Source organism: Microbispora sp. KK1-11, assembly GCF_006874435.1.
Classification (GTDB): domain Bacteria; phylum Actinomycetota; class Actinomycetes; order Streptosporangiales; family Streptosporangiaceae; genus Microbispora; species Microbispora catharanthi.
Map to the genome: position 1 here is coordinate 1 of NZ_VIRJ01000009.1, position 230,686 is coordinate 230,686.

At 71.8% G+C, this 230,686-nt stretch carries 194 protein-coding genes and 1 pseudogene (1 of these 195 cut by a window edge); 127 read left to right on the forward strand and 68 right to left on the reverse strand.

Annotated features, from left to right (window positions below):
• A partial coding sequence (locus FLW16_RS15105) for an HAD-IC family P-type ATPase (protein ID WP_142560663.1) occupies positions 1–458 on the forward strand: 458 nt, incomplete at its 5' end.
• A gap of 136 nt (positions 459–594) precedes the next feature.
• Positions 595–1,827 carry a permease gene (locus FLW16_RS15110; protein WP_142560664.1) on the forward strand — a complete coding sequence of 411 codons (1,233 nt, stop codon included), beginning with the start codon at positions 595–597 and terminating at the stop codon, positions 1,825–1,827.
• A gap of 320 nt (positions 1,828–2,147) precedes the next feature.
• On the opposite strand, the gene FLW16_RS15115 is transcribed toward FLW16_RS15110, so the two are convergent.
• Positions 2,148–2,963 carry a crotonase/enoyl-CoA hydratase family protein gene (locus FLW16_RS15115; RefSeq protein ID WP_260615286.1) on the reverse strand — a complete coding sequence of 272 codons (816 nt, stop codon included), beginning with the start codon at positions 2,961–2,963 and terminating at the stop codon, positions 2,148–2,150.
• A 318-nt stretch (positions 2,964–3,281) separates the two neighbouring features.
• On the opposite strand from FLW16_RS15115, the gene FLW16_RS15120 reads away from it, so the two are divergent.
• From FLW16_RS15120 to FLW16_RS15130, 3 genes are read left to right on the forward strand one after another with little or no spacing between them, the layout of a single operon-like run.
• Positions 3,282–3,671, forward strand: a complete 390-nt coding sequence (locus FLW16_RS15120) for a dihydrodipicolinate synthase family protein (protein WP_260615287.1) — start codon at positions 3,282–3,284, stop codon at positions 3,669–3,671.
• Entirely contained in the window at positions 3,668–4,603 is a 936-nt protein-coding gene (locus FLW16_RS15125; RefSeq protein ID WP_142560665.1) for an ROK family protein, read from the forward strand. Before FLW16_RS15120 ends, FLW16_RS15125 begins: the two co-directional genes overlap by 4 nt.
• 34 nt (positions 4,604–4,637) lie before the next feature.
• Positions 4,638–5,363: an N-acetylmannosamine-6-phosphate 2-epimerase gene (locus FLW16_RS15130; RefSeq protein ID WP_142560666.1), complete on the forward strand. Its 726-nt coding sequence runs from the start codon at positions 4,638–4,640 to the stop codon at positions 5,361–5,363.
• Between the two features lie 105 nt (positions 5,364–5,468).
• Here the strand turns inward: FLW16_RS15130 and FLW16_RS15135 are convergent, their stop codons facing one another.
• The 3 genes from FLW16_RS15135 to FLW16_RS15145 form a co-directional block, all read right to left on the reverse strand.
• Entirely contained in the window at positions 5,469–5,930 is a 462-nt protein-coding gene (locus FLW16_RS15135) for a cupin domain-containing protein (protein WP_142560667.1), read from the reverse strand.
• Positions 5,931–6,014: 84 nt separating this feature from the next.
• Positions 6,015–6,629, reverse strand: a complete 615-nt coding sequence (locus FLW16_RS15140; RefSeq protein WP_142560668.1) for a trimeric intracellular cation channel family protein — start codon at positions 6,627–6,629, stop codon at positions 6,015–6,017.
• Between the two features lie 44 nt (positions 6,630–6,673).
• Positions 6,674–6,910: a hypothetical protein gene (locus FLW16_RS15145; protein ID WP_221891088.1), complete on the reverse strand. Its 237-nt coding sequence runs from the start codon at positions 6,908–6,910 to the stop codon at positions 6,674–6,676.
• Positions 6,911–7,175: 265 nt separating this feature from the next.
• On the opposite strand from FLW16_RS15145, the gene FLW16_RS15150 reads away from it, so the two are divergent.
• Positions 7,176–8,432 (forward strand): PP2C family protein-serine/threonine phosphatase, encoded by a 1,257-nt coding sequence (locus FLW16_RS15150; RefSeq protein WP_260615288.1) that lies wholly within the window; start codon positions 7,176–7,178, stop codon positions 8,430–8,432.
• Between the two features lie 18 nt (positions 8,433–8,450).
• Here the strand turns inward: FLW16_RS15150 and gap are convergent, their stop codons facing one another.
• Both gap and FLW16_RS15160 read right to left on the reverse strand, forming a co-directional pair.
• Positions 8,451–9,449 (reverse strand): type I glyceraldehyde-3-phosphate dehydrogenase, encoded by a 999-nt coding sequence (gene gap / locus FLW16_RS15155; protein WP_142560669.1) that lies wholly within the window; start codon positions 9,447–9,449, stop codon positions 8,451–8,453.
• A gap of 148 nt (positions 9,450–9,597) precedes the next feature.
• The gene (locus FLW16_RS15160; protein ID WP_142560670.1) at positions 9,598–10,545 is read right to left on the reverse strand and encodes a GlxA family transcriptional regulator; all 948 of its coding nucleotides are present in this window, start codon (positions 10,543–10,545) and stop codon (positions 9,598–9,600) included.
• A gap of 209 nt (positions 10,546–10,754) precedes the next feature.
• Here FLW16_RS15160 and FLW16_RS15165 point away from each other — a divergent pair, with 209 nt between their 5' ends.
• From FLW16_RS15165 to FLW16_RS15195, 7 genes are all read left to right on the forward strand, one after another.
• Entirely contained in the window at positions 10,755–11,885 is a 1,131-nt protein-coding gene (locus FLW16_RS15165) for an LLM class flavin-dependent oxidoreductase (RefSeq protein ID WP_142560671.1), read from the forward strand.
• Complete coding sequence (locus FLW16_RS15170) at positions 11,882–13,126, forward strand: MsnO8 family LLM class oxidoreductase (RefSeq protein WP_142560672.1); 1,245 nt, start codon at positions 11,882–11,884, stop codon at positions 13,124–13,126. The genes FLW16_RS15165 and FLW16_RS15170 overlap by 4 nt, the downstream gene beginning before the upstream one ends.
• Positions 13,127–13,218: 92 nt before the next feature.
• Positions 13,219–14,829, forward strand: a complete 1,611-nt coding sequence (locus FLW16_RS15175; RefSeq protein ID WP_142560673.1) for an ABC transporter substrate-binding protein — start codon at positions 13,219–13,221, stop codon at positions 14,827–14,829.
• Positions 14,826–15,842: an ABC transporter permease gene (locus FLW16_RS15180; protein ID WP_142560674.1), complete on the forward strand. Its 1,017-nt coding sequence runs from the start codon at positions 14,826–14,828 to the stop codon at positions 15,840–15,842. The genes FLW16_RS15175 and FLW16_RS15180 overlap by 4 nt, the downstream gene beginning before the upstream one ends.
• Positions 15,839–16,681, forward strand: a complete 843-nt coding sequence (locus FLW16_RS15185; protein ID WP_142560675.1) for an ABC transporter permease — start codon at positions 15,839–15,841, stop codon at positions 16,679–16,681. Before FLW16_RS15180 ends, FLW16_RS15185 begins: the two co-directional genes overlap by 4 nt.
• Positions 16,678–18,315, forward strand: coding sequence for an ABC transporter ATP-binding protein (locus FLW16_RS15190; RefSeq protein ID WP_142560676.1), 1,638 nt, complete (start codon positions 16,678–16,680; stop codon positions 18,313–18,315). Before FLW16_RS15185 ends, FLW16_RS15190 begins: the two co-directional genes overlap by 4 nt.
• 100 nt (positions 18,316–18,415) lie before the next feature.
• The gene (locus FLW16_RS15195) at positions 18,416–19,402 is read left to right on the forward strand and encodes an LLM class flavin-dependent oxidoreductase (RefSeq protein ID WP_221891089.1); all 987 of its coding nucleotides are present in this window, start codon (positions 18,416–18,418) and stop codon (positions 19,400–19,402) included.
• A 67-nt stretch (positions 19,403–19,469) separates the two neighbouring features.
• Here FLW16_RS15195 and FLW16_RS15200 read toward each other — a convergent pair whose 3' ends face one another.
• Entirely contained in the window at positions 19,470–20,057 is a 588-nt protein-coding gene (locus FLW16_RS15200; RefSeq protein ID WP_142560677.1) for a TetR/AcrR family transcriptional regulator, read from the reverse strand.
• Between the two features lie 128 nt (positions 20,058–20,185).
• On the opposite strand from FLW16_RS15200, the gene FLW16_RS15205 reads away from it, so the two are divergent.
• From FLW16_RS15205 to FLW16_RS15230, 6 genes are all read left to right on the forward strand, one after another.
• Positions 20,186–21,601, forward strand: coding sequence for an MFS transporter (locus FLW16_RS15205; RefSeq protein WP_142560678.1), 1,416 nt, complete (start codon positions 20,186–20,188; stop codon positions 21,599–21,601).
• 183 nt (positions 21,602–21,784) lie between these two features.
• A complete protein-coding gene (locus FLW16_RS15210) occupies positions 21,785–23,434 on the forward strand; it encodes an ABC transporter substrate-binding protein (RefSeq protein ID WP_142560679.1) in 1,650 nt (549 codons plus the stop codon).
• Positions 23,431–24,390 carry an ABC transporter permease gene (locus FLW16_RS15215; RefSeq protein WP_142560680.1) on the forward strand — a complete coding sequence of 320 codons (960 nt, stop codon included), beginning with the start codon at positions 23,431–23,433 and terminating at the stop codon, positions 24,388–24,390. Before FLW16_RS15210 ends, FLW16_RS15215 begins: the two co-directional genes overlap by 4 nt.
• Entirely contained in the window at positions 24,391–25,254 is an 864-nt protein-coding gene (locus FLW16_RS15220; RefSeq protein ID WP_142560681.1) for an ABC transporter permease, read from the forward strand. It abuts the gene before it with no gap.
• Complete coding sequence (locus FLW16_RS15225; RefSeq protein WP_142560682.1) at positions 25,251–26,927, forward strand: ABC transporter ATP-binding protein; 1,677 nt, start codon at positions 25,251–25,253, stop codon at positions 26,925–26,927. Before FLW16_RS15220 ends, FLW16_RS15225 begins: the two co-directional genes overlap by 4 nt.
• Complete coding sequence (locus FLW16_RS15230; RefSeq protein WP_142560683.1) at positions 26,924–28,081, forward strand: FAD-binding oxidoreductase; 1,158 nt, start codon at positions 26,924–26,926, stop codon at positions 28,079–28,081. Before FLW16_RS15225 ends, FLW16_RS15230 begins: the two co-directional genes overlap by 4 nt.
• Positions 28,082–28,125: 44 nt before the next feature.
• Here the strand turns inward: FLW16_RS15230 and FLW16_RS15235 are convergent, their stop codons facing one another.
• From FLW16_RS15235 to FLW16_RS15245, 3 genes are all read right to left on the reverse strand, one after another.
• Positions 28,126–29,316, reverse strand: a complete 1,191-nt coding sequence (locus tag FLW16_RS15235; protein WP_142560684.1) for an LLM class flavin-dependent oxidoreductase — start codon at positions 29,314–29,316, stop codon at positions 28,126–28,128.
• A complete protein-coding gene (locus FLW16_RS15240; RefSeq protein ID WP_142560685.1) occupies positions 29,313–30,665 on the reverse strand; it encodes an NtaA/DmoA family FMN-dependent monooxygenase in 1,353 nt (450 codons plus the stop codon). Before FLW16_RS15240 ends, FLW16_RS15235 begins: the two co-directional genes overlap by 4 nt.
• 78 nt (positions 30,666–30,743) lie before the next feature.
• On the reverse strand, positions 30,744–31,463 hold the full coding sequence (locus tag FLW16_RS15245) for a GNAT family N-acetyltransferase (protein WP_142560686.1): 720 nt from the start codon (positions 31,461–31,463) through the stop codon (positions 30,744–30,746).
• 312 nt (positions 31,464–31,775) lie between these two features.
• Here FLW16_RS15245 and FLW16_RS15250 point away from each other — a divergent pair, with 312 nt between their 5' ends.
• The 3 genes from FLW16_RS15250 to FLW16_RS15260 all read left to right on the forward strand — a co-directional run bounded on the left by FLW16_RS15250 (position 31,776) and on the right by FLW16_RS15260 (position 34,549).
• The gene (locus FLW16_RS15250) at positions 31,776–32,726 is read left to right on the forward strand and encodes an amino acid ABC transporter permease (RefSeq protein ID WP_142560687.1); all 951 of its coding nucleotides are present in this window, start codon (positions 31,776–31,778) and stop codon (positions 32,724–32,726) included.
• The gene (locus FLW16_RS15255) at positions 32,723–33,487 is read left to right on the forward strand and encodes an amino acid ABC transporter ATP-binding protein (RefSeq protein ID WP_142560688.1); all 765 of its coding nucleotides are present in this window, start codon (positions 32,723–32,725) and stop codon (positions 33,485–33,487) included. The genes FLW16_RS15250 and FLW16_RS15255 overlap by 4 nt, the downstream gene beginning before the upstream one ends.
• An 87-nt stretch (positions 33,488–33,574) precedes the next feature.
• Positions 33,575–34,549, forward strand: a complete 975-nt coding sequence (locus FLW16_RS15260; protein WP_142560689.1) for an ABC transporter substrate-binding protein — start codon at positions 33,575–33,577, stop codon at positions 34,547–34,549.
• A gap of 138 nt (positions 34,550–34,687) precedes the next feature.
• On the opposite strand, the gene FLW16_RS15265 is transcribed toward FLW16_RS15260, so the two are convergent.
• A complete protein-coding gene (locus tag FLW16_RS15265) occupies positions 34,688–35,290 on the reverse strand; it encodes a hypothetical protein (protein ID WP_142560690.1) in 603 nt (200 codons plus the stop codon).
• A gap of 400 nt (positions 35,291–35,690) precedes the next feature.
• On the opposite strand from FLW16_RS15265, the gene FLW16_RS15270 reads away from it, so the two are divergent.
• Positions 35,691–39,248, forward strand: coding sequence for a WD40 repeat domain-containing serine/threonine-protein kinase (locus tag FLW16_RS15270; RefSeq protein WP_142560691.1), 3,558 nt, complete (start codon positions 35,691–35,693; stop codon positions 39,246–39,248).
• 5 nt (positions 39,249–39,253) lie between these two features.
• Positions 39,254–40,306: a hypothetical protein gene (locus tag FLW16_RS15275; RefSeq protein WP_142560692.1), complete on the forward strand. Its 1,053-nt coding sequence runs from the start codon at positions 39,254–39,256 to the stop codon at positions 40,304–40,306.
• 6 nt (positions 40,307–40,312) lie between these two features.
• On the opposite strand, the gene FLW16_RS15280 is transcribed toward FLW16_RS15275, so the two are convergent.
• On the reverse strand, positions 40,313–40,756 hold the full coding sequence (locus FLW16_RS15280; protein WP_221891090.1) for a MarR family winged helix-turn-helix transcriptional regulator: 444 nt from the start codon (positions 40,754–40,756) through the stop codon (positions 40,313–40,315).
• 97 nt (positions 40,757–40,853) lie between these two features.
• Between FLW16_RS15280 and FLW16_RS15285 the strand changes: the two genes are divergently transcribed.
• From FLW16_RS15285 to FLW16_RS15410, 25 genes are all read left to right on the forward strand, one after another.
• Entirely contained in the window at positions 40,854–42,272 is a 1,419-nt protein-coding gene (locus tag FLW16_RS15285; protein ID WP_142560693.1) for an MFS transporter, read from the forward strand.
• A 117-nt stretch (positions 42,273–42,389) separates the two neighbouring features.
• Positions 42,390–43,961: an ABC transporter substrate-binding protein gene (locus FLW16_RS15290; protein ID WP_142560694.1), complete on the forward strand. Its 1,572-nt coding sequence runs from the start codon at positions 42,390–42,392 to the stop codon at positions 43,959–43,961.
• A 34-nt stretch (positions 43,962–43,995) separates the two neighbouring features.
• Positions 43,996–44,949, forward strand: a complete 954-nt coding sequence (locus FLW16_RS15295; RefSeq protein WP_142560695.1) for an ABC transporter permease — start codon at positions 43,996–43,998, stop codon at positions 44,947–44,949.
• Positions 44,946–45,767 (forward strand): ABC transporter permease, encoded by an 822-nt coding sequence (locus FLW16_RS15300; RefSeq protein WP_079319913.1) that lies wholly within the window; start codon positions 44,946–44,948, stop codon positions 45,765–45,767. The genes FLW16_RS15295 and FLW16_RS15300 overlap by 4 nt, the downstream gene beginning before the upstream one ends.
• A complete protein-coding gene (locus tag FLW16_RS15305; RefSeq protein WP_185949423.1) occupies positions 45,764–47,410 on the forward strand; it encodes an ABC transporter ATP-binding protein in 1,647 nt (548 codons plus the stop codon). Before FLW16_RS15300 ends, FLW16_RS15305 begins: the two co-directional genes overlap by 4 nt.
• Positions 47,401–48,429 carry an LLM class flavin-dependent oxidoreductase gene (locus FLW16_RS15310; RefSeq protein ID WP_142560696.1) on the forward strand — a complete coding sequence of 343 codons (1,029 nt, stop codon included), beginning with the start codon at positions 47,401–47,403 and terminating at the stop codon, positions 48,427–48,429. Before FLW16_RS15305 ends, FLW16_RS15310 begins: the two co-directional genes overlap by 10 nt.
• Positions 48,422–48,808 carry a TIGR03618 family F420-dependent PPOX class oxidoreductase gene (locus FLW16_RS15315; protein WP_079319911.1) on the forward strand — a complete coding sequence of 129 codons (387 nt, stop codon included), beginning with the start codon at positions 48,422–48,424 and terminating at the stop codon, positions 48,806–48,808. The genes FLW16_RS15310 and FLW16_RS15315 overlap by 8 nt, the downstream gene beginning before the upstream one ends.
• Positions 48,809–48,811: 3 nt before the next feature.
• Complete coding sequence (locus FLW16_RS15320; RefSeq protein ID WP_142560697.1) at positions 48,812–49,684, forward strand: sulfurtransferase; 873 nt, start codon at positions 48,812–48,814, stop codon at positions 49,682–49,684.
• On the forward strand, positions 49,681–50,628 hold the full coding sequence (locus FLW16_RS15325; protein ID WP_142560698.1) for an LLM class flavin-dependent oxidoreductase: 948 nt from the start codon (positions 49,681–49,683) through the stop codon (positions 50,626–50,628). The genes FLW16_RS15320 and FLW16_RS15325 overlap by 4 nt, the downstream gene beginning before the upstream one ends.
• Before the next feature lie 533 nt (positions 50,629–51,161).
• The gene (locus FLW16_RS15330; RefSeq protein ID WP_142560699.1) at positions 51,162–52,391 is read left to right on the forward strand and encodes an acyl-CoA dehydrogenase family protein; all 1,230 of its coding nucleotides are present in this window, start codon (positions 51,162–51,164) and stop codon (positions 52,389–52,391) included.
• 15 nt (positions 52,392–52,406) lie between these two features.
• Positions 52,407–53,684: an NtaA/DmoA family FMN-dependent monooxygenase gene (locus tag FLW16_RS15335; protein ID WP_142560700.1), complete on the forward strand. Its 1,278-nt coding sequence runs from the start codon at positions 52,407–52,409 to the stop codon at positions 53,682–53,684.
• Between the two features lie 66 nt (positions 53,685–53,750).
• On the forward strand, positions 53,751–54,857 hold the full coding sequence (locus tag FLW16_RS15340; protein ID WP_142560701.1) for an LLM class flavin-dependent oxidoreductase: 1,107 nt from the start codon (positions 53,751–53,753) through the stop codon (positions 54,855–54,857).
• A gap of 21 nt (positions 54,858–54,878) precedes the next feature.
• Complete coding sequence (locus tag FLW16_RS15345) at positions 54,879–56,492, forward strand: ABC transporter substrate-binding protein (protein ID WP_142560702.1); 1,614 nt, start codon at positions 54,879–54,881, stop codon at positions 56,490–56,492.
• Between the two features lie 15 nt (positions 56,493–56,507).
• Positions 56,508–57,458 (forward strand): ABC transporter permease, encoded by a 951-nt coding sequence (locus tag FLW16_RS15350; protein WP_142560703.1) that lies wholly within the window; start codon positions 56,508–56,510, stop codon positions 57,456–57,458.
• A 7-nt stretch (positions 57,459–57,465) separates the two neighbouring features.
• A complete protein-coding gene (locus FLW16_RS15355; RefSeq protein WP_221891091.1) occupies positions 57,466–58,368 on the forward strand; it encodes an ABC transporter permease in 903 nt (300 codons plus the stop codon).
• Positions 58,365–60,131, forward strand: coding sequence for an ABC transporter ATP-binding protein (locus tag FLW16_RS15360; RefSeq protein WP_142560704.1), 1,767 nt, complete (start codon positions 58,365–58,367; stop codon positions 60,129–60,131). Before FLW16_RS15355 ends, FLW16_RS15360 begins: the two co-directional genes overlap by 4 nt.
• Positions 60,128–60,634, forward strand: a complete 507-nt coding sequence (locus FLW16_RS15365; protein ID WP_142560705.1) for a flavin reductase family protein — start codon at positions 60,128–60,130, stop codon at positions 60,632–60,634. Before FLW16_RS15360 ends, FLW16_RS15365 begins: the two co-directional genes overlap by 4 nt.
• A gap of 415 nt (positions 60,635–61,049) precedes the next feature.
• Entirely contained in the window at positions 61,050–62,288 is a 1,239-nt protein-coding gene (locus FLW16_RS15375) for an acyl-CoA dehydrogenase family protein (RefSeq protein WP_142560707.1), read from the forward strand.
• A gap of 26 nt (positions 62,289–62,314) precedes the next feature.
• Positions 62,315–63,478: an LLM class flavin-dependent oxidoreductase gene (locus FLW16_RS15380; RefSeq protein WP_142560708.1), complete on the forward strand. Its 1,164-nt coding sequence runs from the start codon at positions 62,315–62,317 to the stop codon at positions 63,476–63,478.
• 26 nt (positions 63,479–63,504) lie between these two features.
• Positions 63,505–65,319, forward strand: a complete 1,815-nt coding sequence (locus FLW16_RS15385) for an ABC transporter substrate-binding protein (protein ID WP_221891092.1) — start codon at positions 63,505–63,507, stop codon at positions 65,317–65,319.
• A gap of 9 nt (positions 65,320–65,328) precedes the next feature.
• Positions 65,329–66,936, forward strand: a complete 1,608-nt coding sequence (locus tag FLW16_RS15390) for an ABC transporter ATP-binding protein (protein WP_142560709.1) — start codon at positions 65,329–65,331, stop codon at positions 66,934–66,936.
• Positions 66,929–67,876 carry an ABC transporter permease gene (locus FLW16_RS15395; RefSeq protein ID WP_142560710.1) on the forward strand — a complete coding sequence of 316 codons (948 nt, stop codon included), beginning with the start codon at positions 66,929–66,931 and terminating at the stop codon, positions 67,874–67,876. Before FLW16_RS15390 ends, FLW16_RS15395 begins: the two co-directional genes overlap by 8 nt.
• A 6-nt stretch (positions 67,877–67,882) precedes the next feature.
• Positions 67,883–68,872: an ABC transporter permease gene (locus tag FLW16_RS15400; protein WP_142560711.1), complete on the forward strand. Its 990-nt coding sequence runs from the start codon at positions 67,883–67,885 to the stop codon at positions 68,870–68,872.
• 19 nt (positions 68,873–68,891) lie between these two features.
• Positions 68,892–70,130: a GNAT family N-acetyltransferase gene (locus tag FLW16_RS15405; protein WP_142560712.1), complete on the forward strand. Its 1,239-nt coding sequence runs from the start codon at positions 68,892–68,894 to the stop codon at positions 70,128–70,130.
• Between the two features lie 90 nt (positions 70,131–70,220).
• Positions 70,221–70,571 carry a hypothetical protein gene (locus FLW16_RS15410; protein ID WP_142560713.1) on the forward strand — a complete coding sequence of 117 codons (351 nt, stop codon included), beginning with the start codon at positions 70,221–70,223 and terminating at the stop codon, positions 70,569–70,571.
• Positions 70,572–70,613: 42 nt separating this feature from the next.
• Here FLW16_RS15410 and FLW16_RS15415 read toward each other — a convergent pair whose 3' ends face one another.
• Positions 70,614–71,510, reverse strand: a complete 897-nt coding sequence (locus tag FLW16_RS15415) for an aminoglycoside phosphotransferase family protein (RefSeq protein ID WP_142560845.1) — start codon at positions 71,508–71,510, stop codon at positions 70,614–70,616.
• Positions 71,511–71,940: 430 nt separating this feature from the next.
• Here FLW16_RS15415 and FLW16_RS15420 point away from each other — a divergent pair, with 430 nt between their 5' ends.
• Positions 71,941–73,293, forward strand: coding sequence for a family 43 glycosylhydrolase (locus FLW16_RS15420; RefSeq protein ID WP_142560714.1), 1,353 nt, complete (start codon positions 71,941–71,943; stop codon positions 73,291–73,293).
• A 92-nt stretch (positions 73,294–73,385) separates the two neighbouring features.
• Here the strand turns inward: FLW16_RS15420 and FLW16_RS15425 are convergent, their stop codons facing one another.
• Both FLW16_RS15425 and FLW16_RS15430 read right to left on the reverse strand, forming a co-directional pair.
• Positions 73,386–74,174, reverse strand: coding sequence for an MBL fold metallo-hydrolase (locus FLW16_RS15425; RefSeq protein ID WP_142560715.1), 789 nt, complete (start codon positions 74,172–74,174; stop codon positions 73,386–73,388).
• Positions 74,175–74,236: 62 nt separating this feature from the next.
• Positions 74,237–74,821 (reverse strand): dihydrofolate reductase family protein, encoded by a 585-nt coding sequence (locus tag FLW16_RS15430; RefSeq protein ID WP_142560716.1) that lies wholly within the window; start codon positions 74,819–74,821, stop codon positions 74,237–74,239.
• Positions 74,822–75,085: 264 nt separating this feature from the next.
• Here FLW16_RS15430 and FLW16_RS15435 point away from each other — a divergent pair, with 264 nt between their 5' ends.
• The gene (locus FLW16_RS15435) at positions 75,086–75,925 is read left to right on the forward strand and encodes a hypothetical protein (protein ID WP_142560717.1); all 840 of its coding nucleotides are present in this window, start codon (positions 75,086–75,088) and stop codon (positions 75,923–75,925) included.
• Here FLW16_RS15435 and FLW16_RS15440 read toward each other — a convergent pair.
• Positions 75,922–76,074 (reverse strand): AraC family transcriptional regulator, encoded by a 153-nt coding sequence (locus FLW16_RS15440; RefSeq protein ID WP_260615292.1) that lies wholly within the window; start codon positions 76,072–76,074, stop codon positions 75,922–75,924. The genes FLW16_RS15435 and FLW16_RS15440 overlap by 4 nt on opposite strands.
• 425 nt (positions 76,075–76,499) lie before the next feature.
• On the opposite strand from FLW16_RS15440, the gene FLW16_RS15445 reads away from it, so the two are divergent.
• Both FLW16_RS15445 and FLW16_RS15450 read left to right on the forward strand, forming a co-directional pair.
• Positions 76,500–78,158, forward strand: a complete 1,659-nt coding sequence (locus tag FLW16_RS15445) for a TIGR03767 family metallophosphoesterase (RefSeq protein ID WP_142560719.1) — start codon at positions 76,500–76,502, stop codon at positions 78,156–78,158.
• A 114-nt stretch (positions 78,159–78,272) separates the two neighbouring features.
• Complete coding sequence (locus tag FLW16_RS15450) at positions 78,273–78,689, forward strand: VOC family protein (protein ID WP_142560720.1); 417 nt, start codon at positions 78,273–78,275, stop codon at positions 78,687–78,689.
• Positions 78,690–78,847: 158 nt separating this feature from the next.
• Here FLW16_RS15450 and FLW16_RS15455 read toward each other — a convergent pair whose 3' ends face one another.
• Positions 78,848–79,408 (reverse strand): TetR/AcrR family transcriptional regulator, encoded by a 561-nt coding sequence (locus FLW16_RS15455; RefSeq protein ID WP_142560721.1) that lies wholly within the window; start codon positions 79,406–79,408, stop codon positions 78,848–78,850.
• 82 nt (positions 79,409–79,490) lie between these two features.
• Here FLW16_RS15455 and FLW16_RS15460 point away from each other — a divergent pair, with 82 nt between their 5' ends.
• On the forward strand, positions 79,491–80,345 hold the full coding sequence (locus FLW16_RS15460) for a patatin-like phospholipase family protein (RefSeq protein WP_142560722.1): 855 nt from the start codon (positions 79,491–79,493) through the stop codon (positions 80,343–80,345).
• Between the two features lie 85 nt (positions 80,346–80,430).
• On the opposite strand, the gene FLW16_RS15465 is transcribed toward FLW16_RS15460, so the two are convergent.
• Positions 80,431–81,474: a zinc-binding dehydrogenase gene (locus FLW16_RS15465; RefSeq protein WP_142560723.1), complete on the reverse strand. Its 1,044-nt coding sequence runs from the start codon at positions 81,472–81,474 to the stop codon at positions 80,431–80,433.
• Positions 81,475–81,903: 429 nt separating this feature from the next.
• Between FLW16_RS15465 and FLW16_RS15470 the strand changes: the two genes are divergently transcribed.
• The gene (locus tag FLW16_RS15470) at positions 81,904–82,824 is read left to right on the forward strand and encodes a phosphotransferase (RefSeq protein ID WP_142560724.1); all 921 of its coding nucleotides are present in this window, start codon (positions 81,904–81,906) and stop codon (positions 82,822–82,824) included.
• Between the two features lie 66 nt (positions 82,825–82,890).
• Here the strand turns inward: FLW16_RS15470 and FLW16_RS15475 are convergent, their stop codons facing one another.
• Positions 82,891–85,089 carry a glycoside hydrolase family 3 C-terminal domain-containing protein gene (locus FLW16_RS15475; protein WP_142560725.1) on the reverse strand — a complete coding sequence of 733 codons (2,199 nt, stop codon included), beginning with the start codon at positions 85,087–85,089 and terminating at the stop codon, positions 82,891–82,893.
• Between the two features lie 110 nt (positions 85,090–85,199).
• Between FLW16_RS15475 and FLW16_RS15480 the strand changes: the two genes are divergently transcribed.
• From FLW16_RS15480 to FLW16_RS15515, 8 genes are all read left to right on the forward strand, one after another.
• The gene (locus tag FLW16_RS15480; RefSeq protein WP_142560726.1) at positions 85,200–85,775 is read left to right on the forward strand and encodes a TetR/AcrR family transcriptional regulator; all 576 of its coding nucleotides are present in this window, start codon (positions 85,200–85,202) and stop codon (positions 85,773–85,775) included.
• 131 nt (positions 85,776–85,906) lie between these two features.
• Entirely contained in the window at positions 85,907–86,656 is a 750-nt protein-coding gene (locus FLW16_RS15485) for a GntR family transcriptional regulator (protein WP_142560727.1), read from the forward strand.
• Positions 86,640–86,867 (forward strand): ferredoxin family protein, encoded by a 228-nt coding sequence (locus FLW16_RS15490; protein ID WP_030510254.1) that lies wholly within the window; start codon positions 86,640–86,642, stop codon positions 86,865–86,867. The genes FLW16_RS15485 and FLW16_RS15490 overlap by 17 nt, the downstream gene beginning before the upstream one ends.
• A gap of 12 nt (positions 86,868–86,879) precedes the next feature.
• Entirely contained in the window at positions 86,880–88,313 is a 1,434-nt protein-coding gene (locus FLW16_RS15495) for an ABC transporter substrate-binding protein (RefSeq protein WP_142560728.1), read from the forward strand.
• Entirely contained in the window at positions 88,310–89,197 is an 888-nt protein-coding gene (locus FLW16_RS15500; protein ID WP_142560729.1) for an ABC transporter permease, read from the forward strand. The genes FLW16_RS15495 and FLW16_RS15500 overlap by 4 nt, the downstream gene beginning before the upstream one ends.
• On the forward strand, positions 89,194–89,943 hold the full coding sequence (locus FLW16_RS15505) for an ABC transporter ATP-binding protein (protein WP_142560730.1): 750 nt from the start codon (positions 89,194–89,196) through the stop codon (positions 89,941–89,943). Before FLW16_RS15500 ends, FLW16_RS15505 begins: the two co-directional genes overlap by 4 nt.
• Positions 89,944–92,742 (forward strand): fumarate reductase/succinate dehydrogenase flavoprotein subunit, encoded by a 2,799-nt coding sequence (locus FLW16_RS15510; protein WP_142560731.1) that lies wholly within the window; start codon positions 89,944–89,946, stop codon positions 92,740–92,742.
• A gap of 143 nt (positions 92,743–92,885) precedes the next feature.
• The gene (locus FLW16_RS15515; protein WP_142560732.1) at positions 92,886–93,101 is read left to right on the forward strand and encodes a hypothetical protein; all 216 of its coding nucleotides are present in this window, start codon (positions 92,886–92,888) and stop codon (positions 93,099–93,101) included.
• Here the strand turns inward: FLW16_RS15515 and FLW16_RS15520 are convergent.
• Together FLW16_RS15520 and FLW16_RS43680 are read right to left on the reverse strand one after the other, a co-directional pair.
• Positions 93,094–94,200 (reverse strand): YeiH family protein, encoded by a 1,107-nt coding sequence (locus tag FLW16_RS15520; RefSeq protein ID WP_142560733.1) that lies wholly within the window; start codon positions 94,198–94,200, stop codon positions 93,094–93,096. The two genes, FLW16_RS15515 and FLW16_RS15520, sit on opposite strands and share 8 nt — an antisense overlap.
• The gene (locus tag FLW16_RS43680) at positions 94,200–94,337 is read right to left on the reverse strand and encodes a hypothetical protein (RefSeq protein WP_185949424.1); all 138 of its coding nucleotides are present in this window, start codon (positions 94,335–94,337) and stop codon (positions 94,200–94,202) included. Before FLW16_RS43680 ends, FLW16_RS15520 begins: the two co-directional genes overlap by 1 nt.
• Before the next feature lie 136 nt (positions 94,338–94,473).
• On the opposite strand from FLW16_RS43680, the gene FLW16_RS15525 reads away from it, so the two are divergent.
• The 3 genes from FLW16_RS15525 (at position 94,474) to FLW16_RS15535 (ending at position 98,795) form a co-directional block, all read left to right on the forward strand.
• Entirely contained in the window at positions 94,474–95,790 is a 1,317-nt protein-coding gene (locus tag FLW16_RS15525) for a lanthionine synthetase LanC family protein (protein WP_142560734.1), read from the forward strand.
• Positions 95,791–95,811: 21 nt separating this feature from the next.
• Complete coding sequence (locus FLW16_RS15530; protein ID WP_142560735.1) at positions 95,812–96,948, forward strand: sulfite oxidase; 1,137 nt, start codon at positions 95,812–95,814, stop codon at positions 96,946–96,948.
• 299 nt (positions 96,949–97,247) lie between these two features.
• Positions 97,248–98,795, forward strand: coding sequence for an amino acid permease (locus FLW16_RS15535; protein ID WP_142560736.1), 1,548 nt, complete (start codon positions 97,248–97,250; stop codon positions 98,793–98,795).
• Here the strand turns inward: FLW16_RS15535 and FLW16_RS45945 are convergent.
• Positions 98,727–99,467, reverse strand: a complete 741-nt coding sequence (locus FLW16_RS45945; protein WP_142560737.1) for a TetR/AcrR family transcriptional regulator — start codon at positions 99,465–99,467, stop codon at positions 98,727–98,729. The genes FLW16_RS15535 and FLW16_RS45945 overlap by 69 nt on opposite strands.
• A gap of 146 nt (positions 99,468–99,613) precedes the next feature.
• Between FLW16_RS45945 and FLW16_RS15545 the strand changes: the two genes are divergently transcribed.
• The 9 genes from FLW16_RS15545 to FLW16_RS15585 all read left to right on the forward strand — a co-directional run bounded on the left by FLW16_RS15545 (position 99,614) and on the right by FLW16_RS15585 (position 111,809).
• Complete coding sequence (locus FLW16_RS15545) at positions 99,614–100,429, forward strand: urea amidolyase associated protein UAAP1 (protein ID WP_142560738.1); 816 nt, start codon at positions 99,614–99,616, stop codon at positions 100,427–100,429.
• The gene (locus FLW16_RS15550) at positions 100,426–101,067 is read left to right on the forward strand and encodes an urea amidolyase associated protein UAAP2 (protein ID WP_142560739.1); all 642 of its coding nucleotides are present in this window, start codon (positions 100,426–100,428) and stop codon (positions 101,065–101,067) included. The genes FLW16_RS15545 and FLW16_RS15550 overlap by 4 nt, the downstream gene beginning before the upstream one ends.
• The gene (locus FLW16_RS15555) at positions 101,064–104,648 is read left to right on the forward strand and encodes a 5-oxoprolinase/urea amidolyase family protein (RefSeq protein ID WP_142560740.1); all 3,585 of its coding nucleotides are present in this window, start codon (positions 101,064–101,066) and stop codon (positions 104,646–104,648) included. Before FLW16_RS15550 ends, FLW16_RS15555 begins: the two co-directional genes overlap by 4 nt.
• Entirely contained in the window at positions 104,641–106,308 is a 1,668-nt protein-coding gene (gene atzF, locus FLW16_RS15560) for an allophanate hydrolase (RefSeq protein WP_142560741.1), read from the forward strand. Before FLW16_RS15555 ends, atzF begins: the two co-directional genes overlap by 8 nt.
• Positions 106,309–106,683: 375 nt before the next feature.
• Entirely contained in the window at positions 106,684–107,223 is a 540-nt protein-coding gene (locus FLW16_RS15565; protein ID WP_142560742.1) for a flavin reductase family protein, read from the forward strand.
• A 115-nt stretch (positions 107,224–107,338) separates the two neighbouring features.
• Positions 107,339–107,863, forward strand: a complete 525-nt coding sequence (locus FLW16_RS15570) for an NADPH-dependent FMN reductase (RefSeq protein WP_142560743.1) — start codon at positions 107,339–107,341, stop codon at positions 107,861–107,863.
• Positions 107,863–108,825 carry a glutathione S-transferase C-terminal domain-containing protein gene (locus FLW16_RS15575; protein WP_142560744.1) on the forward strand — a complete coding sequence of 321 codons (963 nt, stop codon included), beginning with the start codon at positions 107,863–107,865 and terminating at the stop codon, positions 108,823–108,825. Before FLW16_RS15570 ends, FLW16_RS15575 begins: the two co-directional genes overlap by 1 nt.
• Before the next feature lie 90 nt (positions 108,826–108,915).
• On the forward strand, positions 108,916–109,977 hold the full coding sequence (locus tag FLW16_RS15580) for an AAA family ATPase (protein WP_142560745.1): 1,062 nt from the start codon (positions 108,916–108,918) through the stop codon (positions 109,975–109,977).
• 17 nt (positions 109,978–109,994) lie between these two features.
• The gene (locus tag FLW16_RS15585; protein WP_260615294.1) at positions 109,995–111,809 is read left to right on the forward strand and encodes a DUF2201 family putative metallopeptidase; all 1,815 of its coding nucleotides are present in this window, start codon (positions 109,995–109,997) and stop codon (positions 111,807–111,809) included.
• Between the two features lie 25 nt (positions 111,810–111,834).
• Here FLW16_RS15585 and FLW16_RS15590 read toward each other — a convergent pair whose 3' ends face one another.
• The 4 genes from FLW16_RS15590 to FLW16_RS15605 form a co-directional block, all read right to left on the reverse strand.
• A complete protein-coding gene (locus FLW16_RS15590) occupies positions 111,835–112,359 on the reverse strand; it encodes a hypothetical protein (protein WP_142560747.1) in 525 nt (174 codons plus the stop codon).
• A 79-nt stretch (positions 112,360–112,438) separates the two neighbouring features.
• Positions 112,439–118,651, reverse strand: coding sequence for an RHS repeat-associated core domain-containing protein (locus tag FLW16_RS15595; protein WP_221891095.1), 6,213 nt, complete (start codon positions 118,649–118,651; stop codon positions 112,439–112,441).
• Between the two features lie 243 nt (positions 118,652–118,894).
• Positions 118,895–122,635 (reverse strand): LamG domain-containing protein, encoded by a 3,741-nt coding sequence (locus FLW16_RS15600; protein WP_221891096.1) that lies wholly within the window; start codon positions 122,633–122,635, stop codon positions 118,895–118,897.
• Positions 122,636–122,973: 338 nt separating this feature from the next.
• Complete coding sequence (locus FLW16_RS15605) at positions 122,974–125,619, reverse strand: LuxR C-terminal-related transcriptional regulator (RefSeq protein ID WP_142560749.1); 2,646 nt, start codon at positions 125,617–125,619, stop codon at positions 122,974–122,976.
• A gap of 42 nt (positions 125,620–125,661) precedes the next feature.
• On the opposite strand from FLW16_RS15605, the gene FLW16_RS15610 reads away from it, so the two are divergent.
• Positions 125,662–126,264 carry a dihydrofolate reductase family protein gene (locus tag FLW16_RS15610; RefSeq protein ID WP_142560750.1) on the forward strand — a complete coding sequence of 201 codons (603 nt, stop codon included), beginning with the start codon at positions 125,662–125,664 and terminating at the stop codon, positions 126,262–126,264.
• Between the two features lie 724 nt (positions 126,265–126,988).
• Positions 126,989–127,738: an SDR family oxidoreductase gene (locus FLW16_RS15615; protein ID WP_221891097.1), complete on the forward strand. Its 750-nt coding sequence runs from the start codon at positions 126,989–126,991 to the stop codon at positions 127,736–127,738.
• A gap of 120 nt (positions 127,739–127,858) precedes the next feature.
• Here FLW16_RS15615 and FLW16_RS15620 read toward each other — a convergent pair whose 3' ends face one another.
• The gene (locus FLW16_RS15620) at positions 127,859–128,830 is read right to left on the reverse strand and encodes a hypothetical protein (protein ID WP_142560751.1); all 972 of its coding nucleotides are present in this window, start codon (positions 128,828–128,830) and stop codon (positions 127,859–127,861) included.
• A 199-nt stretch (positions 128,831–129,029) separates the two neighbouring features.
• On the opposite strand from FLW16_RS15620, the gene FLW16_RS15625 reads away from it, so the two are divergent.
• The gene (locus FLW16_RS15625; protein ID WP_142560752.1) at positions 129,030–129,701 is read left to right on the forward strand and encodes a maltokinase N-terminal cap-like domain-containing protein; all 672 of its coding nucleotides are present in this window, start codon (positions 129,030–129,032) and stop codon (positions 129,699–129,701) included.
• Between the two features lie 93 nt (positions 129,702–129,794).
• On the opposite strand, the gene FLW16_RS15630 is transcribed toward FLW16_RS15625, so the two are convergent.
• From FLW16_RS15630 to FLW16_RS15650, 5 genes are all read right to left on the reverse strand, one after another.
• Positions 129,795–131,423: an FAD-dependent monooxygenase gene (locus tag FLW16_RS15630; protein WP_260615309.1), complete on the reverse strand. Its 1,629-nt coding sequence runs from the start codon at positions 131,421–131,423 to the stop codon at positions 129,795–129,797.
• A 15-nt stretch (positions 131,424–131,438) separates the two neighbouring features.
• Entirely contained in the window at positions 131,439–133,478 is a 2,040-nt protein-coding gene (locus FLW16_RS15635; RefSeq protein ID WP_221891098.1) for a beta-galactosidase, read from the reverse strand.
• A 163-nt stretch (positions 133,479–133,641) separates the two neighbouring features.
• On the reverse strand, positions 133,642–135,006 hold the full coding sequence (locus FLW16_RS15640) for a sugar ABC transporter substrate-binding protein (RefSeq protein WP_142560754.1): 1,365 nt from the start codon (positions 135,004–135,006) through the stop codon (positions 133,642–133,644).
• Between the two features lie 108 nt (positions 135,007–135,114).
• The gene (locus FLW16_RS15645) at positions 135,115–135,999 is read right to left on the reverse strand and encodes a carbohydrate ABC transporter permease (RefSeq protein WP_260615295.1); all 885 of its coding nucleotides are present in this window, start codon (positions 135,997–135,999) and stop codon (positions 135,115–135,117) included.
• Positions 136,000–136,053: 54 nt separating this feature from the next.
• Entirely contained in the window at positions 136,054–136,902 is an 849-nt protein-coding gene (locus FLW16_RS15650) for a carbohydrate ABC transporter permease (protein WP_260615296.1), read from the reverse strand.
• Positions 136,903–137,238: 336 nt separating this feature from the next.
• Here FLW16_RS15650 and FLW16_RS15655 point away from each other — a divergent pair, with 336 nt between their 5' ends.
• Entirely contained in the window at positions 137,239–138,336 is a 1,098-nt protein-coding gene (locus FLW16_RS15655) for a LacI family DNA-binding transcriptional regulator (protein ID WP_221891099.1), read from the forward strand.
• A gap of 42 nt (positions 138,337–138,378) precedes the next feature.
• Here the strand turns inward: FLW16_RS15655 and FLW16_RS15660 are convergent, their stop codons facing one another.
• Positions 138,379–139,182 (reverse strand): tRNA(His) guanylyltransferase Thg1 family protein, encoded by an 804-nt coding sequence (locus FLW16_RS15660; protein ID WP_142560756.1) that lies wholly within the window; start codon positions 139,180–139,182, stop codon positions 138,379–138,381.
• A 260-nt stretch (positions 139,183–139,442) separates the two neighbouring features.
• Here FLW16_RS15660 and FLW16_RS15665 point away from each other — a divergent pair, with 260 nt between their 5' ends.
• A complete protein-coding gene (locus FLW16_RS15665) occupies positions 139,443–140,342 on the forward strand; it encodes an SDR family NAD(P)-dependent oxidoreductase (protein ID WP_142560757.1) in 900 nt (299 codons plus the stop codon).
• Positions 140,343–140,565: 223 nt separating this feature from the next.
• The gene (locus FLW16_RS15670; protein WP_142560758.1) at positions 140,566–141,147 is read left to right on the forward strand and encodes a TetR/AcrR family transcriptional regulator; all 582 of its coding nucleotides are present in this window, start codon (positions 140,566–140,568) and stop codon (positions 141,145–141,147) included.
• 51 nt (positions 141,148–141,198) lie between these two features.
• Here the strand turns inward: FLW16_RS15670 and FLW16_RS15675 are convergent, their stop codons facing one another.
• Positions 141,199–141,873 carry a TetR/AcrR family transcriptional regulator gene (locus FLW16_RS15675; RefSeq protein WP_142560759.1) on the reverse strand — a complete coding sequence of 225 codons (675 nt, stop codon included), beginning with the start codon at positions 141,871–141,873 and terminating at the stop codon, positions 141,199–141,201.
• A 186-nt stretch (positions 141,874–142,059) separates the two neighbouring features.
• On the opposite strand from FLW16_RS15675, the gene FLW16_RS15680 reads away from it, so the two are divergent.
• Complete coding sequence (locus FLW16_RS15680) at positions 142,060–143,319, forward strand: YncE family protein (protein WP_142560760.1); 1,260 nt, start codon at positions 142,060–142,062, stop codon at positions 143,317–143,319.
• 250 nt (positions 143,320–143,569) lie between these two features.
• On the opposite strand, the gene FLW16_RS15685 is transcribed toward FLW16_RS15680, so the two are convergent.
• From FLW16_RS15685 to FLW16_RS15695, 3 genes are all read right to left on the reverse strand, one after another.
• Positions 143,570–143,767, reverse strand: coding sequence for a ferredoxin (locus tag FLW16_RS15685; protein WP_142560849.1), 198 nt, complete (start codon positions 143,765–143,767; stop codon positions 143,570–143,572).
• A 41-nt stretch (positions 143,768–143,808) separates the two neighbouring features.
• Complete coding sequence (locus tag FLW16_RS15690; protein WP_142560761.1) at positions 143,809–145,020, reverse strand: cytochrome P450; 1,212 nt, start codon at positions 145,018–145,020, stop codon at positions 143,809–143,811.
• A gap of 116 nt (positions 145,021–145,136) precedes the next feature.
• Entirely contained in the window at positions 145,137–146,342 is a 1,206-nt protein-coding gene (locus tag FLW16_RS15695) for an NAD(P)/FAD-dependent oxidoreductase (protein ID WP_185949426.1), read from the reverse strand.
• Between the two features lie 210 nt (positions 146,343–146,552).
• Between FLW16_RS15695 and FLW16_RS15700 the strand changes: the two genes are divergently transcribed.
• From FLW16_RS15700 to FLW16_RS15710, 3 genes are all read left to right on the forward strand, one after another.
• On the forward strand, positions 146,553–147,107 hold the full coding sequence (locus FLW16_RS15700) for a TetR/AcrR family transcriptional regulator (RefSeq protein ID WP_142560762.1): 555 nt from the start codon (positions 146,553–146,555) through the stop codon (positions 147,105–147,107).
• Positions 147,108–147,209: 102 nt separating this feature from the next.
• Entirely contained in the window at positions 147,210–147,839 is a 630-nt protein-coding gene (locus FLW16_RS15705; RefSeq protein ID WP_142560763.1) for a DedA family protein, read from the forward strand.
• A 100-nt stretch (positions 147,840–147,939) separates the two neighbouring features.
• Complete coding sequence (locus tag FLW16_RS15710) at positions 147,940–148,434, forward strand: pyridoxamine 5'-phosphate oxidase family protein (protein WP_142560764.1); 495 nt, start codon at positions 147,940–147,942, stop codon at positions 148,432–148,434.
• Between the two features lie 161 nt (positions 148,435–148,595).
• On the opposite strand, the gene FLW16_RS15715 is transcribed toward FLW16_RS15710, so the two are convergent.
• Positions 148,596–149,159 carry a hemerythrin domain-containing protein gene (locus tag FLW16_RS15715; protein ID WP_260615297.1) on the reverse strand — a complete coding sequence of 188 codons (564 nt, stop codon included), beginning with the start codon at positions 149,157–149,159 and terminating at the stop codon, positions 148,596–148,598.
• A 108-nt stretch (positions 149,160–149,267) separates the two neighbouring features.
• On the opposite strand from FLW16_RS15715, the gene FLW16_RS15720 reads away from it, so the two are divergent.
• Positions 149,268–149,687 (forward strand): hypothetical protein, encoded by a 420-nt coding sequence (locus tag FLW16_RS15720; RefSeq protein WP_142560766.1) that lies wholly within the window; start codon positions 149,268–149,270, stop codon positions 149,685–149,687.
• 10 nt (positions 149,688–149,697) lie between these two features.
• Here the strand turns inward: FLW16_RS15720 and FLW16_RS15725 are convergent, their stop codons facing one another.
• Genes FLW16_RS15725 through FLW16_RS15740 form a run of 4 tightly spaced genes read right to left on the reverse strand, consistent with a single transcriptional unit; the run spans position 149,698 to position 153,015 of the window.
• Positions 149,698–150,444 (reverse strand): SDR family NAD(P)-dependent oxidoreductase, encoded by a 747-nt coding sequence (locus tag FLW16_RS15725; protein ID WP_142560767.1) that lies wholly within the window; start codon positions 150,442–150,444, stop codon positions 149,698–149,700.
• A 29-nt stretch (positions 150,445–150,473) separates the two neighbouring features.
• Entirely contained in the window at positions 150,474–151,157 is a 684-nt protein-coding gene (locus FLW16_RS15730) for a 3-oxoacid CoA-transferase subunit B (protein ID WP_142560768.1), read from the reverse strand.
• Positions 151,154–151,831, reverse strand: coding sequence for a 3-oxoacid CoA-transferase subunit A (locus FLW16_RS15735; RefSeq protein ID WP_142560769.1), 678 nt, complete (start codon positions 151,829–151,831; stop codon positions 151,154–151,156). The genes FLW16_RS15730 and FLW16_RS15735 overlap by 4 nt, the downstream gene beginning before the upstream one ends.
• A complete protein-coding gene (locus FLW16_RS15740; RefSeq protein ID WP_142560770.1) occupies positions 151,828–153,015 on the reverse strand; it encodes a thiolase family protein in 1,188 nt (395 codons plus the stop codon). Before FLW16_RS15740 ends, FLW16_RS15735 begins: the two co-directional genes overlap by 4 nt.
• A gap of 64 nt (positions 153,016–153,079) precedes the next feature.
• On the opposite strand from FLW16_RS15740, the gene FLW16_RS43685 reads away from it, so the two are divergent.
• Together FLW16_RS43685 and FLW16_RS15745 are read left to right on the forward strand one after the other, a co-directional pair.
• Positions 153,080–153,247, forward strand: coding sequence for a hypothetical protein (locus FLW16_RS43685; protein WP_185949427.1), 168 nt, complete (start codon positions 153,080–153,082; stop codon positions 153,245–153,247).
• A 32-nt stretch (positions 153,248–153,279) separates the two neighbouring features.
• Positions 153,280–153,894, forward strand: a complete 615-nt coding sequence (locus FLW16_RS15745; protein ID WP_142560771.1) for an O-methyltransferase — start codon at positions 153,280–153,282, stop codon at positions 153,892–153,894.
• Positions 153,895–153,904: 10 nt separating this feature from the next.
• Here FLW16_RS15745 and FLW16_RS15750 read toward each other — a convergent pair whose 3' ends face one another.
• Positions 153,905–155,350: an MFS transporter gene (locus tag FLW16_RS15750; RefSeq protein WP_260615298.1), complete on the reverse strand. Its 1,446-nt coding sequence runs from the start codon at positions 155,348–155,350 to the stop codon at positions 153,905–153,907.
• Between the two features lie 106 nt (positions 155,351–155,456).
• Here FLW16_RS15750 and FLW16_RS15755 point away from each other — a divergent pair, with 106 nt between their 5' ends.
• Positions 155,457–155,876 carry a MarR family winged helix-turn-helix transcriptional regulator gene (locus FLW16_RS15755; RefSeq protein WP_142560773.1) on the forward strand — a complete coding sequence of 140 codons (420 nt, stop codon included), beginning with the start codon at positions 155,457–155,459 and terminating at the stop codon, positions 155,874–155,876.
• Between the two features lie 167 nt (positions 155,877–156,043).
• On the opposite strand, the gene FLW16_RS15760 is transcribed toward FLW16_RS15755, so the two are convergent.
• The 6 genes from FLW16_RS15760 to FLW16_RS15785 form a co-directional block, all read right to left on the reverse strand.
• Positions 156,044–156,541 carry a pyridoxamine 5'-phosphate oxidase family protein gene (locus tag FLW16_RS15760; protein WP_142560774.1) on the reverse strand — a complete coding sequence of 166 codons (498 nt, stop codon included), beginning with the start codon at positions 156,539–156,541 and terminating at the stop codon, positions 156,044–156,046.
• A gap of 225 nt (positions 156,542–156,766) precedes the next feature.
• Positions 156,767–159,619, reverse strand: a complete 2,853-nt coding sequence (locus tag FLW16_RS15765) for a glycosyl hydrolase family 95 catalytic domain-containing protein (protein ID WP_185949428.1) — start codon at positions 159,617–159,619, stop codon at positions 156,767–156,769.
• Between the two features lie 259 nt (positions 159,620–159,878).
• Entirely contained in the window at positions 159,879–161,285 is a 1,407-nt protein-coding gene (locus FLW16_RS45200) for a cellulose binding domain-containing protein (protein WP_260615299.1), read from the reverse strand.
• A gap of 618 nt (positions 161,286–161,903) precedes the next feature.
• Positions 161,904–162,260: a hypothetical protein gene (locus tag FLW16_RS15775; RefSeq protein ID WP_221891100.1), complete on the reverse strand. Its 357-nt coding sequence runs from the start codon at positions 162,258–162,260 to the stop codon at positions 161,904–161,906.
• A gap of 140 nt (positions 162,261–162,400) precedes the next feature.
• Positions 162,401–163,876 carry a HAMP domain-containing sensor histidine kinase gene (locus tag FLW16_RS15780; protein WP_142560776.1) on the reverse strand — a complete coding sequence of 492 codons (1,476 nt, stop codon included), beginning with the start codon at positions 163,874–163,876 and terminating at the stop codon, positions 162,401–162,403.
• A gap of 8 nt (positions 163,877–163,884) precedes the next feature.
• The gene (locus tag FLW16_RS15785) at positions 163,885–164,559 is read right to left on the reverse strand and encodes a response regulator transcription factor (protein ID WP_185949429.1); all 675 of its coding nucleotides are present in this window, start codon (positions 164,557–164,559) and stop codon (positions 163,885–163,887) included.
• 191 nt (positions 164,560–164,750) lie between these two features.
• Here FLW16_RS15785 and vanY-N point away from each other — a divergent pair, with 191 nt between their 5' ends.
• On the forward strand, positions 164,751–165,323 hold the full coding sequence (gene vanY-N, locus FLW16_RS15790; protein WP_142560777.1) for a D,D-peptidase/D,D-carboxypeptidase VanY-N: 573 nt from the start codon (positions 164,751–164,753) through the stop codon (positions 165,321–165,323).
• A 272-nt stretch (positions 165,324–165,595) separates the two neighbouring features.
• On the opposite strand, the gene FLW16_RS15795 is transcribed toward vanY-N, so the two are convergent.
• The 4 genes from FLW16_RS15795 to FLW16_RS15810 form a co-directional block, all read right to left on the reverse strand.
• The gene (locus FLW16_RS15795; RefSeq protein ID WP_142560778.1) at positions 165,596–165,955 is read right to left on the reverse strand and encodes a hypothetical protein; all 360 of its coding nucleotides are present in this window, start codon (positions 165,953–165,955) and stop codon (positions 165,596–165,598) included.
• 24 nt (positions 165,956–165,979) lie between these two features.
• The gene (locus FLW16_RS15800) at positions 165,980–166,234 is read right to left on the reverse strand and encodes a hypothetical protein (RefSeq protein ID WP_142560779.1); all 255 of its coding nucleotides are present in this window, start codon (positions 166,232–166,234) and stop codon (positions 165,980–165,982) included.
• A 225-nt stretch (positions 166,235–166,459) separates the two neighbouring features.
• Positions 166,460–166,876, reverse strand: a complete 417-nt coding sequence (locus tag FLW16_RS15805; RefSeq protein WP_260615310.1) for a PLP-dependent transferase — start codon at positions 166,874–166,876, stop codon at positions 166,460–166,462.
• A complete protein-coding gene (locus FLW16_RS15810) occupies positions 166,873–167,613 on the reverse strand; it encodes a TetR/AcrR family transcriptional regulator (RefSeq protein ID WP_142560780.1) in 741 nt (246 codons plus the stop codon). The genes FLW16_RS15805 and FLW16_RS15810 overlap by 4 nt, the downstream gene beginning before the upstream one ends.
• A gap of 101 nt (positions 167,614–167,714) precedes the next feature.
• Here FLW16_RS15810 and FLW16_RS44495 point away from each other — a divergent pair, with 101 nt between their 5' ends.
• Both FLW16_RS44495 and FLW16_RS44500 read left to right on the forward strand, forming a co-directional pair.
• Positions 167,715–168,434: a DUF2306 domain-containing protein gene (locus tag FLW16_RS44495; RefSeq protein ID WP_221891102.1), complete on the forward strand. Its 720-nt coding sequence runs from the start codon at positions 167,715–167,717 to the stop codon at positions 168,432–168,434.
• Positions 168,377–168,718, forward strand: a complete 342-nt coding sequence (locus tag FLW16_RS44500; protein WP_260615300.1) for an alpha/beta hydrolase — start codon at positions 168,377–168,379, stop codon at positions 168,716–168,718. The genes FLW16_RS44495 and FLW16_RS44500 overlap by 58 nt, the downstream gene beginning before the upstream one ends.
• An 11-nt stretch (positions 168,719–168,729) precedes the next feature.
• Here the strand turns inward: FLW16_RS44500 and FLW16_RS15820 are convergent, their stop codons facing one another.
• Both FLW16_RS15820 and FLW16_RS15825 read right to left on the reverse strand, forming a co-directional pair.
• Positions 168,730–170,010, reverse strand: a complete 1,281-nt coding sequence (locus FLW16_RS15820; protein WP_142560782.1) for a serine hydrolase — start codon at positions 170,008–170,010, stop codon at positions 168,730–168,732.
• Between the two features lie 482 nt (positions 170,011–170,492).
• A complete protein-coding gene (locus tag FLW16_RS15825) occupies positions 170,493–171,530 on the reverse strand; it encodes a hypothetical protein (protein ID WP_142560783.1) in 1,038 nt (345 codons plus the stop codon).
• A 340-nt stretch (positions 171,531–171,870) separates the two neighbouring features.
• Here FLW16_RS15825 and FLW16_RS15830 point away from each other — a divergent pair, with 340 nt between their 5' ends.
• The 4 genes from FLW16_RS15830 (at position 171,871) to FLW16_RS15845 (ending at position 177,111) form a co-directional block, all read left to right on the forward strand.
• Entirely contained in the window at positions 171,871–173,349 is a 1,479-nt protein-coding gene (locus FLW16_RS15830; protein ID WP_142560784.1) for an LVIVD repeat-containing protein, read from the forward strand.
• Between the two features lie 117 nt (positions 173,350–173,466).
• Positions 173,467–175,413, forward strand: a complete 1,947-nt coding sequence (locus FLW16_RS15835; protein WP_185949430.1) for a copper resistance CopC/CopD family protein — start codon at positions 173,467–173,469, stop codon at positions 175,411–175,413.
• A 16-nt stretch (positions 175,414–175,429) separates the two neighbouring features.
• Positions 175,430–176,182 carry a hypothetical protein gene (locus FLW16_RS15840; protein ID WP_142560786.1) on the forward strand — a complete coding sequence of 251 codons (753 nt, stop codon included), beginning with the start codon at positions 175,430–175,432 and terminating at the stop codon, positions 176,180–176,182.
• Between the two features lie 65 nt (positions 176,183–176,247).
• Positions 176,248–177,111 carry a YcnI family protein gene (locus tag FLW16_RS15845; RefSeq protein ID WP_142560787.1) on the forward strand — a complete coding sequence of 288 codons (864 nt, stop codon included), beginning with the start codon at positions 176,248–176,250 and terminating at the stop codon, positions 177,109–177,111.
• 130 nt (positions 177,112–177,241) lie between these two features.
• Here FLW16_RS15845 and FLW16_RS15850 read toward each other — a convergent pair whose 3' ends face one another.
• Both FLW16_RS15850 and FLW16_RS15855 read right to left on the reverse strand, forming a co-directional pair.
• Complete coding sequence (locus FLW16_RS15850) at positions 177,242–177,781, reverse strand: DUF6368 family protein (RefSeq protein ID WP_142560788.1); 540 nt, start codon at positions 177,779–177,781, stop codon at positions 177,242–177,244.
• 62 nt (positions 177,782–177,843) lie between these two features.
• On the reverse strand, positions 177,844–178,938 hold the full coding sequence (locus tag FLW16_RS15855; RefSeq protein ID WP_142560789.1) for an ADP-ribosylglycohydrolase family protein: 1,095 nt from the start codon (positions 178,936–178,938) through the stop codon (positions 177,844–177,846).
• Positions 178,939–179,062: 124 nt separating this feature from the next.
• On the opposite strand from FLW16_RS15855, the gene FLW16_RS15860 reads away from it, so the two are divergent.
• Genes FLW16_RS15860 through FLW16_RS15870 form a run of 3 tightly spaced genes read left to right on the forward strand, consistent with a single transcriptional unit; the run spans position 179,063 to position 182,543 of the window.
• Positions 179,063–180,289, forward strand: coding sequence for an ROK family transcriptional regulator (locus tag FLW16_RS15860; RefSeq protein WP_185949431.1), 1,227 nt, complete (start codon positions 179,063–179,065; stop codon positions 180,287–180,289).
• Positions 180,286–181,182, forward strand: coding sequence for a polysaccharide deacetylase family protein (locus FLW16_RS15865; protein WP_142560791.1), 897 nt, complete (start codon positions 180,286–180,288; stop codon positions 181,180–181,182). The genes FLW16_RS15860 and FLW16_RS15865 overlap by 4 nt, the downstream gene beginning before the upstream one ends.
• A gap of 44 nt (positions 181,183–181,226) precedes the next feature.
• The gene (locus FLW16_RS15870) at positions 181,227–182,543 is read left to right on the forward strand and encodes an MFS transporter (protein ID WP_142560792.1); all 1,317 of its coding nucleotides are present in this window, start codon (positions 181,227–181,229) and stop codon (positions 182,541–182,543) included.
• 20 nt (positions 182,544–182,563) lie between these two features.
• Here FLW16_RS15870 and FLW16_RS15875 read toward each other — a convergent pair whose 3' ends face one another.
• Positions 182,564–185,887 carry a transcriptional regulator gene (locus FLW16_RS15875; protein WP_142560793.1) on the reverse strand — a complete coding sequence of 1,108 codons (3,324 nt, stop codon included), beginning with the start codon at positions 185,885–185,887 and terminating at the stop codon, positions 182,564–182,566.
• A 199-nt stretch (positions 185,888–186,086) separates the two neighbouring features.
• On the opposite strand from FLW16_RS15875, the gene FLW16_RS15880 reads away from it, so the two are divergent.
• A complete protein-coding gene (locus FLW16_RS15880; RefSeq protein WP_142560794.1) occupies positions 186,087–188,117 on the forward strand; it encodes a beta-galactosidase in 2,031 nt (676 codons plus the stop codon).
• Here FLW16_RS15880 and FLW16_RS15885 read toward each other — a convergent pair.
• Positions 188,065–189,153 (reverse strand): LacI family DNA-binding transcriptional regulator, encoded by a 1,089-nt coding sequence (locus FLW16_RS15885; RefSeq protein ID WP_142560795.1) that lies wholly within the window; start codon positions 189,151–189,153, stop codon positions 188,065–188,067. The two genes, FLW16_RS15880 and FLW16_RS15885, sit on opposite strands and share 53 nt — an antisense overlap.
• A gap of 291 nt (positions 189,154–189,444) precedes the next feature.
• On the opposite strand from FLW16_RS15885, the gene FLW16_RS15890 reads away from it, so the two are divergent.
• The 8 genes from FLW16_RS15890 (at position 189,445) to FLW16_RS15925 (ending at position 199,177) form a co-directional block, all read left to right on the forward strand.
• A complete protein-coding gene (locus FLW16_RS15890) occupies positions 189,445–190,437 on the forward strand; it encodes a sugar ABC transporter permease (RefSeq protein ID WP_142560796.1) in 993 nt (330 codons plus the stop codon).
• Entirely contained in the window at positions 190,434–191,306 is an 873-nt protein-coding gene (locus FLW16_RS15895; protein ID WP_221891104.1) for a carbohydrate ABC transporter permease, read from the forward strand. Before FLW16_RS15890 ends, FLW16_RS15895 begins: the two co-directional genes overlap by 4 nt.
• 76 nt (positions 191,307–191,382) lie before the next feature.
• Positions 191,383–193,041, forward strand: coding sequence for an extracellular solute-binding protein (locus FLW16_RS15900; protein WP_142560798.1), 1,659 nt, complete (start codon positions 191,383–191,385; stop codon positions 193,039–193,041).
• 70 nt (positions 193,042–193,111) lie between these two features.
• On the forward strand, positions 193,112–194,650 hold the full coding sequence (locus FLW16_RS15905; protein WP_142560799.1) for a GH39 family glycosyl hydrolase: 1,539 nt from the start codon (positions 193,112–193,114) through the stop codon (positions 194,648–194,650).
• Entirely contained in the window at positions 194,647–195,366 is a 720-nt protein-coding gene (locus FLW16_RS15910) for a hypothetical protein (protein WP_142560800.1), read from the forward strand. Before FLW16_RS15905 ends, FLW16_RS15910 begins: the two co-directional genes overlap by 4 nt.
• Positions 195,353–197,395: an alpha-glucuronidase gene (locus tag FLW16_RS15915; protein WP_260615302.1), complete on the forward strand. Its 2,043-nt coding sequence runs from the start codon at positions 195,353–195,355 to the stop codon at positions 197,393–197,395. Before FLW16_RS15910 ends, FLW16_RS15915 begins: the two co-directional genes overlap by 14 nt.
• 20 nt (positions 197,396–197,415) lie before the next feature.
• A complete protein-coding gene (locus FLW16_RS15920) occupies positions 197,416–198,642 on the forward strand; it encodes an SGNH/GDSL hydrolase family protein (RefSeq protein WP_260615303.1) in 1,227 nt (408 codons plus the stop codon).
• A gap of 79 nt (positions 198,643–198,721) precedes the next feature.
• Positions 198,722–199,177: a GNAT family N-acetyltransferase gene (locus tag FLW16_RS15925; protein WP_142560802.1), complete on the forward strand. Its 456-nt coding sequence runs from the start codon at positions 198,722–198,724 to the stop codon at positions 199,175–199,177.
• Between the two features lie 8 nt (positions 199,178–199,185).
• Here FLW16_RS15925 and FLW16_RS15930 read toward each other — a convergent pair whose 3' ends face one another.
• Complete coding sequence (locus tag FLW16_RS15930; RefSeq protein ID WP_260615304.1) at positions 199,186–199,653, reverse strand: MarR family winged helix-turn-helix transcriptional regulator; 468 nt, start codon at positions 199,651–199,653, stop codon at positions 199,186–199,188.
• A gap of 257 nt (positions 199,654–199,910) precedes the next feature.
• On the opposite strand from FLW16_RS15930, the gene FLW16_RS15935 reads away from it, so the two are divergent.
• On the forward strand, positions 199,911–201,281 hold the full coding sequence (locus tag FLW16_RS15935) for a PHB depolymerase family esterase (RefSeq protein WP_142560803.1): 1,371 nt from the start codon (positions 199,911–199,913) through the stop codon (positions 201,279–201,281).
• Between the two features lie 51 nt (positions 201,282–201,332).
• Here the strand turns inward: FLW16_RS15935 and FLW16_RS15940 are convergent, their stop codons facing one another.
• Positions 201,333–202,166, reverse strand: coding sequence for a PaaX family transcriptional regulator C-terminal domain-containing protein (locus FLW16_RS15940; RefSeq protein ID WP_260615305.1), 834 nt, complete (start codon positions 202,164–202,166; stop codon positions 201,333–201,335).
• A gap of 102 nt (positions 202,167–202,268) precedes the next feature.
• Here FLW16_RS15940 and FLW16_RS15945 point away from each other — a divergent pair, with 102 nt between their 5' ends.
• From FLW16_RS15945 to FLW16_RS15975, 7 genes are all read left to right on the forward strand, one after another.
• Complete coding sequence (locus FLW16_RS15945) at positions 202,269–203,183, forward strand: SDR family NAD(P)-dependent oxidoreductase (protein ID WP_142560805.1); 915 nt, start codon at positions 202,269–202,271, stop codon at positions 203,181–203,183.
• 91 nt (positions 203,184–203,274) lie between these two features.
• Complete coding sequence (locus tag FLW16_RS15950; protein WP_142560806.1) at positions 203,275–203,733, forward strand: MaoC family dehydratase; 459 nt, start codon at positions 203,275–203,277, stop codon at positions 203,731–203,733.
• Between the two features lie 222 nt (positions 203,734–203,955).
• Positions 203,956–204,903, forward strand: coding sequence for an agmatinase (gene speB, locus FLW16_RS15955; RefSeq protein WP_142560807.1), 948 nt, complete (start codon positions 203,956–203,958; stop codon positions 204,901–204,903).
• Complete coding sequence (locus tag FLW16_RS15960) at positions 204,900–206,549, forward strand: N,N-dimethylformamidase beta subunit family domain-containing protein (protein WP_142560808.1); 1,650 nt, start codon at positions 204,900–204,902, stop codon at positions 206,547–206,549. Before speB ends, FLW16_RS15960 begins: the two co-directional genes overlap by 4 nt.
• The gene (locus FLW16_RS15965) at positions 206,546–206,926 is read left to right on the forward strand and encodes a cupin domain-containing protein (RefSeq protein WP_142560809.1); all 381 of its coding nucleotides are present in this window, start codon (positions 206,546–206,548) and stop codon (positions 206,924–206,926) included. Before FLW16_RS15960 ends, FLW16_RS15965 begins: the two co-directional genes overlap by 4 nt.
• A 73-nt stretch (positions 206,927–206,999) precedes the next feature.
• The gene (locus tag FLW16_RS15970) at positions 207,000–208,490 is read left to right on the forward strand and encodes an APC family permease (RefSeq protein WP_142560810.1); all 1,491 of its coding nucleotides are present in this window, start codon (positions 207,000–207,002) and stop codon (positions 208,488–208,490) included.
• The gene (locus FLW16_RS15975) at positions 208,483–211,032 is read left to right on the forward strand and encodes a CehA/McbA family metallohydrolase (RefSeq protein WP_142560811.1); all 2,550 of its coding nucleotides are present in this window, start codon (positions 208,483–208,485) and stop codon (positions 211,030–211,032) included. The genes FLW16_RS15970 and FLW16_RS15975 overlap by 8 nt, the downstream gene beginning before the upstream one ends.
• Before the next feature lie 171 nt (positions 211,033–211,203).
• Here FLW16_RS15975 and FLW16_RS15980 read toward each other — a convergent pair whose 3' ends face one another.
• Positions 211,204–212,055 (reverse strand): SDR family NAD(P)-dependent oxidoreductase, encoded by an 852-nt coding sequence (locus FLW16_RS15980; RefSeq protein WP_142560812.1) that lies wholly within the window; start codon positions 212,053–212,055, stop codon positions 211,204–211,206.
• A gap of 308 nt (positions 212,056–212,363) precedes the next feature.
• Here FLW16_RS15980 and FLW16_RS15985 point away from each other — a divergent pair, with 308 nt between their 5' ends.
• The 5 genes from FLW16_RS15985 to FLW16_RS16005 are packed head-to-tail and all read left to right on the forward strand — an operon-like array spanning position 212,364 to position 217,594.
• Positions 212,364–213,710 (forward strand): MFS transporter, encoded by a 1,347-nt coding sequence (locus FLW16_RS15985; RefSeq protein WP_142560813.1) that lies wholly within the window; start codon positions 212,364–212,366, stop codon positions 213,708–213,710.
• Positions 213,711–213,725: 15 nt separating this feature from the next.
• Positions 213,726–215,264: a long-chain fatty acid--CoA ligase gene (locus tag FLW16_RS15990; protein WP_142560814.1), complete on the forward strand. Its 1,539-nt coding sequence runs from the start codon at positions 213,726–213,728 to the stop codon at positions 215,262–215,264.
• A gap of 3 nt (positions 215,265–215,267) precedes the next feature.
• A complete protein-coding gene (locus tag FLW16_RS15995) occupies positions 215,268–216,344 on the forward strand; it encodes an aromatic ring-hydroxylating dioxygenase subunit alpha (protein WP_221891105.1) in 1,077 nt (358 codons plus the stop codon).
• Positions 216,341–216,562: a hypothetical protein gene (locus FLW16_RS16000; protein WP_142560815.1), complete on the forward strand. Its 222-nt coding sequence runs from the start codon at positions 216,341–216,343 to the stop codon at positions 216,560–216,562. Before FLW16_RS15995 ends, FLW16_RS16000 begins: the two co-directional genes overlap by 4 nt.
• A gap of 36 nt (positions 216,563–216,598) precedes the next feature.
• Positions 216,599–217,594: a PDR/VanB family oxidoreductase gene (locus FLW16_RS16005; protein WP_142560816.1), complete on the forward strand. Its 996-nt coding sequence runs from the start codon at positions 216,599–216,601 to the stop codon at positions 217,592–217,594.
• A 42-nt stretch (positions 217,595–217,636) separates the two neighbouring features.
• Here the strand turns inward: FLW16_RS16005 and FLW16_RS16010 are convergent, their stop codons facing one another.
• Positions 217,637–218,563, reverse strand: a complete 927-nt coding sequence (locus tag FLW16_RS16010; protein WP_142560817.1) for a sigma-70 family RNA polymerase sigma factor — start codon at positions 218,561–218,563, stop codon at positions 217,637–217,639.
• A 135-nt stretch (positions 218,564–218,698) separates the two neighbouring features.
• Here FLW16_RS16010 and FLW16_RS16015 point away from each other — a divergent pair, with 135 nt between their 5' ends.
• A complete protein-coding gene (locus FLW16_RS16015) occupies positions 218,699–219,088 on the forward strand; it encodes a VOC family protein (protein ID WP_142560818.1) in 390 nt (129 codons plus the stop codon).
• A 57-nt stretch (positions 219,089–219,145) separates the two neighbouring features.
• Here FLW16_RS16015 and FLW16_RS16020 read toward each other — a convergent pair whose 3' ends face one another.
• Together FLW16_RS16020 and FLW16_RS16025 are read right to left on the reverse strand one after the other, a co-directional pair.
• The gene (locus FLW16_RS16020; protein WP_142560819.1) at positions 219,146–219,667 is read right to left on the reverse strand and encodes a YbhB/YbcL family Raf kinase inhibitor-like protein; all 522 of its coding nucleotides are present in this window, start codon (positions 219,665–219,667) and stop codon (positions 219,146–219,148) included.
• A gap of 132 nt (positions 219,668–219,799) precedes the next feature.
• Positions 219,800–221,140 (reverse strand): M1 family metallopeptidase, encoded by a 1,341-nt coding sequence (locus FLW16_RS16025; RefSeq protein WP_142560820.1) that lies wholly within the window; start codon positions 221,138–221,140, stop codon positions 219,800–219,802.
• A gap of 222 nt (positions 221,141–221,362) precedes the next feature.
• Here FLW16_RS16025 and FLW16_RS16030 point away from each other — a divergent pair, with 222 nt between their 5' ends.
• On the forward strand, positions 221,363–221,845 hold the full coding sequence (locus FLW16_RS16030; RefSeq protein ID WP_142560821.1) for a hypothetical protein: 483 nt from the start codon (positions 221,363–221,365) through the stop codon (positions 221,843–221,845).
• 45 nt (positions 221,846–221,890) lie between these two features.
• On the opposite strand, the gene FLW16_RS46190 is transcribed toward FLW16_RS16030, so the two are convergent.
• A complete protein-coding gene (locus FLW16_RS46190) occupies positions 221,891–222,205 on the reverse strand; it encodes a cellulose binding domain-containing protein (RefSeq protein WP_396686375.1) in 315 nt (104 codons plus the stop codon).
• Positions 222,206–222,212: 7 nt separating this feature from the next.
• On the opposite strand from FLW16_RS46190, the gene FLW16_RS46195 reads away from it, so the two are divergent.
• Entirely contained in the window at positions 222,213–222,497 is a 285-nt protein-coding gene (locus tag FLW16_RS46195) for a hypothetical protein (RefSeq protein ID WP_396686377.1), read from the forward strand.
• Positions 222,498–223,042: 545 nt separating this feature from the next.
• Here the strand turns inward: FLW16_RS46195 and FLW16_RS46200 are convergent.
• Together FLW16_RS46200 and FLW16_RS16040 are read right to left on the reverse strand one after the other, a co-directional pair.
• Positions 223,043–223,873: pseudogene (locus tag FLW16_RS46200) on the reverse strand (glycoside hydrolase family 44 protein); the annotation flags it as partial.
• 478 nt (positions 223,874–224,351) lie between these two features.
• Positions 224,352–227,471 (reverse strand): glycosyl hydrolase family 95 catalytic domain-containing protein, encoded by a 3,120-nt coding sequence (locus FLW16_RS16040; RefSeq protein ID WP_185949439.1) that lies wholly within the window; start codon positions 227,469–227,471, stop codon positions 224,352–224,354.
• A 483-nt stretch (positions 227,472–227,954) separates the two neighbouring features.
• Here FLW16_RS16040 and FLW16_RS16045 point away from each other — a divergent pair, with 483 nt between their 5' ends.
• The 3 genes in view from FLW16_RS16045 to FLW16_RS16055 are tightly spaced (each overlapping or abutting the next) and all read left to right on the forward strand, a layout consistent with a single transcriptional unit that may run on beyond the window.
• Entirely contained in the window at positions 227,955–228,830 is an 876-nt protein-coding gene (locus FLW16_RS16045) for an NAD(P)-dependent oxidoreductase (RefSeq protein WP_142560822.1), read from the forward strand.
• The gene (locus FLW16_RS16050) at positions 228,827–230,107 is read left to right on the forward strand and encodes an enolase C-terminal domain-like protein (RefSeq protein ID WP_221891108.1); all 1,281 of its coding nucleotides are present in this window, start codon (positions 228,827–228,829) and stop codon (positions 230,105–230,107) included. The genes FLW16_RS16045 and FLW16_RS16050 overlap by 4 nt, the downstream gene beginning before the upstream one ends.
• On the forward strand, positions 230,104–230,686 hold the 5' portion of the coding sequence (locus FLW16_RS16055; RefSeq protein ID WP_185949432.1) for a LacI family DNA-binding transcriptional regulator. The gene runs 470 nt beyond the window's last position; the window shows 583 of its 1,053 coding nt (coding positions 1–583); the start codon lies at positions 230,104–230,106; its stop codon lies off the right edge, out of view. The genes FLW16_RS16050 and FLW16_RS16055 overlap by 4 nt, the downstream gene beginning before the upstream one ends.

The following is a 230,686-nucleotide window of genomic DNA, read 5'->3' on the forward strand; positions in this document are numbered from 1 at the left end:
CCGGCGACAACCAGGCGGTCGCCCGGACGGTCGCCGCCCAGGTGGGCATCGATGAGGTGATCGCCGAGGTGTTGCCGGCCGACAAGGTCGATGTGGTCAAACGGTTGCAGGCCGAGGGCAAGACCGTCGCGATGGTCGGGGACGGGGTCAACGACGCCGCCGCGCTGGCTCAGGCGGATCTGGGGCTGGCCATGGGCACGGGCACCGACGTGGCGATCGAGGCGGCCGATCTGACCCTGGTCAGGGGGGATCTGCGGGTGGCGGCCGATGCGATCCGGCTGTCGCGGCGTACGCTGCGCACGATCAAGGGCAACCTGTTCTGGGCGTTCGCCTACAACGTCGCGGCCCTGCCGCTGGCCGCCGCGGGGCTGCTCAATCCCATGATCGCCGGAGCGGCGATGGCGTTCTCCAGCGTCTTCGTCGTCAGCAACAGTCTCAGGCTCCGCCGCTTCCGCTGAACCAGCGCGTACGAAGGGCCTCCGGCAACTCGCCCGGAGGCCCTTCCGCGTCGGAACTGTGCTGTCCCCGCCAGGTGGCGGTGTAACTCGACCCCAGCCGGAAAGCTCAAGGCAAGAGCGGAAGAGGGAGCAGGCTATGGACTGGTTGTGGCGCGCGCTGGCGATCGCGGGGTCCATGACCTGGGAGATCTTGTGGGCGCTGATTCTGGGGTTCACTCTCTCGGCGATCGTGCAGGCGGTGGTCCGCCGGGAGGCGATCAGCCGGACACTCGGGGATGACTCCCCCAGAGCCCTGGCCACGGCCACCGGATTCGGCATGGCCTCCTCGTCATGCTCCTACGCCTCGGTGGCACTGGCTCGCTCGTTGTTCCGCAAGGGAGCGAGCTTCACCGCGGCGATGACCTTCGAGATCGCCTCAACCAACCTGGTCGTCGAACTGGGCATCATCCTGGCCCTGCTCATGGGGTGGCAGTTCACCCTGGCCGAGTTCGTCGGCGGCCCCATCATGATCGTCCTGTTGGCGGTGCTGTTCCGCGTCTTCCTTCGCCGGCGTCTGGTCGACGACGCGCTCCGCCAGGCCGGGCAGGGCGTCGCGGGGTCGATGGAGGGGCACGCCGCGATGGACATGTCCGTGACCGGACCGGGCTCGTTCTGGCGGCGGCTGACCTCCGCCAAGGGCCTCACCTCGGTGTCGCACATCTTCGTCATGGAATGGGCGGCCATCTGGCGGGACATCGTCACCGGCCTCCTGATCACCGGGGCGCTGGCCGCCTGGGTGCCGATGGGCTTCTGGCAGGGCTTCTTCCTGACCGACCATCCGCTGTGGGCCCGCATCTGGGGACCATTGGTCGGCCCGATCGTCGCGGTGGTCAGCTTCGTCTGCTCCATCGGCAACGTGCCGCTGGCGGCGGTGCTGTGGAACGGCGGAATCAGCTTCGGCGGGGTGGTCGCGTTCATCTTCGCCGACCTGATCATCCTGCCGATCCTGAACATCTACCGGAAGTACTACGGCGTGAAGATGGCCGCCTTCGTCGCCGGCACCTTCTACGCCACCATGGTGCTGGCCGGTTACGCGGTCGAGTTGCTGTTCACACTGCCGGGCCTGGTGCCGAGCCACCGCGACGCCTCCGTGGTCGAGGCCCACATCTCCTGGAACTACACCACCTGGCTCAACATCGCCTTCCTGGTCCTGGCCGCGCTGCTGCTGATCCGGTTCTTCACCACCGGCGGCCTGCCCATGCTCAAGGCGATGGGCGGTGGCCCCGACGACATCCAGGACACCCAGCACGCCCACGATGCCAACCACGCCGACCACGGCCACGACGGGCCCGCGCCCGCCGCTCCCGAGGATCCCCATCGCCACCCCTAGTGGTACGCGGTCCCGTTCCTGGCGCGCCTGTCCGTCGATCCGGCGACACCGGCACGGCCCGAGATCGTGTACCTGCTCGCCGCTCTGGCGATCGAATACGACACAGAGCACCTGCCGCGCGGCTTCGGCGTCGTGGACAGAAGGGCCGAGCTCGAGCGGGTGCGGGCGACGGATACGGAACAGATGCGGCGCGAGTTCGATCAGTGGTCGAGGCGGCCCCGGATGAGGATGAACGCAGGGCACGGAGCATGCGGGGGACGACGTACTACCCCGCGTACGCCCTGCGGTCCTTCCAGGAGGACTCGGGCGGAGTGCCGCGCCTACGCCGGCGTCGGTCCGGAGGGATGAGAGGGGACAACTCCGTGACGGCCGGCGCCGGCGGCGAAGCGGGCGGCGCCGGCCACACCCTCGCGCTCCACGATCGGGACGCCCGCCGCCCCCTCGGCGCGCAACGCCTCGGCCAGGGGCAGGTCCAGGGCGGCGTAGGTGGAGGCCCGGTCGGTCAGGACGCATTCGAAGGGGAACGCCGCGATCTGCCCGGCCAGCTCACGGGCCGCCTCGACCGCCCGGCCCGGCTCGACGACCCGGTTGGCCAATCCGATCGCGAGGGCCTCGTCGGCTCGCACCGGACGGCCGGTGAGGATCATGTCGAGGGCGCGGCCCAGGCCGACGATCCGCGGCAGCCGGACCGTGCCGCCGTCGATGAGCGGCACTCCCCAGCGACGGCAGAACACCCCAAGCACCGCGTCGGACTCGACGATGCGCAGGTCGGCCAGCAGCGCCAGCTCCAGGCCGCCCGCGACCGCGTATCCGCTGATCGCGGCGATCAGCGGCTTGCCCAGTCGCATCCGGGTCGGCCCCATCGGGCCGCCGCCGCCTCCCTCGGGATCCAGTTCGTTGCGCCGCTCGGGGTCCCCGACCGCGGTCAGGTCGGCGCCCGCGCAGAAGGTGCCGCCGCTGCCGGCCAGGATCGCCACCCGCTGGTCCTGGTCGGCCTCGAACTCCTCGAACGCTGCCCGCAGCTCTCCGGCCATGGCCCGGTCGACGGCGTTGCGCCGGTCGGGCCGGTCCATCCAGATCGTGGTGATCGGTCCTTCGACCTCCACCCGCACGTCGCCCATCACTACTCCCGTCATGTCACGGCCTGCGCGGCCCCGCAGTGGAAACGAGACCACGTTAGGTCGCGAGGCCGGAGCCGCGGGAGTTCAGGACCAGCGGTCGTGCAGCCAGCGGAGCTGGCGGGCCTCCTGGTGGACGCCACCGCCTTCGTGCATGTTGTACTCGCCCACGCCACGTCGGCCGGCCCCGCTTCCGTACGCCCGGAGAGCGTGCACTCCCGGGAGAGGCGCCTTCCTCACCGACGTCCGCCGCGACCGCGCGCTCGACGTCGTGGTCGCACCGCGGCCGGGTAGGTCCCCGTGCTCGCCGGATGCATCGAGACGACGACCCCCCGGGTGACGGAGCGTGCCGAGATCGCCGGGAAGCTCGGCGCCGACGCGGTGGTGGTGACCGCCCCGTTCTATCCCCGGATCAACCCGGTGGAGGTGGACCGTCACTTCCGCGCCGTGAAGGCCGCGACCGGCCTGCCCGTGCTCGCCTACGATGTGCCGGTGTCTACCAAGCTCGCTCCCGGGCAGGTCGTGTCGCCGGCGGCCGAGGGGGTCGTCGACGGAATCAAGGACTCCAGCGGTGACGACGTGGGGTTCCGGCGGTTGCTCCTCGGCGTCGCCGGCCTGCCCGGCTTCTCCGCGCTCACCGGCCACGAGGTCGTCGTCGACGCGATGATGCTCGCCGGAGCGCACGGCGCCGTCGCCGCCCTGCTGGAGGAGGCCGGGCTGCTGTGAGCGTCGTCGCCGCAGTCGACATCGGTGGCACCAAGACGTCCGCCGCGCTGGTCGACGCCTCCGGCGCGCTTCTCGCCACGCGGTCCGCGAGCACCCCGGCGAGGCGCGGCCCCGACGCCGTCCTGAGCACCGCGGTCACGCTGGTCGAGGAACTGGCCGGCGAACTCGCCGCGGCCTCGGGACAGGCGGTCGGGGCGGTGGGCGTCGGCAGCGCGGGCGTGATCGACCCGCGGAGCGGCGTCGTGGTGTCCGCCACCGACGCCATCGCCGGATGGGCGGGAACCGACCTGCGTCGCGAGCTGTCCGACCGCCTCGGCCTGCCGGTCGCCGTGGACAACGACGTCCACGCGCACGCGCTCGGCGAGCAGTGGCGCGGCGCCGCCGCGGGCCACGCCGACGTGCTGCTGGTGACCGTGGGCACGGGCATCGGCGGCTCCCTGATCCTCGACGGGCGGGTGAGGCACGGCCGCCACGTCGCGGCGGGTCACGTCGGCCATCTCCCCGCTCCGTCGGCCGGGCGGCGGCCCTGCCCGTGCGGCGGGCGCGGGCACGTCGAGGCGGTCGCGTCGGGACCCGCGATGCTCGCCGAATACAGCGCGCGCACCGGGGGAGACGCCGCGCACCTCGCACAGGTCGCCCGGTCGGCCGCCGACGGCGATCACGTCGCCGCCGCCGTCCTGGCCGAGGGCGCGGCGGCGCTGGGCGGCGTTCTCGGAGGGCTGGTGAACGTCATCGACCCGGAGATCGTCCTCGTCGGGGGAGGCGTGGCCGAGAGCGGAGACGCATGGTGGCGGCCGCTCAGGGCCGCCTTCGCCGCGGAACTGCTCCCCGCCCTGCGCGACGTCGTCATCGAACCGGCCGCGCTCGGCGCGACCGCCGCCCTGCTGGGCGCCGCCCGGCTGGCGATGGAGGCGATGGAGGCGATCGCGTGAACCGCGGCAGATCCCGATCGAGGTACGTGATCCGATGAACCCCCTGCTCGCCGCGATCCGCGGCCGGCTCGTCGTCTCCTGCCAGGCCTATCCCGGCGAGCCGATGCGCGATCCCGACACGATGTGCCGCGTCGCGCAGGCCGTCGCCGCGGGCGGCGCCGCCGGCATCCGCGCGCAGGGACTGGAGGACCTGCGCCGGATCCGCGCCGCGCTCGACCTGCCCCTCATCGGACTGTGGAAGGACGGCGACGGCGACGTCTACATCACCCCGACCGTCGAGCACGCCCTTCAGGTCGCCGGGGCGGGGGCCGACATCGTGGCCGTCGACGGCACGGCCAGGCCACGCCCCGACGGCAGCTCGCTGGCCGACACGGTCACAGCCGTCCACGAGCGGACCGGACGGCTGGTCATGGCCGACGTATCGACGTACGACGAGGGCGTGGCGGCGGTGCGGGCCGGCGCCGACGTCGTCGGGACGACGCTAGCGGGTTACACGCCCTACTCGCGGTCCGGCCCGGGACCGGCCCTCGAACTGGTCGCGGAGCTCGCCAGGGACCTTCCGGTGCCGGTCATCGCGGAGGGCCGCCTCCACACGCCCGGCCAGGCGTCCGAGGCACTCCGGCTGGGCGCCCACGCCGTCGTCGTGGGCACCGCGATCACACACCCGACGAGCATCACCCGCCGGTTCTGTGACGCGCTCGCGGAGGTGATGCCCGCCCCGCCGCACGACAGACCCGGCGCCGCCGATGGGAAGCCGTGAGGCGACGGGCCGTATCTCGCCCCGGGGATCTCGGCGAGAACGGAAAGCGCCCGTTCGCCGTCGCGCTGGACGCCGAGGCCGCAGCGGGGGGACGACGCCCTGTGGTCAGGCCGTCGTCCGGACCGGGCCGGTCCACCTGAGCTCGGGCAGGTTGACCACGATCGCCTCCTGGGTGCTCCGCGCGATGACGACGACGGCCTCCAGGTCGGGGTCGGGGTTCTCCTCTCGGTGCGGCACGAACGGAGGCACGAAGATGTAGTCGCCCGGTTTCGTGTCGATGCGCACCTCGTGCGGCTCGTCGGCGTCGACGTCGAGGAACACGAACGACGGTGTGCCGCTGACCACGTAGATCGCCGTCTCGGAGTCGCCGTGGTGGTGGTTGGCGGAGACGGTCGCCGGTGCCACGTGGGTCTGGCCCATCCACAGTCGGCTCGCACCGACGGTGGCGCCGCTGATGGCGGCCTGGCGCCGCATACCGCCCGTCTGCGCCGTCTCGGACGTCAGGCCGGCCGGTGCCACGTGGTGCAGCCTCCGGTGGAACGGATCCTCGGGAAGGATGATGCTCACTGTCTCTCCTTCGCTGTCGGCGGGCGCGCCCCCGCACGCACTCGCGGACCGGGCGCGGCGCCGGTCGCCTTCCGGTGCCGCCGCTCACTCCCTTTCGCTGACGCCTCTGGCCAGGGGCGCCCGCCAGCGGTAGCGCATGGCGAGCATGCGGAACGCGAAGGCGAGCACCGCCGCGGACAGGGTGGCGGCGAACCCCCGCACCTCCAGCGCGTACAGCACGGCCATTGTCGCCGAGCCGAGCATCGCCGGCACCGCGTAGAGCTCCCGATCGTAGAGCAGGGTCGGCTTCTCGCCGGACAGGACGTCTCTGATGACACCGCCGCCGACCGCCGTGCAGACCCCGAGGAACACGGCGTGCATCGGCGCGAGGCCGTAGTACAGCGCCTTGGACGTCCCGACCGCGCAGAACAGGCCGAGGCCCGCCGCGTCGAAGACCAGCACGCCGGGCATCGCCCGCTCGACCTGGGGATGCCAGAAGAACGCGATGACGGCGGCCGCGATCGGCACGAGGAGATATCCCGTGTCCCGCAGCGCGGCGGGCTGCACGCCGATGAACAGATCGCGCACGATGCCGCCGCCGACGGCCGTGAAGAACGCGAGCACCGCGATACCGACCGCGTCGAGCCGTTTGCGCACGCCCTCCAGCGCGCCGGACAGGGCGAATACGAAAATTCCAACAAGGTCGAGCACGGGGGTCACAGGCGCTCAGTCTCCCATATAACGGGCGAACCCTCGCGTCAAGATCAGTGTGGTGAGACCCGGCGGCTCGCCGAGAGCGATGACCTACTTGCCGTTCTTGTCCGTGACCTGGGCGGCGCGCATTTCTCGCTGTCCTGCACCTTGACGGCGACCTTCAGCCGCCTGCCCTGCCTGTCCTCGCGGATGTCGGAGCGGATCTTGTCGGCGTCGAAGTAGTACGGCCCCTGCGTGGTCGCGGGCGTCAGGACGCAGGTGTTGGAACCGGCGAAAAGGCCGGTCAAGCCGGCAGATTGCCTTCCTCTTCCGACGTGACGTCTGCGGGACGCCAGACCATTTGGATGAGGGTTGCCTTAAGAGAGTGCCGCGCCCGCCGGTGCTGGCCCGCGCATGCCCTGCACGTTGGCTCTGTGTGAAGCGATGCCGGGTAGCGTCGGGAATGTGCCGTCGAGGGTCTGGGGCCCGCACGCCCGTCGGATGCGGCCCCTGTCGGCGATCTTTCCGCCGCGAGACCGGCCGAGGGCAGCAGGGGGCGGCAGGGGGCGGCAGGTGAACGGGTGTCCTGACACCGGGCGCATCTGGGGCGGTCTGGTGCGCGACCACCATCTGACGCCCCTGGACGATCTGGCGTCCTCCGTCATCGAGCATGTCAGGCCGCTCGGCTACAGCGAGGTCATGATCTATGTGGCCAGCCTGCGGCCGCTGTATCTCGTGCCCCTGCCCGGGCAGTGCGACGCGTACGGCGAGCCGCTGAACCGCGTCGCCATCGACACGACCTTGGCCGGGCGCGCCTACCGCAACCTGGAGATCGTCCAGGCGCGTCCCGCCGTCGATCCGTACGTCGCCGAGGCCGCGGAACCGCTCGGCAGCGAGGGGCCGCGGCGTCTGTGGGTGCCGATGCTGAACGGCACGGAACGGGTCGGCGTGCTCGGCGTGACCGTGCCCGTGGTCGACGAGGCCACCGAGCAGATCGCGACCGAGCTGGGCAGCCTGGTCGCGCTGCTGGTGGTGAGCAAGCGTGCCTACAGCGACGCCTTCGCCCGGCTGGTGCGCACCGAGGAGATGCACCTGTCGGCCGAGATGCTGTGGACCCTGCTGCCCATCAGGAACTTCGCGACCGACACGATGACGGTCAGCGCCGCGCTGGAGCCGGCCTACCACGTCGGCGGGGACGCCTTCGACTACGCCCTCGACGGCGTCACCCTCCACCTCGGAATCTTCGACGCCATGGGGCACGACACTTCCGCCGGGCTGACCGCGGCCATCGCCCTGAGCTCCTACCGCAACAACCGCCGCCGGCGTCGAGCCGGGCTGCTCGAGGTCAGCGACGCGATCGACGAGGCGATCGCCGGGGAGTTCGGCACCTCCCGCTTCGCCACCGGGGTCCTGGCCGACCTGGATCTGCGCACCGGATGGCTGACCTGGGTGAACCGAGGGCATCCCCCGCCGCTCGTCCTGCGGCAGGGGCGGGTGGCCTCGGTGCTGGACAGCCCGCCGGACACCCCGATGGGCCTGCGCCTGGGCCCGGCCGCCGCGCTCGCGCGCCGCCAGCTCGAGCCCGGCGACCGGCTGTTGTTCTACACCGACGGCATCGTGGAGGCGCAGACCCCGGACGGGGAGAGGTTCGGGCTGGACCGCTTCGCCGACTTCGTCATCCGGCGGGAGATCGACGGCGTCTCCGCGCCGGAGACCCTGCGCCGCCTGATCCACTCGATCCTCGTCCACCAGCGCGGTCAACTGCAGGACGACGCCACGGTGCTGCTGGTCGAGTGGCGCACCGAGCGGCACTACCAGCTCACGATGTGAGCCGCGCGTGCGGCGCGCTCAGTCGCGTGCGAGCAGCTCCAGCGTGTCGACGACCCGGTTGGAGAAGCCCCACTCGTTGTCGTACCAGGCCACGACCTTGACGTGCCTGCCCTCGACACGGGTGAGGGCCGCGTCGAAGATCGCCGACGCCGGCTGGCCGGTGATGTCGCTGGAGACCAGCGGCTCGTCGGCGTAATCGAGGATGCCCTTGAGCCTGCCGTCGGCGGCGGCGCGGTAGGCCGCGAGCACCTCGTCGCGGGTGACCTCGCGTGAGACGGCGGTGTTCAGCTCGACGATCGAGCCCACCGGGACCGGCACGCGGATCGAGTCGCCCGACAGCTTGCCGTCGAGGTTCGGCAGCACCAGGCCGATGGCCTTGGCGGCCCCGGTGGTGGTGGGCACGATGTTCACGCCGGCCGCGCGGGCGCGGCGCAGGTCGCGGTGCGGGCCGTCCTGCAGGTTCTGCTCCTGGGTGTAGGCGTGCACCGTGGTCATGAAGCCGTGCTCGATGCCGGCCAGGTCGTCCAGCACGGACGCCAGCGGAGCCAGCGCGTTCGTGGTGCAGGAGGCGTTGGAGACGATCACGTGCTCGGCGGGGTCGTAGGCCTCGGTGTTCACGCCGTAGGCGAGCGTGACGTCGGCGCCGTCGGAGGGGGCGCTCACCAGCACGCGCCTGGCGCCCGCGTCGATGTGCGCGCGAGCGGCACGCGCCGCGGTGAAGCGGCCGGTGGACTCCAGCACGATGCCGACGCCGAGCTCGGCCCAGGGCAGCTTGGCGGGCTCGCGTTCGGCGAGCACCGCGATGCGGCGGCCGTCGACCACGAGCTCGGTGCCGTCGACCTCGACGGAGCGGCCGAGGCGGCCGAGCGCGCTGTCGTACTTGAGCAGGTGAGCGAGGGTCTCGGGAGCGGTGAGGTCGTTGACCGCGACCACTTCGAGGTCGCTGTCACGCTCGAGCAGGGCGCGGAGGGTGTTGCGTCCGATGCGGCCGAATCCGTTGACGGCGATGCGAGTCATGGGTCTTCCTTTCGTTCCGCGTTCCATGATCGGCATCCGGATGCCGGGCCGACAGTGGCCTGAACGACAGCATGCGCAAGGATCCAGCCAGAAGTTTCGCCACCGTTCGCAAGGATCCCGCCACGTCCTCCCGCGCGCGGGAAGAGTCTCAGGCCGAGAAGGTGTGGCGGTATTCGGTGGGGGAGGTGCCGAGGATGCGCTGGAAGTGCAGGCGCAGGTTGGCGCCGGTGCCGAGCCCGACTCTGTCCGCGATCTGCTCCACGCCCAGGTCGGTGCGTTCGAGCAGCTCGCGTGCCAGGTCCACGCGTGCCCTGAGCACCCACTGCATCGGCGTGTAGCCGGTGTCCTCGACGAATCGCCGGGAGAAGGTGCGCGCCGACACCCGCGCGTGGCGGGCGAGGGTCTCGAGGGTCAGCCGTTCGGACAGGTGCGCCAGGGCCCACTCGCGGGTGTTCGCGAACACGTCGCCGAGCGGCTCGGGGACGCTGCGGGGAACGTACTGCGCCTGACCCCCGCTGCGGTAGGGCGCCGCCACTAGCCGTCTCGCCACGTGGTTGGAGAGCCCGACGCCGTGGTCGCGCCGCACCAGGTGCAGGCACAGGTCGATGCCGGACGCCGCGCCCGCCGACGTCAGCACGTCGCCCTCGTCCACGAACAACACGTTCTCGTCCACCCGCACGAGCGGATGCTTGTCGGCGAGGGCCTTCGTGTAGTGCCAGTGGGTCGTCGCCCGCTTGCCGTCGAGCAGGCCCGTCGCCGCCAGCGCGAAGGCCCCTGTCGAGATGGCCGCGAGCCGGGTCCCGCGCTCGTGGGCGGCCATGAGCGCGCCGACGACCGCGGCCGGCGGTTCGGTGGTCGCCGGCTCTCGATAGCCGGGGATGAACACGGTGTCGGCCTGCTCGAAGGCGTCGAGGCCCTCGGCCACGTGATAGGAGAGGCCGTCGCCGCCGGTCACGAGTCCGGGCGCCGCGCCGCACACCCGCACCTCGTACGGCATGCTCGGCCGGCTGGAGAACACCTGCGCCGGGATGCCGACGTCGAGCGGCTTCGCGCCCTCCAGCACGAGCACGGCGACGCGATGCTTCTTCCGGCTCATCGGCCTCCTCCGGCTCTCCCGCGGTCCGGCGGGCGTCCCCTCGCACCGTGACCGTCACGGCCTCTACCGCAAGCATCCTGCCACCGTGTCTGCGCCGTGACGTCAGCCGGGCGGCGCCGGGGGCTCTCGAGGCTTCCCGTGGCCGTTGACAAAGCATGCTTTTCCTACATAGTTAGTAGGTAAAGCCCCTTCGAGAGGTATGCGACCACGTGAGATTCCTCGCCATCACCCTCATCGCGCACGGGCCCGACCCGCTGACCGGCGAGACCAGGTCCACCACCGAGCGGTTTCGCGACGTCGTGGACACCGCCGTACTCGCCGAGGAGCTGGGCTTCGACGGCTTCGGAGTGGGAGAGCGGCACGAGCGGCCCTTCATCTCCTCCTCGCCGCCGGTCGTGCTCAGTCATATAGCCGCCCGGACCTCCCGCATCCGGCTGTTCACCGCCGTCACCACACTCAGCCTGCTCGACCCCGTGCGGGCGTACGAGGACTACGCGACGCTCGACCACCTGTCGGGCGGCCGCCTGGAGCTGATCATCGGCAAGGGGAACGGGTCGGCCCAGGCGCGGCTCTTCCACGTCACCCCCGAGGACCAGTGGGACCGCAACCGGGAGGCGTACGAACTGTTCCGCAGGCTCTGGCGGGAGGACAGGGTCACCTGGGAGGGCCGGTTCCGGCCGTCCCTCACGGACGCGGAGACCTGGCCGCGCCCGTTGCAGCAGCCGATCCGGGTCTGGCACGGCAGCGCCACCAGCAAGGACTCGGTCGACCTGGCCGCACGCTACGGCGACCCGCTGTTCTCGGCGAACGTCACCAACCCCATCGAGCCGTACGCCGAGCTGGTCGACCACTACCGCGAACGGTGGGCGCACTACGGGCACGACCCGGCCGACGCGCTGGTGGGCGCGGGCAGTGCCGGCTTCTACGCGGCGCGCACCTCTCAGGAGGCGATCGCGACCTACCGGCCGATCTACGACGCCCGCGTCGCGCTGTTCCGCAAGTCGGGTGTGGAGCCGGTCTTCCACTCGCTGGAGGACGCCATCGAGCGCGGCTCGATCCTCGTCGGCAGCCCTCAGCAGATCGTCGACAAGGTCCTCCGCTACCACGAGCGGCTCGGCCACGAGGTCATGCACATCAGCGCGGACGCCGACGGCCTGACCCGGGCGCAGCACCGGGAGGCGCTGGAGCTGTTCCAGAGCGACATCGCCCCCGTGCTGCGCAAGGAGATCCCGAGCAGACCGTTCCCCGCCGCCCCCGGGACCCGGCGGGGAGACAGCGTGATCCCGCAGAGCGCCGCGACCCACCGAAGCACCGCCACGAGCAACGGAGTGCCGGCATGAGCGTCCCCCAGCCGACAGCACAGCCCACCGCGCAGCCGACAGGCACCGCGCAGCCAATAAGCACCGCGCAGCCGGTCGGCCGGCCGGTTCCCCTGTCGATCCTCGATCTGTCCCCGATCCCGTCCGGCAGCGGCGCGGGAGACGCGTTGCGCAACAGCATCGACCTCGCCCGCCACGCCGAGCGTCTCGGCTACCTCCGCTACTGGGTGGCCGAGCACCACTTCGCGGCCGGCGTCGCGAGCTCGGCCCCGGCCGTGCTCATCGGCCTCATCGCGGCGGCGACGAACCACATCAGGGTGGGCTCGGGAGCCGTGCAGCTCGGCCACCAGACGCCTATCGCGGTGGTCGAGCAGTTCGGCCTGATCGACGCGCTCCATCCCGGCCGGATCGACCTCGGGCTCGGCCGTTCCGGGCAGCGCAGGGCCGAGATAGTGGCGAAGGCCGACCGCCCTCCCGAGGCGGCCCGGACCGCCGAGCCCCGCGAGTCGCGGGTGGTGGACGGGCTGCTGATCCCGCCCGCGTTCTCCTTCGCCGAGCTGGCCCGTTCTCCGCAGCTCGCCCTCCAGGCCGCGCTGCTGCAACAGCCGGGCGCGCGGACGCCCGACTTCGCCGAGCAGGTCGACGAGGTCGTCGCCTTCCTGGAGGGCACCTACCGGTCGCAGGACGGGATCGCGGCGCACGCCGTGCCGGGCGAGGGCGCCGAGGTGGAGCTGTGGATCCTCGGCAGCAGCGGCGGGCAGAGCGCGAAGGTGGCGGGGGAGCGCGGCCTGCCGTTCGCCGCCAACTACCACGTCAGCCCGGCCTCGGTGCTGGAGGCCGTGGAGGCCTACCGCGAGGCGTTCACCCCCTCCAAGACGCTGTCCGAGCCGTACGTCGTCGTCTCGGCGGACGCGGTCGTGGCCGAGGACGACGCGACGGCCAGGGAGCTGGCCAAACCCTACGGCCTCTGGGTGCGCGCCATCCGCACGGGACAGGGGGCGATCCCCTATCCGACGCCGGAGGAGGCGGACGCGCACGTCTGGAGCGAGGCCGACCGCGAACTGGTGGCCGACCGCGTGGACACCCAGTTCGCGGGCTCCCCGGAGACGGTCGCGGAGCGGCTGCGCGTGCTCCAGCGGGTCACGGGCGCCGACGAGCTGCTGGTCACCACCATCACGCACGGGCACGCCGACCGGGTCCGCTCCTACGAGCTGCTCGCGGAGGCCTGGCACGGAAGACGCACGTCAGGGGCGAGGTCGTGAAGGAGCTTTCCGGCGCCCGCCCAGGGGTCCCCGGCCGTGACGCGGCTGCCGGAGACCGAGGCGTTCCACGCGGGCACAGCAGGAGGACCACTGTGAAGGTCGTCAGGGGCGCGCTGCCCCTCATCCTCGTCGCGGCCCTGGCCGCGTGCGGTTCCCAGACGCCGCAGGCGCAGGCGGGCGGCACCTCTCTCACGTGGGCCGTCGAGACCGAGCCCATCACGTTCAACCCCCATCTGTGGGCGCAGAACAAGGCCAGGCTGCTGGTGTTCAACCAGTTCGACGCGCTCCTCGCGCACGGCGAGGACGGGTCGTTCGTCCCGTGGCTCGCCCGGTCGTGGAAGGTCTCGGACGACGGGCGCACCTACTCCCTGGAGCTGCGCGACGACGTCACCTTCCAGGACGGCACGAAGTTCGACGCGGCGGCGGTGAAGGCGAACCTGGACAAGCTGCGCGAGCCCGGCTACAACCCCACGGTCGCCGCCATCCAGTTGCACGCCTTCGACAAGGCCGAGGTGCTCTCGCCCACGACCCTGAAGATCACGCTGAAGGAGCCGGACGGGCTGTTCCTCGACTTCCTCGCCTCGCCGTACGCCGGGCAGGTGTCCCCGAAGTCCCTCAGGGAGGCCAAGGACCTCAAGGCCGGCGGACCGAACGTGGTCGGGACCGGTCCGTTCGTCCTCGACCGGTACGTGCGGGGCCAGGAGGTCCACTACCGGCGCAACCCCCGCTACAACTGGGCGCCGCAGGGCAGCGCCCACCAGGGACCGGCATACCTGCCGGAGGTCACCTACCGCTTCCTGCCGCAGGCGGCCGTCCGCGTCGGCGCGCTCACCTCCGGGCAGGTCCAGGTCGTCGAGGGAGTCCCGGCCACCGACGTCCAGTCGATCAAGCGGGACCCCGCGCTGTCCTTCCAGTCGGCGCTCAACTCCGGCACGTCGTTCTCCTACTACTTCAACACCTCCCACCCGCCCTTCGACGACAAGCGCGTGCGGCAGGCGTTCCGGGAGGCCGTCGACGTCGACGCCGTGCTGGCCTCCGTCTACCAGGGCACCGCCAAGCGGGCCTGGAGCGTCGTCGGCGAAACCAGCCCCTTCTACGACCCGTCCCTGGAGAGGACGTACGGCGGGGACGCCGCCAAGGCGAACGCGCTGCTCGACGCGGCGGGCTGGACCGGGCGCGACGCCGAGGGCTACCGGGTCAAGGACGGAAGGCGGCTGACGGTCCGGTCGGTGGCGTCGGCGCCGTTCGTCCGCGACCGCAGGGACATCCTGGCCCAGGCCGTCCAGGCGCAGGTCAAGCAGACGGCGGGGATCGACTTCCAGGTGAAGATCGTGGACCAGGGCACGGCGCAGAAGGCGCTCGACGACGACGCGTACGAGATCTTCGAGAACTCGCGCGGCGACTCCGACGTCGGGGCCGCGCTCAACCTCATCCTGCCGAAGGGCGGGGCCATCAACCGCACCCACTACGAGGACGCCGACCTCGACGGATGGCTCGCCGACGCGTCCGCGAGCTCCGACGCCGCCGAGCGGAAGGCCCTTTACGCCAAGGTCCAGCGCAAGGTGGTGGCCGACGAGGCGATCGTCTTCCCCATCTACGTCCCCTCCGACCAGATCGCGGCGAGCAGGAACGTGCAGGGCCTGGGCTTCGACCCCGTCTCCGGCACGCCGCGCGGCGTCTACGACGTGCGGATCGCCGCATGACGGCGGCGTTACCGGACCGGCAGCCCACGACATCGGCACCCACCACGCCGTCGCCCGCGCGGCGGCGGGTTTCGGCCCTGCGCGCGCCCGCCTGGCTGGGCGCGCCGGTCCGGAGGCTCGTCTCGGCGGTCGCCGTGCTGTGGGCGGCCGCCACGACCGCGTACGCCGCCCTGCAACTGGCGCCCGGCGACACCGTCGACATCCTCCTGGGCGACGGCGCCGACACGCCGGAGATCCGCGCGCAGATCGTCGCCGAGTGGGGGCTGGAGCGGCCCGGGGCCGTGCGTTACCTGAGCTACCTCGGCCGCCTGCTGCACGGCGACCTCGGCCGTTCCTACCAGCTGCAGCGCGACGTCGGCGAGGTCCTGGCCGGGCAGGTGGGCCCGACGGTGCGGCTGACCCTGGCGGCCGCCGCGGTCGGCGTGGTGCTGGCGCTCGTCCTGGCGGTGGCGACGGCGGGCAGGTCGGTCTGGCCGCGCCGGATCGTCTCCGCCGCCGAGCTGGTGGCGGTGTCGGTGCCGCAGTTCGTGATCGGCATCGTGCTGCTGTTCGTGTTCTCGTTCTCGCTCGGCTGGTTCCCCGTCTCGGGCGCGGCCGACCCGCAGGCGCTCGTCCTTCCCGCGCTGGCGCTCGGCCTGCCCGTCGCCGGAGTGCTCGGGCAGGTGCTCAGGGAGGGCCTGGAACGCGCGCTTGAGCAGCCGTTCGCGGTGACGGCGCGCTCGCGCGGCCTCAGCGAGCGTGCCGTGGTGGCCCGGCACGCGCTGCGGCACGCGCTCCTTCCCGCCGTCACCCTCACCGGCTGGTTCACCGGCGTCCTGCTCGGCGGGGCCGTCATCACCGAGGCCCTCTTCGGCCGCCCGGGGCTCGGCCGGGTGACCATGCAGGCCGTCGGCGCCAAGGACATGCCGGTCGTGATGGCCGTCGTCATCCTGTCGGCGGCGGTGTACGTGACGATCAGCGCCCTGCTCGATCTCGCCTACCGGCTCATCGACCCCCGGCTCAGGAGCGCATGATGGCCGTCGCCGCACCCGCTCTCCGGCCGGGCGCCCGCCCGCGTCCCGGCCTCGTCCTCGCCCTGCTCGTCCTGGCCGTCCTGGTCGTCGCCGTGGCGGCCCCCGGCCTGGTCACCCGGGTCGACCCGCTGGCGGCCGACCCGCTGCGGGCGCTGGCCCCGCCGGGCGCGGGCCATCCGCTCGGCACCGACCACCTCGGCCGCGACGTGTTCGCCCGCGTCGTGTACGGCGCCCGCCACTCGCTCGGCATCGGGGTCCTCGCCACCGCGCTCGCGGTGGGCGCGGGCTCGCTGCTCGGCCTGTCCGCCGGGCTGGCGACCCGCCTGGCCGGTGAGGCGCTGGCCCGCCTGTTCGACGTGCTGTCGACCTTCCCCGAGCTGCTGCTCGCGCTCCTGGTGATCGCGATCACCGGCCCCGGCACCTGGAACGTCGTCGCGGCGATCGGGATCGCCCAGATCCCCACGTACGCGCGGGTGGTCCGGGCGCAGACGTTCGTCGTGCGCCGCTCCGGCTACGTCGAGCAGGCGGTGACCTTCGGCCACTCGCGGGCCCGCGTCGTCGCCCGGCACGTGCTGCCCAACGTCGTCGGGCCCGTCCCCGTGCTGGCCACGATGGGGCTCGGCCAGGCCGTCATCGCCACATCCGGCCTCAGCTTCCTCGGCATGGGCCCCCAGCCGCCCGCCCCCGAGTGGGGCACCATGCTGGCCGAGTCGCGCGACTACCTGCGCGTGGCCTCGTGGGTGGCCTTCGCTCCGGGAGTGGCCCTCACCCTGTCGGTCGTGTGCCTGACGGTCGCCGGGCGGCACCTGCAGCGGCGTTTCGAGGGAAGGACACCATGACAGAGCTCGCGATCACCCCTGCCCGCCCGGCCGCCGCCGCTCCTGCGCTCGTGGCGGTGGAGGACCTGCGGATCTCCTTTCCCGCCTCCGGCGTCGAGGCCGTACGCGGGGTGTCGCTGTCGATCGCGCCGGGGGAGTGCGTCGCCCTGGTCGGCGAGTCGGGATCGGGCAAGAGCGTCACGGCCCGCGCCCTCATCGGCCTGGCGGGCCCGGGCGCGAAGGTGCGGGCGTCGGCCTTCCGCGTCGGCGGCGGGGACGCCCTGACCTTCGGCCCGCGCGAGTGGCGCCGCCTGCGCGGCCGGTTCGCCGGACTGGTCCTTCAGGACGCCCTGGTCTCGCTCGACCCGCTGCGCACCGTGGAGGCCGAGATCACCGAGGTGCTGGCCGAGCATGACGTGGTGCCCCGCCAGGCCCGCCAGGAGCGCGTCCGATCACTGCTGGAGGCCGTGGGAATCCTGGACCCCGAGGTGCGCGCGCGGCAGTATCCGCACCAGCTCTCCGGCGGGCTGCGGCAACGGGCCCTGATCGCCTCCGCCATCGCTGCGGAGCCTGAGCTGATCATCGCCGACGAGCCCACGACCGCGCTCGACGTGACCGTGCAGGCCCAGATCCTGCGGCTGCTCGCGGACCGGAAGGCGGCCGGGACGGCGCTGCTGATGATCAGCCACGACCTCGCCGTGGTGGCCGCGGTCGCCGACCGCGTCCTGGTCATGAAGGACGGCCTGGTCGTCGAGGAGGGTCCGGCACGCGAGGTGCTGACGACCCCGCGGCACGACTACACCCGGGCCCTGCTGGCCGCCGTGCCCTCCGCGCCTAACCCCTCCACCCCCCGCCCCTCAGCGCCTCGGCCCTCCGCGGCTCCCGTGTCCTCCGCGTCCGCGCCGCGTGGTCCCGTGCTCGCCGCCGAGGGGCTGTCGGTCGCGTACGGCTCGCGCAGGGCCGTGAACGAGGTCTCCTTCCGCCTGCACGCGGGGGAGACGCTCGGGGTGGTCGGCGAGTCGGGGTCGGGCAAGACGACCCTCGCGCGGCTGGCCCTCGGCCTGCTCGCGCCGGACGCGGGTGAGGTGACCCTGCGGGGAGGGCCGTGGAGCGGCCTGCCCGAGCGTCGGCGACGCCCCCTCCGCCCGGCCGTCCAGGTGATCGCGCAGAATCCGCTGGACTCCTTCGACCCGCGCCACACGGTGGGCCGCCTGGTCGCCGATCCGCTCTCCGCCCTGCCGAGGCGGCGACGCCGGGAGCGCGCCGTCGAACTGCTGGGCCGGGTCGGGCTGCCGCCAGAACTGCTCGGCCGGCGTCCGCGCGAGCTGTCCGGCGGCCAGCGGCAGCGCGTGGCCATCGCCCGCGCGCTCGCGTCCCGGCCCGAGGTGCTGATCTGCGACGAGCCCGTCTCCGCGCTCGACGTGTCGATCCAGGCCCAGGTGCTCGACCTGCTGGCCGAGATCCAGGCCGAGGACGGGACGGCGCTGCTGTTCATCTCCCACGACCTGGGCGTCGTCCGCCGTCTGAGCGACCGGGTCCTGGTGATGAAGGACGGCCGCGTGGTGGAGGAGGGGGACGCCGACGAGGTCTTCCATCACCCCCGGCACCCGTACACCCGGGAGTTGCTCGCGGCGGTGCCCCGGCTCCCCGGCTGATCGGACGGCGGTGCCCGTTGACAACCTGAGGATACCTCAGGTTGACTGCGGTGAACCTGAGGAAACCTCCGGATATCCCCCTTTCGTAAAGGAGAGGACGTTGGCCGAGGGAATCGCCGTCTCCGTGCACGACACCGCCCCCGTCTGGCGCGGCGACACCGCGGGCGACGCGCTGCGCCGTTCCGTCCATCTGGCCCAGGCCGTCGAGGCGCTGGGATACCGGCGCTACTGGGTGGCCGAGCACCACAACACGCCCGCGCTGGCGACCTCGAGCCCGGCCGTGCTCGCCGGGTCCATCCTCGCGGCGACCTCCGCCATCCGCGTCGGCTCCGGCGCGGTGCTGCTGCCCAACCACTCGCCGTACGCGGTGGCCGAGCAGTTCGGCGTGCTGGCCGGCCTCTACCCTGGCCGGGTCGACCTCGGGCTCGGCCGCGCCTCCGGCGGTTCGGGAGAGGCCGCCGCCCGCCTCGGCGACCCGCGCCGGCTCGATTTCGGCGACGCGCTGCGCGAGCTGGGCGAGTACTTCTCCGGCGGCAGCGGCGGCGTGCGCGCGATCCCCGAGCCGGGCGTCCCGCCCGAGATATGGCTGGTCGGGTCGAGCGCCTCCGGCGCCGCCGACGCGGGCCGCCTCGGCCTGCCGTACGTGTACGCGCACGCGATCGTGGGCGGCGGGGCGCCCGAGGCGCTGGAGGCGTACCGGCAGGCGTTCCGGCCGTCCCCGGTTCTGGCCGAGCCGCACGCCTGCGTCGCGGTGATCGCCGTCGCGAACGACAGCGACGAGCGTGCGCACCGGCTCGCCGCCTCCTTCGTGTACGGCCAGATCCTCATGCGCACGACCGACCCGGCCACCGTCCTGCCGACGGAGGAGGAGACGGCGGCCCACCGGTTCACCGCGGCCGAGGAGCGGTTCCTGCGCGAGAAGATCGGCCCGCAGTTCGTCGGCAGTCCCGAGCGCATCGCCCCCCGCCTCGGCGAGCTGCTGCGCCGCACCCGCGCCGACGAGCTGTTCGTCCTCACGCAGGTGCCCGACCACCAGGCCAGGATCCGTTCCTACGAACTGATCGCCAAGATCGTCTCGTCTCTGTAGTCGTACGGCGGCGCCGCGGGGTGTCGCTCGGCGACGGGCGGTGCGGCGAGGGTCGGTGCGGCGAGGGTCAGTCTTCGCGGACGGTGATGCCCTCCAGCACCAGCCGCAGGAATCGCGGGCTGCCGTCTCTGCCGGAGGCCGCCTGCTCGCGCACCCAGGCCGCGCCGCTGAGGAGGTCGAACAGCTCCTCGGGTGTGAGGTCGGGCCGCACCCTGCCGGCCGCCTGGGCTGCGCGCAGCAGGTCGGCGCCGCCGCGGTGCATCGCGGCGCACATGGCGTGGGACGGGGTGCCCTCGTCGTACATGCTCCGGGCGAGGATGCCGACCAGGCCGCGGAAGGTGCTGAAGTGCACGACGGCCTCGCGCATCCACTCGGTCAGCGCGCCGAGGGGATCCGGCCCGGTGGCCAGTCGTTCGGCCCGGGCGACGAGGTTCTCCAGGCCGTCGCGGGTGGCGGCCTCCACGAGTGAGGCGCGCGTGGGGAAGTGCCGATACAGGGTGCCGATGGCGACGCCCGCCTGGCTCGCGATGTCCTCCAGCGACGCGTCGGCGCCCGAGGTCTCGAACGCCTTGCGCGCCGCGGCGAGGATGGCGTCGTAGTTACGCCGGCCGTCCGCGCGCTTCGGGCGCTGGGCGATGTAGGACTTGCCGTCCATCCGTACCTCCCGCTTGACATCCTGAGGTTACCTCATCTTGAATCTTGACCATCAACCTGAGGCAACCTCAGGATAATTCCGCCACTTAACCTGAGGGTTCCTCACCTTATTCGACCGTGGAGGTCTCCATGAGCGCAGACGGCACCACCGCGACCGGCGACGTCTCGACCGGCCCGCCCCGTGAGGGCCACGACCGTGCGTGGGCGCTCGCGCTCGCGGCGATCGTCGGCGCCGAGTTCATGCTCCAGCTCGACGGCACGATCGTGAACGTCGCGCTCCCGGCCCTGCAGTCCGACCTCGGCCTGTCCGTGGCGGGAGGATCGTGGGTGCCGAACGGGTTCCTCCTCGCCTTCGGCGGGCTCCTGCTGTTCGCCGGCCGCCTCGGTGACGCACTCGGGCACCGGAGGGTGTTCCTCGCCGGGATCGGGCTGATCGTGGTGGCGTCGCTGGTCGCCGGCCTCGCGCCGAACGCGGAGGTGCTGCTCGCGGGCCGGGTCCTGCAGGGTGCGGGCGCCGCCATCGCCGGCCCCACCGGCCTGGCGCTGCTCGCGATCGTCTTCCGGGGCGAGCGGCAGCAGCGGGCCTTCGGGCTCTACTCCACGGTGACCGGGCTCGGCGCCTCCGCGGGCATGGTGCTGGGCGGTGTGCTGACCTGGGCGGGGGACTGGCGCTGGAGCCTGCTGGTCAACGTGCCGATCGGGCTGGTCGTCGTCGCGCTCGCCGCCCGGGCGCTCGGCCTGCGCGACGAGGCGACCCGATCCCGCTCGCTCGGGCTGTCGAGCGCACTGCTCAGCACCGCCGCACTCGCCGCCGCCGTCTACGGCCTCGTCCACGCCGCCGAGAAGGGCTGGGGCGACCGGTGGACGCTCACCGCACTCGGCGCCGCGGTCGTGCTGGCCGCGGTGCTGCTCCTGGTGGACCGGCGGGCCGCCGAGCCGTTGCTGCCCCTGGCCGTCCTGGCCGGGCGGGAGCGGGCGGGCGCCTTCGCCGGCCTGCTGCTGCTCGCGGCGGTCCTCACCAGCTTCCTGATCTACCTGGTGCAGTATCTCCAGGGGGTGCTGCACCTCGACGCGCTGCGCAGCGGCCTGGCCATCCTGCCGTTCGGCCTGGCGCTGCTCGTCAGCACGCAGATCCTCACCGCCCGCATCGCCGCGGTCGGCCTCAAGACCCGTGCGCTGCTCGGCCTGGCGGTGGTGCTCGCCGGGGCCGCCTGGCTGACCCGTCTCGACGGCGGCAGCGCCTATGCCGCCGACGTGCTTCCGGCCCTCGTCGTCATGGGGCTGGGCGTCGGCGTGGCGATCATCCCCCTCAACATGATCGTCCTGACCACCGCCCCGGCCGAGTACGCCGGGGTGGCCGCCGGACTGCTGCAGACCGCGCTCACCATCGGGGGTTCGCTCGGCCTGGCCGCCATGCTGATCCCGCTCGGCGCGAACGGTCTCGCCGAGGGCATCTCGTCGGTGTTCGCCTGGGCTTGTGGCGCGCTGGTCGCCGCCCTGCTGATCGTGGCCGTCTCCTGGTATCGCCCAGGAGCGCGGGGCTGACGGGGCCTCCCGCGTGAGGGGCTGACCCGGCGCAATTTTATGCATAGCAGGTAGGGAATGTTGACTTTACGATTCCGTGGCCGTACGTTCGGGGCGGCTCTCTCTTCCCACGAGCACGCTGCGACGGTGCGGCAGCTCCACCCAGGCCGTCTCGTCTGAACCATCGAAAGGCTCGCCTCTCCGATGTCGAGAAATATCCGATTAGCCGCCGGTCTATCGCTCCCTCTCCTGCTCGCCCTGGCCGCCTGTGGCGCCTCGGGCGGGGGGACCTCGGCGGCCAAGGCCCCCGCCGGGCCGGTCAAGGGCGGCACGCTCACGTTCGCCGTCAACACCGAGCCCTCCACCTGCCTGGATCCGCACCAGAGCCCCGCCGACGTGGCCGGTCTGTTCACCCGGCCCGCGCTGGACTCGCTCGTTTCGCTCGACACCGAGGGCAGGATCCACCCCTGGCTGGCCACCAAGTGGACCGTCTCATCGGACCAGAAGACGTACACGTTCACGCTGCGCGAGGGCGTGAAGTTCTCCGACGGCGCGCTCTTCGACGCGGCGGCGGTCAAGGCCAACCTGGACCACATCGTCAACCCGGCCACCAAGTCGCAGCTCGCGGCGGGATACATCGAGCCGTACAAGGGCAGCGAGGTCGTCGACCCGCACACGGTGAAGGTGCACTTCAACAGGCCGTACTCGCCGTTCCTGTCCGCCCTGGCCACGGCGTACTTCGGGATCGAGTCGCCGCGGTCGCTCGAGCAGCCCCAGGACGCGCTGTGCAAGAAGGTCGTCGGGTCCGGGCCGTTCGTCATCGACGAGTACGTGGTGCAGAAGGGCATCACCTACCACCGCAACCCTGACTACAACTGGGCTCCCGAGGGCGCCGGGCACACAGGGGCCGCGTACCTGGACAAGCTGGAGATCAAGGTCATCACCGAGGACTCGGTCCGCCTGGGCGCGCTGACCAGCGGGCAGGTCGACGGGATCGCCAGCGTGCCGCCTGTCAACGTCAAGCAGGTGCAGGCCGACCCCCGGCTGACGATCGTCACCCGCCAGGCGCCCGGCGGCAACTACAGCTACTACCCGAACACCGCCTCCGGGCCGTTCGCCGACAAGCGCGTCCGGCAGGCGTTCCGCGACGGCATCGACTTCGCGACGATCGTGAACAACCTCTACTTCGGTGCGTTCCAGCCCGCGGCGGGCCCCATCTCCCCCTCGACCGACGGCTACGACAAGACGCTCGAAGGAAAGGCGAAGTACGACCCCGCGACGGCGAACAGGCTGCTGGACGAGGCCGGCTGGTCGGCGAAGGACGCCCAGGGCTACCGCACCAAGGACGGCAAGCGGCTGACGATCCGCTGGGGGTTGATCAAGGCGGCCATCAGAGAGCAGCGGGACACGCTCGCCGAGCAGATCCAGGCCGAGGCCAAGAAGATCGGGTTCGACGTCGAATTCGTCGCCGCGACGGTCAACGACTGGATCGCCAGGTACATCAAGGGCGACTACGACCTGATGGACTTCAGCTGGCAGCGGGCCGACGGCGACGCGCTGCGCAACCTGTTCGACAGCGCGAACATCCCCTCGCCCGCCAAGTTCGGCCAGAACGCCGCCCGCCTGTCCGACAAGGAGATCGACGGCTGGCTGAGCGACGCGCTGGACACGACCGACCAGGCCGAGCGGGCCGAGCTGTACGCCAAGGTGCAGCAGCGGGTGACCGACGAGGCCGCGGTCTTCCCGGTGTACGTGTTCAACTACCTGCTGGGCGCGAGCAAGAAGACGCACGGCATCGGCTGGGAACCCCAGGCGTACCCCACCTTCTACGACGCGTGGGTCGAGCAGGCATGACCGCCGTCGCCGTACCGGCCACCCGGGCGCGAGCCCGGGTGGTCCGCCCGGTGCTGGTGCGGCTGGGCACCTCCGTGCTGGTGCTGTGGGGCGCGGTGACGGTCGCGTTCGCCGGCCTCCACCTCACCCCGGGCGACGTGGTCGACCTGCTGATCGGCGCCAACACCGTGACGCCCGAGGTGCGCGAACGGATCATCGCCGACTACGGGCTGGACCGCCCGCTGCTCGTCCAGTACGTCACCTACCTGGGCCGGGTGCTCCACGGCGACCTGGGTCAGTCCTACCAGCTCCACCAGTCGGTCGCCTCCGCCATCGGCGAGCAGGTCGGCTCGTCGGTCCAGCTCATGCTCTCCTCGTTCGCCCTGGCGGTCGTGGTGTCGGTCACCGTCGCGGTGCTGACCGCGGGCCGCCGGTGGGCGCGGGCGGTGTTCTCCGGAATCGAGCTGGTCGGCATCTCCATTCCGTCGTTCTGGGCCGGGATCCTGCTGCTCACCGCCTTCTCCTTCGGGCTGCGGCTCTTCCCCGCCGCCGGCGGCGAAGGGCTGGAGGGACTGGTCCTGCCGTCCGTCGCGATGGCCGTCCCGGTCGTCGCCACGCTCACGCAGGTGCTGCGCGAGGGCCTGGAACTGGCGCTGGAGGAGCCGTTCGTGCTCACCGCCCGCTCGCGCGGCATGTCCGACCTGGGCGTGCGCCTGCGGCACGCACTCCGGCACGCGCTGATGCCCACGGTCACGCTCGCGGGCTGGATGGTCAGCTACCTGTTCGGCGGGGCGGTGATCACCGAGTCGGTCTTCTCCCGGCAGGGCATCGGGCGGCTGACCCTCGCGGCCGTCGTCAACAAGGACCTGCCGGTCGTGATGGGCGTCGTCCTCATCGCCGCCCTGCTCTACGTCGTCGTCAACATCCTGCTCGACCTGCTCTACCTGGCCATCGACCCGCGACTGCGAGGTGCCTGAGTGACCGCCTCCACCATCGCCACCGGCGCCGTCACCGTCATCGGGCGCAGGCGGCGGCGCGTCCCGCGTGCCGGCGTCTGGGCGGCCGCCGCGTTCCTGCTGCTCGTGGCCGTGGTGGTGGTGGCGCCGGGCCTGGTCGCGCACGGCTCGCCCGATGTCACCGACGCCGTCGCCGCGCTCCGTCCTCCGGGCGGCGGGCACCTGCTCGGCACCGACGCCAACGGGCGCGACGTGTTCACCCGCATCGTGTTCGGGGCGCGGCCGTCGGTGCTGGCCGGGCTGGCCGCCACCGCGCTCGCGGTGACCGGCGGCACCGCCGTCGGCCTGCTGGCCGCGCTCGGCGGACGGATGCTCGACGAGGTCGCCATGCGCGTCGTGGACGTCCTGCTCTCGCTGCCGGGCCTGCTGCTCGCCCTGCTGGTCATCGCCGTCATCGGGCCCGGCACGCTCAACGCGGTCTTCGCCATCGCCGCGTACACGCTGCCCGGCTACGCGCGGCTGGTCCGCGCGCAGACCATGGTCATCCGCCGGTCGGGGTACGTCGAGGCCGCCGTCTCGCTCGGCCTGACCAGAGCCAGGATCATCGCGCGGCACGTGCTGCCCAACGCGTTCGCGCCGCTGCTCGTGCTGGCCACGATCGAGGTCGGCACCGCGCTGGTCGCGGCGTCCTCGCTCAGCTTCCTCGGTCTCGGTCCCAAACCGCCGGCCCCGGAGTGGGGGGCGATGCTGTCGGCAGGGCGCGACTACTTCTCCGTCGCCTGGTGGGTCGCGGTCTTCCCCGGGCTGGCCATCACGCTCACCGTTCTGTCCGTCACGGTCGTCGGCCGCCACCTGCAGCGCCGTGTCGAAGGGAGACTGTCGTGACCACGACCGCCGCCATCGAGCCGGACCGGCCGATCGTCGAGGTGTCCGACCTGCGGGTCTCGTTCGGCCCGGTCCAGGCGGTCCGTTCGATCTCCTTCACGGTCGGCCCGGGGGAGTGCGTCGCCATCGTGGGGGAGTCCGGCTCGGGAAAGAGCGTCACCGCCCGCACGCTGATCGGGCTGACCGGCGCCGGCGCCGAGATCACCGCGAGGGCGCTCGTCGTGGCGGGGCGCGACGTCTCCGCGTACGGCGAGCGGCAGTGGCGGGCCCTGCGAGGAGGCCAGGTCGGCTATGTCCTGCAGGACGCGCTGGTCTCGCTCGACCCGCTGCGCCCGGTCGGCAAGGAGATCGCCGAGACCCTGCGGCTGCACCGGGCCGTGCCGCGCCCGGACGTACGGCGGCGGGTGGTCGAGCTGCTGCGCGAGGTGGGCGTGCCGGAGCCGGAGCTGCGAGCGGCGCAGTACCCGCACCAGCTGTCCGGCGGGCTGCGGCAGCGGGCGCTGATCGCCTCCGCCGTCGCCTGCGCGCCCCCGCTGCTGATCGCCGACGAGCCGACCACCGCTCTGGACGTCACCGTGCAGGCGCAGATCCTGCGGCTGCTGGCCGAGCGCAAGCGGGCCGGGGCCGGGCTACTGCTGATCAGCCACGACCTCGCGGTGGTGGCCGAGCTGGCCGACCGGGTGCTGGTAATGAAGGACGGCGAGGTCGTCGAGGAGGGGCCCACGCTCGACGTGCTCGGCGCTCCGCGGCACGCCTACACGCGCAGGCTGCTCGCCGCGGTGCCCTCCGAGCACGCCAGGGGCACCCGGCTGACCGTCCCCGAGGACGGCTCCGCCCCCGCCCCGCTTCCCCCGGCCCGGCCCGGCGAGGTGGTGATCAGGGCGTCCGGCCTGGCCAAGTCCTTCCCCGGGCCGGACGGCCTGCGCCGGCCGGCCGTGGAGGGCGTGTCGTTCGAGCTGCGGGCGGGGGAGACCCTCGGGCTGGTGGGTGAGTCGGGATCGGGCAAGACCACGACGGCGCGCCTGGTGCTGGGGCTGGTCGAGCCGGACGCGGGCGAGGTGGAGATCGCCGGCAGTCTGTGGCGAGGCCTCGGCTCCGGCGAGCGCCGGGCGCTGCGGCGGCACATCCAGGTGATCTACCAGGATCCGCTGAGTTCGTTCGATCCCCGGTTCACCGTGCGGCGGATCCTCGACGAGGCGCTCGCCGTCGGCGGCGAGCCACGCCGGAGCCGGCGGGACCGTGCCGTGGAACTGCTCGCGCAGGTCGGCCTGGACGCGTCGATCCTGGACAGCAGGCCGCTGCGGCTGTCCGGCGGGCAGCGCCAGCGGGTGGCGATCGCGAGGGCCCTGGCCCCCCGGCCTCAGGTGATCGTCTGCGACGAGCCGGTCTCCGCGCTGGACGTGTCGATCCAGGCGCAGGTTCTCGACCTGCTCGCCGACCTCCAGGCCGAGCTCGGCGTGGCCTACCTGTTCATCTCCCACGACCTCGGAGTGATCCACCACGTCAGCGACCGGGTGCTGGTGATGAAGGACGGCCGGGTGGTCGAGTCCGGCGACGTCCGGCAGGTCTTCACCGAGCCGCGCACGCCGTACACGCGGGAGCTGCTGGCCGCGATCCCCCGGCTCGACCCCGGCCCCTCTCCGCGGCCGCGCGATCGGGAGGCCGTCGCATGACGTACGACGTGGCGATCGTCGGGGCCGGGGTGCACGGCACGGCCGCGGCCTTCCATCTGGCGCGGCGCGGCGTGTCCGTGGCCGTGTTCGAGCGGGGGCCTGTCGCGGGCGGCCCCACCGGGCGATCGGGCGGCATCTGCCGGGCCTACTACACCGATCCGTTCCTGGCGGAGACGGCACGGGACGGCATCGCGTTCCTCGCCCGATTCGAGGAGCACACGGGCGGGCACCAGTCCGGGTTCCGCCGGACCGGGGCGTTCTACCTGCACGGTCCCGGCGACGTGGCCGCGGCGGCCGAAACCGCCGCACGGCTCGGCTCGATCGGCGTCGGCAGTGAGCTCGTCGCCGCCGACGCGCTGCCCGCCGCCCTGCCCGATCTGGACCTGGACGGCGTCGCCGTCGCGGTCTGGGAGGCGGACGCCGGCTACGCCGATCCGTACGCGACGACGGTCGGGCTGGCCGCGGCGGCGCGACGCCACGGCGCGGTGGTCCACACTCACCGGCCCGTCGTCGCGCTCGCCGAGGAGAGCCGGGGGGCGGCGGTGACCACGTCCGACGGCGCGGTGCACCGTGCCGGACGGCTGCTCGTGGCGGCCGGGCCGTGGACCGCGCCGCTGCTGTGGCCGCTCGGCGTGTACCTGCCGCTGACGGTGGAACGGCACGTAGTGGCCGTGTCCGAGCACGAGCCGGCCGACAGCGCCGAGATCGTGCCGCACATCCTGATCGACATCCCCGGCGGCTGTTACACGACCCCGCAGCCCCGCACCCAGTACCTCACCGGCGGGGTCGTCCCCGCCTCCGTCGCCGACCCCGACGACTTCTCCGGCCCGCTCCCCGGCGAGCTGGACCGCCTCGCCGCCGCCTCCGCCGTCCGCTCCGCGGCCCGCCGCCGTGCCGCAGTGGTCGGCGGCTGGGCCTCGCTCTACGACGTGAGTCCCGACTGGCAGCCGGTCGCCGGCCAGGTCGGCGAGCACGTGTTCGTCGACGCGGGCACCAGCGGCCACGGCTTCAAGCTCGCACCCGCCTGGGGCGACCACGTCGCCCGGCTGCTTCTGGGCGACCCCGATCCCCGCCTGGCCGCCTTCGGGCCCGGCCGCTTCGCGAACGGCGGCGAACTGCCCGCCGGGTTCGGCGCGGCCCGGATTCTGGGCTGACGCGCCGCACCGCCCGAGCCGGCCGGCTCGGGCGGTGCGGCCGATCACGACGCCTTGGCGTAGCGACTGGCGGGGCGGGCCAGCCCGAGCCGCCCGCGCAGGTCAACCGTGTCGTACGCCGTCCGGAACGCGCCCGCGTTCTGCAGGGCGGGCACGAGGGCCCGGGTGATCGCCGCCAGGTCGTGCGGCAGCTCCCCCGGCCGGAGGCGGAATCCCTCCAGCCCCGCCTCCCGCCACTCCAGCAGCAGCCTGGCCAGCTCTTCGGGGGTGCCGGCGAAGACGTGGGCGTCCGAGTCGAGTTCGGCGCCGTCGAGGTCGTCCAGCCGGGCCTTCCGGCCGGCCGCGTCGCGGGCGTCGAGGAAGACCACCAGATCCGCGAAGATCCGCAGCGGCGGCTCGGCGCGTCCGACGGCCGCCTCCGCCGCCCGGACGCTCTCGACGATCGCGGCGGCGTCCTCCCGGTCGCGTGGCGTGACGTACACGACGTCGGAGGATCGGGCCGCGAACTCGTACGGCAGCGTGTCGTGGGCCAGGGAGGTGACCAGCGGCTGGCCCTGCGGGGAGCGCGGCGTGATCGAGGGGCCCTTCACGCTGAACCACTCGCCGCGGAAGTCGATGTAGTGGAGCTTGTCGCGGTCGATGAACCGGCCGGTCGCGACGTCGCGGATCTCGGCGTCGTCCTCCCAGCTGTCCCACAGGCGGCGGACCACCTCGACCGCGTCGGTGGCCTCGGCGAACAGATCCAGCACATGCTTGCCGAAGACGGGATCGCGGTCGCGAGAGTAGTCCTGCGGCGGGAAGGGCGGGCGGCGGCCGAAGTGCGCCACCTGGTCGGGGCGGCCGGAGATCTGGGGCCGCCATCCGGCCCTGCCGCGGCTGATGTGGTCGAGCGAGGCGATGCCGATCGCGACGTGGAACGGCTCGGTGTGAGTCGTGCCGGTGGTCGGCACGAGGCCGATGCGCGAGGACAGCGGGGCCACCCGCGACGCGATCAGCACCGCGTCGAGCCGCCCGCGCACCTGGTCGAGTCGCCCGTCGGGCTCGTTGAGGTGGGAGGACTGGAGGCCGAGCGCGTCTTCGAAGGTGACGAAGTCGAGCAGGCCGCGCTCCGCCTCCGCGACGAGTCCGGCCCAGTAGCCGGGGGTGAACAGCAGGTCCGGCCGCGCGCCTTCGGCCCGCCACGCGGCCGGGTGCCAGCCCGCCCCGTCCAGCGCGACGGCGAGATGCAGGGTCATGAGGTCTCCTCGATGCGGTTCGGAGTGCGGGGGGCGAGGCCGAGGTGGTCGCGGAGGGTGGGCCCGGTGTAGTCGGTTCGGAACACGCCCTTCTCCTGCAGCAGGGGGACGACCTTGTCGACCAGGTCGTCCAGCCCGCCGGGAGTCAGGTGGGGCACGAAGATGAAGCCGTCGGCCGCGTCGGTCTGCACGAAGTGATCGATCTCGTCGGCGACCGACCGCGGCGTGCCGATGAAGGTCTGCGGCGCGGAGACCTCGATGGCGAGCTCGCGGATCGACAGGTTCTTCTCCTCGGCGAGGGCGCGCCACTTGGCCACCAGTTCGCCGCGGTCGCGGCGGAACGCCGCGTGGCCCTTGGACACCCCCTCGTCCAGGTTCGGCTCGACGTCGGGCAGCGGGCCGTCCGGGTCGTATCCCGACAGGTCGCGGCCCCACACGGCCTCCAGGAAGTAGATCGCCGTCTGCGGGCTGACCTGCGCGCGGCGGATCTCAATGGCCCGTTCCGCGGCCTCGGCCTCGGTGTCGCCGAGCACGTACGTCACGGCGGGAAGGATCTTCAGCTCCTCCGGCCGCCGGCCGTAGGCGGCGAGCCTGCGCTTGACGTCGCGGTAGAAGGCGCGGCCCTCCTCCAGCCTGCTGTGCCTGCTGAAGATCACATCGGCCGACGACGCGGCGAACTCGCGGCCCTCGTCGGAGTCTCCGGCCTGGATGATCACCGGGTGGCCCTGCGGGCCCCGCGGCACGTTGAACAGTCCCGAGATGTCGAAGTGCCGGCCCTGGTGCCGGAAGGGGGTGACGCCGCCGGGCCGCAGGAACCGCCCCGACTCCGGATCCGCGGCCACCGCGTCCGACGCCCACGAGTCCCACAACTCCCTTGCGGTCTGCAGGAACTCCTTCGCACGGGTGTACCGGTCGGCCTCGGCCAGGAAGCCGCCCCGGCGGAAGTTCTCCCCTGTGAAGGCGTCGAAGCTGGTCACCACGTTCCACGCGGCCCGGCCGCCGCTCAGGTGGTCGAGCGTGGCCAGCCGCCGCGCCACCTCGTACGGTTCGTTGAAGGTGGAGTTCACCGTCGCGGCGAGCCCCAGGTGCGTGGTGACGGCGGCCAGGGCGGACAGGACCGTGAGCGACTCCGGGCGTCCCACGACGTCCAGGTCGTGGATGCGTCCCTTCGCCTCGCGCAGCCGCAGGCCTTCAGCGAGGAAGAAGAAGTCGAACTTCCCGCGTTCGGCCGTCTGGGCCAGGTGGCGGAACGAGTCGAAGTCGATCTGACTGCCCGACGCGGGGTCGGACCAGACCGTGGTGTTGTTCACGCCGGGGAAGTGCGCGGCGAGATGGATCTGCTTGGTCACGGGGGACTCCTGACGTCTCGGCCCGGTTTGCGCCACAGGTTAAACCTACTAACACAGTAGGTATAGAGGGTTTTATCGTCAATCGGCCGGCCTTGCGCTCACGGCGACCGGTACGTCGGCGGGCACTCGGAGGGTGGCGAACGTCGTCCGCCGGCGGAGGCGGAAACCGAGCGCCTCGTACACCCGGATCGCGGTGGTGTTGCTCGCGGCGGCATGCAGGAAGGGGGTCTCGCCGCGGGCGCGGATGCCGGCGGCGACGGCCAGCACCAGCCGTGACGCCAGGCCCTGGCGGCGGAAGGCCGGATCGGTGCAGACCGCGCTGATCTCCGTCCAGCCGGGCGGGTGCAGCCGCTCACCGGCCATCGCGACCAGCGCGCCGCCGCGGCGGATGCCCAGGTAGGTGCCCATCTCGATCGTGCGCGGCCGGAACGGGCCCGGCTGCGTGCGTGCGACGAGGTCCAGCATCTCCGGCACGTCCGCCGCCTGCAGGCGGACCGCCTCGTCGTCGCTTGCGGGGACCACGTCGTCGCCGACCAGTTGCACGCCCGCGCCGTGCGCGACCACCTCCCACCCGTCCGGCGCCGCGGCGGCCTCGCCGGTGACCGGGACCGTCGCGCCGGGCCCCGCGAGCGCGGCGAGGTCGCTCCAGTCCGCGGGGCCGGGGTCGTCGGGCAGCGCGAAGAACGGGGAGACGTCATCCGGGTAGCGCAACGCGCTGCCGTGCCGTTCGGCGAAGCGCGCGTGCGGGCCGGTCAGCGACGCCCACGCGGGGTTGTCCAACAGGTGCCGGTCGCTCATCGCGGCCCTCCTCGGGACACGTCGTGGCCGGTGCTCACGCGCCCACCTCCATGGCCGTCTCGTCGCGGGTGCCGCCGTACCGGGGGAACACGCATGCCTTCGGCATCGGATCTCCTGTCACTCGTTCTCCTGCGGACGCATCCTAAGCAATTACCCACTAAACAAGTAGGTCTTGACGGTATTCCGCGTCTGTGCTGAAGATAGAGGCATGTCGGACGCCCGCGATCAGCGCGGTCGCCGGGAGGGTTGATCCATGACTGTCGCGCCCTTCGCGCTCAATTACGTCCACTCACCTCACGCCACGGAGGCACGATGACCGCGCCCGCCGTGCTGGAGGAGACGGCGGCGGAGTCCGCCGGCTCGCTGACCGTGATCAAGGCGCGTCACCCGGGACGCTGGATCGCCGGCGCCGTGGTGGCGGTGCTGCTGGCGATGGCGGTCAACGCGCTGGTCACCAATCCGGCCTGGGACTGGCCGGTCGTCGGCGCGTACCTGTTCCATCCCTCGGTGCTGCACGCGGTGCTGTTCACCGTGGAGCTGACCGCGCTCGGCATCGTGCTCGGCTTCCTGCTGGGGACCGTGCTCGCGCTGATGCGGCTGTCGCGCGTCCCGCTGCTCGCGTCGGCGGCCTGGGGCTACGTGTGGCTGTTCCGATCGGTGCCGCTCATCCTGCAGCTGCTGTTCTGGTACAACCTCGCCGCCCTGTACAAGCAGATCTCGTTCGGGGTGCCGTTCGGGCCCGCGTTCTTCTCCGTCGACTCGATGGACCTGATCGGGCCGGTGACGGCCGCCGCGCTCGGCCTGGCGCTGCACCAGGCGGCGTACGCCGCGGAGATCGTGCGCGGAGGCTTCCTGTCGGTGGACCCGGGCCAGCTGGAGGCGGCCGCCGCGCTCGGCATCCCGAGGGCCAGGCAGATCTTCCGGATCCAGCTTCCGCAGGCCATGCGGTCGATCGTCCCGGCGGCGGGCAACGAGATCATCGGCCTGGTCAAGGGCACCTCGGTCGTCTACATCATGGCGCTGCCCGAGCTGTTCTACCAGGTGCAGGTGATCTACAACCGCAACGGCCGGGTGATCGCGATGCTGCTGGTGGCCGCGATCTGGTATCTCGTCCTCACCACGGTGCTGTCGGCCGCGCAGTACTACGTGGAACGCCGATTCGGCCGGGGCCTCGCGCGGGCCCTGCCGCCCACGCCGCTGCAGCGGGTGCGCGGGATCCTCACCGTGCGGCGGCAGCGCTTGGCTGGAGGCGGGCGGCGATGAGCACACCCATGGTCGACGTGCGCGGCGTGCACAAGAGCTACGGCCCGCTGGAGGTCCTGCGCGGGGTGGACCTGCAGGTCCTGCCCGGCGAGGTGACGGTGATCATCGGTCCGTCCGGGTCGGGCAAGTCGACGCTGCTGCGCAGCATCAACCACCTGGAGAAGATCGACCGCGGGTACGTCGCCATCGACGGCGAGTTCGTCGGCTACCGGCGGTCCGGAGACCGGCTGTACGAGCTGCGGGAACGCGAGATCCTGCGCCGGCGCACCCAGATCGGCTTCGTCTTCCAGAACTTCCATTTGTTCCCCCATCTCACCGTCCGGGAGAACGTGACCGAGGCCCCGATCTCGGCGCAGGGCCGCCCTCGCGGCCAGGTCGAGGCGCTGGCGACCGAGCTGCTGGCGCAGGTGGGCCTGTCCGACAAGGCCGACGCCTATCCGCGGCAGCTGTCCGGGGGACAGCAGCAACGCGTCGCGATCGCCCGGGCCCTGGCCCTGCGGCCCAAGGTCGTGCTGTTCGACGAGCCCACCTCGGCGCTCGACCCCGAGCTGGTGGGCGAGGTGCTGGAAGTGATGAAGGCGCTCGCCCGCAGCGGCACCACCATGATCGTCGTGACCCACGAGATCGGCTTCGCCCGCGAGGTCGCCGACACCGTGGTCTTCATGGACGCCGGTCAGATCGTCGAGCACGGCCCGCCCCGGCAGGTGCTCGACCGGCCGAGGCACGACCGTACGCGCGCCTTCCTCAGCAAGGTGCTCTGACGAACCCCCTGGCGAGGTTCTCTGAACCCCTCAACAGGATGCTCCCAACCCCTCAGCACGATGCCCTGAATCCTGAAGGACGATCGCATGTCACCATCCCGGTTATCCGTGCTCGGCGTGTCCGCTCTGCTGCTGCTGGCCGCCTGCGGCACGGTTCCCGACGACGACGCGGCCGGCGCCGCCGCCGCTGCCGCGGTCCCGCCCGGCGTCTTGAAGATCAACACGAGTCCGGAGCAGAACCGGATCCGGGCCACGAAGGTGGAGGCGATCGCCGCCGAGGTGCCCGCCGCGATCCGGGCCAAGGGGGAGTTCCTGATCGGCACCTCCACGTTCGAGCCGCCGCTGTCGTTCGTCGCCGACGACAACGTCACCCCGATCGGGGTGGAGGAGGACATCGCCTCCCTCGTGGCCGACGTGCTCGGCCTGAAGCTGCGCATCGAGGCCACGTCGTGGGAGAACCTGTTCCTCGCGGTGCGGTCCGGCAAGTACACGGCCGGCTTCTCCAACATCACCGTCACCGAGGAGCGCAAGGACATCTACGACTTCGCCACCTACCGGCTGGACCAGCTGGCCTGGGAGGTGCCGAAGAACAGCAGGATCACGTCGATCGCCAAGCCGGCCGACGTCGCCGGGCTCAGCGTCGCCGTGGGATCCGGCACCAACCAGGAGAAGATCCTGCTGGGCTGGGACAAGCAGAACCGCGCCGCCGGGCTGAAGCCCGCCCAGATCCAGTACTACAAGCAGGCGGCCGACACCTACCTGGCGCTCAAGTCCGGCCGGATCGAGGCATATTTCGCGCCGAACCCCACCTCCGCCTACCACGCCGCGGTCAGCGGCGACACGAAGATCGTCGGCACCTACTCCGGCGCCGGCCCCTCGCTCCAGGGGCTCATCGCCGCGATGACGCAGAAGGGCAACGGCCTGGCCAAGCCGATCGCCGACGCCCTCAACGCCCTCATCAAGGACGGCACCTACGCCAAGGTCCTCGCCCGCTGGGGCCTGTCCAACGAGGCCGTCCCCGAATCCCTGGTCAACCCGCCCGGCCTGCCCCGCGAGCAGTAGGCCATATCAGCGCAGCTCACACCGCGCGGCCTTCGCGGGTCCGGGCCGGAGAGGTTCCCCCCGATTCAGCCGGACAAGCCGGCGCCCACCCCCAGGGGGCCGGGGGTGGGCGCCGGAGTCTGCCGGGTGGGAATCGGTCTACTTGAGGATCGGGAAGCGGCGGACCAGGGGGGTGGCAGCCCACCAGGTGCCGAGTCCGAGGGTGGTGCCGGCGCCTGCGAGGGCGAGGCCGGCCAGGACGATGGCGTAGACGATGTGCTCGTCCATGAAGGGGTTGGTGGTCAGGGGCAGTTCGGCGGCCCACATCGTGAGCAGGAGCAGCCCTCCCGTCGCAGCGGCGATGCGCATGCCGACGCCGAGGATGAGGGCGGCGCCGATGCCGGCGAGGCCGGTCATGAACAGCCAGTCGACCCAGGCCTGGCCCGCGAGGGTGTTGAACAGGCCGCCGAAGGTGTGGTCGGCGGTGCCCTTCAGGAAGCCGGTGGTCGGGCTGCCGCCGTTGATCCACGCCTTGGCCGCGGGGGTGGCGAAGCCCCAGCCGAACAGCTTGTCGAGGAAGGCCCACAGGAACACCCAGCCGATGGCGATGCGGGCGGCGGCCCAGACGTACCGAACCGGGCGCGTGGTGGCGGCGGGCATCGTCTCACCGTGGGTCCGGGGGGCGGGGACGGTGACCGCGGCGGTGGGTGCGGCGTCATAGAGGCGGTGGTTCCTCTTGTTGCGCCCTTCGGTGATGGCCATGACCGGCCCCTTTCAACGTCTTTCTCTCTTTTCGACACCTCAAGGAAACCGCGGTCACCGGCCGTGCCGCAGGAGCCGTACGGCACGCCGCGGGCGTCTCGAAGTCCCGTGATCGTGGGACTTTCGGTCCAAGTCGGTCAGATGGGGCTTTCGTGTGTCCGTCGGCATCGCCCCGCGCGCGATCCCGCCGCGCCGCGCGACACGGTCCCGGTGAGCGTGACACTGCTCGTGATCTACCCGCTGTTCGACGTCGTCGCGGCCGTCGTCGATCTGCGCTCCTCGTCCGGCACAGGGCGGTGCGCGGGTCCCGAGCCTGATGAGCGCGCCGCAGGGGTCTTGGCGGCGCGGGATCCCCGTAGCACGATCGGGGCATGCGGTCTCCGGCTGGCGGGAGGTCTGGATGGCGACCGTCCTGCTCCCCGGCGATCCGCGCAGGCTCGGCGGCTACTGGCTGGCCGGCCGCCTGGGCGAGGGCGGGCAGGGCGTCGTGTACGAGGCCTACGACGAGGCCGGCCGCCGGGTGGCCGTCAAGGTCCTCCGCCCGGCGGGCGGGCCGGGCGACGCGCGGGCGAGAGCGCGGTTCGCCAAGGAGGTCGCCGCCGCGCGGCGGGTCGCGCCCTTCTGCACGGCCAGGGTCATCGCCGCCGACCTGGAGGGCCCCCAGCCGTACATCGTGAGCGAGTTCGTCGCCGGGCCGAGCCTGCGCGCGGCGGTCGCGCGGGACGGGCCGTACGGGCCGGGGGAGCTGCACCGTCTCGCCACGGGCATCGCGACGGCGCTGGCCGCCATCCACGGGGCGTCGGTGGTCCACCGCGACCTCAAACCGGACAACGTGCTGATCGGCCCCGAAGGCCCGCGGGTCATCGACTTCGGCATCGCGCGGACCGCCGACATGTCGCTGACGACGACCGGGCACGTCGCCGGCACACCGGCCTTCATGGCTCCGGAAAGCGTGCTCGGGGCACGGGTGGGGCCCGCCGTCGACATCTGGGCCTGGGGAGCCGTGACGCTGTTCGCCGCCACCGGCCGGGAGCCGTTCGCCGAGGGGTCCGCCCGTCTGCCCGTACCCGGCGGCGATCCGGACGGGGCGCGGCAGGCGCTGACCGGGGTGGCGGCCCTGCTGCACCGCATCCTGGCGGGCGAACCGGACCTGACGGCGCTGGGGGAGCCGCTGCGCGGCCTGGTGGCTCGCGCGCTCGACAAGAGCCCGGAGGCCAGGCCGGACGCGGACACCCTCCTCGCGACGCTGCTCGGGCACCCGTCGCCGCGAGGCGCGGCGCTGCTCGCGGAGGGCACCCGTACGGCCGAGGGGCTCGGGCCGTCCAGGGCCGTCGCGCCGCCCTCCCTCGCGGCCGTGGCCGAGGAGGCGTACGGCGCGCTCGTCCCGGCCGACCAGGCGCTGGTGCCGCGGATCCTGCTGCGCATGGTCGCGCCGGGGGAGGGGAACGACGACTCTCCCCGGCCGGTGCCCGAGGACGAGCTACTCGACGGCGTGGTCGACCGGGAGACGGCCGGCCGGGTGCTGTCGGGCTTCGCCCGAGCCGACCTCGTCGTCCGGGAGGGCGAGACGGTCGCTCTCGCCGCGGCCGCCCTGCTGCGCGCCTGGCCCCGGCTGCGCGGGTGGGTCGACGCGGATCGGGCGGGCCTGCGGGTGCAGCGGCCGCTGACCGAGGCCGCCAGGACGTGGGATCTGCACGGGCGGCGTCCCGGCGACCTCTACCAGGGGACGGCGCTGGAGACGGCGCTCGGCTGGGCGGCGACCGCGCGCCACCACGTCACGCTGAACACGCTGGAGAAGGCGTTCCTCGACGCGTCCCGAGTCCTCGCCCGGGTCCGTGCCCGGCGGCGCCGCCGCCTCACCGCCGCGCTCGCCGTGCTCGTGGCCGTCGCGGCGGCCTCGGCCGGGCTGGCCCTCGACCAGAAGTCGTCCGCCGAGCGGCAGCGGGACGTGGCCGTGGCCCGGCGGCTCGCCGCCCTGGCCGAGACCTCGCGCTCGTCCGATCCCACCCGGGCGATGGCGCTGAGCGTGGCCGCCTGGCGGCTGGCCGGGGTGCGAGAGGCGCGGGCGGCCCTCTACAGCTCGCTCGCCCAGCCGCTGCGGCGGATCGACCCGCCCCCGCCCGTCACCGCCGGAGCCCGGTTCGACCTGAGCGGGGACGGCCGGCTGCTCGCCGTCGCCGACGCCGGCAGGGCGGTCCTGTGGGAGGTGGCCGCCCGCCGCGTGGCCGGGAGCGCCCAGGGCATCGGACCGGCCCCCGACGCCGTCGCGCTCAGCCCCGACGGCCGCCGCCTCGCGGTTTCCGGCGGCGGCCGTCTGCGCGTGTGGGACCTGTCCACCGGCCGTCCGCTCGGGCCGGCGTTCGGGCACGGCGCACTGGAGATGACGTTCGGCCCGGACGGCCGGCGCCTCGCCGTGCTCGCGCCCGGCCGTCGAGGCCAGGTCTGGGACGCCCTTCGCGGTGCCGAACTCCTCGACGTGCGCGACGAGCGGGCGGAGGGGGTCGTGGTCTCCGCGCGGCACGTCGCCGTGCTGTTCGACGACGGCCGATACCGGGTGTACGAACCGGTCGCGGGGCGTCCGTACGGCCCGCGGCGCCTTCCCGCCCCCGCGGGCGGCCGGGGGGACGCCGTCGCCTTCAGCCCCGACGGCCGCACGATCGCGGTCGGACGCGGTGAGGACGTCGGCTTCTGGGACCTGTCCACCGGCCGCCGCCGGGGCCCCGTCCTGGAGGGTGCCTCCGCCGTCTGGCTCGCGTACGGCGACGGCGGCAGGCTCGTCCTGACCTTCGACCGCACCGGCGCCGGCCTGTGGAGCGCGGACGACGGCGGCCTGCTGGCCTACTCCACGCCGGGGGACACCACCGGCATGCCGGACATCATGGTCACCACCGGCGCGGCGGGCGGCCCGGTGCTGCGCTACCTGCTGAGCGGCGGCAGGGTCGCCACGGTGGACGCAGGGGCGGGGGCCCGCTCCACGGCGGTGTCCCCGTCGGCGGTCGCCGCCGCCTTCGCCCCGGGCGCACGGACGCTCGCCGTCTCGCCGGCCGGGAAAGGGCCGCTCCTGTGGGATCCGGTCAGGGGCGTCCGCCTCGGGCCGCCGCTCGGCGGCACACCGTCCGGGGCGCTCGCCTTTCCCGACGTCCACACGCTCGCCTCCGTTCCCGCGGCCGAGGCGCCGGGCGAGGCCGCGACGGTGAGCCTCTGGAGCGTGCCGGACGGCCGCCCGCTCCGCCGCGTCCCGGTCGCGGGCGCCGGCTCGGTGGGAGGGCTGGCGGTCGGAGGCGGGGTCCTCGCCGTGGCGCCCGTCGCCGAGGACTACGAGCCGGTCCGGGTGTGGGACCTCGCCCACGGCGCGGAGATTCCCGTCCCACGCCGCGACGGATGGGACGTCATGGCGGTCAGCCCGGACGGCCGGGTCCTCGCGATCGGCGGGCGGGACGCCGCCCTGGTCGACCTGGCCGCCGGAACGGTCACCGGCCGTCCGTTCGGGCCCGTCCTCGACGGGGTGCGGTCGATCGCGTTCAGCCCCGGCGGCTCGGCGATCGCCACCGGCTTCCACGAGGCCGGCGTGGGCCTGTGGGACGCCCGCACGCTGCGGCGTACGGGCACGCTCGCGCCCGAGGAGGGGCGGTTCGACGACGTCGTGGCGCTCGCCTACTCGCCCGACGGGCGGCTGATCGCCACCGGCGGCACGAGCGGGGAGGTCCGCCTGTGGGACGCCGGCACGCGGTCGCCGCTGGGCCTGCCGTACGCCGTCCACGCCGGCCGGGTGCTCGCGCTCGCCTTCGGGGCGGACGGGCGGTACCTCTACAGCGCCGGGGAGGACGGGACGCTGCGGCGCTACACGATCGACCCGGAACGGGCCGCGGCCGAGGTGTGCGCGCGGGCGGGCGGCGGCCTGGGAGACGACGATTGGCGGCGCCTCGTGCCGGAGGCGCCCTACCGGAAGGTGTGCTGAGCGACATGACGATCATCCACCACCTGCTCGCGCGGCTCCGGCGACGGCACAGAGGCGACGGCGCCCCCACGGAGACCGATCCGGTGGAGATCGAGTCGGTCGAGGTCGATCCCGATCCCGTCCTGATCGGCGGCGAGGACCAGGTCGTGGCGACCTTCGAGGTGGTCACCAGCGGGCCGTCCGCCGAGGTGAAGGGCGACCTGGTGGCCCCGGACGGCTCCCACACCGGACTGCGTTTCGAGAGCGAGGAGCGCACGACCTTCGAGGAGCGGTGGCGGGCCGGGCACGCGTTCGGCCGGGACGCGGCGGCGGGGACCTGGCGCGTCGTGGTCGGCGCCGGCGGCGTCACCGAGGAGCGGGAGTTCGAGGTCCACGCCGAGGAGGGGCTGCGGCCGTCGAGAATCGACGGCTTCGAGCTGTCCCCGGAGCCGGTCGACGAGGGGAGCCCCCTGACCGTCTCGGGCCGCCTGGAGACGGCGACAGGGAAGGACGACTGGGGCGGTCTTCCCGGCCGGACCGTTGCCCTGCTGTTCCGGCCCGACGACATGCTCGCCCGCAGGGAGGTGGCCCGGGTCGTCACCGGCAGGTCGGGCCGGTTCGACGCGACGGTGACGGCGACCGAGTCCGGCTTCTGGTCGGCGGAGTTCCGCAGGGCCGCCGAGGACCGCGTGCGCTCGACCGCCGCGAGGAGCGCCGAGGTCCGTTCGACGGTGCGAGCCGCCGGGGCCCGGACCACGATCACTTATTCGGCGAGCCCCAAGAGCGGCAGGCGAGGCAGGAAGGCGACCCACACCGGCACGCTGCTCGTCCGGGTCGAGCCCGCCGGGGGCCCCGCACGGTGGGACCCGCTGCCCCAGCAGCGCGTCCACCTCTGGTTCGACCCGTCGGGCTCGGGCGGCGACGCCGTGCAGGGGTCGGCGACGACGGGTTCTGACGGCAGGTTCACCCTGCGGAAGAAGGTGCCGTCGACGGGCGACTGGCAGGTCCGCTTCGACTCGCAGGCGCCGTCGCAGCGCCGGTCGTGCAAGTCGCCGGTCCGCAGGCTCACCACCACCTGAGCCGACCTAGGTGGCGTAGCGCGCGACCACGCCCGTGAGGGCCGTGGCGATCCGGAGCCTGTCGGCCTCCGGCATCTCCTCACCCAGGACGTCCAGCCGCGCGCAGATCTCCTCGTGCACCTTCTCGCCGAGCCGCGCGCCCTCGGGGGTGAGGGAGATCCGGCAGGCGCGGCGGTCGCGAGGATGGCTGACCCGGGTCACGAACCCGCGCCGTTCCACCCGGTCCACGAGCCCGGTGAGGCTGGACTTCTCCAGGTGGAGGAGGCGGCTGAGCTCGGTCATGCCGATGGGGCCGCCGGTCAGCACGCACAGCAACTGCGCCTGCTGCGGGGTGACGCCGTGCTCCCGGCTCACGTCGGCGAAGACGTACTGCACCACGTGGGACATGCGCACCAGCGCGGTGGCGAACGTCGACTCCGTGCCGGCCTTCGTGGTCGTCGTCGTGGTCACCTGTACCTCCCGGTCCGAGCGTAGTTGACATCGGTTCGTACTGCCAACTAATTTGTGCGCACTGCGAACTGTTGGTACTACGAACTAAGGAGGCTTCGTGAGCACGGGTGACACGACGAGCCCCGCCGTGAGAGGCACCGGTCTGCTGGTCGCGCTCGGCATCGCGGTTTTCGGCTACGCCCTGATGCAGACGGTGGTGGTCCCCGCCCTGGGCCTGCTCACCAGGGAACTGCGGACCACGCCCGCCTGGTCGGCCTGGATCCTCAGCGCCTTCCTGCTCTCCAGCGCGGTGCTGACCCCGCTCCTGGGCCGGCTGGGGGACATGCACGGCAGGCGGCGGGTGATGATGGGCGTGCTCGTCGCGTACGCGGCGGGCATGGCCGGCGCGGCGGCGGCCCAGAACATCGGCCAGCTCATCGCCGCCCGCGTCGTCCAGGGCGCGGCGCTGGCGGTGGTCCCGCTGTCCATGGCGATCCTCCGCGAGGCGCTGCCGCGGGAACGCCTGCCGTTCGCGATGGGGCTGGTCTCCGGCATCGTCGGAGCGGGCGGCGGGGCCGGCCTGGTCGTCGGCGGGCTGCTCGCCGACCACCTGTCCTGGCGGTATCTGTTCGTCCTCGGCGCGCTGCTGGCGGCGCTCAGCCTGGCGATGGTCTGGCGGTACGTGCCCGTACGCCGCCACGACACCTCGGGCAGGCTCGACGTGCTCGGGGCCGTGCTGCTGGGCCTCGGCCTCGTCGCGGTGCTGCTCGCGCTCACGCAGGGCCCATCGTGGGGCTGGACGTCGGCGCCGGTGCTCGGCCTGTTCGTGCTCGGCGTGCTGCTGGCGGCCGTGCTCGTCGTGGTGGAACGCGGCAGGGCCCACGCGCTCATCGACGTCGGCGAGCTGACCGACCGGCCGATGCTGGCCACGCACGCCGCCGCCCTGCTGTTCGGCGCCGGGTCGTACTTCTTCTATCTGGGGATGCCCCTGTTCGCCCAGCAGCAGCCCGGGGCGGACGGCGCAGGCTTCGGCGCATCGGTCACCGTGGCCGGTCTCCTGATGCTCCCGGGCATGCTGGCCATCGTCCCGGCCGGTGCGGCCGTCGGCCGCATCTCGGCGTCCCTGGGTTCGCGAGGGCCGCTGGCGTGCGGGTTCGTGCTGTTCGCCGTGGGAGCGGCGCTGCTGGCGCTCGGCCACGCCTCGTACTGGCAGCACCTGGTGTTCTACGCGGTCGTGGGGGCGGGTTCCGGGCTCGTCATGGGGGCGCTGCCCAAGCTGATCGCCGACATCGTGCCGCTGGCCCGGACCGGGACCGCCAACGGCATCAACAACATCGCCCGCACCGTGGGAAGTGTCATCGGCAGTCAGCTCGCCGCCGCCGTCATCGCGTCCACCACCTCCGGCCGCACCGCCGCCGTGCCCGACTCCGCCTTCTCCCTGCTGTTCTGGCTGGGTGCGGTGGCGGCGGTCGCGGGGGTCGCGGTGTCACCCCTGGCCGTACGGCGGAAGCTTTCCCCTATTCCCGAGTCTGTTTGACGGTTATTGCCGAGGCTTGCTAACTTGGTCGCAGTACGAACTATACGTACTACGAACTTTCTCGGGAATCGCCGCCGCCGTCGCGGCCGTCCCGCTTCTTGCGGAAAGAGCCACCTGATGTCCCCTCGTCGGAAACCTCTCGCCCTCGCCCTTCTCGCCCTGAACGGGCTGCTCACCGCCTGCGCGGCGGAAACCGGAACGAACGCCTCCAGTGCGGGCGCCACGCTGGTCGTGGCGATGCCGGCCGACCCCGCCTGCCTGGATCCGCAGCAGACCGGCCAGCTCGTCGCGCTCGACATCAGCAGGTCGCTCGTCGACACGCTGACCGACCAGGACCCGCGTACCGGGAAGATCGTGCCCTGGCTGGCCTCGGAGTTCTCGGTCTCCGACGACGCCCGCCGGTTCACGTTCACCCTGCGCGAGGGCGTCACCTTCAGCGACGGCACCCCGCTGGACGCCGAAGCGGTCAAGGCCAGCTTCGATCGCCTGGCCAGGCTCCCGGCGAACGGCGCGGCGAGTTACCTGCGCGGCTACCAGGGCACCACGGTCGTCGACGCCCACCGCCTGCACGTGGACTTCGACTCGCCGAACGCGCAGTTCCTGCAGGCCACGTCGGGGGCGGGGCTCGGCATCCTGTCCCCGGCGACCGCCGGGACACCGCTCGCCGACCGCTGCCGCGGCCGCTTCGTCGGCTCCGGGCCGTACGTGCTGGACCACTACACCTCCAACCAGGAGGTCGTGCTCAAGCGGCGCGCCGGCTACTCGTGGCCGTCCTCGCTCGCCACGGTGCGGGGCGAGGCGAGTATCGCCGAGGTCAGGTTCGTGTTCGTCCCCGAGGCCGGCGCCAGGACCACCGCCCTGCGCTCCGGGCAGGTCCAGGTCGCGGAGAACGTGCAGCCCGCCGACCAGGACTCCTTCGCCAAGGACGGATTCCACCTGCTCGTCACGAGGGTTCCCGGTCTGGTGCCGCCGCTGTCGCTCAACCACGCCGGAGTCCTGGCCGACCAGCGGGTGCGGCAGGCGTTGCTGCTCGCCGTCGACCGCGCCGACCTCGTCCGCACCGTCCTCGGCCCGAGGTTCGAACCGGCCACCGGTGTGCTGGCCGCCACCACGCCCCTGTACGTCGACCAGAGCGACAAGCTGCGCTACGACCCGGACCGGGCGGCCGAACTGCTCGACGAGGCCGGCTGGCGGCCGGGCCCGGACGGGATCAGGGTGAAGGACGGCAAGCCGCTGACCCTGAACTGGCTGATCCCCGCGCCGATGCCGCCGGTGGACGAGTACGTCCAGCAGCAACTGCGCAAGGTCGGCGTGGACGTGAAGCTGAACGCGGTGCCGCCGACCAAGTACGTCGAGCAGCAGCAGGCCGGGAAGTTCGACATCACCGCGGTCGCCGTCACCCGCGCCGACCCCGACGTGCTGCGCAACATCTTCTACTCGAAGGGCTCCAACCTCTGGCACCTGCCGCAGAGCAAGCTTGACGACTATCTGGAGCAGCAGGCGGCGGCCACGGACGAGGGGAAGCGCCGCGAGGCCGTCGCCAAGGCGGCCGAGTGGATCCTCGACCACGCCGACACCGTCCCGCTGTACGAGAACGCCCTGGTCCACGGCGTCTCGGACGCGGTGAAGGACCTGGAGACCGACGCGTCGACCCGGCTCGACCTGCACGACGCCCGGCTCGCGTCGTGACCGGCGCGATCGCGACGCCGGAAGGCGGCTCGTGATGGTCCGCTACCTGGCCGGGCGGCTGCTGCAGGCGCTGCTGGTCGTCTGGGCCGCGTTCACCGTCGCCTTCGTCGTGCTGCGGCTGCTCCCAGGAGACCCGGTCGCGCTCATGCTGAGCGGGCACAACGGCTTCGAGGCCGTCTCCGCCGAGGAGGTCGCCCGAGTGCGGGCCGAGCTCGGGCTCGACCGCCCCGCCGTGGTGCAGTATCTGTCCGCGCTGGGCGCCGCCCTGCGCGGCGACTTCGGCTGGTCGATCCAGACGGGCCGCCCGGTCTCCGAGATGATCGCCGAGGCGCTTCCCCCCACGCTGCAGATCGGCACGATCGCCCTAGCCCTGTCGCTCTCGGCCGGGACGGCGCTCGGCGTCCTCGGCAACCTCCCCGGATCGCGGTTCGCGCGGCAGGTGCTGCGCTCGGTGCCCTCGCTGAGCATTTCACTGCCGTCGTTCTGGGTCGGCCTGGCGCTCATCCAACTGCTGTCCCTGCGCTGGCCGGTGTTCCCGTCGCTCGGCGGCTCCGGCCTCGCCTCCGCCGTGCTGCCCGCCTGCACCCTGGCCGTCCCCGGCACCGCGATGGTGGCTCAGATGCTGGGCAAGAGCCTGCACGCCACGCTGCGCGAACCGTACGCGGACACGATCCGGGCCACCGGCGCGGGCCGCACCAGGCTGCTGCTCGGCCACGGGCTGCGCAACGCCGCCCTCCCCGCGGTGACCGTGGTCGGCCTGCTCGCCGGCAACCTGATCGGCGGCGCGGTCGTGGTCGAGACCGTCTTCTCCCGCCCGGGCGTCGGGCGGGTCACCCAGTTCGCGGTCGCGACCCAGGACCTCCCCGTGGTCCAGGGCGTCGTGGCGGTCGCCTCGGTCGCGTTCGCCGCCGTCAACCTGGCGGTCGACCTCCTCTACCCGGTGCTCGACCCGCGGATCCGCATCACGGGAAGGCGGGCGGCGGCATGACCCGCGTGGCCCGTTACTCCGCCGCGCATCCGGGAGCGGTGCTGTCGATCCTCGTGCTGCTGGTCGTGCTCGGCTGGACGCTGGCGCCAGGCCTGTTCACCGGGCGCAGCCCCATCGAAGGGATCACCACGCAGCGGCTGCTGCCGCCGAGCGCCGACCACCTCTTCGGCACCGACCAGCTCGGCCGCGACGTGTACGCGCGGGTCGTCCACGGCGCGTCTCCGTCGCTGCGCGCGGCGGTCTCCGCGATCGGCGTCGCTCTGCTGGCGGGGGGCGCCCTCGGCCTGTTCGCCGGGTTCTTCGGCGGCTGGGCGGAGACCGCGATCATGCGCGTCGTGGAGGTGGCGCTGTCCATCCCGCCCGTGCTGCTGTCCCTGCTGATCATCAGCGCGCTGGGGTTCGGCACGCTCAACATCGCGATCGCGGTCGGAGCGGTGAGCGTCGCGGGCTTCGCGCGGGTGATGCGCGCCGAGGTCCTGCGCGTGCGTACGGCCGCCTACGTGGAGGCGGCCGTGCTGTGCGGCGCCCGCTGGTGGCGGATCCTGCTGCGCTACGTGCTGCCGTCGGCCGCGGGGCCGGTGCTCGCGCTGGCCGCGCTGGACTTCGGGCTGGTCGTGCTCGCCGTCTCGTCCCTGAGCTTCCTCGGCTACGGCCAGCCGCCCCCCGCGCCGGAGTGGGGGGCGCTGATCGCGGGCGGGCGCGACTACCTCGCGTCCGCGTGGTGGCTGACCACGCTGCCCGGCCTCACCGTCGCCGCGGTCGTGCTGGCCGCCAACCGGCTGTCGCGCGTTCTGGAGACCGACAGGAGCACGCCGTGACCGAACCGTCCCAGCGGGATCCGTTGCTGGTCGTAAGGGGCCTGCGCGTGTCCTACCGTACGCCCGCGGGCCGGGCCGCCGCGCTCGACGGGCTCGACCTGGACCTCCACCCCGGCCAGATCACCGCCGTGGTCGGCGAGTCCGGTTCGGGCAAGACCACCGCCGCGCACGCGCTCGTCGGGCTGCTGCCGGAAGGAGGCGTGGTCGAGTCGGGCAGCGTCCGCTTCCAGGGCGAGGAACTGACCGGGCTGCCGGAGAAGGGCTGGCGGGACATCAGAGGGCGCCGTATCGCCCTGATCCCGCAGGATCCGGCGACCGCGCTCGATCCCGTCCAGCCCGTGGGCAGGCAGGTGGCGGCGGTCCTGCGGGTGCACCGGCTGGCGACCCGGGCCCAGGCGCGGGCGCGGGCGGTGGAACTGCTCGCCGAGGCCGGACTGCGCGACGCCGCGACCACGGCCCGTCAGTATCCGCACGAGCTGTCGGGAGGCATGCGGCAGCGGGTGCTCGTCGCGATCGCGATGGCGGCGCGGCCGCGCCTGCTGATCGCCGACGAGCCGACCTCCGCTCTCGACGTCACGGTCCAGCGGCGCATCCTCGACCACCTCGACCACGTCGTCGCCACGACGGGAGCCGCGATGCTACTCATCACCCACGACCTGGGCGTCGTCGCCGACCGTGCCCAGCACGTCGTGGTGATGTCGAAGGGCAGGACGGTCGAGGCCGGCCGGACCGGACAGATCAGGAGCGGTCCCCGCGATGCCTACACCAGGCGGTTGCTGGCCGACGTTCCCGCGCTGACGGGCAGGCGCCTGGCGCCCGCTCCGCCGGAGGCGGCCGTGCTGCTCAGCGTCCGCGGGCTCGGCAAGAGCTTCCCGATACGCACCGGCCCGCTCCGGCGGCGGGGCACCAGGAACGCGGTCGACGGCGTGGACTTCGACATCCCCATGGGGACCACGCTCGGCCTGGTCGGCGAATCCGGGTCGGGCAAGACGACGACGGCCAGGATGATCCTGGGCCTGGAACGGCCGACGGCGGGCAGCGTGCGCTTCGCGGGCGAGGACGTCACCGCCGTCCGGGGCGAGGCCCTGCGGCGGCTGCGGCGCCGGGTCCAGCTCGTCTACCAGAACCCCTACACCTCGCTGCATCCCCGCTTCACGGTCGAGGACCTGCTGACCGAGCCGATGCGCAATCACGGAGTGGGCGACCCGGCCGGCCGGGCGGCGACCGTACGCGCGCTGCTGGACGACGTCGCCCTGCCCGCCTCGCTCGCCCGGCGCCGGGCCGGGGAGCTGTCCGGCGGCCAGCGGCAGCGCGTCGCCATCGCCCGCGCCCTGTCCCTGAACCCGGACCTGCTGGTGTGCGACGAGCCGGTCTCCGCCCTCGACGTGACCGTGCAGGCCCAGATCCTGGAGCTCTTGGCCAGGCTGCAGCGCGAGCGTGGTCTGAGCTACCTGTTCATCTCCCACGACCTGGCCGTCGTACGCCAGGTCAGTCACAGGATCGCGGTCATGCGCGGCGGCCGGATCGTCGAGCAGGGCGACACGGAGCAGGTCTTCAGCAGCCCGCGGCACCCCTACACCAGGGAGTTGCTCGCCGCGATTCCCGGTTTACGGACACAGACGGAGGAACCCCAATGGAGTTAGGTCTCATCACCTTCGGCAGCCTGCTGCCGGACCCGCACACGGGCGCACGGCTGTCCCCGCGAGAACGGCTGCGCGACGTCGTACGGGCCGCGGTCGCCGCCGAGGAGCTCGGCTTCGCCTGGTACACGGTGGGGGAGCACCACTTCGGCGAGCGCGACGTGATCCCTTCGCCCGTCGTGGTCCTGGCCGCGATCGCCGAGCGCACCTCCTCCATCCGGCTCGCGACCGGAACCACCCTGGTGGCCAACCGGGATCCGGTGCTCGTCGCCGAGGACTACGCCCTCCTCGACCTGCTCTCCGGCGGCCGTCTGGAACTCATCGCCGGGGGCTCGTTCTTTCCCGAGCCCTACGCGGTCTTCGGCCAGGAGCCGGAGAGCAAGGCCGCGCGCAAGCGGGAGAACGTCGAGCTGCTCCTGCGGCTGTGGACCGAGGACCGGGTGAGCTGGACGGGCCGGTTCCGGCCCCCGTTGCACGAGGTCCGCCTGCAGCCCCGCCTGCTGCAGGAGCGGCCGCCACTGTGGATCAGCGGCGGGACCGGGCTGGAGTCCGTGCATCTCGCGGTGGACAACGGGCTGCCGATGGTGATCGGCACCACCGCCCGTCCGCCCGCCGACTTCGTGCCCGTGTTCGACGCCTACCGCGCGCTGTGGCGCGAGCGGGGCCGTACGGAGACGCCCGGCCGGCTCGGCGCCGCCAGCCACGCCTTCGTCGCCAGGACCTCGCAACAGGCGCGGGGGCTCTGGCGCGACCACATCGCCAACTACCTCAGCGCGCCGCACGCACACCGCCGCTTGGAGTTCGACGAGTACGTGGGGGAGGACGGGCCCGCTCTGTGCGGCAGCCCGTCGGAGGTGGTCGACAAGCTGGGACGGCTGCGCGAGGCGTGGGGGCACGACCTGCACCTGCTGGCCGTCGACCTGGGCGGCATCCCCTACGCCGAGGTGCAGCGGGCCACGGAGCTGATCGCCTCCGAGGTCCTCCCGCAGGTCGCGGAGGCGCCGGAGGCCGCGCGTGCTTGACGACGACGTACGGGAGCTGGCCATGGCCCGCACGCTCGCGCTGTTCACCACGCTCATGCCGGGCGGGGAGCCGCAGAGCAGCCTGGTCTGGCCGCACGCCGACCGGGAACACCTGCTGGTCGGCACCAACACCACGCGGCAGAAGTACCGCAACGTCGTCGCGGACCCGCGCGTCGGCCTGCTGCTCCTCGACTCCGCCAACCCGCGCCGCTACATCGAGGTGCGCGCCGTCGTCGTCGCCGTCGAGAACGGCGAGAGCGCCCTGCGCCTGGCGCGCACCACGTTCGAGAAGTGGACGGGCGATCCCACGCCACGGGCCGCCGAAGGAGAGCGCGTGCTGTTGCGGCTCCGACCGAACCACATCCACAGGAAGGACTGAGTGGTGCCTGCACCCGTCTCCATCCCGCCCCTGGTCGACGCCGCGTGGGTCGAGAGCCACCCGGAGGTCGTGCCGGCGGACGTGCGCTGGTATCTCGACGGCCGCAGCGGCCGTGAGGCCTACCTCCGGGGTCACCTCCCGGGCGCCGTCTGGGTCGACGTCGACACCGTGCTGTCCGGCCCGCCCACCCGGGCCGGGGGCCGGCATCCCATCCCGTCCGCCGAGGACTTCGCCCGCGCGCTCGGCGGCCTCGGCATCGGCGAGGACGACGTTGTCGTCGCCTACGACGACAACGGCGGCGCCTACGCCGCGCGGCTGGTGTGGCTGCTGCGCCGCCTCGGTTTCCCGGCGGCCCTGCTCGACGGCGGCCTGACCGGGTGGACCCCGCTGGAGCGCGGCGAGGTGATCCGGCCCCCGGTCACCCGGAGGGCCGTGCCGTGGCCGGAGGGGATGTTCCTGTCCGCCGGTCAGGTGGAGCGCATGGCCTCCTCCGGGTCCGGGGTGGTGCTCGACGCCCGCGCGCCGGGCCGCTACGCGGGCGTCGACGTGCTGCCCGGTGAGCCCCGCGCGGGCCACGTCCCCGGCGCGGTCAGCGCTCCCTGGACGGGGAACCTGACGGCGGACGGCGTCTTCCTGCCGCCGGAGCGCCTTCGGCTGCGCTACCGGAAGCTCGGTGTGGACGGCGACACCGAGGTGGCCGTCTACTGCGGCAGCGGCGTGACCGCCTGCCATGACCTGCTGGCGCTCGAACTCATCGGCGCGGGCGCGGCAGCGCTTTACCCGGGCTCCTGGTCCGCCTGGTCGGCGGACCCGCGGCGTCCCGTCGCACGCGGGGACCGGCCGTGGCCGCACGACCAGGAGGAGGCACGGGCATGAGTGCGCACCACCGGCTGCGCTTCGGCGCGGGAGGGGCCGTCGGCGGCCTGTCGGCAGGCCAGACGCTCGACCTCGCGCAGAGCGCCGACGAGCTGGGCTACGACCTGTTCACCTTGAGCGACCACCTGCACGGGGGCCGTCCCAGCCTGGAGCCGCTGACCGCGCTGTCCTGGATTGCCGCCCGCACCAGGACCATCGAGGTCGGCACCAACGTGCTCGGGCTGCCCTACCGCGAGCCCCCCGTCGTGGCAAAGACCGCCGAGACGGTCGACCGGCTGTCGGGCGGGCGGCTGGTTCTCGGCCTCGGGGGCGGCGGCTTCGACCACGAGTTCGCCGCGTTCGGGCTCGCCGGGCGCAGTCCGGGACAGAAGGTCGCGGCGTTGCGCGAGGCGATCGGGATCATCCGCGGGCTGTGGACGGGGGAGCCGGTCTCGTTCGACGGCGACCACTACACGGTCCGGGACGCGGTCATCGCCCCGGCCGCCCGGCGGCCCATCCCGATCTGGCTCGGCTCCTACGGCCCGCGCTCGCTTGCGCTCACCGGGGAGCTGGCCGACGGATGGCTGCCCTCGCTCGGGCGGATCTCCCTGGCTCAGGCCGTCGCCATGCGCCGCGCCGTACGCCGGGCGGCGCGGGACGCCGGGCGCGACCCCGACTCGATCACGTGCGCCTGCAACGTCCGGGTCCTCGTCGATCCCTCCAGGCCGCCGACCCCGGAGTTCGTCACCGGCGGCGTCTCCGCGGTGGTGGACCAGCTCACCGGCATCGTCGCGGCGGGCTTCACCTCCCTGCTGCTCGCCCTGCCGAGCGTGCGTGAGCAGGAGTTCTTCGCCCGGGAGATCATCCCGCAGGTGCGCGAGCGGGCCGCGGAACTCGGCCCAGGACCCGTCGACTCCGACCTCGCCGGCACCGAGACGGCGCCCGGGGAGGGCCGCACGAGGTAGGAGATCGTGCTCGCGTGAGCGGAAGCGGCCGGCGTGCCCGTGCGGGGCACGCCGGCCTTTCGCATTCCGGCGTGCCCCGCTTTCGCATTCCGGCGGCACCGAGGCCCCCGACGTCGAGATCGTCTCGATACGCGAGACATGGTTGCTAAACCGACAATGCATGTAGGAAATTAAGGATATGTCCGGATCTGTCGCCCTGACTGTCCGCCGCGTGGTCGACTACATGCGCGTGACCAGCAACCGCTGTCGCTGACGGCCGTCGCGTCACCGAACCATCGCACCACCGCGGCGTCCGGCAGCCGCATGTCCCGGCCGGGCCGGTCCCGTCCGGCTCCCGGCCCCCCTTCCCCACCCCGAACGAGGCTCGCGCCCGCCGACACGTCCGGACGACGACGTCCCGGCGCCGCCGGGCCGGCCTCGACTGCTCTGCCCTGCCCTGCGGCTTTTGCCTGATCGGGGCGACCACTACTCCGTGACACCGGAGAGGCCCGGGCCGTACACGGCTGCCCGGCCTCCGACACGAAAGATGACACATGTCTGGTTCTACGTCTTCGCTTCGGCATGCGACCGCGGACATCGAGGAGCTGCGCGAGCGGTTCCGCCCGGTCTTCGAGAAGATCGCCGAAGGCAACCTGGAACGCGAGAAGGGGCGGGTCTTCCCCTACGAGCAGGTCAGGTGGCTGATCGACGCGCGTTTCGGCGCCGTCCGCATCCCCCGCGAGCTCGGCGGTTTCGGCGCGTCGCTGTGGCAGACCTTCGACCTCCTGCGTGAGCTCGGCGCCGCCGACCCGAACGTCGCCCATGTGTGGCGCAACCACCTGGCGTTCGTGGAGGACCGGCTGAACGCCGCGCGTACGGCGGCGACGGACGCGTGGATCGAGAGGTTCCTCGACGGCGAGTTCGTCGGCGGCGGGTGGACCGAGGCCAACAACGGGACGTACGCCAACATCCAGACGAAGCTCGTCCCCGAGGGCGACCACTGGCTCCTGACCGGGGCGAAGTACTACGCCACCGGCAGCCTGTACGCCGACTGGCTGGACGTGCTCGCCGTCAACCCCGAGGGGGTGCCCACCACGGCGCTGGTGAAGGCGGACCAGCCCGGCGTGAGCCTGGTGGACGACTGGAGGGGATTCGGCCAGAAGACCACGGCGAGCGGCAGCGCGAACTACTCGCGGGCGCGGGTGGAGAGCGACCACATCTTCCCCGCCACCGACCGCTTCGCCTACCAGGGGCTCTTCTACCAGACCGCGCTGCTGGCGATCCTCGCCGGGATCACGCAGGCGACGCTGCGCGACGGCATCGCGGCGCTGAAGGCCCGCAAGCGCAACTACGGGCACGGCCTCGCGCAGAGCGCCGGGGACGACCCCCAGTTGCTGCAGGTCGTCGGCAAGGTGTCGGCCGACGCGTTCGGCGCGCAGGCCGCGCTGTCGGCCTCGACCGCCACGCTGGACGCGATCGCGCACGCCCGCATCGCCGGCGACGAGGAGGCGGTGAAGCGGGCGCTTCTCGACGGGCACGTCGCCACCACGCGCGCCCAACTGGTGATCATCGACGCGGCGCTGCGGGCCACGACCGTCGTGTTCGACGCCCTGGGCTCCTCCGGTGTCTCCGAGGACCTGCTGCTCGACCGGCACTGGCGCAACGCCCGCACCCTCGCCTCGCACAACCCGCGGGTCTACAAGGAACGCATCCTGGGCGACTGGCACGTGAACGACGCCGACCCGGCCAAGGTCTACGCGATCTCCGCCGGTCAGAGCGAGTAGACGAGAGGTCCATCGATGTCCGACGTACGCACGGGTCACGTCATCCTCGGGGTCAACGTCCTGGTGCTGGGCTATCTCCCGGCCGCATGGCAGTCAGACCTCCTCCACAAGGACTCCTTCGTCGACGCCGACTACTGGAACACGATCGGCCGGGTGGCCGAGCGGGCCACCCTGGACGCCGTCTTCCTGGCCGACGCGCCGGCGCTCGGGAATCCGTCCTACGACGCCAACGCCGGCCGCCTGGAGCCGACGGTCAACTGGAGTCACGTCGCCGCGGCGACCGAGCGCGTCGGCCTGATCGCCACCGCCTCGACCACCCTGAACGATCCCTTCGACCTGGCCCAGCGGCTGCTGTCCCTCGACTACCTGTCCGGCGGGCGGGCCGGATGGAACATCGTCACGACGCGCGACGCGTCGGCCGCCCGCAACTTCGGCCTCCCGGAGATCCCCGCGCGGGACGACAGGTACGACCGGGCGGCGGAGTTCGTCGACCTCGTCCTCGCGCTGTGGGAGTCGGCGCGGACCGGCGAGGAGGTGCGCCACCACGGCGAGTTCTTCGACCTCGAGGGACGGCTCCGGGTGCCCCCGTCCAAGCAGGGCCACCCGGTGCTGCTCCAGGCCGGCGGCTCGCCCAAGGGGCGGGCGCTCGCCGGCACGCGGGCCGAAGGGGTGTTCGCCGCCGAGCTCACCAAGGAGGGGGCGATCACGCACTACCGCGAGGTGAAGCGGTACGCCGCCGACGCGGGCCGCTCGCCCGACTCCGTCAAGATCCTGCCCGGCCTCCTGCTCAGTCTCGGCAGCACCGAGGAGGAGGCCAGGCGCCGCAGCGACGAGCTCCACGACCTCGGCCCGGCGTCCTACTCCGTCCAGTGGCTCTCGCAGGCGATCGGATACGACGTCTCGCGGCTCGACCTCGACGCGAAGTTCCCCGAAGAGGTGCTCGCCGCGATCGTCGATCCCGCCTCCTCGGGAGGCAGCATCGGCTTCCGGCAGTCCATCCACGAGCAGATCCGCGCGACCGATCCGACCGTACGCGAGTACCTGCGGCAGACCAGGTACACCGGGTCGGGGCACAGCGGGTTCGTCGGCACGCCCGAGCAGCTCGTGGACCACATCGAGGACTGGTATCGATCCGGCGCGGTCGACGGGTTCAACCTCCAGCCCGACGTCCTCGCCGACGGCCTCGAAGTGATCGCCGACGAAGTCGTCCCGCTCCTGCGCAAGCGCGGCCTCTTCCGGCACGAATACACGACCGACACTCTCCGCGGGCATTTCCGGGCCGCCTCGGCCTGAGCCTCGCCATCCACGACCACATGCCGGCACTCGACCTCATCGGCACATCACCAGAAAGACCCGCACATGGGTGACAGCACCACCACCGAAACATCCACCTATCTGGCCATCGGGCTCGGGGGAGACCACCTGGCCGAGTTGATCGCGGATCCCCGGCAGGCCTCACTGCTCGACGGCACGGGGGCGGCGTTCGTCGTCGCCGGCATCGACAGGATCGACGGCTCGGCGCCCGCCGGCGTGACCGTGGAGCCCACTGTCGCCGCCGCGTTCCTCGCCGCGCACGCCCCGGGAACGGCGTTCCTGGCGGCGGCCGCTCCGCACCGGGACCACCCGTACAACCTGGCGCGCCGGGTCGCCTCCCTCGACCACCTGTCCGGGGGCAGGTCCGGCCTGATCCTCGGCGTCCGCGACGGCCACGCGCCGGGGGACACGGCCTGGGGAGGCGCCGGGCTGACCGAGGGCGCGCCCCTGGGCGTCGGCACCACCCGCGACGTGGCCGTCGCCGTCCAGAAGCTCTGGCAGAGCTGGCCGCGGGAGTCGATCGTCGCCGACCGCGAGAGCCGGATCTTCGCGCGGGCCGAGCAGATCGTGCACGTCGACCACCGCGGGGTGTTCGACATCGCCGGGCCGCTCACCGTGCCGTCGACCGCGCAGGGCTCTCCCGTCCTGGCCTGGTACGCGGACTCCGTCCCCGCGGTGGCGGCGGCGGGGGAGGTGGCCGACCTGGTCGTTCTCGCGAGCGGCGACCCGGACCTGCCCGGCCCGGACCTGCCCGGCCCGGACCTGCCCAGCGCGGAACTGATCGGGCAGGCCGTCGCCGCGCTCGACGCGGCCCCGTCGTCCCGGTTCGCCGGGGACGGCCGCCGTCCGCTGCTGTTCGTCCAGGTGGTGGTAACCCGCGGGCGCGACGCCGCCGGCCTCGTCGCGCGGGCCGAGTCGTTGGCCGCCCGCCGGGGAGTTGACGGCATCCTCCTGCGGCCGGACGCGGACGTGGACGCCTCGGTCGTCCGTGACATCGGCGCGCGCCTCGCCGGCCTTGGCGTCGTGCGCGCATCGGAGGGGCCGACGCTGCGCGACCGTCTGGCACTGCCGAAGCCCGCCCGTCTTCTCGCCGGCGCCCGCCCGGTCTTCCCGGCCCCCGAGTCTCAGCCCGCGCCCCAGCCCGCGCTCTAGCCGGCGCTCGAAAGGAACGTCATGAAACTCGTCAAGCACGCCAGATCGGCGGTCGTGGGCGCGGTCGCACTCCTGAGCGTCCTGGCTCTGGCGGCCTGCGGCGGCGCGAACGGCGGAACCGCCGCCGGAGGGCCGCAGGGGAGCGGGACGCCCAAGGCGGGCGGCACGCTTGTGAGCGGCCTGTATCTCGAACCTCTCGCGCTCGACCCGCACCGGCAGGGCTACTGGGAGACCTACCGCGTGTCGAGCAACATCTTCGAGGGCCTGGTCAAGGAGGACCTGTCCGACGCGAAGGGGCCGACGAAGCTCCTCCCGGCCCTCGCCACGGAGTGGAAGGCGTCCGACGGCGGCAAGAAGTGGACCTTCACCCTGCGTGGCGGGGTCAAGTTCCACGACGGCACGGACTTCACCGCGGAGTCCGTGGACAAGAACGTCCGCCGGATCTCCGACCCGGGCTACAAGTTCTACGACAAGACGAGCGCGGCCAGGCTCGCGGCCTGGTTCGGCGACCTCGTGAAGGGCCGGGTCGTCGACGACCACACCTACGAGTTCGAGTTCTCCAAGCCCTTCCTCGGGTTGCCGAGGATCCTCGCCCAGTCGATGAGCACCCTCACCATCGGCAATCCGGCGACCTGGGAGAAGTACGGCAACGACGGAGCCGCCGACCACCCCAGCGGCACCGGGCCGTACACGTTCGTCTCCCGGACGATCGGGGACAGGATCGTGCTGAAGAGGAACCCGGACTACTGGGGCCCCAAGCCCTACCTGGACGAGCTGGTCTTCCGCGTCATCCCGAACAACCAGACGCGGCTGGCGACGCTGCTCAGCGGCGAGGCCGACATCGTCAGCTACGTCCAGCCCGAGGACGTGAGCACGCTGGAGTCCCGGGGCTTCCAGGTGCCGGAGGGGCACGGCGCGGCCTTCCTCTACTTCACCTTCAACTTCAAGAACAAGGCCTTCCAGGACAAGCGCGTGCGGCAGGCGGTCATCCAGGGCATCGACCGCGACCAGCTCGCGAAGGAGGTGTACAACGGCAACGCGATCCCGCTGCACTCCCTGGAGCCGCCGGGCAACGAGGCCTACGATCCGGAGGCGCGTGACTTCGACTACGACCCCGAGGCGGCCAAGGCCCTGCTGAAGGAGGCCGGCTACGGCGAGGGCGGGCTGAGCTTCACCATCGTCGCCGACGTCGCCAACCAGAACCTGGCCGAGTGGCTGCAGAGCCGGCTCAAGGGCATCGGGGTGAACGTCAAGGTCGTCACCCTCGACCGCCCGAGTTACGTCGCCCGCGCGTTCGGCAAGCCGGAGCCGGACGACGGCCTGAGCATCGACGAGTACGGCGGCAGCTACGCCGAGTGGCTCTACCAGGTCTACTACACGAACATCGCGGTCAAGGGACTCGTCCCTGCGGACTTCCCCGAGATCACCAAGGCCCTGGACAAGGCGCGGTACGCCACGGACCAGGACAAGCGGATCGAGCTGTGGAAGGAGGCCGACAAGAAGGCCCGCGACGCCGCGATCGCCATTCCGGCGGTGTCGCTGACCAGGTACTACGCCCTGGGCCCGAACGTGCGGGGCTTCGTGTACGCGGCCACCAACTGGTATGACCTGACCAAGGTCTGGCTGGCGGGCTGAGGCCCGATCACGGCGATGGGAACCGTCAAGCACATCCTGTGGCGATCGCTGAACATCGTCCCGGTGCTCCTCGTGGTGTCGGCCCTGACCTTCCTGGTCGGCCGGCTGACACCCGGGGACCCCATCGAGGCGCAGTTCGCGCGGGACCACACACCGGAGCAGGTCGAGGCCATCCGCGCGTCGTACGGCCTCACCCTCCCCCTGTGGCAGCAGTACGTGAAGTGGGTGAAGGACCTGTTCACGGCGGGCGGCGGGATGTCGATCGCGCAGAACCAGCCGGTCTTCGACATCCTCCTGCCGAACTTCGCCAACACCCTGATCCTGACCGCGGCCGGCGTCGTGATCTGCGCCGTCCTGGGCGTCGTCATCGGCGTGGTCGCCGGGACCAACCACCGCGGGTTCCTGGACCGCTTCGCGATGCTGTTCGTCCAGACCGGCAGCAACCTGTCGGTCTACTGGTTCGGGCTGATCCTCATCTGGATCTTCTCCCTGCGGCTGGGCTGGCTCCCGGTGAGCGGCATGGAGTCGAGGAACGGCGGCGGCTTCGGCGACCTGCTGGCCCATCTGGTGCTGCCGGGCCTGTCGGCCGCGTTGATCTCGACGCTCGTGCTCGCCAGGTTCACCCGGCTCGGCATCATCCAGGAGTCGCACAGCGACTACGTCCGCACGTTCGCCTCCCAGGGGGTGCCGCGCCGGCGGCTCGTCGCCAAGCACATCGGGCGCAACATCCTCCCGGCCGTGGTGAACATCATCGGCCTGGAGATCGGCACCCTCATCACGGGCGTGATCTTCGTGGAGAGCGTGTTCAACTGGCCCGGCATCGGCACCCAGCTCGTGAACGCGGTCAACGGGAAGGACTACCCGCTCATCCAGGGCGGCGTGATCCTCGTGGCGCTCTGCTATCTCCTGGTCAACCTGCTCACCGACATCACGGTGGACGCTCTCAACCCACGGCTGAGGAGGTAGGCCCGCAGTGGTTCTCACGGCAACTCCCGGCACCCGGTCGCCGAACCCGCTCAAGGGGCCGGCGCCGCGCCGGCGACGCTCCCGGCTGCGCGTGAACGCGCAGGTGGCGGTCGCGCTGCTCGTCATCGCCGGCTTCGTCCTCGTCGGCCTGCTCGCCCCCGTGCTGGCGCCGTACGACCCCGACCTGGCGGACGGCGGCGTCAAATACCTGGGGGTCGGCGCGCCAGGGCATCTCCTGGGCACCGACGAGCTGGGCCGGGACATCCTCAGCCGGCTGATCTGGGGAGGGCGCACCTCGCTGGTCGTCGCGCTCGCGGCGTCGCTGTCGTCGACCGTCGCCGGCAGCGTGCTCGCACTCGTCGCCGGCTTCTCGGGCGACCGGACCGCCGGCCTGATCATGCGGACGGTGGACGTCATGTTCGCCTTCCCGGTGATCATCATCGCGCTGGTCCTCGCGGTGATCCTCGGCCCGGGCACGCCCGTGGTCGTCCTGTCGATCGTGTTCTCCGCCGTCCCGTACGTCACCCGGGTGGTCTTCGCGGAGGTGAAGCTCCAGCGGGGCCGCGAGTACGTCGAGGCCGCGAGGTCCCTCGGCGCGGGGTTCTTCTCGATCCTGTTCCGCGAGGTGCTGCCGAACGTGCTCGCCCAGATCGTGGTGTACGGCACCGGCCTCGTCGGCGGAATGATCGTCTTCTCCTCCAGTCTCAGCGCGCTGGGCATCGGCGTACAGCCGCCGACGGCGGACTGGGGCCGGATGATCTCCGAGGGCGCCAAGGTCATCATCAGCGGGAACGTGTACCCCGCGCTGCTGCCGGGGCTCGTGGTCCTCGTCGTGGCCCTGGCCTTCAACTGGCTCGGGGACGGCCTGCGCGACGTCTTCGACCCCCGCAGAAGGAGGGCAGGACGATGACCGGCGCACTGCTGAGCGTGCGGGACCTGTCGGTCCGGTTCGGCCGCGGAGCGGCGGCCGAGCGTGTGGTGGACGAGGTCACCTTCGACGTCGGGCCCGGCGAGACGTTCGCGATCGTCGGAGAGTCCGGCGCCGGGAAGAGCCTGACGGCCTCGGCGATCCTGGGCCTGCTGCCGGACGACGCCGTGGTGACGTCGGGGTCGATCTCCCTCAACGGCGAGGAGGTGCTCACCGCCGCCCGGTCGTCGGTCACCAGGTTCCGCGGTTCGAAGATCGGCATGATCTTCCAGAACCCCCTCGCCTCTCTCGACCCGTCGTTCCGGATCGGCAACCAGCTGAAGGAGATCATCGGGCTGCACCGCCCGGCCGCGGGGAAGCGGGAGCGGCACGAGATCGCCGAGACGTGGCTGCGCAATGTGGGGATCGACGACGCGGCCCGGGTGCTGTCCGCCTATCCCCACGAGCTCAGCGGCGGAATGCGGCAGCGCGTGATGATCGCTCTCGCGAGCCTGTCCGGTCCGGCCCTGCTGATCGCCGACGAGCCGACCACCGCGCTCGACGCGGTCGTGCAGAAGCAGATCCTCGATCTGCTCACGAGCGTGACCGAAGGGACGGGCGGCTCGCTGCTGCTCATCACCCACGACTTCGGAGTGGTCTCGTACGCCGCCGACCGCGTCGCGGTGATGAAGGACGGCCGGATCGTCGAGCAGGACCGGCGCGACCGCGTGCTCACCGCGCCGGCCGACGCCTACACCCGGTCGCTGATCCGGGCGGTCCCGGAGATCGGGGCACGGTTCCGGCTGGCCGAGCGCGGTCTGCCCCGTCGCCTCGGCCCGGCCGGCGCAGACGGCACGGCGGTCACGGCTGCCGGGCCCCGCGACGACGACCGCGCCGACGACCGCGACGCCCGGCCCGCCCGGCCCCCGCTGGTGACGTTGCGGAACGTGAGCAAGGAGTTCGTGGTCGGCGGCCTGGGCACCGGGCAGCGCAAGCGGCGCTTCACGGCCGTCGGCGACGTGTCGCTGCACATCGAGCGGGGCGAGGTCTTCGGTCTCATCGGGGAGTCCGGCTCCGGCAAGTCGACGCTGTCGCGGCTGATCGGCGGCCTGCTGCGGGCGGACGCGGGTGAGATCGTCTTCGACGGCCGGGACATCGCGCGGCTGCCGAAGGCGGAGCTGCGGCGGCTGCGGCCGCGGTTCCAGTTCGTGTTCCAGGACGCGACGAGCTCCCTGAACCCCCGGGTGCCCGTCGGCGAACAGATCAGCCGCCCGCTCCTGCGTTTCGGCAAGGCCGCCTCACGCGCCGCGGGCCGGGCCAGGGCGGCCGAGGCGCTCGACCTCGTCGGGCTCCCGTCCTCCTACCTGCACCGCTATCCGCACGAGCTGTCCGGCGGGCAGCGGCAGCGGATCGGCATCGCCCGCGCGCTCGCGCTGGAGCCGGACCTGCTGATCCTCGACGAGCCGACGTCGGCGCTGGACGTGTCCACGCAGGCGAACATCCTCAACCTGCTGCTGGACCTGAGGGAAGAGCTCGATCTCACCTACCTGTTCATCGGCCACAACCTGGCGGTCGTCGAGTTCCTGTGCGACCGCGTCGGGGTCCTGGAGCAGGGAGTCCTCCTCGAGACCTTCCGCGCCGGTGAGCTGTCCGCCGCGGGCCGTCACCCGGTGACCAGGGCGCTGCTCGACGCGGTGCTTCCGATGAGATTCACAGACGAGTCAGGCACACGCGGCCACGAGGCCGCGGGAAAGGCAGACCGATGACCGAGACGTTGCGGGGCCCGGCGGTGGACGGCGGGCTGTTCCGGCGGGCGCTGGCGGCGCACGCGGCCGGAGTGGTGATCGTCACGGCGCAGAACGAGGGGGTCCCGGCGGGGCTGACGGCGACGTCGTTCTCCTCGGTCAGCCTCGCGCCGCCGCTGGTCTCCTTCTACGTGGACCAGGGCTCCAGCACCTGGCCGTCGATGCGGCCGGCCGACCACTTCGCCGTGAACGTGCTGGCCGGCGACCAGAGCGAGCTGGCGGCCAGGTTCGCGCGCAAGGGCGCCGACCGCTTCGCCCCGCCCACCCTGTGGCGTCCCGGAGCGTTCGGGGCGCCCCTGCTCGCCGACGCGTCGGCGCACCTGATCTGCCGGCCCCACTCGGCGACCGACATCGGTGACCACGTGCTGGTGGTGGGCCTGGTCATCGAGGCGACGGTGCACGGCGCCGACGGTCCGCTGCTGTATCACCAGGGCCGGTTCGGCGGTTTCGTCCCGCACGACTGATCACCAGGTCTCTTGCGTCGAATGCCGGATTCTGCTAATTTCCTACTATGTCTGTAGGGAAAGTCCTGATTGTGCGGCACTACGTCGACCTCGCTCGGCTCGCCGCCAGCCTCTGTCGCCAGTCCTGACCTCTCCCGCCCCCGCCGGGCGACGGCGCCCGGCGGCGCGTTCCCTACGCCCTCTCGCGGCACCGCCCGTCCTCGACGGCTGCCCGCGCCTCTTGCCCCTGTCTTCCGCCGCGGTGTGAGACCGCCCGGCCGCTCGCCCCGGCGTAAGCGCCGTGACCCGCGTTCTGATCCGCGCTCTGATCCGCGCTCTGACCCGCGCTCTGACCCGCACGGTGCCCCGCAGCGCGCCGGCTCTCCGCGTACGGCACCGCCGCCCTGCCTCCCCACGCACGACCGCAAGGAACCCCATGAGTCTCATCGACCAGATACGCCCGCGTTCCGGCTCGGGCCGCTTCAAGGAATGGCGCGAGGCGGCCCTCAAGACGGCCGACCTGCTGCGCGCCGACGCCGCCTCGCGCGACATCGCCGGCGCCGACCCCGTCGCCGAGGTCGACCTGCTGCGCAGGTCCGGCCTGCTCGCCGTCCACATCCCCGAGGAGCTGGGCGGGGGCGGCGCGACCTACGAGGAGGTCCTCAGGATCGTGCGCGTCCTCGCCGCGGCCGACACCTCGATCGCCCAGCTCGCGGCCTTCCACTTCCTGGGCAGCCGGGCCGGGCTCGACAGCGGGCGCGCGCTCGCCGAGCGCTGGGCGAAGAGCGTCGTCGAGGAGGGCCGGTTCGTGGCGGCCGTCGCCCAGGCCGCGTACGAGCCTCTGGTCGTGGCCACGCCGGACGGCGACGGCTTCCTGCTGACCGGCTCCAAGCCGTTCACCAGCGGCGCGGCGGTGGCGGACACGCTGATCGTCTGGGTGCGGTTCGGCGAGGGCGCGGTGGTCGGCGGCGTGGACGTGTCGGGGCTCGTCGGCCGGTTCGCGGTCCGCTCGCCGGCCGAGGGCATCGAGTTCCACGGCGACTGGGACAACTTCGGCCAGCGGCTGACGGTCAGCGGCGGCACGACCCTCCGCGACGTCCGCGTGACCGCCGACGACCTGCTCGGCTACACGCACCCGGACACCCCTCCGACGCCCCAGGAGACGCTCCAGGTCCCGCAGGGCCAGCTCGCCTACGGCAACCTCTACCTGGGCACGGCCCTCGGCGCACTCCAGGAGGCGCTGGAGTACACCCGGACCAGGTCCCGGCCGTGGCTCACCTCCGGCGCCGCCGCGGCGAGCGAGGATCCCCTCGTCGTCGAGCGGTACGGCCGGCTGTGGGTCCTGGCCGAGTCGGCGGTGGCGCTCGCCGACAAGGCGGGGGAGCTGCTCCAGGCGGCGATCGACCGGGGCGGCGACCTCACAGAAGAGGAGCGCGGCCGGGCGGCCGTGGCCGCCTACCAGTCCAAGGTCCACTCGACCGAGGTGGCGCTCGAGGTCACCTCGCGGATCTTCGAGCTGACCGGGGCCCGCTCGACCGCCCGCGCGTACGGGCTGGACCGCCACTGGCGCAACGTACGGACGCACACGCTGCACGACCCCGCCCACTACAAGCTGCTGGAAATCGGCCACTTCGCCCTCAACGGCCGGTCGCCCGAGCCGACCTACTACTCGTGACGGCGCGGAACGGAACGACGGAGAAAATGAGCCACGACCCCAAGCGCCCCATCCGCATCCACTGGTATCTGCCCACCAACGGCGACAACCGCGACATCGTCGGCTCGGGCGACCGCTCGGAGAAGACGCTCGGCGCCGTCGCCGGCGGCTTCCGGACGCCGAGCGTCGACTACCTCGGCCAGATCGCCCGGTCGGCCGAGCAGCTCGGCTACGAGGCCGTGCTCACCCCCACCGGTCTGTGGTGCGAGGACGCGTGGATCACCACGGCCGCGCTGACACAGGTGACGAGACGGCTGAAGTTCCTGGTCGCGTTCCGGCCCGGACTGGTCTCGCCCACCCTCGCCGCGCACCAGGCCGCCACGTTCCAGCGCGTCTCCGGCGGCCGCCTGCTGCTCAACGTCGTGACCGGCGGGGACTCCGCCGAGCAGCGGCGTTTCGGCGACCACCTGGACCACGACCAGCGCTACGCCCGCACCGACGAGTTCCTCGCCGTGCTGCGCGGGGTCACCGGCCTGCCGCCGGGCGAGACGTTCAGCTTCGCGGGCGAGCACTTCCAGATCGAGGACGCGCGCGTCGACGCCGGGCCATGGGGACGCCCGGAGATCTTCTTCGGCGGCGCGAGCCCGGCCGCTGAGCGGGTGGCGGCCCGGCAGGCCGACGTCTACCTCGCCTGGGGCGAACGGCCCGACCAGATCGCCGAGCGTCTCGAGCGGATGCGGAAACTCGCCGCGGCCGAGGGACGCGAGCTGCGCTTCGGCGTCCGGCTGCACGTCATCAGCAGGGACACCTCCGCGCAGGCGTGGGCGGAGGCCGACCGGCTGCTGTCCAGGATCACCCCCGAGCGGATCGCCGCGCTGCGGAAGGACTTCGCCACCAGCGAGTCGGTGGGCCAGCGGCGCATGTTCGAACTCCACGGCGGCGACCCGGGCAGGCTCGAGGTCTACCCGAACCTGTGGGCCGGCTACGGCCTGGTGCGCGGCGGCGCGGGCACCGCCCTGGTCGGCAGCCACGAGGAGGTCGCCGACCGCATCGAGGAGTACCACGCGCTCGGCCTGGACCACTTCATCCTCTCCGGCCAGCCCCACCTGGAGGAGGCGTACTGGTTCGCCGAGGGCGCCGGCGCCGTGCTCCGGTCCCGGGGACTGCTGGCGTCCCCGACGGCGGACGACCCCGCCGGCCCGGCCAGCTGAGACATCCGTGCGAAAAGAGAACCATCGTGAACAAGACGCCCCGCGAACGCCGGCCGCTCCTCTCCCTGCTCGCCGCGTCCGCGTGCGCCGCTCTGCTGGCCGCCTGCGCCGGCCCGGTTCCACCGGAAAACAGCGGCACGAACGGCGGCGCGAGTGACGTGGCCGGGGCCCCCGCCGCCGGCGGCACGCTGCGCATCGCGTCGCTGCAGTCCGACCTGGACGCGCTCGATCCCCTCACCGGTTACAGCACCGACTCCTGGGAGATCATCCGCGCGCTCACCCGCCAGCTCGTCACCTACCCGGGCAGCGCCAAGGACATCAAGGACGACACCACGCTCGTGCCCGACCTGGCCAAGTCGTGGGACGTGAGCAAGGACGGCAAGACCTACACGTTCCACCTGCGCGACGGCATCAGATATTCGGGCTCGTCCACCCGCGAGATCGTGGCCGGCGACTTCGTCTACGCGATCAAGCGGTTCTGCGACCCGAACAAGCAGGTCGCCGCCATCAACTACTTCCAGCTCGCCTTCTCCGGCTTCCGCGGCTACTGCGAGAAGTTCGCCAAGGTGCCCCCGGGAGATCCGGCCGAATCGAAGGCGTTCATCGACAGCCACGACATCCCGGGCGTCTCCGCGCCCGACGACAAGACGCTGGTGCTGCGCTCGGACACGAAGAACTACGACTTCCTCAGCATCCTGTCGATGAACTTCGTGTCGCCGCTGCCGGAGGAGGTCGCCTCCAAGTACGTCGGCGACTCGCTGGAGTTCCGCAAGAACTACCCCTCCAGCGGGCCCTACCAGATCGCCTCGTACGAGCCGGGGCGCAGCCTGGTGCTGAAGAAGGTCCCCGGCTACGACCACGCGGGCGACCCGGCGCGCAAGGCGTACGTCGACGAGATCGTCGTGGACTTCACCACCAACAGCGAGGACGCGGTGGTGCAGAAGATCCAGTCCGGCGACGCCGACCTGTCGCTCTATCTCGACGTGCCGCCGCTGTCCACGATTCAGCAGTACCAGGCGAGCGACAGCCCCTACCTGCACTCCTCCGACAGTGGGGCGGCCAACTTCATCACGATCAACGCCCGCCCGGAGGCGACCTCGCCCGGCGCCGAGGCGCTGCGCAAACTCAAGGTGCGGCAGGCCCTGGCGTACGCCGTCAACAAGGCCAACCTCGTGCAGGCGCAGGGCGGCAAGATCGCGGCCAGGCCCCTGGGGCAGATCATCACCTCGACGATCCTGGGCCACCAGGACTTCGACCCGTACCCGACGCCGGGCAACGCCGGAGACCCCGCGAAGGCCAAGCAGTTGCTCGCCGAGGCCGGGTATCCGAACGGGCTCAAACTCGACGCCGTCTACCGCGTCAACGCGCAGTTCGAGACGATCGCCGTCACGCTCAAGGCCGACCTCGCGAAGGCCGGGATCGAGCTGAACCTCATCCCCGTCCCGCCCGCACAGTCCAGCGCGTACCTGCAGGACCCGAAGAGCCGCTGGGACGTGTTCCTGAGCGCGTCCTTCGCGCCCGACTGGCAGGGGCCGAGCACGCGAATGCTGCTCGGGGGCTGGCTCGACTCCGACGCCGCGCCCTGCGGCACCGGCAACGTCCACGCCATCTGCTACGACAACCCGGAGCTGAACAAGCTGGCGGCGAAGGCGTTCCCCTCCGACGACCCGGGGCCCGTCTGGGCCGAGGCCGACAAGCTGGTCTCCGCCGACCTCCCGTGGATCCCGCTGTTCGAGAAGCGCAAGGTCGCGATCACCTCCGACCGGGTGCGCAACTGGACCTGGTCGTCGCTGGCGACCCAGGCCGACATCACCAACATCGCCGTCGGCCCGGCACGTTAGCGGGCCGTCATGACCCTGTTCTCCGTGGAGGATCTGCGCGTCACGTTCGGGCGGCGCGGACGGACGACCACCGCGGTCCGCGGCGTGTCGTTCGCCGTGGAGCCCGGCAGGACGCTGGCGCTGGTCGGCGAGTCGGGCTCCGGCAAGAGCGTCTCGCTGCTGGGCGCGACCGGGCTGCTGCCGAGCCGGGCCGAGGTGCGGGGAAGCGCCCTTTTCCGCGGCGCGGACCTCACCCGGCTGGCACCGGCCCGGTTGCGGGCGATCAGAGGCAGGCACATCGGGTTCGTCTTCCAGGACCCGCTGAGCAACCTGCACCCGCTCAAGACCATCGGCGCCCAGATCGGCGAGGCCGTCACGGCCCACGAGCGGGTGGGGCGGGCGGCGCTGCGCCGGCGGGTGCTCGACCTGCTGGGCGAGGTGGGCATCAAGGACCCGGAACGCCGGATCGACGACCACCCCCACCAGTTCTCCGGCGGCATGCGCCAGCGTGCCATGATCGCCATGGCGATCGCGCTGAACCCGGAGCTGATCATCGCCGACGAGCCGACCACGGCGCTCGACGTCACCGTGCAGGCGTCGATCCTGAGACTGCTGCGGCGGCTCCAGGAGTCGCACGGCACCGCGCTGATCTTCGTCAGCCACGACCTGGCCGTGGTGTCCGACATCGCGGACGACGTCGTCGTCATGCGCGACGGCGAGGTGGTCGAGGCGGCGCCGGCGGCGGAGCTCTACGCCGCCCCCCGGCACGCGTACACGCGCGCGCTGCTCGGCGCGGCCCGGCACGGGCGGGCGCTCGTACGGGCTCCCGAGCCGCCCGAACGTGATGCGCGGAGCGCGCCGCTGCTGCGGGCGAGCGCGCTGCACATGAGTTACCGCAGGCCCGGCCGCAAGGAGTCGTTCACGGCGCTCACCGACGTGTCGTTCGACCTGCGGGAGCGCGAGATCGTCGGGCTGGTGGGGGAGTCGGGGTCGGGGAAGTCCACGATCGGCAGGATCGTGGCGGGCCTGGCCCGGCCGACCGCCGGATCGGTGTCGCTGCGCGGCGAGGTCTACAACGCGCCCGGTGACGTGCGGCTCCCGAAGAGCCTGCGCCCGGCCGTCCAGGTCGTGTTCCAGGACCCCTACGGGAGCCTCAACCCGCGGCGCACCATCGCCGCGACGCTGGCCGAGCCCTTCGTGGTCAACACCGATCTGCCGGCCGCCGAGATCCGCGCCAGAGTCGAGGCCCTGGTGGCGCGGGTGGAACTGCCCCAGTCCGTGCTGCACCGGCTCCCGGCGCAGCTGTCGGGCGGGCAGCGGCAGCGCGTGGCCATCGCCCGCGCCGTCGCTCTGGAGCCCTCGGTCGTCGTGGCCGACGAGCCGGTCTCCGCGCTCGACATCACCACGCAGACGCAGATCGTCGCCCTCATCCGGCGGCTGCGCGCGGAGCTCGGGACGTCGTTCCTGTTCATCTCCCACGACCTCGGGGTGGTCGCCGACCTGTGCGAGCGGGTCGTCGTGCTCAACCAGGGCCGGGTGGTGGAGCAGGGCCCGGTCCACCGGGTGTTCGACGACCCCCGGGATCCGTACACCCGGGCACTGCTCGACTCGATCCCGGGGCGGGTGGCCCATGCCTAGGGAGACACAGCTTGAGGTCGTTGTCGCCGAGGCGTACGCCGAGGAGGAGGCCGTACGCCGGTTCCCGGTGCTGCGGGCGATCCTCGCCGAGCGCTCCGCCAGGACCGGGCTGATCCTGGTCGGCGTGGTCGTGCTGGCGGCGCTGCTCGCGCCGGTCGCGGCGGCGCTCACCGGGCACGGCCCCGACCAGCAGTTCCGGTCGGAGGCCCTGGCCGAGAACGGGCTGCCGACCGGTCCGAACGCGCACTTCCTGCTCGGCGCGGACGGGAACGGCCGCGACGTGCTGATCCGGACGCTGTACGGCGCGCGCATCTCCCTGCTGGTGGGAATCCCGGCGACCACCCTCGCCCTCGTCGCCGGCACGGCCGTCGGCCTGGTCGCCGGATTCTTCCCGGGCAGGACCGACCGGCTGCTGTCCCTGGGCACCGACGTCGCGCTGTCGTTCCCGTTCGTCGTGACCGCGCTCAGCCTGGTCGCGCTCAACCGGGGCGGCGACGGAGAGCCCGTCGTCGACCCGGTGCTGCTCGTCGTGCTGGTGATCTCGCTGTTCGCCTGGACCTACTTCGCCCGGCTCACCCGCGGGCTCGTCGTCGTGCTGCGCAACCGGCCGTTCGTGGAGGCCGCGCTCTCGATCGGCGTGAGCCGCCGCCGTCTGATCGTGCGGGAGATCCTGCCCAACGTGCTTCCGGTGGTCGCGGTCTACTGGGCCGTCCAGCTTCCCGTGAACATCCTCGCCGAGGCGACGCTGTCGTTCCTCGGGGTCGGCGTCCAGGCGCCCACGGCGAGCTGGGGCAACATGATCGCGGAGGCCCAGCGGTCGTCCCTCTACCAGGTGCAGCCGTGGTTCCTGCTCGGGCCCGGCATCGCCATGTTCGTCACCGTGCTGGGGTTCAACGCGATCGGCTCCGGCATCCGCAACGTCCTCGATCCCCAGGGGTAGCCGGCGATGAGAAGGCACATCGCGGGCCACGCGGCCCGCGCCCTCGCGACCCTGCTGGCCGTGCTGGTCATCACGTTCGCGATGACCAGGGTCGCCTACCGCAACCCGGCCGCGGTGCTCGCGCCCCGCAACGCCACCCAGGAGACCCTGGACGGCATCACCCGGGCGCTGCGCCTCGACGAGCCGTGGTATCTGCAGCTCTGGCACTATCTCTACCGGGGCCCGGACATCCAGGGCGCGCCGATGGGCCTGTTCAACTGGCCGCCCGCTCTCGGGTACTCGTTCAGGCAGCAGCGGCCGGTCACCGGGCTGATCCTGTCGAAGATCCCGGTGACGCTGTCGCTGGCGCTGGGCGCGCTCGTCATCTGGATGACGCTGTCGATCCTCTTCGGCGTCGCGGCGGCCAGGAGGCCGGACTCCTGGGTGGACCGGATCCTGTCCGCGTTGTCCTACGCGGGCCTGTCCGTCCCGACGTTCCTGACCGGGATCCTGCTGTCCTACTTCCTGTACTTCACGCTCTCGACGTACGGCATCAGGTGGTTCCCGAGCAGCGGCTATGTCGGCATCACCGAGAACCCCTTCGAATGGGCCAGGCACCTCGCGCTGCCCTGGCTGACGATCGCCGTCGCCGAGATCGGGATCTTCCAGCGCGTCGTGCGGGCGAACATGCTCGACGTGCTCGGCTCCGACTACATCCGTACGGCGCGGGCCAAGGGCGTCACCGAGCGGAGGGTGCATTTCGGCCACGCGCTCAGCGCGGCGCTGAACCCGATCATCACGCTCGGCGGGCTGGAACTGGCCGCGCTGATGGGCGGGGCCATCGTGACCGAGCAGATCTTCGGCCTCGACGGCGTCGGACGGCTCGCCGTCGAGGCGGCGGTCGGCGGGGACTTCCCCGTCGTCATCGGCACCACGATCCTCGCCGCGGCGATCTTCGTGGTCTCGACGTTCGCCGTCGACGTCGTCACCCGCCTGCGCGACCCCGCCGCCCGCTGACCCCCTTGAAGGAGAAGACATGACTTTCGACGTGCGCGTGCTGAGCGGGGAGGACGACCTGCTCGCGGCGTCGGCGACGTTCCGCACCGCCCTCCTCGGCCTGCCGCCCCTGCCGGCGGGAACCGACGTCACGCAGTTCTTCGAACCCGGCCGCACCCTCGGCGCCTTCGACGGAACCGAGCTCGTCGGCACCGCGGACTCCTACGCGAGCACGCTGGTCGTGCCGGGCGGCGCGCGAATCCCGCACGCCGCGGTCACGCACGTGGGCGTGCTGCCCACGCACACCCGCAGGGGCATCGTGACGGCGCTGATGCGCCGCCAGCTCGCGGACGCCGCCGCGAGGGGTGAGATCGCGGCCACGCTGCGAGCCTCCGAGGCGGTCATCTACGAGCGCTTCGGGTACGGCATCGCCGGGTCGGCCGCCCGCCGGGAGGTGTCCCGCAGGCAGGCCGTGCTCCGCGCGACCGTGCCGCCCGGGGGCCGAGTCAGGCTGGCCGACCCCGCGTCCTCCTGGAAGACGCTCGCCCAGATCTACGAGTCCGCCGCGGCCTGGACAGGGGCGATCGGCCGGCCCGTCTCCTGGTGGCGGCAGCAGGAGCAGCGGCAGGCCGCGGACCCCGGTCCCGCCTACGTCGCCGTGCACGGGGAGGACGGATCCGAAGACGGGTTCGTCCGCTACCACCCCGCGGACACGGCGGAGTGGTTCACCAGCCGGGACCGGGCGATCGTCGTCGACGATCTCGTCGCCGCCACACCGGACGCCTACGCCGGGCTGGTCCGGTGGTTGCTCGGCCTCGACCTCGTCGACCGGATCATCCTGCCGTTCACCGCCCCGGACGACCCGCTGCCGCTGCTGCTGACCGACGACCGCGCCGTCCGTACGGTCTCCGTCCGCGACGAAACGTGGCTGCGCCTCGTCGACGTGCCCGCCGCACTGGCGCGGCGCGGCTATCGCGGCCCCGGCTCGTTCGTCCTCGCCGTCACCGACGACCTGCTGCCCGGCAACACCGGGACCTACCTGATCAGCGCCCACGGGGCCGCAAGGACCGGGGGACATGCCGATCTCTCTGGGGCCGATCTTTCTGGGGCCGATCTCTCCGTGGACGTCGCGACCCTGGCCGCCCTCTACCTGGGCGGCTCCCGCTGGTGGCAGCACGCCAAGGCAGGACGGGTGACCGTCCACAGCGACGGCGCCCTGGAGACGGCGGAGGAGCTGTTCCACACGGACTCATCGCCCTTTTCCGGCACCCTCTTCTGAGGGCTGAGCTGCGGATATGACGAGTGTCACGGGTCAGGACACGACGTGCGGCACTTATCGCCACATCGGCCGATCCGTACCGTCAAGGTCATGACGAACACGCCTTCATCGCAGCGCACTGACTGGCACATCTCCCTCCTCGGCGGCCTGAAGCGCCGGGGGCCGGGGCGGGTGCCCGCGGACACGGTCGTCCTCACTCCCGTCGGCGGCGCCGACCTCGACCTGAGCGAGGCCGAGATCGCGCCGGTCACCTCGGTGACGAAGATCTCGATCGCGGGCGGCGTGCGGCTGCGGGTGCCCGCCGACGTCACGGTGGAGGTCGAGGGCTTCAGCCTGTTCGGCGGCCGCGATGTGGAGCCGGGAACGCCGGACCCTTCCGGCCGCGTCGTCCGCGTCCGCAACTACGGCGTCTTCGGCGGCGTCGACGTCACCCGCGGCTGAGTCCTGCTTCCGGCGGTGGGGCGTCCGGTGGCGGGCGCAGGCTCAGGCGGGCCCGCCGTCCGCCAGGATGCGTTCCAGGGTGCGCCGGCCCATCCCGCTCATGACGGGGTTGGTCCCGAGGTAGTACCAGACGGCCCCCATCGCCTGCGCGAAGGCCCATGCCTTGCCCCGCTCCCACTCGAGGTCGTCACACCCCAGGTCGAGGCGGAGCACCCGGCGCGGCCCCGCCTCAAGCAGGTGCCAGGCGCTCACGAGGTCGAGAGCGGGATCGGCCGGCCCGAAGCCGCCGCCGTCGAGAATCCCGGCGAGGCGGCCGGCGGACACGAGCACGTTGCCGGGAATGAGATCACCGTGGGTCATCACGTCGGCCGCTTCGCGCGGCAGGTTCCGGAACGTCTCCCACATCCGGCGCAGCCGGGGAACGTCCAGCAGTCCCTCACTACGCTCGAAGCAGGTCTCCATCCATCCGTCGTGGGACCGGAGGTCGCCTCCCCGGCCCTTGCCGGAGAACGTGCGGCCACGCGTGCCGACCGCGCGCAGGTCGGCGATGAGATCGGCGAGATCGTGGGCGAACGCGACCGACTCGCCCGGGTCCTCGTCGGTCGCCACGGCGCCGGGCAGCCACGTCTGCACCGACCACGGAAGCGGATATCCCACGCCGGGCTCGCCGAGCGCGACCGGCTCCGGCGTGGGAAAGCGGGTGCTGCCCGCCAGTTCGCGCGCCGCCTCCGCTTCGGACTCCAGCCAGCGTCGCGTCGCGTCGACCGGCCCCGGCTGCAGGGGGAACCGGGCCGTGAAGTGATCGCCGATGCGGAAGATGGCGTTGACCGTCCCATGGGCGCCGACGGCGGTGACGGGCAGGCCCCGCCACTGCGGGAACTGCTCGTCCACCAAGGCGCGCACCGTCTCCTGTGACACCGTCAGCTGGTCGGCATGCATCTTCACGCCGGGGAGCGTTCCGCGTTCCGGCCCTCTCCCGCAACCGGTTTTCGGCCGATCGAGCCGGCTCGATCGCGCCGGTCCGGCAGGCCGGGGCGGGGAGAGGACAAATCGACGTGGAGGGCGATTCGGAAATTGTTTTTCGCCTTCCCGGCTGATTCCTTTCGACGCTGGGGCGCGGAAAAACTCAGGGCGATTTTCTGTCGCCGGCGAATTGATTCTCGGGCCGCGGCCACGGTGCCCATTCCGCTTCACGCCCGCGGGGACAGGCGGTCTCGATGCGAAGCCGGGAGAATGCCCGGCCGACGCCGGGCCCGACCGAGGCCCCTCGAGAACCTTTCTGTCGTCTGTTCACTGTCGAAATAAGTCTCACTACCGTGTCCTCCCGGCAGGGCGCCCGCGTCCTGCGTGAGAAAGGAGGACGCTACTGATGACTGGTTCCGATAACGGGTTGTACGTGGGCCGGCGGTCCGTGCTGGCCGGTGTGGCGGGCTTGCTGGGAGCGGCGGCGCTGCCCGCGGCCGCCGCGCACGCGGACCCGAAGGAGCTGCCGAACGGGGGCGCGCCGAAGGGGCGGTACCCGTCGAACTGGCCCGAGCTCGCGCCCTACGGCCTGGCGGACACGCGGCCGGACCTGTGGCCGCGCGACGACAACTCCTTCATCCTCCCGCTGGAGCTGCGCCCCCGTGACGAGGAGCTCGGCCGGGTCTGGATGCGGGACACCTACGTCAACTGCTTCGACGTCGGCGGTCGTCCGCTCTACGTCGCCACCGGCACCACCCGGGTGCCCGGGCTCGAGGCGGCCGCCCCGTGGAACGACGGCATCTTCGTGTGGACGGCCACATCCCTGCACGGGCCGTGGAAGCTGGCCGACACCACCGGCATCCGGCCGGACGCCGAGAAGGGCAAGGTGTGGTCGCCCGAGTTCGTCGGCGAGAACCGGCCCGGGCGCACGGTCGTCGCTCCGTGGCAGGAGTACTGGTACGACGACCAGTTCGGCAAGCGCGGCAACGCGTGGGCGCCCGAGGTGCACTACTTCCGCGGCAAGTGGTACATCGTCGCGTGCATGGGCGACCACTCCCAGAAGGTCGGCTCGTTCATGCTCGTGAGCGAGGGCGGGGTGGAGGGCCCGTACCGGCTCATCCAGGGCAACTACGACAAGCCCTTCGGCGACTCCTTCATCGGGGGACCGGCCTTCATCAAGCCCGGCGCCTACCACCACATCGACGGCGGCCTCTACAGCGAGGGCGACGAGGCGTGGCTCGTGCTGCACAACAACCTGTACGCGAAGTTCCGGGATGACATGGAGGACATCATCCCGACGACGAACCTGCCGAAGTTCCAGCAGACGCCCTACGCGCCCGAGCCGTATCTCGAAGGCGCGTACGTGTTCAAATACGGCGGCAAGTACTACCTCATCCACGCCGCCTGGGACCGCTCGTCGGCCAATTCCGACGGCAGCACGCGGTACGCCTACGACACGCCCGCCGCCGGCCGCGTGCAGTACCAGTACGACGCGATCATCGCCGTCGCGGACAAGTTCGAGGGGCCGTATTCCAAGCGGTGGACCCTGGGCGTCGGCGCCGGCCACAACAACATCTTCGTGGACCGCAGCGGCCAGCTCTGGGCGACGTTCTTCCGCAACCCCAACTTCGGCTACTGGGCCGACCCGTCGCGCATCGGCGACGCCGCCGTGCCCGGCGTCGTGCGGCTGGAGTGGACCGGCCCCGAGGGCAACCGCCTGTACGTCGCGCGCCGCAACCCGGGGCACAGCAAGGATTGACCACCCCGGCGCGGACCCGCGCCACCGGGGGTCTCGACCGTACGCCGGCGACCTGAGCGGGCTCGACCAGCCCGGCAGGCGCCGGCGGCGCGTCACCCGGGGCCCGCGCCACCGCTTGGGACGTCCTTCGCGAGCACACCTTCACCGATCTCGACGGTGAGGCCCTCCTCGGCGGCCAGCACGTCACCGCCGAACGCCGCCCGAGCGGCCGCCACGGAGGCGGCCCGGTCGTTGCCCGGCCAGAAGTGGGTGAGCATCAGGCGGCGCGCGCCCGCCCGCCGGGCCCAGTGACCGGCCTCGGCGGAAGTCATGAGATTGCGGGGGGAGCGGCCGGTTTCGCCGCCGCGGTCGGTGGCCTCGACGATGAACAGGTCGGCGTCGCGGCCGAGTTCGGCAAGCACCGGGGTCGGGCCGGTGTCGCCGGAGTAGGCCAGGGCGATTCCGCCGGCCTCCAGGCGGACGCCCGCGTTGGGCACGTGATGCGGAAGCGACAGTCCCGTCAGCTCGAAGGGCCCCACCCGATGGCCGCCAGGCAGCGGATGCACCTCGAAGACCGCGCGCAGGTCGACGTCGGGTTCCAGTCCGCCGACGCGGTCGAGCACGCCCGGCGGGCAGTACAACGGCAGCCGCGGTGCGCCCGGCCGGCCGTAGAACCGCATCCGGAACAGCGCGTGCAGGTCGATGCAGTGATCGGGGTGCTCGTGGGTGATGACGACGGCGTCCACCGCACCGTCCGGCCAGCGTGCGAGCAGCCGGGGCAGCGTGGCGTACCCGAGGTCGAGCACCAGGCGGAAGCCGTCCCAGTCCACCGCGAAACCACTGCAGGCGCGGCCCGGTTCGGGAAAGGCGCCACAACTGCCGAGCACGGTGACCTGTCGCATCCGTACAGGGTGTCAGACCGCGTACGCGGCCGTGCGTGACGATCGGTGCCGCCGCCGCGCGGTCACTCGGCGGTTTCGGCCGGGATCCGCGCCGTCGTGGCCGGCCGGTAGCGTACGTTCACGACCGAGGCGGGGTCGCCTCCGCCGAGCCGGTGGAGGCGGATCGGCTCGCCGCCGGGGTTGTCGTACAGCCGGATGCCCTCGCCGAGCAGGACCGGCGCGATGTGAAGGTCGACCTCGTCGATCAGCCCCAGTTCGAGGAGTTGCCGCCCGATGGTGGGCGAGAAAACTTCGAGGTTCTTGCCGCCGGCCGCCTCCAGTCCGATGCGCACCGCCTCGGCCGGGTCGCAGCTCAGGAACGTGACGCCGTCGGCCGGTGTCGCGTCTTCGGGGTGATGGGTGAGCACGAAGACCGGGCCGTCCCAGAGGCCGCCGTACGGGCGGTGGCCACCGGCGGAGTCCCAGCCGTCCCGGCCGCCCAGGACGGCGCCCGTGGTCCGGACGTACTCGTCGACCAGGCCCGGACGGGCCGAGATCCCGCTCATCCAGTCCATCCCGTGGTCCGGCCCCGCCACGAAACCGTCCAGCGACATGGTGAAGTGCCAGAGGACTTTCCCGGTCGCGGTCTGCGGCTCGGTGTCGCTCATTCGTGGCCGCCTCCCATCTGGTTGCGTTTTGCAATCGGTAAGCCAACGCTAGGTCATCCGGTTGTCGTTCGCAATCGGTTCGGTGGCGGTCGGTTCGGTGGCGGTCGGTTCGGTGGCGGTCGGTTCGGCGGCGGGGTGCGCGTGGGCCGACGACACGACTCACGCATGGATGGCGGCGATCCGTCTGGGAAGATGACCACTTCCCGCATCGACCACTTATGTTGTGAAATGCCGCAATAGCTCGACAACAAGGACGAACCCCCCATGAGACGATGGCCTGCCCTGGCAGTCGCCGTACTGATCACGTCCGCATCCGTCGCCACGGCGCCCGCCGCCACCGCGCAGGGAGGTCCCCCAGATCCGGTGGACGCGCTCAAGCGGCAGTTCCGCAAGGAGCAGGGCGTCCGCACGTCGGAGACCGCACGCGTGTTCTTCGGCGCGAAGTCCAGGAGCGCGTTCCGGATCAGCAGCACCGTGCAGTTCGGCCCTTCGGGCGCGGTGGCGGTCGACCTGACCTGGCGAGACGTACCCGATCCTGGCACCGGCACCGGCGGCGAGCAGTCCGGGAAACCGGCTTCCTATCGGGTGATCAGGGTGGGCAAGGACGTGTACTACGACGTCGCGCAGTATCCCGGGCCGGTCCCCGACGGCAAGAAGTGGATCCGGAGAAACCACGCGGCGGGCATGACCCGTTACCTCGCCCCGGCCGCCGGCCTGCAGCCCGTCGACGTCTACGACCCGTCCGTACTGAGGGCCGTGCTGAAGCGGTCGAGGAGCTCGCCGGTCTCCGGCGGTCGCCTCTACCGGGGCACCATGAGCCACAAGGAGATGGGCGGGGTCACGAAGGGCCACTACGTCGACCCGTTCTCGGGACTATCCGCCAAGAAGAGCAAGGGGAAGATCTCCTGGCGACTCTGGACCGGCCACGACGGCCTGGTCACACGCCTGGTCACCACCGACACCCTGGGGCAGGCGAAGACTTCGGTGTACGCGCGGACGGACACGCGCTACACCGGCTGGGGATGCCGTGTCGTCATCACCGCCCCGCCCGCCGACGAGGTCATCGAGCAGGACGACCTGGCGGGGTACGTTCCGAAGTCCTAGCCGGCCCTCTCGCGGGCCCAGTCGATGCGGGCGGCGGTCGGCCAGGCCGTCGGCGAGGTGTCCGTCTCCTGCTGCAAGCGCCGGATGAACGCCCTGCGGGACATGCCCGCCCGATGGGCGAGCTCGTCCACGGTGCGACGGCGAATCATGTCCTGATCACAGGCAGAGGGGTGCGCCGGTTCGCCGGGATGCCGCTCCAGAACCATGCGCATGGTGGACGCCTGGCCGAACTGGTGGCGCGACGTTCGCACCGGTGCCGAAACCGATGACTGTGCCCCTGATCTTCCGTAGCGACCGCGAGGCGGACGTCCAGGACGGGACCTTCGGAAGGCGGCGCTGCGCGGGGCGCGAGCCGACCGGGCCGCGGCGGCCTCGCGGACTCGAGACCGCGCTCTTTTGAACGGTGGGAAAGCGGCAGGCTTCCGGCCCGCTGCCCCCAGGTGTCCGTATCACCTACGGCTATTTCTAGGCCATATATGGCTGGACAGCGTTTCAGCCGTGTTAGGCCGGGAGTCATTCCCGCTGTCAAACATTCCCAGTGGACGTTCGCCTCGACGCCACCACTGGGAGCATCATGGATCCCGCCCTCAGCCGCCGCGCCTTCCTCCTCGCCTCCGGAATGACCGCCTCGGGCGTCGCGCTGGAGATCGCGCTTTCCTCAGCCCCGGCCGCCTCCTCGGCCGTGGCGCCCTCGACCACGACGTCCATGACGACGGTCCACACCGTCGCCGGGCCGCACGGCACCGGCGGATACCGTCGGCTGTCCGACGGCCCCGGCTGGCGGCGGGTGACACGCACCGAACTGGCCGAGGCCAAGAAGGGCAGGGCCGAACGCCGCACGCCTCTGGCCTGCTTCGTCCAGTTCACCGACCTGCACATCACCGACGTGCAGAACCCGCAGCGCTATGAGTTCCTGCGCGCCGGCGACATGGGCTCCTGGCGCCCGCAGGAGGCGTTGACCGCCGTCGGCGCCGTCTCGCTGATCGAACAGGTCAACGCCCTGCGGTACGGCCCGGCCACCCGGGCGCCGATCGGCTTCGTCATGACCACCGGTGACAACACCGACAACAACTCCCGGATCGAGCTGGAGTGGTTCCTCACCGCCATGACCGGCGGCCGCTTCACCCCCAACACCGGCGATCCCGGCGCGTATGAGGGCGTGCAGAACTCCGGCCTGGGCCTCTACTGGCAGCCCGATTCCGGCACGCGCGACGTCGACAAGCGGGTCGGGTACCCCCGCCTGGACGGCTTCCTGGAGGCGGCCATCCGCGAGGTGAGCAGCCCAGGCCTGGCCGTACCGTGGTATTCCACCATCGGCAACCACGACCAGCTCTTCGGCGGCGCCTATTCCGCGGCCGGCGGTTTCTTCGCCGACCTGGCCACCGGCTCGCGCAAGCTGTTCGCCCTGCCCGCCTCCGAGGCCGGCGCCGTCTACCAGGCACTGCGCCGGGGCGACCCCACGGGCGCCCGCTTCCGCGCCGCGTGGAAGCGCTACAAGGGCAAGGCCCGCACGGTCACCGCCGACGAGCGCCGCGCCCCTTTGAGCCCGCACGCCTACATCGCCGCTCACCTCGACCCGGCGTACACCGGCTCGGGGCCCGCCGGCCACGGCTACACCCGGGACAACCTCGACAGCGGCCGGTTGGACTACTCCTTCCGGATCGCCGACGGCGTCGTCGGCATCAGCCTGGACACCACCGACCGCGGCGGCGACTACCGCGGATCGGTCGGCACCCGGCAGCTGGCCTGGCTGGAGAAGACCCTGAAGACTCACGCCGACGACACCGCGCTGATCTTCAGTCACCACCCGAGCTGGGCCATGACCAACCTCGCCCCCAATCCGGCCCGCCCGCACGAGAAGCGCCACGGCGGGCAGGAGTTGCTGGCAGTGCTGAGGAAGCACGGCAACGTGGCCGCGTGGATCAACGGTCACTCCCACCTCAACAAGATCGTCCCTCATGGCGGCTTCTGGGAGATCTCCACCGCCTCCCATGTCGACTACCCGCAGCTGGCGAGGGTCGTCGAGCTGGCCGACAATCACGATGGGACGTTGTCCCTCTTCACCACGCTGGTGGAGTCGGCCGCGCCGCACCGCACCGACTTCACCGATCTGTCCCAGAGCGGCCTGGCCGCGCTCTACCGGGAGCTCTCGTTCAACTCACCGGGCATGCGGAGCGGGCTGGCGGGCCTGCCCGGTGACCGCAACACCGAGCTTCTGCTGAAGAGACGCTGACGGCGCGCCTGCGGGCACCAGCTGTCACGGGGGTGGCCGTAGCGATCCCGGACTTGCCGGACGGGTGGCTCGGCCCCATAGGCTGAGCCCCCGTCCGCACTGTCTGGGGGAGTCATGACGAGTAGGTTCACCGAGTTGGTCGTCGACTGCCGCGATCCGGAGCGGCTCGCGGCCTTCTGGTGCGCGGTCCTGGACTTCAAGGTGATCGACCGGAGCGAGGGCAAGGTCGAGATCGGCTCCTGGGAGCCGACCGTCGAGGAGGTCCGGGCCCGCCAGATGCCGCCCACCCTGGTGTTCATCCGGGTTCCCGAGGGCAAGACCGTGAAGAACCGGCTCCACCTCGACGTCAGCCCGATCGACGGCAGTACCGACGACGAGGTGGCCAGGCTGCTCGGCCTCGGCGCCGCCAAGGTGGACGTGGGACAGGGCCCCGGCCGGAACTGGGTGGTCATGGCCGACCCCGAGGGCAACGAGTTCGACGTCCTGCGCACCCTGGCACCGTCCAAGGACGTGATCGGTCCGAAGGGTTAGTGGTCGTAGGCGGCGCTGCCAACCGCCTTGTTCGCCCGCGGGGTTCGACCCGCGTGAACCGGCTCGCGATCCGCTCCATCAGGGCCTCGAATGCCTCCTGCCGGTGGGCGGAGTCTGCGCTGTGACCTTGTGGTCACCGCGTGATCGTTTGTCTTCGTTCAATGCCGGAGGAGTTCGCAGAAGCGGTCCAGGGCGCGGTCGGTGCGGTCGCGGTCGCCGGTGGTCGTCAGGTCGAACAGGAGGCCCCGGATGACGGCCATGACCAACGTGGGAGTGACGGTGTCGCCAGGAGTGGCGGCGACGTCGCGGAACGTGGTGCCGAGAGTGTCGAACCAGTTCGTGATCGCTTCGGCTCGGTCCGGGTAGTTCTCGGGGTGAGCCAGGCCGTCGGCGTGCACCTCGAAGATCAGCCGGACGTACGGAGCGCGCTCGGGTGCGCTGACCCAGGCCCAGATGCCGCGCAGTCGTTCCTCCGGAGAGGCCGCCTCCGGCGGGGGGTTCTCAGCCAACCGTGTCGCACCGCGGCGGCGGGCCTCGGCAAGGACGGCAGACACCAACTCCTGCTTGCTGCCGAAGTCGTAGAGCAGCATCCGCGGGCTGGTACCGAGAGCCGCGGCCAGCGGCCGCAGACTCAACCCGGCCAGGCCGTGCGCCAGTACGTAGTCGGTCGCCCGCGCCAGCGTGGCCTCCCGTCGGGCGGGATCTGGGGGTCGCCCCACGGTGGATCACCCTCTCACCAGCGCGCATCTCAGCCTACGTCAGTATATGGTACGACTGTTTCAACAATGGAAGGAGACAGTCATGCACTCGCTCGACCGGGCACTCGTGCTGGGCGCCGGTGGTCTCATCGGCATGGCCTGGACGGCTGGGCTTGCCTGCGGACTGCGCCGCGCCGGGGTGGATCTCGGCGAGGCCGATCTGATCGTCGGCACCTCGGCCGGCGCGATCCTCGCCGCACTGCTGGCCACCGGCCAGGACCCCGACCGGCTCGCCACCCCAGTGCGTCCTGCCGACTCCGGCAGCACTCCTCCCCAGGTGGACGGGCGCCGGCTGGGCGAGGCGTTCGCGGTGCTCGGCAGTGCCGCCTCGAACCCGGACGAGGCGCGGCGCCGAGTGGGCCAGATCGCGCTCGCCGCCGAGACCGGCCCCGAGCAGGCACATATCGCCCGGATGCGCGCCATGGCCGGCGCAGACCAATGGCCGGACCGGCAGCTGCTCATCACCGCGCTGGACGCCGAGACCGGCGAGCAGGAGGTCTTCGACCGTGCCAGTGGCGCACCGCTGCCCTCCGCCGTGGCGGCGAGCACCGCCTTCCCGGGCATCTACCCACCGATCACCATCAACGGCCGCCGATACATGGACGGCTCCCTGCAGTCGGCGACCAACGCCGGACTCGCGGCCGGAGCCCGCACGCTCGTCGTGATCGATCCGCAGGCGCACCTGTTTCCCCGCGAGTTGCTCCACCAGGAGCTGGCGGTCGCCGGGGCGCACACAGTGGTGACCATCGAGCCCGATCCGGAATCGATACGCGCATTCGGCTCGGACCTGAATGACCGGACGGCCTGGGAACCGGCCTACCAGGCGGGTCTTCGCCAGGCCGGCGATGCCGCGGAGCAGCTCCGTCTCGCGTGGAAGACCGGATCGGACACGGACTGAGCGCCGCCGATCCCGCCGTGTGGTTCAGAGGTCGACCGGCGTGCCGATGCGGTTGTCTCGTGCCCGTTTCCTGTCGTGCCGGGAATCAGGGTTTGATGAGGACCTTGAGGCTCTTGCGGTCGGCCATGTCCTGGTAGCCGGCCGGGACGCCGTTCAGGTCGGTGGTGGCGTCGAAGACCTTTCCCGGTTCGATGGTGCCGTTCAGGATGTCGGGCATCAGTTCTTCGATGTAGGCGCGAACCGGCGCGGGTCCTCCGGCGAGCCGGATGTTGTGGCGGAACAGGCCCCCCATGCCGATCGGCGCATCTTCGTACTGCGGGACGCCGACGCGGCTGATGACGCCGCCCGGGCGCACGACGCCGAGGGCCTGCTGATAGGCGGGCATGTTGCCGACGGCCTCCAGGACCACGTGCGTGCCGTGCCCGCCGGTGAGCTCGCGGACCGCCTCGATGCCTTCCTCGCCGCGGGCGGAGACGACGTCGGTGGCGCCGAACTCGCGGCCGAGGTCGGTGCGCGCCTGGTGGCGTCCCATCAGGATGATCTGTTCGGCGCCCAGGCGCTTGGCCGAAAGCACCGCCAGCAGGCCGACAGCGCCGTCACCGATCACGGTGACGCGGGTGCGCGGGGTGACGCCGCCGGCCAGGGCGGCGTGGTAGCCGGTGCCGAACACGTCCGAGAGTGTCAGCAGGGACGGCATGAGGGCCGAGTCCGCTCCTACGGGGAGCTTGACCAGGGTGCCGTCGGCGAGCGGGACACGGACCGCTTCGGCCTGTCCGCCCTCGTCGGGCAGGCCGTCGAAGAAGGCGGCCTGCGGGTGAGCGCAGGAGGTGTGCAGGCCCTCGCGGCAGAGGTCGCAGGTGTTGTCGGAGATGGCGAACGGCGCGACGACCAGGTCGCCCCGCTTGAGAGTGGTCACCTCGGAGCCGGTGTCCTCGACGATGCCGATGAACTCGTGCCCCATCCGGGCAGGGCCGTCTTCTGGCTTCATGGAGCCGTAGGGCCACAGGTCGCTGCCGCAGATACAGGACGCGGTGACGCGGACCAGCGCGTCGGTGGGCAGCTTGATGACCGAGTCCGGCACCTCTTCGACCCGGACGTCGCCGGCGCCGTACATCATGGTTGCGCGCATGGAAATGCTCCATTTCAGATGGTTGTGTGTCTCAGGTGGCGGCGGCGGGGCAGCAGCCTCGGGCCGTGGCCGCGAGCTGGTTTCAGCGTTGTCGCTTCTTGCCGCCTTCCCCTGCTGATCTGGCCGTACACCCGGTGGCGGGGCCCTAGAGGACGGTGCGACCGCGTTGAATGAGGGCGATCATGATCGTGGGGATCAGGGTCGGCGCCGACCACAGCGGGCTGCTGCGCGCCGAAGCCGGACGCGAGCCCCACGACGGGCCCTACGCTGGGGACCGCCTCCGAAGATCGGCTCAAACTCCTCGCCGGCCTGGCAGCCACCCGGCCCCAGGCGACACACCCCGTCAACCAGCCGTGCTGAGCGCACCGACTTCAACGGGTGCTGTACAGGGATCACGGGCGGCATGCCGTCCGGCTACTGTTACGCCGCATGACGCACACCGAGATCGAGGTCAGCGCGGAGCTCGTGCGGGATCTGCTGCGCGACCAGCACCCCGATCTGGCCGATCACCCCTTGCGGCCGGGCGCGCGTGGCTGGGACAACCAGCTGTGGCGGCTCGGTGACGACCTCGCCGTCCGGTTGCCCTGGGCGACGCAGTCTGCGGACGCGCTGCTGCGCAAGGAGCACGCCTGGCTGCCCGGCCTCGCCCCGCGCCTTCCCCTGCCGGTTCCCGTCCCGCAGCGCCTCGGCGAGCCCTCCGCCCGGTTCCCGCGACCCTGGATCGTCACCACCTGGGTGCCGGGCACGCCTGCCGACCGCGCCCCCGTCACGCGCGGTGCGGAGGCGGCCGACGCCTTGGCCGCCTTCCTGACGGCTCTTCACCAACCTGCCCCCGAACAGGCGCCCGCCGGCCGCTTCGGCCGCGGGGGACCGCTTGCCGACCACGCTGAGGGTTTCGCCAACCAGCTCGCCTCGGCCACCGAGCTGCGGCTGATCCCCGACCCGGACGCCGTCCGCGCGGTCTGGGACGACGCCGCCGCCGCGCCCGACTGGGCAGGCCCGGCGCTGTGGCTCCACGGCGACCTGCACCCGGCCAACGTCCTCACCGCCGACGGCACCATCTGCGGAGTGATCGACTTCGGCGACCTCTGCGCAGGCGACCCGGCTTGCGACCTCGCCGCCGCCTGGATTCTGCTACCGGACGGCACGGCCGACCGCTTCCATGCCGCCTATCAGCCGGCGGCGGACGCCGCGACCTTGCGCCGCGCCCGCGGGTGGGCGGTGCTGGTCGCCCTGGCCGGCATGCTCATCGGAGACGCCGGAGTCCACGGCCGACCTGGCGGCAAGCCCACGTGGGGCCCGCCCGCCCACGCCGCACTGCGACGCCTCATCGCAACGGCCCATCCCTGATCGACCGCTTCCCCCACGCGCTCGCCCACCTTGCGTCGTCGGTCGCGACGGTGCCGACCACCGCCATCACAGCGTGACGGTCGAAACGACGGCGTCGGGGTCGCCGGCGTAGGACGCCGCTTCGATCACGGCCGTCGGGGAGGCGGGGACGAACCCGGCGGGCGTCCACCTCTGCAGGGGCCGGGTGGAGGCGGGCACGGTGACCCGGGCCGACGCTCCGGCCGGGAGGTCGACGGTCGCGAAGCCGAGCAGGACGCGCGTGGGGAAGTCGTCGGCGGCCGCGTCGACGCCCGTGGGCCGTCCGTAGAGCTGCACGACGTGGCGGCCCGCGCGCGAGCCGGTGTTGGTCACGGTCACGACGCTCGTGAGGGAGTCGCCGTCGGGAACGCCGACGGTGAGGTCGGCGAGGGCGAAGCTGGTGTAGGACAGCCCGAAGCCAAGCGGGAAGGCCGGCGCGTGGCCGTCCCGGTCCAGCAGCCGCTGGCCGAACCACTTGTCGTAGGTGATGGCGGTGGCGTCGCGGTCGAAGTACGGCAGGTGCTCCTCGGTGGCCGGGATCGAGTACGGCAGCCGTCCGGCGGCGTCGACGTCGCCGAGCAGCACGTCGGCCAGGGCCCGGCCTCCCTCAGAGCCGGAGTACCAGGAGACCAGTACGGCGGGTACGGCGTCGCGCCACTCCTCGGTGATGACGGCCCCGGCGGTGACGATCACCACGACGGTGCGGGGGTTGGCCGCCGCCACGGCCCGGATGATGTCGGCGTCGACGGGCCGCAGCCGCAGGCTCGCGCGGTCGCCGCCGGCGCTTCCGCCGCTGATGGAGTCCACCGCGCCGGGCTCGGCCAGGAAGGCCGCGAACGACTGCCCGGCGGGGTCGTCGCCGGGGGGTGGGAACAGCGCCAGCAGGCCGGGATCGGCCAGCACGTCCCCGCCGACCCACTCGCCCTCGTCGGCGGCGGTGTAGCCGGCGACGACGACGGCGACCTCGGCCTGCCCGGCCGCGGCGGCGGCAGCGGCCGGGTCGTCGTCCGCCACATGCGTGATCCGGGTCCGCGGGAGCGCCTCGGTCAGTCCCCGCAGCGCGGTGATCACCTCAGGGGCGCGCACGTCGGAGGAGCCGTTGTCGCCGGTGTTGGCCACGTCCGCCAGGCGCCCGATGACCGCCAGGGAGGTGAGGGCCTCCCGGCGCAGGGGGAGCAGGGGCACGTCACCGACCGGCTCGTTCTTGAGCAGCACCATGCCGCGGGCGGCGACCTCGCGCGCCAGCGCGCGGTGCTCGGGGCTGAACACCACGTCGAGCGGGGGCTCGGGCTCGGTGAGGGCGGCGTAGTGGCGCAGCTGGGTGCGCAGGACGCGGCGGGCCGCCCGGTCGACGTCGTCCCAGCTCGCCCGGCCCGCCTCCAGGTCGGCGGGCAGGTGCTCGGCGCGCTGCTGGCGGAAGGGCTCCTCCACGTCCAGCCCGGCGCGCAGCGAGGAGGCGGCGTCGCGCAGGCCCCAGATGAAGTCGGAGACGGTGACGCCCTCGAAGCCCCACATCCCGCGGAGCACGCCTTCCATCAGGTGCTCGTTCTGCCCGGCCCACTCGCCGTTGACGGAGTTGTAGGCGGTCATGACGCCCGACACGCCCTCTTCCACGATCCGGCGGAAGTGCGCCAGGTAGACCTCGTGCAGGGCCGCGTCGTCGGCGGTGACGTCGACCTTGAAGCGGGCGTTCTCCATGCTGTTGAGCGCGAAGTGCTTGACGACGGCCATGGCGTTGCGCTGCACCCCCCGGGTCAGCGCCGCGCCGAACTCGCCGAGCAGGATCGGGTCCTCGCCGTACGTCTCCTGGGCGCGCCCCCAGGCGGGGTGGCGGGGCAGGTTGACGCACACGCCGCCGAAGAAGTTGGCGCCCTGGGCGCGAAGCTCGAGCCCGATGGCGGTGCCGACGCGCTCCTCGAGTGCCACGTCCCAGGTGGCGCCGCGGGCCATGGAGACCGGGAACGCGGTCGACCGCCCCATCACCACACCGCGCGGGCCGTCGGAGAACAACAGGCCGGGGATGCCCAGCCGTTCGACGCGGCCCATCGGGATGGGGGTGAGGTTGTATCCCTCGGTCATCATCTCGGCCATGCCCCGCCAGAACGGCAGGTCTCCGTCCAGCAGCCACAGGCGTTCTTCCCGGGTCAGCTGCGACAGCAGCTCGTCGACCGCCTCGTCCAGGGGCCGTCCGGCACGCACCGCGGCGACGGCGGTGGAGAAAGGGGTCGCAGAAGAGGGCGTCGACATGCGCACACAACTCTCTGAACAGGCGCGACAGCGCTATCTACCAAACGGTAGATAAACTAGGCTGGTATCGTGATCGAAATCAACCCCCGCCTCCGAGGAGCCAGGACGGCATGACCCCCTCGCCGGGCCGGCGCCGGCTGCCGCTCGCCGAACGCCGAGAGGAGATCCTCAAGGCGGCCACCGAGCTGATCGCCACCTCCGGATTCAAGGGCGTCACCCTGGAGGCGTTCGCGGCGGCGTGCGGCATGACCAAGGCGGGGTTGCTGCATCACTTCCGCTCCCGGGAGGAGCTGCTCATCGCGGTCCTCGAACGCCGGGACGCGCTCGACCTCACAAGCGTGGTCGGCGCGCTGGAACCGGCGCCCGACGCGGCCACCGCCCGTGCCGTCATGTCGGGATTCGTCCGCCGCAACCTCGCGCAGCGCTCACTCGTGCAGCTCTACACGGTGCTGTCGGCCGAGGCGCTGGACCCCGCGCACCCCGCTCACGCCTATTTCCGGACACGGCTCGGCGAGGGCCGCGCCATGCTGGAGCGCTACCTGCTGGCCTGGCATCCCCGGCCCGGTCAGGCCGCCGTGGACCTGCTCGCCTTCCTCGACGGTCTGCAGCTCAACTGGCTGCGTGATGCCGGCATCGACTTCCTCGCCCAGTGGGAGGCCTTCGCCGACCGGTTCTTCGCGGCCTGACCGTCCCAGGGGTGGCGGTTGTCGGCCGTATCGATGTGAAACCGCAGGTGGAACGCGTTTGGCGACCTTCCTGAGTGGCGTAATCGCGCCGTTATCCAGGTATTCCTACCTGGAAGATAGTCTTTGGCCTCATGGAGTTGGCGGACGCGAGACGGCGCCGGGCGGACAGGGCCCGCCAGGTCGCCGACCTGCTGCGGCGGGAGGTCGTGCACGGCGGTTTCGGCGGCGGTCACCTGCCGCTGGAGTCCGCGCTCGCGCGGGAGTTCGGGACCTCCCGCAACACGATCAGGGAGGCCCTGGACCTGCTGCGTGACGAGGGCCTCATCGAGCGGTGCCCGGGAGTGGGCACCACGGTGGCCGCGGAGAAGTACCCGCACGGCCTGCACCGGCTGCTCGGCCTCGCCGAGACGCTCCGGGAGCACGGCGAGGTCACCAACGAGGTCCGCGCGATGGGGCTGATCCCGCCTCCGGCCGCCGTCCGGGGACGGCTCGGCCTGCCGCCCGGCGAGTCCGTCGTCTACGTGGAGCGGCTGCGCAGGCTCAACGGCCTGCCGCTCTCGCTCGACCTGACCTACCTCGTCCGCGAGGTGGGGGAGCCGCTCTTCGAGGCCGACCTCGTGCACAACGACGTGTTCGTGCTGCTGGAACGGATCGCCGGCCAGCCGCTCGGCGTGGCGGAGCTGACGATCGAGGCGGTGAACGCCGACGCCCACACCGCGGCCGTCCTCGACGCGCCGCGCGGCGCGGCGCTGCTGATGGTCGAGCGCCTCACCCACCTGTCCGACGGCCGCCCGGTCGACCTGGAGTTCGTCAGGTTCCGCGGCGACCGCCTCACCATGCGTGGCCATCTCTGGAGGAACACCGATGACCCTGGTCAATAGCCGCGCCGACGTGCCCGTCACGATCGACGAGTCGCTGTGCATCGAAGGCTGCACGCTGTGCGTGGACGTGTGCCCGCTCGACTCGCTGGCCATCCACGAGGTCAGCGGCAAGGCGTACATGCACGTGGACGAGTGCTGGTACTGCGGCCCCTGCGCCGACCGGTGCCCCGCAGACGCGGTCACGGTGAACATCCCCTACCTGCTCCGATAGAAGGACACCCCCATGCGCAAGCTCATCGCCGCCGTGGCGCTGCTGGCCGCGGCCGGGTGCTCCGTGTCCGCCGGCGCCGACGACGGCAGGCAGACGGTCGTCGTCGGATACCAGTCGAAGACCATCAACACGGTGACGGCCGGAACGCTGCTGCGCGGCCTCGGCTACCTCGAAAAGCGCCTCGGCGACAGATACCGGGTCGAGTGGCAGGACTACGACACCGGCGCCCCGATCACCGCCAAGATGGTGGCCGGGAAGATCGACATCGGGTCGATGGGCGACTACCCGCTCCTCATCAACGCCTCCCGCACCCAGGGCGTGCCCTCCGCGCGCACCGAGCTCGTCTCGGTGACCGGCTACAACCTGCGCGGCGGGCTGAACGCGGTCGTCGTGCCCCCGTCGTCGGACGTGCGGACGCTGGCCGACCTGAAGGGGAAGAAGGTCTCGGCCAGCTCGGGCTCGGCCGGGCACGGCACGCTCGTCCAGGCCCTGGAGCGGGCCGGGCTCGACCCCGCGACGGACGTGGAGGTCGTGAACCAGCAGCCGCCGGTGGGCGCGTCCGCGCTGCAGTCGGGCAACGTGCAGGGATACGCCCAGTTCGTGGCCTGGCCGGGACTGCTCGTCTTCAAGAACCAGGCCAGGCTCGTCTACGACGGCTCGGCGCTCGGCGTGCCGACGTTCCACGGCGTCGTCGTACGGCAGGCGTACGCGAAGGAGCACCCCGACGTGCTCCAGGCGTTCCTCCAGGCCCAGATCGACGCGACGAACTACCTCCACGAGCACCCCGTGGAGGCGGCCGAGGCGGTCGCGAAGGCCACCGGCCTGCCACCCGAGGTGGTCTACCTCTACAACGGCCGCGACGGCATCGCCTCGTTCGACGTGACCGTGAAGCCGCAACTGCTGGCCGCCCTGCGGCACGACGAGAAGTACCTGAAGATCATCGGCACCGACTTCACCGACGTCGACGTGACGAAGTTCGCGAACGACTCCTTCATCAGGAAGGCGTACGGCGCCTCGTACGACGCCGGCGCCGCGAGCACCGCCAACGCGGCGAGGATCACCGGAACCGACGAGGCCTGCGGGACCGCCGTGAGCGACCCGGCGAAGGCGGGCGAGCTCTGGCTCGCCGGGGAGGACCGGCTCCGCCCCGCGGCCACCCCCACCTGCCTGCTGCGCCAGATCGCCGCCGCCACCTCGGCCGGCGGGACCGTACGGGCCGCCTACGTGCCCGACGCGGCCACCGGCACGCACTGGTTCGCGGACAGGTCGGTCTGGGTGCGCGACCCCTCGGCGGAGGAGAACGAGCGGTTCGCGCCTTTCACCACCCGGGACGGCGCGCAGGCGTACGTGAAGGAGCACCCCAGGGCGCGGATCGTCGGATACGACGAGGCGCTGAAGGCCGCGGCGGGAGAGCTGAAAGCGGCGGCGGGAGGTGCGTCGCGATGAGCACTCCGGCGCTGGACGCGACGCTCGGCCCCGCCGCGCCTGCGGCCGCAGGCGCGGACGCCGCCGCGGCCTCGGGCCGGGCGAGAACGGCGGCCGGCCTGCGCAGGTGGGCGGTCAGAGCGGCCTCCCTGGCGGCCGTCGTCGCGGTGTGGCAGTGGCTGACGACCGCGGACGCCCGCGTCGGACTGCGGTTCGACCGGCTGCCCTCGCCCGCCGAGGTCGCGGCGGAGTTCGGCCGGCAGCTCGGCACCCGGATCTACTACCTCGACCTGGCCCAGAGCATGATCCGCATCCTCACCGGGTTCGCGCTGGCGGCCGTGGCCGGCATCGCCCTGGGCGTCCTGGTCGCGCGGTCCCGATGGGCCGCCGACGTGCTGCTGCCGCCCGTCGAGGTCGTCCGGCCGATCCCGGCGATCGCCCTCGTCCCGATCGCGATCCTGGTGTTCCCCACCGACGAGCAGGGCATCGTGTTCATCACGTTCGCCGCGGCGTTCTTCCCGATCATGGTGAGCACGCGGCACGCCGTACGGGCGCTGCCGACGCTGTGGGAGGACGCGGTCCGCACGATGGGCGGCGGGCGCGCGCACGTGCTGTGGAACGTCGTCCTCCCGGGCACGCTGCCGGGCGTCTTCGGCGGACTGTCCGTGGGCATGGGCGTCGCCTGGATCTGCGTGATCTCCGCCGAGATGATCTCCGGCGAGTTCGGCGTCGGCTACCGCACCTGGCACGCCTACACCGTCGTCGACTATCCGGCGGTGCTCGTCGGCATGGCGTCGATCGGCGTGCTCGGCTGGATCGCCTCGGCGTCGATCGAACTGCTCGGCCGGCGCCTCACCCGATGGCTTCCCCGTGTCGACGCGGGTGCGGAAGGCGGCGCCCGATGAGCGCGCCCGCGGTGGAGGCCGCACGGGTGGACGCCGGGCTCGCCATCCGGCTGGACGGCGTGTCCCTCGGTTACGGGAGGCACGCCGTGCTGGAGGACCTGCGCCTCGACATCGCCCCCGGCGAGGTCCTGGTGATCGTCGGCCCGTCCGGGTCGGGCAAGTCGACCGTCCTGCGGGCGATCGCGGGACTGCTGGCGCCGCGCGCCGGCCGGGTCCTGGCCGAGGGCGTCCCGGTGACCGGGCCCTCGCCCGACCGCGCCATGGTCTTCCAGGACGACGCGCTGCTGCCCTGGCGCACGGTCCTGCGCAACGTCGAGCTGCCGCTGCGCATCCGCGGCGTGCCGAGGCGGGAGCGCAGGACGGCCGCCGGGAGCTGGATCGCCCGCGTCGGCCTCGCCGGCTGCGAGGACCGGCTGCCCCGGGAGCTGTCCGGCGGCATGCGGCAGCGGGTGCAGCTGGCCAGGTCGCTGGCGGGCGCGCCGCGCGCCGTGCTCATGGACGAGCCCTTCGGCGCGCTGGACGCGCAGACCCGGGCCGGGATGCAGCGCCTGCTGCTGGACGTGCTCCGCGACACCCTCGCCACGGTCGTCTTCGTCACCCACGACGTGGACGAGGCGCTGCTGCTCGCCGACCGGGTCGTCGTGCTCGGCCGCGGCGGCATCGGAACCGTCCTGCGCGTGCCGGACCCGCGCACCCCCGACATCGACCGCGCCGGGCTGCGCGCCCGCATCATCGAGGAGCTCTGAATGGACATCCCTGCCCCGGCGGATCGCACGCATCTGGAATGCCAGGTCCTGGTCGTCGGCGGCGGCACCGCCGGGACCATGGCCGCGATCACCGCCGCCGAGCGCGGCGCCGACGTGATCCTGCTGGAGAAGGCGCACGTACGGCACAGCGGCGCGCTGGCGATGGGCATGGACGGCGTGAACAACGCGGTCATCCCCGGCAAGGCCACCCCCGAGGACTACGTCGCCGAGATCACCAGGGCCAACGACGGGGTGGTCAACCAGCGCACGGTCTACCAGACGGCCACGCGCGGCTACGACATGGTCCGGCGGCTGGAGCGCTACGGCGTGAAGTTCGAGAAGAACGAGCACGGCGAGTACGCGGTGCGCCGGGTCCACCGCTCGGGCAGCTACGTCCTGCCGATGCCGGAGGGCAAGGACGTCAAGAAGGTGCTCTACCGCGTGCTGCGCCGCCGCGACATCCGCGAGAAGGTCCGCATCGAGAACCGGGTGATGCCGGTTCGCGTGCTGACCAGCGAGGGCAGGGCCGTCGGCGTCGCCGGGTTCGACACCCGCTCGGGCCGGTTCGTCACGGTCGCCGCCGGCGCCGTGATCCTCGCCACCGGCGCGTGCGGGCGGCTCGGCCTGCCCGCCAGCGGCTACCTCTACGGCACGTACGAGAACCCGACCAACGCCGGGGACGGGTACGCGATGGCCTACCACGCGGGTGCGGAGCTCAGCGGCATCGAGTGCTTCCAGATCAACCCGCTGATCAAGGACTACAACGGCCCGGCCTGCGCGTACGTCGCCAACCCGTTCGGCGGCTACCAGGTCAACGCGGAGGGGGAGCGGTTCGTCGACTGCGACTACTGGTCGGGCCAGATGATGGCCGAGGTGGCCGGGGAGATCGCCTCGGCCCGCGGTCCGATCTACCTCAAGGTCAGCCACCTGCCGGACGAGACGCTCACCGCGCTCGAGAACATCCTGCACACCACCGAGCGCCCCACCCGGGGCACCTTCCACGCGGGACGCGGACACGACTACCGCACCCACGACGTCGAGATGCACATCTCGGAGATCGGCCTGTGCGGCGGCCACTCGGCCTCGGGCGTGTGGGTGGACGAGAACGGCGCCACCACGGTCCCCGGCCTGTACGCCGCGGGCGACCTGGCCTGCGTGCCGCACAACTACATGATCGGTGCGTTCGTGTTCGGCGACCTCGCGGGCGCCCACGCCGCCGAGCACCACCACACGCCGGACGGCCTGCCGGAGGACCAGATCGCCGACGCGCACGAGCTGATCTACCGCCCGCTGCGCAACCCTGACGGCCCGCCGCAGCAGCAGGTCGAGTACAAGCTGCGGCGGTTCGTCAACGACTACGTCGCTCCGCCGAAGACCGCCAGGAAGCTGGACATCGCGCTGGAGACGTTCGAGCGGATGCGCGACGAGATCGCGGCCATGGGCGCGAGGACCCCGCACGAGCTGATGCGCTGCGCCGAGGTGACGTTCATCAGGGACTGCGCCGAGATGGCCGCCAGGTCCTCGCTGCTCCGCACCGAGAGCAGGTGGGGCCTCTACCACGACCGCGCCGACCTCCCCGATCGGGACGACGACGAGTGGCTCTACCACCTCAATCTGCGCAGGAACGCGGCCGGGGCGATGGAGTTCGTCAAGCGCCCGGTCGAGCCCTACCTCGTGCCCGTCGAGGGCTTCGCCCCCCGCCCGGCCGAGCCCGTCCTGCTCGGCGCGTACGGCACGGAGGGCCCCGCGCGGCGGAGGGCGGGCGGGCGGCTCGCGGTGGAGGCGATCGGGCGTTCGCCCCGCATCCTCGAACTCCTGCGGCTCGCCGACGCCGAGCCGGCGCTGGACCAGATCACCCCCTACCTGGTGGAGGCCGACCCCAAGGTCCGCAGGGCGGCCGTCGCGACGCTGACCGAGACCGCGCCCCGGGGCGTGGAGACCGCGCTCACCCGGGCCCTCGCCGACCCGCACGGGACGGTGCGGCGCGCGGCCGCCACCGGCCTGCGCGAGCTCGTCGAGGTGCTGCCCGCGACCGACGAGTTCGGCGCCTCGCTCCGCGCCGTCGCCGGTTACACGGACGAGGGCCAGGGTGGGGAAGGGCAGGGTGCGGAGGGGCAGGGTGCGGAGGGGCAGGGTGCGGAGGGGCGGGGCGGAGCGGGGGACCCGGTCGTCCGCGCGGCCGTCCTGGACGTCCTGCGGGCGCTGCGCCTCGGTGACGCCGCGTTGTTCGAGGCGGCGCTCGCCGACGCCGACACCCGGGTGCGGATCGAGGCGGTCAGGGGCCTGGTCGCGCTCGACGACGCGGAGCGGGTGGCGCTCGCCGCCGGCGACCGGGACCGCGAGGTGCGCGTCTGGGCGGCCAGAGGGCTCGGCGCCATCGGCCTGCCGGGCGGCGCCTCCGCCGTCGGGCGGCTCGCCGCCGACCCCGACCCGCTCGTCCGGGCGGCGGCCCTGGAGGCGTTCTCCGGGCTCGGCCAGGCTGTCCACCGGGATCCGGACTTCGCGGAGACGGCCGTACGGGCCCTGGCGGATCCGGCCTGGCAGGTGAGGGTGGGCGCGGCGAGAGGACTGGCCGCCGCCGACCCGGCCCTCGCGGTGGAACCGCTGGTGGCGGCGCTGGCCGACCCGCACCTCGACGTGCGCAAGGCCGCGGTCCTCTCGCTGTCCGGGTGGGCGGCGCGGCCGGAGGTCGCCGCGGCCCTGCACGGCGCTCTCGGCGACTCCGACGCCGACGTGCGGGCCTACGCCCGCAGGGCGCTGGACGCCGTGCGGGCCGAGGCGGCCGTGGCGGCAGTGTGAAGCGCGGCGGCGCGTCTGTTCCGGCCGCGCCGCCGCACGGCCCCGGTGACGGCCCCGGTGACGGCCATGGCGACCGGTTCCCCGGGTGCCGGCATGACATGTACCATGCTAAACAAGTAGGAAATAACGGAAGGAATGACGTCGTGGCCGATCTCCGCAGTCCCCGGTCGTCCGGCGGCGTCCTTCCGGATGCCGACGCCCGGCTGTTATTCGCAGAGGCGACGCGGTCGCCCGGCGTGTCCCCGGACCCCTTCCCCGGGGACACGCACTGGTACGACCTGCCGGACGACGACGCGGCGCCGGAGGAGGACGAGGGCGGCGTGTTCGGCCGGTGGTTCAGGCGCCGGTGGCTCAGGTGACGGTGAAGCCGCTGAACAGGACCGTGGCGAGTCCCAGGGCCAGCAGCACGTTGGCCACGGTGGCGGCGGCGAAGACGGCGACCGGACGCCAGCCCGCCTCCCGGAGCGAGGCCACCCGGAACTCCAGGCCGATGCTGACGAAGGCCAGGATGAGGAACCAGGTGCGCAGGTCGTTGGCGACGCCGACGACCGCCTTGCCCTCGGCCGCGCCGACCGTGGTGAGATACCAGGTGGTCACCACCGAGGCCGCCAGGAAGCCGAGCACGAACTTCGGGAACCGCCGCCACAGCTCGCCCGCGCCCGGCCGCTCGGCGCCGGGACGGCGCTCGACCCGGAAGGCGAACCAGGCGGTCAGCGCGACCACCACGACCCCGATCAGGGCGTTCTGCGTGACCTTGACGATGGTGGCGACGGCCAGCGCGTTCTCGCCCGCGAGGGTGCCGGCCGCGGTGACCGCCGCCGTCGTGTCGATGTTGCCGCCGATCCAGGCACCCGCCACCTCCGGGCTCAGCCCCAGGGCCGAGGCCAGCGCCGGGAGGACGAAGATGGACGGCAGGGCGAACGCGATCACCAGGCTGGCGCTGTAGGCGAGCTGCTCGCGCCTGGCCTGTACGGCTCCCGCCGCCGCGATGGCGGCGCTGACGCCGCAGATGGACACCGCGGCCGACAGCAGCGCCCGCAGCCTGTCGTCCAGCCCGAGGCGGCCGCCGAGCCACCAGGTGAACAGGAACACCGCGCTGATGAGCACGATGCCCTGGACGATCGCGGGACCGGCCGCGGTGACGATCACCTTCAGGTTGATCGACGCCCCGAGGAGCACGAGGCCGGTCTTGATGAAGAACTCGGTGCGGAAGCCGGCGGCCAGGCGGTCGCGCAGGCCGGTCGCGGTGAGCACCGCGTTGCCCAGCAGGCCGAGGGCGATCGCGTAGACGGGGTATTCGATCGCCTTGGCCAGGCCGGAACCCGAGAACCACTCGGGCACGCCCTTCTCCAGGGCTCGGGTGCCGGCGGCGAGGACGAGGACGGTGAGGACGCCCAGGGCGGGCCACTGCCACGCCGTGGCCCTCGCCGCGGTGGGAACGGCCGCTTCGCTGCTCATCACGGCACCAGCCCCGTCGGGATCACGCCGGTGATGACCAGCACGAGGAGGACGAGGCCGACGACGGTGGCGGCCCAGTCCTCGTTGATCGCGGCACGGGTGTGCTCGGCGACGGTCGGGGGGTGTTCGTTGCTCACGCCGGACGCCTTTCTCGGGAGTGCGAGTGCTCGGCTCGACTGTGGGACGGCAATACCCATCAAGTCAATAGGAAATACAGGAAAGCCTCGCCGAGATAGTTGCTATTACCTACCAGGTTTGTGGGATAGTAGGGCCATGGGCCCGGACCCGTTCCGCTCATCCGGTGAGCGCGCAGAGACTCCGCTGACGGCCGCCATCATGGCGGGACGGTGGATACGTACGGCCGCCGTCGACGACGAGAGCGGGAGGCGATGGCGGGCCAACCCCGACCCGCACAGCCGACCGGCGACGCCCGGCGAGCCCGCGTCCCTTCACTCCGGGTCGGCCGGGATCGTGCTGTTCTTCCTGGAGCTCGCCGCCGGGACCGGGCACGACGCCTACCTGGAGGACGCCCGCGCGGGCGCCCGCTACCTCGCGTCGACCTGGCGGCGGCAGACCGACGTGTCGCTCCACCACGGCCTCGCCGGTGTCGTCCTCGCGCTGACCGAGGCCGGCTGGGCGCTCGGCGAGGAGCGCTTCGAGAGCGCGGCGGTCGCGGCGGCCGACAGGATCCTCAGGAGCGCCCGCGCGTTCGACGACGGCGGCATCGGCTGGTCGGGAGATGTCACGCTGCGCGGCGACGGCGGAGTCGTGCTGGGGCTGCTGCGCGCCGCGGCGGCGCTCGGCGTGCCGGCCTACGAGGAGATGGCCGTCGAGGCGGGACGGCGGATCGCGCGGCTGACCGCGCCCCGCGAGCGGCCTTCGGCGTGCCCCGCCCTGTCCGCGGAGGCGGCTCCGCCCGGCTTCCTGGCCGGGACGGCAGGGACGGCCTTCCTCCTCGCCCGCCTGTACGGCGCGACGGGCGAGGAGGCGTTCCTCGACGCGGCACGCCGCGGCGCGGGCCTCGTCCGGGCCGCCGGCGTCCTGACGGGGGAGAGCGCGACCGTCACCGACCACCTGGGCTACTGCTCGGGCTCCGCCGGGATCGCGCGCATGTTCTACGAGCTCTATCGGGTGAGCGGCGACAGCGGCGACCTGGAGTGGGTGAAGCGGCTCGCCAGGGGGGTCAGGGAGTCGGGCGCGCCCTTCCGGCAGACCGCGGGGCTGTGGAACGTCGCCTGCCAGTGCTGCGGCACCGCCGGGCTGATCGAGCTGTACGTCGGATTGTGGGCGGCGACGGGGGAGCAGGAGCACCTGGAGTTCGCCCGCAGGCTCGCCGACCACCTGATCGGCCGGGCGACCGGCTACGACGGCAGGGGATACCGCTGGTATCAGGCATACCGGCGGCACCGCCCCGGAGAGGTGTCGGCCGACACCGGCTACCTGACCGGGGCGGCGGGGATCGGGGCGGCCCTGCTGCACCTGGACGCGGCGGGACAGGCGGACCGGCCGCGCCGCGTGATCCTGCTGCCCGACAACCCCTTCCCCCCCATTCCCATGCCGGCCGTCGCCCTGCGGAGGCCGGCCGGCTGACAGCGGCAGGTGAGGAGGCGCATGACTTCCATGATGGACGGCCTTGGAGCACCGCGTACGGCGCCGGAAGCGGAAACCCCGCCCGGCGTCCGCAAGCCGCTGCCGCCCCGCCTGTTCGCCGTGCACGGCACGAACGCCGAGACCCGCTGGGAGGCGCTTCGCGGCGAGGACTACCTGACGCCGGCCGGCCTCTTCTTCGTCCGCAACCACACGGCGACACCGCTGATCGACGCGGCCACCTGGCGGCTCACGCTGTGGGGCGACGCCCTGCGCGGCGGGCCGGTCGCGTTCACCTACCGCGACCTCCTCGGCATGCCGGCCGAGACCGTGACCGCGTTCATCGAGTGCGCGGGCAACGGGCGCCGCCTGTACGGCGAGCAGCAGAACCAGGAGGTGTCGGGCACCCCCTGGCGGCTGGGTGCGGTGGGGGTGGCGCGCTGGCGGGGCGTGCGCCTCGCGGCGCTCCTGGAGAGGGCGGGGATGAGCGACAGGGCCGTCGCGCTGATGCCGCGCGGCCTCGACGCCGACTACGTCGAGGCGGGGGAGAACCTGGGGAGGGTGCGGCGCCCGCTTCCCGTGGCCAAGGCGCTGGACGACGTGCTGGTGGCCTACGAGATGAACGGGCGGCCGCTGCCGCCCGACCACGGCCATCCGGCGCGGCTGGTGGTGCCGGGCTGGGTGGGCGCCGCCTCGATCAAGTGGCTGGGGGACATCCAGGTGTCGGCGCAGCCACTGGAGTCGCCGTGGAGCACGCGGCTGTACCGGATGCACGGCCCCGGTCACCCGCCAGGGGGCGGCCCGCCGCTGACCCGGATGGGGGTGAAGAGCGCCTTCGAACTGCCCTGGCCTGCCCGTCTCGAAGCGGGGCGCGAGCATCTGCTGCGCGGCCGTTCGTGGTCGGGCGGCGGACGTGTGGTCCGGGTCGAGGTCAGCGATGACGGGGGCGTGTCGTGGCGGCCGGCCCGCCTGCTCGACGACCGGCACCCGCGCGGCTGGGTGCGCTGGACCTTCCCCTGGACCCCGCGCGAGGCGGGGAGCCTGCGGCTGCTCGTCCGGGCCGCCGACGAGACGGGCGCCGTGCAGCCCGACCGTGCGGCCTACAACGTCCTCGGCTACGGCTTCGACGCGGTCGTGCGCCACCCCGTCCTCGTGACCTGACCCGGTCGTCGGCGGTGAACCAGCAGATCACCGCAGTGGCCGGCGGAGGCGAGGAGGTCGCTCGCGCCGCGAGCGGCCGTCAGGGGCGACGGTGCCTCTCCCGTGGCGGACGCTTGCGGCGCCGGTGACAGCAGACGGTGCAGTGGCCCTGTCGACAGGCCTCCGAGGAACATTTCCCTCCAGGGGGAGAGCGGTGAGGGATGCGTTACGGCGGATGAACGCGGCCGTGACGGCGCGGAAACGACGGCCCCGTACATAACTGTCAACCGACAGAAATCCCCCCAGCGCCCGGAGCTCCGATGGCCGTCACCGTCCCTTCCTCGCCTCCCACCGACGAGAGCGCCCTGCAGACGTTCGGCTACCGCCAGGAGCTGCACCGCAGCATGGGCAGGTACGCCTCCTTCGCCGCCGGCTTCTCCTTCATCTCCGTGCTGACCACGGTCTTCCAGTTCTTCGCCTTCGGGTACGCCTTCGGCGGACCGGCCTTCTTCTGGACCTGGCCCGTCGTGCTGGCCGGGCAGATCCTGGTCGCCCTGTGTTTCGCCGAGCTGGCCGCCCGCTATCCGATCTCCGGCTCCATCTACCAGTGGTCCACCCGGCTCAGCACGGCGACGTTCGGCTGGTTCGCCGGGTGGATCATGATTCTCGGCCAGATCGTCGTGATCGCCGCCGCGGCGCTCGCCCTCCAGGTGGTGCTGCCCGCGATCTGGCCGGGCTTCCAGCTCGTCGGCGGCGATCCCGCGCCCACCACCGCCACGGGAGCGGCCAACGCCGCGATTCTCGGCCTGGTCCTGCTCGCGCTCACCACCGCCGTCAACGTCGTCGACAACCGCGTGCTCTCCCGGATCAACAGCATCGGCGTCACCGCCGAGATCGTCGGCGCGATCCTCATCGTCGTGCTGCTGCTCACCCACGCCGAGCACGGTCCCGGCGTCACGTTCAGCACCGGCGGGCAGGGCGGAGCCGTCGGCGCGCTGCTGGTCGGCTCGTTCACCGCCGCCTACGTGCTCATCGGGTTCGACAGCGCGGGGGAGCTGAGCGAGGAGACCCGCAGCCCCCGGCGGGTCGCGCCGCGCACCATCCTGACCGCGCTCACGGCGGCCGGGGTGCTCGGGGGGCTCATCCTGTTCGCCGGTCTGCTCGCCGCCCCCAGCCTGACCGACGGGAGGCTGGCCGCCGAGGGGCTGTCCTACGTGCTCACCAGCAGCCTGGGCGACTGGGTGGGCAAGCTGCTGCTGGCCGACGTGGTGCTGGCGATCAGCGTGGCGACCCTGGCGATCCAGACCGCCGCGACCAGGATGCTGTTCTCCATGGCGCGCGACGGGGCGATGCCCTTGTCGGGCGCGCTCTCCAGGGTTTCGCCCCGCACCGGGATGCCGACGGGGCCCGCGCTGGTCACCGGGGCGGCCGCGGCGGCCATCCTGCTGCTCAACTTCGCCTCTCCCGAGGCGTTCCTGGCCATCGGCACGACCTGCATCGTGCTGCTCTACCTGGCGTACGCGATGGTGACGGGCCCCCTGCTGCTCCAGCGCCTGCGCGGCGGCTGGCGGGGCGGGGCGCCGGGCGGGTCCGCCGAGGACGGCAGCCGGCTGTTCAGCATGGGCCGCTGGGGCCTGCCGGTCAACGCGCTGGCCTTCTGCTACGGCCTGGCCATGATGGTCAACCTGGCCTGGCCGAGGGCCGAGGTGTACGCCCCGATCACCGGCCACTGGTTCTTCCAGTGGTTCACCCTGCTCTTCCTGGCGGCGGTCGTCGCCCTGGGCGGGCTCTACCGGCGGCTACGCCGGCCCGCGGCCGGCCTTGCGCAGGTCGGGCAGATCCCGGTCGGGAACACCGGCCAGGCGTAGCGCCGCGTCGGCGGTGGCGGCCGCCAGCGTCTCCAGGACGTCAGCGGCCATCTCGCCCGGGGCGTCCCTGCGGATCAGGATGACGCCCTCGACCAGGGCGAACAGCAGATCGGTGCGCAGCGCCCGGTCGTCGGGCGTCAGCGCCGCACCGGCGGTGGTGGCCGCCAGCAGCCGCGCGTAGGTGTCCTTGAGCTCGCCGCGCATCCGCCGGAAGGCGGCGAACCGCTCGGTGCGCACCTCGGGCAGGAGGTAGAGCGCGCCCAGGTTGTGCGGGCCCGAGCACAACAGCCTGGCGTCGCAGTGGCACAGCTCCCACAACCGCTCTTCCGGCGTGCCGCCGGTCAGGGCGCGGGCGGTCTCCAGCGAGGGCCGCACCGTGCTCTCCAGCAGTTCGGCGAGGATGTCCTCCTTGCCGTCGAAGTAGTGGTAGATCGACGCCTGCCTGATCCCGGCCCGCTCGGCCATCGCCCTCGTCGAGGTCGCGGCGTAGCCGTGCGTCGTGAACAACTCCGCCGCCGCCGCCAGGATCTCCTCCCGCGGGCTCAGCTCGCTTCGCGGCCGCGCGACAGCTCGCGGCCTGCCGACCCTGCGCGCGCCGGAACCGGGCGCGGCGGAACCGGGCGCGGCGGAACCGGGCGCGGCGGAACGGGACGTGCTGGAACGGGCACTCACCGCACGATCCTCGCACACCTCCGACCGGCCGCCGCGGCTGTGCGGTTCCGGTAACAGGCGGGAAACCCGGGGGCGCGTGAGAGGAAACACACGCCGCCTAATTTCTGTCGTGCGACAGAAATTCGCCCCCCAGAGGAGAACGCGTCATGGCGACCAGCACGACCTACGGCGCGCGCGAGCACGCCCGAGCACAGGAAGGCACCACAAGCGACACCATGCCGGTGCTGCCGGCCTCGGCCTGGCCCACCCCGCCCGACGGCGTCGACCCCGCCGACCTCGTGTGGGCCGAAACCGTCGCCGGAGGCGGCTACACCCACAAGGTGCTGGCCCGGGGCACCGAACTGCGCCTCACCGACCTGGCCGGCGACGCCTGCGCGCACCTGCTGCTCTACGTCGAGGGCCGCCCCTGGGAGCGGCTCAACGTCGCCGACACCGTCAAGGTGCTGTGGAACGCCTACCTCGGCGAAGGCCACCTGCTGCTGTCGGACCAGGGCCGCGTGCTGGCCTCCGTGGTGGCCGACACCTCCGGCCGCCACGACACCATGTGCGGGACCTCCACCCTTCGGCGCAACACCGAACGCTACGGCGACGGCTCCCCGCACGGCCCCGCCCCCGCCGGGCGCGAGCTGTTCACGCTGGCCGCCGCCAAGCACGGGCTCGAGCCCCGGGACCTGCCCCCGTCGATCTCCTTCTTCCAGGGGGTCAGGGTCGGCCCCGACGGCGGCCTGACCTTCACCGGCTCCGCCGGGCCCGGGGCGTCCGTCACCCTGCGCGCCGAGATGCCGCTGACCGTGCTCATCGCCAACACCGCCCATCCCGTCGACCCACGCCCCGCCTACACCTGCACCCCGCTGGAAGTCCTGGCCTGGCGCGCCCGGCCCACCGGCCCCGGCGACCCCCTGTGGCAGGCCGGCCCCGAAGGCCGCCGCGCCTTCCTCAACACCGCCGAGGTGACCCGATGACCGTGCCCGACGTGCCCACGCTCGACGTGCCCGTGCTCGATGCGCCCGTGCTCGACGTCACCGTGCCCGCCCGCGCCCCCTGGTCAGCGGTCATCCGCGCCGGGCAGGAGCTGACCATCACCGACCTCGGCGGCAACCAGGCCGTCGACTGCCTGCTGTACGACGCGCACGACACCGCCGTCCGCTACAGCGCCCCCGACACCATCCAGGCCCAGGGCACCATCTTCCTCACCACCGGCAGCGTGCTGATGTCCAACGAGCACACCCCGCTGATGACCGTCGTCTCCGACACCTGCGGCCGTCACGACACCATCGGCGGCGCCTGCTCCAAGGAGTCCAACACCCTGCGGTACGGGCACCACACCTACTCCCAGCACGCCTGCGTGGAGAACTTCCTCATCGAGGGCAGCCGCCACGGGCTCGGCAAACGCGACCTGGTGAGCAACATCAACTGGTTCATGAACGTCCCGGTCGAACCCGACGGCACGCTCGGCATCGTGGACGGCATCTCCGCTCCCGGCCTCGCCGTCACCCTGCGTGCCGAGACCGACGTGCTGGTCCTGGTCTCCAACTGCCCGCAGATCAACAACCCGTGCAACGGCTTCGACCCCACGCCCGTGCGGATGACCGTCCGATGAACACCCTCCTCATCGCCAACCGGGGCGAGATCGCCGTTCGGGTCATCGTCACCGCCCGCCGCCTGGGACTGCGCACGGTCGCCGTCTACTCCGACGCCGACCGGGGCGCCGCCCACGTCCGCCTGGCCGACCACGCCGTACGGCTCGGCCCCGCCCCCGCCAGGGAGAGCTACCTGGACGCCGACCGGGTGCTCCGGGCCGCCCTGGACAGCGGCGCGGACGCCGTCCACCCCGGCTACGGTTTCCTGTCGGAAGACGCCGCCTTCGCGCGCCGGGTCGAAGCCGCCGGCCTGGCCTTCGTCGGTCCCACCCCCGAGCAGCTCGACCTGTTCGGCGCCAAGCACACCGCCCGCGCCGCCGCCGAGCGGGCCGGCGTGCCCCTGCTCCCCGGCACCGGCCTGCTCCCTGGCCTGGACGAGGCACTGAGCGCGGCACAGGACATCGGCTACCCGGTCATGCTCAAGGCCACCGGCGGAGGCGGCGGCATCGGCATGCGCGCCTGCCGCGACGCCGGCGAGCTGGCCCAGGCGTGGCAGAGCGTCCAGCGGACGGCCGCCGCCAGTTTCGCCTCGGCCGGGCTGTTCCTGGAACGCCTGGTCGAGGGCGGACGGCACGTCGAGGTCCAGGTCTTCGGCGACGGCATGGGCGGCGTCGTCACGTTCGGCGACCGCGACTGCTCGCTGCAGCGGCGTCACCAGAAGGTGCTGGAGGAGGCTCCCGCCCCCGGCCTGCCGCCGCTGGTGCGGGCCAGGCTCGCCGAGAGTGCCGCCGGCCTGTGCGCCTCGGTGCGCTACCGCTCGGCGGGCACCGTCGAGTTCGTCTACGACCCCGCGCGCGCCGAGCCGTACTTCCTGGAGGTCAACACCCGTCTGCAGGTGGAGCACCCCGTCACCGAGGCGATCTACGGCGTCGACCTGGTCGAATGGATGCTGCGCCTGGCCCAGGGCGACGTGAGCCACGTGCACGCCGCCCTGCACGACCCGCCCGCGGCCGCCGGCCACGCCGTCGAGGCCCGGGTCTACGCCGAGGACCCGAGCCGCGACCACCGGCCCAGCGCGGGCCTGCTCACCCACGTCTCTTTCCCCGCGGGCGTGCGGGTGGACGGCTGGGTGGAGACGGGCACCCAGGTCAGCAGCGCCTACGACCCGCTGCTCGCCAAGGTCGTCGCGCACGGCGCCGACCGGGACCAGGCCCTGGACCGGCTGGCCGCGGCGCTGGCCGAGACCAGGGTCGACGGCGTCGAGACGAACCTCGGGCTGCTGCGCGCCGCCGTGGCCGATCCGTGCGTGCGGGCGGTCACGCACGACACCGCCACCCTGGCCGGGATCGCCGACGGCTCCCGCCGCATCGAGGTGGTGCGGCCCGGCACCCTCACCACCGTGCAGGACTGGCCGGGACGGACCGGCTACTGGCAGGTGGGCGTGCCGCCGTCGGGACCGATGGACGACCGCTCCTTCAGGCACGGCAACAGCGTGCTGGGCAACGACCCCGGCGCACCCGGGCTGGAGTGCACGTTGCGCGGCCCGGCGCTGCGCTTCAGCCACGCCACCACCGTCTGCGTCACCGGCGCGCCCGCGCCCGTCACCGTGGACGGCACGCCCGTCCCCCAGTGGGAGCCGGTCACCGTGCCCGCCGGCGGCGTGCTGGACATCGGCGCCGCCGAGGGGCCGGGGTTGCGCGTCTACCTGCTGATGGCGGGCGGGTTCGACGTTCCCGCCTACCTGGGCAGCGCCGCGACGTTCACGCTCGGCGGGTTCGGCGGCCACGGCGGCCGGGCCCTGCGCGCCGGGGACGTCCTGCACGGGGGACACGCCGACCACGGGGGACACGCCAACCACGGGGGACACCTCAACCACGAGGGACACCTCGCCCCCGGCGGCGCCGGAACAGGGGAGCGGCCCGAGTTCGGGCATGCCTGGCGGATCGGCGTGGTCGAGGGCCCGCACGCCGACCCCGAGTTCTTCACCGACGACGACATCCGCGACTTCTACGCCGCCCAGTGGAAGGTGCACCACAACTCCGCCCGCACCGGCGTCCGCCTGATCGGCCCCAAACCGCGCTGGGCCCGCCTGGACGGCGGTGAGGCGGGACTGCACCCCTCCAACATCCACGACACGCCCTACTCGGTGGGCGCCGTGGACTACACCGGTGACATGCCGGTCGTGCTCGGCCCCGACGGCCCCTCGCTCGGCGGGTTCGTCTGCCCGGCCACCGTCGTCACCTCCGAACGCTGGAAGCTCGGCCAGCTGCGGCCCGGAGACACCGTCACCTTCGTCCCCGTGCCGTCCGCGATCGGCGTCCCCGGCGACGGCGGCGTGCTCCACCGCCTTCCCGAGACCGGCGAGCGGCCCCGCGTCACCTACCGGCGCAGCGGGGACGACAACATCCTCGTCGAGTACGGGCCGATGGAGCTCGACCTGGGCCTGCGCATGCGCGTGCACGCCCTGTCGGAGGCGCTGACGGAGGCGCTCGCCGCCCGGGATCTGCCCGGCGTCGTCGACCTCACCCCCGGCATCCGCTCGCTTCAGATCCATCTCGACCCGGCGGCGCTCTCCCAGCGCGACCTGCTGGCCGAACTGCTCCGCCTCGAGGCCGGCCTGCCGCCCACCGGAGAGCTGGAGGTGCCCAGCCGCGTCGTCCACCTGCCCCTGTCCTGGGACGACCCCGCCACCCGGGAGGCCATCGCCCGCTACATGGCGGGAGTGCGCGACGACGCGCCCTGGTGCCCGTCGAACATCGAGTTCATCCGCCGGGTGAACGGCCTGCAGGACGTGGCCGAGGTCCATCGCATCGTCTTCGACGCCGAGTACCTCGTCCTCGGGCTCGGCGACGTCTATCTCGGCGCTCCCGTGGCCACCCCGCTCGACCCCCGGCACCGTCTGGTCACCACCAAGTACAACCCCGCCCGCACCTGGACCGCCGAGAACTCCGTCGGCATCGGCGGCGCCTACCTGTGCATCTACGGGATGGAAGGACCGGGCGGCTACCAGTTCGTGGGCCGTACGACGCAGGTGTGGTCGAGCTGGCGGCAACGCGGCGCGTTCCAGCCGGGCTCTCCCTGGCTGCTGCGCTTCTTCGACCGCATCCGGTGGTATCCGGTGACGGCGGAAGAGCTGCTGGAACTCCGCGCCGACCTGGCGGCGGGGCGGCTCGAACCCAAGATCGAAGAAGGGGTGTTCCGGCTCGCCGACCACCACCGCTTCCTGGCCGAGCACGCCGACTCCATCGCGGCCTTCCGTGAACGGCAGGCCGCCGCCTTCGCCGCCGAACGCGCGGCCTGGCACGCGTCGGGCGAGTTCGACCGGGCGGAGCAGCCCCAGAGCCCGGCCGAGACGGAGCTGGAAGTCCCACCGGGCTGCCAGGTGGTGGAAGCGGAGTTCACCGCGAGCGTCTGGCAGATCAGCGTCACACCCGGCCGGCGGATCGCCGCCGGGCAGCCGCTGATCGTGCTGGAGGCGATGAAGATGGAGTCCGCCGTCCTGGCCCCCGCCGACGGCGTGGTCGAACGAGTCCTGGTCGGCCCCGGTGACCAGGTGGAGGCGGGCGCCCCGCTGGTGGTGCTGAGGAGTGATCGTGGCTGAGACGGCACTGGAACGGGTCCGCAGGGCCTACACGCGGATCGCCGAGACGGACCGTCCGGAGATCTGGATCGACCTGCGGCCGCAGGCCGAGGTGGAGGCCGAGGCCGCCGCCGTGGACGCCCGGGTGACGGGCGGCGAACACCTTCCCCTCGCGGGCCGCCTGCTGGCCGTCAAAGGCAACATCGACGTGGCCGGACTGCCGACCACCGCCGGCTGCCCCTCGTACGCCTACCGTCCGGACGCCGACGCCCCCGCCGTGGCCCGGCTCCGCGAGGCCGGTGCGATCGTGCTCGGCACCACGAATCTGGATCAGTTCGCCACGGGGCTGGTCGGAACCCGCAGCCCCTACGGCGCGGTGCGCGCCGCCACCGACCCGGACCGGATCTCCGGAGGATCCAGCTCGGGCTCGGCGGTCGCCGTCGCGCTCGGCCTGGCCGACCTCGCGCTCGGCACCGACACCGCGGGCTCGGGCCGGGTCCCCGCCGCCTTCAACGGCATCGTCGGACTCAAGCCCACCCGCGGCCTGATCCCCACCGAAGGCGTGGTCCCGGCCTGCCGGAGCCTGGACTGCGTCAGCGTCTTCGCCCGCACGCTTCCCGAGGCCCAGCGGGCCCTGGCCCTCATGACCGGTACTTCCGCATCGCCCGTATCCCGTCCGGCCCGCCGCCCCGGGCCCTGGCGGCTGGCCGTGCCCGCCACGGCCGGCCTCGGCCCGCTGGCCCCGGGCTGGGCCGAGGCGTTCGAGACCACGGCCCGCAGCCTGGCCTCGGCAGGTGTCGAGATCCACCCGATCGACCCCGCTCCCTTCCTGGAGGCCGCCGCGCTGCTCTACCAGGGAGCCTTCGTCGCCGAGCGGTACACCGCCGTCGGCGCGTTCGTCGAGGCGTCCGCCGGCAGGGGCGGCCCAGACCTGGATCCCACTGTCGCCTCCATCATCACCGCGGCCCGCGACCTGCCCGCCCACCGTCTGTTCGCCGACCGGGAACGGCTCGCGGCACTGCGCGAGCGGGCCTTGTCCCTGCTCGGCGACCGCGACGCCCTGCTCCTGCCGGTCACTCCCCGCCATCCCACTCTCGCGGAGGTCGCGGCCGACCCTGTCGGCGTCAACAGCGACCTCGGCCGCTTCACCAACTTCGTCAACCTCTTCGACATGTGCGCACTCGCCGTACCCGCCGGACAGGTGGACGGGCTGCCGTACGGGGTCATGCTGGTCGGCCGGACCCATGCCGACGACGACCTGGTCGCCGTCGCCCGGCTGCTCCAGCCGGCCGTCCGCCTGGCCGTGGTCGGCGCGCACCTGTCAGGACAGCCGCTCAACCACGAGCTCACCACGCGCGGGGCCCGCCTGCTGGCCACCACCACGACCGCGACGCGCTACCGGCTGCACGCCCTGACCACCGACCCGCCCAAACCCGGGCTCGTCCGAGTCCCCGAGAACGGCGCGGCCATCGAGTGCGAGGTGTGGGGACTGCCCGCAGCAGGGCTGGGCGACCTGCTCACGGCCCTTCCCCGACCGATGACGCTGGGCCAGGTCGAACTGGCCGACGGCACGAACGTGCCCGGCTTCCTCTGCGCCCCGGAAGGGCTGCGGGGCGCGGCCGACATCACCATGTACGGAGGGTGGCGCGCCTACGTCCGGACCCTGGCGGTCCACGGCTGACCCGCTCCCCGATGCCGACAACGCGAGTGCTCGCGCAACTTCGTGCACTTTTCCTGCAAAGCTAGTAGGAAATATTGACTTTCCTGGCCGGTGATCGTACATTCGGTGGTATGAGCCAGGGCGTTCGTCTGACCCGGCGTTCGAGCGTGGACTACGGCCACGTCGCCAGCGCGCAGTGTCGTTGATTGTGAATCTTCCGTCGTCTTCCTGCCGATGAGGGACAGGCCGCGGCATGCGGCCGCCCTCCTCGCGAGCCGTGCGTGACCGTGTCACGCCCGGTCCCGCCTCCATCCGAATCCCTGATCCCGCGTGTCGTGGTCCCAGCGGCGGGCGGGATCGACCTTGTGAGCAGCTGCGACCTTCCGGAGGTTTGCCATGACGGAGACTCTGCTCGGCCCCGGCCCCGGTCTCGACGCCGACGACTACAAGCGCGCGCTGGACGCCGACGGCTACCGACGCGCCCTCGCGGTGCACGCGGCGGGGGTCGTCGTGATCACCGCGCGGAGCGGGGGAGTGCCGGTGGGGTTGACCGCGACCTCGTTCTCCTCGGTCAGCCTGGACCCGCCCCTCGTCTCCTTCTACGTGGACCAGTCGTCCACCACCTGGCCGTCGTTGCGCGAGGCGGACCACTTCGCCGTCAACGTCCTGGCCAGCGACCAGGCCGATCTCGCCGCCCGGTTCGCCCGCAAGGGTGTCGACCGGTTCGCCGAGCCCACCCGGTGGCGTCCGGGCCCGCTGGGAGCGCCACTGCTCGAGGACGTCTCCGCGCACCTGATCTGCCTGCCCTACGAGCGGGTCGGCGTGGGCGACCACGTCCTCGTCGTGGGGCTGGTCACCCAGGCCGAGGTGCGCGGGCCGGGGCGTCCGCTGCTGTACCACCAGGGCCGCTTCGGCCGGTTCATCGCCCACCCGTGATCTCGCTTCCGCTTCGCACGAACACCCGTCTCAATCCGGAGGACCGTCTGTTGACCACTCGTACGCTCTTCGACACGGACACAGGACACACTGAGCAGCACGAGGCGGTGGCCTCGTGAGCTCTCTCGTGGTGCTGGTCGGCAATCCGCGCGGCGGTTCCCGCACCCACCTCGCGGCCGTCGCGGCGGCCGAGGCGGTCGGACGCCGGATCGGGCACGAGGCGCCGCCCGAGGTCGTGGACCTGTCCGGGATCGGGCCGCACCTGTTCACCCCCGGGCCTTCGCCGACCGTGGAGGTGGCGCTGGAACTGGTCGCCGGAGCGCAGGTGCTCCTGGTCGCCAGCCCCACCTACAAGGCGACCTACACCGGCCTGCTCAAGGCGTTCCTCGACCGCCTCCCCGGCGGCGCGCTGGCCGGAACGGTGGCGCTGCCGCTGCTGGTCATGGGCTCCCCCCGGCACGCGCTGGCCGTCGAGCTGCATCTGCGGCCCGTGCTGGTCGAGCTGGGCGCCCTGGTGCCCACCCCCGGCCTGGCGCTGCTCGAGGCCGAGATCCCCGACCTCGACCGCGTCCTCGCCGACTGGACGGATCGCGTCGGCGGGCAGGTGGCCGCGGCGCTGGAGAGGAGGGCGACCGCCTGATGACCACCCACGCTCCCGCGTACGCGAGCCCCGCCGACGTCACCGCCTTCGGCCCGTACGGGCCGGGCAGGACCGACCGGCCGGCACCCCTCTATCCGTTCCGGGGCCGGATCACCGCCGGGGGTTCCGGCGGCCACCCCGCCGAGCCCGGCCGCTACCACCTGTACGTCTCGTACGTGTGCCCGTGGGCCCAGCGGGTGGCCATCGTGCGCGACCTGGCCGGGCTGAGGGACGTCGTCTCGCTGTCGTACGTGGACGACGAGCGCGACGCGCGCGGCTGGGCGTTCCGTGAGCGGCGCGGTCCCGACCCGGTGAACGGGTTCGCGCTCCTCGCCGAGGCGTACGACGCCACCGAGCCCGGCTACCCCGGCCACATCTCGGTGCCGGTGCTGTGGGACCGGCTGACGAACCGGATCGTGAGCAACAACTACCCCGACATCCCGGTCGACCTCGGCACCCGATTCACCGACTGGGCCGACTCGGGCGTGGACCTCTATCCGGAGGACCTGCGCGACGAGATCGAGGCCCTGGACGAGGAGATCGCCCGCGACCTCGCCCAGGGCGTGCACCTGGTGGCCAGGGCCGCCACGCAGGAGGAGTACGAGCGGCGGCGCGGCGAGGTGCTCGCCGCGCTGGATCGCCTCGACGCCCGCCTGGCCGACCGGCGATACCTGTTCGGGGACCGTCTCACCGAGTCCGACGTGCAGCTCTGGGTGGTCCTGGTCAGATACGACCTGCTGCACAACCCGCTCGCCGGGATCGGCGAACGGCCGCTGACGGACTACGCCCACCTCTGGCCGTACGCGCGCGACCTCTACCGGCTCCCGGCGTTCCGGGAGACGACCGACTTCGCGGCCTTCCGGCTCACCACCCGGCCCGCCCACGTGGGCGGAGGGCCGGTGCGGATCGCGGTCGAGCCCCGGGAGGCCGACTGGGACGAGCCGCACGGGCGCGGGCGCTGACCGCACCGCACCCGTGACCACCCGCCGCGACGCGGCAGGCGGGTCTTAATGAGGTGCGGCGGATACGCGGGTTTTGCGAATCTTGGAGGCATGCAGGCCACCCTGACCGTGACTCCCGCGCAGCTTCCGGAGGTGCTGCTGCACGTCGCCGTCGTGCGCCCGGTGTTCCTGTGGGGTGCGCCGGGCATCGGCAAGAGCTCGCTCGTCCGCTCGTTCGCCGACTCCCTCGGCCTCGAATGCGTGACGCTCCTCGGCACGCAGCTGGCTCCGGAGGACCTCATCGGCGTCCCGCAGATCGTCGGGGATCGCAGCCGGTTCGCCCCGCCGGAGACGATCGCGCGGCAGGAGCCCTACTGCCTGTTCCTGGACGAGCTCAACGCCTCCTCCCCGGAGGTCCAGAAGGCGTTCTACTCGCTGATCCTCGACCGGCGTATCGGCACGTACGAGCTGCCGGCGGGGTCGGTGGTGATCGGCGCGGGAAACCGGGCGACCGACAACGCGCTCGCGAGGCCCATGCCGTCCGCGCTGGTCAACCGCATGATCCATGTCCACCTCCGGGCCTCGGCCGACGACTGGCTGAGCTGGGCGGCCACGAGCGGCATCCACCCCTGGATCGTCGACTACCTCGTCCAGCGCCCCGACCACCTGTGGAGCGCGCCGCCCAAGACGGAGGAGCCGTTCTCCACGCCGCGCGGCTGGCACATGCTGTCCGACGCCATGCACTCCTACGGCGAGCGGCTGGACGACGAGACGCTGGGCATGCTGGCCTACGGCACGCTGACCGCCGCGCACGCCTCGGCCTTCCGCGCGTACGTGAAGACGGTGCGGCACGCGTACGACCTCGACGCCGTGATCAAGGGGGACGCGGGGTGGCCGCGCCGGCCCGAGGACCGCGACCTGCTGTACTTCCTGTCCGAGACCTTCCGCGCCCGGCTGGTCAAGGAGCTGCCGCAGTCGAAGGTGCACGCCTCGCCCGCCGGCCGGCAGCTCGCCTTCCGGGCCAAGAACCTGCTCGTCGAGCTGGCGGGGATCTCGCTCGAATGCGCGCAGCTCGTCATCGCGGCGGGCGACGACGGCGCGCCGGTGCTGCCGTCGTGGTTCCTGGTCGAGGTCGGCCGCGACCTGCCGCGCCTGGCCGCGGCCAGGACCTGAGGGGGCGGGGAGCCGGCGTGGCCCGCAGGAAGCAGAAGGCCGACCCCTGGCGCGACGCCGTGCTCAAGGGCTGGGAGGAGGTGCGCTCCCACCCGCTGTTCCGTCACCTCGGGGGCTACCTCTACGCGGCGGACGAGCATGAGCTGCCCCACGACCGGTGGGCCTACATCACGCCGGACGGTGGCGTGTCCCACCACCCGAGAAGGCGCGCCGAGGCGGGCGAATGGGCGTGGGTGTTCGCGCACTGCCTGCTGCACGCCGGATTCGGGCACCTGGACCCGCGCAACGCCCTGCCCGAGGACCTGGGCAGGGAGGAGACCCCTCGGTGGGAGCAGCCGCGGCGCGCCCCCCGTCACCCCTACCTGGCCGCCTGCTGCCTGAGCGTGGACAGGTTCATGGCCACGCTCAAGATCGGCAGGGCGCCGCAGCCGCGGCCGCCGGTCTTCCCGCCGGAGGACGAACGGACGCTGGCCGGTCTGTGGCGCACCTCCGGGGTGCCCGCCGAGTTCGACGTGCCGGCCTTCCCGGACTTCTTCGCCGGCACGGTCGAGACGGCCACGGCCCGCGACTACGAGAAGGGGCTCGCGATCGGGATCTCCGCCGCGGCGGCGATGGCGATCGAGGTGGCCGGGGGCGCGCGCGATTCGGTCCAGAGCGCGGTGAAGAAGCCGTGGGACCACGCGCTCGGCTGGTTCGTGTCGTCCTACCCGCTGCTGGGGGCGCTGGCGGCGGGCATGACGATCGTGGCGGACGCGGACCTCGCCCGGGGCTGGGACATCTCGGTGGCCGCGGTCAACGCCGAGGCGGCCGAGATCTACGTCAACCCGCTGGTCTCGATGACCGTCGAGGAGTGGCGGTTCGTGCTGGCCCACGAGATGCTCCACGCCGCGCTGCGGCACGGTGAGCGTACGGGCTGGCGGGAGCCGTACCTGTGGAACGTCGCCTGCGACTACGTGGTCAACGGCTGGCTGGTCGAGATGGGCGTGGGAGAGATGCCCGAAGGGCTCCTCCACGATCCGGAGCTGCGCGGGCTGTCCTGCGAGGCGGTCTACGACCGGATCGCGCGGGACCTGCGTCGTCTGCGCAAGCTCGCGACGCTGCGCGGGCGCGGCCTCGGCGACGTGCTCGGGCAGCCGCTGCCGCGTCCCGGCATGCCGGGACGCCATGTGGACCTGGACGAGTACTACCGCAACGCGCTCGTCACCGGCCTCGCCTACCACCACAGCGGGGGCAGGGGCACCCTCCCGGCCGGTCTCGAGCAGGAGATCCGGGCGCTGGACCACCCGCCGCTGCCCTGGGACGCCGCGCTCGCGCGCTGGTTCGAGGAGCACGTCCCGGCCGTCGAACGGCGCAGGTCCTACGCCCGGGCCTCCCGCCGCCAGTCGTCGACGCCGGACATCCCCCGTCCCGGCTGGGTGCGGCCGGAGGAGGCGGTGCGCCGGGCCACGTTCGGGGTCGTGCTCGACACGTCGGGATCCATGAACGCCCGGCTCCTGGGCAAGGCGCTCGGCGCTATCGCGTCGTACGCGACCGCGCGCGACGTGCCGCGCGCCCGGGTCGTGTTCTGCGACGCCGTCGCCTACGACGCGGGATACCTGCCGGTGGAGGACGTCGCGCGCAGGGTCCGCGTGCGGGGACGCGGCGGCACGATCCTCCAGCCGGGCGTGGACCTGCTCGAACGGGCCGAGGACTTCCCCCGGGACGGCCCGATCCTGGTGATCACCGACGGGGAGTGCGACGTGGTGCGGATCCGCCGCGAGCACGCGTTCCTGATCCCCGAAGGCGCCTTCCTGCCGTTCGCCCCGCGCGGCCCGGTGTTCCGCATGAGCTGACGGGGCCTTCTTCCGCGGCCGCCGGTCACGGACGGCAGCGGTCGGGGTCGGCGCGCAGGAAGGCGTCCCTGCCCGTCTTCACGGTGTCGTCGCCTCCCGCCCAGGCGAGCACCTGCCCGCCGCCGAGGCCCGCCAGGTCGGCCGCCGTGAACGGCACCCTGCCCCGCAGGTTGCGGCCGTTCACGAAGCCGTTGACGGTCGCGACGTAGGGCACGCCCTCCCGCAGGGCGGTGAGGCTGTCGTCGGTGGACCGCCAGCCCTCGGGCGGCGCCTGGAACGCCCGCACGTCCCGCACCGCCGCGCCGGCGCCGCCGTTGTGCACGCTCCAGGACATCGTGTCGCCGCCCTCGGTGTCCTCCAGGACCGAGAAGTCCCGGGCGGCGTAGCCGGGGCAGTCGGCGAGCAGCAACCTGACGCCGCCGTCCTCGGTGCGTTCGACGCCGAGGACGCCCTTGGGCGCAGGCGTGCTGTCGCACGCCGCGGAGAAGAAGGCCAGGGCGGTCAGGGCGGCGGCCGCATACCCGGGCCCCGGCCTTCTTCTGCGTGTCATCGTGGTCCTTTCCTCCTGTCGCCCCGAGTTTCTAGTTCACCGGGGTTCCCAGTTCACCAGGATTTCTGGCTCACTGTTTCTAGCTGACCGGGCCCCAGTGCAGCGGCTGCCATTCGGTGTAGCTTCCCCACCACAGGTTGGCCTCCACCTCGAAGGCGTTGGCGGCCGCGGGATCGCCCCAGTCGTGTTGCGAACGCCAGGACTGACCGGCGTAGGCCGCGATGAACTGGGTGGCGTCCGAGAAGCGTGCCCACTGCTCGGAGTGCACCGCCTCGTGCTTCTCGATGTTGGGCCCGTACTTGTCCGCCGTCTCGCGGCCGGCGACCCTCGCGATGTCGTCCCGGCGCTGCTTCTCGTCTCGCAGCTGGTTCTGGAACTCCTTCTTGGAGTGCGGGTAGAAGTGGACGTCGCCGACCGTCATGGGCTGGTCGCCGCCCGGAGAGCCGCCGTAGCAGACGTACTGCAGGGCCCGCTTCTCACACCCCTCGCTGGCGAAGATCTCGTAGGTCAGCGCCAGCGCGTTCGCTCCGTTGAAATTGTTGTTCCAGTGGAACGGGTGGATGAGCAGCGCCTTGAACAGGTTGACGCCGTTGTCGCGGTGCACCGGCTTGCAGTAGCAGCCGCCCGCCGGGGGCTTGGGCGACGGGCCGGGGGACGGCCTCGGCGTCGGGGAGCTCTTCTTGGGCTTCTTGTGGTGCTTGTACGGGTCGACCTTGCCGGTCTTGGGGTCGTACCCGACCTTCCCCTGCTCCTCCTTCGAGCAGTACTTCAGGTCGTACTGGCAGGAGTTGGGCCGCGAGCCGATCTCCTCACCCGTCGGGTCACTGAACGTGACGGGGTTGTTGTTGCCGTAGGAGTACCCGTTGAGCGACTGGGCCTGGTCGGTGGACAGCACCGGGTCCACGCTCAGGAACCTGCCGGCGACCGGGTCGTACATGCGGGCCCCCACGTAGGTGAGCCCGGTGGCGGCGTCGGCGGGCTTGCCGAGGAACCCCTTGTCGTCGGGCCACGCGCCGCCGACCGTGTTCCCGCGCGGCGCGCCGAACGGGGTCGTGAAGCGCTTGCTGATCGCCTGACCGGCCGCGTCGACCGACAGCGAGGAGGTGCCGTGCTGGTCGCCGGCGAGGAAGGAGACCGCGTTCTTCCCGCCCTGGGTGGTGCGCACCGCGATCACCTGCGTGCCGGCGGCGTAGAAGCGGCTGGCCCAGGTCGTGACGGTGCTGCCGGTCTTCTTCGAGTGGATCTCGGTGGCGCCGAGGTAGAGCACGCTCTCCCCGTCGCCTGCCACGCGGCGGATCAGCAGCGCCCCGTCGGCGTCGTACAGGTAGGACGTCTTCTGCGTGCCCTGGGTCAGGGTCGCGATGCGGCCCTGCGCGTCCCAGGTCAGCACCTGTCCGTTGCGCCCGATCGTGTTGCCGGACTTGTCGTAGGTGTAGGTGGCGGCCGCGCCCGTGCAGGAGCCGGTCACGACCGCGGTGAGGGCGTGCCGCTTGGCCGTGTCGCCGTAGCAGTACGTCGAGGTGGTCGCGGTGGAGCCGCTGTCACGGGTCTCCGTCGCCCGAAGTCCCGAGGAGTTGTAGGTGTAGGAGGTCCGGTACGGCGCCGCGCCGCCCAGGGTCTTGTTCGTGCAGTCGTCGGTCGCGGGCGTCCACGCCTCGGTCAGCCGCCGCTGCCCGTCGTAGGCGAAGCACTGGATGTCGTTCTGTCCCGCGCCGTCCTGGGTGGGGGTGTCGGCGATCTCGGTGACGTTGCCCGCGTCGTCGTAGTGGTAGGCCAGGTCCTGCGGCTTCACCGGCGTGGACTGGGTGGTGACGAAGGCCCGCTTCAGCCGGTCGGTCCCCTCCTCGTAGGTGTTGTTGAGGAAGGTCTTCTTGGCCTCCGTGGCCCCCGAAAGGCCGAGGGTGAACTGCAGGGGCTGGCCGAGCGCGTTGTAGTCGGCCTTCTGGAGGTAGTCGGTCGTGCCGGTCAGCCCGTTGACCTGCCCGGTCGGGGTGTAGGCCAGGCTGATCTTCTCCTCGGCCAGCCCGGCGGCCGCGGGCTCGGTGGAGCTCTTCAGCGTGCCGTCGAGGTTGTAGTCGCTGCCGAAGGTGTAGCTGGTCTTCGCCGCCCCGGACAGGACCAGCGGGTCGTTCGGGTCGATGTCGATCTCGGTGCTGGTGGCGCGGTACTGGCCGTCGTACGCGAGGACCTTCTTCGTGTACGCCTTGCCGGAGACGCCGCCGTCGTAGCTGGTGGACGAGGCGAGCTGGCCCTTGGCCACGGTGTCGTAGGCCCAGGCGGCCAGCTTGTTCGCGTCGGTGCGCGACCTCGACCACAGCCCGGTCTTGCGGCCGAGCTCGTCGTAGCCGTACAGCAGGACAGTGCCGTTCGCGCCGGTGACCGTGTCGGTCTGGTCGAGCGCGGTGTAGCGGACGGTGCTCGCGCCCTTGTCGGGGTCGCTGATGCCGGTCTGCCTGGCGAACAGGTCGTAGGTGTAGGACCACTTCGCGCCGTCGGGGGCGGTGACGGTCAGTTCCTTGTCGTCGGGGCGGTAGGTGAAGGACGTGGAGGTGTACCCGCTGGAGGTGAGGGCGCCGTACTGGGTGTCGGCGGGGGAGGGCGAGTTGTACTCACGCCGTTCGACCGTGCGGTCGAGCGCGTCGGTGATGGTCCGGGTCGCCGTGCCGCCGGTCAGCGCGCTGACGGCGGTGGAGTCACCGGTGTAGGTCGTGGTGGTCGTCCACTTCTCCACGCCGTACGACAGGAACGTGCTGCGGATCTGCCGGCCGGCGCCGTCGAAGACGATGTTCGTCTGCTTGGGCGCCTCGCCGTACTCCTCCCGCGTGTAGGTGGCGTTCGGCGTCTGCTTGGAGTCGAAGATGTCGGCGTAGGTCTCGTAGGCCAGGCCGCGCGAGTCGTAGCGGGTGTCGGTCAGGAGCCGGCCGCCGTTCGGCGTCGGCTTCTGCGTCTGCATCGGCCGCAGCAGCGAGTCGAAGATCTCGTACGACCAGCTGGCCGTGGTGGACGACTTGACGGTCGAGGTGCCGATCGCGGGCGCCTTCCCCCGCTCGTACACGTAGGAGTAGGCGTAGGTGGGGGTCTGCCCGCCGTCCTTGCTGCGGTCGGGCAGCCACACGCCGGTCAGCCTGCCGAGGGCGTCGTAGGTCTGCTCTGTCTTGCCGTTGTTCGGGTCGTAGGTGCGCTCGGGAAGGCCGCGCGTCCCGTCGAGGAACGTCGTCGTCTTCTGCTGCTTGGCGTTGGTCTCCACCTTCTTGGTGAGGACTCCGGCGCCGGTCGGCGTGTACGCCGTGGTGGTGGGGTTGCCGCCCGCGTCGGTCACGGTCAGCGGCCTGCCCAGCGTGTCGTAGGTGGTCGACTCGGTGCGCTGCCAGCCGGTCGGCGGGCGGTCGTCGCCGGTGACGGCCGACGGGTAGCCGGTGGCCCGTCCCGTCCAGGTGGCGTCGCCCTTCACCGGCTTCTGGCTCGCCGACCATCCGGTCGCGGCGGTGTTGTCGTACACGGTGGCCGTGTCGGACAGCACGTCGCCCGAGGTGTCGGAGCCCGCGGGCAGCGACAGGTCGGCCTCCTTCACCGAGCAGGAGCGGCCGACCACGCGGGTGCGGGAGACCAGCGCGTTCAGGCCCTTGGCGTCGTCGCGCGCGTACCAGGTGCGGGTGCAGGTCTCGTCGCCGCTCTTCGCGGTGTCGCCCGTGCTGTCCTGCTTCACCGCCATGCCGTACGAGTCGTACGTCGTGGAGGTGGTGACGGTGCGCCAGGTCTTGGGGACGGTCAGGTAGGTGTGCTCCGACGTCTTGCCCATGCGCACGTAGTAGGCCTCGGTGTCGGCGTACGACTTGTGCTGGGTGGCGGTCTTCGCCGACCAGGGGTCGTTGACCGTCACGTCGACCGGGTCGGCCCCGTCGTAGGTGACCTCCTCGCGGGTGAGGCCGGCGTACTGCTCGGAGTCCGTGAAGTCGGGCACGTCGAGACCGGCGACGTCGAGGCCCGGCACGACGGCGGCGCGCCGGTTGTCGGGATCGACCGTCCTCGGGTCGGCCGACTTCAGCAGCCGGTCGCCGTTCATGCCCTGCAGGTAGACCGTGACCGTCTTGGTGCGGGTGCCGTCGGCGTCGCCGACGTACGTCGTGACCTTCTGGTAGCCGCGCCACAGCGACCAGGTGCGCTCGTCGGCCGGGGTGAACGGGCTGTCGTTGTAGCGCCAGCCGGGCGAGGCGTATTCGTAGGCGTACTCGGTCAGCGGGTTGTGGCCTGCCGGGTCGGCGAGGTTCACCGCGAGCACGCGGTATTTGTTGAACCAGTCGATGGAGGCGTCGGTGGCGCCGTTGATGTGCCAGAACTGCGGATAGCAGGACAGCGCGTTGTCGTCCTCGGCCTTGGGCATCTTCGAGCCGCGCACGCATTCGGGCTCGTTGTAGCTGACCGTGGTGATCGCGCCGGTCTCCGAGGTGACCGTCTCGATGCGCGGCCTGGTCAGCGGCAGGATGTTGCCGCCTCCCGGCTGGGTGCCGCCGGCGACGCGGTTGGGCCGCATGGCGTAGGTGAACGAGACGGGGTCGAGCGTCAGCGGCGTGTCACCGGCCGAGCCCGTCCGCACGATCGACATCAGCGACAGCGTCTGGTCGGCGGAGCTGCCGATGTCGCCGCCGTCCAGGTACTTCTGCGTGAACGCCCACGAGTCGACCGGCTTGTACGTGGTGCCCGACAGGACGCTCGTCTCGAGCTTCACCAGGCGCTTGCGGGTGAAGAAGGCCGGGCTCTCGGCGTGGCAGTCGTCCTTGTCGGCGTCCTTCTTGCAGATGGCGTCGAAGGGGACGTCGGGCCAGTTCTCCGCGGTGTCCTTGGTGAGGCTGCCGCAGTCGGAGGCCGTGCAGCGCTCGGCGTAGGAGAAGGCGACCTTGTAGGGCGCGTCCACCGTGAACAGCGTGTCGGACCGCTGCCCGTAGAGGATCTTGTCGAGGTAGCCGCCGCGGACGTAGGAGGCGGTCGCGGTGTCGGACTTGTTCTTCCGGTAGTAGTTGGTCTCCGGCGTGTACCAGTACGTCATGGCGTTGCCGTGGGTGTCCTCGGCGTAGTCGAGGTTCCACCGCCACGCCTGCGTGACGGAACGGTCGGCGAAGGTGTCGCCCTTGTCGTAGCCGGGCTCGCCGGAGTCGTCGCCGTACACCGGGACCGTGAACACCGAGTTGGTCCGCTGGCTGCCCGCGCCGGTCAGCTTGTTCAGGCCGAAGACGTACTTCGTGCCGTCGCCGGTGACGACGGTCCAGTACTCGCCGTCGTCGTCGCCGTTGTCGGCGCCCGTGGAGTGGGTGACCGTGGAGGCGTCGTCGTTCTTCAGCCGCCACTTGCCGCTGGTGTCGTCCTTGACGAGCTCGGTGGCCTTGCCGTTGAGGACGAGCGAGGCGTTGTCGTACTTCCAGCACAGGTCGTACTGCTTGTCGTGGCCGTCCTCGCGGCAGGTGCCGAACTGGCGGTCGATGTAGGAGGTGGCGGCGGTGTCGAAGCCCTCGCCGATCGAGGTGCCCTGGTTGTTGGTGGTGGAGGTGCGCCCGTCCACGCTGCCCGAGTCGTACGACAGGTCGAGCGCGGGCGCCGGTCCCGCCGCCGGCTCCACCGGGGCGATCGGGTAGGACCAGCTGAAGGAGCCGGAGTTGCCGCCGGCCTCCCAGGTGGACGACGCGGCGAGCGGGGTGGCGGCGTAGTTGCCGCTGCCGTCGGCCGCCTCGCCTCCCTCACCGGGGGTGTCGGCGGTCACGGCCAGCACGGCCGGGGCGGCGTCGAACGTGACCGGCGCCGAGAGGGTCTGCGCCGCGGCCGAGTTGTCGGTGTCCAGCGGGGTCCGCGTGCGGCACTCCTCCCGCTCCGGGGTGGTCGCGGCGCAGGCGGGCAGCCGGACCAGCCGCAGCCGGCCGCTCCACCCGCCTCCGTACACGGAGGCGAAGGCGGCGTAGCCGACGCTCAGCGTCGCGGTGCCCGGGGTCTGCGCCGACGCGGCCAGCAGCACCCCGTCCACCCCGGCCGCCTCGGCGGCGGCACGGTCGAGCACCCGCACACGAGCCGTCTGTGAGTCGCCGGCGGCGTCCGGGGAAGCGGGGGTGGCAGCGGCGGGCTTCAGGCTCACCGGGAGCCCGCCCACGCTGACGCTCTGCGCACCGCCGATCGTCACGTCGGCCTCGCCGGCGCTCGGCCACCTGGCGGCCTCGCGCTCCTTCGCGGCCCGGTCGGCGGCGGCGTCGTTGCGGGCCCTGGACACGGCGACCCGCTCCCTGGCCTCCTTCGCCCCGCTCGTGTCCATGGCCCTGACCTTGCTGGACCGTTGTTTCTGCACGGGAGGGGCGCCGGGTGGTCCCTCCGCGGCCGAGGCCGCCGTCACCCCGACGGGTAACGAGATCACCACCGCCAACGCGGCCACCAGGGCAGCACGAATTCCGGGCCGACGCATGACCCAACCTCCTCAAGAGGAAAGAGAGAACCCGCGGATCAACCGGGGGAAGATGCGGGAGGTGCGGGGACCGGCGATCCGGTCCCCGCACCGCCGTCAGTCGCCGATGACGGCGTCCATCTGGTCGGAATCGGCCATGGCGCCCGCCCACAGCCGCAGATCGGTGATCCTCGCGGGGAGGAAGTGACCCCAGGAGGTCGCGCTGAAGCCCTTGCCGGCCGCGAAGTCGCCCGACCCGGGCGCGGCGGTGTAGGCCATGTCGAGGTCGTTCTGCTCGTGGCCGACGTAGAGCCGCACCACCCGGCCGTTCGCCGCGAGGGCGTCGTACACGCCGGTCAGGCGGACCGGGCTGTCCAGGCTGGCCGAGGTGTCGGAGCTCACCCAGGTCTTCGTGCCGTCCTTGTTGACCCGGCCGAAGCGCCAGAAGCCGACCGGGACGCTGACCTCGTTGCCGTCGTCGTCGAGCTGCGTCTCCTTGCCGGTCAGCTCGAACCACAGGCCCCACGACGACCCGTCGGCCGTGCGCTGCCCGGCCACCTGGCCGACGGTCCCGATCGGCTTCGCCAGGATCTTGTCCCGGTCGAGCTCGACCTTCACGGTCACCGTGAACGAGCCGGTGTCGTCCACGACCGGGCCCGCGGCGGTGGCGGCGTCGTCCACGCCGTCGAGCACCAGGCCCTCGCCGTCCAGCGACGCCCCGCCGGCCAGCGCCAGCGCCCGGCCGTACCCCGACAGCGAGTCGGGCACCTGCGTCCCGGCGGCGCCCGCCGGGTCCCAGTCGGCAACCAGCTCCACGTCGTTGCGCCCGGACGCCGGGGACTCCGACCGCGCCTCGGTCGCGACCTCCTCCGGGGTCAGGACCCGCTGCCAGGCGGCGACCTCGTCGATCGAGCCCGGGAAGTAGAACTGGAAGACGTTGGCCCACTTGTAGCGGCCGATCTCGAACGGTCCGGTGGCCGACCACACGCCGGAGACGGTCGCGGTGCCCTGCGGCACGCCGTTGACGTAGAAGCTCAGCTTCTGCGTCGCCGGGTCGTAGCTGCCGGCCAGGTGGGTCCAGACGTTCGCCCGGGACGTGCCGTTCTTCGAGCAGACCCCGTAGTAGGCCTTGCCCGTCGCCTCGTCCTTGTCCTTCACGCCGAAGCAGAAGGCGCCGTAGTCCTTCTCGTGCCAGACCAGGAAGGGGCTGTAGCCGCCCGAGCCGTCCTGCGACAGCACGATGCCGTCGTCGCTCACCTTGTCCAGCCGCACCCAGGCGGAGATCGTGTAGGCCGACCGGGTCTCCAGCACGGGTCCGGACGTCGCGGCGTACGCCGACGTGCCGTTCAGGCCCAACCCCTTGTCGACCTTCGGGGTGTCCAGTGCCGTGCCCGCGTCGTCGTACCAGACCTCGCCGCGGCGTCCCCGGGTGTCCCGTACGGCGCCGCCGGAGAGCGTGGCGTCGTGGTGTCCGCTGCCGCGGTCGACGGCGGCGCCGGAGTCCTCGTCGAAGTGCCACCTGCCGACCGGGCCCGCGCCCGCGGCGACCAGGAAGTCGACGACCGTGGTCGCGCCATACCTGCCGACGTTGTCCTTGGCCCGGACGTACAGGCTGTACGTTCCGGCGGCCGGGGGAGTGATCAGGGCCTTCGCCGTGGCGCCCGTGACGTCGGACGACCAGGTCGAGCTCGTGGACGCGCGGTACTGGTAGGCGACGTTGTTGGCGTCGCCGGACGCCGGGCCGAAGGTGACGGTCGTGCTCTGCCCAGGTCCGCCGGCGGGCGCGCAGCTCGTGGCGGTGCACGCGGTGTATGGCGCGCCGAGCGTGACCACCGGCGCCTTCGGCGCGGTCGGGTCGACCTTGAAGTAGCACCAGCCGGCGCTCAGGTAGCTGCTGGTCCCGGCCAGCCACTTGGTGTAGTTGCTGTAGTAGGAGCGCGTCCACGAGTCGTAGCGGTAGAGCACGCCCTCCGACAGCGTCGGCGCGTCGGCGGTCACCTTCACGTTGTCGCCCACGTGTCCGGTCGTCGGCCGCTCGATGGTGGAGAAGGCCTGCGTCCAGGTGCCGTCGGCGTTCTTCTTCTGGACGTAGAACGCCCCCCGCAGCATCGCGCCGGACTCGCCGCCCGCGAGGGTCTGCGGAGTGGTCGCCATGGTGGGCGTGGGGTCGGAGAGGACCGCGGGCGCCGACTCCTTGGTCTCGCAGACGGTGCCCGAGCCGGTGACGAGGCCGACTCCGGTCGGCACCCCGGGCATGCCCACGTAGTCGACGACGAGCACGGCGTCGTTCCTGAACCGCTTCCAGGCGGAGGTGTCGCCCTCGTCGTGCGCCCGCAGCTCCAGGGTGAGCTTGGAGAACTTGCCGGCCGCGAAGTCCTTCACGGTCGGGGTCAGGTTCTCGTTCGTCTCCTCGGGGTTGTCCTTGAACTCGATCGGCGCCGTCGGCTGGTCGGGATCGCACGCCGAGCCGCGGCCCGCCGACACGTTGCGGTCCACCATCCAGTCGAGCTCCTTCGGACGGCCCGACCAGGTGGTGGACGACGTGAAGTTGTTCGTACGGACGAGGTCGACCCACCGGGGGTCGCACTGGAACGCCCAGGGCTCGGTGATGCGGAACGCCGCGCTCAGCACCTGCTTGCCCTTGAGGCTCGCGGGGGAGAACTGGAAGTACAGCCGCTGGGTGTAGCCGGGCCCGCAGTAGTAGCCGTTCCAGGTGCCGCAGTGGCCGACGCCCTCACCCTGGTTGTTGCTGCCGTTGCCCCAGTTGTACGACTTGTAGCCGTCCGAGCGCAGCAGCGTCCTGTCGGTCTCGCCCCATGTGACGGTCGGGTCGATGTAGACGGGGTAGGCCGACTCGTCCTTCTGCTTGAGCAGGCCGGCGTCGGGGACGAGCGTGAGCGTGTCCTTGCCGACCTCGATCGGCAGCTCGGCGTGCCCCGCCCCGGGAGCGGGACCGTCGGCCGCCCGCCCCTCGTCAGAAGGAACGCCCGTCTCGGGCGTCGCCTGTGATGTCGGCTCCGGTGTCGTCGTCGGCGCCGGTGAGCCGTCCGCGGCGGGAGCGCCCTGGGGAGCGCCGCCCTTGGCTGCGGGGGCCGAGGCGGACGGGGCCGCGGGGGCGTCCGTCGCCGTGACCTGCCCGGCGGCGGGGTTCCCGGTGGAGTCCCACATCGCGGCCGGAGGCGAGGTGAAGACCTCGGTGGCGTTGCCGTCGGTCGCGGACATGCCGCCGTCCGCGGTCTCCTCCACCTTGAGCCCGGACGACCTGACGGCGTACCGGATCCGCGCGAGCGCGGGGTTGTCCGCGGCCTGCGGCGTCTTGACGATCAGGACCTGACGGAAGCCCTCGGTCGTCGCGGTCATCCTGAGGTCCACGTCCGGCAGCACGTTCCGGTAGGTGGCGTTCGGGCCGTCGAGCACCGGCGCGGGCAGGGTTCCCGGCCAGCCCAGCGCGAGGGTCCTGCCGTCCCGGTTCATCGTGACGAGGTTCCCGCCGTCACCGCCTCCGGAGAAGGAGATGCCCACGGCCGCGGCGGCCGGTCCCACGCTTCCGTCGGCGCGCCGCTCCAGCGTCGCGTCGGGTGACACCCACGCCCCGTCCGCTCCCTTGACCCGGACGGGGGTGGTCGACTGCTCCAGCCGGAAGGACTCGCCGTCCGGATTGGCGTATGTGGTGGTGAACTCGGTCCGGGCCTCGGTCACCTCGACCGGTTCCCGGATCTCGGCAGCGCGCTTCAGCGCCTGCTGCCAGCCGCTGAGCCGGCCCGTGTCGGACCCCGTCCGACCTTCCTGTGCCGCCATCGCGGCCGGGGGTGCCCCGGTTCCCACCAGTACACCCACCACGACCACGGCAGCGAGCACACGCCAACTCCGCAGTCCGGGAAACCTAAACATGGGTTATCTCCCGTACGAAATCCGCAAGATCGCACACATTAAACGTTTACCGTCACCCCCTGTCAATAAATTCTTTTCGCCCATCAAGGATTCACGTCATGTTATCCACATAAAGAGTAAATAAAGTGATATTAGGGCGGTAAGTCAGACAAATTGACACTGCGGTGCACAGGGCGTACGTCGCCGTGCCAGACCTCCGCCGTCGATGTCGTGCCAGGGAGACGGCGCACTCACAGCCGGTGACGGGGTGCTCCGGCCCGGCCGGGACCGCGTGTCCGATTCCCGGGCCGGGGCCGACCGGTGTCTCAGCGGTCGTGTTCGCGGTGCAGCGCCGCCAGCTCCGTGCGGTTGGCCACGCCGAGCTTCGCGTACACGTGCGCCAGGTGGGTCTTGACCGTGCTGCGGCTCATGAACAACCGGTCGGCGATCTCGGGGTTGGACAGGCCAGCCGCGGCCAGCCGTACGACCTCCTGCTCCGCCGGGGTGAGGCTGGCCCAGCCGGTGGCGGGACGGCGGCGTCCGCCGTGTGCGCGGCGGGTGAAGGCGATGGCCTCCTCCAGCTCCATCCGGCGGCCTTCCGGAGCGGCCGGGACGCTCGGCCGGTGCGGCCGGGGGTAACCGAGCTCCTCCCTGGCCCGATCGCACGCGCCCATGATCCGGGCGCCGGTGGTGGCGTCGGCCAGCGCCGCCAGGGCCTCGAGACTGTCCACGCAGGCCAGGCGAAGGCCGTTGGCGGCGCGCAGGCGCAGGGCCTCCAGATGCAGAGCGACGGCGCGCGCCTCGTCGAGGAACGCCTGCTGCTCCAGAGCTTCGGCGATCAGACGCGGCATCCCCAGGGCCCGGGCGGCATCGAGGCCGGCCGCGCAGGCCCGCGCCGCGCCCTCCGGATCGCCGGCCTGCCGCAGCGCCGCCGCCAGAGCGATGCGGGTCTCCGGGGTCAGCAACTCGTCCGGCTGCTCGCCGCCGCGCCAGGCCGTCTCACTCCTGAACCATTCGGCCGCCCGCACCGGCTCGCGCCTGCTCAGGCAGAGCTGCCCGATCGTCAACGCGAGCCTCGGCACGAAGGGAGCCGAGGGCGCCTGGTCCACCAGCCGGATGACCGGGTCGAGGGCGAGCTCGGCGGCCTTGTCGTCGCCCTGCAGGAGGCACACGCGGGCGAGGACGGCGCGCGCCGTACCGGCACGGTGGTAGTCGGCGAGAGGGGCGGCGACCTCGACCGCCTGCTCCGCCCACGTTCTGGCCCGGGGGAGCTCGCCCAGAAAGGCGCTGCCGAGGGCCATCAGGCCGAGCGCCAGCGCCGCCACACCGCGGTCGCCTCGCCGCAGCAGGCCGCGGACCGGCGTCTCCACCTCCGCCAGCGCCTGTCGGTGCTCCTCCCTCATGTGGTGCACCAGGCCGATGAGGACCTGCGCGGCGTCGGCCACGAAGGCGTCGCCCGCCGCGACGGCCTCCTCGCGGACGGCGGCGGCCCTGACCCGCGCCTCGTCCGGAGAGGTGAGCAGCATGCCGATGGCGCTGAGCGACCCCGCCAGGCAGGCGGTCCGCAGATCGCCGTGGTCGAGCGCCATGGCACGGGCGGCGTGGGCCGCGTCGAACTCCAGCCCGGCCGGGTGCGTGGTGTCGGCGACGAGCGCGAGGCCGGTGAGGACCCGGGCCTGCAGCGCGCTGTGCTCGCCGGCGCCCCGCTCGGCCGCGAGCCGGAGCAGTCCCAGGCCCTCGCCGAGCCGGCCTTCCAGGTGCCACAGCCAGGCCAGCTCGGCCGCCAGGTGGCGAGCCTCATCCGGACGGTCGCCACCGAGACCCCATTCGAGCGCCGTGCGCAGGTTGGGGTACTCCTCGCGCATCCTGGCCCGCCAGGCGTCCTTGTCGCCGTCCAGCAGCGGGGCGGCCTCCCGGACCAGGGCCAGGCAGACGGCCACGTGCCGGTCGCGCGCGGCGGTCAGCTCGCCCGCCTCGGCGAGCCGCTCCCACGCGTACTGCTTGACCGAGGACAGCATCCGGTAGCGGGTGACGCCCTTGCGGGTCTCGGCCAGCAGCAGCGACTTGTCGATCAGCCGGCGCAGGCCCGTCAGCATCTCCACACGGCCATGGCCGTCCAGCACGCCCTCGGCGGCGGCGAGGGTGAAGCCCGGCTCGAACACGCCCAGCCGGCGGAACAGCACCTGGTCGCGCTCCTGAAGCAGGTCATGGCTCCAGGCCATGGACGCCGCCAGCGTGCGGTGCCGCGGCGGAGTCCCCTGGTGACCGGTGACCAGGATCGAGAACCGGTCGTCCAGCTCGGCGTCGATCTCCTCGGGCGCCAGCGTGCCGGTCCAGGCGGCGGCCAGCTCCAGCGCGAGAGGGATGCCGTCCAGCCGGGCACAGATGCGGCGCACCACGGCCAGGGCCTCCTCGGTGCGCGGCACGTCGCGGCCCCGGTCGAGGAAGAGGGCGACTCCGGCGTGCGCGTCCAGGGGCGGGACCCGCCAGACCAGCTCTCCGGGCTGGCCGAGCGGCTCCCGGCTGGTCGCCAGGACGGTGACGTGCGGGCAGAGGCGCAGAAGGCCCGCCACCACGTCGGCGACGCCGCCCAGCAGGTGCTCACAGTTGTCCAGCACCAGGAGCAGCTCGCGCTCGCGCAGCTGCCTGGACAGGGCGGCGGTCCCGTCCGAGTCGCCGGCCAGGAGCAGCCGCAGGACCGTCGCGACGAGGCGCGGCACCGCCGCCGGGTCGGTCTCCTGCGCGAGGTCCACCCACCACACGCCGTCGCGCGGCGGACGCACCGGCCGCCTGGCGAGCCGGGCCGCCAGCCGGGTCTTGCCGCAGCCCCCCGCACCGGTCAGGGTGACCAGCCGGGCCTCGCCCAGGGCGGCCCCGATCATGTGCAACTCGGCCTGGCGGCCGACGAACGAGGTCAGCTCCAGCGGCGGAGCGCCGTCGTCGGCCAGGTCCGGATCTGGCATATCGGCCATCTGGCCGATGTTAGCCACTCTCGCCCCGAGAACACTTGCCTCATGACAACGAACCGCACCGTAATCGGCAACATCACCCTCTCCCTCGACGGCCGGATCCACGGCCCCGGCGGCGAGTACGACATGGGCTGGATCGTCCCCCACGCCGTTAGCGACGTGGCCCGCGACCACATGGTCGAGGTGACCGCAGGGGCCACCACCGCGCTGCTGGGCCGCAAGAACTACCAGGGCTTCGGCGGCTTCTGGCCCACCGTGGCCGAGGACGAGTCGGCCGACCCCCGCGACCGGGCCTTCGCCCGGTGGCTGAACACCGTCGAGAAAGTCGTCTTCTCCACCACGCTCACCGAGGCCCCGTGGCAGAACTCGCGCATCGTCGCCGCCGGCCCCGCCGAGGTCGTCAAGGAACTGCGACAGCAGGACGGCGGCGACATCGTCGTGCTGGCCAGCACCAGCGTCATCCAGGCCCTGCTGCGGGCCGGAGAGCTCGATCGGCTGAGCATCACGCTCGCGCCCGAGCTGGTCGGCGACGGCCCCCGCCTGTTCGCCGACGGCCTTCCCGCCACCGGCTGGCGGACTGTCTCCGTCGCGCAGGCCGCGAGCGGGGCACTGTGCCTGCTGTACGACAAGGTGCGCGACAGCGACTGAGCCGGTCGGCTCATCCCCGCCGCGGGCCGGTGAGACATGACCGGCCCCGGCCGGGGCGAGGAGGCCAGGCGACAGGGCGGGCGGCGCCGTCAGGAGGCGGGCCGCTCGCGGTACAGCACGAGATGCTCGTGGTAGAGCACGCCGTCGCGTACGTCACCGTCGCGGTGATCCGGTGTCGTCGGTGTAGTCGATGGACCGCCCGTGACGCGGTAGCGGCCAGGCCACCGGCCACGAGTCGGACAACCCGCGCCTGGTGTTCCCGGAGCCGCCTGTCCGCCCGGTTCTCCGGTTGTGTGAGTTCCGTGCTACTTTCTCGATCGTAAGGTGCAGCGCTCGTCCACGAGCGTGTCGGGACATCCGGCCGGCACGACAGCCTCAGTAAGGCTGTCTGGATCTCTCAGTAGAGAGCTTGCCCCGCCACGTCCTCATCCTTGTCTCCACGTGTGTGCGCGATACAGCAGGCACGTGCCGGCCGGCCGCTGCCGGAACGGCCGCCGATCGGCAACTGCGGCTTCACGGCAGGCCTGGACACCGTCACACCGATCGTGCCGTCGAGCGGCGTTCTGCCCTGCCTGCTCCCCACCCTGCCCCTCCGCCTGGCCGTCACCGCGGCGTGCCGACGAGCATCCCGCTGATTCCAGGCCGGGGAGCACGCGCTTACTGAGCCTTCCGCGCTTCCTTCCGGAAGGCATCCGCACATTCGTTCCATAACCGGAGTATTTCCATGATTCTCGTCACCGGAGGCCGCGGCGCGGTCGCCACGCACCTGCTGACCCTGCTGCTTCAGGCCGGTCGTCCCGTACGCGTGGCCTCCAGCCACCCCGGACAGCTACGGGTCCCCGACGGCGTCACGGCCGTCACCTGCGACCTGCGGGATCCCGCCACCTTCCCGGCCGCTCTCGCCGGCGTCACCGAGGTCTTCCTGTACGCCGAGGCGTCGCACATCGCCGAGTTCGTCGACGCCGCCGTCACGGCCGGCGTCACGCACGTCGTCCTGCTGTCCTCCGCCAGCGTGCTGGACCCCGGCGCGGCCGGCAACCCGCTGGCCAAGTCCCACCTCGACGTCGAGACCGCACTGCTCGCCGCACCGCTCACCACCACGATCCTGCGCCCCGGCTCCTTCGCGGGCAACGCGGGCGCCTGGGCCTGGCCCATCAAGGCCGGACGCCCGGTGAGCCTGCCCTACCCGGGCTCCCACACCGACCCCATCCACGAGAGGGACCTCGCCGAAGTGGCCTTCACCGTGCTCACCGACCCACGCCACCAGGGCCGGCGCCTCCACCTGACCGGCCCGCAGAGCCTCACGTTCAGCGAACAGATCGAGCGACTCGCCGAGATCACCGGCAGGCCGATCACCGTCAACAACGTGACCCCGAGGAATGGAGACAGGAGATGGCCGACTACATCCCCGGTCCTTACGCGGACGCCCTGCTCGGCTACTGGCAGGCCAACGACGGCCGCCCCGTGCCCCTGACCGGCACCGTCGAACAGGTCACCGGCCATGCTCCCCGCACCTTCGCCACCTGGGTCCGCGACCACGTCACGGACTTCACGGGGTAGCACCTCCCTCCGCAGCGGGCCGCCGGGGCGTGGGTCATCCGACCTCGCTCCGGCGCGTTCGCACGGCCGTGAGCAGCGCGGTCAGCATCCCGATTCCTGCGGTGACGCCCAGCCCGTGCTGGACGACGGAAACGGCCGGATACTCGGCGGCCGCGTAGCCACCCGGCCGGAGGAGGGCCCACGGGAGCTTCCACGCCGCCCACGCGAACAGCGAACCCGACGAGGTGAAGGCCAACGCCATCGGGATCCACAGGGGCATCCTCGGCCGTCCCGTGGCGACCGTGCGGATCGCAGCGGCGCCCACGACGGCCCAGAGCGCGGAGTTGCCGGTGAGCAGCCGTCCGTCGAGGTCCATCAGGTCGCGGTGTGCGGGGGCGAGGCCGAGCGTTCCGCCCGCCGTCCAGTACGTCCACAGGAGGGCGAGTGCCGCGACCAGGATGTACAGCGCTCGCAGACCGGATCGGCCGAGGGGCGGGGGAGGTCGGTCGCCGACGCGCCCGAGGAACGCGGCCGGCCACCGTTCCCGCATGTAGATGGGGAGCGCTATGGCCAGTCCCAGGGCCATGCCCGCGAATCCGATACCGATGAAGACCAGTTCCCACGACGGGGCGGCATCGCCGCCGCCGGAGTCGCCGCCTCCCGCGCTGCCTCCGAGGACGGCGCCGAACAGCATGTAGGGGATCATCGGTACGAGGAATCCCGCTCCCGTCCAGGCGAAGAAGACCAGCGGCGCCGCCGGGACGCGGCGGCCCCATCGTTGTGCGAGGACCAGCCCCAAAGCGATGCCGACGACCGACATGGCGACGGTGACCGCGTTCAACAGGATCCAGTCGCCGTCGGTGAAGGTGGACGGCGCGTGCCCGAGCAGCGCCGCCACCACCCAGACGACCTTCACCGCGAGATAGAGCGACAGCGACAATGCTGCGCCGTAGCCGGCCACCACACGCGCCGCGGTCCATCCGGCGCCGACCCGGTCCGTCTCGACCGGTGTCGCGGTGCCTCTCACCGATTGTGTTCCATCCGTGTTCACGGCCGAGATGCTTCCGGTGAGCGCCCGGGGTCCGCCTCCCCTGAGGGAACCATCCGCCTCCCCCGCACGGGGGAGCAGGCGAAGAGCCGCCGCGGGCCGTGTGAGACGATGATCCGCCCCGGGCGGTGGCGCCGGGGAGAACGGTGACGGGACGCCGACGAAGGGGCTCCACGGTATGGCTGTCATCCATCGCACCACGCTGACGCCCAGCAAACTGGAGCTGCTCACGTCGTGGCTCCCTGCTCAGCCCTGGTACGAAGGCGACGGGCGGCGGCCGGAGCTGACGAAGGCCGGGGGCTTCCGGCTCGACGACCCGCGGGGCGAGGTCGGCATGGAGTTCATGGTGGTCACCGACGTGTCCGGCGACCGTCCCGTCTCCTATCACGTGCCGCTCACCTACCGGGGAGCGCCGCTGGAGGGAGCCGATCACGCTCTCATCGGGACGGCGGAGCACGGCGTCCTGGGACGCCGGTGGATCTACGACGGCACCCACGATCCGGTCCTCGTCGCACAACTCCACGCCCTGTTCGCGGGGGACGCCGAGGCCCAGGACCAGAGCGTGAGCGACACCCCCGACCCCTCGGTCACCGTGAGCTCCACGGGAGCCGCGGCATCCGGCCCGATCCGGCCGGCTGCCGTGGCCGAGGCGCCGCACGCCACCGACATCGTGGTGGACGCCGCGGACGGCGGCAGGGGCGGACGGCTGACCATGCGGGTGACCCGCGTCCTGCGGCCCGGCGAAGCGGACGTCGCCGACGTCCTGGGTCACGTCGCGGCCGGGTGGCGGCTGCCGGACGGAGCCGAGGTCCGCGGCGTGTTCGCCGCCGTCACGAACGCGCCCCGCTGATCGGGACCTCCGATGAGCCGTCCGGCCGTCGGGTGCGGCCTCCGGCGCGGGTGTCGCCGCCGTCGTGACATCGACCGCCGCTGGGGAATGCGGTCAGGTGTCCGGCGTCCTGACGCGTGTCGTGGCGGCGAGGGCCGTGGCCGCCGCGGACCGCAGGGCCGCGTCGTCGTCCTCCTCCGAGGCCCAGGCGACGTGCCCGTCCGGACGGATCAGCGCGGCGCGGACGCGCCGCCAGTCGGCCCGGGACTCGACCGGCTCGCCCGCGCACACCGTCAGCCCCGGCGGCGTGGGCGGTTCCGGGGACGCGGTCACCTGAGCGGAGAGGGCACGGCCCGCCCCCGTGAGGTCGAGGAACACGTAGCGCCCGGGGGCGAGCAGCGCGAACAGCCCCGGCCCGCCCGACAGCCGCAGGTCCGGAGCCCGTGTCCCCACGAGCGGGTGATCGTCGGCGTCCCGTCCGTACGACACGCCGATGCCGGAGACCTGCTCCGCCAGGAAGCGGGAGAACTCCGGCACCCGCGCGATCGCGTCGTCGAGGACCGACCGCAGGGCGAGAGTCTCGGGCGTGAACGTCGTCATGAGCGCGGTCTGCCCCCGGGTCAGGCGCAGCGTGGCCGCGCCGACCGGGTGCCTTTCCGCGTGGTAGGTGTCCAGCAGTCCGCCGGGAGCCCATCCCCGCACCGTGGCGGCCAGCTTCCAGCCGAGGTTCCACGCGTCCTGCACGCCGACGTTCAGGCCCATGCCCCCTGCGGGGAACAGGCGGTGCGCGGCGTCTCCGGCCAGGAGGACGCGGCCGCTGCGGTAGTGGTCGGCGAGGCACGAGGCGGATCCCGTGCCGGACACCCACACGGGGTCGTGCAGGCCGAAGTCGGTGCCGGCGACGGCCACGAGCCAGGCGCGCAGTTCCTTCTCCGCCGGCCGGCCCTCGCACCCGAGGACGCCGGCGCCGTCGACGCCCGCCACCCGGTGGAGACCGGGGCCGATGGGCACGACCAGCACCTGGCCGGCCTCGTTGGTCTGCTGGAAGTACGGCACCGCCGGGGGATCGTCGAGCGTCACGTCGGCGACCCAGGCGTACGCGGTGGAGCCGGTTCCGGGGAAGCCGATCCCGGCGGCCGAGCGGACCGCGCTGCCCGCTCCGTCACAGCCGGCCAGGAACGCCGTCTCCATGGTGGAGGGTCCGCCCGGGCCCTCGGCCCGCACCACGACCCGGTCCTTCTCCTGGGTCAACGCGGTGAAGGCGTGCCCGCGCCGGACGTCCACCCCCAGGTCGCGGGCGTAGCCCTCCATCAGCTCCTCGACCCTCGGCTGCGCGAGCAGCAGGACGTACGGGAAAGGGGTGTCGAGCGTCCCGTAGTCCATCCGATGGCCGAGGAGACCGAAATGCGAGTCCGGCACCCGCCTGCCCTGCGTGACGAACGACTCGCCGGCGCCGCGCGACGCCCACAGCTCCATCGTGCGGGGGTGGATCGTGAAGCCCTTGGAGTGCGGGTCGCGTTCCGCCCGCCTCTCCAGGACCGTGACCTCGACCCCCGCGAGACGTAACTCCGCCGCGAGCCACAGCCCGGTGGGGCCGCCTCCGACGATGACGACCTCTCCCATGTGCCTCTCCCGAGAACGATCCGCTGACCGTGATCTTCGGTGCGAGGACGGTGGACCGCGCGTGCAGCGCCCGACCCTCGTCGCCCCGTCATCCTCTCCCGGCGGAGGGACCGGCGCCAGCCGGTGAGGGCCCCGCTACGGGCGGGGCCGCCGCAGGACGCGGACCTGCCGGGGGGCCAGGGTCGTGTCCCGGGCCAGGGCGGGGCCGTGGAGGGGGTCGCCGGGGATCGCCGACAGGTCGACGTGCCGGTCCGTGCGGTTGATCAGGAACCAGTAGTCGTCCGTTCCGTCGGTGCGGACGGCGACGTCGACCAGGCCACGGGCCCCGGGCGGCAGCTCCGAGGAGACATCGGCGACGTCCAGCAGGTGGGGGAGGACGACCCCCAGACCCTCCGGGCCGAGCCGGGTGGAGACGTATGACGCCGAGCCCGCTCCCGTACGGCGCGTCGTGACGGCGGGGCGGCCCGCGTGGTCGCCGGTCTTGTACGTCGCCACGACCTCGGTCGCCGGGTCGGTGAGATCGATCCGGTCGGTCCACAGGGTGCCGGTCACGCCGAGGTCGAGGTCGACGGCCTCGCCGTCCAGCAGGGGGCCGAACTCCTCGATGCGGATGCCGAGCAGGTCGCGCAGGGCCCCGGGGTAGCCGCCGAGCCACACGTGGTCGTTCTCGTCGACGACGCCGGAGAAGTAGGTGGTGACGAGGTGCCCGCCGGAGGCGACGTGGTCCTCCAATCGCCGGGCCAGAGCAGCGGGCACGACGTGCAGGATCGGGGCCACGAGCAGCCGGTAGCCGCTGAGGTCGTCGTCCACGTCGATCACGTCCGCCCGGACGCCCGCGTCGAGGAACGCGGTGTACCAGTCGAGGGCCTCCTGCCGGTAGCGCAGCAGCGAGCTGGGGTGGGAGTCGAGCTCGCCGGCCCACCAGGAGTCCCAGTCGAACACGATCGCCACGGGGGCGCGCAGCCTCCGGGTGCCCGCGACGGGCGCGAGGGCGGCCAGCGTGGCGCCCAGGTCGGCGACCGTCCGGAACACGTCGCTGTCGGTGCCCGCGTGGGGAATCATCGCCGAGTGGTACTTCTCGGCCCCGCCCGCCGACTGCCGCCACTGGAAGAAGCAGACGGCGTCGGCGCCGTAGGCGACGTGGGTGAGCGAGTCGCGGGCCATGCCGCCGGGCTTCTTCGCCAGGTTGACCGGCTGCCAGTTGACCGCGCTGGTGGAGTGCTCCATCAGATACCACGGCCGGCCGCCGGCGAGCGAGCCGGTGAGGTTCGCCGAGAAGGACAGCTCGTCCTGGGCCTGGGGACCGGTCAGCAGGTAGTGGTCGTTGGAGACGAAGTCCACCTCGGCGGCCCAGTCGGCGTAGTCCATGCCCTTGGTCTCGCCCATGACCATGAAGTTCGTGGTCACGGGGATGTCCGGGGTCAGCTCGCGCAGGACGTCGCGTTCCGCGCGCAGGTGGTCCTTCAGCGCGTCGGAGGAGAACCGCTTGAAGTCCAGTTGCTGGGTGGGGTTGGGGAAGGAGGCCGCCAGGCGCGGCGGCAGGATCTGCGCCCAGTCGCTGTAGCGCTGGGACCAGAACGAGGTCGCCCAGGCGCGGTTCAGCTCGTCCAGCGTGCCGTACCGTGCCCGCAGCCACTCACGGAAGGCGGCCGCGGCGTCATCGGAGAAGTCGTAGACGTTGTGGCAGCCGAGTTCGTTGGAGACGTGCCAGGCGGCGAGGGCGGGGTGGCCGCCGTAGCGCTCGGCGAGGGCCCGGGTCAGCCGCAGCGCGTGCTCGCGGAAGACCGGCGAGGTCGGCCGCCAGTGCTGCCGCGCCCCCGGCCACACCGTGTGGCCCAGCTGGTCCACGGGGAGGATCTCCGGGTGCTTCGCGCTCAGCCAGGGCGGCGGCGAGGCCGTCGCCGTGGCCAGGTCGACGGCGATGCCGTGGGCGTGCAGCAGGTCCATCGCCTGGTCGAGCCAGTCGAAGTCCCAGACGTCCTCGCCCGGCTGGATCCGCGCCCACGAGAAGATCGCCAAGGAGACGATGTTCACCCCGGCCGCCCGCATCGCGCGCATGTCCTCGTCCCAGACCTCCCGGGGCCACTGCTCGGGGTTGTAGTCGGCCCCGAACCCCAGGCGGGCCCGTCCGGGGTCGGACGGCCAGCGCACCCAACGGTGTCGGTCAGCGTTCACAACGACTCCTTCGAATGATGGTGATGGCCGGGACGGCGCCGCCGGTCGGCGGCGCCGCGGAAGTACGTATGCGGTAGTGCGGTGGTGCGGCCGCGGTGCCCGTCCTGCCGCCGCGCTCCCCGCGGAACGGCGGCAGCGATGGCGCCGGCGACTACGGCGACTGCTACTTGACGGTGAAGCCCTGCTCCTCGCCGTACTTCAGGGAGGCGTCCTGCCAGGCCTTAAGGCCGTCCTGCAGGGTGGTGGAGGAGGTGTACGCCTTGCCGACCGTGTCGTTGAAGATGCTGTTGGCGTAGACCTGGAAGGGCAGGTAGGACCAGCCGCTGACGACCTGCGAGGCGGACTCGGCGAGCACCTGGTTGACCTTCTGGCCGCCGAAGTAGGGGAACTCCTTGTCCTGGAACTTCGGGTCCTGCAGCTGGGCGGTGGTGGCGGGGAAGGCGCCGCCGTCGACCCGGGTCTGCACCCCCTCGTCGACGTTGGCGTACTTCAGGAAGGCGTAGGCGAGGTTCTTGTTGGCGCCGGCCTCGGGGATCGCCAGCGAGCTGCCGCCGTTCTCTGCGGTGGCCCTGCCTCCGGCCTCCCACTGCGGCATGGGCGCGACCTGCCACTTGCCCTCGCCGGCCTTGACCCCGGACTCGAGGTTCGCGGGCATCCAGGCGCCGATGACCAGGGTGGCGATGGTGCCGTCGCCCAGGCCCTTGTACCAGGCGTCGCTCCAGCTGGTGGTCGGCGCGAGCAGCTTGCCGTCGATCAGCTTCTGCCAGAGGCCGGTGAACTTCTGGGTGCCCGGCTCGGCGAAGTCGATCCCGACCGTGGTGCCGTCCACGGTGTACGGCTTGCCGCCCGCCTGCCAGATCATGCTGGTGGTGAAGCCCGCGTCCCCGGTGTCGTTGGTGATGTACGCCTTCGGGTTCGCCTTGTGCAGCTTCTCGGCGTCGGCCGCGAACTCGTCCCAGGTGGTGGGCACCTTGAGGTCGTACTTGTCGAAGACCTCCTTGTTGTAGAACAGCGCCATCGGGCCGGAGTCCATGGGCAGGCCGTAGATGCCGTTGCCGACGTGCACGGAGTTCCACGGGCCGGGGGTGAAGGTGCCGTCCAGCTTGCCCGCGCCCAGGGCGCCGAGGTCGGCGACCGACTTGGCGAGGGCGAACTGCGGCAGGGCGTAGTACTCCACCTGGGCGACGTCCGGGACCCCCGAGCCGGCCTTGATCGCGTTCTGCAGGGCGGTGTACTGGTCGTTGCCGGTGCCGGCGTTGACGAGGTTGACCTTGACCTTCGGATACTTGGCCTGGAAGTCCGCGACGACCTGCTTGAGCGTCGGCTCCCACGCCCAGACGGTGATGGAGCCGCCGGTGTCCAGCGCCTTCTGGATGTCGGCGTCGGAGACGGCCGCGGACGCCGCGGGGGCGGCGGCTGCGTCGGCGCCCGAGGAGGAGCCGTCGTCGCCGGAGCCGCAGGCGCCGGCGGTGAGCGACACGGTCAGGGCCGCGCCCAGCAGCAGGGCGCGACGGCGGGTTATCGCCATGGGATGTGCCTTTCTGGGTTATCGGGGGAGACAGACGTCGGTAGGGGCGGCCATGCCGTGCCGGTCATGCCGTGCCGGTCATTCCCTGGCCGGTCATGCGGTAGCCGGTCACTCCTTGACGCTTCCGGCGGCCAGGCCCGACTGCCAGTAGCGCTGCAGCAGCAGGAACGCCGCGATCAGCGGGACGATGGTGAGCAGCGATCCGGTGATCACGAGGTTGAAGACCGCCTCGCCGCCCGCCGTGAGAGCCTGCTGGTTCCATTCCTTGAGGCCGACGGTCAGCGGATACCAGTCGGGGTCCTTCAGCATGATCAGCGGCAGGAAGTAGTTGTTCCAGGTCGCGACCACGTTGAAGAGCAGCACCGTGACCAGGCCGGGCGCCAGCAGCGGCAGGCTGATGCGGAAGAAGGTGCGGAACTCGCCCGAGCCGTCCACCCGCGCCGACTCGAGGATCTCCTTCGGCACGGCGTCGGTGGCGAAGGTCCACATCAGATAGAGGCCGAACGGCGAGACCAGCGACGGGATGATGATCGCCCACGGGGTGTCGGTCAGGCCCATCTTGGCGAACATCAGGAACGTGGGGACGGCGAGCGCGGTGCCGGGCACCGCGACCGCCCCGATCACCACGGCGAACACCGCCTTCTTGCCGGGGAAGTCGAACTTCGCCATCCCGTAGCCGGCGAGCGTCGCCAGCAGGGTCGCGCCGCCCGCCCCGACGACCACGTACAGCAGGGTGTTGAGCAGCCAGCGGACGAAGATCCCGTCCCTGTAGGTGAAGGTCGTGCCGATGTTGTCGAACAGGGCGAAGTCGCCGTCGAACCACAGGCCGAAGGAGCCCAGCAGCCCCTCCTGGGTCTTGGTGGCGTTGATCACCAGCCACACCAGGGGGAGCAGCGTGTAGACGAGCATGAGCGCGGTCAGCACGGTCAGCGTCGCGCTGCGGCGGTCCCGCGGGGACCGGCGCCGGCGGACGACCAGAGGGCCCCGGGCCACGGTGCTCCTCCGGCGAGGTGCCCGGTCGGCGGTGGAAGTGGAGGTCGCCATGGCTCAGACCGCCTTCCGCATGCCGCGCAGCTGGACGAGGTAGGCGACGATCATCGTGATGATCCCCATGACGATGGCGACCGTCGCCGAGTAGTTGAACTGCTGGCCCGCGAAGGACAGCGAGTAGGCGTAGTAGTTCGGCGTGAAGTAGGTGGTGACCGAGTTCGGCGCGATCGTCTTGAGAATGCTCGGCTCGTTGAACAGCTGGAAGCTGCCGATGATCGAGAAGATCGTGGCGATCAGCAGCGCGCCGCGCAGGGCGGGCAGCTTGATCGCCCAGATGATCCGGAGCTGACCGGCCCCGTCGAGCGCGGCGGCCTCGTACAGCGAGGGGTTCACGACCTTCAGCGCCGAGTAGAGGATCAGCATGTTGTAGCCCACGAACTCCCAGGTCACGATGTTGCCGATGGAGGCGAGGACCAGGTCGGGCGACAGCGGGTCGGGCAGCGAGAGCCCGAAGGCCTCGTTGATGTTGCCGACCAGGCCGAACCTGGTGCCGTACATGAAGCCCCACATCAGCGCGGCCACGACCGCGGGCACCGCGTACGGCAGGAACACCGAGATCCGGAAGAACGCCGACCCGTACAGCCTGCCGCTGTCGATCGCGAGCGCGACCAGCAGCGCGAGGAACAACATGATCGGCACCTGGACGACCAGGAAGAGCGCGACGCGCCCGAACGCCGACCAGAACTGCGGGTCCTGCAGGACCTTGAGGTAGTTGTCGGCGCCGACGAAGGCCGTCCCGCCGATGAGCCGGGTGCGGAACAGGCTCAGGTAGATCGAGTACGCGATCGGGGCCAGGAAGACCAGCGCGAAGACCGCCATGAACGGCCCGACGAACTGCCAGCCCACCCATGACCGGTGTCTGCCGGCCGATACCGCTCGAACATTCGAATACCCTTCCGAGACCACCGGCTCGCTCCTCTCCGCGGCGTGGTTACCGGCCGTGACTCTTCTGTTTACGTGAACATCCTGAGCATGTTTACGTGAACATGACGAGCGAACGAGCACGGCTCGGTCGTTGCGGAGGGTGATTTCCCGAGTCGCCGAGGTTATGTTTACGTAAACTTCTGCTGCGGTATGGTGGCACCCGTCCTACGAGAGGTCAAGGGCTTCCCACGTCACAGCCGGTCGGATCGCGGCGTACGATCTTCGGCGACGGGGCGAGCAGGCGGGAGCGACACAGGAATGGATCCGGACGGCCCGGCCCGGCAGGTCCCGGCGCCGATCGGCGGCGCGCAGCGGGGCGGCTCGGGCATCCCGGGCGGGCGCCGCAAGCAGCGGGTCTCCATGGCCGACGTGGCCAGGCTCGCGGGCGTCTCGTCTCAGACGGTCTCCAGGGTCGCCAACGGGCATCCCGGCGTCGTCGGCGCGACCCGCGAGCAGGTGCTCGCGGCGATGCGGGAGCTGGGCTACCGCCCCAACAGCGCCGCCCGGGCGCTGCGCTACGGGCAGTTCAACACGATCGGCGTGATCCTCTTCGGGCTGGCCTCGACCGGCAACAGCCGCACCGTGGAGGCGATCGCCACCCATGCCGCGGCCGAGGGCTACGCGATCACGCTGATCCCCATCGGCATCCCCACCCAGGACAACGTGCTGGGCGCCTTCACCCGGATGGGCGAGCTGGCCGTCGACGCCGTCATCGTCATCATCGAGATCCACCTGCTCGACGCGGGCACCGTGACGCTTCCTCCCGGAGTCCACGTCGTCGTCGTGGACTCCGACGCCGGGGACCGGTACAGCGTCGTCGACACCGACCAGGCCGAAGGCGCCCGGCTCGCCGTACGCCACCTCCTCGACCTGGGGCACGAGACGGTCTGGCACCTCACCGGCCCGAAGACGTCCTTCGCCGGCCAGCGCCGCGCGCAGGCGTGGCGCCTGGCCCTGGAGGAGGCCGGACGTCCTGTGCCCCCGCCGCTGCACGGCGACTGGTCGGCCGAGTCGGGCTACGCCGCGGGGCTGGCGCTTGCGGACGAACCGGGCTGCACGGCGGTGTTCGCCTCCAACGACCAGATGGCCCTCGGCCTGCTGCGCGCCTTCCACGAGCGGGGGCGGGCGGTGCCCGCCGACATCAGCGTGGTCGGCTTCGACGACATCCCCGACGCCTCCTGCTTCGTGCCTCCGCTGACGACCGTGCACCAGGACTTCGCCGAGGTCGGCCGGCGCTGCGTCCAGGGGGTCCTGCGGCAGATCCGCGAGGGCGGGGCGTCCCAGCCCGGCACCGAGCTCGTCCCCACCCGCCTGGTCGTCCGCGAGAGCACGGCGCCGCCGCGCACCCGGACGTGAGGCGGCCTTCCGGGGAGGCCGAGTGCGCCGGCCGGCATGCGGTCACGTGGCCCTTCCGGCGGTCAGCGACGGCATGGCGGGGATCACGGCGGCGAGCCGGCCGGCAGGGTCGGCGGTGAAGCGGGGCGCCGCCTGCGCCTCCCACCACGACCGCGCGGCGAGGATGGTCTCCGTCTGCCCCGTCCGGCCGTCCCGGTAGGCGACCTCGCGTTGCCCGGTCTCCCTGACTACGACGCGGCCCCGCTTCGCTCCCGCGTCGTAGTCGTTCCAGTTGACGCCGTGGCCGGCCCACAGCATCTCCTGCATCTGGCCGGTGGACCTGCCGTGGAGCTCCCGATGGGAGAACTTCGCCTGTGCGGCCATGGTGATGCTGTTGCGCACGCAGTCGTTCTGCCGCCACAGGAAGTAGTTCGCGACTTCGAAAGGGTCGGCGAGGGTGAACGCGCGGGCGTCGAACATGGCGCGCCGGCCGCCGGCGCCGCCGGTGACGTACGCCTCGTTGAACGTGATCGTGGCGATGCTCGCGGCCACGCTGACGATCTTCTGCGTCACGCCGCCGAACCACGGCTGCGAGGACGGGGTGGTGAAGTCGGTCATGAGGACGCTGCACTCGTCGGACTGGACGTACGCGAACACGCTGCCGGTGATCTCCTCGCACAATGCCCTGCCGACCTCGTTCATGGCGTCCATGACCGCGCGGTCGAACGGCCGGTGGGCATCGCGGAGGAAGGTGTGGAACGCCCGCCCGTCGACGCGGAGGATCGTGTACGCCCGGCGCGGCAGCACACTCCTGGTGACGTGCTCGTACGCCTTCATGCGGTCGCCGAGCGCGGTCCTGTCACTCATGCCGATCTCTCCCTGGCCTCCGCCGCCTGCCGGTCTCGGATGACGCAGGATCTCACGCCACGGGGGAGGGGCCGCCACCGCTTATCGCGGCCGAGGACGTGCCGTTGCCACAGGTGACCACCGCCGCGGATCCCGGTCAGGTGACCAGGGCCGTGACGAAGGACCTGCCGCGAGCGGGCGCAGTAATCGGATAGTTCATCCGATTGTGCTACCGTCCGGCATACCGGATGAACTATCCGGTTATCTGGACGGAGGGGCTCATGATGAAGACAGCCGTGGTCACGGCCGGCACGGGGGGTATCGGCCTGGAAACCGCGCTGGGGCTGGCCGCCGCGGGGTTCGCGGTCACCGTGGTCGGACGCGACGCCGACCGGGGAGCCGGGGCGGTTGAGCGGATCGACGCGACGCGACCGGCGCACCCCGCCCGATTCCTGTCCGCCGACCTCGCCTCGCTCGACCAGGTCCGCGCGCTGGCCGACCGCATCGCTGCCGACCACGCCGCGTCGGGGGAACCGTTGACGGTGCTGGTCAACAACGTCGGGGCGATGTTCGCCGAGCGCGCGGACCTGGGCGGCGTCGAGGCGTCGTTCGTCGTCAACCACCTCTCGCCGTACCTGCTGACCGAACTGCTGCTGCCCACGCTCACCGCCGGGGCGCCGAGCAGGATCGTGAACGTGACCTCGGGCGCGGTCGGCGCCGCCAAGCGGGTGTTCGACGCCGTCGAGCCGCCGGGCGGCTACTACGGCTTCCACTGGTACGGCCGCGCCAAGCTCGCCAACCTCGCCTACACGCTCGACCTGGCGAGGCGGCTGGACGGCACAGGCGTGTCGGTCTTCGCCGCCGATCCCGGAGGCGCCGCGACCGACATGACCAACGGCACCCTGACCAACCCGAAGATCGTCTCTCCTGCCCTGCGGCTGCTGTGGCCGCTGGTGCGCCGCACGTTCGAACGCTCCACCTCCGGTCCGGCGTCCGCGGCGGCCAGGCCCTCGATCACCGCAGCCACCGACCCGACGCTGACCGGCCGGACCGGTCTCGTCATCGGACCCCAGGCCCACCCCGTCGCCCCGTTCCGCGCGGCGACCGACCGCCGCATCGCCGAGGCCGTACGCCTGCTCAGCGAAACCCACGCACCTGCGGCGGCCAGAGCGGATGCGTGACCATCCGCAGGTGCGTCCCCGGCCGCCCGCCGGTCACACGATCAGCGCCGGCCCGCTCTCTCCTCCTCGCCCATGGCGCAGGCGGCGGCATCGAGGAGGCGCCCCCGCGGTGGGCAGGCCGGGCAGCCCGCCCACCGCCCGGCAGCCAGGTCCCCCGGGAACGCCCGCATATGATCAGACGACGAGCCCGTGAACCACGACGAGCAACCTGGATTCTTCCCGCATGACGACCACACAGCTGCGCAAGGACGCCGCCCGCAACTGGGAGCGGATCGTCGCCACCGCCCGCGACCTGGTCGACCAGGGCGCCGCGTTGCAGCTCAACGACATCGCACGCCGGGCAGGCCTCGGGGTCGCCACGGTCTACCGGCACTTCGCCACCCCTGAGGCACTGCTGGAGACCGTCGCCGCTCCCTGCCTGGAAGCCCTGGCCGCGCATGGCGAGCAGGCTTTGGCCGACACCGACCCCTGGCGGGCGCTGGAGGGCTTCCTGGCCCGCATCATCGAAGCGCAGGTCACCGACGCCGCCCTGCCCCCGGTCGCCGCCGCGACCACGGACACCCTGCCGCGCACCACGGAACTCAAGAGGTCACTCGCGTCCGCCGGCACCACGCTCCTCGATCGGGCCCGCGAAGCCGGAGCCGTCCGCCCCGATCTCGCCGCCGCCGACCTCGTCCCGCTCATGTGCGGCATCGCCCACGCCGTGACCGTCCGCGGCGGCACCCCCGCCGACCGGATCGAAACCGCCCACCGTTACCTCGCCACCCTGCTCGAAGGCGTGCGCCCCACACCGCCGAACACGTGAGTTCCAGGATCGCGATTTCTCGCAAACGCTCCTTTCCCGGCCTCTACCTGTTCAGCCGTCCACCTGTTCATCGGCGACCTGTTCATCGGCGGCCTGGAGCCTGCCCAGGAGCATCAGCAGGAGCTCGTCCACGATCTGGTCGCGGGTGGCGTCGACCCAGCCGACGGCCCAGTCGTGCATGAGCCCGTTGATCGCTCCGATGAACGCGGCGGCCGTGACGCGGAAGTCGCGCGGGGGAATCTCGCCGCGGCCGGCGGCGTCGTCCAGCTGCTCGCACAGGAAGTCGATCCATCGGGCGCGGCGGTCCAGGCGCTGGCGGTCGAGCCGGGGGCTGACGCCGATGATCTCCACGAACGCGATGCGGGTGTGGCGGGGGTCGGCGGTGGCCCCGGCGGCGTACGCGCGGAACAGCCGGGCGCAGCGGTCGACGGGCTCCAGGTGCCGCACCTGGGGGAGGACGTCGAGGACGGTCTGCTGGGCGACGTCGTTGACGTACAGGTGCAGCTCGGCCAGCAGGTCCTCCAGGGTGTGGAACTCCTCGTAGAACTGGCGGCTGGACAGGCCCGCGGCCCGGCACACGTCCGTGATCCTGGTGGCGCGGTAGCCGGGGCCGGCGCCGAACAGGTCGAGGCCCGCCTTCAAGAAACGCCCGCGGCGCTCGGCCTGCCGTTCGGCCGCCGACCTGCCGCCGTACCTGCCCGCCGCCGGGGTGATCCTGCCCGCCACCGCGTCCTCCGCATCCCTGATGCATGAATTTTGGGCCTTGTCGCGGGCGACAGGCGTGCCTACCATCCAGTAACAAGTCTGAATATCGAAATGTTCAGACTTGCGCGGTTCGTGCGCCAAGGCGTGCGGACCCCTCGGCCGGCCATGCTCGATCTTCGCCCACCTCCCACCCCCCGGAGGAAGAACATGCACGCTTCGGCCCTCGCACGCCTGCGCAGATCCCTGCTCGCCGCCGCCGTGGCGGTCGCCGGCGCCGTCGTCTGCGGCGTTCCCGCCGGTCCCGCGAGCGCCGCCGGCGGACTGCGCGAGGTGATGTTCGTCGGCAACAACTGGGACGGCACCGCCGACGTCATCGAGTCGAGCGGGAGCTTCGCCAGGATCGGCCGGATCAACGTCATCCCCGACAAGGCCCGGCGGCTGGCCGAGATCTACCTGAACCCCATCAAGCTGGCCTTCTTCCTGGGCATCCGGCAGGGGCCCGGCGAGGGGCACGACCAGTTCGTCGACGACATGTACGCCACCCCGGACGGCACGGCCATGGTCGTCTCGCGCCCGAGCTTCGCCGACGTGGTGTCGATCGACCTGGCCACCGGCGCTCTCAGATGGCGGTTCCCCGTCTCCGGCTTCCGCGCCGACCACATGGCCGTGTCGCCCGACGGCACCCGGGTCGCGGTGTCGGCCTCCACCTCCGACACCGTGCACGTCCTGGACATCGACACCGGCAGGCAGCTCGGCTCGTTCGGCACGGGGGACAAGCCGCACGAGAACATCTTCACGGGCGGCGGCAGATACATCTGGAACATGTCGATCGGCGAGGTCGACAACGACTTCGACAGCCCGTCGCAGGACTGGCTGAAGGGCGACCGCCACATCACGATCGCGGACGCCTCGACGTACAAGGTCGTCAGGACCATCGACATGAGCGACCGGCTGGACGCCTTCGGCCGCAAGGACCTGTCGGACGCAGTGCGGCCCGCCGTCTTCACGCCCGACGAGTCGAAGCTGTACTTCCAGGTCTCGTTCTTCAACGGCTTCGCCGAGTACGACACGGCCACCGACAAGATCACTCGGATCAAGACCCTGCCGAAGAACCCGGTCACCAGCGAGGACCGCACGACCTGGGTGAACGACTCCCGGCACCACGGGCTGTCGATCAACCCGGCCGGCGACAAGCTCTGCGTCGCCGGGACGATGGACGACTACGCCACGGTCGTCGACCGGGCCACGTTGCGGGAGGGCCCGCTGGTGAGCGCGTCCAAGCCCTACTGGGCCACCGTCAGCGGCGACGGGCGGGCCTGCGTCATCTCCGAGAGCGGCGCCGACCGGGTCACGGCCATCGACTTCGCGACCGGGCAGAAGATCACCTCGGTGCCGGTCGGCGACCACCCGCAGCGTGTCCGCATCGCCCGCATCCCGGCCGGCTGGACTCCTCCGGCCGCCGGCTGAGCCTCCGCGAGTGCCGGGACGGGCCGTCTCGTCCCGGCACCACCGGGCGCGCTCGCCCGGCCCCCCGATCCGTGCCCGTCCGCCGGCCGGACGGCGACCACGGCGGCCACCACGAGCGCGATCGCGACCATGAGGACACACGCGAGCAGCAACGATCCGACGATCCACGCGCCCGCGATCTGCTGCCCCTGCGGGAGCGTGCCTGCCTCGGGAGACGCGGGCACGCTCCCTGCTCACGCGCGCCGGGGACTCAGGAGTCCTCCAGCTGGATGGCGGCGGCGGGGCAGACGGCGGCGGCCTCGCGGACCGCGGTGTGCCGGTCCTCGGCGGGCTCGGGCTCCAGTAGGACGACGATGCCGTCCTCGTCGCGCTGGTCGAACACCTCCGGTGCGATCAGCACGCACTGCCCGGCGCCGCAGCACTTCGCCTCGTCGACGATGACCTTCATGTCCATGTCCTCCTTGCCGATCGAGCCTTTGTCGTCAGGGGTCACCAGCGGACCGGGACCTCGCGCAGGCCGCCGACGGCCAGCCCCTCCACGCGTTCCAGCTCCTCCACCGGCACGGCCAGCTCCAGCGTCGGCAGCCTGCGCAGCAGCACCTCCAGGACGACCTGCAGCTCGGTGCGGGCCAGCGCCTGCCCCAGGCAGGAGTGGGCGCCGGAGCCGAAGGCCAGGTGGGGGTTCGGACTGCGGGTCAGGTCCATCTCGCCGGCGTTCTCGAACGCGGTCTCGTCGCGGTTGGCGGCGGCCATGCTGCACACCACGGTCGTGCCGCGCGGCAGGACCGCGCCGCTGACCTCGGTCTCCGCGTTGAGATAGCGGGGCAGGCCGAAGCCGGAGTTGGCGTCGAAGCGCAGCGACTCCTCCACCGTGGTGCGGATCAGCGACGGGTCGGCCAGCAGCCGCTCCCACCGGGAGCGGTCGGCCAGCAGCATGGAGACCATCTTGCCGATCATGTTGGCGGTGGTCTCGTGCCCGGCGACCAGCAGCGCCATGCCGGTGACCAGGATCTGGATGTCGGACAGCCCGCCGTCTTCCGGGCCGCCGACCGCGATCAGCTCGCTCAGCAGGTCGTCGCCTGGCTCGGCGCGCTTGGCGGCGACGAGGTCGGACATGTACTGGAAGAACTCGGCCTGGGCGGCCTCGATCTCGGCCTTGCCGTAGCGGGTGAGGTTGAGCAGCGTGTCGGACCAGTAGGAGAACCGGTCCCGGTCGGCGGCGGGCACGCCGAGCATGTCGCAGATCACGTAGACCGGCAGCGGGAAGCCGAGGCCGGCCCTGAGGTCGCCCGGGGCGCCGCGCTTGACCATGTCGTCGATGAGATCCTCGGCGATCCGGATCATGGCGGGCCGCATGGCGTTCATGCGCTTGGCGGTGAACCACCTGCCGACCAGGCGCCGCCAGTGCTGGTGCTCCTCGCCGCTGTCGGGGATGATCGTCGCCATCTCGCTGCTGAACACCCCGCCGCCGTCCGCCGACAGCCGGGCCGCGTCGGGCGCGTTGAGCTGACGGGTGAAGCGCGGGTCGGCCAGCACCTGCTTGACGTCCTCGTAGCGGGTCAGCAGCGTCGCCCGGTCGCCGCTGGGCAGCGTGACGTGGGCCACCGGGCATCGGTCACGCAACTCGGCCCACTCCGCGGGCGGGTCCAGCGCCGCGTCGTTCGGGATCGGGTAGCTCAGGACCTGCTCGTCGACGCTCATTCGGCATCTCCTCTTGTAGATGGTCGGTCGCATCACGTATGCCCGGGTCAGCGTGAAGGCCGGTCGTGCCGGTGCCCGTCCGCATGCAAACTCCCGGGCGTCTCGGGGCGGGTGTCTCAGGGGCGGGCGGCGGCCGTGCCCACGGCGTGCGCCCACGCGGCGCCGGCCGCGATCATCGCCCGCCATGCGCGCAGGGTCTTCGGTGGCATGCCGACGGCGAGCACTCCGGTCAGCCGCTCGCCCGCGCGGTAGGCGAGCAGGAAACGCCGCCGCGCGATGTCGCCGTCCACGACGACCGCTTCGTCGTGGCCGCGCAGGTGCCCGTACGCCTGGATCTTCATGCCGTACTGGTCGGACCAGAAGTACGGCACCGGGGCGAACGGCCGCCGGGCCTCGGGGGAGAGCAGGTTGCGGGCCACGGCCATGCCCTGCTCGGCGGCGTTGGTGCGGTGCTCGACCCGCATGGCCGTGCCGAACAACGGGTTGTGCCAGCGGGCCACGTCCCCCGCTCCGTACACGCCGGGGGCGGCGGCGCTGAACTCGTCGCACACCAGCCCGTCGGCCAAGGGGAGGCCGCTGTCCTCCAGCCAGCCCGTGTTGGGCACGGAGCCGATGGCCACCAGCACGTCGTCGGCCGGCAGGACCGCACCGTCGTCCAGCCGCACACCGCTGACCGCGCCGCCAGCGCCGACGACCTCGCGGACGGCGGCGTGGGTGCGCAGGTCGACCCCGTGGTCACGATGGACCTGGGCCAGGAACAGGCCGGCCCGCTCGCCGACGGCCTGCGCCATCGGGACCGGGCCCGCCTCCAGCATCGTCACCGCCGCTCCCAGGGCGCGGGCGACGGCGGCGACCTCGGCGCCCACGAACCCGGCCCCGACGATCACCAGCCGGCGTCCCGGACGCAGCCGGGCCTTCAGCGCGAGGGCGTCGTCCAGGGTGCGCAGCGTGTGGATCCCGGCCATCCCCTCGCCGCCCGGCAGGCGGCGGGAGCGTACGCCGGTCGCGACGACCAGCCCGTCGTACGGCACGCGGGCGCCGCCGGCCAGCTCCACCGTCCGCCCGGCCACGTCCAGCCCGGTCGCGGCCACTCCCAGGCGCAGGTCGAGACCCAGCGCCTCGATGTCGTCCTCCCGCCGCAGCGGCAGCCGGCCGGGCTCCCATTCGCCGGTCAGGATCTGCTTCGACAGCGGCGGGCGGTCGTACGGCGGATGCGGCTCGTCGCCGACGAGCGTGAGGACGCCCCGGTAGCCGGCCCTGCGCAGCGCCTCGGCGGTGACCAGCCCGCCCGCCGAGGCGCCGACGATCACGACCCGGTTCACGACTGCCCCAGCGTGTTCATCGCGTTCCCTCCGATAGCTGGTGAGACCGGCGACGGTAGCGCCGGTCAGGGCTCGGGGGGACGCCCGCGACCGGTTCAACCGGACAACGTTGTCCGGAACACCGTAGCCCGCCTGACAGCGATACGTCGAGTAAGAACGAGTGAGATGTCGAAAAATCGGACATTGATGTCCGGTTGCTATCCTGGCCGCATGGCTGTAGCGCGCCGGACGAACAGGGGACCCAGCGCCGCGGCGGGGAACCGGGCGGCGCTGATCGCGGCGGCCCGGGAGGTCTTCGCCGCCGACGGGTACGACGCGCCGCTCAGCGCGGTCGCCCGCGCCGCAGGGGTCGGCCAGGGCAGCCTCTACCGGCACTTCCCCGACCGCACCAGCCTCGCCCTGGCCGTGTTCGAGGACGGCGTCGCCGAGCTGGAGGCGCTGGCCGCCGAGCCCTGTGCGACGCTCGACGACCTGCTGACCCTGATCACGCAGCAGACCATCGCCTCGACCGCGTTCATCGAGATGGTCAGCGCGTACGCCGACGACCCGCGGATCATCGCCGTACGCGACCGCGTGGCCAAGGTGCTGGACGGCAAGCTCGCCGAGGCCCGGCGCGCGGGGCACGTCCGCGCGGACCTCACCACCGAGGACCTGATCCTGGCCGTCGGCATGTTCGCCGCGGTCCTCACGATGAGACCGGCGCCGGCCCGGCGCGTCGCCGCGGCACGGGCGTGGGCCCTGCTGCGCAGGGGCATGGACGCCTGACCAGGCGGTCCGGCGAGAAACGAGCGGGCCACGCTCGGCCGTGCGGCGTGCGTAAGCGCACCTCCCCGGGGACACGACAACGGGGAGGCGCATGGAGGACGGGTGGACTCGATCATCAACTGGCTCTGGGGCCTGTCGGGCGCGGTGCTCTACGCGGTCGTGGCGGCGCTGGTCTTCGCCGAGGACGCGCTGTTCGTGGGGTTCGTCGTGCCGGGGGAGACGGCCGCCGTGCTGGGCGGCGTGCTCGCCAGCCAGGGCAGGTTGTCGGTGTACTGGCTGGCGCTCGTGGTGACGCTCGCCGCGATAGCCGGCGACAGCGCGGGCTACTTCATCGGCCGCCGCCTCGGTCCCGGCGTCCTGGACTCGCGGGTTCTACGCCGCCGCCGCGACCGGGTGGAGAAAGCCCAGGCGCTGATTCGCCGGTGGGGCCCTCAGGCGGTGTTCTTCGCGCGCTTCGCCGCGTTCCTCCGCGCCTTGATGCCGACCCTGGCCGGGGTCTCGCGCATGAGTTACCGGCGGTTCTTCCTGTTCAACGTCCTGGGCGGGGTGCTCTGGGGAGTCGGTTGCACCCTCCTGGGGTTCTTCGCCGGGGCGGCGTACGAGCAGGTGCAGTCGGCCGTCGGCGGTGTGGTCGCGGCCGTTCTCGCCGCGGCCGTCGTGACCGCCCTGGTCGTGTGGCGCGTCCGGCGGCGCCGCAGAGGCTCCTGCGAGCACGGGAACTCCGGCCACTGAGCCCCCAGGCCAGGGGACGTTGCGAGCGGCGGTGCGGAAAACTGTCGGTCCCGTCTGGCAGGCTGGTCCGCTCATCGGAGATCGCATGAAGGGAGACCGCATGGCCAAGTGGCGTGACGTCGCCGAATCGGCGCCGGAGTTCGCCGCCCTGGTCCGGGAGTCGTTCGAGTCGCACAAGCACAAGACCATCGCGACAGTGCGCAAGGACGGTTCACCTCGGGTAAGCGGCATCGAGGCCTACATCGTCGGTGACGAACTGTGGTTCGGATCGATGCCCGGTGCTTTGAAGGCCCGTGACCTGCAGCGTGATCCGCGCTTCGCGCTGCACGGCCCTCCGGTTCTCCTCGGCGCCGGCGATTCCGCGGGCTCTTCGGGAGGCGACACGAAGCTGTCCGGGCATGCGGTCGAGGTCACCGATCGAGACCGGATCGCGCCGATGTTGGCCGCGCGCGGCTTCGGTCACGATGCCTTCAGCGAGTCCCATTTCTTCACGGCCGACATCCGCGAGGTCGTGTTGACGCGGATCGAGGGGCCTGCCATGGTCATGGACCTCTGGCGGCCCGGGCAGGGGCTCCGCCGCCTCGAGCGTCCCTAGGGCGGCAGGCGCCCGCCAAGCCGCCCGACGGGTGCGACGGCACGTGCGGGCCCGTCCACCGGACGGGCCCGCACGCGCCGCGGACCCCGGCTCTCCTCGGGACCAGGCCGGAGCGGTCTCATGTCCGAGCCGCTCTCGTGCCGGACCGAGCGGGGCGGGGGTCAGTCCCTGTTCGACTGCCGCCAGTCCCGTACGGCGTCGCGGATCTTGTCGAACACGGCCACCGGCGGGCCGACCAGCATGTTCGCGGTCGCGGACTCTCCGGCGCCCGGGTGGGGCCTGGTGGGGGAGATCGCCTCGGCGGCCCGGACCGCACCGGCCATCCGGCGCAACCGCTCCGGGGACGTGTCCTGACGCAGCCGGGGGAACTCCTCCCGCTCCTCGTGCGTGGCGTGGTCTACCACCGCCTTCTCCAGGGCGGCCAGCCGGGTGTCGAACTCGGGGTGGTCGACGCCGAGGTCGTACAGGTCGGACAGGGCGTGCTTGGCCTCGTCCTCCTCGTGCAGCCGGGCCTCGACGACCTCGTCTCCCGCCTTCGACCGCGCCGCCGGGTGCACGACCTGCTCCTCGGCGGCCTCGTGCACCGCCAGCAGCCGTACGAGGTCGTTGAACAGCTCGCGCCTGCGCTCGCCCCGCGCGGCGGCGACCTCCGCGAACATGGTCTTGATCTGGTTGTGCTGCGCCAGCAGCAGGTCGATGACGTCCTGTTCTGTAGCAGTGGTCACTTTCGTCACCTTTCGACTCGGAGACTCCGACCGCCTGCCCGGCATCGGCTGCCCTATACCCGGACGCTCTCCGTGAGCCGAAGGGCGCCGTGATGCGTCATAGAGAGCATGAGGATTACGCGTATCGCACTGCTGCCGCTGGCGGCCCTGTCCGCGCTGGCCGTCACCGCTCCCGCCGAGGCGGCCACGGCCCACAGGAAGCTGCTGGTGGAGTTGCGGGAGGAGGGCGGATTCGCCGGGCTGCACAACCGGGTGGCCGTCTACACGGACGGCTGCGCCGTGCTGAGCCGCCGCACCGGACCCACGGTCCGCAAATGCCTGACCGCCGCGGAGTGGCGCGGCCTGCGCGGCTCGCTGAAACACCTGCGGCTCGGGCGCTCGGAGTCGCAGCCGCCGGGGGCCGACTTCATCGCCTACCGGCTGGCCTACAAGGGGCACCGGGCGACGCGGTACACCCTGCCCCCGACCTGGCAACCGGTCGTGAGCAGGCTGGAGAAGGTCCTGGTCAAATACTGGGCGCCCAACTGACCTTCGCGGCTCAGCTGCGCAGGTAGGAGGCGCCGTTCAGGTCGACGATCGTGCCGCTGGCCCATTCGGCGTCCGGTGACGCCAGATAAAGGACCGCGGCCGCGATCTCCTCGGGCCTCGCCACCCGCCCGAACGGGCTCTGCGCGCGGATCTCGTCGCCCCGCGGCGCCTTGAGATGCTCGTCGGTCATGTCGGTCTCGACGAAGCCGGGCGCCACGGTGGCCACGGCGATGCCGAGGGGAGCCAGGGCGATGGCGAGCGACTGGCCCAGCGCGTTCAGTCCCGCCTTGCTGGCCCCGTAGGCGGGACTGTCCGGTTCCCCGCGGAAGGCGCCGCGCGACGAGACGTTGACGATCCTGCCGCCCGGAGCCATGTGCCGTACGGCGTTCCAGGTGACGTTGGCCGGCCCGACGAGATTGACGGCCAGCGTCTCGCGCCACACCGTCTGCCACTCCTCGTACGTGGTCTCCGTGATCGGGTGGTGCACGAAGACCCCGGCGTTGTTGACCAGGACGTCGATGCCCCCGAGCGCGGCCGCGGCCTCCTCGACCATGCGCCGCGCGTCGGCGGGGTCGGCGACGTCGGCCTGGACGACGGCGTGGCCCTCTCCCGGCAGTTCGGCACGGACCCGTTCGGCGAGGTCGGGGGAGCCGCGGTGATGGATCGCGACGCGGTCGCCGGCGGCGGCGAAGGCCACCGCGATCGCGCGTCCGATCCCGCGCGACGCGCCGGTGACGAGGACTGCTCGCTCACTCACAGGGGGAGACTATCGTCCCTTTCGTCCGGTCACGGCTCCTGGCCGAGGGTGCGTACGGTGACCTCCAGCCGGGAGGCGAGCTCGGCCACGCTGGTGCCGTACGTCTCGGCCACGGTGACGCCCTCGCGGTCGATGTGGAAGACGGCCAGGTCGGTGTAGACGCGGCTCACGCAGGCCAGCCCGGTCAGCGGGTAGGTGCATTCGGGGACGAGCTTGGGCGTGCCGTCCTTGGTGAACAGCGTCATCATGACGAACACCTGCTTGGCGCCCGTGGCCAGGTCCATGGCGCCGCCGACCGCAGGGATGGCGTCGGGGGCGCCAGTGTGCCAGTTGGCCAGGTCGCCGCGTGCGGAGACCTGGAAGGCGCCGAGCACGCACACGTCGAGGTGGCCGCCGCGCATCATCGCGAAGGAGTCGGCGTGGTGGAAGTAGGAGGCGCCCGGCAGTTCGGTGACGGGCATCTTGCCGGCGTTGGTCAGATCGGGGTCGATCTCGTCGCCGTGTGCGGCGGGCCCCATGCCGAGCATGCCGTTCTCGGTGTGCAGGACGACCCCGGAGCCGGTCGGGAGGTGGTCGGCGACCGTCGTCGGCTGGCCGATGCCGAGGTTCACGAAGGACCCGGGCGGGATGTCCCGGGCGACGAGGGCGGCGAGTTCGTCGCGGCCGAGCGGGCCGCGGCCGAGGTGTTCGCGGGTCTTCACGGTGCCGTTCACCGGGTCGCCTCCGTCGCGCTCAGGTCCAGGATCCGATCGACGTAGATGCAGGGGGTGACCACGGCCTCGGGGTCCAGTTCGCCGGTCTCGACGACGTGGTGCACCTGCGCGATCGTCAGCGTCGCGGCGGTCGCCATGACGGGCCCGAAGTTGCGCGCGGTCTTGCGGTAGACGAGGTTGCCCATCCGGTCGCCGACGTGGGCGGCGATGAGGGCGACGTCCCCCTTGATCGGATACTCCAGCACGTAGTCGCGGCCGTCGATGGTGCGCGTCTCCTTGCCCTCGGCCAGCGGCGTGCCGACCCCGGTGGGGCAGTAGAAGGCGCCGATGCCGGCCCCGGCCGCGCGCATGCGCTCGGCCAGGGTGCCCTGCGGGACGACCTCCAGCTCGATCTTCCCGGCGCGGTAGAGGCCGTCGAAGACCCACGAGTCGCTCTGGCGGGGGAACGAGCAGATCATCTTGCGCACCCGTCCGGCGGCGAGCAGCGCCGCCAGGCCGGTGTCGCCGTTGCCCGCGTTGTTGCTGACCACCGTCAGGTCGGTCGCGCCCTGCCGGATCAGCGCGTCGATGAGCTGTACGGGCATGCCGGCCATTCCGAAGCCGCCGATCAGGACGGTGGAGCCGTCCGCGATGCCCGCGACGGCCTCGCCGGGGTCGGTGAACACGGCGGTCATGACGCGCTCACGTTCTCGAGCACGACGGCCAGCCCCTGGCCGACGCCGATGCAGATCGCGGCCACACCCCACCGCTCGCGCCGTTCGCGCAGCACGTGGGCGAGCGTGCCGAGGACGCGGCCGCCTGAGGCGCCCAAAGGATGACCGATGGCGATGGCGCCGCCCCTGGTGTTGACGATCGCGGGATCGACCTTCCAGGCGTCGAGGCACACGAGCGACTGCACGGCGAACGCCTCGTTCAGTTCGACGGCGCCGACGTCGTCCCAGCCGATGCCGGCCCGGCGCAGGGCCTGATTGGCCGCCTCGACCGGCGCGTAGCCGAACATCTGGGGTTCGAGCGCGCAGGCCCCGCGACCGGCGACACGGGCGATCGGGTCGGCGCCGATCCGGTCGGCGGCGGCCTGCGAGCCGAGCACGACCGCGGAGGCGCCGTCGTTCAGCGGCGAGGCGTTGCCGGCCGTGATGGCGCCGTCGGGGCGGAAGGCCGGCTTCAGCCCGGCGAGGATCTCCGGTGTCGAGCCGGGCCTGATGCCCTCGTCCCGCGCCAGGTCGGCGCCCTCGACCGGGACGACCAGGTCGTCGTAGAAGCCGTCGTTCCAGGCGGCGTCGGCCAGCACGTGGGACCGCGCGGCGAAGGCGTCCTGCCGTTCGCGCGAGACGCCGAACCTCTCGCCGAGCTGCTCGTTGGCCTCGCCGAGGGAGACCGTCCACTCCTTCGGCATGCGCGGGTTCACCAGCCGCCAGCCGAGCGTGGTGGAGACCGCGGTCACATCGCCTGCGGGGAAGGCACGGGAGGGCTTGGGCAGCACCCACGGGGCCCGCGTCATCGACTCCACGCCACCGACGACGACGACGTCGGCGTCGCCGCTCTCGACGGTCCGCGAGCCGATCATGGCGGCGTCCAGGCTCGACCCGCACAGCCGGTTCACCGTGGTGGCCGGCACGGTCACCGGCAGCCCGGCCAGCAGCACGGCCATCCGGCCCACGTTGCGGTTGTCCTCACCCGCGCCGTTGGCGTTGCCCCACACCACGTCGCCGATCTCCGCCGGATCCAGCCGGGGGAGCTTGGCCAGCACGCCGCGTAACGCGGTGGCCGCCAGGTCGTCCGGGCGGACGCCCGCGAGCGCGCCGTTGAACCTGCCGAACGGCGTACGCGCCGCGGCGTAGACGAAGGCCGAGCCCATGACGTTCCCTTCTTGTTCGCTATGCGAACGCCGGTTCATTCTGCGAACATCCCGAGCATAGTCCATGCCGTCGGCGTGCGGCCGGTGCGTCCGCAAGAAGAGCGAGAAGAGGGTGTGCGCCCACGAGTACCCGCGCCTGACCATGTCGATCAATGACCCGAACGGCAAGCGCCACAAGACGGTCGTCATCAAGGCGTCCGGCAAGCTTCCCCGCCGGGCCTGCTTCTGCTAGGGAACCGGCGCCGGCCGGTCTAACCTGGGGCGATGTCGGTTGACGGTACGGCGGCATATGCCGATCTCACGGGGTTGCCTCCGCTGGTCGGGCGTGCGGTCCAGGTGGCCCGGGAAGCGGGCTTCGCGCCTTCCTGCCGGCCGGAGCAGGGGCGGCTGCTGTACGCCATGGCGGGCGGCGCGGAGACGATCGGGGAGACCGGCACCGGGTGCGGAGTGGGCCTGGCGTGGCTGGTCTCGGGCGCCCGGCCCGGGGCCCGGCTGGTCAGCGTCGAACGGGACGCACGTCGAGCGTCCCTGGCCGCCCAGGTCTTCATCGACCACCCGCAGGTCTCGGTCATCTGCGGTGACTGGCGGGAGATCCATCGGGACGGGCCGTACGACCTGCTCGTCCTCGACGGCGGCGGCCAGGGCAAGAGCGGCGAGCAGCCGGCCGATCCGCACCGGCTGCTCAGGCCGGGAGGCACGCTGGTCGTCGACGACCTGACCCCGGCTCGGCACTGGCCGCCGCGGTTCGACGGCGCCGTCGACCAGGCGCGGATGCACTGGCTCGACCACCCGGGGCTGGACGCGGCCGAGCTTCGCCTCGCGCCGGATCTGGCCGCGCTCGTGGCCACGCGCCGTTTCGCCGGCGCGCCCGTCGATTGAGCCGAGCCGCTCAGGGCTTGGCGGCGGTGACGGGCTCGGCGGGGACGTCGTGGCCAGCCCTACGGCCCGCCGGGCGTGCGGGGAGCGCGGCGGTGACGGCGGCGGCGACGAGGGCGGCGGCGCAGCCGATCAGCATCCCGGCGCGGAAGCCGCCCTCCGAGGGCAGGACGTGCCCGCCCAGCCGGATGGTCATCTGTGACAGGACGACGCCGACCACTGCGGCCGAGACGGTGGTGCCGATGGAGCGCATCAGCGTATTGAAGCTGTTGGCGGCGGCGGTCTCGGAACGGGGGACCGCCCCCATGATCAGGGCGGGCATCGCCCCGTAGGCCAGGCCGACGCCGATGTTGCACACGCAGGTGACGATCAGCAGGCCCCAGGTGGAACCCAGCAGGACCGTCGAGGAGCCGTAACCGAGCGCCATGACCAGGCTGCCGGCGATCAGGGTGACCTTGGGGCCGCGGGCGGCCGACAGGCGGGCGCCCAGCGGCGAGACGGCCATCATCATCAGGCCGGAAGGGGCCATCCACAGGCCGGCCGCCAGCATCGACTGGCCCAGGCCGTAGCCGGTGGCCGCGGGGAGCTGCAGGATCTGCATGACGATCAGCGCCTGGGCGTACATCGAGAAACCGACCACGATCGAGGCCAGGTTGGTCAGCAGCACCTGCCGCCGCGCGGTGACGCGCAGATCGACCAGCGGGTCCCTGACGCGCAGCTCCCACCAGCCCCACAGCAGCAACACGACCAGCGCGGCGGAGAGCAGGCCGAGTGTGGTGCCGCTCGCCCAGCCCCAGTCGGCGCCCTTGGAGACGCCCAGCAGCAGGCACACCAGCCCGGCACCCAGGCCGAGCACGCCGGCGACGTCGATCCGGCCCGAAGTCCGGGCGGGCGTGACCGGGACCAGGAGCCAGATCAGCACCGCGACCAGCACGCTCAGCACCGCCGAGCCCCAGAACAGCACCCGCCAGCTCGCGTACTCGGCGACCGCCGCCGCGATCGGCAGTCCGAGCGCGCCGCCGATTCCCATGGACGAGCTCAGCAGCGCGATGGAGGGGCCGAGCCGCTCGGGCGGCAGCAGGTCGCGCAGGGCGCTGATGCCCAGGGGGATCATGCCCATGCCCATGCCCTGCAGGCCTCGTCCGATGATCATGGGGGTCAGGGAGCCCGCCAGCGCGCAGACGACGCAGCCCGCGATGAGCGGCACAGAGCAGACCAGCATCATGAGGCGCTTGCCGTACAGGTCGCCGAGCCGGCCGGTGACCGGGGTCGTGACCGCTCCCGCGAGCAGCGTGACGGTGATCACCCAAGAGGCGTTCGACGCGGTGGTGTGCAGCAGGTTCGGCAGCTCGCCGATCAGCGGCACCACCAGGGTCTGCATCAGCGAGGCGACGATGCCGGCCACCGCCATCACGCTGACGATGCCGCCGGGGCGAGCGGCGGACGTGGAGCCTCCCACGTGGGTCTCCCTCGAATCGATGGTCAAAACGATGTGCACCATACACATCATGTGTTACACACACAATTCGTGTAGGGTGCACACATCTGTACGAGAAGGATCCGGCATGGACAAGCCCACGCATCTCATCGAGTTCGAGACCATGCTGCTCGGGCGGCACCGGCACCTCGACCGCAGCGCCTACCTGCTGCTCAATCGCATCCACGTCACGGGCCCGATGTCCATCGGCCAGCTCAGCGACGCCTTCGGGCTGGACGTGTCCACCCTCAACCGGCACACCTCGGCCCTGCTGCGCACCGGGCTGGTGGAACGCATCCCGGACCCCGACGGCGGCATCGCCCGCAAGTTCCGCCTGACCGATGAGGGCGAGCGGTGGCTCGGTGAGGAGCGCGAGAAGAACATCCTCGGCCTGGAGAAGGTGCTGGCCGACTGGACGGCCGAGGACGTCGCGGCCTTCGCCGCCTACCTGAGACGGTTCAACACCGACATCGAACACCTCGCCGGACGGCCCTGGCCCCGCCCCTGAGCCCGGTACGCCGGTTCACACGCCGCGAGACGCCGAATGCCGCGCTGGCGCCGGGACGCCCCATCGATCGAGCAGGGTGGTGACGCGGCGTGAGCCGCTTCGTGAGGCGACGGCCCGAAGCGTCCCGAGCGCCGGGGTGCCGACGAACTCGCCCGCCGGGACCGTGATCAGGCGCGCTCCCGCTCGGCCCGCTGCCGGACCAGCTCCTCGACCGCGCTCGGCAGGGTCGTCTCGAAGTCGATCAGCTTCGCCCAGGTCGGGGTCACCACGATCCGGACCATACCGTCGTAGAGCGAGCGGACCTCGGCCTCCCACTCGACCCGCTGCTCGGGCGTCATCTCGTACGAGCCGTTCATCTGGAGGTACTCGTCCGGGATGCCGTCGACGACGTCCAGCTCGGCCCGGCCGCGGATCAGCAGGATCTTGGGCGGGTGCACCTCGGTGTCGATCGTCAGGGCGACCATCGGGTTCTCGCGCAGAGCCGGAAGCTTCGGGGCGTTCTTCGTGGTGCACATGACGATCTCCGAACCGTTCCAGGTGAACGCGATCGGGATGTTGCGGGGCGTGCCGTCCTTGGCCACGTACGCCAGCCGGGTCACGTCGCGCGCCAACAGCTCTCGGCTGATCGGCCGGTCCAGAATCTCGGTGATCTCGTTGGCTCGCATAGCCGTCCCTCCAGGGTCGTTGTCGTGATCCGCTCCAGGGACGGAGCCGTCGGAGCCTTCTCGACATCCGCCGGCCCCCGAGTTCCAAATTCTTTCCGCCCAAGCACATCTGGCCGGCCGATCCCCGCCGCTGCCGCACGGCCGGAGTACCCGGCGATGGAGCAGCGGGGGCCCGGCGGGCGCCGGCCGCCCCCACTCTCCTTCCACCACGCCGGATCAGCCGGGTCACACGCCGGTGATGGTCCATTGGTTGTTGGTGTTGTTGTTGGGCGTCCACATGCCGACGGCGGAGCCGGCGGTGGTGTAGCCCATGCCGTCGAGGGACGTCCCGGTGCCGCGGTTGATGATCTGGTAGCGGCCGTTGCCCAGGTCGTTGAGGCGCCACTGCTGGTTGTTGCCGCCGTTCCAGGCCGACTGCCTGGCGTTGGCGCCGTTGGCGGTGTTGCCCCAGCTGTCGGCCACCATGCCGTTGGTGCGGTTGACGATCCGATACCAGCCGCCGCCCAGGTCGACCAGCTGCCACTGCAGGTTCGTGCTGCCGTCCCAGTTCCACTGCTTGAGGTTCGACCCCGACGCCACGTTGCCGCCGCTGTCCAGCGCCAGGCCGGTGGTGACGTTGGCGATCCGCACGTAGGTCGACGGCGTGGAGCCTCCGCCGGAGCCGGTCAGGCGATAGGTGCGGCCGGCCTGGCCGGGCAGCGCGATGACGTCGGCCTCTGGTTTGGTGACGGTGACGGCGCCGCCGGTCGCGGCGTCGGCCACCTGGTAGGTCCCGGTGAAGATCCGGTTGCGCACGTTGACCGTGCCGTCGCGGTCGAACTTGACGAGGATCTCGATGGCCCCGTCGGAGCTCCAGGTCGCGTCCACCGTGTAGCCGCCGCGTCCCCGCAGGCCCTGCACCTTCCCGCTCGGCCACACAGAGGGCAGTGCGGGCAGCACGTGCAGCTCTCCGTTGTGGCTCTGCAGCAGCATCTCGGCGATGCCGGAGGTGGCGCCGAAGTTGCCGTCGATCTGGAACGGCGGGTGCAGGTCGAACATGTTCGGCGCGAGCCGGTCCGTCCGCACGAGCAGGCCGATCAGGTTGCGCGCCCGGTTGCCCTCCTCCATCCGCGCCCAGTAGTTGATCTTCCAGGCCAGTGACCAGCCGGTGCCGTCGTCGCCGCGCAGTTCGAGCGTCCGGCGGGCGGCGTTGTAGAGCGTGGGTGTGCCGCGCTTGGTGATCTGGTTGCTGGGGTGCAGGCCGTAGAGGTGCGAGATGTGCCGGTGGTTCTGCTCGGTCTCCACCCAGTCGTACAGCCACTCCTGGATGTTGCCGCGCGAGCCGACCTTCATCGGAGGAAGCCGGTCGCGGGCGGCCAGGACCTGCGCCCGGAAGCTCGCGTCCGTGCCGAGGACCTCGCTGGCCTTGGCGCAACCGTTGAACAGGTCGCGCAGGATCTGGTTGTCCATGGTCGGGCCGGCGCACACGCTGACGCCCGAGTGGTGGTTCAGCTCGGGGGAGTTCGACGGGTTCGTCACCAGATACCCCAGGCTCGGCTCCTGGACGAGCGTCTCCAGGAAGAACTGCGCCGCGCCCTTCATCGCCGGGTAGTACTGCCGGAGGAAGTCGAGGTCGCCGGTGAACAGGTAGTGGTCCCAGATCATGGTGGACAGCCACGCGCCGCCGGTCTGCCACATGCCCGCCGAGGCGAAGTCGACCACCGACGAGCCCCGCCATCCGTCGGTGTTGTGGTGGGTCACCCACCCGCCCGCGTTGTACTCCACCCGGGCCGTACGGGCACCGCTGACCGTCAGGTCGTTGATCATCCGGAACACCGGCTCGAAGCACTCCGCCAGGTTCGTCGTGTTGGCCGGCCAGTAGTTCATCGGCAGGTTGGCGTTGAGGGTGTATTTCGAGTCCCACGCCGGGCTCAGCGAGTCGTTCCAGATGCCCTGCAGGTTGGCCGGCTGGGTGCCCGGCCGCGAGGAGGAGATCAGCAGGTAGCGGCCGTACTGGAACAGCAGCACCGAGAACTGCGGGTCGTTCGTGTTCGCGTGCTGCGCGATCCGCACGTCGGTCGGCTGGTCGGCCGCCGAGGTGCGGCCGAGGTCGAGCGTGGTGCGCCCGAACAGCCGCTGGTAGTCGGCGACGTGGCGGGCGCGCAGGTCGTCGTAGGTCCTGCCGTTGGCGGCGTCGAGATAGCGCCGCGCGATGCCCTGGTAGTCGCCGCTGGTGTCCTTGAAGTTCACGTAGCTGGAGCCGATGGAGATCAGCACGGTCACGCTGTTGGCGCCCCGCACCTGAAGGGTGCCGCCGGAGCTGCTGACCGTGCCGCCGTCGGCGACGGCCCGGGCCAGCGCCAGGAATCTGACCTTGCCCGCCAGACCTCGCTGGTCGCCGGAGACGCCGTCGAGCGCCACCGTCGTGCCGTCCGGACTGGAGCGCGTCGTCCGCTGGGGGCTGTCGAACGTCGCGGAGAACGTGATGGACCCGGGTTTGTCGGCGGTCAGGCGCAGGGCGATCACCTGGTCCGGCGCGCTCGCGAGCACCTCTCGCCGGTACCGGACGCCGTTCTGCAGGTACGTCGTGGTCGTGGTGGCCGTGGTCAGGTCCAGGAACCGGTTGTACTCCGAGACTCCGCTGGCGCTGCCGAAGGTGAGCCGCAGGTTGCCGACGGTCTGGTACGCCAGCTGAGCGGAGGGGTTGCCCAGCATGTTCTGGTCGATCAGGGTCTGGGCCTGGCTCCACTGGTTCTGGAAGACCAGCTGCCGGATCTGCCCGAGAGCTCCCGCGCCCTTCGTGTTGCTCTGGTCGTACGGCCCGCCGGCCCAGATCGTGTCCTCGTTGAGCTGCAGGCGCTCGGTGTCGACGTTGCCGAACACCATGGCGCCCAGCCGGCCGTTGCCGATCGGCAGCGCGCGCAGCCAGTCGGTGCCGGCGCTTGCGTCGTACCACAGCGCCAGATCGTTCGCGGCGCGCACCTCGGGAGGGGCCGCCGCCGCGGCTCGGGCGGTCGCCGTCCACTGGAACGGCGCCAGCGCGGCTCCGGCTCCGACCGCGCCGAAACGCAGCACCTGCCTTCGGGTGAAATCAGACAATTCAGTTCTCCAAGTCCACGGCGGGGTACGGACACTCGGAATCGTTTCGACCGGAAGCTCCGCTCCGGCGAGACGCAGCGGGTGTCCTGGGGGATGACCTGCGACCCGAAGGCCCTGAGCGAGGTGGCGGTAAGGGCGGGTGTTCTCCGGCAGGGTCTCCCACCGCCATAAGAGGCCCTGCCGGAGCCCGGAGAGGGTGGTGTGTGCGGCCCTCTCCGGAGTCAATGGGAGATCGATCGGCACAACGTGCCGCGATCGGTCACGGGCTGGTGCAGCTGAGCGACGGGGCCGACGGCGTGCCGGTGGCGAGGAACCCGAAGGTGGCCGAGCCGGACGCCGGGATCGAGCCGTTGAAGGAGGCGTTCTTCACCGTCACCGCGGAACCGCTCGTGCTCAGCGTGCCGTTCCACAGCTGGGTGATCGTCTGGCCGCTGCCGAGCGTCCACCTGACGGTCCAGCCGTTGACGGCCGAGCCGCCCGCCGTCACCGTGACCTCTCCCTGGTAGCCGCCGGGCCACGAGTTCACGGTGCGGTACGCGGCCGAGCAGGCGCCCGGCGGCGGGGGCGACGGACTGGTGGTCGGCGACGGCGACGGCGACGGCGACGGCGAGGGCGAGGGCGAGGGTGAGGGCGACGGGCTGGACGAGGGCGAGGGCGACGGGCTGGACGAGGGGGAGGCGCTCGGCGACGGTGACGACCCGCCCGGCGGCACGTATGGGCACTTGTTGCGGTACATCGAGATGTTGCTGGAGTCCGCCAGCGGGCACAGGAACTGGGTGTACCGGGTGTCGTTGTCCACCCAGATCTTCAGCCACGGGATCAGCACCCGCATCTCGGTCGTGTTGGCCCGCGTCGCGAACAGGTGGTCCACCCCGGTGATCTCCACCCACGCGCTCGGCGTCGTGGCCGGCAGCGTGCTGTACAGCCCGTTGAGATACGACTGCGTGACCGTCGTGTCCCGCTGCCCGGAGATGAACATCGTCGGCACCCGGTCGTTGTACAGGTCGTAGTTGCCCACGGGGGAGCCGGGCGCGAGCCCGACCCCGGCCTTGAGGGACGGCCGCCGGAGCAGCGCGCTGAGGACTCCCGCGCCGCCCGCCGAGTGGCCGACGACCGACAACCGGTTCGGGTCGACCCGGTCGCGTACCGAACTGCGCTGGGTGAGGTAGTCCAGCGCGGCGAGCAGCTGGGTCCCCCGGGCGTCCGCGCTGTCGGTGCGGCTGTTGGTCTCGATGCCGATCACCACGAAGCCGAACGAGGCGAGCCAGGGACCCATCCAGGCCTCTTCGTTGGCGAACAGGGCGGAGTAGCCCGGCACGATCGCGACCCCGCCGAACGTCCCCTGGCTGGTGTCGGTCGGGTAGTAGATGACTCCGCCGCCGAAGCCGTTGCCGGCCGGCACGCTGGTCTGGGCGGTCGCGAAGGTCCCCCTGGTGGCCGCGACGCTCGCCACGGTCGGGTTCGGCCCGCGCTGGAAGGGATTGTCCGCGGCCGACGCCGGCCGGGTCGCGATGACCGCCGAGAACAGCCCGAGGACGGCCACCGCCGCCGCCATCGCCCTGCTCATCGCACGCCGGAACGACCGGCTCCGCGAGCCGGGCCCCGACGCGGACGGGTCCCTGGGTGGCCGCCGGGTTCCCGGCGGCGGAACGGCGTGTGCGCCCATGCCTGAGCCTCCATGACTGCAACCAGAAAAAGGGGAAACGCGGGGCATTCAGCGCTGGACGCCGTGCTCCCGTGCAAGGGAGCGCACACCACGAGGGCGTCGCGAACGGCGGGCCTCCGCCCCGTGCACCACCACCGGACAGCGGGAGACCACCTCGGGGCTCAGTGTGGAAACCTCACCGAAATGTGTCAAGAGCAGGGTCCCGCAACGAAAGGCCGGTGCCGCGTAAATCACCTCGTGATCCCGGAACCGCCGCGGTCGGTGCGTGATCCGGGAGGGCGCCCATCGGATGAACGTTTCACCCGTCGCGGCCGCCGGTGAGCCCGGAGAGTCCCTGATGCAGCAGTTGGGGCGCGTTTGCGCCCTCCCGCGTTCGCGTCCCGACGTGCTGCGTCACTTGACACCGTGCCCTCGCCTCGGCTTTGCTCCGCTCCACCACCACCGGTTGATCTCTCGGAGTGGGGGAGGACGAAGACGAGTTCGAAATGTTAACGCTAACAATAGGTCGAGGGCATGCCTGCGGCTGTGCGGCTTCGGCCTTGGTGGTGTCACCGCAGGCGAGGATGACGGTGGCGCCGGCAGGCGTCGTACGATCTGTCCGAAACAGTGGATGGGCCGCTAGCGCTGCCCCGGGCAGTTCCGGGGGTCGACGCTCTGTGCGGCACCGACGACGGTGATCTGGGCAGGGCTTTCCGGCACCGTGGCGGCGGCCGTGCACACGATCTGCGCGACGGCCAGCGTGGACAGTTCGCCGGCCGGAGTGGACACGGTCACCACCAGGTCGCCGGCCGATTCGGTGGTCACCGAGAACGGGCCGGCTTCGGGCGGGACGTCGGTGGTGAGCCCGTCCGCCTGTTCCCTCGCGGTCGGTTCGGCAGCCAGCAGCGCGAGCGTGTCCGCTTGGGACAGCCGGAAACCGGGCCTCGTCACCGCGCTGAGCCGGCCGTTCTTCACCAGAAAGAGGGTGATCCTCATGGCTGGTACGATGGCCGGTGCGACACCTCCGCTCGGTGGGTCGCCGGCGCGGATGGCATCGCTGGGCTGCACGCCGCAGCCGGCCACGGCGACGAGCGATACGAGACCCGCGGCGAGCACGCGGCGGGTGACCCCGATCCTCACCACTGACCTCCGTCCGGATCATGTGCCCGGCGTGGCAGGCGCAGTGTGAACACGGCGCCGCCGTCCGGGGCGTTGGTGACGGCGAGGTCGCCTCGATGCAGGCGCGCGTTCTCCCGCGCGATGGCGAGGCCGAGGCCGCTGCCCTCGGACCTGGCCCTGGCCGCGCTGGCCTTGTAGAACCGGTCGAACACGTGCGGCAGCACCGCTTCGTCCAGCCCCGGCCCGTGGTCGCGGACCTCGAGAGCGATCCAGTGCGCGTCGGCGCGAAGTCGTACCAACACCGGGGGCTCGCCGTGCCGCAGAGCGTTGCCGACCAGGTTGGCGAGGATGACGTCCACTCGGCGCGGGTCCAGCCGTGCCGTCACCGCGGGGGGCAGCTCGGGGTGCACCTGCTCCGACCAGCCCCGGGCACGCAGGGTCGCGCGCACCAGCTCGGCCACGTCGACCTCGTTCAGGGCGAGGGCCGCGACGCCGGAGTCGAACCTGCTGATCTCGATGAGGTCGTTCACCAGAGCGGTGAGGTTGAGCGTCTCCTGGCTGACCAGCCTGGCGGCCCTGCCGGCGGGCTCGGGCAGCCGGGCCGCCTCCTCGTCGAGGACGTCGGCGACCGCGGTGAGCGCGGCCAGCGGGGTGCGCAGTTCGTGGGACACGTCGGCCACGAAGCGGCGGGCGTCGGCCTCCATCTCGCGCAGCTGCTCGACGTGCCGTTCCAGCTCGGCGGCGGTGTCGTTGAAGGTGCGCGCCACATCGGCCAGCTCATCGGAGCCGCGGACCGCGATCCTGGTCCGCAGCTCGCCCTGGCCCAGCAGGTGTGCCGCCCTGCCGAGCTCGCGCACCGGCCCCAGCACGCCACGGGTGGCCAGCAACGCGAGGACGACCGCGAACGCCAGGGCCGCCCCGCCGGTGAGCCAGGCGCGCATGGCGAGCTGGTCGATGCTGCGCTGTTCGGGAGCCAGGCTGTGCGCGGTGTAGACCTCGATGCCGGACGCCCGCGCCGGCCGGTCCCGCTCGACGATCAGCAACGGCGTGCCGATGATCAGGTAGGGCCCGTCCTCCCACACGACGCGTTGCCACGCGATGTTGCCGTCGGCCACCTCCCGCCGCAGCTCCTTGGGAATCATCTCGGGATCCAGGCCCTGCCGGCATGGCAGGCCGGCAGGCAGGCATGGCAGGCCAGGGGCGCCCAGCGAACGCGCCTCGTGGTAGATGGCGACCGCGTCGTTGTTCCCGTCGGCCACGGCGCGGGCGATCTCGCCGAGTTGGCCCGCGTCCGGCGCTGGATTCCGTAGAGGGAAGAGCGCCTCCAGGCGGCTTCTCATCGCTACCACCGCGGCATCCTGGGCGCGCTGCAAGATGGCGTTGCGGGCGTCGATGTAGATCGCGCCGGCCACCGCCGCCGCGGTGACCACACACAACAGCGCGAACGCGAACAACAGCCGGGCACGCAGCCCCAGGCTCGGCCGAGGTGCCACCGGCCGCTTCACACCGGCCCGAACCGGTACCCGAACCCGCGCACCGTCTGCACATAGACGGGCGCCGCCGAGTCGTCCTCGATCTTGGCGCGCAGCCGCTGCACGCACGCGTCCACGAGACGCGAGTCGCCGAAGTACCCGTGCTCCCACACCGACTCCAGCAACTGCTGGCGGCTGTGCACCCGGCCTGGCGTACCGGAGAGCTCGAGCAGCAGGCGCATCTCGGTCGGGGCCAGGCTGACCGCCACGCCGCGCTTGGTGACCACCAGCCCGGCCCGATCGATGGTCAGGTCCGCGTGCCGCTCCAGCTCGGCCTGGTCCCGGCCGATCCGCCGGAGCACCGCGCGAATGCGTGCCTCGAGCACCCTGGGCTGCACCGGCTTGACCACGTAGTCGTCGGCGCCCGCCTCCAACCCGGCCACCACGTCCATGTCGTCGCTGCGCGCGGTCAGCATGATGATCGGCACCTCACCGGCGGCCCGGATGCGGCGGCAGACCTCGAACCCGTCCATGCCAGGCAACATCAGATCGAGCACGACAACGTCGGGAAGGTCCATCCGCAGCCGGTCCAGCCCCTGCTCGCCGGACTCCACCGCGCGCACCCGGTGCCCGTGCTGGGTCAGGGCCAGATCGAGGCCCTCCCGCACGGCCGGATCATCCTCGATCAACAACACTCGCGACACGCCGCCGACTACCACAGCACGCTCCGTAACTCGCCCGCCGGTCAACCCCGTCCACTGTCGACCGGCCGTGTCCCCGACTCGTCCGCGTCATGTCATGGTTGTGTCACGGTCGCGCCGGCGGTGGCCGCGGTCGATAAACGGTGACATACGGCGCACAGCCCACGGACATTCGGCGCCAATCGTATGTCGGCATGAACGAATTACGCACCATCCCGCCTCGGCCCCGAGACCGGCTGTTCGCCGTGGTCACGCTGGTGCTCGCCGTGCTCCTGCTGCCCGCGGCGTTCATCCGGCATCCCGGCCGCGCCCGCGAACTGGCCTGCACCTGGGCGTTGCGGATGCGATTCCCCGCCGAGGACCTCACCGGGCTCACCGACGGCGCCAGAGCGGCGTTCACCGCCGCGCGCACCGAGGCGCTGTGGCGTCACGGCCAGCTCATCGGCCTCACCTCGGGATACCGCGATCCCCTTGTCCAACAACGGATGTTCAACGAGGAGGTGCGCCGTTCCGGCTCCCCTGCCTCGGCACGGATGCTCGTGTTACCACCCGCGGAATCCCCCCACGTCAAGGGCATCGCGCTGGACGTGCGCCCGCACGAAGGCGCGCGCTGGCTCGAGGAACACGGCGCCCGCCATGACCTCTACCGCATCTACGACAACGAGTGGTGGCACTTCGAGTACCGCCCGGAGTGCGGCGGCACGCCACCACGACGACGACCCCACCCCGGCGTGGGCTACGAAACCGAGAACGGGGACCAGAGGTAGCCCGGGTCCGGGTCCACCCCTGCGCGCGTTCTGGGACGTTGACGTGGTCCCGGCGGCATCGGGAGGTCGGCCTTGTCGCGGCGGCCGCTCACGAGGCCGCGCATGGCGGGGCGCGAGCTCGCCCACGGCGTGGACGGCGCCATGAAGCGGGCAAGAAAAGACGACCGTCCAGGCCACGATCAGCGGCTCACGCCCGGTCCTGAGCGGTACCGGACGGGCGTGAATGCGAGGTGTCGTGCGCCTCTGTCGCAGTACGTGTCCGCCCAGAGCCCTCACTGCCCGAAGGAGAACCGGAGCCGGGCATTGATCAGGAAGTTGAGCCGGTGACGCAGACGGCCGATGACAGCCTGCTCCGGAGCTTCCGCAGGCGTCAGCAGCGTCCAGCGCAGTGCGCACCCGCCATCCTCGGTCGGCCGGATGTCGAACCGGATCTCGTCATCGGGCCTTTCGGGCCACAGCGACGACCAGACCACGAGTTCTGGCTCCACCGCCCGGAGAATGCGCGGCTCGACTTCATCGGGGCGCAGGTCCAGCCACTGCCGCCCGCCGGGTCGCCGAGGCTCGGTCAGGCTCTCCCACACGATGTGAGGCGGCGGCGGCTGCCTGCGCTCTCGCGAACCCAACTCGATCATTTCCGCAGTCTAGAAGGCGGCCGTCTACCTCGTGAAAGGCAAGAACAGGCCGCAGACCCGATCCTTGTCTTCGTCGGTAGCGGGGAGCGCGGCGATCTGTCGGATCTGGTCGAGTACTTCGTTGACTTCCTGCTCGCGGACGGCGCGGGCGTAGCAGGCCGGGTCCAGCCAGCCGCCTTCGGGGAAGGTCCACCCTTTGCCCTCGCCGATGATGCGTTCGGCTTCCGGCCGCTGTCCGTAGAACTCCAGCCAGCCGCGTATGTAGATCCAGGCGCCCATGACTCGATTGTGGTGGCAGCGCGGCGGTTGCCCTGCGGGGCCTTGTCGCAGAGGCGGCGGGTTCCCATCGGCTGGGGTTCGGCAAGCCGCGCCGTACAGGAGGTCTACGGGTGCGACGCGCCCGCATGGGCCGCAGCCGGACGGCTCGCGGCGAGGGCCTGGTCGAGCGAACCGCCGATGTGAGGCGCCTGGCCTGCTCCAGACCTCCGCGGAGGTCGATCGAGATCATCGCCCCTGTGCCCCTCGTCTGTAGTGCACACGGGAGACGCTCGGGTGGGTGCTCGGCCACGCGGCGACGCGCTGGGCGTTCGCCTGCTGCGCCCGGACCCGGATCGGGAGCGTGGCCAGCCCCCGGTGCAGGAGATAGGCGCCAAGCGGGTGAAGAAGGGCACCCGTGATGGCGCGGACCCGGCGCAGCGCGGCCGCGTGCCCCTGGTCGCAGGCGATGACGTCGCCGTGCCCCCCGAGGTACTTGGTCGCGCTGTGCAGCACCATCGAGGCGCCGAAATCGACGGGGTTCTGCAGGATCGGGGTCGCGAACGTGTTGTCCACGAGAACGGGAACGCCGCGGGCCGCCTCGACGACGGCGGCACGGAACGTCCCCGGTCGGCGTCCTGGCGCGGGCGCAGCCGATGTGCTCAGGCCCGGGCGGCGCGTTCGATCGCCACTCCCACCCCGTCGAGCAGGTGGTCCAGGCCGGCGCGGAAGTCGTCGTCCGGACCGGCCCCCGGGTCAGGGGCGAACACTCCGGCCTCGACGGCGTGGGCCAGCGCCGGGAAGCGGCCGGGGTCGGCGAGCTCGGTGAGCAGGGCGGCGTACGCCGCGTCGGCCCTTTCCTCTGGTTGGGCGGTGATGGACGTCAGGAGCTGGGCCGCGCCGCGCACGTAGTGCAGCACCAGCATGACCACCGAGAACCGGGCCCGCCAGTCCAGCGGCGTGCCGCCGAGGGCGCGGAGCGCGGCGTCCAGCCAGGCGAGCTGGCCGGGGTCCATCGGCGGGGAGTTCACCAGCTGGACGATCCACGGATGCCGCAGGTAGACGCCGAACAGCTCGACGGCCCACCGGGTGAGTGAGCCGCGCCAGTCGGCCGGCGCCGTGCCGAACTCCGGCGGCGGGCCGGGCGCGGCGTCCAGCATGAACAGCTGCAGGTCGTCCTTGCCGTCCACGTGCCGGTACAGCGACATGGGCGCGCAGCCGAGCCGTTCGGCGAGCCGGGCCATGGACAGCGCGGCCAGGCCCTCCTCGTCGGCGAGGGCGATGGCCGCCGCCACGATCCGCTCCAGGCTGAGCGCGGGCGTGCGTCCCCGCCCCTTCGGCTTGGCCCGCCCCCACAGCACGTTCAGCGCGTGCGGCAGCTCGTCTCCGATGTCGTCCGGCATTCCAGGGAGCTTACCAGTTTGCGTATGGCCTACGCGTTGCGTATATGGTACGCAATAAGCGTATGCCATACGCAAACAGTCGACACCCCCTTGGAGCCGTCATGCACACGACGATCGACAGCCCTCCGCCGGTGCCGGCCCGCCGGCGTCCGTGGTGGCGGCGCCGCTGGACGGTGCCGCTCGGCCTGGTCACGGCCGGATTCCTCGCGTTCTCGCTGCCGCCGTACCTGACCGGGGACCGGTCGCTGTCCCGGGTGCCGCAGCCAGAGGGGTTCGGCCTGCACTACCCGCTGCTCGTGGCGCACGTGTTGTTCGCCTCGGTCGCCATGGTCACCGCGTTCTTCCAGGTGTGGCCGTGGTTCCGCCGGCGACACCCGGTGTGGCACCGGCGCGCCGGGCGGGTCTACGTGTTCGCCGGGGTGCTGCCGGCCGGGCTGACCGGCCTGGTCATCGGGGCGCGCACCCCGTTCGGGGCGTTCCTCGCGGTCAGCGACGTGCTCCTCGCCTTGCTGTGGCTCGCCTTCACCGTGGCGGGCTGGCGCGCCGCCCGCGCCCGCCGGTACGCCGACCACCGGCGCTGGATGCTGCGCAGCGCCGTGCTGACCTACTCCATCATCACCAACCGGCTGTGGACCGGGATCCTGATCATCGCCCTGCCCCCGCTGCAGGACACCGTCTTCCACGGCGACCCCGACCTGATGGCGTGGACGATCTCCGGGCTGTCCGGCTGGCTCGGCTGGACGATCCCGCTGCTGGCCGTGGAGTGGTACCTGGAGCGCGAGGTGGCCCGCCGCGGCCGCCGCACCGCGGTCGCGACCTGATCCCGGAGGGCCGATCCCGGAACGACCGGCCCTCGGTCGCCCGAGCCGAGGAGCCGGCCCCGGCGACCGGGTCCGATCCCGTTCTCGTGGTCGGCGTGACGAACGACCCGGCCACGCCGCACCAGTGGGCGCCGCGCCTCGCCGCCCAGCTGCGCACCGGGGTGCTGCTGACGCTGAACGGCGAGGGCCACGGCGCGTACGGCCAGAACCAACGCATCGACGACGAGGTCAACGCGTTCCTGCTCGACGGGACGGTCCCCGCCGAGGGCGCGCGCTGTGGTTGATCAGGACAGGGTCACAGGCCGTAGGACGGGAACAGGTTCGTGGTCGGCCAGGAGGTGACGCTGTCGGCCGCCACGTGCAACGGGTAGTCGATGTCAGCGGTGTAGTTCTGGCCCGAGGCGTCGTTCCACCGGTTGAACAGCACGACCCAGCTCAGTCCGTCATACCGCCGGACCATGAGGGTGGAGGTGCCGGGATACGCCCCGTCGTGCCAGGTGTTCAGGGCGCTGCCGATGGGGCGGACAGACCAGCCCATGCCGTAGTAAGAGCCGCTCCAGGCGATATTGTCGGGCGGGGCGAACATCTGCCCGATTGTCGACGAGGTGAGCAGGCCGGGAGCGTCGAAGATCGTGGTGAACTTCGCCATGTCGACGGCCGAGGAGAGCCAGGCGCCGTGCGCGGCCATGTTCTCGAGGTTGAACGTCCCGTACGGCATCGGCACCTGAGCCCCGGAGTTGTCCAGCACGGTCGTATCGCTGTACGGCGAATAGTAGGGGACCTCCGAGGACCGCCGCAGGCTCTGCGCCGTGCGGCCCTGCACCATCCGGGTGATCTTCACGGGGGCGAGCACGTTCTGCTGGACGTAGGTCGCGTACGGCAGGCCGGTGACCTTCTCGATGACCTTGCCGAGCAGCATGTAACCGTAGTTCGAGTAGGCGTACCTCTCCCCGGGGTCGAAGTCCAGCGTGCGCGTCGACATGTAGTTCATGATGTCGGCCTGCGTCACCGGCAACGGCACGTGGAGTGCGCTGCTGACAGTGAAATCCTCCCGGTACATCGGATCGAACCCGGATGCGGAGCGATCCCAGCCGCCGAGGTGTTGCAGCAGGTGAAGCACGGTGACGTTGCCGAGGCGGGAGTCGGCGGCCGTGCTGAGCCCCAGCATCGGCGCCACCTTGGCCGACAGGCTGAGCCTGCCGTCCTGGACAAGCTTCATGATCGCGGTGGCCGTGACCGGCTTGCTCATGCTGGCCAGGCGGAACAACGACGTCGGCTGGGCCAGGACCGGGCCCGACGTGGAGTTGTATCCCCTCGCGAGCACCAGCTTGCCCTGCCGCACCACGGCGAGCGAAGCGTACGAGATGCTCTGCGCCTCCATGAAGCTTCTCAGCAGGTCGTCGAAGGGCTGTAGCGACGGCGAACTCGAGCCGGTGACCGTCCAAGGGGGAGGAGTGTCGGCCGTGACCGCCGAGCGGGCGGGCAGTGTGGCGGCCGCCGCCTGCCGGGCGGGCAGTGCGGCGGCTCCCACGACGGCGCCCGCGAGCAGGCGCAGCGAATCCCTGCGAGTCAGCATGAGTGGATCCCCGTTCTCCGGTCAGATGGAACTCTGGACGTCAATAAAGAGCGAAGATCCGGCTTTGGTGTGACATTCAGATTGAGCCCTTTTGATGGTGAGTAGCGGTCACCCTCGATGGCCTGCAGGATCCCGGTGGGGCGTTCGCCGAGGGCGCGGATGCGGGCGTGGGCGCGGTAACGCCGGCTCCGAGGGCCAGAGCGGCCGCCGCGATTCCCTTGCGAATGCCCCTGTTTCTCTTCCTGCGCTCGTGCGGAACGGATGCCGACGAGCGAAGCTCTCAGCGGTGTAGGCCGGGTATAGGCTTCCCGTTCATCTCTGTGACCTGCATTGATGCTCAATCTGTTCTCTGCGGCCGTCCAGGCGGCGTCCGCGTTCCGGTCCCACTGGAACGACGCCGCCTCCGCTGTCGGCAGCTCGGGCAGGCCGACGCGCGCGCCTGGCAGGCCGCTCGCGCGACCGGTGCGCGAGTCCGAGAGGACTCACTGCATGTTCTCCAGATGCGGGTGGTCGAACGACACCGGGCAGATGTAGATCTGCATGGTGTAGCCGCGGCCGATGGAGACCATCGGGGGGTCGGAGGGCATGCGGAGGCCGACCGGTCCAGCCGGCGGTTCCCGGTCTTCGAGAGGAATCCAGCTTCCGCTCCCACCGTCCCATTCACCGGAGCTGATGGTCAGCAACGGCCGGCATTCGGTGTCGCAGGTGGCACAGAGCATGGGCATCGGGTCGCAGAAGCTCCATGGCCCCCATCCACCGAGCTTCCATCCGGGAGCGACGGACAGCTCGTACTGGTAGTAAGCGTCGCCACTTCCGTGATCTTCATCCATCGGGTGGCTTCTGGCCCATTCCGCGCGGCCCCACACAGCGAGACGGTTCGCGAGCTCTTCTGGCAACTCGTGCGAAGCCGGGTACTCGGTGACGGGCTCCGGGTGAAGAACGCAGGGTTCGGGGACGTAGTTGCCGTAGTGGTCTACATCGGCCGGCTCGGGCGGACTGACCAGGGGATCGACGACGCTCGCGGCATTTCGCCACACCAGGCGGGTCGCAGGCAGTGAGGTTTCGTGGTCGAGGGGGCACCACAACACCTGGAGGAGATCCGCCCCATCAGGTCCGGTCAGCCCTGGGATGTCGCGCAGGTAGAGCTGTGCGACGGGCAGCAGGGCGTTCGGCTCACCGTCCGAGGGGTGACCTGCGTGCAATGTGTCCAACAGGGCCTGCTCCTCTGGGGAGAGCAGGTTCTCCTTAGGGCCACGAGGGCGAAGCCATGCCGCTTCCAGCAGGGCACGACGCCTACGGACGTCGTCCAAGGACACTGGCAGTTCCCAGTGATCGTGCGGTTCCGTGCAGACCGGCCATTTCTCGTCCGCGGGCCACAGCAGCGGGCCACCGATGGAGCTCTCGTAAGCCGTCGGTGTTCCGGGGCGCGGGTGCAGCCGAACCGCCTGCCTGGCCAGCGGAGCCAGCTCGGGGAATACGGAAGCGATGTCGACCGGTCGTGGCGGGGTGGTCCGCACCATCAGCGCTCCTTCTATAGTCACCTGCGTCCGCCGGCGGACTCTACAACAACGCACACGCCGCGCGATCATGGCGCCGGTCAGGTGGACGACCTCCCGGAGCCGCTCGGGCAAGAGGTCACCGCCTCGGTCATGCAGAAGGAACCAGTGGCTGACAGAGTGCCCATCTGGATGGAAAAGCGACCGGAATGCCCTAAACGGCATATCTTGCCGAGTTCCTATAGATACCTTTTTGAAACCTTTGCCCCGTGACATCCACACTCGTCATCATTAGAGTCATTTTGCTTTGATCTTCGGCGATGCGGCTTCCCCCTCCGCTTCGCTGCCCCCCCGAGGAGGGTGTGTGAGAACGAAACCCCTCGTAGCGAGTGCCCTCGCCCTGCTAGCCGCGGCGGCACTGCAGATCTCCGGAGCCGGCCTGGCGTTCGCAGCCGGGCCGTCCGATCCCAGTCCGTCCGACAACTCCGCCCACGGCGGACCGGTCCTGGAGGACGTGCACAACGTCCCGACGACCGCTGTCGCGAGCAACGTCACGTTCCTTGACAACGTCAAAGGCGTGAGCGGCTACTCAGGGCTGAACTTCATCAGCTACGACAAGTACGGCTACGACTTCATGTTCGCCAACGGCACCGGCGGCCTCGCCGTCTGGTCGCTGAAGGACCCCGAGCACCCGGCGCTGGTCTCCACCGTCACGGCCGCACAGCTGCGCCAGCCGGGGGACACCCAGGACAGGTTCTGGGAAGGCGAGAACATGACCGTCGACCCGAAGCGCAAGCTGGTCTTCCTCAGCAGGGACCCGCGGGGCTTCGGCGGCACCGTCTCGACCGGCCAGTCGGGTGTCTACATCGTCGACGTGAAGAACCCGTGGAAGCCGGAAGTCGTCGTCTTCCAGCCGATCGCGGCCGGCCACACGGCCACCTGTATCAACGACTGCTCGTACCTGTGGTCGGTCGGACCGGCCAACACCGGCACGCCGGGCCAGGACCCGTCATGGAAGGGCGTGCCGGTCCGGGTGACCGACATCCGTGACGTCAAGCACCCGAAGACCCTGGATCTGGCCCTCGACCTCGGCCGGTTCGACGGCGTCACGGACTACGTGCACAGTGTCGACGTCGACAAGAACGGTGTCGCCTGGGTCTCCGGCGAGGGCGGCGTCCGCGGTTACTGGACCAAGGGCAACCACTACGACCCGGTGCGGAAGGTCAAGCGAGTGGCGACGGCGTACGACCCCGTCCCGTACGCGGGTGGTACGGCCCGCCCGACCGACCCGCAGGGCACCGCCTTCTTCGACTATTTCGACCACAACGCCTACCACAACACCGAGAAGCTCGGCTCCTTCGACAAGGGCGAGCTGGTCTACGTGACCAACGAGAACATCACCACCTGCTCGAAGGCCGGTGAGTTCAAAATCGTCTCGCTGAAGGGCAGCTACGACGGCGAGGGCTGGAAGTCCACGCCGGAGGCCCCGCTAAGGCTCAACCTGGTCAGCCACTGGTCGCCGTGGGGCAAGGAGGGGTCGGCCACCACCGGCAGTTGCTCCGCCCACTGGTTCACGGTGAACGGCAACATCGTGGCCATAGCGTGGTACGGGCAGGGCACCCGGTTCCTCGACGTGTCCGATCCGGCCAAGCCGACCCAGGTCGGCTACTTCCGGGTGCCGACGGGCACAGGCGTGACCGCCGGTTCGGCGTCGGCCGCGTACTGGCACAACGGCCTGGTCTACGTCGCGGACTACAACCGGGGCGTCGACGTGCTGCGGTTCGACGGCAAGCTGGCCGGTGCACCGGACGAGAAGATCTGCTGGAACTCTTGCGACAAGTAACCGTCTGAGCCGGAGCCGGCCCGAGCGCGGAACCCCCGCTCGGGCCGGCTTCGCCGCTGATGGAGTGGAAGGTTGACGGTGCGACGCCGACATGTCACGCGGGGGGCGGGAGCCGCCGTGCCCATCGCGGGGCCCCGCCTGGCCCGGCTGTTCGCGCGGCTCGTGGCGGTCGTGCTCCTGGCAGCCGGCGGCCTGGTCGTGGGCCTCTTCCCCGGTACGGCCGCCCGGCCGGCGTACGCGCACGCCTACCTGCTGGAGAGCTCGCCGGTCGACGGCCAGGTGCTGGCCTCGCCCCCGTCCGAGGTCCGGCTCCGCTTCGACGAAGCGGTGAGCCTGGGCCGGCGGTCCATCCAGCTGCTCGACCCCACAGGCAAGGAGCTGGCGATCGACGCCGCGGGGTACGCGGAGGGCAGGATCGACACGGCGCGGGCGAGCCTGCCCCGGGACCTGGCCGAGGGAACCTACGTGGTGGCGTGGCGGGTCACGTCCGTGGACTCGCACGTGGTGTCGGGCGCGTTCAGCTTCAGCGTCGGCCACCCGAGTGCGACGGCCGTCCCGGTGGAACAGGACACCGACCGCGTGGTACCCGTCGTCGCCGCGGCCGGCCGCGCCGTGGCGTACCTCGGAGTGGCCCTCGCCCTCGGTGGCGGGCTGTTCGTGGCCGCGCTCTGGCCCGCCGGCCGCGACGACCGGCGCGGCCGGCGCGTCGTGTGGTCGGGTTTCGCCGCGCTGGCCGCCGGCACCGCGGTGGTGCTGCTCGTCCAGGGGCCATACGCCGACGGCAGGCCGCTGACCGCGGTGTTCGACCCCCGCCTGCTGGGCGCGACGCTGTCCACCCGGCTGGGCCACGCGCTGCTGGCCCGGCTGGCGCTCGTGGTCGTCCTCGGCGTGGTCTTCCTGATCGCGGTCGGCCGCCCCTCGCCCGTCGCCGGCCGGGAGACGACCGACTCGGAGACGACCGACCCGGAGACGACCGACCCGGAGACGACCGACCCGGAGACGACCGGTCCGGCATCGGCCGGTCCGCAGTCGGCGGGTTCCGGGTCCGCCGGTTCCGGGTCCGCCGGTTTTGAGCCGGCCGGACGTGAGTCGGCCGGTGCCGCCCGCAGGATCGCGCTGCCCGCGGTCGCCGTCGCCGGCGCCGTCGCCATGACGCTGACCTGGACGCTCGCGGACCACGCACAGAGCGGCACGCAGATCTGGCTGGCCGTCCCGGCGACCAGCCTGCACCTGCTCGCCATGGCGCTGTGGCTGGGCGGCCTCGTCGCGCTCACGGTCCGCGTGCTCGCCCCGGCCGGCAAGCAGGGCCCCCCGCTCGTTTCTCTGGAGCCCGCGCTCCCCAGGTTCTCCCGGCTCGCGCTGCTCTGCTTCGCGGTGATCGCGGTCACCGGCCTGTACCTGTCCTGGCGGCAGGTGGGGACGTGGGGCGCACTGGGCGGGACCGACTTCGGGCGGCTGCTGCTCGGCAAGCTCGCCGCCGTGCTCGGCGTGCTGGCGCTCGCCTCCGGAGCGCGGCGGTTCGTACAGCGGCGCGACCGTTCCCCCCAGGCCCCCCAGGCCCCCCAGGCTCCCGGGGGTCCCGGTGCCGCGGTGCGCCGGCTGCGCCGCTCGGTCGCCGGCGAGGTCGCGCTCGGGGTCGTCGTCGTGTCCATCACCGCGGTCCTGGTCGACACCGCCCCGGCCCGCACCAGCTACGCGCCGCCGGTGGACACCACGGTCCCGTTCCCCGCCGCTGCCGCGAACGCGTCCGGCCCGTACGGCGGGCTGCGCGGCGGCTCGATCCAGCTGAAGATCGAACCGGCGAGACCGGGCAGCAACACGGCCGACATCTACCTGACCGGACGGGACGGCACGCTGATCCCGGTGCCCGAGATCTCCGGTGCGCTCGAATCGCGGGACCGCGCCGTACCGGCGCTGCCCGTCAAGGTGACGGCGGCCGAACCCGGCCACTACGTGGCGGGCTCGATGTCCATCCCCTACCCCGGGGAGTGGGCGCTGCGGCTGGACATCCGCGTTTCCGACTTCGACGAGACACGCGTACGTGTCCCGTTCACCGCACATTGAAAGGCTGGTGACACGCATGCGAGGCGCTGACCGCAAGGCCCGAGGGCCCCGGGTGGCCCTGGCCGCCGCCGGCGCGATCGCCGTCGGCGTCCTGGCGGGGTGTTCCGGCGGGACGCCGCAACCGGCGACCAAGCCGCCCTACACCGTCGACACCATCCGCTCCGGCTTCGTCGGCGCCGGCGACCTGGGCAAGGGCGCGGTCGCGTTCGAGGACAAGGACCACGCCTCGCACACCGTCTACACGCCCCCGAACAGCATCCCCACCTGCCCGTACGTCCAGCGTTCCGACGACGTCCAGGTCCCGGTGGAAGCGGCGGTCGAGCCGGTGGGCGGGAACCCGACCGGCCGTTTCATCGTCGCTCCGCCGAAGGTGGGGCCGGAGACCCTCCCGGTGGTCACCCAGGGCGCGGTGGTCTTCGAGAGCACCACGCTCGCCGGCAACGCGATGGACGCCGTGACGGCCGAGTCGGCCAAGTGCCCGGCGACGTTCACCATCCTCGGCGGGCCGCCGTCCATCGTGGGCGATTACACGACCAGCAGCCGGCCCTTGGAACTGGACGGGTGGCAGGGGTTCGCCCAGCACCTCGTGCACACCCCGCCGGCGGGCCTGGGCTCGGACACCTATGACGATCTGGTCACCGTCGTGGTGCACAAGGCGAACGCGGTGCTCTACGTCGGCTACACCCAGATCAAGAAGGTGGGCGCGCGGTCCGACACCGAGGAGAAGGTCAAGGACCTGATGACGACGACGCTGGCCCGCCTCGGCTAGCGCGTCCCGGCAGATCGTCGATGGCAGGTCCGAGAACGGTGGGAGCCCCGCCGATAGGAGGAACGTTGAACGGCAGAGCACTTCCGATGGGCGTGGCGCCCGCCACGACGGGCGCCCGCCCCACGCACCCGGTCGCCCGGAGCGCGGCGCCCGTGCCGGCAGGCTCCGGCCCGGCCGGGGCCGCGCACGGAGGGGCGCCCGGTACGCCCCGGGGGGTGCGCACGCTGCGCCGCGCGGCACGCGGGCTGGTCATCGCGGCGGTGGCGGTCTGCCTGGTCGCCGTCCTGCCGGCGGCGGCCTTCGCGCATGTGAAGGTGACCGCGGACACGGCCGTCCAGGGCGGTTACGCCGCGCTGACGTTCCGGGTCCCCAACGAGCGCGACGACGCGAGCACCACCAAGATCGAGGTTCAGCTCCCGGCCGACTTCCCGCTGGCCTCGGTCTCGGTGAAGCCGCACCCCGGCTGGTCGTACAAGGTCGAGAAGACCACGCTGGCCACGCCGATCGAGTCGCACGGCGCGAAGATCGGAGAGGTCACCTCGAAGATCACCTGGACCGCGTCGGGCGAGGACTCGGCGATCAAGCCGGGTGAGTACGACGAGTTCTCGGTGAGCGCCGGGCCGCTGCCAGAAACCGACCGGCTGGCCTTCAAGACGCTCCAGTACTACGGCAACGGCGACGTGGTGCGCTGGATCCAGGAGCAGACCGCCGGCGACGAGGAGCCGGAGCGGCCCGCGCCGGTGCTCAAGCTCACGACCGAAGGGGGCAGCGCGTCGGCTCCGGCCCCGGCTGCCGAATCGGCGTCCGGTGCGGCCGAGACCGGGTCGGACGCGGGGGTCTCATGGGCGATCGGGCTGTCCGCGGCCTCGCTGGTGATCTGCCTGGGATGCGCCGTGGCGCTGGCCCTGCGGTGGCGCCGGGCGGCATAGGCGGGGCGCAGGGCGGGATAGGCGGACGGCCGGCCCGGACGCGGCCGGCTCCGGCGTGTGCCGGTGGATGTCGGTGTGAGCGGGTGTGCGTTCCTGCTGCTGTGCGTAGATGCGGGTCGTGGGCAGGGGTCTATCCGAGGCGGAAGTCTGGATGGGAGGCCCATGCTCGCAGGAAATCCGACGTGCCGAAGGCAACGTGCCAGGGATCAGGCACCAGCCTGACCAGGCCAGGAAGGCCGGCGATGATCTGTGCCAGATCCTCGCGGAATTCCACGCCGGCGATGCCTCCGATCACATCCATGATCGCGGCGGTCAGGAGCGCCGTGGTGATGTGGTCGATCCGGCTGTTGCACATCGCGATGACGTCCACGGCGTGCGTCGGTTCGAAGCCGATGAACGGTTCCAGATCCGGTTCGTCTGCGTGCTCGGCTTCGAAGATTTCCACGTCTCCGTGGCCCGGTCCCATCACGGAGACGATGAAAGGCCGATACCCGGCCGGCGTGTCGTCCTCCCCGACCCCCAGCCGCCCAGCGGAAACCTTGATGTCGTACTCGCCGGGGCGCGGCTCCTCGAACCGAGGAGACAGATCGGAGAGAAGTCGGCGTAGCTCCCTCAACGCCGCGTCGGGTACTCGCTCCGGTAGTTCGATCACCAACACAGGGCCGGCCATGCCCCGAGGGTATCGAGGCATGTTGATCTACCAGGCCGGTTGTGCCGGATCAGGCGGCGGGGTCAGCAGCCGGGGTACTTGTCGCGGTCGAGGCGGCCGCCGGTGAACTGGGCGGTGAAGTCGTCGGCGAGCTCGATGACGGTGTCCCTGCCCTCCAGCCGGGACACCCAGCGCCCGGGGAGGGCCGCGTCGCCGTGCACCGCGCCGAGGAGGTTGCCGCAGAGGGAGCCGGTGGAGTCGCTGTCGCCGGAGTGGTTGACCGCCAGCAGCAGGGCCCGCTCGATGTCGTCGCCGCTCACCAGCGCGCAGTAGACCGCGATGGCGAGCGCCTCTTCGGCCACCCACCCGCCGCCGAGAGTCTCGACCGCTTCGGGCGACGGCTGCGCCGCGCCGGCCAGGGCGACCGCCCCCTCGATCGCGGCGGTGGTCTCCTCGTGTGCGGGCCGCTCGGTGAGCAGGCCGAGGGTGTCGTGTACGGCCGTCGCGAGCGGCGTGCCCTGGACCAGGAAGCAGATCAGCGCGGCGAAGGCGCCGGCCGCCAGATAACCGGTGGGGTGCCCGTGCGTGATCTGGGCGCAGCCGGCCGCGAGCGTGAAGGCCGCCCGCGGGTCGCGGGTGGCCAGACCGAACGGGGCGGAGCGCATGACGGTGCCGCAGCCTTTCGAACCGGGGTTGACCGGCCCGGGCATGCCGGGGCCCGCGAGCGGGCCGAGGTCGGCCCGCAGGCCGGACAGGCAGGCGTTGCCGGGCGCGCGGCGGGAGTAGAGCCAGGTCTGCTCGCGGAGCCGGCCGGTGCGGACGAGGTCGTCGGCGGGAGGCGGCACGCGGTGCTCCTGCGTGTCGAGCCAGCGCAGGTAGGCATGTCGGACCACCTGCACCTCACCGCCGCCGATGCCTCTCTCCCTGACGCGTACGTCGGCGCGGATCAGCCCTTCGACGGTGAACAGCGTCATCTGGGTGTCGTCGGTGACCAGGCCGGTCTTTCCGCGCCAGTCGGGGGCGAGGTCGGTCAGCCCCGCCCTGCCGTGGTCGCGGCGGATGGCGGCGATCGAGTCGAACTCCACGGGTGCGCCGAGGGCGTCGCCGACGGCCCCGCCGAGCAGGCAGCCGCGTACTCGCGCCCCGAACGGAACGTCGCCCGTTTCGGCATCGCTCACGATGATCCCCTTTCTGCCTTCCAAGAACCGTAGCGCTCTTGTCGCGGGGCCGCCGATCGGATAGAAACGGCTCACCCTGAGTAGGAAACTTTCCGACCTACTCGGGCCGGGACGCGAGGTGAGCGTGAGCGGGAACTACCTGGCCGGGCCGCAGGGCCTGCTCTGGTCGATCAACGCCCGCGCCGTCCTCGACGTCATCGACCGTGAGGGGCCACTGGGCCGGCCGGAGATCACCAGGGCCACGGGCCTGTCCAAGACCACCGTCGCCCAGGCGCTGCGCGAGCTCGTCGCACGCGAGGTCGTCGAGGAGGCGGGCGCCGACACCACTCGTCGCGGACCCGCGGCGACCCTCTACCGGATCGCCCCCCGCTGCGCGCTCGCGCTCGGGGTCGACATCGGCCACCTGCGTATCCGCGCCGTCCTGGTCGACGCGGCGGGGGAGACGCTCGCGCAGGCGGAGACCCGGGCGCCGCGCCGCCGGGTGGCCGACACGGCGGCGGCGGTGACCACGCTCGCCGCCGAGTGCGCCGAACGCGCCGGGACCGAGCCGGGCGCCATCGGCCAGGCCGTCGTCGGCGTCCCCGCGGTCGTGGCACGCGACGGCCGCACCGTCAGGCGGGCCTACGGGCTGCCGCAGGGCGGCCGCGGCCTGGCCGAGGCGATCGAGCGCGACCTGCCGGTGCCCCTGCTGCTGGAGAACGACGTCAACCTCGCCGCCGTCGCCGAGCAGCGGTTCGGCGTGTGCGCCGGCGTCGCCGACTTCGTCCTGCTCGGCGTCGGGGTCGGCCTCGGCGCGGGGATCGTGCTCGGCGGCCGGCTGCACCGGGGCTTCGCCGGGGGAGCGGGCGAGGTCGGGTTCCTGCCCCATCCCGCGACCGAGCTCGGCACGGAGGTGCTCGGCGCCCGCCGCATCGCCGAGCAGGCCAGGCAGGCCGGAATCGAGGGCAGCCCGTCCCCGCGCGAGATCTTCGAGAGCGCCAGGGGCGGCGACGAGAGGGCACTCGCCGTGGTCGACGCGACCGCCCGCAGGATCGCCCACGTCGCGGCGTCCATCGCCCTCGTGATCGAGCCGGAGCTGTTCGTGCTCGGCGGCGCGTTCGGCGCCAGCGCCGACCTGTTGCTCGGCCGCGTCCGCCGCCACCTGGCCAGGGACGCCGCACCGCTCCCGATCAGGATCATCGCGAGCGGCGTTCCCGGGGACGCGGTGCTGCGCGGCGCGGCCTGGCTCGCCCGCCATCGCGCGCGGGAACGCGCCTTCGCCGCCGTCATGGGCGGGCGGCCGCACGACATGACTACCGGGGGACCGTACGACACGGACCTCACCGGGTCAGGGAAAGGGGACATCACGTGAACCTCGCGCGACGGCTCGGCGCCGGGCCGGACGACCGGCTGCTGATCGTGAACGCCGACGACTACGGCATGTGCCGGGCGGCCAACACCGGCATCACCTCACTGCTCGCCGCCCGCGCCATCAGCTCGGCGACCGTCATGACGCCGTGCCCGTGGGCCCCCGACGCGGTCCGTACGGCCGTCTCGGGCGGCTACGACGTGGGCGTCCACCTGACGTTCACCAGCGAGTGGGAGGGGTACCGCTGGGGACCGGTGACCCGCGACCGCGCGGTGTCCTCGCTCGTGGACGACGCCGGCTACTTCCCGGCCGACTGCCGCACGGTCGAGGAGAGGGCCGACCCCGAGGAGGTCCGCGCGGAGATCGACGCGCAGATCGGCAGGGCCGTCGCCCTCGGCCTCGACCCGTCGCACGCCGACAACCACATGGGCAGCCTGTACGGCCTGGCCACCGGCCGCGACTTCCTCGACGTCGTCTTCAAGGCGTGCGCGGAGCACGGCCTGCCGTTCCGGTTGCCCCGGACCCTCGACGGCATGGGCCTGCCGGAGGAGCTGGAGCCGTTCGCACGGGCGAGGGCCGAGGCCGCCGACGCGGCGGGCGTGGTGATCCTCGACCGGTTGTGGACCCTGCCCTTCGAACTGGCCGAGGGGGAGACGTACGAGAGCGTCAGAAATGACATGATCGGGCTGATCCGGGCGCTGCGCCCCGGCGTCACCGAGATCTACATCCACCCGTTCGAGGACACCGGCGAGCTCCGGCAGATCATGCCGCATCACGTCAAACGCGGCATGGAGCTGCGGCTGTTCACCGATCCGGAGGTCCGCCGCGCCATCGCGGAGGAGGGCGTCCGGCTCATCGGCTGGTCCGACCTGCGCACGGCCCAGAGGGCCCGATGAAACACCGCCCAGAGGGCCCGATGAAGCACGGCCCAGAGGGCCCGATGAGGCGCGGACAGGTGCTGGCCTACGGGTCGGGCAACCTGTCGGTCAACCTGCTCAGCCAGGCGTTCGCGACCTTCGCCACCTTCTACTACGTCGACCACCTGGGCGTCGACCCGTCGCTCATCGGCGTCGCCATGGTGATCCACGGCATCGTCAACGCGGTGCTCAATCCGCTGGCGGGGCACGTCTCCGACCGGACCCGCACGCGCTGGGGCAGGCGGGTGCCGTACATCGCGATCGGCATGGCGCCGCTGGCCGCGGCCTTCACCATGATCTGGATCCCGTTCGTGGACGGCGCGACCGCGAGGTTCTGGTACTTCCTGATCGTGGTCCTCGTCTACGACGTGCTGTTCGTCGTGGTGGTGCTGAACTACGTGGCGCTGTTCCCCGAGATGTTCGCGACCATCGCCGAGCGGGCCGCCGCCGCGTCGTGGCGGCAGATGTTCGCCATCGTCGGCATGATCGTCGGCGTCGCCGCGGCGCCCCTGCTGTACGGCGCCATCGGATGGGCCGCCATGGGCGTGTCCTTCGGCGTCGTGGCGCTGGCCTTCTTCGCGCTGTCGCTGCGCGGCTCGGCCGAGCGTGTCCACGCGGAGCGGGAGAGCTTCGGGTTCCTCGCCGCGCTCCGCTACACGCTCGCCAACCGCGCCTTCGTCACCTACGTCACGGGCAGCTTCCTGCTGCAGCTGACCTTCGCCCTGCTGCAGGCGGGAATCCCGTTCTTCACCAAGTACGCCCTGGGCGAGGCCGACTCCGCCAACACCGTCATCCTGGGCGCGGTGTTCGTCACCGCGATCCCGATGGTCTACGTGTGGAGCCGGGTCACCACCCGGATCGGCCCGCGCCGCGCCGTCCTCGCCGCGATCGTCGTGTACGGCGCGGCGCTCGTGCCGTTCCTGCTCGTCGGGAGCCTCGCCCTCGCGGCGGTCACCGGGGCCGCGATCGGCGTCGGCATCGCGGGCATGCTGGTGCTCCTGGAGATCCTGCTCGCCGAGGTGATCGACGACGACGAGCGCAGGACGGGCACCCGCCGCGAGGGGATGTACTTCGGGATGAACGGGTTCATCGTCCGCTGGGCGGTGTCCCTGCAGGCCGTGGTCATCACCGTCGTGCTGTCCCGATCGGGCTACCACAACGGGGCCGCGGTCCAGCCGGGCTCCGTCGTGACCGGCGTCCGGCTCATGATGGGCGTGTTGCCCCTGGCCGTGCTGGCCCTGGCCTTCGGCTGCTTCCTCCTCTACCCGCTGCGCGACGGCGGGTCGCACCGTTCTCCCGTCGCGGCTCGGGATCCCGCCGCGGGCAGCCCGTCGGCGTGACCGGCCGCTGGCTCACTGCCTCACCATGGCCGGGCAGTCGACCCGTCCGCCTCCAGCCCGAATCGCAGCAGGTCTGCCCACCGGCCCCGCTTTCCCTCCTGCACTCGCCGCGTGGCCAGGTCGTACAGCGCGGTGGTGCCGCCGGCGTCGGCGGCGGTCCGGGCGAGGCGTTCGGCGCCTTCGTGGTCGCCGGCCTGGTACCGCCTCCGCACCAGCTCTTGCAGCGGGAAGGTGTGGCCGGCGTTGGCGGCGGTCCGGGCGAGGCGTTCTGCGCCTTCGTGGTCGCCGGCCTGCTGCCGCAGCTCCGCCAGGCTGGACATCGCGGCGGTGTCGCCGGTGTCGGCGGCGGCCAGGTACATGCGTTCTGCCCCTTCGTAGTCTCCGGCCTCGTGCCGCATCCGCGCCAGGGCATGCAGCGCGGCGGTGAGGCCGGCGTCGGCGGCGGCCCAGGTGAAGCGTTCGGCGCCTTCGTGGTCGCCGGCCTTCTCCCGTATTCGTGCCAGGCCGTAAAACGCGTCGATCTGGCCGGTGTCGGCGGCGGCCTGGAACATGCGTTCTGCCCCTTCGTAGTCGCCGGCCTGCTCCCGCATCACGGCCAGGTCCCATAGCGCGGCGGTAAGGCCGGCGTTGGCGGCGGTCCGGGCGAGGCGTTCTGCGCCCTCGTGGTCGCCGGCCCGCTGCCGCACCTCGGCCAGGTCCTGGAGCAGAGCGGCGGCGTCGCGGGCGCCGGCGTCGGCGGCCATCCGAGCGGCGCGTTCTGCGCCTTCATGGTCTCCGGCCCCCTGCCGCACCTCGGCCAGGTCCTGGAGCAGGGCGGCGGCGTCGCGGGCGCCGGCGTCGGCGGCCATCCGAGCGGCGCGTTCTGCGCCTTCGTGGTCTCCGGCCCGCTCCCGCAGCCGCGCCAGCTCCCGCAGCGCGAGGGTGTCGCCGGAGTCGGCGAGCGCCTGGAACATGCGTTCGGCGCTCTTGTGGTCGCCGGCCCGCTCGCGCAGCCATGCCTGCTCGTGCAGCGTGCTGGTATCGCCGGCGTCGGCGGCGACCTGGTACATGCGTTCGGCGCCTCCGTGGTCGCCGGCCTGCCGCCGGAGATGCGCGAGAACCAGGAGAGCGTCGGTGTCGCCGGCGTCGGCGGCGGCTCTGGCGAGGCGTTCTGCGCCTTCGTGGTCGCCGGCCAGCTCGCGCAGCCGGGTCAGATACCTCAGTGGGAAGGGGTAACCGGCGTCGGCGGCGGCTCTGGCGACGCGTTCGGCGCCTTCGTGGTCGCCGGCATGCTGCCGCTGCTCCGCCAGGTGCCGCAGCGCACCGGTGTGGCCGGCGTCGGCGGCGGCGCGGGCGAGGCGTTCGGCGCCTTCGTGGTCGCCGGCCAGCTCGCGCACACGGGACGCATCGGTCAGTGCGATGGTAAAGCCGGCGTCGGCGGCTGCCTGGTACAGGCGTCCAGCGCGTTCGTGGTCGCCGGCCTGATCGCGCGTCTGTGCCAGGTTGTAGAGCGCGAGGGTGTCACCGGCGTCGGCGGCGGCTCTGGCGACGCGTTCTGCGCCTTCGTGGTCGTCGGCCTGCTTCCGCATCTCGGTCAGGAAGTACAGCACGGAAGTACGGCCGGTGCCGTTCAAGGCCCGGGCGAGGCGTTCTGCGCCTTCGTGGTCGCCGGCCTCCTCCCACGTCCGCGCCAGGTCCCGCAGCGCGAAGGTGTCGCCGGCGTCGGTGGCGGCGCGGGCGAGACGTTCTGCGCCTTCGTGGTCGCCGGCCTGCTCCCGGATCCGCGTCAGCTCCCGCAGCGCGAAGGTGTCGCCCGCGTCGGCGGCTGCTCGGTACAACGCGAAGGCGTGACGATTGCGCCCGCGATCGCGGGCGGCCTTGGCGAAAGCGCGGTGGTCGCTCACCGAGGCGGCGTGGCGGGTGGCGGCGTTCCAGAAGGTGGCGGGGGGACAGAGGAAGCGGCGGGTGCGGCTGCCGTGCTGTTCGAGATAGTCGGCGAGGCGATAGACCGGCTCGTCTTGATCTTGTGCGGCGGGGGCGTGACCGGTGCCGGGACGGGGTCTGATCCGGGTCAGCGGCGGGCGGGCTCCCCGGCAGGGGCGGTGGTCGGTGAGATAGGCGAAGGCGCGTTCGAGCCAGTCGTCGTCGAGCAGGGTCCATTGCTCGTCGCCGAGATAGCCGGGGGCGGCTTCCGCGAGCAGGAGGCGGGGCAGGGCCGGGCCGTGACCGAGCCGGCGGGCGTCGGTCGCGGCGTCCAGGACGGCGCGGGCGGCAGGTTCGGCGTTGTCGTAGAGCTCCAGCAGAGCCGGACCACCGGCAAGGTACTGGGTCAACCGCCCCTCCGGGGCCCGGCGCAAGGCCTCGGCCAGGCGGGGGTCGCCGGTGGTTCCCGCATGCCTGCTTGCGGTGTCGAGGTCGGTGCCGGCGAAGGACTCGGGAAGGCGGATGCTGGCGCTTTTGATCAGCTCGCGGGCCTGGGCGTACGGATCGGGCCGACCGGCGTGCGGGACCGCGGTGAGAGTCCTCCAGTAGGCGGGCCACAGGGTGCCCAGCACCAGCACCGGCCCTCGCTCATGAGTGCGCAGCAGCTCCCGGAGCCCGCCGGCGACCCGCTCCCCGACGGCCGGATCGGCGGTGAGCAGATAGTGCTGGGTCTCGTTCAGCCACACCACGGTATACCGGCCGATCGACCTCAGCTCGGCCAGGACCGCCGCCGGACGGCTCGGCTCGATCGGATGCCACAGCCGCCACGGTTCGGGCAGGGTCCGGACCGCTTCCCACAGGGCGCGGGTCTTGCCCGTCGCCGAGTCGCCGACCAGCACGACCAGCCGGGACGCCCCTGCCTGCACCTCGCGGACCACCTGGGCGAGGGTTTCGTCATGCGCTCGAGGGATGTAGGCGGGTAACTCCTCCAGCTCCCGACCGGCGGTGTCGGCGCGAATCGCCGGATGGACTTCCAGATCCAGCGGCCGGAACCGTCCGATCGGCCGGCCGGGTTCCGCCGCGGCCGGGGGCGGGGCGGGGGAGGCGGCCATCGGGAGAGGGCAGGTCGGCGGCCGGCCGTTCTGCGCGTCGTCATAGGCCTGCTTCCACGCCGTCATGCCGCCCAGCACCGCGTCGGGATCCCCGCGCTCGTCCTCTGTCACCTTCTTGCGGTAGGCCTCCAGCAGGCGCTCGACCTGTTCGCTCCAGTTCGGTAGCCGCTTACGCGTGCCCTGGATGAGCGACTCGACCGTGGTCTTCGGGATCCCGGAGTGGCGGGACAGCCACTGCGCCGAGGGGTTCCAGGCCGCCGACCGCGCCCGCATCAGGTAGTCGAGGAAGAGCCGCACACCGTCGCCGTGGTCGTTGGGCGGTTTCGCCATGTCGTGGCTCCTTCGCTGTCCTCCCCGACGGATCCCTGGTACCGCCGGCTACGGCGGCGATTTCAGGCTAAAAATGGATCTGCCGCACTGCACGTCCGCCGCGGCCACGGGGTGACCCCGGATGATCCGGGGTCGCCGGGGCAGGCCGGCGGGCCGATCGCGGACGGGGACGCGACGACCTCTCAGCCGGGAGTGACGGATGACAGACGCTCGCATGCGCGCACTCATGGACCGCCTCGGCGGCCTGGCGTACGGCGGGGACTACAACCCCGAGCAGTGGGACCCGGGCGTGTGGCGGGAGGACGTCCGGCTCATGCGCGAGGCGGGGGTGAACCTCGTGTCGCTCGGCGTCTTCGCGTGGGCCTCGCTCGAACCGGAGCCCGGCACGTACGAGTTCGGCTGGTTCGACGAGGTCATGGACCTGCTCCACGAGAACGGCGTCGCGGTCAACCTGGCCACCCCCACGGCCGCGCCGCCCGCCTGGCTGACCCACCGGCACCCCGAGGTCCTCCCGGTGATGGCCGACGGCGAGCGGTTCGGCTTCGGCAACCGCCTGCACTACGATCCCTCGTCCCCGATCTACCGCGAGCACGCGGCGAACATCACCAGGCGGCTCGCGGAGCGGTACTCCTTCCATCCCGCCCTGGCCATGTGGCACATCAGCAACGAGTACGGCCCCACGGCCTACAACGAGGCCGCCTCGGCCGGCTTCCGCCGCTGGCTCAAGCGCAGGTACGGCGACCTGGAGACCCTCAACGAGGCGTGGACCACCCGGTTCTGGGGGCAGGTCTACACCGGCTGGGACCAGGTCGAGGCGCCGAGCGTCCCCCGCACCTGGATGAACCCCAGCCGCATCCTGGACTTCAAGCGCTTCACCTCGGACGCCCTGCTGGAGTGCTTCGTCGCCGAGCGCGACATCGTTCGCTCCTTCCGCGACGACATCCCGATCGTCACCAACTTCATGCGCTTCTACCGCAACGCCGACTACTGGCGCTGGGCCCCCGAGGAGGACGCGGCGGCCCTGGACATCTACCCCGACCCCGCCGACCCCGATTCGCACGTGTCGTCGGCCTTCCAGTTCGACCTGTTCAGGTCGCTCAAGGGCGGGCGTCCGTGGCTGCTGATGGAGCAGGCCGCCAGCGCGGTCAGCCAGTGGAGGCTCAACGTCGTCAAGGAGCCCGGCCGGATGCGGCTCGGCTCGCTCCAGGCGGTCTCCCGAGGGGCCGACTCGGTGATGTTCTTCCAGTGGCGGGCCGGCCGGGGCGGGCACGAACGCTTCCACTCGGCGATGCTGCCGCACTCCGGCCCGCGGTCGCGCACCTTCCGCGAGGTCGCCGAGCTCGGCCGCGAGGTCGGGCTGCTGTCACCCGTGGCGGGAACGACCGCGCGGGCCGAGGTCGCCGTCCTGTTCGACTGGAACGGCTGGTGGGGGCTGGAGGAGCTGTGGGGCCTGCCCCGCAACGACTTCAGCTACGTGGACACCGTCATGCGGCACTACCGGCCGCTGTGGGAGCACCACTACGCGGTCGACGTCGTGTCCACCCGGAGCGACCTGTCGCCGTACAAGGTGCTGGTCGTGCCCAACGCGTACCTCGTCGACGACGAGGGCGTCGCCGCCGTCACCGAGTTCGCCCGCGGCGGCGGAACGGTCGTCATGTCCTTCTTCTCCGGGGTGGTGGACGCGTGCAACCGCGTCCGTCCGGACGGCTACCCGGGCGCGTTCCGCCGCCTCATCGGCGCGAAGATCGACGAATACTGGCCGGCGCGACCCGGCGAGCGGTTCACGGTCGAGTTCGCCGACGGGCGCACGGCGACGTCCGACTGGTGGCGCGAGGACATCCACCTCGAAACCGGGACGGCACTGGCGACCTACGCGGACGGGCTGCTCACGGGACGCGCAGCGGTCGTCGCCAACGACTTCGGAGCCGGCCGGGTCGTCTACTTCGCCACCCTCCTGGAACAGGACGCGTTCGACCGGGTGCTGATCGGCGAGCTGAAAGCGGCGGGCGTGGAGAACCGCTTCGACGGCCTCCCCGCTTACCTGGAGTGCACGGTCCGCGAGGACGAGCGGCACGAATACCTGTTCCTCCTCAACCACGACGCGCAGACGCCCGTCGCCGTCCCGGTGGAGGGCGGGGGTACGGACCTCCTCACCGGCCTCCCGGCGTCGGAGGAGGTCACCGTCCCTCCCCTCGGCGTGGCGGTCGTCCGCCGGGCGCGGCAGGCGTGACCGCGGCGCGGCTCGGCGGCGGCGCCGTGCTCTCGCGGACCACGAGCTCGTTGGCGAGGTCGATCCGGCTCGTGGCAGGCTCCACGCCCCGGGCCAGGTCGAGCAGCATCTGGGTCGCGACCGTCGCCATGTCGCACAGCGGCTGGCCCACCGTGGTCAGGGCGGGCTCGACCCAGCCGGCGACGGGCACGTTGTCGTAGCCGACCACCGACAGGTCTCCGGGAACGTCGAGGCCGAGCCGCCGGGCAGCGCGCAGGACGCCGAGCGCCTGCAGGTCCGACCCGGCGAAGATCGCGCTCGGCCGGTCCGGGCGCGACAGGAGGTCCATGGCGTGCTTGTATCCGGCGTCGACGTAGAAGTTGCCGTACCTGACGAGGCCGGGGTCGAAGGTGAGCCCCGCCTCGTCGTGGGCGACCCGGAAGCCGGCGACCCGTGCCCTGCTGCACATCACGTCCTTCGGGCCGGAGACGACCGCGATGCGGCGGTGGCCCAGCTCCAGGAGATGACGGGTGGCGAGCAGACCGCCGTCCCAGTTGTTCGAGCCGACCACGGGCACGGACTCGGCGATCTCGCCGTCGGTGTCGACGACGACGAACGGGACCTGCGCCCGCCGCAGCTTCTGCTGCTGCGACTGAGACGGACTGGACATGACGAACAGCACGCCGAGGGGCCGATGGTCGAGCACACCGTCCAGCCACTCCTCTGGTGGCCGGTGCGCCCCCTTCAGCTGGGACAGGACGACCTCGATCCGCGCGGCGGCGGCGACGGCGTCGACCCCTCGGATGATCTCCATCGACCACATGGAGTTCAACTCGTGGAAGACGAGGTCGATCTGCCCCTTGAGCGTGCGCCGCTTCGAACGGCGGCGGTACTGGTGCCGTGCGAGGCCGGCCTCGACGCGTTCCCGCGTGTCGGGCGCGACGTCGGGCCGGCCGTTGAGGACCTTGGAGACCGTGGTCACCGAGACGCCGAGCTCTTCGGCGATGGTCGCGATCGTGGCGGGGCGTGGATCGCGGGCGGGGGAGGGGCTCGTCATCTGTCCGCTCGTCGTTTCTCCGAAAGTTTCGCGAAACTCTACCACCGGAAAGCGCAGAGATACATCGAGATCCTGGCGGTATTGGGATGCGTTCGGGCAGAATGTCATTGGTTGACTGCCCTCTTGACGCACCCATGTCCGGGTCCTATATTTCCGCAATATTAACGAGAACTTTCGAAACTTTCGGTTCGCGCTGCCGTGCCACTTTTCGGGACGGAGTGCGCGAAGCCGCCCCTATCGGCGGCCGCACGCGCCGCCATGGATCCGTTCCGATGGCACCGGAGGCACGGGATGAGTACCACCAGGGCGATCGACGCGTCGCCGGACACCGGGGGTCCCCGGCGGGCGAGGCCCGATCCCGCCCGTGCGCGGCGCCCGCCGCGCCGCACCTGGCGCCAGGCGCTGCGCCGTGACTGGCAGCTCTACTCGCTGGCGATCCTTCCGCTGCTGTTCTTCGTGATCTTCCGGTATCTGCCGATGATCGGGAACGTCATCGCCTTCCGGAAGTTCCAGCCCGGCGGCAGCGTGCTCGGCGAGGAATGGGTCGGCCTGCGCTACGTGAAGATGTTCCTGAACGACCCGTCGTTCTGGCAGGTGTTCACCAACACCGTGGTCATCGGCGCGCTGACCCTGCTGTTCTGCTTCCCGACGCCGATCGTGCTCGCCCTGCTGATAAACGAGCTGCGCGGCCGGAAGATCAAGCGGTTCGTCCAGTCGGTGTCCTACCTGCCGCACTTCCTGTCGATGGTGATCGTGGCCGGGCTGGTCATGGAGATGCTGTCGGTGGACGGACCGGTCAACCAGCTCCTGCGCGCGGCCGGCAACGAGCCCGTCGCGTTCCTGCAGGAGGCGGGGTGGTTCCGGACGATCTACGTCTCCTCCGAGATGTGGCAGACGGTCGGCTGGGGGACGATCATCTACCTCGCCGCGCTCACGACCATCGACGAGCAGTTGTACGAGGCGGCCAGGATCGACGGCGCGAGCCGCTGGCGCCAGATCTGGCACGTGACCCTCCCCGGCATCCGGCCGACCGCGATGACCCTGCTGATCCTCAACATCGGCACGTTCATGGCCGTGGGCTTCGAGAAGATCCTGCTGCTCTACAACCCGCTGACGTATCCCACCGCCGATGTCATCTCCACGTACCTCTACCGGATGGGCATCGTCTCCAACAGCTTCAGCTACGCCGCGGCGATCGGCCTGTTCGAGGCGGTGATCGGGCTGGCCCTGGTCATGTCGGCGAACCTGATCTCCCGGCGCACGGTGGGGACGAGCCTGTGGTGACCGTCGACAGGACCCGGGGCTACCGGGTGTTCCGGGTCGTCAACACGATCATCCTGACCGCCGTCGTGGTCGTGACCCTGTACCCCTTCGTCAACATCGTCGCCCGGTCGCTCAGCGACGAGTTCGCCATCCGCGCCGGCAAGGTCAACCTCGTTCCCGTCGGCTTCACCTTCCGCACGTACGAGTTCGTGGCCTCCGACCCGACGTTCTGGACCAACTATCGCAACACGGTGGTCTACACGGTCGTCGCCACGGCCATCGCGATGGTCATGACCACGTGCTACGCGTACGTGCTGTCGAAGAAGCACCTGAAGGGCCGGACGTTCCTCATCGGGATCGCGGTCTTCACGATGTTCTTCACCGGCGGGCTCATCCCCAACTACATCCTCATCTCCAGCCTCGGGCTGAAGGACAGCATCTGGGCCATCGTGCTGCCGAACGCGATCAGCGTTTTCAACCTCCTGGTGATGAAGGCGTTCTTCGAAGGCCTGCCGGTCGAGCTGGAGGAGGCCGCGGCGATCGACGGCATGAGCACCTACGGCATCCTGTTCCGGATCGTGCTGCCGCTGTCGAAGGCGGTCCTCGCGACGATGGTGCTGTTCTACGCCGTGTCGTTCTGGAACTCGTGGTTCGCGGCCTTCCTCTACATGAGCCAGAACGACCTGTTCCCGGTGACCGTCTACCTGCGCAACCTCATCGCCGGCGCCACCACGGGCACGTCCGTCGGCGCCGACGCCACCGACATGACCGTGGCCACCAACATCAAGTCCGTGACGATGGTGCTCACGGTCATCCCGATCCTGGTGGTCTACCCCTTCGTCCAGCGGTACTTCGTCAAGGGCGTCATGCTCGGCGCGGTGAAGGGATAACACGCCGGGCCTCTCATCACGCATTCGCTCAGCCCGTTTCCCCAGCTCATTTCACCAGGGAAAGGACCCCCCTTTCATGCATGAGATCAACCGGCGTCAGGCGATGGTCGCCGTTGGAGCCTTCCTGGCGCTCGCCGCGTGCAGCACCGACGGCGACTCCGGCGCCAAGAAGAGCGGTGACGACTTCGCGGCGAACCGGGACGGCGCGATGGCCGACTACGGCACCGGCAAGCCGTTCAAGGCCGCTGCTCCGCTCACGTTCAGCATCCTCTACAACAACCACCCGTTCTATCCGATCAAGAACGACTGGCTGTTCTGGTCGGAGCTGACCAAGCGGACCAACGTGACGCTGCAGCCGAACGTGGTGCCGCTGAGCGACTACGAGAACAAGCGCAGCCTGATGATCGGCGCGGGCGACGCCCCCATGATCATTCCGAAGACCTATCCCGGCCAGGAGACCCCCTTCGTCGCCTCGGGCAGCGTCCTGCCGGTCAGCGACTATCTCGACCTGATGCCGAACTTCAAGGAGAAGATCGCCAAGTGGAACCTCCAGCCCGACCTTGACACGCTCCGGCAGGCGGACGGCCGTTTCTACCTGCTTCCCGGCCTCCACGAGGACTACTGGACGGACTACACGCTCGTGGTGCGCAGCGACATCCTCGACAAGCTCGGGCTGGAGATCCCGCAGACCTGGGACGACGTGCACAACATGCTCAAGGCGATGAAGGAGGAGTATCCCGACTCCTATCCCTACTCGGACCGATGGGGCATCCCCACGCCGGGCGGCGCCATGCTGAACCAGGTCTTCGGCCTGGGCAGCGGCGCACGCGGCGGCTGGGGCTTCACGACCGGCATCACGTGGGATCGCAACGCGCAGAAGTTCGCCTTCACCGGCGCCATGGACCAGTACAAGCAGATGCTGCAGTTCCTCCACACGCTGGTCGAGGAGAAGCTGCTCGACCCGGAGAGCTTCACGCAGCAGGACGACCAGGCGATCCAGAAGCTGGCGTCCGGCAAGTCCTTCGTGATCAGCGGCAACGCCCAGACGCTGGTGAACGAGTATCGCCCGCCGCTGGAGAAGGCCAACCCGAAGGCGAAGCTCATCAAGATCCCGGTGCCCATCGGGCCCCAGGGGCCGGTCAAGGCCGACGCCAACGACAGCCGGCTGGAGAACGGCATCATGATCTCCAAGAAGGCCCGCGACAGCAAGAACTTCGTCGCGATGATGCAGTTCATCGACTGGCTCTGGTACTCCGACGAGGGCCAGGTGTTCGCCAAGTGGGGCGTCGAGGGGACCACCTACACCAAGGACGCCTCCGGCAAGTATCAGCTGGCGAAGGACGTGGACTTCGTCGGCCTCAACGCCGGCGCGCCCAAGCACCTGCAGAAGGACTTCGGCTTCTCCAACGGCGTGTTCGCCTACGGCGGCAGCACCGAACTGCTCCAGTCGACCTTCTCCGAGGAGGAGATCGAGTGGCAGAAGACGATGAACGCCAGGCAGGCGCTGCCGCCGCACCCGCCGAGCCCGCTCAGCGACGAGGAGCGCGAGCAGGCCGCGCTGTGGCAGACCCCGCTGAAGGACCACGCCACCCAGAACACGCTCGAGTTCATCCTCGGCAAGCGGAGCTTCGACGAGTGGGACGCCTACGTCAAGGAACTCGAGGCGAAGAACATGACGTCCTACGTCAACCTCGTCAACGGCGCGTACGAGCGCTACAAGAAGGAGCACGGCTGACCGGCCCGTGCCGGCCGTGCCCGACCCACGGCCGGCGCGTGCTGTTCCGAACGGCGAGCGAAGGACGATGATGCCCGGCCCTGCCCCCGATGTTCATGAGACCCCGAGCCGGCTGACGGACGCCTGGCGGTTCTGCGTCGGCACCGGCCGCTTCGACCTGGCCCTGCGCCGGGACTACCAGGAGTCGCTGGCACTGGTCCAGCGGGAGATCGGCTTCCGGCACATCCGGGGGCACGGGCTGCTGAGCGACGGGGTGGGCGTCCACCGGCCGTACGAGCACCGGGGGACCCGGCACGTGCGGCACGCGTTCACCTACGTGGACCAGGTGATCGACGCCTACCTCGACCTCGGGATCAAGCCGTTCGTCGAGCTGGGCTTCATGCCCTCCGGGCTCGCGTCCGGCGAGCACACAGTGTTCTGGTGGAAGGGCAACATCACCCCGCCCCGCGACTGGCAGGAGTGGGCCGCGCTGGTGCGGGCCACGGTGACGCACCTGGTCGACCGGTACGGGCTCGACGAGGTGCGCACCTGGCCGATCGAGGTGTGGAACGAGCCCAATCTCAAGGAGTTCTGGCTCGACGCGGACCAGGACGCCTACCACCGCCTGTACGAGGTGACCGCGAACACCGTCAAGGACGTGGACGCCTCGCTCCAGGTGGGCGGGCCGGCCATCTCTCCCGGCTCCGACGACTGGCTGGTGCGCTTCGCCGACTTCGTCGCCGGACGGTCCCTGCCGATCGACTTCGTCAGCCGGCACGCCTACACCTCCGGCCCGGCCCGGCACGTGCCGTTCGGCGTGCACCAGACGCTGGCCCCGCCGTCGCGGCTGCTGGAGCAGTTCGCCACGCCCCGGCGGCAGCTCAGGGGCGGTCCGCTGGCGGATCTGCCCGTGCACATCACCGAGTTCAACTCCTCCTACCGCCCCGACAATCCGATCCACGACACGGCCTTCCACGCCGCGTACCTCGCGCCGGTGCTCGCCGCCGGGGGAGACCTGGTGGACTCCTTCTCCTACTGGACCTTCAGCGACGTGTTCGAGGAGGTGGGGGTGCCCACGTCGCTGTTCCACGGCGGCTTCGGGCTGCTGACCCACCGTCAGATCAAGAAGCCGACCTATCACCTGTACGCCTTCATGGCCCGGATGGGCGAGGAGATCCTGGCGCGCGGGCCGGACCATCTGGTCACCCGGGACCACACCGGCCGGGTCACCGCGCTGGTCTGGGCGCCGGTGGACGTCACCGGCGGCCCGCCGGTCGACGGGCACACCGTGCGGCTGTCGGTCCCGGTCACGTCCCCGTCCGGCCGGGCCTTCCTGCTGCGCTCGTCGGTGAGCGAGGAGAAGGGCAACGCCTGGAGGGCGTGGTGCGAGATGGGCCGCCCGGCCTCGCCCCGGCCCCGGCAGCTCGAGGCGCTGCGCGAGGCGGCGGAGCCGGTCCGCGGCCATCGCGGCCTGCCGGTCGAGGGCGGAAGGGTCGTCCTGGACGTCACCCTCGACCGCCACGAGGTCACCCTGCTGGAGATCACGCCCGTGGTCGACGAGACCCCGCCCTGGGCGGACAGGTGGGACGACCGCCGTCTGCTCGGCCTGGATGAGGAGGCTGCGCCATGACCGAGACGACGATCCGGCGGTTCGGCCAGGGACCGCTCTCGCGCGCCTCCGCGCTGGTCTACACCCTGCTCGTGGTCGAGCTGATGGTCCTGGTCACCACCGTGCCCGGTTTGATCGGGCTCGTCCTGCTCGACCACGACGCCGCCAACGTCCCGCTGGCGGCGGCCTGCGCGCTCCCGGCCGGCCCGGCGCTGTCGGCCGCCCTGTACGCGTTGCACCACCGCAGGCTCGACCTGACGGATCTCCACCCGGCGACGGCGTTCTGGCGCGGCTACCGGATGAACGTGCGCGGGGTGGTGAAGCTCTGGATCCCGTGGCTGGCGTGGCTGACCGTCGTCGGATCGACGCTCGCGAACTTCGGCGCGGCGGGCGTCCCGGGGTGGTGGGCGATCCTGCTGGTCCTCATCGCGCTGGCGGCGGCCCTCTGGGGCGCGAACGCCCTCGTGATCACATCGCTGTTCGCGTTCCGGGCGAGGGACGTCGCCCGCCTGGCCGCCTACTTCCTCTTCTCCTCGCCCCGGGTCGCGCTGGCCGACGCCTGCCTGCTCGTCGTCGCGGCCGGCGTGACGCTGGTCGCCTCCGAGGCCGCGCTGACGCTGCTCGCCTCGGTGTTCGCGGCGGCGCTGCTGCTGAACAGCCGGCCGCTGATCGCCGAGGTCACGAAGAGGTTCACCGTGCAGGGCGATTCCCCGGAGGGGCCTCGTGACGATTCCTGACCCTGTCCACCCGGCGTGGCTGCCGCCGGAGGCGTTCCGCGCGATCGGCTCGCGCCGCACGCTCGTGCTCGGTGACGGGCTCCTCGCCGGGACCGCGCACGACGAGGTGGCGGAGGCCTGTGCCCGGCACGGCGGACGCGTGGGCCGCGGCGCAGAAGACGGGCCGTACGACCTCGTGCTCGCGCTCACCACGGCGGGACCGCTGCCGGGCGTCGCGGGCGAGGTCCGTCCCGACTCCGCGATCGGCGCCGAGGGCTACCTGCTCGCGCGGCGCGACGGCGTCACGGTGGTGCTCGCCGACGATCCCGCCGGGCTGCTCTACGGACTGTTCCATGTCATGCGGCTCGGTGAGCGGGCGTTCGCCGGCGAGCGGCAGGCCGAGCATCATCGGCCCGCGATGCGGCGGCGCATGCTCGACCACTGGGACAACGTCGACGTCCATCCGGTGATGGGCCAGGTCGAACGCGGCTACGCGGGCGGGTCGATCTTCTGGCGCGACGGCGCGCCGCGCGGCGACCTCGCCCGGGTGCGGGCCTACGGACGGCTGCTGGCCGCGTGCGGCGTGAACGCGATCTCCGTGAACAACGTGAACGTGCGCGCCACCGAGGCCCACCTGCTGACGGACCGGCTCGGCGACGTCGCCGCGCTCGCGGACGTGTTGCGGCCGTACGGGATCAGGGTCCACCTGTCGGTGAACTTCGCCTCGCCCGTCGTCCTCGGAGGGCTGGCGAGCGCCGACCCGCTGGACGAGGGCGTGCGGAAGTGGTGGGCGACCGTCACCGAGCGGGTGTACGACGCGATCCCCGACTTCGGCGGCTACGTCGTGAAGGCCGACTCCGAGGGGGAGCCCGGCCCGTTCGCGTACGGGCGCGACCACGCCGACGGCGCGAACCTGCTGGCCGAGGCGCTGGAGCCGTTCGGCGGGGTCGTCCACTGGCGCGCCTTCGTGTACAACCACCGGCAGGACTGGCGCGACCGGACGACTGACCGGGCCCGCGCCGCGTACGACCACTTCGCCCCGCTGGACGGGCGGTTCCGCGACAACGTGATCCTGCAGGTCAAGCACGGCCCGGTGGACTTCCAGGCGCGAGAGCCGGTGTCGCCGGTGATCGCGGCCATGCCCGCCACCCGCCTGGCCGTGGAGCTGCAGGTGACGCAGGAGTACACCGGCCAGCAGCGGCACATCTGCTACCTCCCCCCGATGTGGCGCGAGGTGCTCGGCTTCCGCCCCTGGGGACCGGACGGAACCGCCGTGGCCGACGTCGCCGGGGGAGCCTCGGGTGACGGCGGTGGGCTCGTCGGGGTCTCCAACGTGGGCGACGACCCCTACTGGACCGGCCACCCGCTCGCCCAGGCCAACCTGTACGCCTTCGGCCGGCTCGCCTGGGCGCCGTGGACGGACCCGGCGGCGATCCTCGACGAGTGGATCGACCTCACCTTCACGCCGACGGCGACGGGGGAGACCGAGCGGCTGAGGCGCACCCTGCACGCGATCATGGACGGCTCCTGGCGCACCTACGAGCGGTACACCGCGCCGCTGGGCGTCGGATTCATGGTCCGTCCCGGCCACCACTACGGGCCCGACGTGGACGGGTACGAGTACACGCCGTGGGGCACCTATCACTTCGCCGACCGGGACGGCGTCGGCGTGGACCGCACCCGCGCGACCGGGACCGGCTTCACCGGCCAGTATCCGCCGCCGTGGTCGGAGGTGTACGAGTCGCTCGACCGGTGCCCCGACGAACTGCTGCTGTTCTTCCACCACGTCCCGTACGGGCACGTGCTGCACAGCGGGTCGACCGTCGTCCAGCACATCTACGACACCCATTTCGCGGGCGCCGAGGAGGCGATCGAGGCCAGACGGCGATGGGAGGAGGCCGCCGGACTGTTCGACCCGTCCCTGCACGCCCGGGTGAAAGAGCTCCTCGACGAGCAGGTCCGCTGCGCGGAGGAGTGGCGTGACCAGGTCAACGCCTACTTCTTCCGCAAGTCGGGCGTGCCCGACGTCCGCGGCCGGCGCATCCCGTGACGGCACCGGAACGCCACGCCGTGCCGAAGGAAGACGGGCACTGGGTCGCCACCTGGACGGCGATGCCGCAGCTGACGGAGCCGGACAACATGCCGCCTTCACCGTTCGCCCGGGACGGCCTCGTTCTCGCCGATGCGACGCTGCGGCAGACGGTCCGGGTCTCGGTGGGCGGGCGGCGGATGCGGCTGAGGGTGTCGAACGCCTTCGGCGGCGCGGCGCTGCCCGTCACGAAGGTGACCGTGGCGCTGCCGGCCGGGGGGCGGGCGGGGGTGAGCGCGGTCCGGCCGGGGACGGTGCGGCCGGTGACCTTCCACGGCCGCCCGTCGACGACGATCCCCGCAGGGGCGCAGGTGGTCTCCGATCCGCTGGACGTCGAGCCGGAGCCCGGGTCGAACCTGACGGTGACCGTCTATCTGGCCGAAGGGCAGCGCTCGGCGAGCATCACCTCGCATCCGGGCTCGCGGACCACCTCCTACCTGCTGCCCGGCGACCACGCCGACGCCGAGGACCTGCCCGGCGCGACCGCGGTGGACCACTGGTACTTCCTCAGCGGGGTGGAGGTGTGGGCCGATCCCTCGGCCGCCGCGGTGGCGGTGGTGGGCGACTCGCTGTCCGACGGCCGGGGCTCGACCACCAACGGCAACGACCGCTGGCCCGACCGGTTGCTCGACCGCCTGCGGTCCCGGCACGGCATGGACGGCGTTGCGGTGGTCAACCAGGCGGCCGGCGGCAACCGGGTGCTCAACGACGGCCTGGGCCCCAACGTGCTGGCCCGGCTGGACCGCGACGTGCTCGCGCACAGCGGCGTGGCGTGGCTGGTCCTGTTCGAGGGGGTCAACGACATCGGCACCGCCGAGGCGACCCCGGCCGCGCAGAAGCAGGTGACCGACGACCTGGTCTTCGCCTACGACCAGATCGTCACGCGGGCGCACGCCCGCGGCATCCGCGTGTACGGGGCGACGCTGACGCCGTTCGGCGGCAACGCCTCCTACGACGACGCGCAGGGCTACCGGGAGGCGGCCCGGCAGGCGGTCAACCAGTGGATCCGCGCCGGCCGCCGGTTCGACGCCGTGATCGACTTCGACCGTGCCGCCCGCGACCCGGCCGACCCCCGCCGGCTGCTCGCCGCGTACGACGTGGGCGACCACCTGCACCTGAACCCGGCGGGATACCAGGCCCTGGCCGACGCCGTACCCGCCCGCCTGTTCCGGCGGGAGCCGCTGCCCCCGGGCTTCGGATTCGCCTGACGCGACGGCGGCTAGAGTGGCGTCCTGCTGGGGTTCCCCACGCACCGATTCACCGAGCACCGATGGATGAACAAGCGCGATGAGAATCGTCGAGGACGACCTGTCCGGCCCGCAGATCGCCGAGTTCCTGCGGGAACACGTGCGGGAGATGCGGGCCATCACGCCGCTGGAGAGCAAGCACGCCCTCGACCTCGACGGCCTGCGCACGCCCGAGGTCACGTTCTGGTCGGTGCTGGACGGCGACACCGTCGTGGGCTGCGGCGCGCTCAAGAGGCTCGACCCGGCGCACGCCGAGCTGAAGTCGATGCGCACCGCTGCGGCGCGCAAGCGCAGCGGGATCGCGTCCCTGCTGCTGGAGCACATCATCGCCGAGGCCAGGCGGATGGGCTTCACCCGGCTGAGCCTGGAGACCGGCTCAGCCGACTTCTTCCTGCCCGCCAGAAGGCTGTACGAGAAGTTCGGGTTCGGCTACTGCGAACCCTTCGCCGACTACCGGCCCGATCCGCACAGTGTGTTCATGACCAGGCTGCTCTGACGACTTCGTCAGTACGCGTCGGGACGTAGGGCCCGGGCGCACACGGTGAGGCCCTCTCTGAGGGTCTCCCGCGTCGTGTCGTCGACCTTCGCGAGCATGACCGCCTCGATGTCGTCGAGCGAGCTGTCGCATCGCCGCAGCACGGTCACCCCCTCGGGAGTGAGGCGGGCGCACAGTGTGCGGCCGCCGTCCGGGTGCGGGTCGCGGCGGATCAGGCGGCGCCGTTCCAGGTCGCGGATGACGAGGTTCATCGCCTGCGGCGTGACGAAGGCGATGCGGGCCAGCTCCGCCGACGACACGCCGTCACGCGTGCGCAGTTCGCTGAGCGCCATGTACTCGGTCGTGGTGACGCCGTGCCGGGCGAGCGTGTCGTCCAGGCGGGCGCGGATGCGGCGCTCCAGGCGGAACACCAGGTAGCTCAGGCGTGCCGCGGAGGCGGCCGGCTGGGCGGCGGGACGGGGGCGGCGGGCGGTCACCGGACGACGATACCGCGCGATCTTCAAGATGTAAGTTTCGCAGATCCCTATCAAGTCACTTGATAGCAAGTACCTTGATATGCAGCGGAAACACCTATTCGATCGCCGGGGCCCTCGCGACCGTGTCTTGACCGCAGGCCGACGCCGTCTCTATACCGGCTGACGTCACGACTTCCGAGCGGACGGCGATTCCGGAACGTGTGCGGAAAGGCGCACGGAAAAGAGGGAACGGCCGCTGATCGAAAAAGGAGGAGCGGATGAAGCGATTACTCGCGGTGCTCGCCGGTGCCGTCGCCGCGGTGCTGTGCGCCGCCGTGGCGCTGGTGTCGGTGCTGGTGTCCGCGCACCCCGCCGCCGCCGCCACGCTGACCGAGGTGACCAACTTCGGCGCCAACCCCGGCAACCTGCGCATGTACGTGTACGTCCCGAACAGCGCCCAGCAGAACCCGCCGATCGTGCTGGCCATGCACACGTGCGGCGGCACGGGGCCGGGCTTCTACTCGTCCACCGAGTTCGCGTCGCTGGCCGACCGGTACGGCTTCATCGTGATCTACCCGTCGGCCTCGAAGAAGATGAACTGCTTCGACAACTGGTCGGACGCGTCCAAGGTGCGCGGCGGCCAGACCGACCCGGTGTCGCTCATGTCGATGGTGACCTACGTCGAGCAGCAGTACCACGGCGACCCGAACCGGGTGTTCGCGACCGGCGCCTCCTCCGGCGCCATGATGACCAACGCCATGCTCGCCCTGTATCCCGAGGTGTTCAAGGCGGGGGCGGCGTTCATGGGCGTGCCGTTCACGTGCTTCCCCAACGAGGCGGCCTACAACCCGGCGGGCAACTCCTCCCCGTGCGTGGGCAAGACCGCACAGCAGTGGGGCGACGCGGTCCGCAACGCGAACCCCGGCTACCGGGGACCGTGGCCGCGGATGCAGCTGTGGCACGGCACCAGCGACACGGTGGTCAACTACGCCGAGCTGGAGGAGGAGGTCAAGCAGTGGACGAACGTGCACGGCCTGAGCCAGACGCCGACCACCACGGACACGCCGCAGTCCGGGTGGACCCGCCGCCGCTACGCCGACGCCTCGGGGACCGTGCGGGTCGAGGCGTACAGCATCCAGGGCGCGGGCCACAGTCTCCCGATGAGCGGCATGGCGGCCGTCGCCATCCAGTTCTTCGGCCTCACCGGTAGCGGACCGAGCCCGAGCCCCAGCCCCACCGTCAGTCCGTCCGCGAGCCCGTCCGCCAGTCCGTCCGTCAGCCCGTCCGCGAGCCCGTCGCCGTCCGCGAGCCCGTCGAATCCGCAGCAGGGCGCCTCCTGCCGGATCACCTACAGGGCCAATTCCTGGAACAACGGCTTCACGGCGGACGTCACGATCACGAACACCGGCACCGCTCCCGTCAACGGCTGGACCGTCACCTGGACGTGGCCGGGCAACCAGCAGGTCACCAACGCGTGGAACGCCGGCGTGACCCAGTCCGGCGCCCAGGTCACCGCGCGCAACGTCTCCTACAACCCGGCCATCCCCGCCGGAGGCAGCACGAGCTTCGGCTTCCAGGCCTCCTACAGCGGCAGCAACACCGCACCGGCCGGCTTCGCCCTCAACGGCGCGGCCTGCACCACCGGCTGACCGGCCCCGGCCGCGCCGCGACGATCCATCAGGGGGCGGCGCGGCCGGGCGTCAGACGACCAGCGTGTCCAGGACGGTGGCGGCCAGCTCGGCGGCGGGCGGCTCGTACCGCTGGGCGAGCGTCTGGAAGGTCTGCTCGGCCTGGATCGCCGGCCAGTCCCGGGGCAGGTGCTCGGCGGGAAGGTGCGGATCCTGGCGGACGAGCTGCAGCCAGTCGGTGTGCAGCAGCAGCTGCCGCGCGAGGTCGTCGGGCGCGCCGGGGAGCGGCCGGGGGACGTCCCACTGGGCGAGGAACGCCCGGTAGCGCGCGGCGATCTGCTCGATGTCGAACGCCTTCCCGACGAGGTCGGCCGCCTCGGTCGGCTTGAACGCCCTCGCGGCCAGCACGGTCACGTGGTCGCCCAGATCGAGGGAGGCGAGGACGTCGGTGACGTCCTTGGCGCCCGGCGCGATCCACAGCCCGCTCTGCAGCAGGCCGAAGCCGTGCCAGATGAGCCGCGACCGCAGGTCGTGCCGGGTGCTGCGGCGGCTGTCCGGAATCGAGAAGCCGACGAGTGTCCAGCTGCCGTCCCAGTCGCGGTTCACCGCGCCGGTCTCCCACACCCGTTTGCGCCCGTCCTCCAGCACCTCCACGGCATGCGGGGTGAGCCCGAAATACACCTTCCGGCCCTGCCGATGCCGTTCCAGCAGGTTCCGCTTCACCATCCGCGCGAGCGTCGACCGTACGGCCTCCTCGGAGACGCCGAGGCGGGCGAAGACGTCGATGACGCTCCCGGAGTAGACGGCGATGCCGCGATGCAGCACGTAGATACCGAGGAAGCTGAACAGCAGGGACTGCGGGCGCAGGGATGGCGCCGTCTGGTCGTCTTCGCCGCCGAGGGTCACAGCAGCAGGGTAGACCGTCCCAAACGTCATGCAAATCTTTGACGGCCGTCAGATAGCTGCCATACATTCACGATGTCGGGCTGCCGAGCGAAGGGCGACACTATGGATCTTTCCGGCAGGGTGGCCGTCGTCACCGGCGCGGGCCGCGGCCTCGGGCGCGCGTACGCCGAGGCGCTGGCGGCGGCAGGGGCGGCGGTCGTCGTGAACGACGTGGACGGCGACGCGGCCACGGGGGTCGCCGGCGGGATCACCGCGAAGGGAGGCAGGGCCGCGGCCGTCGTCGCCCCGGTGGGCTCCGCCGAGGTCGCCGAGCGGCTGGTCGACACGGCCGTCAAGGAGTTCGGCCGGCTCGACGTGATGGTCACGAACGCGGGCATCCTGCGCGACCGGGTGCTGTGGAAGATGTCGGACGACGACTTCGACGCGGTGATGGGCGTGCACCTGCGCGGCACGTTCACCTGCGCCCGGGCGGCGGCGGTGCGCATGCGCGAGCAGGGGAGTGGGGGCCGGCTGATCCTCGTCTCCTCGCCCGCGGGCCAACGCGGGAACTTCGGACAGACGAACTACGCCGCCGCCAAGGCGGGCGTGGTCGCCATGGCCAGGACCTGGGCGATGGAGCTGGCCAGGGCGAACATCACGGTGAACGCGATCGTCCCGGTGGCGGCCACCGAGATGACCAAGACGATCCCCGCCTTCGCCCCGGTGATCGAGGAGGCGGAGCGGACAGGGAAGCCGTTCCCCCGGTGGCTGCGCAGGGACGAGGGGATGGGCACCGTCGAGGACGTCGCCCCGCTCGTCGTCTTCCTCGCCTCGGACGCCTCCGCCGAGGTGACGGGCCAGGCCATCGGCATCGGGGGAGACCGGCTCGCGCTGTGGTCGCACCCGGTGGAGAAGATCGTGGCGTACGCCGACGGCGGCTGGACGGCCGACGCCATCGCGGCCTCCTGGCGTACGGGCGTCGGCGCCGCCCCGGAGACGTACGGCATCCCCGCACCCGAGAATCCGGAGACCCGGTGAACATCGAGGACCCGGTCGCGATCGACGTGCGCACGCACGCCGCGGTCTCCACCGGCGGGCACGCCGGCTCCATGGAAGGGACGGCAGGCACATGACCATCACGGTGAGCGGGCTCGACGAGATCAGGGCGCTGGCCGGCAAGGATCTCGGCCACAGCGGCTGGCTGGAGATCGGCCAGGAGCGGGTGAACACCTTCGCCGACGCCACCGACGATCACCAGTGGATCCACGTCGATCCCGTCCGGGCCGCGGACGGGCCGTTCGGAGGCCCGATCGCCCACGGCTACCTCACCCTGTCCCTGGTCATCCCGCTGTTCAACGAACTGCTGGACATCCAGGGCGTGAAGATGAGCGTCAACTACGGCCTGGAGAAGGTCCGCTTCCCCAGCCCGGTCAAGGTCGGCAGCAGGATCCGCCTCGCCGCCGCCGTCGTCTCCGTCGAGGACGTCCCCGGCGACGGCGTCCAGATGCTGCTCGACTTCACCGTCGAGACCGACGGCTCCGCCAAGCCCGCCTGCGTGGCGCGGGTGATCTACCGGCACTACGCCTGACACTCCGCGCCTGACGCCTGACACCCGGCGGCTGAGGGCCGTTTCCGTGGGACGACCCGGCGACCGCTTCGGCCGCCGGGTCGTCCGCGTTTGTTCTCATCCACAAACCTGCCCCCGACTCTCCGTTCTTGCGCCAATTGCCGGTTAAGTCCGGTTGCGTGCAGACTTGCCGATCCATAGGCCCCTGACCTGGGGCTTCGCGGCGGAGAGAAAGGATCAGGTATGAGCGTGCCCCGGGGGCCCGTCGACTCCTCACGGGTTCCGCGATTCGCCGGACCGGCCACCTTCGCGCGGCTGCCGCGGCTGGACGAGGTCGGCCGCGCCGATGTGGCGGTGGTGGGCGTGCCGTTCGACAGCGGGGTCTCCTACCGCCCCGGCGCCCGGTTCGGCCCCTCGGCCGTCCGCGAGGCCAGCCGCCTGCTCCGGCCGTACCACCCGGGCCTGGACGTCTCGCCGTTCGCGGAGATACAGGTGGCGGACGCGGGCGACATCGCGTGCAACCCGTTCGACATCCGCGAGGCGGTCGAGACCGTCGAGGAGGCCGCCTCCGGGCTGATGGAGGGCGGCACCCGGCTGGTCACGATCGGCGGCGACCACACGATCGCGCTTCCGCTGCTGCGGGCGGCCGCCCGGCGGCACGGCCCGGTCGCGCTGCTGCACTTCGACGCGCACCTCGACACCTGGGACACCTACTTCGGGGCCGAGTACACGCACGGCACCCCGTTTCGACGGGCGGTCGAGGAGGGCATCCTCGACACCGAGGCGGTGTGCCACGTCGGCACGCGCGGCCCGCTGTACGGCAAGAAGGACCTCGACGACGACCGCCGGCTGGGTTTCGGCATCGTGACCAGCGCCGACGTGATGCGCCGGGGCGTGGACGAGGTCGCCGACGCGCTGCGGCAGCGGATCGGGGGCCGCCCGCTCTACCTCTCGATCGACATCGACGTGCTCGACCCGGCGCACGCGCCCGGCACCGGCACTCCCGAGGCCGGGGGGCTGACGAGCCGGGAACTTCTGGAGATCCTGCGCGGCCTCGTCGGCGCCGATCTGGTCGGCGCCGACGTCGTGGAGGTCGCGCCCGCCTACGACCACGCCGAGATCACCTCCGTCGCGGCCTCCCATGTGGCCTACGACCTGATCAGCCTGCTCGCACTCAAGGAGGAGAAGTGAGCGACACGAACGCGACGAAGGGGCTCCCCGCCGCCTTCGCATGGTCTCCGAAGGGCTGGCCCTCCGAGCGCGCCTTCAGCACGCCGGACGCGGCCGAGGCGTGGTGCTACACCGACCGGTTCTCGTACTTCCCGGGGGAGACCGTCCGCCTCCATCTCAGCGCGAGCGTCCCGTCCTTCGACCTGGAGGTGGTCCGCGACGGGCTGGAGCCGCGCGTCATCTGGTCGCGCGAGGGGCTGTCGGCGGGCCGGTTCGAGGCGCCGGCCGACGCCCACGCCGCCGGCTGCGGCTGGCCGGTGGGGCTGGAGCTGGAGATCCCGGACGACTGGCGGAGCGGCTTCTACATCGTCACCGTGCGCGCGGTCACGCCGTCGGGCGAGCTGTGGGAGCGCGAGCACTTCTTCGTGGTCAAGGCGCCGGCCGGCCGGCGTTCCCCCGCCGCGCTCGTGCTGACCACGGGCACGATGCTGGCCTACAACGACTGGGGCGGCGCGAACCACTACCGCGGCCTGGGCGACGACCCGCGTTCCGACAACGGATCGCCGCTGGCCTCGACGCAGCGCCCGATCGCCCGAGGCATGATCCGCAAGCCGGCGGGCGCGCCCCGGGAGGCCAATCCCGGCACGCTGCCGATCAACGGCGCTCCCCGCTACCCCTCGTACGAGTGGGCACGCCTGTTCGGGTACAGCCGCCACCACGCCGACGCGTTCTGGGCGACCTACGAGCGGCACTTCGTGGTGTGGGCCGAGCGCAACGGCTACGAGATCGACTATCTGACCCAGCACGACCTGCACTTCGACCCCCACGCGCTGGACGGGTACTCCTGCGCGATCGTCGTGGGGCACGACGAGTACTGGTCGTGGCGGATGCGCGACACGGTCGACGCGTTCGTGGACGCCGGCGGCAACCTGGCCAGGTTCGGCGGCAACTACCAGTGGCAGGTGCGGCTCAGCGACGACGGGGCCACCCAGTACTGCTACCGGCTGCCCTCGCTCGACCCCGAGGCGGCCACGACGCCGCACCTGGCCACCACGGTGTGGGAGGCGAAGTCGGTCGGACGGCCGGGCGCCACCACCATCGGGCTCAACGGCCTCGGCGGGATCTACAACCGCTACGGCGTCGCCACTCCCCGCTCGTCGGGAGGCTTCACGGTCTACCGGCCGCACCACTGGGCGTTCGAGGGGACCGACCTCTACTACGGCGACCTGCTCGGCGGGCCCCCGTACTTCCTGGCGGCCTTCGAGCTCGACTCGGTCGAGTACACCTTCCGGCGCGGCCTGCCGTACCCGACGTTCGAGGACGGCGCTCCGGAGACGCTGGAGATCCTGGCTCTCGCACCGGCCGTACGCGGGGAGGAGGACCGCTTCGGCGGCCGGGTGCCGATCGGCGGGCCGGAGGAGGAGGTCTACAACTACAACGCGGACCTCGGCGACGACCTGCCCGACTACGTGCACGAGGGCGAGATGCGGGGCGCCGGGATGATCGCGGCGTTCACCCGCGGCGACGGCGAGGTCTTCAACGGCGGCACCACGGAGTGGTCCCACGTGCTCAGCCTCGGTGACCCCTTCGTCGAGCGCATCACCCACAACGTCCTGCGCCGCTTCGGCATGAGCGGCCGCTTCGGACACCAGGGGGCGGCGTCGTGAACGAGCGGCGGACACCGGCGGGCATCGACGCCGTCCGTGCGATCACGGCCGAGAACGGCGAGCGCTTCGTGCCCCCGCTGAGCGACTACCATCTGCTGTCCGCCGAGTGGACGGAGGCGGAGTTCCGGGTCTTCGGCGGCGGCGCGAGCTCGTTCACCGGCGGTTTCTGGACCGGAGAGCCCGGCGCCGTGCGGTTCGACTCCTGGCCCTATGACGAGATCTGCTTCATCCTCAAGGGCCGCGTCGCCGTACAGGACGAGTCCGGGCGGCGCAAGGAGTTCGGCCCGGGGGAGTCGTTCCACATCCCGCAGGGCTTCCGCGGCGACTGGATCACCCTGGAGCCGAGTGAGAAGGTCTTCGTCGCGGTCAGTCGCTGAGCTCCCCTTTCCCGCCTCCGGGCCCCACCTGCCTCCAGCCCCGAGCCGACCCGCAGTAAGGAGCACACACACCATGCCAGCTCATCCCCCCGGGAGCTCCGCGAACGCGCCCGACTCCCTGGCCGGCAACGCCATGGGCACCAAGGACCTCGTCTTCACGGTCCTGGCCGCGCTGGCCCCGCTGACGCTCATCGTCGCGGTCGCCCCCCTGCACTTCCTGAAGGGCGGCGCCGCCGTCCCCGGCGGCTACCTGGTCGCCGGGGTGGTCATGGCGCTGTTCGCCGTCGGTTTCATGACCATGAGCCGCTACGTCCGCAACGCGGGAGCGTTCTACGCCACCATCTCGCGCGGCCTGGGCAAGCCGGCGGGCTCGGGGGCGGCGATGCTCGCCGTCGTCGCCTACAACGCCCTGCAGATCAGCACGTACGGCGCGCTCGGTGTGTACGCCAACGAGACGTTCGAGAACTACTTCCACCGTGACGTCCCGTGGTGGGTGTTCGCGATCGTCGGCCTGATCTTCGTGGGGTGGCTCGGTTATCGGGGCATCCACACCAGCGCCCGGATCCTCGGGACCCTGCTGGTGCTGGAGACGGTCGTGCTCGTCGTGCTGGCGGCCTACGTCCTCGCGAAGGGCGGCGCCGGTGACTGGTCCGCCGAGTCGTTCGCGCCCAGCAGGGTCTTCGACCCGGGCAACGGGGCGATGTTCGCCCTGGTCGCCGGGGCGTTCATGGGCTTCGAGGCCACCGCGATCTTCAGCGAGGAGGCGCGGGGCGGCATCCGTACGGTCCGCCGGGCGACCTACATCGCCGTCGGGTTCATCGCCGTCTTCTACGCCTTCGTCACCTGGGTCATCGTGATGGCCTACGGCGTCGACAAGATCGGGCCCGCGGCCGAGGCCGACCCGGTCAACCTCGTCGTCGCCGTCTTCGACAAGTACGTGCCCGCCCCGATCACCGAGGTCATGCACATCCTGCTGCTGACCAGCGCGTTCGCCGCGCTGCTCGCGCTGCACAACGCGGCCAACCGCTACTTCTACGCGATGGGCCGCGAGGGCCTGCTGCCCCGCGCGCTCGGCCGCACCCACCCGCGGACCAAGGCCCCTTTGACGGCCGGTCTCGTGCAGACCGTGCTGGCGGCCGTGGCCGTCGTCGTGTTCGCGGTCTTCGGGATCGACCCCTACCTGGGGCTGCTGCTGTGGGGCAGCGCGCTCGGGTTCCTCGGGATCATCTGCCTGTGGGCGTTCTGCTCCCTGGCGATCATCCGCTTCCTGCGACGGCAGGCGCCCGAGGCCGGGATCTTCCGGACCACGATCGCTCCCGGGCTCAGCTTCGCCGCCCTGGCCGTGGTGCTCTTCCTCGTCCTGAGCAACCTGCCGCTGCTGACCGGCGCCGGCACCACCACCAACATCCTGATCGTCGGTCTCGCCGTGGCCGCCGTCGTCGCCGGCGTGACCAGGGCCCTGTATCTGCGGGCCCGCGCACCCCGGCTCTACGCCGGACTGGCCCAGACGTCCGTCGACGAACCGCCCGCGGGGCGGAGAGAGCCCGCCATCGGAAATGCCTGATCACGACACGTCATCGCCCGGCGGCTGCCGCGGCTACCTGCCGCTCGACCTGGCCGGCGTGCTGAACGCGCCGCGTTCGGTCCTCGACGACGGCGACTCCTATCCGCTCGGGCCGCGTACGCTCTACGGCCTGCCGTTCCTGTTCGGCGACGAAGGCGACGCGGGCGCGGCGCTGCTGCGCGTGGGCGGGCCCGACCCGGCGACCGTCACCGTGCCGGTGGACCGCGCGTTCACGTGGATGGTGGTCGCCCACGCCCTGGAGTCCCCGGACCTGTTCGACGGGCAGATGGCCGGTCAGCTCTGCGGGCACTACACGCTCGTCTACGACGACGGGACCACCGAGCGGCTGCCGGTGCGCCAGCGCCTGGAGATCGGGCCCACGCCTCGGCTGTGGAGCGACCGAGCCATCCCGCTCGACTGGGGGCAGACCCCGTTCCTGGCCGTCCCCGACGCCCAGCACCGGCTCATGCCTCGCACCCACGGGCGTTTCGACGCCGCCGGGGCGCGGTTCGTCGACATCGACGACCCGCAGGCCCGGTCGCCGTACGTCCTGCCCTACCGGTTCTACCTGTGGCCCTGCCGCAACCCCCACCCGGGTAAGACGGTCCGCGCCCTGGAGATCGCCTCGGCGGGCCCGGCCATCCTCGTCGGCGCGCTGACCACCAGCGAGCTCGACGAGGACCCCTTCGGGCGTACGGTGTGGCGCGACGTCCTGCTCGACCTCGACCCGCCGGTGGGGCCGATCGCCGAGGACCTGGCGGTGACCGTCGACAGGGGATCGGCGACCTACGTCTACCGCACGGTCGGCTCCGGCGACGCGGCCGCGGGGGACACCCCGGCCTGGGGGACCCCGGTGGGGGAGCACCACCAGGGCTACGTACGCGTCGCCGCCACCCCGTCGGCGCGGCTGACGCTCACCCGCGGGGAAACGGTGATCAGCACCTGCGGATGGGAGGAACTGCTCACCGCCGGACGGCACAGCGACGGCGGGGTCACCTGGCGCGTCCCCGACGCCGGGCGGGCCTGGGTGCGCACCACGGTCAGGGACGCGGCGACCGGTGAGCCGGTCCCGTGCCGGATCCACTTCCGGTCCGCCGACGGGGTGCCCTATCCGCCGCACGGGCATCACGGGCACATCAACTCCGACGGCAACACCTGGAACCTCGACATCGGCGGCGACGTCCGCCTCGGCACCACGACCTACTCCTACATCGACGGCGCCTGCGAGGGCTGGCTGCCGCTGGGCGAGGTCACGGTCGAGGCGGCGCGCGGGTTCGAGTACGAGCCGCTGCACACCACGGTCACGATCCGGCCGGGCCGGACCGAGCTCGAACTGACGCTGACCAGGGTGACCGACCTGGCCGCCGACGGCTGGTACAGCGGCGACACCCACGTGCACTTCGTCTCGACCCTCGGCGCGGAGCTGGAGGCCCGCGGCGAGGACGTCCGGGTCACCAACCTGCTGCTCAGCCAGTGGGGGCACCTGTTCACCAACACCGAGGAGTTCACCGGGCACCCGCACACCTCCCACGACGGCCACACGCACGTGTTCGCCGGCCAGGAGAACCGCAGCGGCATGCTCGGCCACATCAACCTGCTCGGCCTGCGCCGCCCGATCATGCCGTGGTGCACCGGCGGCGCCGAGGAGTCGGAACTCGGCGGCGGCCTGGAGACCACGCTGTCCCACTGGGCCGACGAATGCCACGAACAGGGCGGCACCGTCGTGCTGGCGCACTTCCCCGTGCCCAACGGCGAGGCCGCGGCCCTGCTCGCCACCGGCAGGCTCGACGCCGTCGAGATGATCGCCTACGACCCCTACAACATCCAGGAGTACTACCGCTACCTCAACGCCGGCTACCGGATCACCCTGGTGGGCGGCACCGACAAGATGAGCAGCGAGGTGCCGATCGGCCTCATCCGCACGTACGCGCACGTGCCCGCGGACGAGGAGTTCGACTACTGGGCCTGGTGCAGGGCCGTCCGGGAGGGCGCGACCTTCGTCACCAGCGGGCCGCTCCTGTGGTTCCGCGTGGACGGTCACCGGCCGGGCGAGGACGCCCGCGTGCCCGCGAGCGGCGCCGTACGCGTCGAGGCCCGCGTTCAGTCGATCTTCGATGTCGACCGGCTCGAGATCGTGGTCAACGGCCACGTCGTCGCCGAGCGCCGGACCGGCACTCCCGGCCGCACGCTCGAACTGACCGCGGACGTGCCCGTGACCGAGGACAGCTGGATCGCCGCGCGCTGCTACGGGCCGGGCGCCGACGTCGCCCGCCACCACGACGTGTGGGCCAGGCCGATCATGGCGCACACGTCTCCGGTCTACCTGCGGACGGGCGAGGAGTACGCCCGCTTCGACGCGGCCACGGTCGACCACATGCTGAACCTCGTCGACGGCTCCCTCGCCTACATCGACGAGCGCAGCCGCCGTATGTGGCCCGGCCAGGTCTGCCATCGGCACGGGCAGGAGGACCATCTGGCCTTCCTGCGGGCGCCGTTCCTGCAGGCCCGCGAACTGCTGCGCGAGCGCAAGGCGGCCGTCTGAGGCCACGCCGCCGGCGCGATCCGGTACGGCCGCCGCCCGGCCGCCTCGACGGGCGGGCGGCAGCCGTCCTGGTCCACGTCGCCACCGGCGTTCATCCAAGGGTGAGCGGGATCTCGGGATTGCCGGGCTGGGCGCTCATGTCCCGGTCCTTCTCCATCGAGGCCGGCCCCGTCACCGATCTTCTTGATCGAGCTTGCCCTGAGCCTCCCTCGAAAGATCCTGCCAGTCGGCCCAGGTCTTGAGCCGGTCGGCGTAGACCTGCTGGAGCATCGGGTAGAAGCCCAGGCCGAAGAGCACCCGCAGCGGCGGGTTGTCGGAGTCGACGATCTTGAGAAGTGCCCGGGCCGCGGCGGCCGGGTCGCCGGCGGGCTGCTTTCCCGCGAACGCGGCGAGGCGCCGGCGGAGACCGTCGTAGGCCGGGTTGTGCTCGGCCACGTGGCCGTTGTCGAGGGGATCGGGGTTCTCGCCTGACCGGGTGGCAAAGCCGCCGGGCTCGATCACGGTCACCTTGACGCCGAAGTCCGCGACCTCGTGGGCGAGGGTCTCGCCCAGGGCTTCCAGGGCCCACCTGGAGGCCTGGTACGCGCCGCCGAGCGGCATCGCGATGAGCCCGGCGGCCGAGGACATCTGGATGACGTGTCCCGATCCCTGCTCGCGCAGGTAGGGCAGCGCGGCCTGGATCACCCACACCGCGCCGAACAGGTTGGTCTCGAACTGGTCGCGCAGGTGCTGCTCGGTCAGCTCCTCGATCGCGCCGATCTGGGCGTAGCCGGCGTTGTTCACGATGACGTCGAGACGGCCGAAGTGCTCCTTGGCCCGCTTCACGCTCTCGAAGACGGCCGCCTTGTCGGTCACGTCCAGTTCGAGCGCGAGCACCGCGTCGCCATAGGCGGCGACCAGCTCGTCAAGGCTCGCGGTGTTCCGCGCGGTCGCGGCCACCTTGTCGCCGCGGGACAGCGCGGCCTCGACGAAGTTGCGGCCCAGACCGCGGGACGAACCGGTGACGAACCAGACCTTGCTCATGATGTCTTTTCTTTCTGCGGTTGTCTGCTGTTTCACCCCCTAGACCGACGACCCGGCACGGATATGACGGTGGGCGAGTGTGACCTGCGTCTCTCGGGCACTCGTGGCGCAGCACGCGTCCGCGGCCTGTGGACGCGGCGGCCGGGCGGGGTAGGTCGAGATGGAGGCCGAGGGCCGGGCGCGCGTGCGTCCGGGCCGGGGCTGCCCGCGTCCATATTGGGCAAAGTATTGACCTCCGTTAGAAATCTGCCTAACCTCCGGACGAGAAGGCGAGAGTCTCAGCTCGCTCCCGGACGAGGAGCTCGGTCATGCCGAACCTGTCAGTCGCACCCCCCAGTTCGATTCAGCTCCGCCGCGCGGTGACCTCCAGCTTCCTGGGCAGCGTCATCGAGTACTACGACTTCCTGCTGTACGCCACGGCGTCGGCCGTGGTCTTCAACAAGGTCTTCTTCTCCTCCCTCGACTCGCTCACCGCGACGGTCGCCAGTTTCGGCACGTTCGCCACGGGCTACCTGGCGAGGCCGCTCGGCGGAGTGATCTTCGGTCACTACGGCGACCGGCTGGGACGCAAGCGCATGCTCGTGCTGACCATGACCCTGATGGGCGTCGCCAGCTTCCTCATCGGCCTGCTCCCCACCTACGCGCAGATCGGCAGCCTCGCGCCCATCGCACTCGTCGCGCTCCGGGTCCTGCAGGGCGTCGCCGTCGGCGGCGAATGGGGCGGCGCGGTGCTGATGTCCGCCGAGCACGCGACCGGCAGGCGCGGCCTGTGGGCGAGCTTCACCAACGCCGGAGCCCCCTTCGGCATGGTGCTGTCCACGGCGGTGCTCAGCGGCACGGCCGCGGTCATGGACGAGCGGGCGTTCCTGAGCTGGGGCTGGCGGGTGCCGTTCCTGATCAGCATCGTGCTGCTGGCGGTCGGCCTGTTCGTTCGGCTGCGGGTCGAGGAGACCCCGGTGTTCGAGGCCGCCAGGAAGCGCGCGTCGAGGCTGCCGCTGCTGGACGTGTTCCGCGACCACCCGAAGGCCCTCCTGCTCGGGGTCGGCGTCGGACTGTCCGCCTTCGTGGCCCAGGGCACCCTCACCACCTATCTCATCGCGTACGGCGTGCGCGCCGGCTTCGCCAGGCAGGCGGTGCTGAACGCGCTCACGCTCTCGTCCGCGCTGGCCGTCCTGGGCATCGTCGGCTGGTCGGCGCTGTCCGACCGGGTCGGGCGCCGGCCGGTGGTGCTCGCGGGCGCGGTGCTCATGGCGGCGTACGGCTTCGCGCTCTTCCCGATGGTGGACTCCGGCAGCACTGCCGTGCTCGCCCTCGCGCTCGTGCTCGGTCAGTCGCTCGTCCACCCGCTGATGTACGGCCCGCTCGCGGCGTTGTACACCGAGCTGTTCGCCACCGGGAGCCGCTACACGGGAGCCTCGCTCGGCTACCAGATCGCCGGGCTCGGAGCAGGTCTCGCGCCGCTGCTGTTCGCCCAGCTCGACGCGTCGGGCGGCGGGACGACGACGATCTCGGTGATCATCGCGGCCTGCTGCCTGCTGACCGTGGTCTGCGTCCTGGCGCTGCGCGAGACCAGCCGCCAGGACCTGACCTCGGTGACTTCCGCCGCGCCCGCATCCGCTCGCGTCGCCGACACGGCGAAACCGTCCTCCGCCTGACGAGGGGTACCACTCATGCGCAACGCCGGACTGGGAGGCTGGCCGGCCCGCAGGGCCCAGATGAGCCCGGACCGCACCGCGTTCGTCTACGAGGACCGGCCGCTCAGCTACGCGGAGGTCCACGAGCGGACGACGAGGCTCGCGTCGCGGCTGCGTGACGCGGGAGTGCGGGCGGGGGACCGGGTCGCCTACCTCGGTCCCAACCACGTCGCCTTCGCCGAGACGATGTTCGCCACCCACGTGCTCGGCGGGATCTTCGTCCCGCTGAACTTCCGGCTGGCCGCGCCCGAGATCGCGTACATGCTCGATCACTCGGGCGCGTCCGTCCTCGTCTACGCGCCGGAATGCGCGGCACAGTGCGCGGAGGCGGTCCGCGATCTCCCAGGCCCGCGCACGGTCGTGGCGCTCGACTCCCCGGCGGAGGGGGAGCGGCACTACGAGACGTGGCTGTCGCAGGGCGACCCCACGCCGATCGACACCCCGGTGGCACTCGACGACATCGCCCTCATCCTCTACACCTCCGGCACCACCGGACGGCCCAAGGGCGCCATGCTCAGCCACGCCAACCTGGTGTGGAACTGCTTCCACATCATGATCGGCGTGGACGTGACGAGCACCGAGGTCACGCTCATCAGCGCGCCGCTGTTCCACGTGGCGGCCCTGAACCAGACCCTGCTGCCGACCTTCCTCAAAGGCGGCATCTCGGTCATCATGCCGTCATGGGATGTCGACCGGTGTTACGACCTCATCGAGAAGCACCGGGTCACCTGGATGTTCGGGGTCACCGCGATGTTCGCCGCGTTGGCGCGGTCGCCCCGGTGGCACGGCGCCGACCTGTCCTCGCTGCGCACTCTCATGTCCGGGGGCGCGGCCATCCCGGTCGCGTTGATCCGCGCCTACCAGGAACGGGGCCTGGTCTTCTGCCAGGGCTACGGGATGACCGAGACCTCGCCGGGCGCGACCTTCCTGGAGGCGGGCGAGAGCGTGCGCAAGGTGGGCTCCGCCGGGGTGCCGGTGTTCTTCGCCAACGTGCGCGTGGTCCGGCCCGACCTCACCCCCGTGGCGCCCGGCGAGCCGGGCGAGGTTCTCGTTCAGGGGCCGAACGTCACCCCCGGCTACTGGCGCGATCCGGAGGCGACCGCCGCCGCGCTGGCCGAGGGCGGCTGGTTCCACTCAGGAGACATCGCCACCCTGGACGACGAGGGCCACCTCCACATCGTCGACCGGGTGAAGGACATGTACATCTCCGGCGGGGAGAACGTCTACCCGGCGGAGGTCGAGGGCGTGCTCTTCGAACACCCGGCCGTGGCGGAGGCCGCCGTGGTCGGGGTGCCCGACGACACGTGGGGCGAGGTCGGCCGCGCCTTCGTCGTGCCGCGCCCCGGCGCGGCCGTCACCCCCGGCGAGCTGCGCGACTTCCTCCGCCCCCGGCTCGCGAAGTACAAGATCCCGGTCTACGTCGACGTCGTCGACGCGCTGCCGAAGACCGGTTCCGGCAAGATCCGCAAACCCGACCTGCGCAGGCGGCCTCTGCCCGCCGGCCTCGAGGAGTAATTCGTGATCGTCACCGAATTCGCGCGCAACCAGTGGTACGTGGCCGCCTACGGTCACGAGGTCGGCCGGCGTCAGCTCGGCCGCACCATCCTGAACGAGCCGATCCTGCTCTACCGCACCGAGGACGGGCGGGCGGTGGCGATGGCCGACCGCTGCGTGCACCGCCGGTTCCCCCTGTCGGAATCGCCCAGCCACCTGGTCGGCGACCGCGTGGTCTGCGGCTACCACGGCTTCACCTACGGACCGGACGGCGTCTGCGTCGCCGTGCCCGCCCAGCAGCGCATCCCGCGCACCGCGCGGCTGCGCACCTACCCCGTGGTGGAGCAGGACTCGTTCGTCTGGGTGTGGATCGGCGACCGCGAGCCGGGCGACACGCTGCCGCCGCGCGCTCCCTGGCTGGCCTCGCCCGACTACGCCACGGTGTGCGGGATGGAGCCGCTGAACGCCCGGTACGGCCTGCTCGTGGACAACCTCCTCGACCTGTCCCACGAGACGTACCTGCACGGCGGGTACATCGGCACCCCGGAGGTGGCCGAGACCCCGATCACGACGGAGGTCGACGAGGACGCGGGCGTCGTCTACGTCAGCCGCCACATGGACGACGCGGCCTGCCCGCCGTTCTACGCCGAGTCGACCGGCATCAAGGGCCGGATCACCCGCTGGCAGGACATCGAGTATCACCCGCCGTGCCTGTATCTGCTGCACAGCCGCGTCGCCCCCGTCGGATCGCCCCCGCCCGCCGCCGACGGCACGGACCCGCACGCCTTCCACGTCGAGGTCGTGTACGCGATCACCCCGTCGACGGACAACGCCACCTACGACTTCTGGGCGGTGGCCCGCGACTTCGCGCTCGACGACGAGAAGGTCTCCGACTTCCTGCGGGACAGCAACCGCACCGTCGTCCTGCAGGACGTGGCCGCGCTCAACACGCTGGAGCAGGTCCTGGCCGCGGAGCCGGACCGATACCAGGAGCTGTCGGTGAACATCGACACCGGCGGGCTGGCCGCCCGCCGCCTCCTCGCCCGGATGGCCGGCCCCGTGCCGGCCGACTCCGTGCCCTCGCAGAGCGCCGTTCGATGAACGCACGGGACTCCGGTGCGCGGGCCGGCCGCACCGTCTACCGCATCCGCTGGCTGCCGGGGACGGACCGGCTGCACGCCTCCTGCTTCTGCGGGGCGGAGCGCGAGTTCGAGGACCCGGTGGCCCTGTGGGACTGGCTGCTCGGCCACCCGGAGGGCCACCGGCCCCGGCCCACGGCGGCGCAGGACTCCCCGGCCCCGGCCGCCGCGCTCGTCTGAGACACGACATCCTCCAGAAAGGAAGCCTCGGCGACCATGCCCGTCACGGAACCGGAGCTCGACGTGAAGGTGGCGGGCAAGACGCCCGTCGCCGAAGGCGTCGTCCTCCTGCGTCTCGTCCGTCCCGACGGCGGCCCGCTGCCCGCCTGGACGCCGGGCGCCCACGTCGACCTGCTGCTCGCCCCGGGGCTGGTCAGGCAGTACTCGCTGTGCGGCGACCCCGGTGACCCCTCGGTCTTCCAGGTGGCGGTGCTGCGGGAGTCCGGCGGGCGGGGCGGCTCGGCGTACGTGCACGACCGGCTCGCCGAGGGCGACACGATCCGGGTGCGCGGTCCCCGCAACCGCTTCGGCCTCGCCGAGTCGCCCCGCTACCTGTTCGTCGCCGGCGGCATCGGCATCACCCCGATCCTGCCCATGATCGAGGAGGCGGCGCGGCGCGGGTGCGACTGGCGCCTGGTGTACGGCGGGCGCACCCGGGCCTCGATGGCGTTCGCCGACCGGCTCGCACGGGACCATCCGGGCCGGGTGGAGCTGTGCCCGCAGGACGAGACGGGTCTGCTCGACCTGGACACGCTGCTCGGCGTCCCGCGTGCGGACACCCTCGTCTACTGCTGCGGACCCGAGCCGCTGCTGGCGGCCGCGCAGGAGCGGTGCGCCTCCTGGCCGAAGGGAGCGCTGCGGGTCGAACGCTTCGTGCCCTCGGCCCGGAACGGCGCGGGCACGGCGGAGGACACGGCGGAGGGCGCGGCGGAGGGCACGGCGGAGGGCCCCTTCGAGGTGGAGCTGGCCCTGACCGGCACGACGCTGACCGTGCCGGAGGGCCGCTCGATCCTGGAGGTGGTCGAGGAGGCGGGGGTCGCGGTGCTGTCGTCCTGCCGCGAGGGCACCTGCGGCACCTGCGAGACGGCGGTGCTCGGCGGCGTCCCCGATCACCGCGACGACCTGCTCACGGAGGAGGAGCGCGAGGCCGGGGACGTCATGTTCATCTGCGTGTCGCGGGCCCGGTCCGACCGCCTCGTCCTCGAACTCTGACCGGCTCGGAAGCGGAGGTCGCCTGCCGGCTCCTCCAGGTGCTCACTGCGCTCGGCCCCCGCTGTCCTGGCCGGCGAGCGCGTCAACCGCGGCCGGCTCAGCCCGCTCCTTGTCGTCGGTGCCGAGGAACACGATGTCGAGGTCGTGGAGCCGGTCGGGGGCGGCGTCGACGGCGATGCGGGTGATCTTCCCGTCGCCGACGGTGAACGTGAAGACGGCCTTCGGCCGGCCGCGGTGCGACCAGACGGCCGCCGGAACGCCGTCGACCAGGGCGAGCCGGGCGGCTTGAGCCCGTCCGGCGAAGAAGGCCGCCACCGCGTGGGCGCCGCGGATCTCGCCGGCCACGGCGTCCGGATCGAGCAGCTCGAGCAGGGCGGCGAAATCCCCGTTCCGGGAGGCGGCGAGGAAGGCGGCGACGATCTCCCGCTTCGGAGATCGCGCGGCATCGGATGCCCCGGCCGCTCCTCGCACCCGGCGCCGGGCCCGGCTGGCGAGCTGCCGGGCCGCCACCGGGGAGCGGTCGATGATGGCGCCGATCTCGTCGAACGACACAGCGAAGACGTCGTGGAGGACGAACGCGAGCCGCTCGGCGGGACTCAGCGTGTCCAGCACCACCCTCAGCGCGACACCGACAGAATCGGCCAGCAGCGCCTCGTCCTCGGGGCCGGTCTGGTTCGTCGGGCGCAGGCCCGCGAGCGGCGCGGCCGGCTCGGGCGGCAGCGTCCCGGCCGACTCCTCCGGCCGGGTGCGGCGTGCCTCGAGCATGTTCAGGCAGATCCGGGCGACGACAGTGGTCAGCCACCCGGCCGGATTCTCCACCCTGCCGGTGTCGGCGCGGCCGGCCCGCAGCCAGGCCTCCTGCACCGCGTCCTCGGCCTCACTGGGCGAGCCGAGCATCCGGTAGGCCATCGCCTGCAATCGGCCCTGGTGCTCGGCGAACCGCTCGCTCAGCCAGTCCTGCTCGACCATCTGTCACATTCCTCCGTCGCGGCTGTCATACCTGAATGACCGGCGAACCCACGCCGATGTGACATCCGGGCCCGGCTCGGATGTCCGGCCTGCCGGTTCGGCCGGCGAACACCCGGAAACCACCAGGAGAGAACCGTGTCCCTGCAGGTGAATGCCATCATGCTCGGTGTCCAGGACCTGACCCGAGCCAAGAAGTTCTACGAAGGCCTGGGCTGCGAGATCGACAAGGACACCCGCCATTTCGTTTCGTTCAGTCTGGGCGAGGGATCCCCGCAGCTGGCCCTCTACGAATGGGAGGCGGCGGCACAGGACGCCGGAGTCTCCGCGGAGGGATCCGGATTTCGCGGCGCCTCATTCCACTTCAACCCCGACTCCAGGCAAGCGGTGGATGAGATGATGCGCAACGCGGTGGCCGGCGGCGGCAGCGTGGTCAAGGAGGCGGCTCCCGCCCAGTGGGGCGGATACTTCGGCTACTTCAGCGACCCGGACGGCTATCTCTGGAAAGTCACCACCTACGCCTCCTGACCTGTAGACCTCACGCAGGGCCCCGGCCTCGCCACCCCGGCGAGGCCGGGGCGCCCGTCAGCCTTTGCGGGTGCCGACGGTCTCGCCCGAGGCGATCGCGGCGTCCTTGATGCGCCGGTGCACCGCTGCCGCGTCGCCGCCCGGCGTGATCGGGCCGCGCAGCGCGTACACGATGAAGTGGTAGTGGTGCACCCCGCTCGGCGGGCAGGGGCCGGCGTAGGCGGCCTTGCCGTCGCTGCCCGGCAGGACCTTCCCCGGGGCGCGGCCCTCGGGCACGCTCGTCTCGGTGGCGGGGATGCCGGTCACGATCCAGTGGATGTACGTCCCGCCGGGGGCGTCCGGGTCGTCCACCACGATCGCCAGCTCGCGAGCGGACCCGGGAACGCCGCTCCAGGTCAGCGGGGGCGAGACGTCCTGGCCTCCCTGCCGGGCGCACACGTGCTTCCCGGGGATCGCGGCGCCCTCGGCGAAGGCCGGGGTGCTCACCTTCAGAGCGTCCGCAGGCGAGGCGCCCTCGGCCGAGCATCCCGGGAGGAGGACCGCGAGGAGGACACCGCCGACCAACTTGCCGATCTTCATTCGGCCAGGATAGGCGGCCGGAGCGTGCCGGCCCCGTCATCGCGCCCGGCGTGTGCGAGACCGGGCCGCCCGGAACGCAGCGATGCGAGCGTCCCGCTCCCGGGCGGGCCGGGAGCGGGACGTTCGGTGAACTCAGCCGTCGATGCGGTGGGTGGTCCAGAACGACGACAGGTCCACGGAGGTGGCGGCCTGCGCGGCGGCCTTGAACTCCGCGGTGGTCGAGACCCCGTACCAGTGGGCGGTGGCGTAGTTCTTCAGCAGGTTCTGCATCGCCGTCGTGCCGATCGCGCGCCGCAGGTCGTGCAGCGCGCACTTGCCGTAGGTGTAGACGACCGTGCCGTACCGGCTCGAATGGGCGTCCCAGTAGGCCATCGAGTTGCTGATCTTCTCGGCCGACGACTGCCAGGAGACGCTGTTCCAGCAGTTGGCGCCCGAGAGGCCGTTGTAGAGGTCGGTGGCGTAGTCGGTGAACGACTCGTCCAGCCACGGGCCGGCGTACTCGTCGTCGCCGACGATCCCGTACCACCACTGGTGGGCCAGTTCGTGGGCGAGCGCGGTGGAGCTGACCACGTCGAGCACGAAGCCCGGATACTCCATGCCGCCGAACCAGAAGTTGTTGTCCAGCACCACGTCCGCCTCGCCGTACGGGTAGGCGCCGAACCGTCCCGCGTGCGCGACGAGCGCGTTCTTCGCCGTGGTCATCATCGAGCTCGCGCTGCCGGAGCTGATCGAGCTCACCCGGTAGACGTTCACGACGACGCCCGTCGTGGTGGTGCTCGTGGTCTTGACGAACGGCCCGGCCGCCCACGCGAACTCGCGGACGTTCTTCGCCGTCGCCTTGGTGATCGTACGGCCGGATGTGCCCGGCGTGTCGACGGAGGTGCCGGTCGCCGGCACGAGCAGCGAGGTCGGGTGGTCGAGCGTCACCGAGTAGTCGCTGATCAGCGCGTAGAAGGACTCGCCGTTGTTGCTGTACGGGTCGAGGTGCCAGCCGCTCGCGTCGCGGACCGCCAGGACCGGCAGCGCGTTGCCGATGAAGTTGTAGGACCCGTCGCGCCCGAACCGGTCGGCGCCGCTTGGCACGACGATGCCGAGATCGAACCCGATCGAGGCGCTCTGGTTCTGGGCGAGCGGCGTGGGCAGGGTGATCTTCAGCGCGGTGCAGGAGACCGACAGTGGGGACGGCGTGCCCCCGGTCACGTTGGTCACGGTGACCGGCGTGGACGGGCATGCCCCGTGGTAGTTGTCCCAGAGGCGGAGGTAGACCTCCGTCAGGGGGTCCGCCGACAGGTTGGCGAAGGTGACGCTCTCATGTCCTGTCCACGTGCTGCCCGAGGCGTTGCTGGTGAGGGTGACCGTGTAGGAGGGCGATCCCGGCGTCCTGGTCCCGTCCACGGCGTGCGCGGCCGGCGGAACGCCCCACACGAGGACGAGCACGGCCGCCGCCGCGGTGATCAGGAATCGTCGCACCATGAGGAGGGTCTCCTTTCGAGCGCCCGAACCCCCGATCTGCCGACGTAATGTAACTTTTTGTCAAATGGCGGTCAATGATTGCTTTTTGGCCGTTCTGGTGCTTTTAGCGGCAGGATTTCCCTCGACGGGCATTGGTCGCGTATTCGCTGAGCGTGATTGCGTGAACACTTCCTGTCATCGATACTCGTCCGGGTGGCAAGCGCACTCGGAGAGGGTCACAGGGTGGTTCGAACCAGGCATGGCAGGACCACCACGGCGATCGTCGCCGCGACCGTGCTCCTGTGCGTCCCATCCGGCGCGGCCTCCGCCGGCCCCGGCGGGGATCGGCCGATCGACTGCCGCACCTGGCCGGGGCCGAACCCTGACACGGTGAAGAACGTCAGGCCCGTGTACTCCCTGACGAACGGGAAGTGGGGCAACGAGGTGGACGTCACGCTCTGGCGCGGAGACGCGGGCCCGCGCGGGGAGTGGCACTACTGGGCGACCCTCACCGGCCGCACCCGCCCGGGTGACGCGGTCTGGCTGAACGTCTGGCCTCCGGGCGGCGGCCCGTGGCATCGGTGCGGCCCCTTTCCGGTGAGTCGTGACGGCCAGGCGGTCTCCTCGCCGATGGCCGTCTGGCGTGATTTCACCCTCGTCAGAGCCTGCGGCCGGCACGACGACTTCAGTACGTGCGGACGCGACAAGGGCGCGATGGTGGAATGACCCCGGCCGTGCCGGCCGGGGAAGGCCGGCACCGGGGTCGGTGGGTCAGCTCGTCGCGCAGGGCGAGCCGTTGAGCGTGAACTGCTTGGGTGCGGGGTTGGCGCCGTTGTCCCAGCGGCCGAGGAAGCCGAAGGTCACGCTGCCGCCGTTCGCCGCGATCGTGGCGTTGTAGCCGGCGTTGGTCACCGTGACGTTCGGCCCGCTCTGGGTGTAGGAGCCGTCCCACAGCTGGGTCACGGTCTGCCCGTTGCCGTACGTCCAGCCGAGCCGCCAGCCCTTCACGGCCGCGGCCCCCCGGTTGACGATCCGGACTCCCGCCTGGAAGCCGCCGGTCCACTGGTTGGTGACCGTGTACGTCACCGTGCAGGTGGCGGCCGGCGTCGGCGAGGAACTGGGAGAGGGACTGGGCGAAGGGGACGGGCTGGGGCTCGGGGAGGACGACGGGCTGGTGGAGGGGCTGGGGGACGGCGAGGCGGACGGGGAGGGAGAAGGCGAGGCGGATGGTGAGGGAGAAGGCGACGGGCCGGCGCCGGCGGGGATCACGACGGTGCTGATCGAGTTGGCCGGGAACGTGCCGGTGAAGCCGCCGGCCCCGACCTGCACGTCGGCGTCGCGCCTGATGGCCGACGTGTCGGCCGCGCCGTACCGGTAGACCTGGGCGGTCGCTCCGCCGGCGCGCCCCTTGACGGCGACCTGGCTGGTCAGGTCGCCGCCGGTCTTGTTCACCACGACGAGCGTGAGCGCCCGGTCGGAAGCCCGCTCGGCGGCGTACACCGCCAGCTTGCCCTGGTCGGCGCTGGTCGCGCCGACCGCCGTCTCGCCGAACCGGCCGCCCTTGCCGTCGTAGTTCAGGTACATCCGGAAGGCGTACGCGCCGGGCTGGGAGGCCGTGGGCGGCCCCCACAGGGTGGCGAGGTCGAGGCCCTCGCGGCCGAAGATGCCGAGGATGTCGGCCTGGGCCAGGGCGCCGTTGACGTGGTCGAGGGCGCCCCAGTTGTACTCGGTGATCGCGGTCTTGGTGCCGGGATACTCGGCGGCCACCAGTTCCTTCATCCGCGGGATCAGCCGGACCTGCGTGCTGATCCAGCTCTCGTCCGTGTACGACGGGTCCCACAGCGCCCGGGTGGAGCGCAGCCGCAGGGCGTCGGTGGCCGGGTCGCCGCCGGAGCCGAAGGCGACGCCGGACGCCTGTGGGTAGAAGTGCTCGTCGAAGTAGTCGAGGACGCGCAGGCCGTGCTCGTCCTCGTATTTCTTCATCTGCCGCAGGTACCACGTGGTGAACGGAAGGCCGCCGCGGACCTCCTTGTCCGGGGGGTTCGACCAGCAGTTGGTCCGGCCGCAGGTCTCCTGGTCGAGGCCGGAGTAGTCCCAGGAGGACCAGCCCCAGCCGACCGGGCCGAGCGTCTTCGCCCCGGGGTCGGCGGCCTTCACGGCGGCGCCGATGAGGTAGGCCTTGTCGCGCAGCTCGACCGAGCTCGCGCCCTCGGGGTGGACGTCCCGGTGCGTGCTGTGCCAGATGTCGGGCTCGTTGTCGAGGTTGTAGAACTTCACGCCGCCGCCCGAGGCCGTGCCGTACCTGCCGGTGAGGTGGCCGATCCAGTCCTTCACGTACGCCGCCCCGGCTTCGACGCTCGTGTCGTGGGGGTCGTTGCCGGTGATCTTCGTGCCGTCGGGCTTCACGCCGTTGCCGCAGTCGGGACGCCACTGGTCGGTCTGCTGCTGCGGGCCGTATTTGGCGACGGAGAACCCGCAGGAGCCGTCGCGGCCCTTGGGGACCCAGCCGATCAGCGGGACGGTGAGGATCGTGTCGGTGCCGGTGCGCCGGTCCTGCTCGACGAACCGGTCGGCCGTCGAGCCGTCCGGCAGTTTCGACGGGTCGGCGTTGTCCTCGGCGATGTTCTCGAAGTACCAGTCGGAGGCGCGGTTGCTGGTGTCGTACAGGTAGTTGTAGCGGGTCGTCGCGTTGCCGCCCCACCGGCGCACCGGGAGGCGCAGTTCCTTGGCCAGCGCCTCGTCGGCGAAGTTCATGCCGTAGATGTACGGACTGATGGGGTGCCGCCCGGTGGTGGTGTCCACCGTCAGCGCGGGGCCGTCGGCGGCCGCGAGGGCGGGCACCTGGCCGGCCGCGCCGATCGACAGGGCGATCGCCGCGGTGAGGGCGATCGTGAGCGTTCGCGTTCGCACGGGTCTCCTTCGGGTCCCTGGGGGTCGTGGAAGTCCTGGGGCCGCCGGATGCGAGGGGAGCACCCGTCGAGCGGCCAGGGCATCACGCTGGCCAAGACCCGGGCGGGGAACAAGAACGCGGTTCGCCGGAGCACCGCGGGCACGCGCTGAGCTGCCACACCCCCTCACCTGCGAATGGAAGTTTCACGAGGACGCGGGTTTCACGGGTCGAGACCGGGCGGTGCCCAGGCCGTCCGCGCCGTCCGCGCCGTCCGCGCCGTCCCCGGGGGCCGGCGCGGGCAGGGCACGGATGTCCCGCGTCCGCGTCGGGCCCACGAGGGCGTCAGGTGGTCACGAGGTCGAACGACTCCCAGGGACCGATCGCGTCGCGGTTGGCGATCAGGGGCTGGGAGCCGCCGCTCTCGGCGCAGACGTACCTGCCGTTCGCCTGCGCCCTGAGGCTGATCGTGCCGTCCGGGTTGGCGACCTGCCGGAAGGTCTCCCATGGGCCGACGGCGTCGCGATCGGCGATCAGGGGCTGCGCCCCGGCGCTCTCGGCCGTCACGTATTTGCCGTTCGACCGGGCCCGCAGCGCGATGTCCCCGCCGCCGAGGTCGATCCGGTCGAACTGCTCGTTCACGCCGACGCCGGACCTGCTCGCGATCAGCGGTGACCCGGTGACGGCGGTGACGTACAGGTCGTTGGCCCGGGAACGCAGGCTGACGGCGGGGGAGCCGCCCTGCTGCGTGCGGATCCGGAGGGCGTCCACCATGCCGACCGAGGTGGTCCTGTTGACGATCTTGATGGTGTGCTGTCCGTTCGCCAGGCCGGTCTTGCTGTAGACGACCTGCTGGGCCTGCCGGGCCCCCGGCACGTACAGGTTGACGTTGGCCTGGAAGACGTCGTCGATGTAGACGTCCACGTTGCCCATGTCGCCGTTGCGCTCGGACAGGTAGTCGACGCCGGTGCCGGTGAAGGTGTACCGCGCGGTCGCCCCCGCCGTGGTCGTGTGGTGGGTGTCGTCGTTGTAGTCGCCGTAGCCGCGGGCCGTCGTGTGGTGCCAGTTCGCGTCGTAGGTGAGCTCGGTGTCGTTCACCAGCCCGCTCTGCGTGGCACCCAGGCCCAGGACGGACGCGGTGCCGCTCAGCGCCTTCGTGCCCTGGTTCGCCGTGCCGGTCAGCCGGGCCTGCGCGTACGAGCTCAGCGGTTTGGCCGTGCGCTCGACCACGTAGACCGCGCCGGCGGCCGTCGCGAACGTGAGCTCGGCTCCGGAGCCCGTGGTCAGGATCGCGCCGTCGGACACCCGCCGGACCCGCGCCTGCTGGCCGTTCCACGGGTTCACGACCGTGGCCTGCTTGCCATAAAGGCTCTTCAGGCCGACGTACTTGACCTCGCCGCCCTCACGTTCGGAGCTGACGAGGAAGCCGTCCTTCGCGAGGAGGGTGAACTTCCCGGCGAACGACGCGTCGCCGGGCACGGCCGGGAACACCCGGATCCTGTCGTTGTAGCTCTGCATCAGCGACTCGTTGAGCGCGGTCAGGTGCACGCCGAGGTACTCGAACACCCCGTTGGTGTTGTTCGTCATCCCGTTCGGGTAGTTCTGGTACTTCTGCAGCATGGTCTTCATGCCGTTGTACGCCTGGTCGCCGAGGCCCAGCCGGGCGGCCTGCACGGCGTCGTTGGACCACACGTTGCCGTAGGGGAAGGGCCGCTGGTTCCAGGTGTCGACCGCGGTCTGGTAGTCGGGATAACCGATGCCGGTCACCTCGTAGGGCCAGATCAGCTCGGCCGAGACGTTCTCGTTGTTCCTGGTCTGCGAGATCGGCGGCTGGTGCGGCTGGTAGGCGCCGTTCGAGACGACGTACGGCGTCAGGTGGTCGAGCACGTTCTGCCAGGTGGACCGCAGCCCCGCGTCGACCCCGAGCTGCTGGCTCACCTGGATGGCCAGCGGGAACATGCTGCGCACGGCGGCCAGGTCGGTGATCGCGTTGCGGACGTTCCAGTACGTCTCGTGGGAGTTGGAGTTGGCCATGTAGTACGTGTTGGTCGCGGCGTCGTGCGACAGCATGGCCGAGTAGAACTTCGCCGTCTCCCGCAGATAAGGGTAGGCGACGTTCTGCAGGTAGTTCGCGTCGTTCGTGTACCGGTACCGCATGTACATGCTGTAGGCGGCCTCATAGCCGGTGGACAGGATGTTCTTGGTGTAGTCGCTGCCGACCGTGCCGCGCGCGTTGCCGTCCCAGCCCATGGTCTCCGGAACCCACAGGCCGTCCACGCCGTACCGCGTCTGCGTGTACGACTTCAGCGCGTTGTAGTTGCGGCTGTACAGGTTGTTGTGCCGGTCGATGAGGTCCGTGTGGTTGGATGCGAGGAAGGACAGGTAGACGTCGCGCTGGTTCCAGTACCAGTACGCGTTGCTCCACTTCGTGTTGTCCTGTGTCGCCCGGAAGACGCCGTTGATGAAGTGGGCCGGATAGTTGCCGTAGCCGCCCGCAGCGATCATGTAGGTGGACAGGTAGTAGACGTTCTCCAGGTAGTCGGCGTCGCCGCCCAGCCCCGAATACTGCACGAACGACTTGGCCCAGAACGCGTGCCACCAGTTCTTGTAGTTGGTGAACGTGGTGGCGTATCCGGTGGACTTGACCGAGCTCAGCTGGTTGCGGGCCTGGGCGAGGGAGTCGCGGTTGGGTGCGTTGATCCGGCTCGCCGCGGTGAACCAGATGGTGTAGCTGGAGGTCGGTGTGATGGTCAGCCGCACCGTCCGCGAGTCGACCACCTGGGTGGAGAAACTCGCGCCCTCGACCGTGGCCGCCAGCGTGTAGCCGAAGCCGTTCGGATCGGACTGCCCCCGGCTCAGCCCGGCGGCGCTCGCGTCGGTGAACGTGGAGATCGTCTTCCAAGTGTTCAGGTCGGGCACGTCGGCGCTGTTGGTGACCGTGGCCGGGTCCCACATGCTCAGCGTCAGGGCGATGTTCGACAGCCCGCTCCGGGAGTCGTCCACGTGGATGCCCATCACCTCGGAGTTCGGCGACCCCATGACAGTGACGGTCCGGTTGGTGTCGTACTTCGTGACCAGGGTGCCGTCGTAGAGGGACAGCCGCTGCTGGTAAGTGGAGTAGCCCGAGTCCATCGCCGGGGTGGTCGCCAGGTTCACCAGCCCGGCGGCGTACGCGGACTGCTCGGACAGGTCGACCCCGGACGTCTGCATCGTCAGCCCGTTCTGACTCCAGACCATGGCGCCGGTGCGGCCGTTGCCCACGGTCAGGCCGTACAGGGGGTTGGTGTTGGGCCGGTTGTAGACGACGTCGTGCTTGGACAAGTAGCTCGCGTAGTCGACGTTCAGCGTGCCGCTCGCCTGGTCGAAGGCGGCGTCGGCAGCCGAGGCGCGCGCCGGGGCGGCGACCCCGCCGGTCAGCAGCCCCGCGAGAAGCGCAGGCAGCGGCAGGAGCCGCAGGAGCTTCATCACATGGCTCACCCTTTCGTGGTGGTGGCCGCCCCCTGACGGGTGGACGCGTCGCGGCATGGCGGATCCGCCCCCCGCGGTCCGGCGGGAGACGGGGAGTCGGTGCGGCGGTGAGTGAGGACGGGGATCACGGGGTGGAGAGGCCGCGCGGCGCCGTGCCGGCTGTCGGCGACCGGATCGACGCCACGCGGGCCTCTCCCCGTGTGTCACAGCCCGGGGCTTCGTGCGCCGCCTCCGGCACGAGGTGGCGCACAACCGCAGTCTCCGGACTGTCAGCCGCAGTTAACATCGGATGTTTTCGCCCGTCAAGGGCTGATGGCGTCCGGATTATGTGATCGTTCACAAATCGCAGGAAGATAGGTCGGATGTAAGGAACGATGACGGTCGGCGAATACCGCCTTGACTCCCGTCGCCGGGCGCACGCATGCTGCTCTCACCGTACACAAAACGTTTTGCGCGTCAACGGACGGAAGTGGGGGGCACATGGCGGAGCTGCCGCGCCGGGTCCTGGTGACGGGCGCCGCCGGGCGGGTGGGCCGTGCGACGCTCGACCTGCTCGCCCGGGAGGGCGTGCCGGCCAGCGCGCTGGACCTGCGCGATCCCGGCGACCTGAGGGCGGATCGCGTCGTAACCGGGCGCGCCGACGACCCGGAGGCGGTGCGCGAGGCTCTCGACGGCGTCGACGCCGTGATCCACCTCGCGGCGATCCCCGCACCCACCCTCGGCACCCCGGAGGAGGTGTTCCTGGGCAACGTGGGGGCGACGTTCGTCGTGCTGGAGGAGGCGGGCGCGGCCGGCGTCCGCCGGGCAGTCGTCGCGAGCAGCTTCAGCGCCCTCGGCCTGCCGTGGGCGGCGCGGCCGCTCCACCCGGCGTACGTGCCGGTGGACGAGGCCCTGCCGCTGCAGGTGGAGGATCCGTACGGGCTGTCGAAGCAGGTCGACGAGACGACCGCCGCCATGATGACCCGCCGCCACGGCATGACCGTCGTCGCGCTGCGCTACCCGCTGCTCGGCGGCCCCGGGGACAAGCTGGACGAGCGGGCGGCCGGATACGCCGAGGACCCGGGGCGCGGCGCGAGCGAGCTGTGGACCTACCTGGACACCCGCGACGCGGCGCGGGCCGCCTGGCTGTCGCTGGTCCGGCCGGTCGAGGGCTTCCGGGTCGTCTTCGTGACCGCCCCCGTGACGCTCGCCCCGCAGCGGACGGAGGACCTGCTCGCCCGCTTCCACCCAGCCTCGGAACGGCGCGCCCCGCTGCCCGGCAGGACCGCGCCGGTGGACCTGACGGCGGCCGAGACCCTGCTCGGCTTCACCGCCGAGCACCTGTACGAGCCCGTTCCGGCCGGGGAGGCGTCGTGACCCGCCCCCTCGACGGCGCGGCCGTCATGCCGGAGACGCAGGCCCCCTGGCCGGCCCGCGACGGCCTGCGGATCACCGCGGTCCGGACGATCGTGACGGCCCCCGAAGGGGTGCCGCTGGTCGTCGTCCGCGTCGACACCAGCGACCCAGGCCTGTACGGCCTGGGCTGCGCCACCTTCACCCAGCGCTTCCACGCCGTGGCGGCCGCGGTGGACCGGCACGTCGGGCCGATGCTGACCGGCAGGCACCCCGCCGACATCGAGGACATCACCCGGATGGTCCACCTGTCCTCCTACTGGCGCGGCGGGCCGGTGCTCAACAGCGCGCTGTCGGGGGTGGATCAGGCGCTGTGGGACATCGCCGGCAAGCGGGCCGGCATGCCGGTGTACGAGCTGCTCGGCGGCAGGGTGCGCGCGGCGGCCGACACCTACCTGCACGCGGGCGGGGCGACCGTGGAGGAGACGATCGAGCACGCGGCCGCGATCCTGGCGGACGGCTACCGTCACGTCCGGCTGCAGACGGGGGCGCCGGGGCTCGGGAACTACGGCGCGCCCGGATCTCCGGGCGGCTACCCCGCCTCGCCGTACCCCGACGGCTGGGACGTGCAGCGTTACCTGCGGGAGACCCCGAAGCTGTTCGAACGGGCCCGGGCCGAGCTGGGGGAGGATCCCGGCCTGATGCACGACGTGCACTCCCGGCTCACCGTCAAACAGGCCGTGGCGCTGGCCCGGGCGCTCGAGCCGTACCGCCTGCTCTTCCTGGAGGATCCGATCCCGCCGGAGCTGTACGACCGGCTGCCCGAGGTGCGCGAGGCGGCGCCGATGCCGATCGCGGCGGGGGAGCAGGTCGCGTCGGTCGCCGACGCGGCCCGCCTGGTCAGGGACGGCGGGGTCGACCTGCTGCGCCTGCACGTCTCCGCGGTCGGCGGCCTCACCCCGGCGCGCAAGCTGGTGGCGTTGTGCGAACTGACCGGGGTGGGCACGGCCTGGCACGCGCCCGCGGACGTGTCACCGATCGGTGCGGCGGCCAACGTGGCCCTCGACGTCACGTCCCCGGCGTTCCAGATCCAGGAGGGGCACGTCTACCCCGAGGCGGTGCACGAGGTCTTCCCCGGAACCATCAGCCCGGTGAACGGCTATCTCTACCCCAGCGAGCGGCCCGGATGGGGTATCGACGTCGACGAGGCCGCGGCCGCCCGGCATCCCCCGCTCACCCACCTGCACGAGCGGTGGGCGGCGCGGGTGAGGCGGCCGGACGGCGGGATCGAGGCCCCGTGACTCCCGCGGGGGAAACCCCCGCCGAGCCCGCCCCCGGCTCTCCGGCGGCGAGGGGGCAGCGGCCGAGCATCCGGGGCGTGGCGCGGCTCGCCGGGGTGAGCGCGACGACCGTCTCCCACACGCTTAACGGCCGCCGTCCGGTCGCCGAGGACACCCGGCGGCGGGTGCTCGAGGCGATCGAACAGCTCGGCTACCGGCCGAACGCGCTCGCCCGCGGCCTGCGCACCAGCAGGAGTCAGACGATCGGGCTGGCCATCCCCGACATCACCAACCCGTTCTATCCGGCGCTCGCCCGCGGCATGCAGGACGTGCTCGGCGGCGCGGGCTACGAGCAGATCATCAGCAACACCGACGGCGACCGGCGCAGGGAGCGGGCCGCGATCGAGCGGATGATCGCCCGGCAGGTCGACGGGCTGGCGTTCGCCGTGTTCCACACCCACGCCGAGGATCTGGCGCCCGCCATCGAGGCCGGCATCCCGGTCGTACGGCTCGGCGGCAGGCTCGCGCAGCACGGCGTCGACGTCGTGCGCAGCGACGACGAGGGCGCGGCGGGCGAGGCGGCCCGTCACCTCCTGGAAT

Bases quoted from the DNA above. Each gene is read 5' to 3' on its own strand.
- FLW16_RS15110 (WP_142560664.1), top strand. From the start codon at position 595: ATGGACTGGTTGTGGCGCGCGCTGGCGATCGCGGGGTCCATGACCTGG.
- FLW16_RS15115 (WP_260615286.1), bottom strand. From the start codon at position 2,963: ATGACGGGAGTAGTGATGGGCGACGTGCGGGTGGAGGTCGAAGGACCG.
- FLW16_RS15130 (WP_142560666.1), top strand. From the start codon at position 4,638: ATGAACCCCCTGCTCGCCGCGATCCGCGGCCGGCTCGTCGTCTCCTGC.
- gap (WP_142560669.1), bottom strand. From the start codon at position 9,449: ATGACTCGCATCGCCGTCAACGGATTCGGCCGCATCGGACGCAACACC.
- FLW16_RS15160 (WP_142560670.1), bottom strand. From the start codon at position 10,545: ATGAGCCGGAAGAAGCATCGCGTCGCCGTGCTCGTGCTGGAGGGCGCG.
- FLW16_RS15170 (WP_142560672.1), top strand. From the start codon at position 11,882: ATGAGCGTCCCCCAGCCGACAGCACAGCCCACCGCGCAGCCGACAGGC.
- FLW16_RS15180 (WP_142560674.1), top strand. From the start codon at position 14,826: ATGACGGCGGCGTTACCGGACCGGCAGCCCACGACATCGGCACCCACC.
- FLW16_RS15185 (WP_142560675.1), top strand. From the start codon at position 15,839: ATGATGGCCGTCGCCGCACCCGCTCTCCGGCCGGGCGCCCGCCCGCGT.
- FLW16_RS15190 (WP_142560676.1), top strand. From the start codon at position 16,678: ATGACAGAGCTCGCGATCACCCCTGCCCGCCCGGCCGCCGCCGCTCCT.
- FLW16_RS15200 (WP_142560677.1), bottom strand. From the start codon at position 20,057: ATGGACGGCAAGTCCTACATCGCCCAGCGCCCGAAGCGCGCGGACGGC.
- FLW16_RS15205 (WP_142560678.1), top strand. From the start codon at position 20,186: ATGAGCGCAGACGGCACCACCGCGACCGGCGACGTCTCGACCGGCCCG.
- FLW16_RS15210 (WP_142560679.1), top strand. From the start codon at position 21,785: ATGTCGAGAAATATCCGATTAGCCGCCGGTCTATCGCTCCCTCTCCTG.
- FLW16_RS15215 (WP_142560680.1), top strand. From the start codon at position 23,431: ATGACCGCCGTCGCCGTACCGGCCACCCGGGCGCGAGCCCGGGTGGTC.
- FLW16_RS15230 (WP_142560683.1), top strand. From the start codon at position 26,924: ATGACGTACGACGTGGCGATCGTCGGGGCCGGGGTGCACGGCACGGCC.
- FLW16_RS15235 (WP_142560684.1), bottom strand. From the start codon at position 29,316: ATGACCCTGCATCTCGCCGTCGCGCTGGACGGGGCGGGCTGGCACCCG.
- FLW16_RS15245 (WP_142560686.1), bottom strand. From the start codon at position 31,463: ATGAGCGACCGGCACCTGTTGGACAACCCCGCGTGGGCGTCGCTGACC.
- FLW16_RS15250 (WP_142560687.1), top strand. From the start codon at position 31,776: ATGACCGCGCCCGCCGTGCTGGAGGAGACGGCGGCGGAGTCCGCCGGC.
- FLW16_RS15255 (WP_142560688.1), top strand. From the start codon at position 32,723: ATGAGCACACCCATGGTCGACGTGCGCGGCGTGCACAAGAGCTACGGC.
- FLW16_RS15260 (WP_142560689.1), top strand. From the start codon at position 33,575: ATGTCACCATCCCGGTTATCCGTGCTCGGCGTGTCCGCTCTGCTGCTG.
- FLW16_RS15265 (WP_142560690.1), bottom strand. From the start codon at position 35,290: ATGGCCATCACCGAAGGGCGCAACAAGAGGAACCACCGCCTCTATGAC.
- FLW16_RS15270 (WP_142560691.1), top strand. From the start codon at position 35,691: ATGGCGACCGTCCTGCTCCCCGGCGATCCGCGCAGGCTCGGCGGCTAC.
- FLW16_RS15275 (WP_142560692.1), top strand. From the start codon at position 39,254: ATGACGATCATCCACCACCTGCTCGCGCGGCTCCGGCGACGGCACAGA.
- FLW16_RS15290 (WP_142560694.1), top strand. From the start codon at position 42,390: ATGTCCCCTCGTCGGAAACCTCTCGCCCTCGCCCTTCTCGCCCTGAAC.
- FLW16_RS15295 (WP_142560695.1), top strand. From the start codon at position 43,996: ATGGTCCGCTACCTGGCCGGGCGGCTGCTGCAGGCGCTGCTGGTCGTC.
- FLW16_RS15300 (WP_079319913.1), top strand. From the start codon at position 44,946: ATGACCCGCGTGGCCCGTTACTCCGCCGCGCATCCGGGAGCGGTGCTG.
- FLW16_RS15310 (WP_142560696.1), top strand. From the start codon at position 47,401: ATGGAGTTAGGTCTCATCACCTTCGGCAGCCTGCTGCCGGACCCGCAC.
- FLW16_RS15325 (WP_142560698.1), top strand. From the start codon at position 49,681: ATGAGTGCGCACCACCGGCTGCGCTTCGGCGCGGGAGGGGCCGTCGGC.
- FLW16_RS15330 (WP_142560699.1), top strand. From the start codon at position 51,162: ATGTCTGGTTCTACGTCTTCGCTTCGGCATGCGACCGCGGACATCGAG.
- FLW16_RS15335 (WP_142560700.1), top strand. From the start codon at position 52,407: ATGTCCGACGTACGCACGGGTCACGTCATCCTCGGGGTCAACGTCCTG.
- FLW16_RS15340 (WP_142560701.1), top strand. From the start codon at position 53,751: ATGGGTGACAGCACCACCACCGAAACATCCACCTATCTGGCCATCGGG.
- FLW16_RS15345 (WP_142560702.1), top strand. From the start codon at position 54,879: ATGAAACTCGTCAAGCACGCCAGATCGGCGGTCGTGGGCGCGGTCGCA.
- FLW16_RS15350 (WP_142560703.1), top strand. From the start codon at position 56,508: ATGGGAACCGTCAAGCACATCCTGTGGCGATCGCTGAACATCGTCCCG.
- FLW16_RS15360 (WP_142560704.1), top strand. From the start codon at position 58,365: ATGACCGGCGCACTGCTGAGCGTGCGGGACCTGTCGGTCCGGTTCGGC.
- FLW16_RS15365 (WP_142560705.1), top strand. From the start codon at position 60,128: ATGACCGAGACGTTGCGGGGCCCGGCGGTGGACGGCGGGCTGTTCCGG.
- FLW16_RS15375 (WP_142560707.1), top strand. From the start codon at position 61,050: ATGAGTCTCATCGACCAGATACGCCCGCGTTCCGGCTCGGGCCGCTTC.
- FLW16_RS15380 (WP_142560708.1), top strand. From the start codon at position 62,315: ATGAGCCACGACCCCAAGCGCCCCATCCGCATCCACTGGTATCTGCCC.
- FLW16_RS15390 (WP_142560709.1), top strand. From the start codon at position 65,329: ATGACCCTGTTCTCCGTGGAGGATCTGCGCGTCACGTTCGGGCGGCGC.
- FLW16_RS15395 (WP_142560710.1), top strand. From the start codon at position 66,929: ATGCCTAGGGAGACACAGCTTGAGGTCGTTGTCGCCGAGGCGTACGCC.
- FLW16_RS15400 (WP_142560711.1), top strand. From the start codon at position 67,883: ATGAGAAGGCACATCGCGGGCCACGCGGCCCGCGCCCTCGCGACCCTG.
- FLW16_RS15405 (WP_142560712.1), top strand. From the start codon at position 68,892: ATGACTTTCGACGTGCGCGTGCTGAGCGGGGAGGACGACCTGCTCGCG.
- FLW16_RS15410 (WP_142560713.1), top strand. From the start codon at position 70,221: ATGACGAACACGCCTTCATCGCAGCGCACTGACTGGCACATCTCCCTC.
- FLW16_RS15415 (WP_142560845.1), bottom strand. From the start codon at position 71,510: ATGCATGCCGACCAGCTGACGGTGTCACAGGAGACGGTGCGCGCCTTG.
- FLW16_RS15420 (WP_142560714.1), top strand. From the start codon at position 71,941: ATGACTGGTTCCGATAACGGGTTGTACGTGGGCCGGCGGTCCGTGCTG.
- FLW16_RS15425 (WP_142560715.1), bottom strand. From the start codon at position 74,174: ATGCGACAGGTCACCGTGCTCGGCAGTTGTGGCGCCTTTCCCGAACCG.
- FLW16_RS15430 (WP_142560716.1), bottom strand. From the start codon at position 74,821: ATGAGCGACACCGAGCCGCAGACCGCGACCGGGAAAGTCCTCTGGCAC.
- FLW16_RS15435 (WP_142560717.1), top strand. From the start codon at position 75,086: ATGAGACGATGGCCTGCCCTGGCAGTCGCCGTACTGATCACGTCCGCA.
- FLW16_RS15440 (WP_260615292.1), bottom strand. From the start codon at position 76,074: ATGATTCGCCGTCGCACCGTGGACGAGCTCGCCCATCGGGCGGGCATG.
- FLW16_RS15445 (WP_142560719.1), top strand. From the start codon at position 76,500: ATGGATCCCGCCCTCAGCCGCCGCGCCTTCCTCCTCGCCTCCGGAATG.
- FLW16_RS15450 (WP_142560720.1), top strand. From the start codon at position 78,273: ATGACGAGTAGGTTCACCGAGTTGGTCGTCGACTGCCGCGATCCGGAG.
- FLW16_RS15460 (WP_142560722.1), top strand. From the start codon at position 79,491: ATGCACTCGCTCGACCGGGCACTCGTGCTGGGCGCCGGTGGTCTCATC.
- FLW16_RS15465 (WP_142560723.1), bottom strand. From the start codon at position 81,474: ATGCGCGCAACCATGATGTACGGCGCCGGCGACGTCCGGGTCGAAGAG.
- FLW16_RS15470 (WP_142560724.1), top strand. From the start codon at position 81,904: ATGACGCACACCGAGATCGAGGTCAGCGCGGAGCTCGTGCGGGATCTG.
- FLW16_RS15475 (WP_142560725.1), bottom strand. From the start codon at position 85,089: ATGTCGACGCCCTCTTCTGCGACCCCTTTCTCCACCGCCGTCGCCGCG.
- FLW16_RS15480 (WP_142560726.1), top strand. From the start codon at position 85,200: ATGACCCCCTCGCCGGGCCGGCGCCGGCTGCCGCTCGCCGAACGCCGA.
- FLW16_RS15485 (WP_142560727.1), top strand. From the start codon at position 85,907: ATGGAGTTGGCGGACGCGAGACGGCGCCGGGCGGACAGGGCCCGCCAG.
- FLW16_RS15490 (WP_030510254.1), top strand. From the start codon at position 86,640: ATGACCCTGGTCAATAGCCGCGCCGACGTGCCCGTCACGATCGACGAG.
- FLW16_RS15495 (WP_142560728.1), top strand. From the start codon at position 86,880: ATGCGCAAGCTCATCGCCGCCGTGGCGCTGCTGGCCGCGGCCGGGTGC.
- FLW16_RS15500 (WP_142560729.1), top strand. From the start codon at position 88,310: ATGAGCACTCCGGCGCTGGACGCGACGCTCGGCCCCGCCGCGCCTGCG.
- FLW16_RS15505 (WP_142560730.1), top strand. From the start codon at position 89,194: ATGAGCGCGCCCGCGGTGGAGGCCGCACGGGTGGACGCCGGGCTCGCC.
- FLW16_RS15510 (WP_142560731.1), top strand. From the start codon at position 89,944: ATGGACATCCCTGCCCCGGCGGATCGCACGCATCTGGAATGCCAGGTC.
- FLW16_RS15520 (WP_142560733.1), bottom strand. From the start codon at position 94,200: ATGAGCAGCGAAGCGGCCGTTCCCACCGCGGCGAGGGCCACGGCGTGG.
- FLW16_RS15525 (WP_142560734.1), top strand. From the start codon at position 94,474: ATGGGCCCGGACCCGTTCCGCTCATCCGGTGAGCGCGCAGAGACTCCG.
- FLW16_RS15530 (WP_142560735.1), top strand. From the start codon at position 95,812: ATGACTTCCATGATGGACGGCCTTGGAGCACCGCGTACGGCGCCGGAA.
- FLW16_RS15535 (WP_142560736.1), top strand. From the start codon at position 97,248: ATGGCCGTCACCGTCCCTTCCTCGCCTCCCACCGACGAGAGCGCCCTG.
- FLW16_RS15545 (WP_142560738.1), top strand. From the start codon at position 99,614: ATGGCGACCAGCACGACCTACGGCGCGCGCGAGCACGCCCGAGCACAG.
- FLW16_RS15550 (WP_142560739.1), top strand. From the start codon at position 100,426: ATGACCGTGCCCGACGTGCCCACGCTCGACGTGCCCGTGCTCGATGCG.
- FLW16_RS15555 (WP_142560740.1), top strand. From the start codon at position 101,064: ATGAACACCCTCCTCATCGCCAACCGGGGCGAGATCGCCGTTCGGGTC.
- FLW16_RS15565 (WP_142560742.1), top strand. From the start codon at position 106,684: ATGACGGAGACTCTGCTCGGCCCCGGCCCCGGTCTCGACGCCGACGAC.
- FLW16_RS15575 (WP_142560744.1), top strand. From the start codon at position 107,863: ATGACCACCCACGCTCCCGCGTACGCGAGCCCCGCCGACGTCACCGCC.
- FLW16_RS15580 (WP_142560745.1), top strand. From the start codon at position 108,916: ATGCAGGCCACCCTGACCGTGACTCCCGCGCAGCTTCCGGAGGTGCTG.
- FLW16_RS15590 (WP_142560747.1), bottom strand. From the start codon at position 112,359: ATGACACGCAGAAGAAGGCCGGGGCCCGGGTATGCGGCCGCCGCCCTG.
- FLW16_RS15595 (WP_221891095.1), bottom strand. From the start codon at position 118,651: ATGGACACGAGCGGGGCGAAGGAGGCCAGGGAGCGGGTCGCCGTGTCC.
- FLW16_RS15605 (WP_142560749.1), bottom strand. From the start codon at position 125,619: ATGGCCGATATGCCAGATCCGGACCTGGCCGACGACGGCGCTCCGCCG.
- FLW16_RS15610 (WP_142560750.1), top strand. From the start codon at position 125,662: ATGACAACGAACCGCACCGTAATCGGCAACATCACCCTCTCCCTCGAC.
- FLW16_RS15615 (WP_221891097.1), top strand. From the start codon at position 126,989: ATGATTCTCGTCACCGGAGGCCGCGGCGCGGTCGCCACGCACCTGCTG.
- FLW16_RS15625 (WP_142560752.1), top strand. From the start codon at position 129,030: ATGGCTGTCATCCATCGCACCACGCTGACGCCCAGCAAACTGGAGCTG.
- FLW16_RS15640 (WP_142560754.1), bottom strand. From the start codon at position 135,006: ATGGCGATAACCCGCCGTCGCGCCCTGCTGCTGGGCGCGGCCCTGACC.
- FLW16_RS15655 (WP_221891099.1), top strand. From the start codon at position 137,239: ATGGATCCGGACGGCCCGGCCCGGCAGGTCCCGGCGCCGATCGGCGGC.
- FLW16_RS15660 (WP_142560756.1), bottom strand. From the start codon at position 139,182: ATGAGTGACAGGACCGCGCTCGGCGACCGCATGAAGGCGTACGAGCAC.
- FLW16_RS15665 (WP_142560757.1), top strand. From the start codon at position 139,443: ATGATGAAGACAGCCGTGGTCACGGCCGGCACGGGGGGTATCGGCCTG.
- FLW16_RS15670 (WP_142560758.1), top strand. From the start codon at position 140,566: ATGACGACCACACAGCTGCGCAAGGACGCCGCCCGCAACTGGGAGCGG.
- FLW16_RS15680 (WP_142560760.1), top strand. From the start codon at position 142,060: ATGCACGCTTCGGCCCTCGCACGCCTGCGCAGATCCCTGCTCGCCGCC.
- FLW16_RS15685 (WP_142560849.1), bottom strand. From the start codon at position 143,767: ATGAAGGTCATCGTCGACGAGGCGAAGTGCTGCGGCGCCGGGCAGTGC.
- FLW16_RS15690 (WP_142560761.1), bottom strand. From the start codon at position 145,020: ATGAGCGTCGACGAGCAGGTCCTGAGCTACCCGATCCCGAACGACGCG.
- FLW16_RS15700 (WP_142560762.1), top strand. From the start codon at position 146,553: ATGGCTGTAGCGCGCCGGACGAACAGGGGACCCAGCGCCGCGGCGGGG.
- FLW16_RS15710 (WP_142560764.1), top strand. From the start codon at position 147,940: ATGGCCAAGTGGCGTGACGTCGCCGAATCGGCGCCGGAGTTCGCCGCC.
- FLW16_RS15720 (WP_142560766.1), top strand. From the start codon at position 149,268: ATGAGGATTACGCGTATCGCACTGCTGCCGCTGGCGGCCCTGTCCGCG.
- FLW16_RS15735 (WP_142560769.1), bottom strand. From the start codon at position 151,831: ATGACCGCCGTGTTCACCGACCCCGGCGAGGCCGTCGCGGGCATCGCG.
- FLW16_RS15740 (WP_142560770.1), bottom strand. From the start codon at position 153,015: ATGGGCTCGGCCTTCGTCTACGCCGCGGCGCGTACGCCGTTCGGCAGG.
- FLW16_RS43685 (WP_185949427.1), top strand. From the start codon at position 153,080: ATGCCGTCGGCGTGCGGCCGGTGCGTCCGCAAGAAGAGCGAGAAGAGG.
- FLW16_RS15745 (WP_142560771.1), top strand. From the start codon at position 153,280: ATGTCGGTTGACGGTACGGCGGCATATGCCGATCTCACGGGGTTGCCT.
- FLW16_RS15755 (WP_142560773.1), top strand. From the start codon at position 155,457: ATGGACAAGCCCACGCATCTCATCGAGTTCGAGACCATGCTGCTCGGG.
- FLW16_RS15760 (WP_142560774.1), bottom strand. From the start codon at position 156,541: ATGCGAGCCAACGAGATCACCGAGATTCTGGACCGGCCGATCAGCCGA.
- FLW16_RS45200 (WP_260615299.1), bottom strand. From the start codon at position 161,285: ATGGGCGCACACGCCGTTCCGCCGCCGGGAACCCGGCGGCCACCCAGG.
- FLW16_RS15775 (WP_221891100.1), bottom strand. From the start codon at position 162,260: ATGAGGATCACCCTCTTTCTGGTGAAGAACGGCCGGCTCAGCGCGGTG.
- vanY-N (WP_142560777.1), top strand. From the start codon at position 164,751: ATGAACGAATTACGCACCATCCCGCCTCGGCCCCGAGACCGGCTGTTC.
- FLW16_RS15795 (WP_142560778.1), bottom strand. From the start codon at position 165,955: ATGATCGAGTTGGGTTCGCGAGAGCGCAGGCAGCCGCCGCCGCCTCAC.
- FLW16_RS15800 (WP_142560779.1), bottom strand. From the start codon at position 166,234: ATGGGCGCCTGGATCTACATACGCGGCTGGCTGGAGTTCTACGGACAG.
- FLW16_RS15810 (WP_142560780.1), bottom strand. From the start codon at position 167,613: ATGCCGGACGACATCGGAGACGAGCTGCCGCACGCGCTGAACGTGCTG.
- FLW16_RS44495 (WP_221891102.1), top strand. From the start codon at position 167,715: ATGCACACGACGATCGACAGCCCTCCGCCGGTGCCGGCCCGCCGGCGT.
- FLW16_RS15820 (WP_142560782.1), bottom strand. From the start codon at position 170,010: ATGCTGACTCGCAGGGATTCGCTGCGCCTGCTCGCGGGCGCCGTCGTG.
- FLW16_RS15825 (WP_142560783.1), bottom strand. From the start codon at position 171,530: ATGGTGCGGACCACCCCGCCACGACCGGTCGACATCGCTTCCGTATTC.
- FLW16_RS15840 (WP_142560786.1), top strand. From the start codon at position 175,430: ATGCGAGGCGCTGACCGCAAGGCCCGAGGGCCCCGGGTGGCCCTGGCC.
- FLW16_RS15850 (WP_142560788.1), bottom strand. From the start codon at position 177,781: ATGGCCGGCCCTGTGTTGGTGATCGAACTACCGGAGCGAGTACCCGAC.
- FLW16_RS15870 (WP_142560792.1), top strand. From the start codon at position 181,227: ATGAGGCGCGGACAGGTGCTGGCCTACGGGTCGGGCAACCTGTCGGTC.
- FLW16_RS15875 (WP_142560793.1), bottom strand. From the start codon at position 185,887: ATGGCGAAACCGCCCAACGACCACGGCGACGGTGTGCGGCTCTTCCTC.
- FLW16_RS15880 (WP_142560794.1), top strand. From the start codon at position 186,087: ATGACAGACGCTCGCATGCGCGCACTCATGGACCGCCTCGGCGGCCTG.
- FLW16_RS15885 (WP_142560795.1), bottom strand. From the start codon at position 189,153: ATGACGAGCCCCTCCCCCGCCCGCGATCCACGCCCCGCCACGATCGCG.
- FLW16_RS15890 (WP_142560796.1), top strand. From the start codon at position 189,445: ATGAGTACCACCAGGGCGATCGACGCGTCGCCGGACACCGGGGGTCCC.
- FLW16_RS15900 (WP_142560798.1), top strand. From the start codon at position 191,383: ATGCATGAGATCAACCGGCGTCAGGCGATGGTCGCCGTTGGAGCCTTC.
- FLW16_RS15905 (WP_142560799.1), top strand. From the start codon at position 193,112: ATGCCCGGCCCTGCCCCCGATGTTCATGAGACCCCGAGCCGGCTGACG.
- FLW16_RS15910 (WP_142560800.1), top strand. From the start codon at position 194,647: ATGACCGAGACGACGATCCGGCGGTTCGGCCAGGGACCGCTCTCGCGC.
- FLW16_RS15925 (WP_142560802.1), top strand. From the start codon at position 198,722: ATGAGAATCGTCGAGGACGACCTGTCCGGCCCGCAGATCGCCGAGTTC.
- FLW16_RS15935 (WP_142560803.1), top strand. From the start codon at position 199,911: ATGAAGCGATTACTCGCGGTGCTCGCCGGTGCCGTCGCCGCGGTGCTG.
- FLW16_RS15945 (WP_142560805.1), top strand. From the start codon at position 202,269: ATGGATCTTTCCGGCAGGGTGGCCGTCGTCACCGGCGCGGGCCGCGGC.
- FLW16_RS15950 (WP_142560806.1), top strand. From the start codon at position 203,275: ATGACCATCACGGTGAGCGGGCTCGACGAGATCAGGGCGCTGGCCGGC.
- speB (WP_142560807.1), top strand. From the start codon at position 203,956: ATGAGCGTGCCCCGGGGGCCCGTCGACTCCTCACGGGTTCCGCGATTC.
- FLW16_RS15970 (WP_142560810.1), top strand. From the start codon at position 207,000: ATGCCAGCTCATCCCCCCGGGAGCTCCGCGAACGCGCCCGACTCCCTG.
- FLW16_RS15975 (WP_142560811.1), top strand. From the start codon at position 208,483: ATGCCTGATCACGACACGTCATCGCCCGGCGGCTGCCGCGGCTACCTG.
- FLW16_RS15980 (WP_142560812.1), bottom strand. From the start codon at position 212,055: ATGAGCAAGGTCTGGTTCGTCACCGGTTCGTCCCGCGGTCTGGGCCGC.
- FLW16_RS15985 (WP_142560813.1), top strand. From the start codon at position 212,364: ATGCCGAACCTGTCAGTCGCACCCCCCAGTTCGATTCAGCTCCGCCGC.
- FLW16_RS15990 (WP_142560814.1), top strand. From the start codon at position 213,726: ATGCGCAACGCCGGACTGGGAGGCTGGCCGGCCCGCAGGGCCCAGATG.
- FLW16_RS16000 (WP_142560815.1), top strand. From the start codon at position 216,341: ATGAACGCACGGGACTCCGGTGCGCGGGCCGGCCGCACCGTCTACCGC.
- FLW16_RS16005 (WP_142560816.1), top strand. From the start codon at position 216,599: ATGCCCGTCACGGAACCGGAGCTCGACGTGAAGGTGGCGGGCAAGACG.
- FLW16_RS16010 (WP_142560817.1), bottom strand. From the start codon at position 218,563: ATGGTCGAGCAGGACTGGCTGAGCGAGCGGTTCGCCGAGCACCAGGGC.
- FLW16_RS16020 (WP_142560819.1), bottom strand. From the start codon at position 219,667: ATGAAGATCGGCAAGTTGGTCGGCGGTGTCCTCCTCGCGGTCCTCCTC.
- FLW16_RS16025 (WP_142560820.1), bottom strand. From the start codon at position 221,140: ATGGTGCGACGATTCCTGATCACCGCGGCGGCGGCCGTGCTCGTCCTC.
- FLW16_RS16040 (WP_185949439.1), bottom strand. From the start codon at position 227,471: ATGAAGCTCCTGCGGCTCCTGCCGCTGCCTGCGCTTCTCGCGGGGCTG.
- FLW16_RS16045 (WP_142560822.1), top strand. From the start codon at position 227,955: ATGGCGGAGCTGCCGCGCCGGGTCCTGGTGACGGGCGCCGCCGGGCGG.